This window comes from Streptomyces sp. NRRL WC-3742 (genome assembly GCF_000720635.1).
In the GTDB taxonomy this organism is placed as follows: Bacteria; Actinomycetota; Actinomycetes; order Streptomycetales; family Streptomycetaceae; genus Kitasatospora.
The window spans coordinates 1-188,955 of record NZ_JOCF01000005.1 but is presented as its reverse complement, the minus strand read 5'-3'; the positions used below and the strand labels follow the sequence as shown (position 1 = coordinate 188,955).

Genomic DNA, 188,955 nt, shown 5'->3' with positions numbered 1-188,955 from the left:
CGGGGGATGTGGGGGAGGGTGGCGGGCATGGTTTCGGTGTTGCAGAACGTGGCGATTGATTGTGCGGATGCGTATGGGTTGGCGCGGTTCTGGAGTGAGGTGACCGGGCGGCCGTTGGGGGAGGAGGACAGGCCGGGGGATCACGAGGTGCAGGTGGTGATGGCGGAGGGGCCGGTGTTGTACTTCAGCCAGGTGGCCGAGCCGAAGACGGTCAAGAACCGGTTGCACCTGTGTCTGCGGCCGCAGTCGACGCGGGAGGAGGAGGTCGAGCGGTTGCTGGGCCTCGGGGCGACGCTTGTCGCGGATCGGCGGAATCCGGACGGGTCGGGGTGGGCCGTGCTCGCTGATCCGGAGGGGAACGAGTTCTGCGTGTTGCGCAGTGAGTCGGATCTGGCCGCCATGAAGTCGTAGAGGGGGTCAGTGGGTCAGGTGGCGGGCGAGGAAGCGGGCGGCGCTGTCGGCTTCCTCGAAGCGCGGGTAGGCCATGTGGCGGCCCGCGTTGGCGTGGAGGGTCTTCGCGGGGGAGGCGAAGGCGTCGAACAGGGCGAGTGATGCCTCGCGGGGGATCACCTCGTCGTCCCACTGCATCGCGTACTGGACCGGGACGGTGATGCGCCGCGCGTGCGCGGCCAGTTCGTCCGGCCAGTGGAGGCCGAAGACGGCGGCGGTGATGCGGGGGTCGGAGGCCACGTACGGGATGCCGATCGCCGTGCCCAGGGCGAGGCCGACGAAGCCGACCGGGCCGTCCGGGCCGATCTCGGGGAGGGCCTGGAGGGCGTCCAGGAGGGCGCGGTACTCCGGGGCGGCGATCTCCGCGAGGTGCGCGTTCCAGCGGATGGCGACGGGTGCGACCGATTCGCCGGCCTGGCGGGCGCGGTGCATCTCGGCGATCTCCGCCTCGTCGTGGGCCGAGCGCGGACGGTCGCCGTGGGCGGGGAGGTCGAGGACGGCGACGTGGAAGCCCTGGTCCGCGACGAGGCGTGAGGCGCGGCCCGCCATGGACTGGTGCTTCCTGTGGCGGCCGCCGCCGTGGGCCATCAGGACCAGGGGCGCCCGGTGCGCGTCTTCGGAGGCGGGGGACCAGAGGACGCCCGGGACGCCGTCGACGGTGAACTCACGCTCGCGGATGCCCGGCGAGGTGGAGTCGGTGGTGAAGAGCAGAGAAGGAGACATAGGTCTTGCCTTTCGGGAATGCCTGCGGTGGAGAGGCGCTCCCGGCGATGCCTACGTCTGTCGCCCGGCCGTGAGGAAATGGGGGAGCACCCATGCGGTTACTGCGTTCACGGGTCTCACCTCCAACATCTGCGTCACGGACACCGGAAAGCTAGCAGTCTGTCCGGATATGTGCCACTGGTTTTTCACCGGGCTGCCCGGGTGGCGTTGAGGCGGCATTGGATGAGGGCGTAGGTGAGGCGGGGGTCGGGGTTGGGGGTGGTGGTGAGGAGTTCGCCGGCGGTGGTGAGGGTGGTCCAGTAGTGGGTGGGGTCGCCGGTGCGGGGGAGGGGGGTGGCGGCGGTGAGGGAGAGGTAGGCGGTGGTGAGGTTGCCGGTGGTGATCCAGCGGGTGAGTCCGTGGTGGTGGCCGGCGCGGATGCCGCCGAGGGCGTCGATGGCGGTGTGGAAGAGGTCGACGATGGCTCGTTCGCGGTCGTCGAGGTGTTTGGGGACGTCGAACACGCCGAGGGCTTCGAGGAGTTCGCCTGTGTCGTGTTCGGAGTTGGGGCGTGGGTTGGCGAGGAGGGCGTGGTAGCAGTCGTCGAGGCGGCGGTTGGCTTCGGCGGCGGGGATGGTGAGGGCCGCGCAGACGGCTCGGGCGGCGCGCAGGGGGTCGCGGGTGCGGCGGGCGAGGCTGGCGTACGCCTCGGCGGGGGTGGCGCCGGTGTGGAGGAGATGGCGGGCGGTGAGGGCGAGTCGCATGGGTGGAGGTTCCTGTTCAGGTGGTGGGGGCGATGAGGGCCCAGACGTACTTGCCGATGCCGCCGGTGCGGGGGCAGCAGCCCCAGCGCTCGGCCAGCTCGTTGACCAGGAACAGCCCGCGCCCGCGCTCGTCGTCGGGCTGCGACGGCCGGAGGGTGGGGTGGCCGGTGCCCGCGTCGTGGACCTCGAGGCGGAGGAGATCGCCGGTGAGGGCGAAGTGGATCTCGATGTGGCGGTCGTCGGGGGCGTCGGAGTGCTGGACGGCGTTGGCGAACAGCTCGTTGAGGAGGAGTTCGGCGATGTCGAAGTAGAGGGGGCCGGTGGGGAGGCCGGAGAGGTAGGCGCGGAGGAGGTGCCGGGCGCGGGGGGTGGCTTCGATGCAGGAGTCGAGGCGGGTGGCGAACGGGTGGGGGCGGCAGCAGGTTTCGAGCATGGCGAGGCACCTCGGGGGCGGATTAGGGGCGTACGAACGGAGCGCGCTGGTCACGCTGTGCACGCGAAAGATCGCGTTCCGGTATCAATTCTCGGGCGGCGCGATTACCTTGATGGCCAGATTGGCGTGGTGAGACCCCCTGGCACGTGAGGTAGACGGCATGTCACACCGGCGACTTGAGAACGGTACGACCAGCAGTCCGGCGGCGCTGTTCGGCGAAGCGCTGAGGTTCGCACGAGAGCAACGCGGGCTCAAGCAGGAGGAGTTGGGAAAGCGACTGCACTGCGATCGATCGCTGATCACTCGCTACGAGAGTGGGAAGCGGGCGATGGACCGCGACATGGTGGAGCGGGCCGACAAAGAGTTGTGCATGGGAGGCTTGCTGGTGCGCCTGTGGGAACGGGTGGACTGGCACGCGGACATCGAGCACCCGGATTGGTTCCAGGAGTTTGTGGAGAACGAGGGAATAGCCGTAGGGATTCGGGTGTACCAGGGTGGCATGATGTACGGCCCGTTGCAGTGTCGGCAGTACATGCGAGCAATGTTCGAGTCGGGCGATGCGGCGGGCAAAGAGGAGGAGATCGAGGAGCTGATGCGGGCTCGGCTCGCTCGGCAGGAGCGCATGCTTGCGCCGGATGGACCTCTGCTGCTTGTCATTCTCGATGAGAGTGCCATCCGCACCGTTGTTGGTGGGCCACGTGTGATGCGAGCTCAAATGGAGTTCCTCTTGAAGGCGGCGCGGCACCCCAACATCGTCATCCATGTGGCGTCGTTTGCGAATCGGCGGACTCTCATCAACTTGGATATGGTGCTGCTGGAGCTGCCGGACGGGCAGCGCATGGTCTACTCGGAGAGCCTCGACCGTGGGCATCTGAGCGCCAAGTCCGAGACTGTGGTCAAGCATCAGCGTCGTTATGATCAGCTCCGCGCAGGATGCCTGTCAGAGGTCGACTCGCTGCGTTTGATTGCCGAAGCGCTGGAGGGTTTCAGAGATGATGAGCAACGGGCTCGCCGTGAGTGCCTGGCGGAAGAGCAGCTACAGCGGCGACAACGGCGGCAACTGCATCGAGGTGGCCCCCGGGTTCCCCGGCCTCGTCCCCGTACGTGATTCCAAGGACCCGCAGGGGCCGATGCTCGTTTTCCCCGCCGCCGCTTGGGAAGCCTTCGTTGTGGCCGTCCGTGAGGGCGAGCTTTCGGCGTAGGACCCTTGGGAGGCAACCATGTTGACCTGGCGGAAGAGCAGCTACAGCCACGACAACGGCGGGAACTGCATCGAGGTGGCCCCCGGGTTCCCCGGCCTCGTCCCCGTGCGTGACTCGAAGGACCCGCAGGGGCCGGTGCTGCTCTTCCCGGCCGCTGCCTGGGCGTCGTTCGTCTCCGCCGTCCGCGAGGGGGATCTCCCGACGGGGCTGTGACGCTACGTCCATCGTCGATAATCGGGGAGACAGGCCCGGGTCGGGCGTGCCAGGGTGGGCGCATGATCTCTCTCCGAAAGGGCGATGCCGCGTAGGTCGCCCGGCGCGGTGCGCGCCCAGATGCGGGCGGTCCGGGGCCGACAGGACCGGCCGTTCAGCCAAGTCCGAGGCATGAGGCGGAGCGCCCAGGCCGCCGTGCGGCGCCTCGAAGCCCAGCGGTTCTCTCCCGGGTGCCTGAGCGAGGCGCTCGGCCAGTACGAGCAGTTCCTGCGGCAGCCCGGGCGGTGGCTCTACGTGCCTCTCTCCGACTGCCCCTGCCACGACGTGCTCGGCGCGCGGGACGAGGTGCAGGCCATGCTCTGCGCTCTACCGCTCTCCGCGCGGCGGGAGTTGAACCGGGTCGTCTCCAGGCTCGACGCGGAGTTCGAACGCCGTACGCTGCCGGACCCGCATGCCGCCCGGCGGCTCTTCGGCGGCTGGTTCGACGCTCCGAGGTGGCCGTGGTGGTACCTGCGGCTGACCAAACCCTAGGCTCGCGGGCATGTCCCACGCGATCGATGCCCGGCTGCTCACGGAGGTGTTCACGCCCGGGCCCGTGCTCGGGCCCGGGCCGGTGCGGGTGGTCGAGGTGGTGGAGGTGACGTCCCTCCGACTATCGACGCGGCCGAGCGGGACTGCCCGGCCATGGACTGAGCCATGCGACGGGCCCTCACTCGGCGCCGCGCCCCCAACGGTGGTAGCCCCGCTCGATTTCGGTGAGGTACTGGGCCAGGTCGAAGCGGACCTCCTCGACCACCCCGGCCTCCTCGCCCGGGTACATCAGATCGCCCCAGACGACCGCCCGGCCCCGGAGTCGGATCCGCACCTCGACGCCTGCGGCCAGCTCCACCACGCGCGCTTGTTCCAGCGGGTACAGCGGCCCTCCGGGTCTGAGGAGCAGACCCGGAGGAGCGCCGACGGCGTAGGCGTTGCTGCGCGTGATCACGTCGAGGCCGTCCACGAAAAGGTACGTGTGGACGATGCTGCAGTTGGGCAGTCCCGGGCAGACGCCGACCAGCAGTGAGCTGATTCCGGGGTCGGTGTTCGGCCTACGGGACATTCGATCTCACTAATGACTGCCCTTCGCGTTGACGACGAGGTTGTACGCCGCGCCCTTCGAGAAGCCGGTGTCCGCGTCGATCTTGCCCTCCGTGATGAGGGCCTGGATGTCCGCCGGGCTGAGGCGGGAGTCTCCTGCGGCATCCGTGATGGCCTGTTGCACGCCGCTGGTGAGGCTGTCGCCGGCGCCGTTGAAGATGACCTTTCCATCCTGCACGGCCACCTGGGTGGTGTCGATCTTGTTGGACTCGATCAGCATGTCGAAGATCTTGTCGGCGGGCGCGGTCAGCTTGTCTCCGTGCGGGACCAGACCCAGCGCCTTCTCGAAGCCCGTCTTCGCGTACCCGCCGTTCCGGTCCAGCGCGTCGTTGTACGCCTGGTCGGACGCGATGTGCTGGTCGTGCACGCCGATGACCCTCGACTCGCTGAGGTGCCCGTCCACCACCCCGCTGTAGTACGTGGCCTCCTTGACGTGCGTGACCAATGACAAATCCGCCTTGTCGGCCCCCGCGATGTACTCCCGTAGCACGGCGGCCGTGTGCCCCTGGTTGGCGTTGGCGACGATGGCGTACGAGTCGGGGTCGCGGCCGAGGGCCTCCAGCAGGCTCTTGGTCGCCGTGGAGTCGAAGGCGACGGGGTAGCCGCTGTTGGGGAGGGTGCTGCCGGTGACCATCGCGCGCTGCACGTCCGCGATGTAGTCGGCGCTCATCCGGGCCAGGCTCGGCTTGAGCGCGGCCAGCTTCCCGTCGCTGTTCATGATGTCGCCGAGAGCGCCGTCACCGCCCTGTGTGCCGAACATGCCGACGACCCGCTTCATCAGGTCGGCCTCGTGCTGGTCGTGGCCGGTGGCCGGCAGGTGCAGCGGGTCGGCCTTCGTCGCCGACTCGAGCGCGCTGCCGAGGGCGAGGACGCCACGATTCTTCCGGTTGTCCGGGTCGGTGGCGATGTCCTGCCAGTCCTTCTCGTGGACGTAGTAGTCGAGGTAGTCGGCGGGCCTGTGCTTGGCGTTGGGGTCGGCGTTGACCGTGCCGTCGCTGTTGTAGGCGGTGTGCGCGCTGGTGAAGAACTCGTTGGACGCGGCCGGGCTGTGGGCGAGCGCGGTGAGCAGGTCCGTCGTCGGCTGGTCGGTGATCGGTATCGATCCCGGCGCCATCCCCGCGATGTCCAGCAGCGGCCAGTTCCCCTTGAGCCCCGCGTCCAGCTGGGTGATGTGCTCGGCGATCGGGATGATGAAGTGCGGGTCGTAGTCGCCGCTGGTCAGCAGCGGTGCGAGCAGCTGGTAGCCCATGAGCTGGGGGTTCGGCGGCGGGTACGGGGTCGCCACCTTCGTGCCCGCCTTGCGGAAGGCTGCGGCCCAATCGTCCGACAGGTGGGGCTCGTTGGTCTGGCGGGTGGCGGTGGCCAGGGCGAGTCCGAGCCTGTCCTGGAGGGAGTTGTACGCCGCCCAGCGCGGGTCCTTCGGCCCGCCGGGGCGCTTCTTCGGGTCTCCGAGCATGCCGAAGAGGGCGGAGGTGAGGCCGTCCGGGCCGAGGTCCTGGTAGAACCGGGTGGAGAAGGCCGGGTCGCGCCAGTCGGCATCCAGCAGCCTTGTCAGTTCGGCGAGTTCGGTGTCGCTGATGTCCCCGCCCTTGCGCAGGAGTGCTGCCGCGCGGTCGGCGTCCGCGAAGGCGGCGACGGAGTTGAAGGTGTGGGTCGCGTCGGTCTTGGCGTCCGTGGTGAGCAGGGCGGCGAGCCGTTCGTCGGCGGCGGTGGCCTCGGCCACGGCGGCGTCGATGGCCCTGCGGGCGGCTTCGGCCTTGGGCTGCCACTCCTGGAGGTAGGCGCTGTAGCCGTCCACGTCGTGCCGGGTGGCGGCATCGGCGCGCGGCCAGGTGACGGCGCCGGTGTCGGTGACGGTGAGCCCGGTGGTGTGGGCGTCGGTGAGGGTCTTGTCCAACTTGGCGCGGGCGGCCCGGAATTCGGTGGCGGCGTCCCTGAACACCTTGGCAAAGGCGTCCGCTTCGCCTGCGGCGGCCGTCAACTGCTGGTTGGTGAAGGCGAGTTTGGGGCGGGCCAGGTCGGCGACGGCGCCCGACCAGGTGTCGCTGCCGGCCTCGAACCGGGCGGTGACCGTCTGTTTCCAGTCCTCGTCCATCGCCCGGAGTTTCTGGGCGACGGTGGTCCAGGCGTTGGCGGCGGTGTCGAGGCTTGCGAAGTCGGCGGTGCTGAGTGCGTGGAAGTCGACCATGAGCGTGCGTTCCCCCGTCGTCCTGCTGGTGGTGCTGTCAGAAGGTGCCGTCAAAAGGTCATGTGGCGGCGCAGCGCGGCGTCCTGGCGCTGGTAGTTGGCCGCGGTGGCGCGCAGGGCCTGGGAGGTCTCGCCGATGGTCTTCGCGAGGGCGTCGACGCACTGGTCCCAGTTGGTGGCGGCCGTCTTCGCGGCCTTGCCGGTGGCCCAGTCGGCGAGCGCGGTGGTGACCTTGCCGGTGGCCTCGTCGGCGGAGTGGCCGTCGGCGGTGAGGCGGCCGTGGATCTGCTCGGCGTTGCCGGCGGCGGTGGTGAGCGCGCCCGTGTCGGCGCTGAAGCCGGTGCCCGTGCTGCTGCGGGCGGAGTTGAGCTGCGTACGGGCGCTCTCCTGGGCGCGGGCCCGGGCGGTGAGCTCGCCGTTCTCGTCGTAGGCCCACGGGTTCATCATCCGGTCGAACGCGGTCGCGCGGTCGCTCATGTGCCGTCCCCCTCGAAGTCCTTCTCGAAGTCGTTCTCGAAGCCGCTGCCGGCTGGGCGCCGAGCGGCGGTGCGGCAGCGTCCTGCCGGGCCGGTGGTGCGCTCGGTGCGTACCTATCAGGCGCCCGGGGAGTGTCCGGCGGTTGCAGGTGCTGCGGGCACGAATTTGCTTGTGCGGGTCCGGAGTTCGGGTCAGGAGTTCGGGCAGGGGGCGGGGGAGGCTGGTGGCGCGGGGAGTTCGTGGGGGGATGATCACCGCATGAGCGAGATCGTGTTGATGTCGGATCCGAAGGTCGCCGCCGTACCCGTCGCGGACTGCGGGGAACGGCTCGTCGACGTCCGCGAGGGCGGGTCCCTGCTGGTCGACGCGCGCAAGCGGGACGCGGCGGACGCGTTCGCGCACCTGCGGGAGGGGGTGGTGGCGCGGCTGCTCGCCGCCCAGGCGCAGCTGCCCGAGGGCGTACGGCTGCTGTTCGTCGAGGGGTACCGGCCGCCGGCGCTCCAGCGGGAGTACTTCGAGGAGTACGCGGACGAGTTGCGGGCCGCCCACCCGGACTGGACCGCCGAGCGGACCCGCGAGGCGGCCAGCCGGTACGTGTCGCCGCCCGAGATCGCGCCGCACAGCGCCGGCGCGGCCGTCGACCTCACCCTGGCCGACGCGGACGGGCGCGAACTCGACCTGGGCACGCCGATGAACGCCTCCCCGGAGGAGAGCGAGGGCGCCTGCTACACCGACGCCCCCGGTATCGGCGAGGAGGCCCGCGCCAACCGGGCACTGCTCGGCGCCGTGCTGACGGCGGCCGGGCTGGTGAACTACCGGACGGAGTGGTGGCACTGGTCGTACGGCGACCGGTACTGGGCGCTGGCCACGGGCCGGGACGCGGCCTGCTACGGGCCGGTCGACCTCCCGTAGGGAATGAACGGGACCGCCCCCGGCTCTGCGGCCATTTTCCCGTGGTCAGAAGCACCCCTGACCATGGTCTATGCTTAACCCATCACCCAGATGCGCGGGTGGCGGAATAGGCAGACGCGCTGGATTCAGGTTCCAGTGCCCGAAAGGGCGTGGGGGTTCAACTCCCCCCTCGCGCACAGAGAACGGCCGGTCGACTCAACAGTCGACCGGCCGTTTTGCTCTCTCGGTCGGGGGTTTCATGGCGGGGATCGGTCGGTACGGCGCTGCGGTCACGGGCGTCGAGCTCGGGCTCGGGTTGATCGGGATCGGGCGGCCGTGGCCCCGGCCGGACGCGGAGGTGTGCGAGCCCGAGCAGGCGTGGGCGCTGCTGGAGCGGGCGGTCGAGCTGGGCGTCCGGTTCCTCGACACCGCCGCCGCGTACGGGCGGAGCGAGGCGGTGCTCGGGGAGTACCTGGCCTCGCTGCCCGCCGGGCGGCGCGGGGAGCTGCTGGTGGCGACGAAGTGCGGGGAGACCTGGCCGGCGCCGGAGGGCGGTGGGCCGCCGGACCACTCGGTCGGAGCGCTGGAGGAGAGCTACGGGCGGTCGCGGCGGCTGCTGGGGCGGGTCGACCTGCTCCAGCTGCACAAGTGCACCGTCGAGGACCTGCGGGACGAGCGGCTGATCGGCTGGTTCGAGGGGCTGAGGGCCTCGGGTGAGGTGGGGGCGGTCGGCGTGAGCGTCTCCTCGGAGGAGGCGTTGCGGGCGGCGCTGGACGCGGAGGTCTTCGACACCGTGCAGTTTCCCGCGAACGCCTCCGGGACCGGGTTCGCGGCCGTGTACCGGGAACGGGAGCGGGCACGGGAACGGGAGCGGGCTGCGCTGCCACTGCCGCTGCTGAACCGGCCGATGGCGTCAGGGGCGCTGGCGGGCGCCCCGGTGAATCCGTTCGCCTTCCACGCGGGCGCGTTCCGGCGGGCCGTCGTGCTGACCGGGACGACGCGGGTCGCGCACCTGGAGGCGAACGTGGCCGCCCTCGCGGCGGCTCCAGCGGCGGTTCCGGCGTCCCTCGCGGTGGCCCTGGAGGGCGAGGAGCGCCAGGGCGGCGGTCAGGCCCGCGAGGATCATCACCGCTGAGACCCCGGCGCGGTCCACGACGGCGCCCCCGGCGAGCGCGCCGAGGGAGATCGTCGCCTGGAACGAGGCTGTGAACAGGACGGAGGCTTCCTCCGGCGCGTCCACGGCCGCCCGGGCGAACCAGGTCCTGGACGACACCGGCACCGCCCCGTACGCCACGCCCCACACGACCAGCAGCGCGAGCGCGCCCGCCCTCGAGCCGCCCAGCACCGGCAGCAGCGCGGTGGCGCCCGCCAGGAGGCCCGCCGCGACGGCGAACCCGAGGCGGGGGCGGCGGGAGACCAGCGCTCCGATCGCGAAGTTGCCGACGATCCCGGCGGCCCCGTAGAGCAGCAGCAGGGCGGTGACCAGGCCCGGGCCCGCGTGGGTGACCTGCTCGAGGAACGGCGTCACGTAGGTGTAGGCGCCGAAGTGGGCCAGCACGATCAGGAAGGTGAGCAGCAGGGCGAAGCGGCTGCCCGGGCGGCGGGCGACCGCGCCGATCGCGCTCAGACGGGTGGTCCCGGTGGGAGGCAGTGGCGGTACGGCCGCCAGGAGGAGGGCCAGGACGGCGACCGACAGGGCGGCCAGGGCGGCGAAGGCCGTTCGCCAGCCCGCCAGTTCGCCGATGAACGTCCCGGCCGGGACGCCCAGCACAGACCCCAGCGGGACGGCGGCGAAGATCACCGAGGTCGCACGGGCGGCCCGGTGCTCCGGGACCAGCCGCTCGGCCAGGCCCGCCCCGATCGACCAGAAGCCGCCGATGGTGACGCCCACCAGGACGCGCGAGACCAGCACCAGCCAGAAGCCGGTGGCCACGGCGGCCAGCGCGTTCGCCAGGGCGAGCAGCAGCATGAACGCGGCCAGCATCCGGCGGCGGTCCACCCGGGCCGTCGCCGTCGTCACCAGCGGGGCGGCGACGGCGGCGAGGAAGCCCGGCATGGTCATCATCAGGCCCGCGAGGCCGTCCGAGACGGTGAACTCGGCGCCGATGGAGGTGAGCAGGCCGATCGGCAGGATCTCCGTCGTGACGATGGCGAAGATCCCGAGCATGACGGCGGGGACGCCGAGCCGATCGAGAAAGGGTGGGCGGGGCATGAACATCCGTTCTGTGCACGGTGGTTCGGGACCGTCCCAGTGCAACAGTCCGGGCGGGGGACGGCTGGCGGGTTCGCGCCGTCACCGTTCCGGTCGCCGATCCCGTCACCGATCCCGAGTGCCCGCGAGCGCGAGGACGCTCAGGCCGAACATCAGGACGCCCAGCGGGAGGTGGACCGCCGGGACGTGCGCGATGCCAAGCACCACCTGCACGGAGGCGAGCACCAGGAAGCCCGACGCGTGCCACACCGGGCGCAGCGGGCCGCCGCCCGGCTTCCAGGCGAGCACGGCCGCCAGCAGGTAGAGCATGGAGGCGCCGTACATCACGCGGGCTCCGGCGCTGTGGAGGGTCTCGCCGTAGTGGGTCGTCAGGAGCAGGCCCGCGGAGACGGCCTGGGTGAAGATCGTGAGGGTCTGGAGGGCGATGGCGAGGCGGAGGAAGGGGAAGGCGCTGCGCGTCGTGGGGGTGGTGGTGGCCATGTCGGGTCCTCTTCCGGGTCGGTAGGGTCTGGCTCTCTCGATCCTTCGACGAAGCGGGCCCGCGAAAGGTAAGGCGGTTGGGTGTGGAGGCTGTCGACGGCCGGATAGCCGGTGAGCGGGGTCGGCTGATCAACATCGGGTACCGCCTGCTCGGATCGCTGGTCGAGGCCGAGGACGCGGTGCAGGAGGCGTACGCGCGGTGGTACGCGCTGCCCGGGGCGCGGCGGGAGGAGATCGCCTCGCCGGGGGCGTGGCTGACGACGGTGACCGGGCGGATCTGCCTGGACGTGCTCGGCTCGGCGAGGGTGCGAAGGGAGCGGTACGTCGGGGCGTGGCTGCCGGAGCCGCTGCCGGGGTGCGTCGGTGACGTGGCCGACGCGGTGGTGCTGGACGAGTCGGTGGGCATGGCGTTCCTCGTCGTGCTGGAGACGATGACGCCGGCCGAGCGGGTGGCGTTCGTGCTGCACGACGTGTTCCGGTACCCGTTCGCGGAGATCGCGGAGGTCCTCGGGCGTACGGCCGCGGCCTGCAAGCAGCTGGCGTCCTCGGCGCGGCGGCGGGTGGCGGCGGCCGAGCGGGCGCCGGTGGCTGTGGACGGGCGGGCGGAGCTCGCGCGGGCCGAGCTCGTGCGGAGGGTGAAGACGGCCTGGGAGGGCGGGGACGTGGCGGCGCTCGTCGCCGTTCTGGACCCGGCGGCCGTGATGACGGCGGACGGCGGTGGGATGGTCGGCGCCGTGCTGCGGCCGGTCGAGGGCGGGGCGCGGATCGCCCAGTACATGGTGGCCATCGCGGGGATGGCGCCTGGGCTGGAACTGGTGGAGCGGTCGGTCAACGGCCTGCCGGGGCTGGTGGCCCTGCGGGACGGGGTCGTGGTGACGGTGGCGGCGTTCGACGTGGCGGACGGGCGGGTCAGCCGGATCTGGGTGGTACGGAATCCGGAGAAGCTGGGGTCCTGGGCGGGGGAGGGTTAGCGCCCACGGCGGTTACTACGGATGTAGTGCCACTACGGAAGTAGTGGCACTACATCCGTAGTGCCGTACCGTGGAGGGTATGAGGCTGCTCTCCGTCAACATCGGCAGGCCGAAGGTCAATCCGTGGAAGGCCACGGGCGAGACGGGCATCGACAAGCGGCCCGTCGAGGGGCCGGTGGCCGTCACCGTGCCGGGGCCGAAGGGGGCCGGGGACGTCGGGCTCGCCGGGGACCGGGTGTTCGACGTCAAGAACCACGGCGGGGCGGACCAGGCCGTGTACGCGTACGCGCGGGAGGACCTCGACGGCTGGGAGCCCGAGTTGGGGCGGCCGCTGAGCAACGGGGTCTTCGGGGAGAACCTGACCACGCGGGGGCTGGACGTCAACGGCGCGCTGATCGGGGAGCGCTGGCGGATCGGGACGGGCGGGGTGGTGCTGGAGGTGTCCTGCCCGCGGGTGCCGTGCTCGACCTTCCAGGGGTGGCTGGAGCGGGCCGGCTGGATCAAGCGGTTCACGGAGGCCGCGCTGCCCGGCGCCTACCTGCGGGTGATCGAGCCCGGTGAGATCCGGGCGGGGGACGCGATCGAGATCGTCCGCCGGCCCGGCCACGGGGTGACGGTCGCGCTCGCCTTCCGGGCGCTGACGCGGGAGCCGGAGCTGCTGCCGCTCCTCGTGGGCGTGGAGGAACTGCCCGAGGAGGCGCGGGAGCTGGTGCGGCGGCGGGTCGGGTAGGCGGACCTACGGGGTGCTCGCCTGGCGTTGCCAGGCTCCGATGCCGAGGCGGCCGGTGGTGCCGAGGTCGAATTCCGGGGTGACCATGACGGGGGCGGCGGTCGGGGTGGCTCGGACGCGGGCGTAGGGGACGTTGACCGGGGCGCCGTCCTGGGTGGTGTTGCGCCAGACGAGGGTGGACCGGGCGCGTTCGCCCGGGCGCAGGGTGAATCGTTTCGGCGGGGCGTCGGCGCCGGTGCCGGTGGCGATCTCGGTGCCGCCGGAGAGGAGGTGGATGCCGTCGACGGGCTGGTGCTCCAGGTCGAGGAGTTGGAGCTGCGGGTAGCCGTCGAGGGTCACGGGGGTGGTGCCGCAGTTCTGCAGCAGCAGGCCGACCGCGCGCAGGCCCATCGCGGCGTCGCCCTGGTCCGCGTACAGGCGCAGGCCCGACGCGGGGCAGTCGCCGGTGGGCTTCGGGGCCTCGGCGCTGGGGACGCTGCGGACGGAGAGGACCTTCAGGCGGGCGGGGGTACCGCCGGTGCCGGCGGTGCCGAGGCTGAGCCGGCCGCGGTCGGTGGCGCCGGGGGCGAGGGCGGTCACGGTGTGGGGCAGGTTCTCCAGGGCCTCGCCGTTGGCGGTGAGGCGGTTGAGCAGCACGGTGACGTCGGCCGGTGCGGTGCCCTGGTTGGTCACCTCGTACTCGGTGCAGCCGGGGCCGCTGAGGGTGAACCGGATGCCGCCGGGGCTCGCGCCGGTGCTCGTGGGGGTACTCGCGCTGGTGTTCGCGGGGGTGTTCGCGCCGGTGCTCGGGGTGCAGGAGGGGCCGGTGGTCGTCGAGGTGGGTTCGGCATTGCTTCCGGCGCTTCCGGTGCTTCCGGTGCTTCCGACCTGGACGGTGCCGCAGCTCGTGAGGAGGGCGGCGGCGGCCGAGACCGCCACCGTGGCGGCGGTGAACGGGCTCCGGGGGCGGGAAGGTCGGCGCATCGGCTGATTCGATCACGAACGGGAGGGCGTGGCTGTGGCGCCCGCCACTCGTTGTGGAACAGCCCTGCAACGGGTGGCGGGCGGTCAGCCCTCGGGGTAGAAGACGAACAGGGTGCAGCCGGTGCTGCTGGACGGCACGTGCCAGGACCCGGCCGGGGCGTGCAGGAACGTTCCGGCGGGGTAGTCGCGGGCCCCGTCGTTGAAGGTGCCGGACACCACGTAGACCTCCTCCGGACCGGGCTCGTGGACGTCGCGCCCCTCCCAGGTGGAACCCGCCTCCAGCTGCACCACGTGGGCGGAGGACCCGCCCGCCCCCTGCCACAGGGTGCGCAACTGGATGCCCGGGAACAGCTGGTGGGCCGGGGCGTCGTCGACGAAGGAGGAGGCGTAGCCCTCCTGATCAAGGATCTCTGTCTGCATGTCCGCCAGCCTGCCGTGTACGGACCGAAGCGGAACAGAGCCTTCGAAGACAACGTGTGGCGCGATTTCCACGCATGCTGGGCCGACCGGTGTCAGCGCGGGTCGACGGGTGTCAGCGCGGGTCCACCGGTGCCAGCGCGGGGCGACGGGCGTCAGCGCGGGTCGACGGGTGTGAAGGTGCCGAGGCGGTCCTCCACCGACTGCGCCGCCGCGAGGCAGAGGTCCTCGCGGAAGGCGGAGCCGACGAGCTGTACGCCGACCGGCAGGCCGTCCTCCGCGAGGCCCGTCGGCACGGCGACCGCCGGGAGGCCGAGCAGGGTGGTCGCGCAGCACAGGCGCATGGCCTCGGCCACACGGTCGCGGCCCTCCTGGGAGCTGGACTCCAGGCCGGGTTCGACCGGGGGCTCCGTGAAGACCGGGCCGAGGACCAGCGGGTAGTCCTGCATGAGCGCGGCCCATTCGCGGCGGATGCCCGCCGTGGCGCTCGCCATCCGCATCAGCCCGGCCGCGTCCATCGGCGGGGTGCGGCGCATGGTGAAGTCGATGTAGCGGGTGGCCGCCTCGCCGAGTAGCTCGCGCACGGCGGGCCAGCTCGGGGCGAACTCGGTGACGGGGAAGCTGTGGTAGTACTCCGTCGTCTCGTCGAAGCGGGGCAGGTCCGCGAGTTCGTGCACCTCGTGGCCGGCGTCGCGCAGGGCCTCGGCGGCCCTGTCGAGCGCGGCGCGGACGGTGGGGTGGACGCCGTGCCCGCCCGGGTCGGCGACCAGGGCGACGCGGACGGGCCGCTCCGGCGCCGGGCCGTACAGCGGCACCGGGACGGCGCGCGGGTCGCGCGGGTCGGGGCCCGCCAGGGTCTCGTAGGCGAGCCGCAGGTCTCCGACCGTACGGGCCAGCGGGCCGTCCACGACGAGGAGTTGGGAGGCGAGCCCCGGGTCCTCCGGGCCGAGGACGCGCTGGTCGGCGGGGAAGCGGCCGGTGGTCGGCTTGAGGGCGGCGACGCCGCAGAAGGAGGCCGGGACGCGTACGGAGCCGCCGGAGTCGTTGCCGAGCCCGAGCGGGGCCAGGCCCGTGGCGACGGCCGCGCCGTCCCCGCCGCTGCTGCCGCCGGGGGTGCGGGTGGCGTCCCAGGGGTTGCGGGTGTCGCCGTAGAGCTCGCTGCGGGTGTGCATGCCGGAGAGGATCAGGGTCGGCAGGTTGCTGTGGCCGATCGGGATCGCCCCGGCGGCGCGCAGCCGGGCGACGGGGACGGCGTCGGCGCGGGCGGTGAGCGCGGAGAAGCGGCGCAGGCCGAAGGTGGTGGGCACGCCCTCGATCGGGGTGGACTCCTTGACGGTGAACGGTACCCCGGCGAGCGGGCCCAGGGTCTCGCCCGCCGCGCGGCGCCGGTCGATGCCGTCGGCGGCGGCGCAGGACCGGTCGGCGAGGAGCTGGGTGACGGCGTTGACCTGCGGGTTCACCTCGGCGATCCGGTCGAGGTGGGCGTCGACGACCTCGCGGGCGGACACCTCCCCGGTGCGGACGGCGGCGGCGAGTGCGGCGGCGGGCAGTTTCCAGAGGAGCACGGTCGGCCCCTTCCCTGTTGGCGATGCGCTTGCATCGGAACCGTAGCCGAGGAACCGATACACTCGCATCGGATTAAGTTCGAGGAAGGAGCGATCCGTTGCCCAGGCAGGTCGACCACGAGGAGCGGCGGCGGCGGATCGCCGAGGCCGTCTGCGCCCTCATCGACGAACGCGGACTCGAAGGGGCCACCCTGCGGGACGTGGCCGCCCGCGCCGAGGTGTCGATGGGCGCCGTCCAGCGGTGCTTCCGCACCAAGGAGGAGATGCTGCGCTTCGCCCTCGCCCACATCGGCACGCGGATCACCGACCGCGTCCGCGCCCGGCCCGCCGAGGACGCCCTCGCCCACGCCGTCACCGAGGTGGCGCTGCTGCGCGAGGAGCACCGCGCCGAGGCGCGCATCTGGCTGGCCTTCGTCGCCCGGGCGGCCGTCAACCCCGCCCTGGCGGAGGTGCTGCGCACCGGGTACGAGGAGTTCGAGCAGGTGCTGCACCGCCTCCTCGCCGAGGCCGGGGCCGCCGACCCGCGCCGCGAGGCCCGTACGCTGCTCGCCCTCGCGGACGGGCTCACGGCGCAGGTGCTGGTCGGGCGGCTCGGGGCGGGAGAGGCGGAGGAACTGCTGATCGGGCAGCTCGGGAGGGCGGTTCGGGGGCGATAAGTGTGTGGTCCGGGGGCGCCAGGCGTGGGGTACGGGCGCGCTGAATGTGCTGTACGGGCGGGTCGGTGGCGCGGTGGTAGCGTCGGCCGCCGGGGGAGTCCGGGCCGGTGGGAGGCGGGGTGGCGGTTCGACGCGGGTTGCCGGGGGTGGACGGCCTGCGGGGGTTCGGGCGGCGGTTCGCGGCCGCACTGCGGTACGTGCTCGCGGCCGGTGGGACGGGGCTCGTGGGCCTCGCCGGGGTGTACGTCCTGCTCGCCGTGTCCGTGCTGAGCCTGATCGGCCCCGGACTGTACCTGCTGCCGCCCGCACTGAGCCGGCTCCGGCGCGCCGCCGACGCCCAACGCCGGTGGTCCGGGCGGTGGTTGGACTGCGAGATCCCCTCCGACTACCGGCCGGCCGAGGGCAGGCCCCTCGTCCGCGCCCAGGCGATGCTGACCGACCGCGCCACCTACGCCGACCTGCTCTGGCTGCCCGTCCACGCCCTGCTCGGCGTCCTCGGCGCCGCGCTGTCGCTGATGCTGTGCGCGGGCGCGGCGAGTTGGCTGACCGTCCCGCTGTGGTGGCAGGCGGTGCCCGCGCCCGCGCAGCTGCTGGTCTGGGAGATCGACTCCTGGTGGGCCGTGTCGGCGGCCTTCGCCGTGGGCCTCGCGTACGCCGTGCTCGCCGGGTGGCTGCTGCCCTGGTGCGCGCAGTTGCACGCGCTGGCCACCCGGGCGCTGCTGCGGCCCCGCCGCCGACGGGTGTCGCTGGCCGAGCGGGTGCAGGAGCTGACCGTCACCCGGGCCGAGGCGCTGGAGGCGCACGCCGCCGAACTGCGGCGCATCGAACGGGACCTGCACGACGGCGCGCAGGCCGGGATGGTGTCGGTGTCGCTGCGGCTGGCGTTGGTGAAGCGGGCGCTGGAGGCCGGACCCGAGCGGCTGCCCGAGGCCCTCGCCATGCTCGAGCGCACCCGCGAGGTGACCGAGCAGGCGGTGCGCTCCCTGCGCGGGGCCGTGCGCTCGATCTACCCGCCGGTGCTGCTCGACCACGGCCTCGCGGAGGCGGCCCGCTCGCTGGTCGCGGCCTGCCAGATCCCCACCGAATTGGACGTCGAGGACGAGGCGGGCGGGACGCGGGCCCCCGTCGCGGTCGAGGCCGCCGCGTACTTCGTCCTCTCCGAGGCGCTCACCAACACCGCCAAGCACAGCGGAGCCGCGCACGGCCGGGTGCACCTGCGCATCACCGCACGGGCGATCCACATCGTGGTGCGGGACGACGGGCGGGGAGGCGCCGTGCCCGGTGCGGGCAGCGGGATCCGCGGCATCGAGCGCCGCGTCGCCGCGTTCGACGGCGTCACCGAGCTGGACAGTCCGCCCGGAGGGCCGACCGAGTTGAGAGTGGAGCTGCCGTGCGGATCGTGATCGCCGAGGACAACGCCCTGCTGCGGGAAGGTATTTCGCTGCTGCTCACCAGTGTCGGCCACGAGGTGTGCGAGGCCGTCGAGGACGGCGGCGAGGTGCTTCCCGCACTGCTGCGGCACCGCCCGGACGCGGCCGTCCTGGACGTCCGGCTGCCCCCGGGGTTCCGGGACGAGGGGCTGCGGGCCGCCGTCGCCGCCCGGGAGCAGCTGCCGGGACTGCCGGTGCTGATGCTGTCCCAGTACGTCGAACACGCGTACGCCGCCCGGCTGTTGGCCGACGGCGCCGCCGGGGTCGGGTACCTGCTCAAGGACCGGGTCGGCCGGGTGGAGGAGTTCCTGGACGCGCTGGAGCGGGTGGCGGCCGGCGGGGTCGCCATGGACCCGGAGGTGATCTCCCAGCTGATGGTGCGCCGGGTGCGCAACGACCCGCTGGCGGCGTTGAGTTCACGTGAACGCGAGGTGCTCGCCCTGATGGCGGAGGGGCACGGCAACGGTGCGATCGGCGGGCTGCTGTTCATCGCGGAGACCTCGGTGAACAAGCACATCGGGAACATCTTCGGCAAGCTCGGCCTGCCCGCCTCGGACGGCGGCCACCGGCGGGTGCGGGCGGTGCTCGCGTACCTGCGGTCGATCGACGCGTCGTAGGCCCCGTAGACCCCGTCGACCCCGTACGGCTCGTAGACCCTGGAGGCCCCGTAGACCCCCCCGGAGCGCAGGGAGGCCGTACTTCGGGTGGGCCGGGTGAATCTCCGTTGCCCGGGGGCGGGTGGCCCGGCGAGGATCGGTGGGTGTCCGTCGACGAGAACCTCACCCCGTACCCGAAGATCCCCGCGAAGGGGCGCCCCGACGCGCCCGGCAGCCGGGAGTGGACCGCCGCCGAGAAGGTGCACGGTGCGCACTTCGCGGTGGTCTGCGCGGCGGACGGTGTTGTGCGGGCGGCGAAGCGGCGGGAGCTGCTGGGGGACGAGGGGCTGGACGCCTTCTTCGGCGTGAGCCGGATCTGGCCCGAACTCGCCGTGGCGGCCGCCAGGTTGGCCTCCGCGCTGCGGGGGGACGGCGGCGGGGTGGTGACGGTCTACGGGGAACTGGCCGGTGGGCGGTACCCGCACCCGCGGGTGCCCGTCGAGGCCGGGGCCGAGCCGGTGCAGACGGGCGTCTGGTACGCGCCGGGGCTGCGCTGGCTGCCGTTCGACGCCACCGTGGAGACGGTCGAGGGGCGGCGCTGGGCGGCGGACCGGGCGCTGCGTTCCGCCGCGGACGCGGCCGGGCTGATCTGTGTGCCGCTGCTCGGCCACGGGCCGCTCACCGCGCTGCAGCAGTTGCCCGTCGCGTACCCGAGCAGGGTCCCGGCGCTGTTCGGGCTGCCCGAACTGGCCGACAACCTCGCCGAGGGGTACGTCCTCAAACCCGCCGGGGAGTGGTGGGAGACCGGCGTGCCGGGGGCGAAGGCCCGGCCGGTGCTCAAGGTGAAGCAGCGGGCCTTCGCCGAGGACGAGCGCTACGACGGCGCCCGCCCGTACCTCGTCCCGCCCGAGGGCGCGGCCGGGGTGCCCGGGTGGCTGCTCGCCCGGGCCTCGGCGCTGCTCACCCCGGCCCGGGCGGCGGGAGCGGTCAGCAAGCTGGGGCCGCGCACGCCGGTGGAGGCGGTGGCGGCGGAGATCGCCGAGGACGCGGCGGCCGAACTCGCGGAGGCGCTGGGCGGGCTGGACCGCACGGAGGTGGAGGCGCTGCGGCGCGCCCTCGGGCCGGGCGCGCTCTCCCTGGCGGCGTTCGACGCGCGGGACCGGCGACCCGGGGGCGGATGATCTTCGGACGGGGTCCCGGGACGGGATTCCGGAAGGGGTTCCGGAAGAATGTCGTCCGCCGTGTCGAGGGGGCGTCGTCGGCTCCGTCTCCCTCTTGGATGACGGCATGCCGACGGGGTGTGCTGCGCTCAGCGGAACGGGAGAACCGGAATGAAGTACGTCGCGATGATCTACGGCAACCAGGCCAAGTGGGACTCCTTCCCGGCCGAAGCCTGGCCGGAGGCGATCGCCCGGCAGGAGGCGTTCAACGCCCGCTACCGCGAGACCGGCGAGCTGATCGGCGCGTACGGGCTCGCCGACGCCGCCGCCGCGCAGCTGGTGCGGCGGGCCGAGGGCGCGCCGGTCGTCACCGACGGGCCGTACCTGGAGACCAAGGAGTACCTGGCCAGCTTCTACCTGCTGGACTGCGAGAGCCTGGAGCGCGCCCAGCGGATCGCGGCGGACATGCCGTTCGCGGACGTCGAGCCCGTGGAGCTGTGGCCGATCCTGCACGAGTCGCCGGCGGGAGAGTGAGCGCGGGCGGGCGAGCGACGGGCGCGGGCGGGCGAGTGAACGCGGGCACGGGCATGGGCGGGCGGCCGGGGACGGCGGTCGAGGGGCTGCTGCGCGAACTCGCGCCGCAGGCCCTCGGGGCGCTGGTGCGTCGCTACGGGGACTTCGACCTGTGCGAGGACGCCGTGCAGGAGGCCCTGCTGACGGCCGCGCTGCGGTGGCCCGAGGACGGCCTGCCGGAGAACCCGCGCGGCTGGCTGGTGACGGTCGCGAGCCGCAAACTGCTCGACCAGGTGCGCAGCGACTCCGCCCGGCGCCGCCGCGAGGAGGCGCTCGCGACGGCCACCCCGCAGTCCGCGCTGCTCGCGCCGCCCGCCGACTCCGGGCCCCACGAGGGCGCCGCCGACGACTCGCTCGCGCTGCTGTTCCTGTGCTGCCACCCGACGCTGTCCGCGCCGAGCCGCATCGCGCTCACCCTGCGCGCCGTCGGCGGGCTGACCACCGCGCAGATCGCGGCCGCCTTCCTGGTGCCCGAGTCGACCATGGCGCAGCGCATCAGCCGCGCGAAGCAGAGCATCCGCGCGGCGGGCGGCGGGTTCGTACCGCTGGAGGGGGAGGGGGCCCTGGCGGCGCGGCTGGGCGAGGTGCGGCAGGTGCTGTACCTGATCTTCAACGAGGGCTACACGGCCAGCGACGGCGAGGAGTTGACCGCGCCCCGGCTCGCGGACGAGGCGATCCGCCTCGCCCGGCTGCTGCTGCGCCTGGTGCCCGAGGACGCCGAGACGGCCGGGCTGCTCGCCCTGATGCTGCTCACCGACGCCCGCCGGCCCGCCCGCACCGGGCGCTACGGCGAGCTGGTGCCGCTGGCGGAGCAGGACCGGCGGCTGTGGCGGCGCGAACTCCTCGAGGAAGGGCTGGAGTTGATCGCCGCCGTGCTGCCCGGCGGGCCGGTCGGGCCGTACCAGGTGCAGGCCGCGATCGCGGCGGTGCACAGCGAGGCGGCGAGCGCGGAGGAGACGGACTGGGCGCAGATCCTGGTGCTGTACGACCTGCTGCTCGCCTTCGACGCCAACCCGATGGTGGCGCTCAACCGGGTCGTCGCGCTCGCCATGGTGTACGGGCCGGCGGTGGGGTTGGCGGTGCTGGACGGCTCGGACGACCACCCGAACGGAGTGCCCGCACTGGCCGCCGACAAGCGGCTGGCCCGCCACCACCGCCTCCTCGCCGTCCGCGCCCACCTGCTCGAGCAGGCCGGCGCCGACCCGTCGACCGTCGCGGATGCCTACCGCGCCGCCGCCGCCCGTACGTCGAGTGCGCCGGAGCGGCGGCACCTGACCGAGCGGGCGCGTCGGGCGGCGGCGGCCGGGGAGTGAGCGGGCGCGTCGGGCGACGGCGGCCGGGGAGTGAGCGGCGAGTGAGCGGGCCTCAGGCGGAGGCCATCTCCTTGAGGACCACGTCGAGGGGCGTCGCTGTGAGGTCCAGGGCCTCCGACGTGAAGGACGCGTCGAGGAGGTTCGGGCGGTCGTACAGGTAGAGCATCTCGGGGAACTCCGCCATGACGGAGTCGGTCCGCCCGATCGCCTCCAGCTCGGCGAGGGGCATCCGGTTCAGGCGGGGCCCGGCCGCCCCCGCCGCGCGGGCCAGCTGCCCGGCGAGCTCGCGGACGGTGGCCTCGGAGGTGGACGGTACGTGCCAGGCCCGGCCCCAGGAGCGGTCGTCGCGCGCGGCGGCGATCAGCGTGCGGGCGGTGTCGACGGTGTAGGACCAGCTGTGCGGCGCGTCCGGGTCCCCCGGGTACGCGACGGACGCGCCGGCCAGGACCTGGGCGCCGACCATGAGGGTGAAGGGCGAGTAGGCGCCCGCGCCGAGGTAGTCGCTGGCCCGCACCTCCGTCACCCGGACCCGTCCGGCCCGGTGCGCGGCGAGCGCGTCCGTCCACATCCGGGCCCGGACGGCGCCTTTGACGCTGGTGGGCGCCATCGGCAGGCCCTCGGTGGCGGGCCCGTCGAGCGGCCCGTAGCCGTAGGCGTTGCCGAGCATCACGTAGTCGGCGCCGGTGCGCTCCGCCGCCGACAGCAGGGCGGCGGCCAGCGGCGGGAAGTCGGTGGGCCAGCGGTCGTAGGCGGGCATGGCGCAGTTGACCAGCACCCGCGCCCCTCGGACGGCCTCGGTCAGTTGGTCGGTGTCCGTGGCGTCGAGCGGCACCCGTTCGATCCTCGGGTGCTCGGGGCCCGAACCCCGGCGGGTGAGGAGGCGGACCCGCTCGCCGGACTCGGCGAGCAGCCGCGCGGTGGCCGCTCCGGTGGCTCCGGCTCCGACGACGACGTACGTGGACGACGGCATGGTGAACTCCCAGGTGGGTGACGGGGTTTCGGCCGTTCCAGGATCGTTCGCGGGAGATCGTTAAGGTAGTGGCCCGAATGCCAAACATCCGGAGGTTCGGGCCATGCCCGTAGCGCATCGCGTCGCCGTCGTCGCCGTTCCCCCCGCCACCACCTTCGACCTGTCGATCCCCGAACTCGTCCTCGGCGCCACGGCGGTGGACGGCCGCCCCGGGTACGAGGTGCGCATCTGCACCGCCCGCCCCGGCCCGATCGCGACGAGCAGCAGCATGGTGGTCACCGTTCCGTACGGGCTGGAGGCCGTCGAGGACGCCGACACCGTGATCGTGACCGGCACCGCCGCCCGGGAGGAGATCGAGCCCGCCGTCCTCGCGGCGCTGCGCCGGGCGGCGGGGGCCGGAAAGCGCGTCGCCTCGATCTGCACCGGCGCGTTCGTGCTCGCCCGGGCGGGCCTGCTGGACGGACGCAGTGCGACCACGTACTGGGCCAAGTCCGAGGAGTTCAGCGCCCGTTACCCCGAGGTGCGGCTGCGACCGGACGTGCTCTACGTCGAGGACGGCAACCTGCTGAGCTCCGCCGGGCTCTCCGCGGGCATCGACCTGTGCCTGCACCTGGTGCGCTCCGACTACGGCGCCGCCACGGCCAACGCCACCGCCCGGCTGGTGGTCGCGGCTCCCGTACGGCCGGGCGGGCAGGCGCAGTTCATTGCCACGCCGCTGCCGCCGGAGTCCGGCACCTCACTGGCCGGGACGCGGGCGTGGGCCCTGGAACGGCTCCACGAGCCGCTCACCCGAGGCGAGTTGGCGGCGCACGCGGCCACCAGCGTCCGGACGCTGACCCGGCGCTTCCACGAGGAGACGGGCCTGAGCCCGTTGCAGTGGCTGCTGTATCAACGGGTCATCCGGGCGCAGGAGTTGCTGGAGACGACGGAGCTGCCGATGGAGCAGGTGGCCCGGCTCAGCGGTCTGGCCACCACCGACTCGCTGCGGCGTCACCTGGCGGGGCGCACGGGCCTGACGCCCAGCGCGTACCGGGCGGCGTTCACCCGGCAGCCCCCGTCGTAGGCGAACGCGGGGGGTTCTCGGGCGAGCGCTCTTATTGTACTGTCCGTCTAATAAGCGGGTGAGCGGGCATCCGCAGGAGCAGGCACCAGGAGGCAGCCATGGCTCTCACCGACCCGGTGGCGCGGCAGCGGGACCGGCAGAACGGGACGAACGACCGGCGGAACGGGAACGACCGGCAGGGCAGCAATGGTCGGCAGGGCGGCAAGGGCCGGCAGAACGGGAACGACCGGCACGACCAGCGGCACACCACGGCGGACGACGACGTCTCGAAGCGGCTGCTGGAGTCGGCCGCCACCCTCTCCTACGACCCCTCGGTCGAGATCGACTGGGACGCTCCCCTCCCGCCGGAGCACCACGGCCTGAACCCGGAGTGGAGCAGCCTCTACGGCACCCGGCTCTGGGACGAGATGAGCGAGCAGCAGCGGGTCACGCTCACCCGGCACGAGGTCTGCTCGATCATGAACACCGGCATCTGGTTCGAGATGATCCTCCAGCAGATGGTGCTGCGCGACCAGTACCTCAACGACCCGGCCAGCGCCGAGTTCCGCTTCGCGCTCACCGAGATCGCCGACGAGTGCCGCCACTCGATCATGTTCGCCCGCGCCTGCGAGAAGATGGGCGTCCCCGCCTACCGGCCCAACCGGCTCATCGCCCAGGCGGGCCGCCTCTTCAAGTCCGTCGCCAGGGGTGAACTCGCCTACGGCGGCATCCTGGTGGCCGAAGAGGTGCTCGACGTCATGCAGCGCGACTGGATGCGCGGCGAGAACGTCCTCGACATCGTGCGCGGCACTTCCCGCATCCACGTGGTCGAGGAGTCGCGGCACATGAAGTTCGCCCGGCAGGAGATCCGGGAGCGGATGCGCCACGCCGGCCCCGCCCGCCGCCGCCACGCCGCCGTGGGCATCGCGATCTGCGCGTACATCATCGTCACCAGCATGGTCCACCCCGGCGTCTACCGGGCCGCGGGCCTCGACGTCGACCGGGCGCTCGCCGAGGCCGCGGCCAACGAGCACCGCAAGGCGATGATGCGCACCAGCTCCCGGCACCTGATGGCCTTCCTCGCCGAGACCGGGCTGCTCACCAGGCGATCGGCGGCCATCTACCGCCGCGTGCACATGCTCTGAGGATCTGACGGATCGTCATCCACTTCATCACAGCGAGGACCCCACCCCCGCCATGGCCTACGCGATCACCCGGAACTGCTGCAACGACGCCTCCTGCGTGTCCGTCTGCCCGGTCAACTGCATCCACCCGACCCCGGACGAACCGGAGTTCGGCACCACCGACATGCTCTACATCGACCCGGTGGCCTGCATCGACTGCGGCGCCTGCGCCGACGCCTGCCCCGTCGACGCGATCTTCCCCGTGGACCGACTGCGCGGGCCCGACACCGCGTTCGGCCCGATCAACCGCGACTGGTTCCGCGACCACCCCAGCGACCACGCCTGGGGCGCGCCCAGCTTCCCGCGCAGCCTGCCGGGCGGGGCAGGTGACGCGGGCCCGTTGCGGGTGGCCATCGTCGGCACCGGTCCGTCCGCCGGGTACACCGCGCAGGAGCTGCTGCGCTCCACCGGCGCCGAGATCACCATGATCGACCGGCTGCCCGTCACCGGCGGACTGCTGCGCCACGGCGTCGCGCCCGACCACCAGTCCACCAAGCGGATCGCGGAGAGCTTCGCGAACGTCTTCCACGACCCGAGGCTACGGATGCACCTCAACGTCGAGGTCGGCACGGACGTGACCCACGAGGAGCTCGCCGCCCACCACCACGCCGTGGTCTACGCGGTCGGCGCCGCCGCCGACCGGCGCCTGGACATCCCCGGCGAGGACCTGCCCGGCAGCCTGCCCGCCACCACCTTCGTCCGCTGGTACAACGCCGAACCCACCGTCCCGGCCGGGGCCGTGCGGCTCGACGCCGAGCGGGTCGCGGTGATCGGCACCGGCAACGTCGCCGTCGACATCGCCCGCATCCTGCTCACCGACCCGGACCGGCTCGCCGGGACCGACATCGCCGACCACGCGCTCGCGGCGCTGCGCGGCGGGCGGGTGCGGGAGGTCGTCCTGCTGGCCCGGCGCGGGCCCGAGCAGGCGGCGTGGACGCGGGCGGAGTTCCTGGCGCTGCGCGAACTGCCGGGCGTCGAGCTGGTGGTCGAGGACCATCCGCGGGTGCGGGCCGTGATCGAGTCGGCCGCGCCCGGTTCGCGGGCGGCGCTGCTCGCCGGGCTGCCGTTCGTCCCGTACGGGGCGGACGCGGAGCCCGCGGCGGGGCGGCGGATCGTGCTGCGGTTCCTGTCGGCGCCGGTCGAGCTGGTCGCGGGCGCGGACGGGCGGGTGGCCGGGGTGACGGTGGAACGCACGGCACCGGCCGACGGCGTGGGCGACGGAAGGGGCGAAGGTGCGGGCGAAGGCACGGGCGACGGAAGGGGCGAGGCGGCGCCGGGCGACGGTCCGGTGGGTCCGGTGGCGGGTACGGGCGAGCGGGAGACCCTGGCGGCGGGCCTCGTCGTCCGGTCGATCGGGCACCGGGGTGTGCCCGTGCCCGGGCTGCCGTTCGACGAGGCGGCGGCGACGGTCGCGCACGAGGGCGGGCGCGTCGTCGACCCGGCCACCGGGCGGCCGCTGCCCGGCGCGTACGTGGTCGGGTGGGCCAAGCGCGGCCCGTCCGGCGGGATCGGCGCCAACCGGGCCTGCGCCCGGGAGACCGTCGACGCCCTGCTGGACGACGCCGGGGCCCGGGCGCTGTCCACCCCGGCGGGGAGCCGGCGGGACTTCGAGAAGCTGGTGCGCACGCGGCGGCCGGACGCCGTCGGGCTCAGGGAGCTGCGGGCGGTGGAGCGGGCGGAGCGCGCCCGGGGCGAGGCCGAGGGGCGGCCCCGGGTGAAGCTCGCCACCGTGCCGGAGCTGCTGGCGGCGGGGCGGCGGCGCTGAGCCGGTTCGTGCTTCGGGCGTGCACGAGAAGTCGGCCCGTCCGACTTCTCGTGCGTGCCCGATGGGGGTGCGGGCCACCCGTACGTGTGGCTGACGGGGGCGTTGCCCGTTGACGCGGCCGTGTCCAGGGGCGGGTGGGGCCCGTTGGGCGGGTGTGAGTGGATTTGGGGTGATGCCGGTACCGCGGCGACGGCGGCGACCGGTTGAAGAAACGATCCTGCATGCGCTGGAGCGGCCGGTCGAGCGGCTGGTGGACCGGCCGGTGGAGCGCCCACCGGGCGAGGATCCGGAGGTGCCCATCTACGCCGAGCTGGCCCGGCGCTGGCAGGCCGAAGGACGGGCCGTGCCCGGACTGCCCGACCCGGTGTGGGAGGCCCTCGCCGCACCGGGCGGGACGTGAGGCGCGTCAGTGCGCCGCGTCGTCCTGCGGGTGGAACTGCGGGTGGAACGGCGGGTGGAACGGCGGGTGGAACGGCGGGTAGAACTGCCGGACCCAGCGCCGGAACACGCCGATCGACCGCTCCCCGGGCACCAGGCGGGGCTGCGACAGGTAGCGCTTGTGCTCCAGCACCGGCCGGTCCTGCTTGATGATCCGTACCGACGCCTGCAGGGCCAGCCAGGACGCCGCCCGGTCGACGGCCTTCAGCGAACCCGGCCCCGGCCCCGGCACCAGCCCCGGCATCGGCACCGTGCTCGTCATCGCGAACCGCACCTGGGTACGCCACGGCCCGAGCGGCGTCGGCATCACCCACACCCGCAACGTGGTCCCCAGCTGCGGGAGTTCGGCCGTCAGCCGCATCAGGCCCAGCCCCGCCAGCGTCACCGGCTGCTCCAGGCTGACCGCGCCCAGCCCCGGAAAGCGCGTGACGGTGCGCTGATGGACGGTGAACAGCGGCCCGTCCACCTCCGGCGGGGCGGTCTCCCGGGTGTCCAGGTCGTGCAGCACCGACGCGTGCCGGAAGTCCACGCTGTTCTCCATCACCTCCTGCGGATGCGAGCGCAACTCCCCGCTCCACCAGGCGAGCGGACGCACCCCGACCGGCGGCGGCAGCTCCCAGGAGGGCGCCCCCTCGCCGCACCAGACGAACAGGATGCCGTCGCGCTCGGCGAAGTGACGCTGCGTCAGCTCGGCGCGCAGCCGGGTGCCGTCCGGGGCGCCGAGGCACGAACCGTCCAGGCCGAAGGCGAACCCGTGGAACGGGCACACCAGTTCCTCGCCCCGCACCCGCCCACCGGCCCCGAAATGCGCCCCCAGGTGTGGGCAGTGCGGCCCGACCGCCCGCGCGGCGCCCCGGCGGGTCCGGTACAGCACCACGTCCTCGCCCGCCAGGCGGGCCGTCCGCACCCGCCCGGGCGGCAGGTCGCGGGCGCGGCCGACGCAGAACCAGCCGGACGGGTAGGGGAGTGGGGAGGCCATGGCGCGGGTCACCTCGCGGGCTTGACGGCGGTGTGGACGTACCAGGCGACGCACTCCCGTACGTCGTACATCTCCACCGTGGAGCGGAGATTGAGCCACCGCGCCGGATCGCCGCAGCGGCGCAGCACCTCCCACGGCAGGCGGAAGGCGGCGTGCACCGCCTCGGCGGTCGGCGCGTAGTACGCGGTCGCGTCCAGGGCCTCCTCCACCTCGAACCCGGCCTCGGTGAGCAGCCGCGACAGGTTGCCTGCGTGGAAGACCCGGGCGCCGGTCATCGCCATCGCGTCCAGGAACGGCTCCAGCAGCTCGCGCTTGCCGGGCGGCAGTTCCTCCAGCGGGCCGGTGGCCATCGGGCCCAGCAGGACCAGGCGCCCGCCGGGGCGCAGCACCCGGTGGAACTCGGCGAGGGCGCGGGGCGGGTCGTAGGAGTGGACGAGGGTCTCCATGGAGTAGGCGCCGTCGAACTCGCCCGTCGCGTAGGGGAGATGGTGGTAGTCGGCCCAGGTGAAGACCGTACGGACGCCCAGCGCGGCGCGCTCGCTCAGGCGGCGGGCCTCGGCGAGGTGGAAGTCCAGCACGTCCACGCCGTCCACGACCAGCCCGAACCGCGTGGCCATCGCCCGGGCCACCACCCCCGCCCCGCACCCGGCGTCCAGCACCCGCGCGCCCGGCCGCAGGGCGAGCCTGCGGCCCAGCACGTCCTGCAACTGCCGCTGCGCGCGCCACAGCCGCCACTTCGACTGCCCGGGCTCCGTCCACCCCCAGTGCCGGGCGTTGCGCGCCACCCAGGTGTAGAACAGCCGACTGCCCGTCCGCCCGTACACCCGGCGCAACCCGGCCAGATCCAGTCCCTGCACGCCCATGCCGCCACGCTAGCGGCGGGGCGATTTCCGCCCCGGTGACGCCACGCGCGGGCGGTGGTTGTGTGCTCGTATGCCTAGGTGCCGGGTGAACACCCGCGCATCATCTGCTTTGTTGAGAGGATCTTCCGCCGTTCCCCACCATCCACCCCCCACCCGCCTCCCGGCGGGTGCCCGCCCCCGGCTTCGCCACGCGTCGCCCGGGCGGGTGGGGGTTCAGCTGCGGCGTGTGGTCTGGGCGGCTCGGGTCCGGCATCAGATCGGGAGGTCCCAGCCGGGGCCGGCCTCGTTTCCGAGCCAGACCCGTTGCCGTGCGGGGGAGATCGTGATGCCGAATGCGTCCTGGTGCGGTTCGCCGGCCGATTGCCAGCTCTGAACCGCCTGCTCGACCCGGTCCCACAGGGCGACAGGCCCGCGCTGAGTCACGGTCCAACCGCCATTGGGGTCGGGCGCGGTCCGGGCCTGTGATCCTGTGGCCAGGTCCCAGAGGATCTGTTGAGCTCCGACACCCATGCGGATGGCTGAGGGCGCGGCGAGTTGGGCTACCCAACTTCCCGTCCAACTGTCCAGCGTCGCCGGGTCGATGTGCGTCGGACGCTCCTCGCCGGGCAGGAGGTCCAGCGTCGGGCGGGGCGGGCGATCGTGAGGTCGGGCGATCATGAAACTGGCCTGGTCCTCGAGGAACCGACCGGTGGCTTCGCCGGAGCCGGTCACGTCGAGCAGCGCGAGGGCGTTCGCGTAGCTCCACCCGGAGAGGGTGACCAGGATGCGACCGCCGGGCTTCACCTGGTGCAGCCACGAGAGCGGGATGTACCGAACCGAACAGGTGGCGATGAGTCGGTCGTACTGGCCACCGTCGGGGTCGCCGCGCAAGCCGTCACCGATGATCAGCCGGGGGCTGAATCCCGCGGCCTTGATCGCTGTTGCGGCTGCCGTGCCGACGGTGGGGTCGTACTCGATGCTGGTGAGGTTGGCGTCTCCGAGGCGGTGGGCACCGAGGGCGGTCGAGTACCCGGTTCCGGTACCGACTTCGAGCACGCGGTGCCCGGCCTCGACGTCGAGCTGATGCCACATTTGCAGCACCACGGACGGGAGCGTGGATGACGATGTCGGGATACCTGTCACCGTTTCCCCGCCGATGTCCTCAGGAGCGGTGCGGCCATCGAGTTGGGTGACCAGCGTCTGGTCCTCGTAGATCCCCTCCAGCCATCCGGGATCGCCCTCGCGGATGGGCCGGTAGCCGGTCGGAACGCTGCCGAGGATCGGAACGAAGTAGGCCCCGACGAAGAGCTCTCGTGGAACGGCCCTCGCGGCGCTGTCCCATCCGGGTTCGGTCAGCGTGCCGTCCTCGGTGAGCCTGTCGGCCAGGGCGGTACGGAGTTCAGCCGGTGTGTTCATGCGTCACGGCCTTTCTGTAGCTGGTCGGCGAGGGAGTGGGCGATCGTCGTGGTGGTCTCGGTCGGCTGCCAGGCCCACTGGCCGTTCGGGTTGCACTCAAGGAAGTACCAGGCGCCTGAGGCGGTGACAGCGAAGTCGAACGCGCCGAACACCAAGCGGAATTGGCCGAGGTAGGCGTCGATTGAACGCGCGACCGGCTCGGGTACGTCGATCGGTGTGCACCTCATCCGGTTCTGGCGGCGGCGCCAGTCGAGGTCGGGGCTGTCGATGCGGAGGCCGAAGAGGCGGTCGCCGACAGCCGTCACCCGTGCGTCGAACACCTTTGGCACCTTCGCCTGGAAGAGGTGCGGGCAGACGGATACGGCGTCTGTGATCTCGGCTGGATCGACCTCGCGAACCCACACGGCGTGCGGTTGTCCGTCGACCGAGTACGGGGTGTTCCAGAGCGGTTTGTACACCGCTCCGGCGGCTTGGGCGGCCACGAACTCCCGGGCCTCGTCCGCTCGGTTCGTGATCACCGTGTCGGGGACCGTGAGCCCGCAGCTCTGCGCGGCTGCCAGCTGTGCTGGTTTGTGCTCGGCGGCGCGGTTCGCCCAGGGGTGGTTCACGTAGTGCGCGTGTGGGAGCGACGCGAGGATGCCGCCCGTGGCCCACAGGGATTGCGAGGCGGCGAACCGGCGGTCCTGGCCGTCCAGTTCGGACGGGCCTTCGTAGGGCGAGGCTCGGCGCACCCAGACCGACCGGACGTCGGTGAGGTCGAGTTCCCGGCTGGCGGTGCGCAGGGTGCCTCGCTGAGCGCCGGTGCGGTATGTGGCGATCAGCGAGGCACCCGTGTGCAGATCGGTGCCGGGATCGAGACGGACCACCGGCACCCGGCGCTCGCCGAGCACCCTCAGTACCGCATCTGCGGTCACGTCAAGGGGATTGGTCAGTACCAGCACCGACCCGCTTCGGTCGTCCATCAGCCGCTGCTCTGGTCCTGGTCGTAGGACTCATAGCTGTCGGCGTCGGTCGGGGCACCCGGCTGTCCGTCGGGCCCGGTCTGGGTGGGGGTGACACCGCTGGTGCTGGTGCCATGGCTGCCCAGTTCAACGGTTCGGCCGTTCTCGTCCACGATGACGGCGATCTGCGTCTCGGGGTCGATGACGGGCGTGAACGCCGGGAGCGTGGTGGTGGCCGCGTACGGCCCCATCCTGCTGATGCCCCAGGGCGCGGGGGTTCGGGTCATGGGTCCTCCTTGTTCTGACAACCCGCCGCAGTCGGGGCGGGAGTTTGGGTGGTACAGGAAGTCGGCCGCGCCGACTTCCTGCGCAGTGCCGGTGATTCTCGGGACTCTGTTCGTCGAGAAACCACGCTAGGGGTGTCGAGTTTCGGGGTCCATGGTCAGTCGAGCTTCCGCATGAAATCGTCCGCGCATTTTCGGAGGAATGCAGAGGAATCCGCACCTGTGAGGGCATGGCTGAGGAACATGTCGAACAGTTCTGCATGGTGATCGATGTCCTGCGGGTTCCGTAGAACCACCTCGCCGGAGAACAACTCAACCGTGACCAGGCGATCGTCATAGATCACGAAGATATTCATCGGCGTGCCACGGACCGGGACGCCTTGCGGGATGATCGAGATTTCCACGTTGGGCTTCTCGGAAACCGTCGCCATGTGGAGCGCCTGGGCCGCCATCACCGGCAGGCTTGCCCGTTGCCATCTGACGGCCTGCTCGGTCAGCAGGAACACGAAGCGGCGGTCGGGGTCGTCCAGGATCGACTGCCGGTCCAGTCGTGCCTGCACCACCCTGGCTACATTCCTTGCGGGAGCGCTTCCGACGGTCGGAGTCAACGTCTCCGTGGCGTACTCGCGCACGTGGAGGAGCCCGGTAGGGATCGCCGGGAGGAAGTGCCGCATCAGACGTGACGACTCTTCCAACGCCTTGAGTTCGGCCTGCTTCTGGTAGAGACCGAGCCTGGCGTAGGTGCGCCAGGCGACGTAGTCGACGTTTGCCGCTCTGGCGAGGTTGAGCAGTTCCCCGGCCACCTCGGGTGGAACGCCCTCGAAGGCCGAGAGGATCAATTGCACGTCGACGACTGTGGGAAGAGTCCTCCCGGTTTCTATCCGACTGATTTTCGACTGGCTCATGTTGCAGCGCTTCGCGAGCCGCTCGCCGGAAAGCCCGGAAGCCTTGCGGAGGCCCCTCAAGGCTTCCGCAAGGTCTTTCCGCTGGCGCCTTTGATGTTCAGGTTCGAGCACTGTTCCACTCTGCGAATCCGACCGATTCTGCGAGGGAGAGGTCGCGCCATCGCCGGTACCGGGCGAGGTTCGGATTCGCGATCAATTCACGATTGATCTGTGTCCCGTCCGGTCGGTAGTTCAGGTGAACCACGATCTCGTCATCGAACATCCAGAAGTCTTGTTCGGGGAGTTCGAGGGAACGGTTCGTGAGGTCGAGGATCCGAATGTTCTCCCCGGCTGCGATGTTCCCGGGGATTCCCCACGCGGATTGGTACCGGATGTAGTCCGTCAGGGGCTCGCGGACCACTCGAACGCGGCCGAAGCTCCTGCCCGAGGCGACTGCGTTCCGGACGGTCACGTGCCAAGCGGCATTGTGGTCAACGGGCTTCGGCTCGCCGAGGAGGAAGCGGGCGAGGCTCTCGGCCTCTGCGGGCATCGTGTATCTGGGCTGCACTTCGAGGCGCCATGCGGACCTTCGGAAGTTGCGGAAGTAGCTCTGCCACTCCTCACCATCCAAGAGCACGAATAGCCTCCCTCAGTACGGCCTCGGGGATCTCGACGACGGATTCCCCGCTCGGAGTGGTGCGGTCAACGTTGTATCCCTGTACGGCGATTGTGCCTCGATCGGTGACGAAGACAGTCGGACAGTCCCCGCTGTCGCAGTCCCCACTGCCACTTCCGTCGCCGGATGCGCCGCAAGGACCGCCTGCGATCACAGTCAGCTTCATGGTGCCCCCTCTCTAAGGTGGTGCACGACAAGCTACGGACCGTGGCCATAGCGTTACAAGGGTGGACGCGCCGTCAGTCGCGTTCCCGCATAGACCCACAGCACTGGAAGTAGCGTGCGGATGCTTTGGCCGTCCCCAGCCGGTGGCGTGCAGGGCCAGGGGGAGGCATGCTCCGGCGTTCTCACGGGTCATCGGGTTGCTCGGGTTGCGTTGAGGCGGCATTGGGTGAGGGCGTAGGTGAGGCGGGGGTCGGGGGAGGGCTGTGCGAGGAGGAGTTCGCCGGCCTGGATGAGGGCGGCCCAGTAGCGAACCGGGTCTCCGGTGCGGGCGAGGGGGCGTGCGGCGGTGAGGGAGAGGTAGGCGGTGGTGAGGTTGCCGGTGGTGAACCAGCGGGCCAGGCCGTGTTGGTGTCCGGCGCGGATGCCGCCGAGGGCGTCGATGGCGGTGAGGAAGAGGTCGACGATCGCGAGTTCGCGGTCGTCGAGCTGTTTGGGGATGTCGAAGATGCCGAGGGCTTCGAGGAGTTCGCCGGTGTCGGCTTCGGAGCCCGGGCGGGGGTTGGCGAGGAGGGCGTCGTAGCACTCGTCGAGGCGGCGGTCGGCTTCGGCGGCGGGGATGGTGAGGGCCGCGCAGACGGCGCGGGCCGAGCGCAGGGGCTGGCGGGTCCTGCGGGCGAGGTTGGCGTAGACCTCGGCGGGGGTGGAGTCGGCGTCGAATAGGTGTCGGGCGCTGAGGGCGAGTCGCATGGGGGTGTCGCCTCTCAGCTGGTGGGGGCGACGAGTACCCAGATGAACTTGCCGATGCCACCAATCCGAGGGCAGCAGCCCCAGCGCTCGGAGAGTTTGCTGACGAGGAAGAGCCCGCGTCCGCTCTCGTCGTTCGGGCGGGCGGCGCGGAGGGTCGGGCGGCCGCCGCCCGCATCGTGGACTTCGAGTCGGAGGAGGTTGCCGATGAGGGCGAACCGGACCTCGATGAGCCGGTCATCCTCCGCATCGGAATGCTGCACGGCGTTGGCGAACAACTCGCTCAGGAGGAGTTCGGCGACGTCGTTGTAGCGGTCGCCGGTGGGGAGGGCGGAGAGGTACGCCGGAGCAAGTTCCGTGCGAGGGCCGTGGATTCGACGCGCGAGTCGAGACGCGTGGCGAACGCACGGGGGCGGCAGGTTGCGAGCATGGCAGAACACCTCGGGGAACGTCGCATACGGATTGAGAGGCTTGCCGCGCGCCGCGAGCCGCGCGCCATCCGCTCATGCGTACAGACGGTAGCCATGCCATTACTGTTGAACATGAATCAGCGGAATACTGCCCTATCCGTCCAGGTGGAAGCGGTCTGACATGCGGCGCAGCTTCTCCCGGGTGGCCGAGCGCTCGGCGTAGACGATCTTGCGCAGGGTGGCGCGGGCGATCGGGTGGTTGCGGACGAGCTGCGGGGCGATGCGCTCCGCCGTCTCCAGGGACCGGAGTGCCTTGTCCCGATTGCCGTCCCAGAGCCAGGCGCGGGCCAGGTCCATGTGGTGGTGGCCCTGCCGGGATCCGGGGAGTGCGGCGACCTCGGCCGGGTCGGCGCGTTCGTTGAGGACCAGTGCCCGGGCGTGGTCGCCCATCTCCAGCTGGACCGACACGGCGTGGATCTGGACGTTGCCGCCGGAGAACGTCAGCGAGTGTCGGTCGAAGGGCGGTTCGGCCCGGGCGCCGTCCATCAACTCGGCTGCCGCACGGGCGTGCTGGATGCGGTCCTCGGCCTCCTCCCGGTGGCCGGCGCGTGCTGCCGACACGGCTGCGCGAAGGTGGAAGGTTCCCCAAGCCCTCACCGCCAGTGGGTCGTTGGCCCGGTGGCGGTCCTCGACGAGCCGAAGTGCCTTGTCCGACAGCGCCACCGCGTCGTCCCAGTCAGCGGTGGCCCACATGTCCCACACGCGCATCCAGTCCGCGACCGCCTCCATCACCGGGTCACTGGACAGCCGTGCCGACCAGGCCGCCCGTTCGCAGGCCATGGCGACCAGCTCCGGATGCCCGAGCACATGGGCGGCGGTGTGGGCGAACTTGCACTCGATCGCGTAGATCGCGAACGCCTCTTCGCGTTCGTGGCCGGTGGACACCTCGGCCAGGGCCCGTGCCTCACGGAGCATGTCCGGAAGCACCTTCAGGATGGCCACGTTGGCGGCGGAATCCCGCAGCCGATGCAGGCCCTCGGTCTCACGCCACAAGTCGCCGGACGATCGGGGGGTGCCGTCGAAAACCGGCGTGAGGTCGTAGCGCCGAAGCTCCCGCACGATGGCGGCCGCCGAAACTTGCCACTGGTTCTCCGAGACCCTGCCCGCGACGAACGGGCGCTCTATGAGGTCGTTGGGATGGCAGTGGAGGGCGGCCGCCAGCTGATTGATGACACCGGCCCGATCGAGCTCGATCGTGCCCTTCTCGACCTTCGACACCCACCCCTGGGTCCTGCCGATCGCAGCGGCCAGGTCCGCTTGGGTCATGCCCAGCCGGAGCCGCGCCCGCCGTACCCGCTTGCCGATCGACTCCCGCTCCTCCAGCACAGCAGCCCTCCCGCGATCGCGCCCGCCTGCCCGCTCTGTGGGCTGCGGTGCTGTCACGAAGCTACCGCTTCCCAACGGCTAGCGTCATGAGCCAGGCTAACGGTGGGGGTCCACCGTCTCCAGGGACCGGAGTGCCCGAGGAGTGCATGGAGGAGAGCCGTGGAGAATCCCGCCTTCGAGATTGTCACCGATGCCGACCGCGCGGCGCGGGCGCTGGACGAGATCGCCCCGCTGTATGAGCAAGTGTTCGCGGAGCCGCCTTACTTCGAGGGGCCGAGCGACCTGGTGGACTTCCTGGAGGGCTACGGGCGGTTCCGGACGATGGCGGGCTTCCGGCTGGTTCTCGCGCGGTCCGGAGGGCTGGTGGGGTTCGCGTTCGGGGTGCTTCTTCAGTCGGGGAGTCGGTGGTGGGACAGTCTCGGGCTGGACGCGGAGTTCACGCGGTCGGGCGGGGGTTGCATGCGGCCGTCATTGAAGGGATCGACGTCGAGCGGGTCACCCTGGCGGTCCGGCCGGAGGCTGAGGCGGCGGTGCGGATGTACGAAGCTCTGGGGTACCGGGACGTCGGTGCCATGACGCCGTACAGGTGCATGGTCAGGCGGCTTCGAGGGTGATCGGCTGGCCTTCGCGGGGGCGCAGGGCGAGGGTGGTGGGGAGGAGGGCGGCGAGGAGGGCGATGGCCGCGCATCCACCGGCGAGGGTGGCCATCACCGTCCAGGGGATGACGGCGGGGGTGGGGCCGACGAGGTCGGTGAGGGTGGACCAGGAGCCGCCGACGCTGATGAGGGTACCGATGACGCCGAGGACGGTGCCGGCGGCCACGGACAGCAGGGTCTCGACGGCGACGGTGCGCAGCACCTGGGTGCGGGTGGCGCCGGCCAGGCGCATCAGGGCGAACTCTCGGCGGCGGTCGGTGACGGTCATGACCAGCGAGTTGGCGAGGGCGACGGCGGCGTAGCAGATGGTGAGGCCGAGGATCATCAGGAGGGCGTTCCACGCCTCCTTCTCGGTGGCGTCGGCGCTGGAGGACCAGACCTCCTCCGGGGTGGCGAGCCGGGCGCCGAGCCCGTCGACGGCGGCGCGCAGGGCGTTGGACGCCTGCCGGGGGTCGGTGCCGGGCAGGAGCCGGACGTCGATCTGCTGGGCGAGGGCCGGGCCGGTGATGCCGGAGGTGACGGCTTCGGGGGCGGTGACCCACGCCTGGGTGGTCTCGGCGCCGGTGCCGAGCAGGGCGGCGACCCGTAGGGTGCGCGGGGTGCCGTCGGCCAGGAGCACCGGGACCTGGTCCCCGACCCGGGGTGAGCCGGGCCAGGTGCGGCTGAGGACGACCGAGCCGGGCCGGAGGTCGGCGAGGGAGCCCGCGACGAGGGGCAGGCGGTCGACCTCGGCGAGGGCGGCCGGGTCGGCGGTGGCGGCGCGGAAGGGGACCAGGGCCTCGCCGTCGTCGACGCCCGCCATGAGGGCGGTCGGGGTGACGGCGACCGCCCGTACGCCGGGAACGGCGCCCACCCGGTCCACCACGGCCCGGCTGAGCCCGGGCGTGCCGGCCGGGGTGACGACGAAGTCGGCGGCGGCCAGGCGGCTGCGGGTCTCGGAGACCTGGGAGCGGTTGACGGTGTCGATGCTGCCGAGCAGGCACCCGGCGAAGGAGACGATCAGCACGACCGGGGTGGCGGTCGCGGCGGTGCGCCGGAACGCCGTCAGGGCGCTCTGGCGGGCGGTGGCCCAGACGGTGCCGCCGCCCTCCTCGGCGGGGAGGCCGCGCAGCCGGGCGGCGCAGGCGGGCAGCAGGGTGAGCAGCCGGACGACCGGCCCGGCCAGGACGCTCGCGAGCAGGACGCATCCGGCGACGACGCCCAGCAGCAGGGCGAGCGAGTCGGCGGCGTTGGCGGGGGCGTCGGGCCAGTAGTGGGCGACGATCCAGACGGCGGCGGTCGAGGTGCCCAGCACGAGCAGGCCCGTGACCCAGCGGAAGGCGAGCACCAGGGGCGAGCGGTGTTCGGCGTCCGCCTCCACCAGTGCCTCGGCGGGGCGTACGAGCCCGGCCTTGAGCGAGGAGAGGACGACGCCGCCCATGGCCGTCAGCAGCCCGGTGACGGCCGCGATCAGCAGCCCCCACCAGGTCACGGGGACGGTGAAGTCGGCGGGCACCATGTCGTGGTCGACCAGCCAGCGGGCGGCGGGGGCGACCCCGGCCGCGCCGAGCGCGCACCCGGCGGCGGAGGCCAGCAGGCCGACCACCAGGGCTTCGCGGTGGACGAGGGCGCGCATCTGACGCCGGGTGGCGCCGACCAGGCGCAGCAGGGCGAGTTCGCGGCGGCGCTGGGCGATGGAGAGGGCGAAGGTGCCGCCGACGACGAACACGGCGGTGCCGCTGGAGACGGCGGCGGACAGGCCCAGCGGGGTCTGCACGTCCTCCAGGCGGTGGCTGACCTCGATGTAGTGCGGGTCGGTCTGGCGGCGGTCCGCGCCGGTGAGCACCCGGGCGACCTTCTCGCCCCCGGCGGCGTCCACGACCCGGCGCACGTCCTCGGCGGAGCCGAAGGCGGCCAGCACGCCGACCGCGGGGCAGAACCGGGCGGCCTGGGCGTCGGTGAAGAAGACGGCGTGCTCGAACGCCTCCGCCTCGGTGACGCCGGAGACCGTCGCGGTGTGCGGGCCGTCGGCGGTGACGAACCGGACGCGCCTGCCGACCTGTTCGGGGCTGCCGCCGCCGATGACGATCTGGTCGTCGGCGGCGGGCGCGGTGCCGGCGCTCAGCCGGTAGCCGCCGAGGGCGGCGGCGGACCAGGCGCGGCCCACCTGGGTGCGCGGGCCGTCGGCGAGCTGGGCGTAGAAGGTGCGGTCCTCGACGGTGCGGCCGGTCCCCGCGACGGCGGCGATCAGCGGGGCGGGCAGGCCCGGCTGGGTGGCGACCTGGGTCGCCTCGAGCTCGCCGCGGGCGGTCGGGTAGTCGACGCTCAGGTTGGCGGTGACGAGGACGGGGGCCTCGGAGAAGCGCTGGCGGCCCTGGTCGGGCACGGAGGCGGTGGCGGCGATCACCAGGATCGAGGTGGCCAGCAGGGCGACGCCGAAGGCCAGCGCGACGAAGCTGCCGACGAAGGAGGCCCAGCGCAGCCGCAGGCCCGCGATGGCGAGGGTCAGCACGGCACGGCCTCCAGGGTCGTCATCCGGGCGGCGACCTGCTCGGCGGTGGGCTGCTCCAGCGAGCCGGCGAGCCGGCCGTCGCGCAGGAAGACGACGCGGTCCGCGTAGGAGGCGGCGCCCGGGTCGTGGGTGACCATGACCACGGCCCGGGTGGGGTCGTCGGCCATGCCGCGCAGCAGGGAGAGGACCTCGCGTCCGCTGGAGGTGTCCAGCGCGCCGGTCGGCTCGTCGGCGAGCAGTACGGCGGGCCGGGTGATCAGCGCCCGGGCGATGGCCACGCGCTGCTGCTGGCCGCCGGAGAGCTCGCCCGGGCGGTGCCGGGCCCGGTCGGCGAGGCCGACGGCGGCCAGGGCGGCGGTGACCTCGGCGGGGGCGGGGCGGCGGCCGGCCAGCTTCGCCGGGAGCGCCACGTTCTGGGCGGCGGTCAGGGCGGGCAGCAGGTTGAAGGACTGGAAGACGAAGCCGATCCGCTCGCGGCGCAGCACCGTCAGCGCCCGGTCGCGCAGGCCGTTGAGTGCCGTGCCGTCGACCAGCACCTCGCCGCCGTCCACGGCCTCCAGGCCCGCGGCCGAGCGCAGCAGCGTCGACTTGCCCGAGCCGGAGGGGCCCATGACGGCGGTGAAGGTGCCGAAGGGGAAGCCGATGCTGACGTCGTCGAGGCCGACGACCGGTTCGGGGCCCCGCCGGTAGGTCCGGCGGACGGAGCGGAGTTCGACGGCGAAGCCCGTGCTGCTGTTCATGATCATATTTCATCAGTGGCGGAGGGTCCGGCTCAATGGACGCCGCTTCACGAATGGGGGTGTACCTAGCTACACCCCCTCACCCCCGCCAGGAAGCCTTGAGCTCCTTCCACCGCCGGGCCTGCTCCTGCGTCAGCGCGCCCCGCAGCTCGGCCAGCTTCAGCAGCTGCGCCTCCGCGTCGGCGCCCAGCGGCTGGGCCTCGGCGCGGTAGTGGTCGTCGAGCAGGGCGTCGAGCTCGGGCCGGGTGAGGGCCGGGTCGAGCCGCTGGGCGAGCTTGGCCATGTTGCGGTAGGAGCCCTGGAGCAGGAACGGCGGCTCGGTGCGGTTGCGGTCGTCCTGGGCGGCGGAGGCGAGGTAGGCGCGGTTGACGGCGAGGACGGTGCCGCGCAGGTGGAGCAGGCCCGCCAGGACGGCCGTCATCCGCTCGACCTCGGCGCCCGGCCAGGCGGCGGTGAGCTGCCCGCCGGGGGTGCCGGAGGCGCGGGCGAGGAGGGTGTCCAGGTCCTCCCGGGAGGCGTTGGCCAGCGGGGCGAGGTGCGGGTTGGCGGGCAGGGCGTTCTCGACGAAGCTGAGCGCGAACAGGTCCTCGCGCCCGGCGACGGCGTCGCCGAGGTTCCAGACGTCGGCGCGGTTGGCGAGCATGTCGGGCAGCCGGAACAGCCGCCCGGACTCGGTGTACGGGTTGGCGGCCATGACCACGGCGAAGCGCTTGCCGCGCAGGTCCCACTCGCGGGCCTCGCCGTCCCGGACGCCGTCGATGCGGCGCTGGGCGTCGCACAGCGGGATGAAGCGCTGGAGGAACTCGGGCGAGGTGTGCTGGACGTCGTCGAGGTAGAGCAGCACGTTGTCGCCCGCGTGGAGGGCGAAGTTGAGCTTCTCGACCTCGCGCCGGGAGGTGGCGTCGGGGGCCTCGGCCGGGTCGAGGGAGGTGACCCGGTTGCCCAGCGCCGGGCCGCTGACGGAGACGAGCAGCAGGCCCAGGCGCTCGGCGAGGTACTCGACGAGGGTGGTCTTGCCGTAGCCGGGCGGGGAGACGAGCAGCAGCAGGCCGCTGCGGTCCACGGGCCCGCCGGCCTGCGTCGTGCCGATCTGCGCCGTGCCGAGCTGCTTGGCGAGGTTGTCGCCGACGAGCGGCAGGTACACCTGGTCGATGAGCCGGTTGCGGACGAAGCCGTTGAGCGGCGCGGGCCGGTAGGTGTCGAGGCGCAGCCGGTCGTGCTCGGCGGCGAGCAGGTCGGCGCGCAGCCGCTGGTAGGCCCGGTAGCCGGGCACCTCCACGGCCTCGAACTCCCGGACCCGGGCGAGCAGTTCGTCCAGCCGCAGGTCAAGGGCCCCGCCGCGGACGCGCGGGTGGTCGCCGAGCAGCCCGCCCACCCGGACGCCGATCGCGCCCTCGGCGGCGCGGCGCGGCAGGGAGGGGCAGAGCAGGGCGGCGGCCGCCTCGGCACGGTCGCCAGGATCGGCGTCGGCGGCGGCCGACTCCAGCCAGGCGTCGGCGAGTTGGCGCCGTACGGGCAGCAGCTCGGCCTCCTCGGGCAGGGCGGCCAGCGCCTCCGTCAGCCCGGCGGACTCGGGGGCGGCGCGGAACTTCTCCAGCAGCGCCGAGGCGCCGGAGGACCAGGCGAACGACGGTGCGGCGGCGGCGAGTTCGGCGACCAGGTACGCCCCGGCGCCCGCGGAGCCGGGCGTGAACGCGCCCACCGACGCCTCCACCGCCGCCTCCAGTTCCGCCGCCAGCGCCGCGAGCGCGGGCGGGGCGACCCCGAACGCCTCCCGGGCGAGGCCGAGCGAGCGCGCCCGGGTGTGCCAGACGAGCCGCCGGCGCTCGTCGGCGCCGTACGCCCAGTACAGCTGGGCCGCCGCCCGGGCGGGCGCCGGGTGGCGCAACAGGCCCGCCTCGGCGTCGAGTTCGAGCAGGGCGCGCAGCAGTAGCGCCGCGTCGTGGTCGTGGACGCCGCGCTGGTAGCCCTCGTCGGGACGCCGCTCGGCGGCGAGGCGGACGTGTTCCAGTAGGTCGGCGTCGGGCGACAGCGCCCCCGGTTCGGCGGCCAGCAGCAGGGCGGCGGCGAGGTACTCGGCGCGGTAGAGGGCCGGGGTCTCGGAGGGCAGGGGCCGCGACCAGTACCGCTCGGTGGCCGCGAAGGCCGGGTCGGTGACGGGGGAGCGGTAGTCGGTGCCGGTGAGGGTGAAGGCCGGGCGGCCCTTCCAGGGCAGCAGGGTGAGTTCGGGCCGCTGGGTGGTGACGGCGAACAGGTGCCGGCCCAGCCGCAGGGTGCCGGGGCCGTCCCCGGTGAGTTCGGCGCGGTCGCGCAGCGCGCGGTGGGCGCGGCTGCGGGCGGCGCGCAGCCGTCCGGTCAGCTCCTCGGCCCGGACGCGGTCGCCCAGGTCGGCCAACTGAGCGGCGAGTTCGCGGAGTTTGACGGCCGTCGGGTCGGCGGCGAAGGCCGCGTCGATCTCCTCGGCGCTGCCGAGGGCGGTCAGGCGGCGGTGCAGGGTGTCGAGGATGCGCCCGGCGGAGGCGGCGAGCCGGTCGGCGCGGCGGGCGCGCTCCTCCAGGAGGTGCTGGCGGCGGGCGGTGAGCGCGTCGTGGATCTCGGTGCGCCGCTCGGTGAGCTGCTCGGTCAGCGCCGGGTCGGCGTCGGCGAAGCGGGTCTCCAACTGCTCGACGCGCAGCAGGAGTCGGCCGAGCTGGTCGTCGCAGTTCTCGGGGGTGTCGGCGGCGGCGAGGGCGGCGGTGACGGCCTGGGCGAGCAGGGCGGTCTCGGCGGCGAACTCGTCCGCGGCCTCCCGGGTGCGCAGCTCGCGGCGGCGTACGGTCAGGGTGGCCCGGGCCCGGTTGAGCAGGCCCAGGACGTCGGCGAGCCGGTCGAGGATGGCGGTGCGGGTGGTGGCGTCGGCGAGGTCGAGGGTGCCGACGAGTTCGGAGACGGTCTGCAGGGCCTCGCTCTGCCCGCCGAGCCGCTCGAACAGCGGGTCGGCCTCGGCGGCGGTGGCGATGGCGGCGCAGTCCTCGGCGAGCCCGGCGGCGCGCAGGTGGTGCGGCTCGAACGCGGTGGGCTCGGCGAGCCGGTCCACCGCGCGGGCGGCGGCCTCGGCGAGCCCGGTCACCAGTTCCTCGGCGAGCGCCTCCACCCGGGCGGTGTCCACGCGCGGCAGTTCGCGCAGCGCCTCCACCCGGCCCTGGGCGCGGCGCAGCCCGGTGAGCCGGTCCACCCACTCGGCGGCGTCGGCGAGGGTCTCGCCGCGCGCGGTGCGCAGCAGGCCCTCGACGTGCTCGGCGGTCTGCGCCACGCGGGCGGCGGCGTGCGCGGTGAGCTGGGCGATCGCCTCGTACTCGGCGACGACCTGCCGGGCGGTGTCGCGGATCTCGGCCAGCGGCGCGGCGAGGTCGCCGAGGCCGGGCTGCCCGAGCCAGTGGTGGCGGTCGGCGGTGCGGGTGCAGGCGGACAGGACGGCCTGGTGGCCGGCCGGGGTGTCGGCTCCGGCGGCGGCGAGGCGGGCGAGGGCGAGGCAGTCGGCCAGGCCCCGGACCAGGTCGGCGTTGCCGATCCTCGCCAACTCGCCGGCGCCGGGCGGCTGTTCGGCGGCGTAGCGTTCGCTGGTGAACGGGGTCGCCCAGACCTGGACGGGGTGCAGCCGGCTGGGCCCGTCCTCGGCGGGGCGCAGGGCGATCAGCGTGCCGTCCTCGAGCAGGGCGAAGCCCTGGCAGGCGAGCGGGGCGGAAGCCTCCTGGCGCACCGAGTTGTACGGCTGGAGCAGGGCGCGGCCGTCGAAGGGGGAGCGGAACTCGTAGAGCACGTCCTCGCCGTTGGGCGAGACGACGGTGCGCTCGTACGCGAGGCCCTCCACGGGCTGGTCGAAGGTGCGTACGGTGCCGTCCGCGAGGTGGCAGCCGCCGGGGAAGGCCACGCCCTGGTCGGCGGGCAGCCGCAGGCACGCCTGGCCGAGGGCGTCGATGCGGGTGACGGCGCCGGTGGGCAGGTGGACGACCAGGTGGCGGACGGTCTCCTCCTGGTACGGGCGCACCCGCACCAGCAGCAGGGTGGCGAGGCGGGCGTGGGCGATCTGCGCGTCGGCCAGGGTCTGGAGGGCCTCGGCGAGCGGTTCGCGGTGCAGCTCGCGGCCGTCCGGGGCGAGCAGCCGCAGCCGGCCGCCGTCGACGGAGACGTGGAGCTGTCCGGCGAGGTCGGCGCGGGGCGCGGTGCCGGGGGCGGCGGGCACCTGGTCGTCGCGGGTGAGCGGCGTCCAGGCGAGCTGCTGGCCCTCGGCCGGGGTGTGGTCGCGCTCGCCCCGGCCGTCGTGGTAGCCCGGCTGCCCCTCGCCGGAGTCGAGCCAGCGCAGCACCCGGACGTCGGCGGCGGCCGGGCCGGTGCGGAAGACCGCGAGCAGCCGCCCGGCCGTCGGGCGCAGCCGCTCCAGGCGGGCGTCGCGGAAGTAGCGGTGCAGGTCGTCGAGGTCCTGGCGCAGCCGGGGGTCGTCGAGGAGGGTGCCCTCGGCGGGGGCGGGGGAGAGGTCGGGGCGGTGCAAGGACAGAACGTCGTCCTCGGGTCCGTCGTCCGCCGAGGAGGGCCGGGTGCCGAGCAGCAGCAGCCCGCCGGCGGCGGTGAGGTCCTGCGGCAGGCAGGGCCGGGCGGTGGTGAGCCGCCCGGTGCCGGTGAGCCGCAGCTCCCCGCCGCCGAACTCCTCGACCCTGCGGGCGTTCAACGCCTGTGCGCGGTCGGAGAGTTCGGCGGCGGCCCGGGCGAGCCGGCCGCGCAGGACCTCGTAGGTTCCGGCGTCGAGCCGGGCGTCGGGGGCTTGAACGTCGGGGGCTTGGGCGTCCACGGTTGCGTTCCTCGGTCAGCCGGTGTGGGTCACTTGGAGCCGTTGGCGGCCGCCAGGGCCCCGATCGGCGTCTCGGCGACGCCCAACTTCTTCGCCGAGTCCAGCAGTTGGCGCAGCTGACCGGTCTGCTCGCCCCCGCCGCCGATCAGCTTCATCAGCAGCGCGGAGACGGTGAGGTTCTGCACGTCGGCGGTGGAGACGGAGGACAGCACCCGGGTGAGGTCCTCGGTGAAGCTGGCCCGTCCGTCCAGCCAGGGCCCGGCCAGCATCTGGGCGGTCTGCGAGCGCTCGACGAAGGCGTCCACGCCCTTGGCCGCCGAGACGGACTGCACCAGGCGGTCGAAGAACACCGAGTCCCCGCCGACGATGTCGATCTTCGCCTTCTCCAGCCCGGCCGCGACCAGGGAAGCCTGCGCCTCGGCGATCTGCCGCTGGGCGTCCAGGCCCGCGAGGCGGATGTCCTTCTCGGCGGCCAGGCGCAGCCGGTACTCCTCGTGCTCCCGCGAAGCCTCGTCCAGCTTGGCCATTGCCGCGGCCTTCTCGGTGAGGCCCTCGGCCTCCGCCTTCAGCTTGGCGCCGACCTCCAGCGCGGCCGCCTTCGCCTTCTCCACCTGCACGGCGGCCTCGGCGCGGCCGACCTTCTCCACCGCCGCGGCCTCCTGCTCGCGGACCTGGACGCGCGCCAGCCCCTCGGCGGCCGCCTCCGCCCGGATGCCCTCGGCGAGGCGGACCTTCGCGGCGGAGTCCAGCTCGGCCGCCTTCTGCCGGGCCTCGGCCAGGACCAGCGCCTCGCGGGCCTTGTGCGCGGCGGCCTGCTCGGCGGCCTCGGCGGCCTTGATGTCCTTGACGAGCCGCTCCTGCGCCTCCGCCTCGGCCTGGATGACCACGGCCTTGCGCACCCGCTCGGCCTCCTCGACGGCGCGCAGCGTCTTGACGGCCTCCTCCTGCTCGGCGACGGTACGGTCCACCGCGATGCGCTCGCGCACCACGTCGGCCACCTCGCGCCGGCGGGACTCGACCTCCTTCTCCTTGGCGATGGCGGCGAGTTCGGTCTCCCGCTCCCGGCCGACGACCTCGAGCTGGCGGTCCTTCTCGATCCGCTCGTTCTCCACGGCGATCACCCGCTCGCGGTTCTTCTGCGCCACCGCGACCTCGCGGGCCTGGTTCTCCCGCTGCACCCCGAGCAGCTCCTCGGTGCGCAGGAACGCGGTCTGGGCGTTGAGCCGCTCCTCCTCCTGCACCCGGGAGATCACCGCGTCCTCCTTGGCCCGCAGCGTCTCGATCTCGCGGCGCTGGCGGATCTCGGCGTCGGCCTGGCGGCGCTGCAGCTCCAGGACCGTCTCCCGGGCGTCCACGTTCTGCCGGGTGATCTCCTTCTCCTCGGTGCGCTGGAACTCGTTGGTGCGCACGTGCTCGATCGCCGTCAGCTCGGTGATCTTGCGGATGCCCTGGGCGTCGAGGATGTTGTCGGAGTCCAGCTGGCTCATCGGCGTCTGCTCGAGGTGGTCGATCGCCGCGTCCTCGAGGGTGTAGCCGTTGAGGTCGGTGCCGATGATCGCGATGATCTGGTCGCGGAACTCGTGCCGGTGGGTGTACAGGTCGGTGAAGTCCAGCTGCTTGCCGACCGTCTTGAGCGCCTCGGCGAACTTCGCCGCGAAGAAGTCCTGGATCGCCTGCGGGTCACTGGCCCGGGCGGTGCCGATCGACTGCGCCACCTTGATGACGTCCTCGACGGTCTTGTTCACCCGGACGAAGAAGGAGATCCGGATGTCCGCCCGGATGTTGTCCCGGCAGATCAGCCCGTCCCGTCCGGCCCGGTGGATCTCCACCGTCTTCGCCGTGATGTCCATCAGCTCGGCCTTGTGGACGACCGGCAGCACGATCGCTCCGGTGAAGGTGACGTCCACCTTCTTCGTCCGGGAGATGATCAGCGCCTTGCCCTGCTCGACCTTCTGGAACAGACGGCCGACGAAGAGCAGGACGGCGAGCAGGATGAGCAGCACGACGGCGACGAGTACGCCGAAACCCACGGCGATGGTGTCCATCACGGAGTCCTTCTTGACGAGGTGGTGCGAGAGATGGCGCGAGAGGTGGTGCGAGACGTCGACGGGATGCTGACGGTGCGTCAGATGCCCGGTGGTGAAGGGTCGAAGGGCGCGACCAGGAAGTGCTCGCGCTCCGCGTCGTAGTCGAAGATGAGGGCCGTGCGCCCGACCGTCAGCCCGGGGGCCTCCTCGGTCGTACGGACCTGGACGGTGGCGGTGGAGCCGTCCTCGGCGGTGACCTCCGCCTGCCCGAAGTCGGCAGTCACCCGGCCGGTGCGGATCACGCAGACCCGGCCGACGAAGTCCCCCCGGGTGACGGGCCGGTCCTCGGGGAAGAGCCGCGACAGCGGCCGTACGACCGCCCGGGTGCCGACCCAGGAGGCGACCAGCGCGACGGCGAACACCCCGCCGCGCGCCGGCGCCCCCGAGGTGAGGACCGTCCCGGCCAGGCTCACGAACCAGGCGACCGCGACCAGCAGCGACACCGCCACCGTCACGGGAACCCCGCCCAGGCCCAGCCGGTCCAGCACGCCCCCGTGGTGGTGGGAGCCGGACCCCCCGTGAGCCGCGTCCGCCGTGTCCTGGTGCCCCCCGGCACCGTGACCGGCGTGACCGACGTGGCCCACCTGGCCGCCGTGCCCGACGTGACCCGGATGGTGTCCGACGCCGTGCCCCCCGTGCAGGGCGTCGAACCCGAGTCCGCCGAGCAGCATCACCAGCCAGTAGCCGACGACCACCACCAGCGCGAAGCTGAACAGTGCGGTCGGGAAGGCAAGCGCGGCCGCGACGAATCCCCCCACCCCGGCCACGCTCCCCCCGCCTCCCCGTACGCGACACCGCACCTCGGCGCCACGGAGATCGTGACAGCGGAGGCGCTGTTCGCACATTGCCAGGTTCCGGCAATCTTTACGGCCCTTTGACACCCTGGTAAGCGCGCGCCGGGTGACAGTGCCACGGTTCGGCAACAGTCGCTCGACAGGACGGCTGCGGGACGGCTGCGGGGGTTTCGGGCGGCGGGACTCCAGGGGCCCGAAGGTGGTCCGAAGGGGCCCGTAGATGGTTCGCAGATGGTTCGCAGGGCCCGAAGCGGTTCGCCGGGGCCTACAGCGGCTGCTCGGGCCAGTTCAGCAGCCGCGCGCCCATCGCCGCCGTCTCCAGGGTGAACCGCTGCAGCGCGTCCGCCGGGTCGTACCCCGTCAGGGCCTTGATCCGCTCCAGCCGGTAGCTCAGCGTGCGCACGCTCAGCCCCAGCCGCCGGGACGCCTCCGCGTTGACGTACGCCGACTCCGCGTGCACCACGATCGTGTCCAGCAGCGGACGGGCCCCGCCGCGCGCCTCCGTCAGCGGGCCCAGGACGCTGCCCACCAGGTCCGCCATCGCCGCCCGGTCGCGCATCAGCACCGGGAAGACCAGCAGCTCCTCCGCCTTGAGGTTGCGGGCCGGCAGGTCCAGGCGCCCCGCGTAGTCCAGCGCGTCCAGCGCCTCCTCGTAGCTGCGCAGCACCCCGCTCGCCCCCGAGTGCCGCCGGCCCGTCGCCACCCGCAGCACCGGGCGGTAGCCCGGGCCCGGGCGCAGCGTCAGGTCCGCGAAGGCGTCCAGCACCGCCCGCTCCGAGTCCGGGGCGATGCACACCAGCCGGCCCTGCTTGCTGGCCAGCAGCACGTCCCGCTCGCCGAAGCGGCCGACCAGCTCCCGCTCCACCCGGTGCACCAGCGGATGCACGTCCTCGAACGGCTCCTCGCCGACCGCCACCGCCACCGCGTACGTGCCCGCCAGCCGCAGGCCGAAGCGCTCCGCGCGCTCCGCCAGCAGGCCCAGGTCACCGCGCCCGTACAGCAGGTCGTCGATGAACTCCCGCCGGGCCGCCTCCTCCTGGCGCACGGCCATGCGCTGCGCCCGCTCGTGGCCCTCGCCCAGTGCGGCCAGTGCGGCCTCGGTGGCGGCCAGTACGGCGTCGCCGGTGCGGCGCAGCTCGGCGACACCGGCCGGGCCCGGCATGGTCTGCCAGGCCCGCCGGGCCGCCGCCAGGCAGTGCGCCACCACCGCGCGCAGGCCGTACCCGGCCTCGGCGCAGTGCTCGCCCAGCTTGCGCAGGCTCTCCAGCTCGCCGCGGCGCAGCAGGCGGCCGGTCCGGGAGGCGTCGGCGAGCAGGAGCAGGTACGCCTCCGTCAGCTCGGCCGGTATGTCGTGCTCGATCCCCTCGGTCACCGCGCGCCGCCCCCGTTCATGGCTCCCAGTGTTCATGGCTCCCAGTCGACAAACGAGCCCCGAACCTACCAGCCGGTCACACGGCGACGACCGGGGTGACCTTGGCGCGGAAGGTGGTGAGGGTCGCGGCCGGGACTCCGCAGGTGGGGAGGAAGGCGGCGGCCCCGCCGTGGTGGGCGTGGACGCCGTCGAGGAAGACGGCCATGGCCTCGGCGGGGGCCTCCAGCAGTGGGGCGGGCACCGTGAGGCTGCGGTCGTTGAGGGCGGTGCGGTGGCGGGCGGCGAGGCCCGCGAAGATCTGCGGCAGCGCGTCGGCGGTGCGGGCGTAGTCGGCGACGATGCGCTCCGCCGGGACGCCGAGCAGGTCCAGCAGCAGGGCGGTGACCAGGCCCGTACGGTCCTTGCCCGCCGCGCAGTGCAGCAGGACGGCGCCCGGGCGGGCCGCCGCCTCGACGGCGGCCGCGAGGGCCTGCGGGGCGGAGACGGCCAGCTGCACGTAGTAGTCGCCGAGGTCGGCCGCCGTGGCCATGGTGCGCAGCCGCTCGGTGAGGCCGTCGGTGGCCGGGTCGACGGGCGCCTCGACGACCGCGATCCCGGCGGCGCGGGCGGCCGCCCAGTCGTCGGGGTGGGTCTCGTGGACGTTGCGCAGGTCGACGACCGTCCGGATGTCGCAGCCGCGCAGCTGGGCGACGACGGCCTCGTCGGCGGCGGGGAAGGGCTGGGCGGAGCGGTACAGCACGCCGGGGCGTATGCGCAGGCCCTCCGGGTCGCTGAGGACGGCGGCGTCGCGGAAGTTGACCAGGGGCATGGGAGGGCCTTTCGCTGGAGCCGCGCCCGGCACGTCCGGATCATCCGGAACGTCCGAACCATCGGAACCGGAGGCGACACATCCCCATGTGTCTAACCCGATCCCGGCCCGCCGGGCAAGCCGCGCCCTCGCGCGGATCCCTCCTCCACGGTACGGTCCGCCTGCGGATCGTCCCGTGGAGGAGGCGCCTCACACGTCCCGGCGACGCACCACGACCACCGCCACCGCCGCCGCGACCGCCGCCCACACGCCCATGGTGATCCAGGCGTCCAGCACGCTCGGCGGGTTCGCCCCCATCGTGGTGAAGGAGTGCGGGTTGAGGGTCAGCCGCGCCACCGTGCGCGAGGGCAGGTGGTCGCCGATCCGCTTGAGCCACGGGTAGCGGTCCCCGCCGAACATCAGCGGCAGGACGAACAGCAGCAGCACCATCGACACGATCGAGGCGGTGGCGTGCCGCAGCAGCGCGCCCAGCGCCATCCCGATCAGCGCGCAGGTGGGCACGATCGCCGCGTACCCGAGGACGGCCCTCAGGCACCCGTCGTCGCCGAGGGAGAGCCCGAGGTGCCGGGAGGACAGCATCGCGTTGGTGGCGAGGAAGGACGCGAAGGACACCACCAGCCCGGCGAGCCCGGTGACCGCGCCGATCAGCAGCACCTTGGCGCCGATCACGCCCCGCCGGTCGGGGACGGCGGCGAAGGTGGTGCGGATCATTCCGGTGGTGTACTCGCCGAACACGGTGATCGCGCCCAGCGAGCCGGCCGCGATGCTCATCAGGTCGCTCGCGATGCTGTTGAGGCCGTGGTGCAGCGGGTCGTAGCGGAACGCGTGCCCGCCGGGCATCGGCGTCGGCGGGTGGTCGATGTACGTCAGGTCGGTGTGCACCGCGTTGAGGTTGACGCCGATCGCCACCAGGGAGGCGAGGGCCAGCACCCAGTACGTCGACCGCAGCGAAGTCAACTTGATCCACTCGGCGGCGAGCAGGTCGAAGAACCGGGGTGCCGGCTCCGCGGTCCGGCCAAGGGTCAGGGTGCTCATCGGGCCTCTCCAGCCAGGTACTCGACGCTGTCGGCGGTCAGGGACATGAACGCCGACTCCAGGGACGACGTGCGGGGGCTCAGCTCGTGCAGCACCAGCCCGTGCCGCAGGGCGAGTTCACCGATCCGCTGGGCATCCAAGCCCGTGACGATCCCGAACTCCGGCTCCGTCCGACGCAGTTCCGCGCCCTCCGCCAGCAACACCGGCTCCAGCGAGGCGAGTTCGGGCGTACGGACGGCGACTCCCGTCTCCGCGTTCGTCGCGGAGAACTCCGTCAGGCTCTGGTCCGCGATCAGCCGTCCGCGCCCGATCACCACCAGGTGGTCGGCGGTGTGCTCCATCTCCGCCATCATGTGGCTGGAGACGAAGACGGTCCGCCCCTCCTCGGCGAGCCGCCGGAACAGCCCGCGCACCCACAGCACCCCCTCCGGGTCAAGCCCGTTGAGCGGCTCGTCGAACAGCAGCACCGGCGGATCGCCGAGCAGTGCGCCCGCGATGCCGAGCCGCTGCTTCATGCCCAGCGAGTACCCGCCGATGCGCCGCCCGGCGGCCTTGGCCAGGCCCACCTCCACCAGCACCTCCTCCACCCGCCCGAGCGGGATGCGGTTGCCGCGCGCCAGCGCCGACAGGTGCGCCCGGGCGGTGCGCCCGCCGTGCACGTCGGAGGCGTCCAGCAGCGCGCCCACGTGCCGCAGCCCGCGCGGCCGGCCCGCGAAGGGCACCCCGTCCACGGTGACGGTGCCGGAGGTGGGGGTGTTCAGGCCCAGGATCATCCGCAGTGTGGTGGACTTGCCCGCGCCGTTGGGGCCGAGGAAGCCCGTGACGGCGCCGGGGCGGACGGTGAAGCTCAGCTGGTCGACGGCCGTGGTGGCGCCGTACCTCTTGGTCAGTCGCTCGATCTCGATCACGGGGACAACGGTGCCGCCCGTGCCCGCCGCCCGGCATCGGGCCGGGGAACACAACCGCCCGAGCCGTACGGGCCTGCGGGATTACGTCCCCGGGCCAATGCGGCCGCCCGCCGCCCACGGCTACCATCGCCTTCATGATCACCGAGCCCCGCCCGCCGCTGCTCCGGCGCCTGCCGCCCGGCGTGTGGGTGGCGGCCTTCTGGACGACCCTCGTGGTGTTCCGCTGCTTCACCCGCGACCGCGAACTGGAGCACCTCTTCAACTACCAGGGCAACCCCGAGGACATGGCGCTGCTGGTCACCGCCGTCGTCACCACCCTGGTCGCCACCTTCCTGGTCCGGCTGCCCCTGGTCGCCATCGCCGTGGCACTCGCGGGCGGCCTCTACACGCTCGGCATGTGGAAGGTCCAGGAGGCGGCCCCGCTCCAGTTCCTGATCGCCATCACGGTCGTCGGCTACTGCGCGGCCACCCGCCCCCGACGCGACTCGCTGACCGCCCTCGCCCTGCCCATGGGCACCATCGCCGCGCTGTACCTGTGGGGCCTGGTGACCCGCTACGGGGCCAACCCGTGGGTCTACCTCGGCTACGGCGCCGTCACCGCCATCGCCTGGCTGGTCGGCAACACCGTCCACCAGAGCCGCGCCCACGCCGAAGCCCTGCGCGGCCGCGCCACCGAGCAGGCCGTCACCGCCGAACGGCTGCGCATCGCCCGCGAGTTGCACGACATGGTCGCCCACAGCATCGGCATCATCGCCATCCAGGCCGGCATGGGCCGCCGGGTCATGGACACCCAGCCCGCCGAGACCCGAATCGCCCTCGACGCCATCGAGACCACCAGCCGCGAGACCCTCGCGGGACTGCGCCGGATGCTCGGCGCGCTGCGCCAGGCGGAGGCGGAGGCCGCACCGCTCGAAGTCGCCCCGGGCCTCGCCGAGTTGGACCGTCTGGTGGCCGGCACCGCCGGAGCGGGCGTCCGGGTCGCCCTCACCCGCGACGGCGAGGCCCGGCCGCTGCCGCCCGAGGTGGACCTCGCCGCCTACCGCATCGTCCAGGAGGCCGTCACCAACGTGGTCAAGCACTCCGGCACCCGCGACTGCCACGTCACCGTCCAGTACGGCCCCCGCGACCTCGCACTCAGCATCGTCGACCTCGGTGGGGGCTCGTCCGCCGCCCCGGGCACCGGCTACGGCCTCGCCGGCATGCGCGAGCGGGTCGCCCTGCTGCACGGCGAGTTCAGCGCCGGACCGCGCCCCGAGGGCGGCTTCCGCGTCGCCGCCCGACTTCCCTACCCCGCCGAGGAGTTGGCGCTGTGATCCGAGTCCTCCTGGTCGACGACCAGCCGCTCATCCGCACGGGCCTGCGCGTGCTGATCGCCGACACCCCCGACCTCGAGGTGGTCGGCGAGGCCGGCGACGGCGCCGAGGCCGTCGACCTGGCCGGCCGGCTGCGCCCCGACGTCGCCGTGATGGACATCCGGATGCCCGGGGTGGACGGCATCGAGGCCACCCGCCGCATCACCGCCGACCCGGGCCTGCCCACCCACGTTCTCGTCCTCACCACCTTCGACGACGACGAGTACGTCTACGGCGCCCTGCGGGCCGGAGCCGCCGGCTTTCTGGTCAAGGACCTCGCCCTGGAGACCATCCTCGACGGCGTCCGCACCGTCGCCGCCGGGGACGCCCTGATCGCCCCCGCCATCACCCGCCGGCTCATCGGCGAGTTCGTCGCCCGACCGCAACAGACGGCCCCGGCGCGCAGGCCGCTCACGCCCGGCGTCACCGAACGCGAACGCGAGGTGCTCACCCTCGTCGGCCGGGGCCTGTCCAACACCGAGATCGCCGCCGAGCTCACCATCAGCGTCGCCACCGCCAAGGCGCACGTCGCCCGGCTGTTCAGCAAGCTCGACGCCCGCGACCGCGTCCATCTGGTCATCCAGGCGTACGAGTTCGGGCTCGTCGGCACGCCCTGAGAACGGCGGAACGGCGCCGGGAGGACCCACCCCCGGCGCCGTCCCGTCAGCGGTTCCGGATCAGGGAACGATCGCGTGCGAGATCTGGCACCCGCTCACCGCGTTCGACCAGGTGCCCTGCATCGCGAACGAGCCCGTCGCCATCGCCACGTTCTGCGCCCCGCCGACCCCGCCGGTGCCCTTCCAGGCGCACTTGTCGGCGTTCTCGTAGCCGGTCGAGTCCGTCCAGCCACCGGCCGGGTTCTGGTCGGTGATCGTCTCCGAGTACTCGTGCCCGTAGACGATCGTCACGCCGTCCAGGGTGCCCGCGCTGCCGCTGTTGACGTAGTTCTGGCCGCAGGAGGAGCCCATGTCGGGCACGTACGGGTCGTTGGTGAACGCCACGTCGCCGTACGGGCTCGGCGCCGCGCCGCCGGTCAGCGTGGTGTCGCCGTTCCAGTCGTGCCAGGCGCAGAAGTTGCCGCTCGCGGTGTTGAAGCCGTCCGGGTGGGTGCCGGTCGGGGACATCACCACGTACTGCACGTTGCGGTTGGAGGCCGCCGTGGTGTTGCCGAAGTGCCCGGCCGCCTTCACCGCCTCCGCGGCCAGCTGGTTGCCGGTGGCCTGCCCGGGCGCGGCCGCCGAGTTGTCGACCCAGACGCCCGCGAGGGCGCCGCCCGTCGGGTAGGCGACGTGCGCGGCCGTGGACGGGCAGCTGGTGGCGCCCTTGGCGACGCCCTCGCAGTACTGCGTCATGACGCCCGACCAGGTCTCGCCGTTGGTGCCCAGCCCCTTGAAGAGCTGCTGCGCCCGTACGGCCTCGCCCTTCGGGTCGCCGGACAGCGTGGTGTAGCCGCTGGAGTCGGTGCCCTGGCTGCCCCACTGGGTGCCCCAGAAGACCAGGTACACCTTCGGGGCGCCGGTGGTGACGCCGATCCCGTCGACGCCCCCGCCGTAGCGCAGGTTCGACGTGCGCTGGGCGGCCGCATTACCGGCCGCCTCCTTGGTCGGGTGGACGCCGTGCCGGTACGGGTGGCTGTTCCCGGCCGTCTCGCGGACCGGCTGGTCGGCCTGCGCGGCCGGCGCCGCCGCGAACCCGGTCGCGGCCAGCGCGAGCGCGCTCAGCCCGGTCAGGGCCCGGTTCCGGTTCCGGCGCAGCCGGGAGGTGGGGGAGATGCCCATCGTGAGGGTTCCTCTCTGGTGCCGGCGCACACCGGTGGGCGGCGACGGCACAGTGGGGGGACGCATGGGGGTGAGGGCAGCGGCGACCGGCAGGAGTCGACCGCACATCGACTCCGGATCGTGGGGTGGTGGGCGCCGGTCGCCGCCGACCGCTCGAAGGAAAGCAGAGCCGCCGAAACCGGGTCAACGAGCCCGTACGTAAAGAAAACCCACCCGAACGTAGCGAACGTCAAAACCCCGCAGGCCGGCGCCCGTCGACACGCGTAGCGCAGCAGAGTGCCAACAGTTGACGGGAGGTTCTACACCGTATGCGCGACTCGTGCACGACCTGCCCGGAACCCTTACGGCAGGTCGAGTTCGCCGATGCGGGAGATGCGGCCGTGCTGGTCGAGGGCGACGTCGTAGGCGTTGCCGTGGCAGGTGGCCGGGTCCTGGGCGGCGAGGCAGTCGCCGAGGTGGTCGATCAGCTCGTCGAGGGGGACGGGGCGGGGCCGTTCGGCGAGGGTGGCGGTGACGCCGCTGTCGGCGAAGCCGTAGTGGACGGCGGGGCCGGTGGGGAGGTAGCGGGTCTGGGCGCAGGAGTAGTCGGCGGGGCGGGCGGTGAGCTCGGAGGCGTCGGCGGTGACGACGAGCACCACCTGGTGCCCGGGCTGCGGGGCCGGGGCGGTGCAGCCCGGCGTGGGGGAGGAGGGGGCGCCCGGGGCGGAGGGAACGGCGTCGAGGTCGTCCTCGTCGCCGAAGTCGTCGGCCAGCGGGTCCTCGCCCTGGTCGTCCGCGGCCGCGGCGGCGGAGGCGGCGGTCACGGTGGGGCCGGAGTCGGCGGGGTCGCAGGCGGTCAGGGCCGCCATGGCGGTACAGCCGAGGAGGGCGGCGGCGAGGAGGGTGCGGGGCACGGCCATGGCACAAGTCTCCCCGTTCTCGGCCGATGTCGGTAACGGGGTACACGTCTGAGGCTCCGTCCACGGTTCCCGTCCCCTCCCGATCCGCACACCGGGAGGGGACGGGAGGTCGGGGGTGAGGTCAGGCCGAGACCTCGTACGCGGCCCGCACCCGCGCCTGGGCCACGGCCCCCGCGCGCAGGTGGTCGAGGCCGAGCAGGGCCGCGCCGAGCACCGGCGGCGCGTCGACCACCCGGGGTTCGGCCAGCGGAGCGGCCTCGGCGAGGCGGGCGGTGACGTTGTCGAGCAGCAGCGGCTGCCGGGCGGCGAGCACCCCGCCGCCGAGCACCACCGGGGCGGGGGAGTCGAGCAGGTCGAGGCGGGTGAGCGCGACGACGGCGAGGCGGACGATCTCGTCGGCCTGGCGGTCGATCAACTTGAGGGCCACCGCGTCACCCTGGCGGGCGACGGCGAACAGCAACCGGACGATCTCGTGCAGCCGCGTGCCGGGCAGGTGCCCGAGGTGGACGGCCTCCGCGACGGCGCCCGCGGTGGGCAGGCCGAAGTGCTCGGCGATGGCGGCGGCCAGGGCGGTGGGGCCGCCGCGGCCGTCCTCGGCCCGGACCGCGTTCCACATGGCGGAGATGGCCAGGCCCCCGCCGCCGCCCCAGTCGCCGGTGAGCTCGCCGAGGGCGGGGAAGCGGGCGGTGCGCCCGTCCGGCAGGAGGCCCGCGCAGTTGATCCCGGCGCCGCAGACGACGGCGACGCCGCGCGGGCCGTCGGTGCCGGCCCGCAGCAGGCCGAAGGTGTCGTTGACGACGGTGTTGTCCAGGCCCCACGGGTACGCCTCCAGCGCGCGGCGCAGCCCGTCCTCCTGGACGGGCAGGTCGGCGTTGGCGAGGCAGGCGCTGACGTGGGTGGTGAGCACGCCGCTCCAGTCGGCGTGGCCGGCGGCCGCGGCGGCCTGCTCGACGAGGGGGACGAGCCCGGCGACGGCGGCCGCCTCGCCGATGCTGTGAGGGGTGAAGCCGCCCCCGCGGGCGCTGCCGAGGACGGTGCCGTCGAGGCCGATCAGGGCGACGTCGGTCTTGGAGTTGCCCGCGTCGATGGCGAGGACGCCGGGCAGGATGGGTTCGGGCTGGTGGGTCATCAGATCCCCGGGCTCGTACGTGGCCCGGCCGTGATCCCCGGCCGGGGGCCCGGCCGGGTGAGCGGCCGGGGGTGGTCGGCCCCCGGAGCGGGGGGCCTGCCCGGAGCCGTCAGGCCCAGGCGAGGTGGTCGCGGTTGTGGGCGAGCAGCCGGTCGGTGAGCCGGTCGGCGAGTTCGATCTGGCCGACGAGCGGGTGGGCGAGCAGGGCGTCGAAGACCCGGTCGCGGCCGCCGTGCAGGGCGGCCTCCAGGGCGAGGTGCTCGTAGCCGGTGACGGCGGCGATCAGCCCGGCGTACAGCGGCTCGACGGGCCGCTGCGGCAGCGGCCGTACGCCCGCGGCGTCGACCTCGGCGGGCACCTCGATCACGGCGTCGTCCGGCAGGAACGGGAGCACCCCGTCGTTGCGGGTGTTGACGACCTGGACGGAGGTCCCGGCGTCGGTGCCGAGCAGGGAGGCGATCAGCTGGACGGCCGCCTCCGAGTAGAAGGCGCCGCCGCGCTTGCCGAGCAGCTCCGGCTTGGTGTCCAGGGCCGGGTCGGCGTACATCTCCAGCAGCTGCCGCTCGATCTCGGCGACCTGCGCGGCCCGCGAGCCCTGCGCCTTGAGCTCCTCCACCACCACGTCGTGCTGGTAGAAGTACCGCAGGTAGTAGGAGGGCACCACGCCGAGCCGCCGCACGAAGGGCTGCGGCAGGTGCAGGTCCTCGGCGATCTCCTTGCCGAAGTCCCGCAGCAGCTCGGGCAGCACCTCCCGGCCGGTCGCCGAGCCGGGGGCGTCGAGCAGGGTGACGCCGCGCTCCCAGGTGAGGTGGTTGAGGCCGACGTGGTCCAGGCGGATCAGCTCGGGGTCGACGTTCAGGTGGGCGGCGAACTTGCGCTGGAAGCCGATCGCCACGTTGCACAGGCCCACGGCCTTGTGCCCGGCGCTCTGCAGGGCGCGGGTGACGATGCCGACCGGGTTGGTGAAGTCGACGATCCACGCGTCCGGGTTGGTACGGCGGACCTGCTCGGCGATGTCCAGCACCACCGGGACGGTGCGCAGCGCCTTGGCGAGCCCGCCGGCGCCGGTGGTCTCCTGCCCGACGCAGCCGCACTCCAGCGGCCAGGTCTCGTCCTGGTCGCGGGCGGCCTGCCCGCCGACGCGCAGCTGGAGCAGGACGGCGTCGGCGTCCGCGACACCCGCCACCAGGTCGGTCGTCGTCGTGACGGCGGCCGGGTGCCCCTGCCTGGCGAAGATCCGCCGGGCCAGGCCCCCGACGAGCTCCAGCCGCTCGGCGGCCGGGTCGATCAGCACCAGCTCGCCGACCGGCAGGGTGTCGCGCAGCCGCGCGAAGCCGTCGATCAGTTCCGGCGTGTACGTCGAACCTCCGCCGACGATGGCCAGCTTGAGCGTCTTCAGCGAGGAGGACATCAGCCCTTGACCCCTGTCAGTGTCACGCCTTCGATGAAGGACTTCTGGGCGAAGAAGAAGAGGGTGATCACCGGCGCCATCACCAGCAGGGTGGCGGCCATGGTGAGGTTCCAGTTGGTGTGGTGGGCGGCCTTGAACGACTCCAGGCCGTAGCTGAGCGTCCAGGAGTCCTGGTCGTTGGCGGCGTAGATCTGCGGGCCGAAGTAGTCGTTCCAGCAGTAGAAGAACTGGAACAGCGCGACGGCGGCGATGGCCGGCTTGGCCATCGGCAGGACGACGCGCAGCAGGGTGCGCAGGTCCCCGCAGCCGTCGATGCGGGCGGCCTCCAGGTACTCCTTGGGGATGGTCAGCAGGAACTGCCGCAGCAGGAAGATCGAGAAGGCGTCGCCGAAGGCCATCGGGATGATCAGCGGCCACAGCGAGTTGCCGAGGCCCATCTGCTTGGTCCAGAACAGGTACATCGGGATGACGGTGACCTGCGGGGGCAGCATCATCATCGCGATGACCGCCATCAGCGCCAGGTTGCGGCCGCGGAAGCGGAACTTGGCGAGGGCGTAGGCGACGGGCAGGCTCGAGACGATGGTCAGCAGGGTGCCCGCGCCCGCGTACAGCAGGGTGTTGCGCCACCAGGAGAGGAACCCGGGGGTGTTCCAGACCTTGCTGTAGTTGCCCCAGTTCCAGTGGGTGGGCCAGTAGTCGGTGGTGAGCGCCTGTTGGTCGTCCATCACCGAGGTGAGGAAGACGAAGACGAAGGGCAGTAGGAAGAACAGCGCGGCGGCCACGGCCACCGAGTGCACGGCGACCCAGTTCAGGAGGGCGCGGCGGCGGGCGGCGCGGGCGGCGGGGCTGCTGCCGGCCGGGCTGTTGCGGGCCGGGCGGGCCGGGGCCTTGGTCAGGGTGGGGCTGGGAGTCATGTCGGAGTCCTCATCCGTCCGCTAGTCGTCGCTCGCCATGAAGCCGGACCGGCGGCGGAGCAGGATCGAGGTGACGGCCATCGAGATGGCGAACAGCACCATGGCGATGACACAGGCCGCGCCGTAGTTGAAGCGCAGGAAACCCGTGTTGTAGACCATCTGCGGCAGGGTCCAGGTGGAGCCGTTCGGGTATCCGGGCTCGAACTGCTGGCCGGAGTTGCCGGCGATGCCGCTGGCGACCTTCCCGGCGACGATCGCCTGTGTGTAGTACTGCATGGTCTGGATCACGCCGGTGACCACCGCGAACATGATGATCGGCGAGATGTTCGGCAGCGTGACGTACCGGAACTTCTGGAACGGGCCGGCGCCGTCGAGTTCGGCCGCCTCGTACTGCTCCTTGGGCACGTCCAGCAGCGAGGCCATGAAGATGACCATCAGGTCGCCGACGCCCCACATGGCGAGCAGGGTGAGCGCGGGCTTGGACCAGTCCGGGTCGGAGAACCAGCCGGGCTGCGGCAGCCCGAGCTCGCCGAGCAGATGGTTGAGCGGGCCGGTGCCGGGGTTGAGCAGGAAGGCGAAGGCGACGGTCGCGGCCACCGGCGGGGCCAGGTAGGGCAGGTAGAACGCCGTGCGGAAGAAGCTGACGCCGGTCCTGACCTTGGTGATCAGCATGCCGATGCCGAGGCCGAAGGCGACCCGCAGGGTCACCATGACGACGACCAGCCACAGGGTGTTCCGCAGGCCCTGCCAGAAGGCCGGCATGTCGTTGAAGACGTAGTCCCAGTTGTTCAGGCCGTCGAACTTCGCGGCGCCGACGCCGTTGTACGAGGTGAAGGAGAAGTAGGCGGTGGAGACCAGCGGGTAGACGAAGAAGACGCTGAAACCGACCAGCCAGGGGGAGAGGAAGGCGAGGGTGCGGGCCGCCTCCCGGCGGCGCTTCCGTCGCAGCTGCTGCTGCGAGGAGAGCGCCGCCGGGTCGGTCGGTCCGGCGGGGCCTTCGGGGGCTGAGCCCTTGCGGGTGCCGAACGCGAGTGACATGGGGGGACTTCCGTGGACCGCGGCCGCTACTTGGCCTGGGCGAGGTCGGTGTCGATCTGCTTGGCGGTGGCGGCCAGGCCCGCCGCCACGTCGGTCTGCTTGCCCGACTCGATGTCGTAGCCGAGGCCCTGCAGGGTGACCATGTAGGCGCCGCCGTTGGCGACCGGCGGGGTGGTGCCGGAGTTCTTGTTCTTGGCGATGTCCATGAAGGTCTTGAAGTTGGCGTCGGCCTGGAGCTTCGGCGAGTCCAGCGCGGCGAAGGTGCTGGGCACGTTGTGGATCTCGTTGGCGAAGTTGACCAGCGCGTCGGTGTCGGTGGTCAGGAACTTGACCAGTTCCCAGGACGCGGCCTGCTTCTTGCTGGTGCTCGCGATGCCGACGATGGTGCCGGTCTGGTAGCCGCGGCCCCAGCTGTCGGCCTGGTCGTCCGGGACGGGGAACGGCGCGGTGGCCCACTCGAAGTCGGGCTTGGAGGCGGCGAGGGAGGCGGTGCGCCACTCACCGTCGAGGATCATCGCGACCTGGCCGGTGTTGAAGGGGTTCTTGGCGCTGAACTCCTCGCCGAAGGTGGAGCGGAACTTGTCGAGCTTGGCGTAGCCGCCGAGCTGGTCGACCATGTCCTTCTGCCACTTGAGCATCGCGGCGACCTTGGGGTCGGTGGCGATGTTCGACTTGCCGTCCGGGCCGAAGTAGGTGGCGCCGTACTGGCCGAGGTAGTGCTCGGTGGTGGACTCGTAGCCGTGGTACAGCGGCATGAAGCCGAGCTGCTTGTACGAGTCGCCGTCGGTCTGGGTCAGCAGCTTCGCGTCGGCGGCGAACTCGCTGAAGGTCTTCGGGGGGTTCGCGATGCCGGCCGCCGCGAACGCCTTCCTGTTGTAGTACAGGCCGTACGCGTCGCCGAGCAGCGGCAGCGAGCACTGGTTGCCCTTGTACTGGGTGTAGTTGAGCATCGTGGCCGGGAAGGTCTTGGCCGGGTCGATGCCGGACTTGTCCAGCAGCGGCTTGAGGTCGAGGAACACCTTGGTCGAACAGAACATGCCGACGTTGTTGGTGGTGAAGGAGGACACCACGTCGGGCGCGTCGTCGCCGCCGGCCCGCAGGGCCTGGTTGACCTTGTCGTCGGCGACGTTCCCGACCGCCTTGACGTGGATGTTCGGGTGGGCCTTCTCGAAGGCGGCGATGTTGTCGTTGATCGCCTTGAGCTCGTTGTCCTGGCTCCAGCCGTGCCAGAAGGTGATGGTGACGTCCTTGCCGCTGGCCGAGTCGTCGGTGCCGCCCGAGTCGCTGGAACCGGTGCAGGCGGAGGCGAGCAGGGCCAGGACGGCGGTGCCGGCGAGGGCGGCGGCGGTGCGGCGGCCTCTGCGGGAGGTGGTGGCGAGCACTTCGGGGTCCTCCAGGGGGTGCGCGGGCAGGCGTCGTTGCCTCGGCGCCCGCGTTCGGGGGGTTGGGGAGAGGTGGGTGCGGGGAGCAGGTGGGTGCGGGGAGCAGGTGACAGGGGAGCGTCAGTGGGTGGAGAAGACCGCCTCGCGGGCATCCGCCAGGGCGCGCTGAAGTGCGCCGAGGAGGACGGGCGAACCGGACAGGGCACTGCTGCGGACGGGCGGCCGGGCGATGGAGATCCGGGCCAGTTCGTCCTCGACGAGCGCGCGCAGGCGTTCGCCGCCCGCACTCGGCACCGCACCGGAGAGGACCACCAACCGGGGGTCCAGCACGGTCACGATCGCGGCCAGCCCGACGGCGAGCCTGCGGGCCAGTTCGGTGAGGAAGGCATCGCCGGCGTCCGGGGTCTCCAGAGCTCTGGCGATCGACTCCTCGGCGGTGGGCGCGCCGAGTCCGTACTCACGGGCCAGGGCCCGGACGGCCTGTGCGCCGACCATGTCCTGGAACCCGCCGTGACTGCGGCGCCGGGCGTCCCACTCGATCGGTGCGCCGGGCACCGGCATGTAGCCGACCTCCCCGGCGACGCCGGTGAACCCTCGGTACAGCCGCCCCGCGATCACGATCGCGGCGCCGACGCCCGCCCCGGCCCAGAGTAGGACGAAGTCCTCGTGACCCGCCGCGGCGCCGCCCGCCTGCTCGGCGACGGCGGCCAGGTTCACGTCGTTCTCGATCGACACCGGCGCGCCGATGGCCTCCGTCAACTCCTCCACCAGGCGCGGCGAATGCCAGCCGGGCAGGTGGGAGGCGTAGCGCAGCTTGCCGGTGACGGGGTCGGGGGCGCCGCCGATGCCGATCGCGACGGTGCGCAGGCTGCCCTCGGGGAGCCCGACGGCCCGTACGACCTTCGCGGTGGCGGCGGCCGCGACGGCGACGGTCTCGGCGGCCGGCACGCCCTTGGTCGGCTCGGTGTGCTCGGCGAGCGTGGTGCCGGTGATGTCGGCGACGGCGACGCGGATCCCGCTGGGGGTCACATCCAGCCCGGCGACGTACCCGGCGGCCGGATTCACCTGGTACAGCTGCGCGTTGGGCCCGGGCCCACCGGCCGTGGTGCCGACCGGCACGACCAGCCCGGCCGCCTCCAGCCGCGCCAGCAACTGCGAGGCGGTCGGCTTGGACAGCCCCGTCAGGCTCCCGATCTGCGTACGGGAGAGCGGCCCGTTCGCCAGCAACAGCTCGAGCGCGGCACGGTCGTTGATCGCCCGCAGCAGACTCGGCGTCCCGGCGAGGGGCGCCTTCGCGGAGCTTCCGGCCATGGGCGGCATCCTCCTCTTCCGGGTCTCCGACGGTGAACTGTTAGGAAACTTTCCAGTCGCTTGGACATGGACCGTACGGCCGACGTCAGCGGAGTGTCAATGCCCGCTCCACCGGTGGATGCCGAAGCGTTACCGGCCACCCCACGAGTCCGTGCCGCCCTCAACCGTGCCGCCCCGCCATGAATAAGGATGAGCGGAAAAAGGGCCCCACCCGCCCTCCCGCCCTCACCGGAAATGCACACCCGGCGGCCCCGGCCAGTTCTGGCCGGGGCCGCCGGAGTTCGAACGCTGCACAGGAAGTCGGCCCGTTCGACTTCCTGTGCAGGGCAAGAAGTTCAGCGGCACGCGATTATTTCCGCTGCCCGCCGGAAGGTTCCGGCGGGCAGCGGGGATAAACAGCACAACTTTGCGGGCTCGGGTGCAACCACCCGGGCCCGCCCGAGACCCGCCCACCCTTGCCGGAAGCACACAGACACACACCAACGGCGGCCCCGGCCAGGCCGGGGCCGCCGGAACCGGAACCCTGCGCAGGAAGTCGGCTGGGCCGACTTCCTGCGCAGAAGCCGGGAGAGGCTGAGGGGCAGCAGCATGGGAAGCCGCTCACCATGGGTTGAATGGAGGATGGCCCTATTGGTGTTGTGCCCTCGCCGACCGGCGAGGGCACAACACCAATAGGGCCAAGTGCGGCGGCCTCCTCCGGTGAGGAGGCCGCCGCCCAAAGTCAGGCCGACAAGCACCATGCTCCTAGGGTTCAGGGGCCCGGCTTCCAATGCGCCCTGTCACATCCTTTGAAATGAAAAGCGGAGAATCTGGGGTGTCGTCCACCGACTGGCCGGGGGACGGCACCTGGAAACGGAAGTGGCTTTGTCGCTCGTTGCCGCTTCGGCAGGGCCGAAGCGGCAACGAAGGGGCGGGCGGGAGTTGGATCACGCTGCGATCCCGTTGTGCAGATACCGGGCGCGGCCGTCCGACAGTGCTCGGACGGCGGCGGCGAAGCGGTTGCGTTGACGGGGGCGCAGGCGGTCGGCGACCTCCGGGGTGGGGAGGAAGACGGCCTCGGACAGCTCATCGTCGCGCGGGCGCAGGCATGCTGCCAGGTCGGACTGGAGGATGCCCGCGTCGAAGATGAAGGCGAGTTGGTCGTCCCACGGCCCGTGCGGCGCGACCCAGTCCACCACCAGCAGGCGGTGGACGGAGATTTCCAAGCCCAGTTCCTCGCGAAGTTCTCGCACCGCAGCGGCGTCCGGCGGCTCGTTGGACTCAGCCATCCCGCCGGGCAGGTCCCAACCTTCCTTGTAGGTCGGGTTGACGGTCAGGACGCGACCGGCGTGGTCCCGCAGGATCACGTCGGCCGAGACGCGTTTGCGGGCTTGCCGGGCGTTGCCTTCGGCGAGATGTGCGTTCCAAGCATCGGTGTCGGTGGGCGCAGGCTTCACTTCACACCTCCCCGAGGCGACGGGATGATGTCGGCAAGCAGGAGCTGCCGGGCTCTGCGTGCCTCATCGAATCGTGCCAGGTACTCACGGTGCTGCCCGAGCAGGTCGCCGAGGTCGTCCAGCGCGCGCCCAGCGGGGGTGGCTGGTCGGTAGAGACCCTGAGGGACCCGCCCTGGCCCTGACCGCCGAGGTGCACGCCGCCTTCATCGCGGCGGTGGCTCATGGGGAGTTCGACTTCGGGCTCGTCTGACAGCGCGTCCGAAATGGCCACGGTCCGGCGCAGAGGAAGTGCGCCGGACCGTGCTTGCTGATTCGCCCCGTTCCCTACGGCTTCGCCAGGTCGTCCGACGGCTTGGGGGACGGGATGGGTTCGGCGGCCTTGTAGCGGGGGGAGGCCGGGTCGGCGAGGGCGGACGGGGGGGCGGCGTCGGCGGGTGGGGTGAGTGGGGTGGTGGCCGTTGCCGAGGCGACCACCACGGCGGAGGCGGCGGCAGCGGCGGCTGCGGCGGCGGTCGGGGTGTCCTCCTTGACCTTGATGCCGGCCTCGTCGAAGGCGGCCTTGAGGCGCTGGCGCAGCGCCCGGGAGACCACCGGGGCCTTGCCCGGGGCCGTGCGGGTCTCCAGTCGCACGATGACCGAGTCCGCGGCGACCGATTCCACGCCGAGGATGGAGAGCGGGGCCCAGACCAGTTCGTCGTAGGGGGGTTCCTTGGTCAGGGCCTCCGCGGTCTCCTCGATCAGTGCCTCGACCCGGGGCAGGTCCTCCTTGTAGGCGACCTGGACGTCCACGGAGGCCGTCGACCAGCCCTGGCTCATGTTGGCGATCCGCTTGACCTCGCCGTTGCGGATGTACCAGATCTCGCCGTTGGCGCCGCGCAGCTTGGTCACCCGCAGGCCGACCTCGAGCACGGTGCCGGTGGCGACCCCGGTGTCGATCTCGTCGCCGACGCCGTACTGGTCCTCCATGATCATGAAGACCCCGGAGAGGAAGTCCGTCACCAGGTTGCGGGCGCCGAAACCGATCGCCACACCGGCGACACCGGCGCTCGCCAGCAGTGGCGCCAGGTTGACTCCGAGTGCGCCGAGGATCATCAGCGCGGCCGTGCCCATGATGCTGAACGAGGCCACGCTGCGCAGCACCGAGCCGATCGCCTCCGAGCGCTGCTTGCGCCGCTCCGGGTTCACGACCCCGTGGTTGGCGAGCAGTCCGCCCAGGCGGCTCTCCTCGTGGCTGTCGTTCGAGCGCGCCATCCGCGTTATCAGCTGGGTGATGAGCTTGCGCACCACGGCCCGCAGCACCAGGGCCAGCACCAGGATCAGGACGATCCGCAGTCCGCTCGCCAGCCAGCTCTGCCAGTGCTCGTCGAACCAGGAGGCGGCCTGCTTGGTGGTGTCGCTGACCTCCTGCGCGCTGGTGGGGATGCGCAGGTCGAGGTTGGGCAGGCCCGGTGCGGTGGGGCTGGGGGTCGGCGTCGGTGTGGAGAGCACCGGGGGGGCGTCGACGGGGCCGGTGGCGCCGGAGCGGAACACGGTGCGGACCTTCCTTGCAGGGGGCGTTACCGGTCCGCACCGCCGACGAGCGGCCCGCGGACCGTGCGCGCTAGCCTATCCGCCGCCGAAGACTCGTTCTGACACGCCGGGGAACGGGCACGAACTCTCCCCCGAACCCACCCCCGAACTCGCCCCCGCTCGCCCCCGGGCGCACGAACCGTCGCGGACGCCCCGTCAACGCCCCCGTGCGCTCCCGGCCACGCCCGCCGCCCGCACTGCTCCGACCGGCGGATCCTTCCCCCGGGAGGGCCGCCGCGCCGCGCCGCCGGGGCACAGGGTGCAATGCGACCCTTGCCAGGGCATACCGCCCATGACGGAAAGCACACCCGAAGTTCACACCGGGTCCGTTACACAGGAGTGGTGGCGCCGTACGAAGGCGTAAGGCGACACTGGTGGAGATCACCCACTCGTTGCGTGATCCAACCGCTCGTCCCGGCGCGAGCCACGCGCCGCAGGCGTCCAAGGAGGCATCCGTGCCGCATGTCCTGGTCCTCAACGCGTCCTACGAGCCACTCGGCGTCGTATCGATGCGCCGCGCACTCATCCTCGTCCTCAACCACAAGGCGGTCAGCCTGGAGGACTCGGAAGTCACTCTGCACAGCGCCACCAGCGCCCTACCGGCGCCGTCCGTCGTCCGTCTGACCCGGTTCGTCCGGGTCCCGTTCTGCGGGCCCGTCCCGCTCACCCGCCGGGCGCTGTTCGCCCGCGATCACGGCCGTTGTGTCTACTGCGGGGCCGCCGCCACCAGCGTCGACCACGTCATCCCGCGCAGCCGGGGCGGCCAGCACCGGTGGGACAACGTGGTGGCCGCCTGCCGCCGCTGCAACCACACCAAGGCCGACCGCCACCTGACCGAACTCGGCTGGCGGATGAAGCGCCCGCCGGCGCCGCCGACGGGCCTCGCCTGGAGGATCATCGGCACCGGCATCAAGGATCCGCGCTGGCGGCCCTACCTGGAGCCGTACGGCGGCGGTGACCAGCTGCGCGCCCCGCAGTGGGGCGAGTACGAGCACCACGACCATATCGAGCCGCCGGCCCACACCGTCCCACTGGGCCGGGCACACGGCGCCCACCCCACCCCCGTCCGCCGCGGCGAGCAGCCCGAACCGCTCTCCGCCTGACCGAAGCGACACAGGGCCCGCCCGTCAGTGCACTGCCGGTACGCGCCTCATGGGCCGCCGCGCCCCCCGTATCCGGGGAGTCCGGCGGCCCGCCGCTTTTCCTCCACGGCTTCGCTCGTCCCCTACGGCTTCGCGTTCCCGCTACGGCTTCGCGGGCGGGGCGGCCGAGGCGGGCGGCACGGGGGCCACGGGGGCCACGGGCGGCTGCGCCGGTGCGGAGACGGCGTACAGCTCGACGCCCCACAGCGAGTACCCGTACTTGGTGGCCCGCGCCACGCCCTGCACGCGCAGGAAGCGCACGCCCTGGGCGTCGAAGCGCACCGTCTCGTCCCCGCCGCGGCCGTTGTCCACGGTGGCGGCGTCCGTCCAGGTGCTGCCGTCCGCCGAGACCTGGATCCTGTACGAGGCGGCGTACGCGGCCTGCCAGTGCAGCACCGCCGAGCCCAGGCGGACGGGCTGCGGCAGCTCGAGCTGCACCCAGGCGTCGTCCTTGGCGGGGGAGGACCAGCGGGTCTTCGGGTCGCCGTCGGCGATCGCCGAGGCGGGGAAGTTCGCGGTCTCGTCGCCCGAGGAGGTGGCCTTGGCGCCGACGGCGAGGTCCGGGCCGCCGGTGGGCGGCACCACGTGCACCTGGAGCACCTGGCGCACGGTGGTCGACCCGGCGGCGTAGGTGACCGGTATCGGGTACGTCCCGGACGGGGTGCCCGGCGCGGCCGTGACCAGCAGCGGGACGCCGACGCGCCCGCCGCGCGGCACGCTCACCCCGCCCGCCGGGGCCACGGTCAGGCCCTTGGCGGCGGCCGGCACCTCGGCGCTGAGCGCGCCGGTGGTGCCCTCGGGCCGGCCGGCCTCGACGGTGGCCTGGGTCCTGGCGGGGGAGGCCGCGCCGGCCACCACGTCCAGGGCCGGGTCGGCGAGGCTGAGCCGGGCCGCGGGGGTGTCCGCGTACCAGGGGATCACCTGGTTGACGACGGGCGGGTCGCCGCCGGGCTTCCAGGTCATCCGGAAGGCGTCGGCGAGCTGCCCGCCGGCCGGCAGCTCGTTGTAGCCGGGCTGGACGGTGCCGATGGTGGTCCAGGTGCCGTCCGGGCGGCGCACCGCGACGGTGGCAGTGGCCTTCACGTTCGGGTCGGTGAGCACGGTGAGCCGGTCCAGCGGGCGGGCGGAGCCCAGCTCGAGGGTGAGCGGCTCGTCCTGCGCGGTGGGCGCGACGGCGGCGCGGTAGGCGGTGTCCGGGTTGCCGTCCAGGACGGCGGCGGCCGAGGAGCCGGGAAGCGCGGCCGGGCCGCCGGAGACGCTGGCGGGGGCCTCGTCGGGTGCGGTGACGGTGAACTCGCGCACGGCCACGGCGGTCTTCTGCGCGGCGGTGGCCCGCAGCCGGACGGCCCGGACGACGGTGCCGGGCGGCAGCTGGGCGCTGACGGCCTTCTGGTTCTTCGCGACGGCCAGCTGTTTCCAGCCGCCCTCGCCGGTGGTGTACTCCAGCACGCCGTCGCGGATGTAGTCGTCGGCGGCGGTGCGCGCGTCCTGGCCGTCGCCCCAGCCGCCCATCAGCACGGTGACGGAGCCGACGGGCCGGCCGGCGCCGAGGTCCAGGCCGACGGCGTCGCCGGGCTGCGGGGGAGCGGAGCTCCAGTAGAAGGTGTCGGCCCTGCCGTCCGCCATCAGGGCGGGCAGGTGGTCCTGGGCGGTGCCCATGGTGGAGGTCGGGGTGACGCCGCCGCCCGCGACGCCGGCCCAGTTGTCGGCGGCCCGCACGGCCCGCTCCAGGAAGGGGCCGAGCACGCCCGCGCCGATGGTGGCGGGGCTGGTGGCGAGTTTCTCGCGCAGCTGGTTGAGCTGGACGCGGGCCTTCCAGGCCGCCGCGCCGTCGCCGCCGTGCTGGGCGACGAGCATGTCCAGGGCGGACTGCCCGGCCAGCCCGTAGTCGTGCAGCGGGCCGAGCCAGGGCGAAGCCTCCGCGGCCAGCTGGGCGGTGGCCGCGGTGCCGGCCAGGGTCTCCTGGGCGGAGGCCATCGCGGCGAAGGACTCGCGCAGCGGCGCGGCGGCCGCCGTCAGCTTCGCCAGGTCGGGGGAGGCGCCGGAGGTGGGTTCGGCGGCGGCCCAGAACTGGTCCATGAGCGGGGTCAGGTACGCGGACTCCTGCTTGGCCAGCGGCGAGGAGGAGCTGTTGCCGGCCAGCGCGGTGACGGCGGACAGCGCCGAGCCGGCCGGGGTGGTGCCGTCGGCGGTGGGGCCGGCCAGCGAGCGCACGGCGGCCTGCCAGGACTCGGCGGGCTTGTAGCCGGCGGGGTTCCAGGCGAAGTCCCCGGCCGTGGAGAGCGCTATCCGGGAGGCGACGGGCTGGCGCATCGCGCCGGTGACCAGCGCGGCCGAGCGGGTGGCCAGTTCGGGGTCGCGGCCGGTGTAGGCGCCGAGGAAGAGCCGGTCGGGGCTGGAGTCGTTGACCGGGTAGTTGTCCATGGTGATCAGCGGGTGCCCGTACAGCGCGCCGGTCTCGGACGCCTGGGCGCCGGTGATCTTCTCCGGGATCACGCCGACCCCGCTCCAGGCGACCTGCACCCCGGCGGGCAGCGCGTCGGCGAGCGCCTTGCGGTACGGGGTGGCGCCCTGCTGGTGGTACTCGGTGGGCACGACGGACAGCGGCGCCAGGCCCGGGTTCTTGGCGATCAGCCGGTCCTGGACCTTCTTGACCAGCTGGGCCTGGGCCTTGGCGGCGGCGGCGGGCCCGGAGCCGTACTCGTCGTGGTCGTCGTCGCAGTGCCACTCGGTGTAGCTGACGTCCAGGAACTGCAGCTGGAAGGCGGTGAAGCCGAGCTTGCGCAGCCCGTCCAGCTTGGCGACCAGGGCGTCCGTGTCCTTGTCGGAGCTGTAGCAGAGCGACTGGCCGGGGTCGATCGCGTAGGCGAGGGTGACGTGGTTCTTCCGGGCCCGGGAGGCGAGGGCGCGCAGGTCGTCCTGCTGGGCGGTGGGGTAGGGGGTGCGCCAGTCGGCGCGGCGGTACGGGTCGTCGCCGGGGGCGTAGAGGTAGAAGTTCTGCTTGCCCCGGCCGAGGAACTCGATCTGGTCCAGGCGCTGGCGGGCCGTCCACGGGGTGCCGTAGAAGCCCTCGGCGGTGCCGCGCAGGGCGGCGCCGGTGGGCCAGTCGCGCAGGGCGATGCCGGGCAGGCCCAGACCGGCCGCGCCGGGGGCCTGGCCCTGGCCGGCGGGGACGGCGGCGAGCAGCTGGCGCAGGCTCTGGGCGGCGTAGAAGGTGCCGGCGGAGTCGGCGCCGGCGAGCACGACGGCGCCGTAGGTGCCGCCGCCCTGGGCGGGCAGCTGACCGGCCGACAGGACGTAGCCGCCGGAGGGCAGGCCCTCGAGGCCGGGCGCGGCGCCGTCCTTGGCGCCGGCGGCGGTGGCGAGGGAGCGCAGGGTGCGGTCCACCTCGCCGCCGGCGCCCTCGGCGGGGCCGCCGACGTAGACGACCAGGGAGCCGGCGGCGGGGGTGCCGCCGTCCGGCTGCGGGGAGACGTCGGTGGCGCCGGCGACGGCGAGCACCTCGCGGACGGCGTCGAGGGCGCCCTGGTCGGCCTTGTCGGTGGGCACCAGGGTGACGGTGGCGGGCACGGTGACGGCCTTGCCCGCGACGGTCTGCTCCTGCGGCCGGGGGAAGACCTGGGGGTTGGTCACGCTGCCCAGCGGGGTCTGCGGCGCGGTGCTGACGGTGCCCGGCCCGGGGGTGGCGGCGTACGCGGCGCCCGGCACCGGCCCGGCGAGCAGCCCGCCGACCACGGCGGCGGCCGCGACACCGGCGGCGATCCGTACGGCGGTGGCCGCGGGCCGGCGCTCGGCCCGGGAGGCGCGCTCGGCGCGGACGGAGGGGAGCAGGGGCGCGGTGCCCTTCAGGTCGGCGATCAGCCGGTCGGCCGTCCTGGGGGCGAGCTGACGGCAGGTCCGCGCGGTGGCCCGCCGGGCCGCGAGCGCCGCCGGGTGGTGGAGAACCTCGCGCAGCGCCGGGCTCTGCTCCACCTGCTGCCGCAGCCGACGCCCTGCCGCCTCGGACACTCGGGCTTGCACGGGAGCCTCCTCGCTGGCCTGGACCGCTTCGTCCGCAACCCCACCAGCTACCCGACCCGGTGTCAACGCCGTCGACGGCTATGGCGGGTTTGCCGGATTTATCCGTATGTCGAGGCGTGCCCACGACAGAGCGGGCGCCGCCGTCCGGAGGTTCCGGACGACGGCGCCCGCGGCAGTTCACGACCCTTCAGCGCGGGGTCACGGCAGGTCGTGCGTCAGGCCGCTCACGCCCTCTCGGGGTTGAGCACCCAGCGCTGGTTGGGCCCGCCGGCGCAGGCGTACAGGATCGGCTGGGTGCCGTTCCCGGTGGCGCCCCCGGGCAGGTCCACGCACAGGTCCGCGACGGTGTTGCGCAGGGTGCCGTCCCCGCGCACCGCCCACTTCTGGCCGTCCAGCCCGGCGCAGGGCTGCATCTCCAGGCCCGTGCCCGAGGTCAGCGCGTTGCCAAGGGTGGAGAGGCAGTAGCCGCTGTTGCGCACGGTGCCGTCCGTGGAGAAGTTGAACCGCTGGTTCTGGCTGTCCCAGCAGCCCCAGAAGGCGATGGTCGCGCCCGGGTGCGCGCCGCCGGAGGCGTCGAGGCAGCTGCCGGTGGCGGAGACCGATCGGATCGAGACGGCGGCGGTGACCTTGCCCATGGGCTCGCCCTGGTTGAAGCCGTTGACCCAGCCCGGGGCTCCGCCGCCGGTGCCGCGCCAGACGTGCATCTGGCCGTCGTTGGCGATGGTCCACAGGTCGGCCAGTCCGTCGCCGTTGAGGTCGCCGGAGGAGCCGACGTACGGGTAGTTGGCGGCGGTGGTGCCGCTGCCGTCGAGGATCAGCCGGCCCCCGTTGGGGTTGGTGAAGGCGCTGTAGTCCACGGCGAACAGGCCGCTGGTGGCGTCGACGGCGCCCGAGAGGCCGTACGCGAGGACCTTGCCGGTGTCGCGGTGGCGGGCCCACAGGGTCGCCTGGCGGTAGGAGACGGTCTCGCTGATCTTGGTGGGGCCGTTGGCCGGGCCCGGGTTGATCAGGTCGTACTCCGCCCAGTCGCCGGTGCCCGGGGTGGTCGGGATGAGCTGGGCGACGTCGCTGAGCCCGTTGACGCCGCCGGGGCGGAAGAGCCAGAGCCGGTGGTTCTCCACCGTCAGCAGCGAGGTGCGGGTGGCCTGGAGCGTGGCGCCGTTGGTGCCGGGGGAGGTGGCCTCGCCCTCGGGGGTGCCGAGCGCGACCAGCTGGTCCACGGCGGACCAGTCGGGGGCGTAGTCCGGCACGGTGGAGCAGGCGACGGGCGGGCCGCCGAGCGTCAGCACGCACTGGCTCGGGCGCTTGAGCGAGGAGGAGACCAGCCGGTCGAAGTGCCCGGAGCCGTCGTTGTAGACCAGGCTGAGCAGCTTCCTGAGGTCCGGGTCCTTGGTGTTGTGGGCGATGATCTGGTCGACCAGCGTGCCCTTGACCAGGGCGCCCCGGTGGGTGATCAGGTAGTCGTTCCAGGTCGGGTGGTGGTTCTGGTCGTTGCCCGGGGCGCTGGCGGCGACGGCCGAGCTGGTGCGGGTCGGGTCGAGGTTGGCGCCGATCGCGTTGAGGTTGCCGGCGCCGTCCGGGCGCAGGATGTCGGGGTTGCGGTCGCCGTCCACGTCGCCGAAGACCGGCAGGGTGCCCGGGCGCCACGGGGCGTAGTAGGCGTAGGAGGCGGGCTGGCTGTAGTTGCCCGCGTTGTCCTGGGCCTGGGCGTAGACGATGTTGGTGCCCCAGTTGCCCGCGACGTGCTGGAAGTTGGCGTTGCCGTTGCCGTCCGCCATCACCGTGCCGGGGTCGCCGCAGCGCCAGCCGGTGACGGGCGTCGAGGAGGTGCTGACGCGGAAGCAGGCCAGGCCCGAGGCGTTGAGGCCGTTGCCGGGCGCCGGGTCGGTGCCGTTCAGGGTGAACCAGGCGTTGGTGTCGGAGTAGGCGGTCGGGTTGTCGTTGGGCGTGCCGGCCGGCGGGAAGTCGGTCGAGGTGATGCTCACCTGCGGCGAGGTCCGGTCGACGCGGAAGTAGCACCAGGCGCTGGAGTCCGAGGTGGTGGTGCCGTCGGTCACCTGGGCGTTCCAGCCGTACTGGTGGCCGTCGGCCAGGCTGCCCAGGTCCACGACGTAGGGCGCGTTGTAGCTGCCGCCCGAACCGCCCGGCAGGGAGCTCCAGTTGCTGTCGTTGTCGTCCCAGACGTGGAAGCCGGTGTAGAGGTTGAACCCGGTGGGGGACCAGCTGTTGACGGCGAGCTGGATGCTCTTGTTGTTGCCGATCCAGGGCGCGTTGTCCCAGGCGTGGGCGCCGCCGCTGGTGCAGTCGAAGTTCTGGTTGTTGCTCGCGAAGCCCGGCGTCGGCATCGTGCGCGGGTACCAGATGCTCGGCGTCAGGTCGTAGTCGGTGGTGATGGACGGGTTGTTGGAGAACCGGTGCCGGTACATCATGTTGTACTCGTCGTCCGGGGCGATGCCGATGATCATCTGGCCGCGGCCGCGGGCCACCGCCTGCTGCACGCCCCAGGAGACGTCGAGGTTCATCGTGCCGTAGCCGGTGAACGAGCCGTTCCCGCCGATCCAGGTGCAGCCGTCCAGGCGGCCGGAGGTGCCGCAGGGCTGGTGCCACCAGTCGGTCCAGGTGCCGATGTCGCTGTTGTCGGCCCAGTAGGCGCCGAACGGTGTGGGCTGCGAACTGTTGGCCGCCCAGCTGACGTTCAGGTTCAGCGTCGAGCCGTAGACGGTCGGCGGGTACGGCGCGCCGTCCGGCTTGGTGGAGAGCGCCGGGTTGAGGCCGATCTTGAAGTAGGCGCGCTGGCGCTTCTTGGGGTTGCAGTCGCTGAAGCCGCAGAAGCCGGTGGCCGGGTCGGAGATGGTGTTGTAGTTCCTGGTGTCCGGGTGGTTCTCCTGGACCTCCACCGAGCCCTGCGCGGTGCTGGTGGCCGCGACGGTCGGGTCCAGGTACCAGGGGCCGGTGCCCTTGCCGAACGTCCCGGCGTCCGGGGTGAGTTCGATGGTGCCGGCGCCGATCTTGACGCCCATCGGCGCGACCGCCGCGTGGTCGCCGGGGGCCTGCGGGGTGGAGGCGCCGCCCTGGTCGGCCGCCGCGGTGTCGCCGGCCGCCTGGGCCGCCTTCGCCGCGGCCTTGACGCCGGGCGCCGGGGCGGTGGAGGAGTCCCACTGCAGCGGGGTGGGCGCGTTGAAGCGCGCCTGGCCCTTGTCGTCCTCGGCGGTGATGTTGCCCGCGGCGTCGGCCTTGACGGTCAGGCCCTCGGCGCCGGTGCGGAACACCAGGGACTTGAGTTCGGGCCGCGCGGCGGCGGCCGCCGTACGGACGACCAGCACGTTGCGCCAGCCCCCGGCCGGCAGCGCCGTGACCTGGAGGTCGACGTCCGGCAGCACGCCCGGGTACGTCGCGGTGTCGCCGTTCAGCGTGGGCGCGGGCAGGGTGAACGGGGCGGTGACGGAGAGCCTCTTGCCGTCCGGCGTGGTCAGCACGGCCATCGGGCCGGTGCCGCCGCCGGAGAGCGTCAGGGCGGTGCCCGACACGGCCGGGGCGAGGGTGCCGTCGGCGTTGCGGCGCAGGGTCGGGTCCAGTGCGGCCCACGCGTCCTTGACCTTCGCCCGGACGGACCGGGCGGAGTCGGTGGTGCTCAGCCGCCCGTTGGGGTTGACGACGGTCTGCGAGGTCTCGGTGGTCCACGCCTCCACGACCACGGGCTTGCCGGTGGCCTTGGCCTTCGCCAGGGCGTCCCGGTAGGAGCGCTGCTCCTTGGTGGGTTCGACGTTCGGCGAGCCGCTGATCGGCGGGACGGAACCCTGGGTGTGCGAGCCGGCCGGCGGGGCGTCCGCGGCGTGGGCGTTCGGTATCGCGCCGACCAGTGCGAGGCACAGGGCGGCGGCGACCGGAAGGGCCGCTCGCCGTCCTCGTTCAAGCAGCGGACGTTTCGGTACTGCTCGGCGAATTCGGGTTCTTTTCGGTGTCTTGACGATGTTTCGCATGGTCTTGGTGGGGGCTCCCCCCGGGAAATGGCCGCCCCGCTGGCGGACGTTCGGATGGGAACGATGCTCATGAACGCCGGGCTGGTCAAGCCGGATTCTTCTTGTCGGCACATGTCCTGATTGATCCTCAGGGCTTTTCCGAAAAGTGATTTCGGTACGGCTTGTTACTCGTGGGTAAGGCTATGTACGGGACGGAAGTTACTCCTATGGTCGTCCACGCACTGTGCCCAGGCGTCCATCTGACGCCGCGTCCGAAGCAGGGGGAGTCGTGGGGATACGCCATGTCGGCAGAGCGGCCGCGCGCCGGCCACTAACAGGTCGGCGCTGGTTCGCCGTCGCTGCGGCGGCGGTGATCCTGGCGAGCCCGCTCGCCACCCCGCCGACCGACGCCTGGGCCCACTCGACGCCCAGGAAGGGCAGGATCTGGACGCCGCCCGACACCCCGCTGGGCGTCGGCACCAAGTCCGTCGCCGGACACGACCTCGTCCCCGAGAAGATGCCCCCGGCCCCCGGAGGGCCCGCCGCCGCCCCGACCCCCGTCCCCCCGCTCAAGCCGGGCAAGGCCAAGGTCGCCCTCGGCATCGACGGCCCCAACGCCGCCGCCGCCCGCAAGGCCACCGGCGGCGCCGCCCCGGCCTCCGGCGGCGACACCCCCGCCCGCGCCGGGGACCTGCCCGTCGCCCTCCAGCCCGAGGACGGCGCCGGACTCGGAGCCCGCGAGGTCTCCGTCGAGGTCACCCCGGAGGACAAGGGCCGCGCCGCCGGCGTCGACGCCCCGCTGATCACCCTCGCCGACGCCCAGCAGCCCGACGCCCGCGGCGGCCGCCAGGCCAAGGTCACCCTCGACCTCGAGGGCCTGCGCGCCGGCGCCTGGAGCGACCGCGTCCACGTCGTCGCCCTGCCCGGCTGCGCCCTGACCACCCCCGACAGGGCCGAGTGCCGCACCCGCACCGAACTGCCCACCGTCGCGGACCCGCAGCACGCCAGCATCACCGCCGACGTCACCCTCCCCGCGGCCTGGGCCGAGACGGCGGCCGGCAAGCCCTCGGGCACCGCCAAGTCCCTCTCCGCGCCCGCCGATTCACCCGCCGCCGGCGGCACGATGGTCCTCGCCGCCGTCACCAGCCCCAACGGCTCCGGCGGCAGCTACGCGGCCACCCCGCTCGCGCCGTCCATGGCCTGGACCTCCGGCAGCAACACCGGCGGCTTCGGCTACAGCTACCCGATCTCCCTGCCCCCGAGCGTCGGCGGCACCGCCCCGACCGTCGCCCTCGCGTACAACTCCGCCGCCGTCGACGGCCGCACCTCCGCCACCAACTCCCAGTCCTCCTGGATCGGCGACGGCTGGGGCTACGAGCCCGGCTACATCGAGCGCTCCTACAAGTCCTGCGACAAGTCCGGCATCGCCGGCTCCGGCGACCTCTGCTGGGGCGGCCAGAACGCCACCCTCGCCCTCGGCGGCCACTCCGGCACCCTGGTGCGCGACGACAAGAGCGGCGTCTGGCATCTCCAGAGCGACGACGGCTCCACGATCGAGCAGCTCTCCGGCGCCCAGAACGGCCAGCGCGGCGGCGAGCACTGGCGCGTCACCACCACCGACGGCGTCCAGTACTACTTCGGCCTGGGCCACCTGCCCGGCGGCGACAACAGCGACCCGGCCTCCGGCTCCACCCTCGGCGTCCCCGTCTACTCCCCGAACAGCGCCGACCCCTGCTACGACCAGTCCAAGGGCGCGGCCTCCTGGTGCACCCTGCCCTGGCGCTGGCAGCTCGACTACGTCGTCGACACCCACCAGAACCTGGTCACCTACCGCTACGCGGCCGAGGACAACTACTACAACCGCGGCGGAGGCCAGAACAAGGGCGGCGGCACCCTCGAGAAGTACCAGCGCGCCGGCCGCCTGCTGACCATCGGCTACGGCCGCCGGCTGCCCGAGCAGCAGGCCGCCAAGGGCACGCTCCCCCCGCCCTCCTCGGTCGAGTTCAGGACCGCCGAGCGCTGCGTCCCCACCGACACCTTCACCTGCGACGAGAGCCGGCGCACCAGCGCCAACGCCACCAACTGGCCGGACGTCCCGATCGACCAGATCTGCGCGGGCAGCGGCACCTGCACCAACAACAGCCCGACCTTCTTCTCCACCAAGCGGCTGACCTCGATCGCCACGGGCGTCCTGGACGCCCGGAACGGCAACTCCCCGGTCACCGTGGACACCTGGAACCTCAACCAGTCCTTCTACGACCCGGGCGACGGCACCGCCAAGACCCTCTGGCTCGACTCCATCACCCGCACCGGCAACAACGGCCGCGGCGACACCCCGATCCCCGCCGTCTCCTTCAGCGCGATGCCCATCGCCAACCGCGTCGACGGCCTCGTGCCCGCCGCGCCCAAGTTCGTCCGTCCGCGCATCTCGCAGATCAACACCGAGACCGGCGGCCGGATCGTCGTCGACTACACCACCGCCGCCTGCTCCCGCGTCGCCGGCCGGATGCCGGCGGGCCCGGACAGCAACTCCATGGCCTGCCAGCCGGTCAAGTGGTACAAGGCCGGCACCGTCGAGCCGGTCGACGACTGGTTCGACAAGCCGATGGTCAGGAGCGTCACCGAACAGGACACCGTCACCGGCCTGACCCTCGTCAAGACCACCGCCTACACCTACGACGGCGGCGCCGCCTGGCACCGCAACGACGCCGAGTTCGCCGACCCCAAGCTGCGCACCTGGGACCAGTTCCGCGGCTTCCAGTCCGTCACCACCACCACCGGCAGCGCCTTCGACGGCGAGGCCCCGAAGACCCAGTCCAGGACCACCTACCTGCGCGGCATGGACGGCGACGTCCTCGCCGACGGGAGCAGGCGCTCCGTCCAGGTGGCCGGCCCGCTCGGCGGCACCGTCACCGACAGCGACTGGCTGGCGGGCAACATCGTCGCCACCGAGGTCTACGACCGGGCCGGCGGCACCGTCCAGGGGATCAAGGGCGCGGTCTCCTCCGGCCAGCAGTCCACCGCCACCCACCAGCAGAGCGGCGGCATGCCCGACCTCGTCGCCCGCTTCCCCGCCGCCACCGTCACCACCGTCACCAAGGACCGGACCGGCCCCGACACCTGGCGCACCTCCACCACCGTCAGCACCACCGACCCGGCCAAGGGCAACCGCACCGTCCGCGTGGACGACCTGGGCGACGGCACCGCCGCCACCCCCGAGGTCTGCACCGTCCACGAGTACGCGAAGAGCACCCGGCCCAACCTGCTGACCCTGGTCTCCGCCAAGCGCACCCTGTCCGGCCCCTGCACCACCCCGGCCGGCCCCGGCACCACCCTCTCCGAGGTCCGCACCCTCTTCGACGGCAAGCCCTACGGCCAGGCCGGCGACACCGGCGACGCCACCTCCTCGCTCGCCCTCGACCGCTACGACGGCGGCAACCCCGTCTACGTCAACACCGGCGGCTCCGGCTTCGACGCCTACGGCCGCGTCGTCGCCACCACCACCGCGGACGGCTCCGCCTACGACGCCGCGGGCAACGCGACCGGCCAGGCCACCACCACCCCGGGCACCACCCGGATCGCCTTCACCCCGGCCACCGGCGCCGTCCCCACCTCGGTGGCCACCACCGGCCCGTTCGGCGACGGCTGGACCGACACCGTCACCCAGGACCCGGGCCGGGGCCAGCCGCTGGTCTCCACCGACGAGAACGGCCGCGCCATCACCTGGCAGTACGACGGCCTCGGCCGCCTCACCGCCGTCTGGGCGCCCGACCAGCCGACCGACCGCAACCCCAGCCAGCGGTTCACCTACTTCGTCAACGGCACCACCGCCCCCTCCGGCATCCTCACCGAGTGGCTCCAGGCCAACGACCAGACGTACTCCTCCAAGACCGAGCTGTACGACGGCCTCGGCCGCCTCCGCCAGACCCAGCGGACCTCCTCCGCGCTGCCCAACGGCCGCCTGATCACGGACGTCGCCTACGACTCGCACGGCTGGACGGTGAAGACCTCCGGCGAGTACTACGAGGAGAAGAGCCTGCCGAACCGCTCGATCTTCGTGCCCGGCAACGACTCCCAGGTGCCCGCCCAGACCTGGACCAGCTACGACGGCCTCGGCCGCCCGGTCCGCGCCGAGTTCCGCTCCTACGCCAACCTCCAGTGGGCGACCACCACCGCCTACCCGGCCCCCGGCCGGATCGACGTCACCCCGCCCGCCGGATCCCGCCCCAGCACCCGGATCACCGACGCCCGCGGCCGCACCACCGCCCTGTGGCAGTACCGCACGGACGTGCCCACCGGCAACCCGGCCGACGCCGAGGTCACCACGTACGGCTACACCCCGTCCGGTCGGCTGGCCACCCGCACCGACCAGGCCGGCAACGCCTGGACGTACCGCTACGACCAGCGCGACCGCCAGGTCTCCACCACCGACCCCGACGTCGGCACCAGCACCGTGCACTTCGACGCCGACTCCCGGATCGACCGCACCACCGACGCCGCCGGCGCCGTCCTCAGCACGACCTACGACCTCCTCGGCCGCCGGACCGCCCAGTACCAGGGCGCCGTCGCGCCCGCCAACCTGCTCGCCTCCTGGACGTACGACACCCTCGCCAAGGGTCGGCAGACCTCGTCCACCCGCTACGTCGGCGGGAAGGACGGCGCCGCCTACACCAAGGCCGCGACCGGCTACGACGTCATGTACCGCCCGCTCGGCAGCAGCATCACCGTCCCGGCCGCCGAGGGCGCACTGGCCGGCACCTACACCACCCGCAACACCTACCAGACCCACACCGGAGCCCTGACCGGCCAGGACCTGCCCGCCGCCGGGGGCCTGCCCGCCGAGAGCATCAGCTACTCGTACACCGACACGGGCCTGCTCACCGGCATGATGAGCGGGGCCGACCAGACCCTCGTCCAGGCGGTCTCCTACGACGCGATGGGCCGCCCGGTCCGCACCACCGCCGGCGACCTCGGCTACCAGGTCGTCGGCACCCAGGAGTGGGACTGGGCCACCGGACGGGTCGTCAACTCCTACCTGGACAAGCAGAGCGGCACCGTGTCGGTCGACAGGACCAGCTACACCTACACCCCGTCCGGCCGGATCACCTCCGTGACCGACCTCCAGGACGCCCGCAGCACCGACACCCAGTGCTACACGTACGACCACCTCGGCCGGCTCACCAACGCCTGGACCGACACCGGCGGCACCAGCACCACCGCCGACTGGACGGACAGCGCCGGCGGCAAGCACGGCACCGGAAGCTCCACCACCGTCCCCGGCGTCGGCGGCTGCACCAACGCCACCGGCCCCGCCACCACCGGCCCCGGCACCCCCAGCGTCGGCGGCCCCGCCCCGTACTGGCAGAGCTACGGCTACGACGGCACCGGCAACCGCACCAGCCTGACCACGCACGACGTCAACGGCGTCACCGCCAACGACGTCACCACGACGCAGACCTTCGGCGCCGCCGGCACCGTCAACACCGTCAACACCGTCAACGCCGCGAGCAACGGCCAGGGCACCGGCGGCCCCCACGCCCTGCTCAGCTCCACCACCACCTCGGCCGCCGGCACCAGCACCACCAGCTTCCGCTACGACGCCCGCGGCAACACCACCGCCGTCACCGACCCGAACGGCACCACCGGCTACGGCTGGAACAGCGAGGGCAAGCTCGCCTCCACCACCGCCGGCCCGAACACCACCACCTACCTCTACGACGCGGACGGCAACCAGCTGATCCGCCGCAGCCCCGGCAGGACCACGCTGAGCCTCACCACCGACGAACTCACCCTCGACACCACCACCAGCACCGGCGGCACCACCAACGTCCGCTGGATCGGCGCCCCCGGCGGCCTCAGCCTCACCCGCGTCACCGCCCCCGGCGGCGGAAAACTCTTCATCCAGGCCGCGGACCCGCACGGCACCAACGCCGTCCAGATCTCCTGCGACCCCGACCAGACCGTCACCCGCCGCCCCACCGACCCCTTCGGCGTCGCCCGCGGCACCCAGCCCGCGCCCTCCGTCTGGGCGGGCAGCAAGGGCTACCTCGGCGGCACCCAGGACGACGACACGGGCCTCACCTCGATCGGAGCCCGCGAGTACGACCCCAAGCACGCCCGCTTCATCAGCGCCGACCCGCTGCTCTCGGACAACGACCCGCAGCAGTGGAACGCCTACGCCTACAGCAACAACGACCCGGTCAACCTCTCCGACCCCACCGGCCGCCGCCCCGGCGGCCCCGAGGACCCCTGGTACCCGCCGGCGTCCAACTCCACCACCTACCCGCCGGCCGGGTTCTGCGCCACCCTCGCCTGCGCCCAGGGCACCGCGACCGCCTCCTACTGGGAGAGCGCCCTGTCCCTCGCCAGGTCCTCCACCACCGCGAGCAACGGCAGCGGCTCGGCCGCGAAGGAAGGCCCCTGCGGCGTCCAGTGGTGCAAGGACTCGCCCGGCTACGAGAAGCCCGTCCGCGTCATCATCCCCCGGGCCAGCCAGAAGCCCAGCGACTTCCTCGACAAGAACCCCTTCCACCAGGGGAACAACGACAACGGCGCGAACCTCATGGCCCAGGGCATCGCGGTGGCGAAGGGCTCGGGCTGCGAACGCCGGGAACTCCAGGTCGTCTGCTACGGCTTCTCGCCCGGCGGCGACCAGGCGATGACCATCGGCGACGTCCTGTTCTACCCCCGCGGGTACGACGACCTCGACAAGAAGCTGGAGCGCGAGACCGTCGACAACGCGGCCCTCGACGCCAAGCGCGGCAAGGGCTACTCCGAGAAGTTCGGCTCCAACCTGCTCGGCCACGAGGCGAGGCACTCGACCCAGTGGGCCTCGTACCGCAGCGCCAAGGACTTCCTGGAGGACTACGCCCTCGAAAGCCTGATCTCGCAGGCCAAGACCGGAGGGAACCCGGCGCGGCTCAACAAGTTCGAGATGGGCGCCAACCTGTACTGGGGCGGCTACCTCGACGCCTCCAAGGCCGACGAGGCGCCGACGGAGAAGGGGGAGTACCCGAAGCAGACCTGGTACTGGTCGAGGTCCGACACCGGCGACTTCTTCGGCAAGGTCGGCGACAAGCTCGCCGACCCGTTCAAGAAGGCCATGAACTGCCACTGGACCTTCAACCAGTACGGTTTCCCGACATGCTGACCCGCCGCCACCTCCTCCTCCCGGTGGCCGCCCTGCTCCTCCTGGCGGCCACCGGGTGCTCCCCGGCCCCCGCCCCCGCCACCGTCGGCCTCCAACGCGACGGCGCCGGCTACGCCGTGGTCGTCCCCCTCTGCCCCAAGGGCCAGGTCGTGACGGTCTCGGTCTACGACACCACCGACCGGGCCGCCGACTGGTCCATCTCCTCCGACGGCACCCACGGCACCCTCGACCGCTTCCCCCTCTTCACCACACCCCCCGGCTGGACCGCCTACCACTCCGGCCTCACCGCCCTCAAACCCGACACCAAGTACCACACCGCCTTCACCGCCCTCGGCAACACCAAGAACTCCGAGTTCACCTTCACCCTCACCGACCTCCACACCCTCAAGGACGGCGAAGTCCTCACCCTCACCGACGACGGCACCACCACCCTGCCCGCCGACAAGTTCCGCACCGCCGCCCTCAAACTCTGCTGACCCCCCTCCGACTCGACGAGAAGGGCCCGCCCCGCCGAAACCGGCGGAGCGGGCCCTCTTCCTTTGCGGCGTCGTGTCGCGCAGCGTGGTGGGGCGGTTACGCGGGTAGGACTGGGGAGTCCTGAATCGGGTGTTGCCGAGAGATCGCGGGAGCCGTGTGTGGGTGCTTACCTCGACCGTGACGGAGCTGGTGGGCTGACGGTGCCGGCGGAGGATGCGCCGCCGCCTCCACCGGAGTTGGTGGCGTTGGCGCGGGCGTACGGGGTGGATGTGCGGTATCCGGGGGTGGACGGGCGGTGCGTGGGGGCGCGGACGTTGGTGGCGGTGCTCGGGGCGCTGGGGGTGGCGGCCGGGTCGGCGGAGGAGGTGCGGGAGGCGCTGGAGCGTCACCGGGCCGAGCAGCGGGGGCGGCTGCTGCCGCCGTGTGTGGTGGTGCGGCAGGGGCGGCGGACGGCGTTGGACGTGCCGGCGGAGGTGCGGCTGAGGATCGAGCTGGAGGGGGGCGGGGTCTGGGAGTTGCCGAGAGGGCACGCGCACTGGTTGCCGGGGGATCTGCCGTTGGGGCGGCACAGGCTCAGGGCTGACAGCGCCGAGGCGGTGCTGATCGTGGCGCCGGAGAGGCTGCCTCAACTGCCGGGCAGGAGCTGGGGGTTCCTGGCGCAGCTGTACTCCGTGCTGTCGGAGCGGTCGTGGGGGATGGGGGACCTCGGGGACCTCACGGAGCTGGTCCAGTGGGCGGGGGCGGAACTCGGCGCCGGGTTCGTGCAGATCAATCCGTTGCACCAGGCGCTGCCCGCCGCGCCCACCGACCCCTCCCCGTACCGGCCGTCCTCGCGCCGCTTCGCGGATCCGGTGCACCTGAGGATCGAGGCGGTTCCCGAGTTCGCGTACGCGACGTACGCGAGCCGGGAGCAGGTGGAGGAGTTGGAGGGACGGGCGAGGCGGCTCAGGGGGGAGGTCCTCGCGCATGACGGGTTGATCGATCGTGATGCGGTGTGGGAGTTGAAGCGCGAAGCGCTCGAGATCCTCCACGACGTGCCGCGCGGGCCCGGGCGGCAGGCGGCGTACGAGGCGTACCAGCGGCGCGAGGGCGAGTGGTTGCGCCGCCACGCGCTCTGGAACGCGCTCGCCGAGGTGCACGGGACGAACTGGCGCCACTGGCCGAAGGGCCTGCGTCACCCGGAGGGCTCGCACATCGAGCAGGCGGAGAAGGAGTTCGAGGAGAGCATCGAGTTCCACCGCTGGCTGGCCTGGCAGGTTGATCAGCAGCTGGCAGAAGCGCAACGGGCAGCAGAGGACGCCGGCATGCCCGTCGGGCTCATCCACGACCTCGCCGTCGGCGTCCACCCCGACGGTGCCGACGCCTGGGCGCTCCAGGACGTCCTCGCCGCCGGCATCTCGACCGGAGCCCCGCCCGACGCGTTCAACGCCCACGGCCAGGACTGGGGCCTGCCGCCCTGGCGCCCGGACGCCCTCGCCGCAGCCGGTTACGCCCCGTACGCGGAACTCCTCCGCGCCGCCGCCCGTCACGCGGGTGCGATCCGGATCGACCACGTGATGGGGCTGTTCCGCCTCTGGTGGGTCCCGGAGGGGCACGCCCCCACCGAGGGCGCGTACGTCCGTTACGACGCGGAGGCGATGCTCGGCGTCCTCGCGCTGGAGGCCCACCGCGCCGGTACGGCCGTTATCGGGGAGGACCTGGGCACCGTCGAGCCCGGTGTACGGGAGGAACTCCACGAGCGCGGCATCCTCGGCACCTCCGTCCTCTGGTTCGAGCGCGACTGGCAGCAGGGCGGCGCCATCCTCCCCCCGAACGGCTGGCGCACCGAATGCCTGGCCACCCTCACCACCCACGACCTGCCCAGCACCGCCGCCCGCCTCTCCGGCGAGCACGTGGAGCTGCGCCACCGCCTGGGCCTGCTGGCCCGCCCGCTCGCCGAGGAGCAGGCGGAGGCGGCAGCCGAGCTCGCGGAGTGGAAGGAGGAACTGGCCCGCCTCGGCTTGCTGAAACCCGGCGAGTCCCTCACCATGCAGGCCCTCTACGCCTTCCTCCACCGCACCCCGGCCGAGCTGGTCGGCGTCTGGCTCCCGGACCTGGTCGGCGATCCGCGCCCGCAGAACCTCCCGGGCACCTGGGACCAGTACCCGAACTGGCGTCTCCCCATCGCGGACGCCACGGGCACCCCGGTGACCCTCGAACGCCTGGTCACCAGCGCAGAGACCATGAGCGTCATCCCCACCCCGACGCGCGCCGTCCCGTAAGTGCCGGGTAAGTTGGAACGGTGGACAAGAGGAACGCTTTGCGAGCCGGCGCGGTCTCCGCAACGGTCACGCTGATGATGCTGCTGTCGTCGCCCGCCATGGCCCTCACCCGGGATGACGGCGACCAACCGGGCTCGGGCCTGAGCGTGGGCCAGACCCTGGGCCTGTACGTGTTCATCCCGCTCGTCGCCTTCGCGGTCATCGCCGGCCTTGCGGCCCTGCCCCTCGGCAAGGGCAAGAAGAAGTAGTACCCGAAAAGCAGCAAAGCCCGAAGGGGCGCCGAACGGCCGAAGCCGTCCGGCGCCCCTTCAGGCGTTCAGGCGTCCGTCAGGCCGAAGCAGCCGCCCGGTCCACCGCCTGCGCCTTGAGCGCCCGCTCGATCCCGGCCCGCGACTCGACGACCTGCCGCCGCAGCGCCGGCGCCGGCTCGGCCGCCGCCAGCCACGCGTCCGTCGCGTCGAGGGTCTCCTGGGTGACCTGAAGCGCCGGGTACAGCCCCACGATGATCTGCTGCGAGATCTCGTGGCTGCGGGTCTCCCAGACGCCCTTCACGGCCGCGAAGTACTTCGCCCCGTACGGCGCCAGCAGCTCCCGCTGGTCCGACTGCTGGAAGCCGACGATCACGGCCTCCTGCACGTAGTTCGTCAGCTCGTCCGACTCCACCACCGAGGCCCAGGCTTCCGCCTTGGCCTCCGCGGTCGGCCGCGCCGCCCGGCAGGTGGCCGCGTGCTCCTGGCCCGCCGCCGTGTTGTCCCGCTCCAGCTCGGCCGCGATGGCAGCCTCGTCGGCCCGCCCGGTAGCAGCCAGACGCACCAGCAGCGTCCAGCGCAGCTCGGTGTCCACGGCCAGGCCCTTGAGCTCGACGGACCCGTCCAGCAGCCCCTCCAGCAGCCCGAGCTGCCCGTCCGTCCGCGCGACGGAGGCGAGCGTACGGGCCCAGGCCAGCTGGTGGTCGCTGCCCGCCTCGGCGCCCCGCAGGAACTCCTCGGCGGCGGCCGCCCACTGCTGCAGCCCGGTCTCCCGCCACGCCGGGTCGGTGTACGCGTCGAGCGCGAGCCTGACCTGCCGCTGCACGGACTGGACGACGCCGATGTCCGTCTCCCGCCCGAGTCCGGAGAGGGCGAGCGAGAGGTAGTCGCGGGCGGCGAGCTCGCCGTCGCGGGTCATGTCCCAGGCGGAGGCCCAGCACAGGGCGCGCGGCAGCGACTCGGTGAAGCCGCCGAGGTGCTCGGTGACGACGGCCAGCGAGTCCTCGTCGAGGCGGATCTTGGCGTACGACAGGTCGTCGTCGTTCAGCAGCACGACGGCCGGCCGGTGCCGTCCGACGAGCTGCGGCACCTCGGTGCGCGCCCCGTCGACGTCCAGCTCGATCCGCTCCACGCGCACCAGCGCGCCGTCCACCAGCTCGTACAGGCCGATGGCGATCCGGTGCGGCCGCAGCACGGCCTCGCCCTTCGCCCCGGCGGGCAGCGCGGGAGCCTCCTGCAGCACCGCGAAGGACTCGATCTCACCGTCCGTGTTCAGCACCACGGACGGGCGCAGCACGTTGATGCCCGCCGTCTCCAGCCAGGCCCGCGACCAGGACTTGAGGTCGCGTCCGCTGGCCTCCTCCAGCGCCCCGAGCAGGTCGCTCAGGCGCGTGTTGCCCCAGGCGTGGCGCTTGAAGTACGCCCGCACGCCCTGGAAGAAGGCGTCCTGGCCGACGTACGCCACCAGCTGCTTGAGCACTGAGGCGCCCTTGGCGTAGGTGATGCCGTCGAAGTTGACCTGGACGTCCTCCAGGTCGTTGATCTCGGCCATGATCGGGTGGGTGGAGGGCAGCTGGTCCTGCCGGTACGCCCAGGTCTTCATCTGGTTGGCGAAGGTGGTCCAGGAGTGCGGCCACTTCGAGCCGGGGGCCTCGGCCTGGCAGACGGCCTCGGCGAAGGTGGCGAAGGACTCGTTGAGCCAGAGGTCGTTCCACCACTCCATGGTGACGAGGTCGCCGAACCACATGTGGGCGAGCTCGTGCAGGATCGTCGCGGCGCGCGACTCGTACGCGGCGTCGGTGACCTTGGAGCGGAACACGTACTGGTCGCGCAGGGTGACGGCACCCGCGTTCTCCATCGCACCGGCGTTGAACTCCGGGACGAAGAGCTGGTCGTACTTCGCGAACGGGTACGGGAAGTCGAACTTCTCCTGGAAGTAGTCGAAGCCCTGCTTGGTGACCTCGAACACGGCCTCGGCGTCGAGGAACTCACGCAGCGACGGCCGGCAGTAGACGCCGAGCGGCACGCGCTGGTCGCCGTTCTCGTACGCGTCGAAGACGCCGACGTACGGGCCGGCGATCAGCGCGGTGATGTAGGTGGAGATCCGGCCGGTCGGCTCGAACGTCCAGACCTGGGTGTCCCCGTGGCCAACCGGCACAGGAGTCGGCGAGTTGGAGACCACGACCCACCCCGTGGGCGCCGTCACGGTGAAGGTGAAGGCCGCCTTGAGGTCGGGCTGCTCGAAGTTGGCGAACACCCGCCGGGCGTCCGGCACCTCGAACTGGGTGTACAGGTACGTCTCGCCGTCGACGGGGTCGACGAACCGGTGCAGGCCCTCACCGGTGTTGGTGTAGGCGCAGTTCGCGACGACCCGCAGCTCGTTCTCGGCCGCCAGGCCGGGCAGCGGGATGCGGCTGTCGGTGAAGCTCGCCGGGTCGAGGGCGGCACCGTTGAGGGTGATCTCCTCGACGCCGGGGGCGACGAGGTCGATGAAGGTGTCCGCACCGGGCGTGGTGGCGGTGAACCGGACCACGGTGGTGGACCGGAAGGTGCCTCCCTCGCGGGCCGACCCCAGGTCGAGGTCGATGTCGTACGAGTCCACGCGCAGGAGCTCGGCCCGGGCGCGGGCCTCCTCGCGGGTCAGGTTGGTGCCGGGCACTGGCTGCACTCCTTCGTCGGCTGATGCTGAGAATCCCCCGCATCCTCGCATGCCCAACGTGCGAGTCGGCCGGATAATCGCAGGCGGGGCGGGCCCGGGCTCTCCAGCCCGTACCCGCCCCGCCTCGTCAATCCCTCAGATCACGCCGGGAGGTACAACCCCGCCGTCACTTCTTCCACTTCGTGACCGGCGCGTCCGAGCTGTAGCGGCGGAAGGCGTACACCGAGTTGCCCTCGTCGCTGATCACGTACTCGGCCATGCTCACGATGTCCATGCCGTTGCCGCTGGCCAGCGTCCCCAGGTCGGTGGTCGACCCGTCGGTGGGCGAGAGGGTGACGAGCTTGGCGGGCTTGTTGTAGCCCTGGCTGACGATGGCGCGCACCTTGCCCTGCTTGTCGGTGCCGGAGACGAGCCGCATGTCGTTGCTCGAGCCCGAGGAGGTGGTGGACCAGAGGCGCTTGCCGGTGGTCAGGTCGTAGGCGTTGATGCCCGACTTCCCGCCGCCGACCTGGACGTACATCGTGGTGCCGCTGACGACGTTCTGGGTGAACGCGTCGGAACGGCCGGACAGGCGCAGGCTGTCGGAGCCCGGCTCCTTGGTGGACATCTGGTTGCCCGGCTTGAAGTCCTTGTCGAACGGCAGGATGTAGTCACCGTTCGGGCCGCTGGCCATCAGCAGCACCAGCGGCTGCTCCTGGATGACCTTGTCGATCCGCTCGATCGAACCGGAGAGCGGGATCTGGCCGCCGACGGCCGAGCCGTTCTCCGAGTTGACCACCTGCAGCAGGGACTTCTGGATGTTGTCGTCGTAGCAGCGGTCGCTGATGGCGATGTTCGCGCCGGCGGCACGGGCGGTGACGCTGCAGATCTTGGCGCGCTGCTGGTACGTCCAGACCGGGGAGCCGTTGTCGATGTTCAGCCCGCCGACGGCGTTGCCGGCGAAGGCGACGACCTTGTCGGTGATGCTGAGGGTCGGGGAGGAGAGCCGCTCGGCGTTGGCCTTGACGGTCCAGGTGATCTTGCCCTGCGCCACGTCGACGACGCCGACGGTGGAGCAGTCGTAGTCACCGGTGTTGACGGCGATGGCGCCGAGGTTCTTGGTGTTGGTCCCGTACGAGGCGGCGCAGAACTCCTTGCCGCCGGAGGGCACGGGGATGGTCCACGCGTCCTTGCCGTCGGAGGTGTTGAAGGCGCGGATGCCGGTGTTGTCGACGCGCACGACGACCTTGTCCGTGCCCCAGAGCGCGAGCATCTGCGAGCTGGAGTCGGAGTTGGCGGCCTTGGCGGCGTTCCAGGCGATGCCGTACGAGCCGCCGGTGCCGCCCTTGGTGTCGGTGGTCGGGCTGTTGTTGGCGGGGCCCGCGTTGGTGCCCGCGTTGGTGCCCGCCGAGGTGCTGCCGCCCGTGGTGCCGCCCGCGGTGGTGTCCGGGTCGTCCTTCTTCTGGAAGAGGACGACGAGGCCGATCACGATCGCGATGGCCAGCACGCCGCCGATGATCCCGCCCCAGAGCATGACCGGGTTGCGCTGCTTCGGCGCGGGCGGCACCGGCGCACCGGGGAAGCCGTAGCCGGGCTGCTGCTGCGGGTAGCCGTAGGCGCCGTAGCCCTGCTGGTTGGGGTCCGGGGCGCCGTAGCCGCCGGGCATCGGGTCGTACGGGCCGACGGGCGCGCCGGCCGGCGGCGGGGCCTGGCTGGGGAAGCCGGCCGCGGTGGGCGCGTACGCCGCGTACTCGGCGCCGGCCGGCGGCTGCACGGGCGGGGCCGGCGGTTGGGCCGGCGGTACGGGCGGCTGGGCCGGTGCGGCCTGGCCCGGGACGGCGGCGCCGTCCAGCTGCGTCATCTGGTCCGCGACCGCGGCCGGGTCGACCCCGGCCGGCTGGCGGCCGAACGAGACGCCGCGATTGTCCTGCGGGCCGTTGCCGGGCGCGTCCCCCGCGCCAGGCGTGGGCTGATCCCCTGCCATCTGATTCCCCGTCATGTCTGGATTCGTCCCCCTGCCGGTACCGTCCTGGTTCCAGCGGGACGGGTGAGATTGGGCACCATGGTAGTGGTGCGTTCTTTTCGGCCATCGCCAGGTCACCTCCTGGCGGTCCCGGCCCACCTCCCCGCACCCCCGGCTCACCTCCCGGACGGCCCCCGGGCACCTCCCCGACCCCCTAGGCTTCAGAAGTCGAAGGGGACGCCCGGTGGAGGGTTCCCCGCCCTGGAGGGTGGATCATGTCGACGGACACACCGGGCTCGCAGTCGTCCCTGCACCGGGCGAACCTGGAGCGGGTGCTGCGCGCGGTGCGGATGGCGGGCTCGCTGACGCAGGCCGAGATCGCCCGGGGTACGGGCCTCTCGGCGGCCACCGTGTCCAACATCGTGCGGGAGCTGAAGGAGAGCGGCACCGTCGTGGTCGCCGACACCTCCTCGGGCGGCCGCCGGGCCCGCAGCGTCTCGCTGAGCGGGGACGCGGGCATCGTGGTCGGCATCGACTTCGGCCACACCCACCTGCGGGTGGCGGTCGGCAACCTGGCGCACCGGGTGCTGGCCGAGGAGAGCGCCCCGATCGACGTGGACGTCTCCGCCGCGCAGGGCTTCGACCGGGCGGAGGCCATGGTGGAGCGGCTGCTGGAGCAGGCCGGGTTCCGCGCGGAGAAGGTGATCGGCGTCGGCCTGGGCGTGCCCGGCCCGATCGACGTGGAGACGGGCGCGCTCGGCTCGACCGCGATCCTGCCCGGCTGGACGGGCATTGCCCCGGGCCGGGAGCTGGCCGCGCGGCTGGGCATGCCGGTGCACGTGGACAACGACGCGAACCTGGGCGCCCTCGGCGAGCTGGTCTGGGGCGCGGGCCGCGGGCTGAGCGACCTCGCGTACATCAAGGTGGCCAGCGGCGTGGGCGCCGGGCTGGTGGTCAACGGCCAGATCTACCGCGGCCCGGGCGGTACGGCGGGTGAGATCGGGCACATCACGCTGGACGAGGCGGGCCCGGTCTGCCGCTGCGGCAACCGCGGCTGCCTGGAGACCTTCGTCGGCTCCCGCTACCTGCTGTCGCTGCTCGCCCCCACCCTCGGCGCGGAGCTCACCCTGCCCCGGGTGGTCGAGCTGGCGGACCGGGGGGACCTGGGCTGCCGCCGGGTGATCGCCGACGCGGGCCGCCAGATCGGTACGGGCGTGGCGATGCTCTGCAACCTGCTCAACCCCCGCCGGGTGATCCTCGGCGGGGACCTCGCCGAGGCCGGTGAGCTGGTGCTCGCCCCGATCCGGGACTCGGTGGCCCGCTACGCGATCCCCAGCGCCGCCCGCCAGCTGTCGGTCGTCCCGGGCACCCTGGGCGGCCGGGCGGAGGTGCTCGGGGCGCTGGCCATGGTGATGAGCGAGATGGGGGAGTCCGGAGCCCTCGGCCGGGGCTGAACCGAGCTGAAATCCAGCGGCGGCCGATCCCACCTCTCGAACATTCGTTCGTCAATCAAGATTGACCGCCGCCCCCGGCACGACCTCCGGGAATGGCAGCAACCAGACGACCGCACCGGCGGCGCCGCTCGGTGTCCGGCAGGCGGACACTAGACTCGACCGGTCGGCACCGGCCGGACCCACCGGCCCGCCGCCGGACCGGGGCAGCGACGCCCGCCGGACCCCCGCGGTCCGCGAACACTTGAACGAGGAGGAACGGGTGGCCCTGCTGACCCGCATTCGGGGACCGCGCGATCTCGACCGGCTCACGCCCGGACAGCTGGCCGCACTGGCCCAGGAGATCCGGACCTTCCTGGTGACCGAGGTCTCCAAGACGGGCGGCCACCTCGGCCCCAACCTCGGCGTGGTCGAGCTCACCATCGCGCTGCACCGGGTCTTCGACTCCCCGCGCGACCGCATCCTCTTCGACACGGGCCACCAGAGCTACGTCCACAAGCTGCTCACCGGCCGCCAGGACTTCTCCCGGCTGCGCATGAAGGGCGGCCTGTCCGGCTACCCGTCCCGCGTCGAGTCCGAGCACGACGTGATCGAGAACTCGCACGCCTCCACCGTGCTCTCGTACGCGGACGGCCTCGCCAAGGCCAACCAGGTGCTCGGCAAGCACGACCCGGTCGTGGCCGTCATCGGCGACGGCGCGCTCACCGGCGGCATGGCCTGGGAGGCGATCAACAACATCGCCGACGCCAAGGACCGCCCGGTCGTCATCGTCGTCAACGACAACGAGCGCTCCTACTCCCCGACCATCGGCGGAATGGCCAACCACCTCTCGACCCTGCGCACCACCCAGGGCTACGAGCGCTTCCTGTCCTGGGGCAAGGACGCCGTCAAGCGCACCCCGGTCGTCGGCCAGCAGCTCTTCGAGACCCTGCACGGCGCCAAGAAGGGCCTCAAGGACTTCATCGCCCCCCAGGGCATGTTCGAGGACCTCGGCCTCAAGTACATCGGCCCCATCGACGGCCACGACCTCACCGCCCTGGAGTCCGCCCTCACCAAGGCGCGCGGCTTCGGCGGCCCGGTGATCGTGCACTGCCTCACCGAGAAGGGCCGCGGCTACCACGCCGCCGAGAACAACGACGAGGACCGCTTCCACGCGGTCGGCGTGATCCACCCCGAGACGGGCCTGCCGATCAAGAGCGCCGGCAAGGACTGGACCTCCGTCTTCGCGGAGGAGATGGTCGCCCTCGGCCACGAGCGCGAGGACATCGTCGGCATCACCGCCGCCATGCTCCACCCGGTGGGCCTGGCGCCCTTCGCCCAGGCGTTCCCGGACCGCATCTTCGACGTCGGCATCGCCGAGCAGCACGCCGTCACCAGCGCCGCGGGCCTGGCCACCAACGGCCTGCACCCGGTGTTCGCCGTCTACGCGACCTTCCTCAACCGGGCCTTCGACCAGGTCCTGATGGACGTGGCCCTGCACCGGCTCGGCGTCACCTTCGTGCTCGACCGCTCCGGCGTGACGGGCCCGGACGGCGCCTCGCACCACGGCATGTGGGACATGTCGATCCTCCAGGTCGTCCCGGGCCTGCGCCTGGCCGCCCCCCGCGACGCCGAGCAGGTCCGCGCCCAGCTGCGCGAGGCCGTCGAGGTGAAGGACGCCCCGACCGTCGTGCGCTACTCCAAGGGCACCGTCGGCCCGTCCGTCCCCGCGGTCGGCCGGATCGGCGGCATGGACGTGCTGCGCGCCGCCGAGGAGCCCTCGGGCGCCCACCGCGCCGACGTGCTGATCGTCTCGGTCGGCCCGATGGCCACCACCGCCCTGGAGACCGCCGACCTCCTGGCCGCCCAGGGCATCACCGCCACCGTGGTCGACCCCCGCTGGGTCAAGCCCGTCGACCCGGCCCTGCCGGGCCTGGCGGCCGAGCACCGCGTGGTCGTCACCATCGAGGACAACGGCCGCGTCGGCGGCGTCGGCGCCGCCGTGGCGCAGGCCCTGCGCGACGCGGACGTGGACCTGCCGGTGCGCGACTTCGGCATCCCGGCGCAGTTCCTGGACCACGCGAGCCGCGACGAGATCCTCGCCGAGATCGGCCTCAACGCCCCGGACATCGCCCGCAAGGTGACGGCCCTGGTCGCCAAGCTCGACGCGACCACCCCGGTCGAGGCGTGAACGACGGCGTGAACGACGGCGCGAGCGAAGGCGTGAACGACGGCGCGAGCGCGGGCGTGAACGAAGGGCGCCGCGCAACAGCCATCCCGCTGTAGCTCTGTCACAGTTCGCCACCAAACAAGCTGACAATCGCACCGAAAGGCGGGACCGGCGCCACCCGCGCCGATCCCGCCCGGTAGGTTGTCAACCGTGCCGACCACCCCCACCCGCCCCCGCCTGGCCGGACTGGCCACGCGCCTGCCCGCGCGTGTCCGTACCCATGTCCGCCAGGGGTACTGGACCAGGCTGGTGCCGGTCCTCGCACTGGTCGCGCTGGCCACCCACGTCCCGTCCTTCGCCCGGCCCGTCTGGAGTCCGGACGAGGGCTTCCTGGCCACCCAGGCCCGGATGCTCGCCGACGGCGGCGTCCTCTACGACACCGTGGTGGACCGCAAGCCCCCGCTGCTCCCGTGGCTCTACCAGGCGTGCTTCTGGGTCTTCGGCTCCGCCTCCCTCTGGCCTCTGCGCACCCTCGCCGTGATCGCCCACCTGGTCACCGCGATCCTGCTCGCCTCGATCGCCCGCGGCCGCTGGGGCAACCGCGCCGGAGCCGGCGCCGGGCTGCTCTACCTGCTGGTCTCCATCGGCCTCTCCCCGGAGGACACCCAGGCGGCGACCTTCGAGGTCTTCATGCTGCCCGCCATGGTGGCCGCCTTCCGCTACGCCGAGCGCCGCCGCTGGCTCGCCGCCGGCATCGCCGTCGCGCTCTGCTCGCTCACCAAGCAGACGGGCGGGGCCGTCCTGCTGCCGGTGCTGTGGATGCTGTTCCAGGACGCCCGCCGCCGCGGGGTGCGCTGGCCGCCCGCCCTGTTCAAGATCGCCTTCGGCTTCACCCTGCCGATAGCGCTGGTCGCGGTCATCCTGACCAAGCCCAAGGGCTTCCTCTTCTGGGTGGTCACCGGCAGCGGCGACTACGCGACCTTCGGCGGCGCCTGGCTCCAGATGGTCGGCCGCGCGCTCGGCAACTCGGCCATCCTGGCCGCCGCCGGGCTCGGCTTCCTGCTCCCGGTCGCGCGCCGGCTCTGGCTCAAGCACCGCCACCGCCCGCTGCCCGTGGCCGGGGAGGAGCACGGCTCCACCGCGGACCTGTGGGTCTGGCTGCTCTCCTCGGTGGTCGCGGTCAGCGTGGGCTTCCACTTCTTCGGCCACTACTACCTCCAGCTGATGCCCGCGCTGGTCCTCCTGGGCACCGGTGCGGTCGCCACCTCGGCGATCCGCTGGCGGCCCGTGATGGCGTACACCACCGTCGCCGCCACGGTCTTCTGGGCCCTGGCACTGGCCTGGCCGGGGGAGCAGCTCAACCGCACCACCGAGGTCGCCACCGCCGTGGCCGCCCAGAGCGGCCCCAAGGACACCGTGCTGGTCTGGGGCATGCACCCCGAGCTGTACTGGCTGGCCGACCGCAAGCCCGCCACCCGCTACCTGACGGCCGGCTTCCTCACCAACTACAGCGGCGGCAAGGACGGCAGCCCCAACGTGGGCGAGCAGTTCAGCGTCTCCAACGCCTGGCAGACCTTCGACAAGGAGCTGGCCAACGGCCTGCCCGAGGTCGTCGTGGACGACTCCGGCATCGCCCCGTACCAGCCGGTCATGGTGCCCCGGATCGAGAACCTGCTGGACACCCACTACGAGATGGTCGGCGTCTTCGCCGACACCGTGGTCTACCGCCTCAAGAAGTAAGTCCGTACGCGGACACGAACCGACCGTACGCGGACACGGAGGAGCCCCCGGCGACCAGGTCGCCGGGGGCTCCTCCTCGTACGGGCTACGCCTTACGCGGGCACCGAGGCCACGCCGGGGGCGAGGAACCTCTTGCCGTTCACCCGCTCCGAGACGCCCTCACGGTCCAGGTACGGGGTGATCCCGCCCAGGTGGAAGGGCCAGCCGGCACCGGTGATCATGCAGAGGTCGATGTCCTGCGCCTCGGCGACGACACCCTCCTCCAGCATCAGGCCGATCTCGTGCGCCACGGCCTCGAGCGAGCGGCTCAGGACCTGCTCCTCGGTCAGCACGGTGTCGCCGAAGGTCAGCAGCTCCAGCACCTCGGGGTCGAGGACCTGCTGGCCGTCCACCCAGGTGTAGAAGCCGCGCTTGCCGGCCTTGACCACCTTGCCGAGGTTCTCGGAGACGGTGAACCGCTCCGGGAAGGCGCGGTGCAGGGTCTCCGACACGTGCAGGGCGATGGCCGGGCCGACCAGCTCCATCAGCACGATCGGGGACATCGGCAGGCCCAGCGGCTCGACGGCCTTCTCGACGGAGGCGATCGGGGTGCCCTCGTCGATGATGTTCTGGATCTCGCCCATGAAGCGGGTCAGGATGCGGTTGACCACGAAGGCCGGGCGGTCCTTGCACAGCACCGAGGTCTTCTTCAGCTTCTTGGACACCGCGAAGGCGGTGGCCAGCGAGGCGTCGTCGGTGCTGTCGCCGCGGACGATCTCCAGCAGCGGCAGGATCGCGACCGGGTTGAAGAAGTGGAAGCCGACGACCCGCTCGGGGTGCTGCAGCTTCGAGGCCATCTCGGTGACCGACAGCGAGGAGGTGTTGGTCGCCAGCACGCAGGTCGGCGAGACGACCTTCTCCAGGTCCGCGAAGACGGCCTGCTTGACGCCCATCTCCTCGAACACGGCCTCGATGACGAAGTCCGCGTCGCCGAAGGCAGCGGCCTTGTCCAGCGAGCCGGAGACCAGGCCCTTGAGGCGGTTGGCCTTGTCCTGGCCGATGCGGCCCTTGGAGAGCAGCTTGTCGATCTCGGCGTGGACGTAGCCGACGCCCTTGTCCACGCGCTCCTGGTCGATGTCGGTGAGGACCACCGGCACCTCCAGACGGCGGGCGAACAGCAGCGCCAGCTGCGAGGCCATCAGGCCCGCGCCGACGACGCCGACCTTGGAGACCGGACGGGCCAGCGACTTGTCCGGGGCGCCGACCGGGCGCTTGGCCCGGCGCTGCACCAGGTTGAAGGCGTAGATGCCGCTGCGCAGCTCGCCGCTCATGATGAGGTCGGCCAGGGCCGCGTCCTCGGCGTCGAAGCCGGCCTGCAGGCTGGCCTTGTCGGCGAAGTCGGCGTCCTTGACGGCGGCGATGATGTCCAGCGCCTTGTAGGCGGCCGGGGCGGCGCCGTGCACCTTGGCGTCGGCGACCATGCGGCCCCACAGCACGGCGTCGTCCCACGCCTTGCCGCGGTCGATGGCCTCGCGCTCGACGGTGACGTCGCCCTTGAGGACCTTGGCGGCCCACAGCAGCGACTGCTCCAGGAAGTCGGCCGGCTCGAAGATCGCGTCGGCGATCCCCAGCTCGAACACGTCCTTGCCCTTGAGCTGCTTGTTCTGGTTCATCGAGTTCTCGATGATGACCTTCACGGCCTTACCGGCGCCGATCAGGTTCGGCAGGATGGTGCAGCCGCCCCAGCCGGGGACGAGGCCGAGGAAGACCTCGGGCAGCGAGAAGGCCGGGACGCCCGCCGACACCGTGCGGTAGTCGCAGTGCAGGCCGACCTCGACGCCGCCGCCCATGGCCGCGCCGTTGTAGAAGGCGAAGGTCGGGACGGACAGCGCGCCGATCCGCTTGAAGACCTCGTGGCCGCCCTTGCCGATGGCCAGCGCGTCGGCGTGCTCCTTGAGCAGCTCGACGCCCTTGAGGTCGGCGCCGACGGCGAAGATGAACGGCTTGCCGGTGATCGCCGCGGCGACGATCTTCCCCTCGGCGGCCTCGGCCTCGACCTGGTCCAGCGCCTCGTCCAGCTTGAGCAGCGAGCCCGGGCCGAAGGTGGTCGGCTTGGTGTGGTCGAAGCCGTTGTCCAGGGTGATCAGGGCCAGCTTGCCGGCCTGCAGCGGCAGGTCCAGGTGGCGCACGTGGGCGGTCGTGACGACCTCGCCCGGGAACAGCTCGGCGCCGTGCTGGAGCAGCTCGGTCGTGGTGCTCATGCTCACTTACCACCCTCGAGCTCGGTAGACATTTCCGCCCCGCTCCAGTGCGGGTTCTCCCAGATGACGGTCGCGCCCATGCCGAACCCGATGCACATCGTGGTGAGGCCGTAACGGACGTCCGGGCGCTGCTCGAAGCGGCGGGCCAGCTGGTTCATCAGGCGCACGCCGGAGGAGGCCAGCGGGTGGCCGAAGGCGATGGCCCCGCCGAACGGGTTGACGCGCTCGTCGTCGTCCGCGATGCCGTAGTGGTCGAGGAAGGCCAGCACCTGGACGGCGAAGGCTTCGTTGACCTCGAACGCCTGGATGTCGTCGATGGTCAGACCGGCCTTGGCCAGGGCCTTCTCGGTGGCCGGCACCGGGCCGATGCCCATGACCTCGGGCTCGACGCCCGCGAAGGCGTAGGAGACCAGGCGCATCTTGACCGGGAGGCCGAGCTCCTCGGCGACGTCCTCGGCGGCCAGCAGCGAGGCGGTGGCACCGTCGTTCAGACCGGCCGAGTTGCCCGCGGTGATGTTGCCGTGCGGGCGGAACGGGGTCTTCAGACCGGCCAGGGACTCCATCGTGGTGCCCGGGCGCATCGGCTCGTCCGTGGTGGCCAGGCCCCAGCCGGTCTCGCCGACCTCGGGGTTGGTGTTGCGGATCGAGATCGGCACCAGGTCGGGCTGGATGTCGCCGTTGGCGTACGCCTTCGCCGCCTTCTCCTGGGAGCGCACGGCGTAGGCGTCGCAGCGCTCCTTGGTGATGTGCGGGAAGCGGTCGTGCAGGTTCTCGGCGGTCATGCCCATGAACAGGGCGGACTCGTCGACGAGCTTCTCGGAGACGAAGCGCGGGTTCGGGTCGACGCCCTCACCCATGGGGTGACGGCCCATGTGCTCGACGCCGCCGGCCACGACCACGTCGTACGCGCCGAAGGCGATGCCGCCGGCGGTGGCGGTCACGGCGGTCAGGGCGCCGGCGCACATGCGGTCGATCGCGTAGCCGGGCACGGACTTCGGCAGGCCGGACAGCAGGGCGGCGGTGCGTCCGATGGTCAGACCCTGGTCGCCGATCTGCGTGGTGGCCGCGATGGCGACCTCGTCGATGCGCTCGACGGGCAGGTTCGGGTTACGGCGCACGAGCTCCCGGATGCACTTGACGACCAGGTCGTCCGCGCGGGTCTCGTGGTAGATGCCCTTCGGGCCGGCCTTGCCGAACGGGGTGCGGACGCCATCGACGAAGACGACGTCCCTCGCGGTACGAGGCACGGGGGCTCTCCTCCCAGGGACCAACATTTCGAGGTGGGCAGGCTGCCGCCGTCGAAGACCCGAGCGGCGCCGCTTCACCGTCATGCTACCCGTCGGTAACCAACCTGCCCAGGCCCCTCGGAGGGTTGGGGGCGTGTGTCCCGCGACACGTCCCACCAGGAGACCTGCGCCCGGGCACGCGAAAGGGGGTGTCACCCGTACGGATGACACCCCCTTTCGCGTGCCCACGACCTCAGTTCTGCGCCGCGGCCTCGGCGGCCGTCTCGGCGGCGGTGGCGAAGGCCGCGGCCATCGCGGGCGCCACCAGGTCGACCTGCCACTGCCGGGCGCCGAGCCGGCGCAGCGCGGCGGCCACGTTCGTCGCGGTGCTCTCCGCCGGCGGCTCCCAGGACACCCGGCGCACGTGGTCCGGGGTGATCAGATTCTCCGGCGGCAGGTGGTGCCGCTCGGCCAGCTCGCTGACGGCCGTACGGGCGCCGGAGAGCCGGGCGGCGGCCACCGGGTCCTTCTCGGCCCAGGCGCGCGGCGGCGGCGGGCCGTCGTGCGGCGCGGTGGACGGCGGCAACTGGTTCTCCGGGATCTCCCGGCCGCGCTGCACGGCGGCCAGCCACTGCTCCAGCTGGCGCCGGTGCACCCGGGGCCCGAAGCCCTGGACGGCCTGGAGGGCGGCGAGGTTCAGCGGCATGGCCAGCGCGGCGTTGACGATCGCGGCGTCCGGGAGCACCCGGCCCGGCGAGACGTCGCGCTCCTGCGCCATGCGGTCGCGGGCGAGCCACAGCTCGCGCACCACGGCGAGCTGGCGGCGCCGGCGGATCTTGTGCAGCTGCGAGGTGCGCCGCCACGGGTCGGTGCGCGGGGCCGGGCGGGGCGCGGCGGCGATCGCGGCGAACTCCTCCAGGGCCCATTCGAGCTTGCCCTGGGCGTCCAGCTCCTGTTCGAGTGCGTCGCGCAGCTCGACCAGCACCTCGACGTCCAGAGCGGCGTAGCGCAGCCAGGGCTCGGGCAGCGGGCGGGTGGACCAGTCCACCGCCGAGTGCTCCTTGGCCAGGCTCAGCCCGAGCACGTGCTCGGTCATCGGCCCGAGGCCGACGCGGGCGAAGCCGGCGATGCGTCCGGCGAGTTCGGTGTCGAAGAGCCGCTTCGGCCTCAGGCCGACCTCGGCCAGGCAGGGGAGGTCCTGGGTGGCGGCGTGCACCACCCATTCGGCGTCCTCCAGGGCCTCGCCGAGGGCGCTGAGGTCGGGGCAGGCGATCGGGTCGATCAGCGCGCTGCCCGCACCCGCGCGGCGCAGCTGGATCAGGTACGCACGCTGCCCGTAGCGGTAACCGGAGGCCCGCTCGGCGTCGACGGCGACCGGCCCGGTGCCCGCGGCGAAGGCGGCGACGGTGGCGGCCAGCGCCTCCTCGTCCACCACGACGGGCGGAATCCCCTCCTTCGGCTCGAGGAGCGGGACCGGGGCTGCTTCTTCTGGGATGGCTGCTACGGCGTCGGTCACCCACCAAGGGTACGACGGCCTCCGGAACCAGGAGTGTTGTCGGACTGGTCAGACCACCTCCGACGCCGTTCCGTGACACCGCTCGGTGCCCCGGCCGGGACGACTGCGGCGGCCGAGGAGGAAACGTTCCTCCTCGGCCGCCGCAGCGGGATCGGATCGATCGGCTAGTGGATGATGCCGGTGCGCAGCGCGACGGCGACCATCCCGGCGCGGTCGCCGGTGCCGAGCTTGCGGGCGATCCGGGCCAGGTGGCTCTTGACGGTCAGTGCCGACAGGCCCATCGCCACGCCGATCGCCTTGTTGGACTGGCCCTCGGCGACCAGGCGCAGCACCTCGACCTCACGGCCCGACAGTTCGCGGTAGGCGGGCTGCTGCGGGCCCTGCGCACCGGGGGCACCCGGGGCGCCCGGCATGCCCGGCATCCCGGGGCGGCGCATCCGGCCGGCCAGCCCGGCGCCCAGCGGCAGGCCCGGTCGGCCCGGCATGGCGATGTTGGTGCGGGTGCCGGTGACCACGTAGCCCTTGACGCCGCCGGCCAGCGCGCTGCGGACGGCGCCGATGTCGTCGGCGGCGGACAGTGCAAGGCCGTTGGGCCAGCCCGCGGCGCGGGTCTCGGCGAGGATCGTCAGCCCGGAGCCGTCGGGGAGGTGGACGTCGGCGACGCAGATGTCACGCGGGGTGGAGACCCGGGGACGGGCCTCGGCGATCGAGGACACCTCGATCACATCCCGGACGCCGAGCGCCCACAGGTGGCGGGTGACGGTGTTTCGGACACGGGGATCGGCGATGACCACCATGGCGGTGGGCTTGGTCGGCCGGTAGGCGACCACGTTTGCGGGGTGCTCGAGAAGGACCGACACCAGGTCTCCTGCGGGGAGTGGCGGACGGAACCCCGAAGGGGGCGGTTCGGAGTGTTCCGCGTTCGGAAAGGGTCACAGTCTGCTTCGGCATCAACCGTGCCCGGCTTTAGCGAAAGATCACGATCTAGTGAGTAACAATACGGACAAATCGCGCATATGACTGATACGACATGCCCTGAATTCGCACAAAATCGATCAAATTCGTTGCGGAACGGTCACGAACCACCGGGGTATTGACGCAGACCGGGTCCGAAGCCACACTCCGTCAGCCCTGGGGGTGGCACCACGGCACCGCGGTGCCGTCCGGGCCGGGAGCCACCCGTCAGTGCGACCGCGGGCGTCGACGCGCGGGCATCGGGACCACTCCACCGAGTGACGTGACCTCCGTCGGCGACTGCGGGGCCGGCGTCGCGGGCGGCAGGCCCGCGCTCACGCACAGCAGGTCCGCCCAGGCCGCCAGGTGCCGTTCGAACCGGCCGTCCGCCGGCGTCCAGGACGCCCGGATCTCGATCTCCGTCGAGGAGGGGCGCTCCGCCAGCGCGCCGAAGTACTGGGACGCGCAGCGGGTCACCGTGCCGGAGGGCTCCGCGTACCCGGCGCCGTGCGCCTGCAGTGAGTCCAGCAGCCAGGCCCAGCCGACCTCGGACAGCAGCGGGTCGCCGGCCATCTCCGGCTCCATCTCGGCCCGGGTCATCGTCACCACCCGGAACTCCCCGTTCCAGGCTTCCTGGCCCGCCGGGTCGTACAGCAGCACCAGCCGGCCGTCGGCCAGCTCCTCGCCGTCCACCTCCACCGAGGCGGTCACCGCGAACGCGTGCGGGGCCAGCCGGCGCGGCGCCGGCGAGGGGGAGAGCTGCACCTCGGGCCGCAGGCGCGCCCCGTCCAGGGCCTCCACGGCCGCGCGGAACTCGCTCGGCGCCCCCTCCGGACCCGAGCCACCTGCTGTGCCGCCACCTGCTGCGCCACCCTGCGCGGGGTGTCCTCCGACCGCTGCCATGCCCCGAAGACTAGGTGGAAAACCCCGGTCGACGCCGCAACTTCCGCGTCAGCGGCGTGCCGGAACGGCAAACGCGTCCTGATCCCGCCCTAACTCGCCCGATCCTCAAGCGATCTTGGAGCGGCCGGCCCGGGCAACCCCGGGAAACCGGCGCCGTTGCCCGTGCGAAGATTCAACCCGTGAGCGAGACTACGGCAGACACCACGGCGGCCACCCACGACGGTCGGCCCACCCCCGCGCGCCGCGGCGCCGCGCACGACTCCGCGTTCCTGCGCGCCTGCCGGCACGAGCCGGTGCCGCACACCCCCGTGTGGTTCATGCGCCAGGCAGGCCGCTCGCTGCCCGAGTACCACAAGGTCCGCGAGGGCACCACGATGCTGGAGTCCTGCACGCAGCCCGAGCTGGTCAAGGAGATCACCCTCCAGCCCGTGCGCCGGCACAAGGTGGACGCGGCCGTCTTCTTCAGCGACATCGTGGTGCCGCTCAAGGCCATCGGCGTCGACGTCGAGATCAAGCCGAGCGTCGGCCCCGTCATCGCCGACCCGATCCGCACCTTCGAGGACCTCGAGCGGCTGCGCCCCCTCGAGCCCGACGACGTCCCCTACATCACCGAGGCCGTCGGCATGCTCGTCGAGGAACTCGGCGGGACCCCGCTGATCGGCTTCGCCGGCGCCCCGTACACCCTCGCCAGCTACCTGATCGAGGGCGGGCCGTCCAAGAACCACGAGAACACCAAGGCCATGATGTACGGCCAGCCCGAGCTGTGGGCGGCCCTCGTGGACCGGCTCGCGGACATCACCTCGGCCTTCCTCAAGGTGCAGATCGAGGCCGGCGCCTCCGCGGTCCAGCTGTTCGACTCCTGGGTCGGCTCCCTCGCGCCCGACGACTACCGCCGCTCGGTCATGCCCGCCAGCGCCAAGGTCTTCGACTCCGTCGCCCACTACGGCGTGCCGCGCATCCACTTCGGCGTCGGCACCGGCGAACTGCTCGGCCTGATGGGCCAGGCCGGCGCGGACATCGTCGGCGTCGACTGGCGGGTGCCGCTGAACGTCGCCGCCGAGCGGGTCGGCCCCGGCAAGGGCCTGCAGGGCAACCTCGACCCGGCCGTGCTGTACGCCCCCACCAAGGTCGTCGAGACCAAGGCCCGCGAGGTCCTGCACGCCGCCCAGGCGCTCGGCACCAGCGGCCACATCTTCAACCTCGGCCACGGCGTCCTGCCCTCCATGGACCCGGACGCCCTCAGCCGCCTCGTCGCCTTCGTCCACGAGGCCAGCGCGCGCTGACGCCGTTGCACGACGGTGGCGGGCCCCTTTCCGTAGGGGCCCGCCACCGTCGTGATCACTCCGGCTGCTCCTCCTCGGGCTGTACCGGGGTGGGACGGCGGCGCCGGAGGAAGCGGTAGGCGACCAGCGCAGGCACGCCCAGGGCCAGCAGGAACGGCGACACCGCCGCCACCGCCACGGCCAGACCGCGCACGATCAGCACCAGCACGTCCCACCCGCCCGACAGGGCGGACCCCACCGAGGACCAGAAGCCCTCGTCCTTCCTCTCCTCCTTCTTCGACGCCGGCTCGGGGAGCGGCTCCTCACCGCGCAGGTTCAGGGTGACCGTCGAGTAGGACGTCTTCGAGGCCAGCTCCTTCTGCTGCTTCTGCAGCGACTCCAGATCCGCCTCGCGCTTGCTCAACTCCGCTTCCAGGGTCGTGACGTCGGCCAGCGACTTCGCCTGCCCCATCAGCGCCCGCACCCGCTCCACGCTCGCCTGCTGGGACTGCACCCGGCTCGACACGTCCGCCACCTGCTGGGTGAGGTCCTCGGCCTGGCTGGTACGGGACAGCACCTCACCCAGACCGGCCAGCTGGTCCAGCGAGGACTGGAACGCGGCCGAGGGCAGCTTCAGCTGCAACTGGCCCGACGGAACGGAGCCCGCGGGGGCCGTGACCGACTCCGCACCGACGTAACCGCCCGCGGCGGTCGCCAACTCCCTCGCCTTCGCCAGCGCCTGGTTCACGTCCTTGGCGCGGACGGTCAGCTGCGCGGTGTACGACATCACCCGACTGTCGGCCACCGGCGCCGCCTTCCCACCCGTAGCAGCCGCCGCCGCACTCGGCGCACCCCCGTTCACCGGCGCGGCAGGCGCGGCAGGCGCCGCCGGGGCGACCGCATCCGCCTTGGCAGCGCTGCCACTGCTGCCCCGGTCCCCGCTCGCGCCACACCCTCCGGCCAGCAGCACAGCCACGGCCACCGCCGTCAGCACCCCTGCTCTGCCCTTCATCGGCCCCTCCCCAAGTCCGTTGGCGTACATGCCCATTGGACGCAGAGGATGGCTCGCCGGACCCCACCGGAAGATCGCAGCTCGATCACAGCTCGGCAGCGGCCCGGACACCCTCGACCCCGATCGCGATCGATCTGAACGCGCTGGTGGACCGAGGAGCCGGGCTCAGTCCTCGCCGAGCTGGTGGCGTCCCACCCGGAACTCGTTGCGGCCGGAGAGGATTTCGAGGTAGTGCGGGAACTCGAAGGACACCGTGACGACCTCGTCGTCACCGGTGCCGATCGCGTTCAGGACGGTGCATTCGATCTCGACCGGGAAGGGGAACGGGGAGTCCTCCTCGATCCAGCTGTCTGGGCCGAGGGCACTGTGGGTGCCGAAGCACGGCGTCTTGGCGATGATCGACCACCGCGCGCCGTCCACGTCCGCGAAACGGACCTCCACCATCCCCGGCTGCGGCTCGTCGTCAACCCAGCGGATCGCTTCACCCCACAGGTACGCCATGGGCGGGACGGTAGCGGGGGTGGGGCGGTGGGGCATCCGGTTTCCGGCGGGCGTGCAGGGGATTGAGGGGTTCGGGTTAAGACCTGGGAGACTGCGGAGCATGTCGCAAGCACAGGTCGTCGTCGTCGGTGGTGGGATCGCGGGGCTGGCTGCGGCCGCCTTCCTGAGTGGGGTGGCCGGGGGGCCTGCGCGGGCGCGGGTGACGGTGGTGGAGGGATCCTCGCGGGTCGGGGGGAAGTTGTGGGGCGGGGAGGTCGGCGGGGTTCGGGTGGACCTCGGGGCCGAGTCGGTGCTGGCGCGGCGGCCGGAGGCCGTGGAGTTGGCGCGGGCGGTGGGGCTGGGGGAGGCGCTGGAGGCACCGACCACCGCGAAGGCCGCGATCTGGACGCGTGGGGCGCTGCGTCCGCTGCCGGGCGGGCAGGTGATGGGCGTCCCGGGTGATCTGGCGGCGCTGGCCGCCTCCGGGGTGCTCACCGAGGAGGGGCTGGAGCGGGCCCGACACGAGCGGGCGGCCGAGGTGGGGGAGGACGTCGCGATCGGGCGGTACGTGGCGGAGCGGCTGGGCCAGGAGGTGGTGGACCGGCTGGTGGAGCCGCTGCTCGGCGGGGTGTACGCCGGTCGCGCCGAGGAGATCTCGCTGCGCGCCGCCGTCCCGCAGCTGCTGCCGATCGCCCGCGGCGGCGGGTCGCTGGTCGAAGGGGTGCACGAGCTGGCCTCCCGGCCGCAGACCGTCGGCACCCCGGTGTTCGCGGGCCTGCGCGGGGGCCTGGGCACCCTGCCGGAGGCCGTCGCGGCCGCCTGCGAGAAGGCGGGCGTGGACCTGCGCACCGACGCCCCGGTGGAGGAGCTGCGCCGTACCCCCGAAGGCTGGCGCGTCGTGGTGAACGGCGAGGTGCTGCACGCGGACGCCGTGGTGCTGGCCGTCCCCGCGCCGGCCGCCGCGGCGCTGCTGCGCGCCGACGCCCCGGGCGCGGCCGCCGAGCTGGACACCGTCGAGTACGCGGGCATGGCCCTGGTCACCCTGGCCTTCCATCGCTCGGACCTGACCGAACTCCCCAGCGGCAGCGGCTTCCTGGTGCCGCCGGTGGACGGTCGGCGGATCAAGGCGTCGACGTTCTCCTCCAACAAGTGGGGCTGGCTGGAGCGTTCCGCCCCGGACGCCTTCCTGCTGCGCACCTCGCTGGGCCGCCACCGCGAGGAGGAGGCGCTGCAGCTGCCGGACGAGGAGCTGGTCGCCCGCTCGCTGGCGGACCTGGGGGAGGCGATCGGCCTGACCGCCAGGCCGTACGACTCCTTCGTCTCGCGCTTCGGCGCGGGCCTGCCGCAGTACCCGGTGGGCCACCTGGAGAAGGTGGCCCGCATCCGGGAGGCGGCGGGCCGGGTGGGGGCCCTGGCGCTGTGCGGCGCCGCGTACGACGGGGTGGGCATCCCGGCGTGCATCGCTTCGGCCGCCGCAGCGGCTGCGGCCGTCGGTGATCAGATCGGCCGGCTGTCGACCCCGGAGACGGGGGAAGGTTCCACGGAGAGGACAATGAGCGCATGACTGAGACCGTTGATCAGCAGCCGGAGCAGCAGCCCGAGAAGAAGAAGGCGCGCGACCTGAACCAGGTCATCCGCTACACCATGTGGTCGGTGTTCAAGCTCAAGGGCGCCCTGCCCGAGGACCGCACCGCCCTGGCCGCCGAGGTGGAGGAGCTGTTCGCGCAGCTCGCCGCCAAGGACGTGACGGTGCGCGGCACGTACGACGTGTCGGGCCTGCGGGCGGACGCCGACATCCTGGTCTGGTGGCACGCGGAGGACTCGGACGATCTCCAGGACGCGTACAACCGCTTCCGCCGCACGGGCCTGGGCCGCGTGCTGGAGCCGGTCTGGTCGAACATGGCGCTGCACCGCCCGGCCGAGTTCAACAAGTCGCACATCCCGGCGTTCCTCGCCGACGAGCGCCCGCGCGACTACGTCTGCGTGTACCCGTTCGTCCGCTCCTACGAGTGGTACCTGCTGCCGGACGCCGAGCGGCGCGCGATGCTCGCCGAGCACGGCCAGATGGCGCGCGGCTACCCGGACGTGCGGGCCAACACCGTGGCCTCGTTCGCGCTGGGCGACTACGAGTGGCTGCTCGCCTTCGAGGCGGACGAGCTGCACCGGATCGTCGACCTGATGCGCGACCTGCGCCCCTCCCGCGCGCGGCTGCACGTGCGCGAGGAGGTGCCGTTCTTCACCGGCCGCCGCCGCCCGGTGAGCGAGCTGCTGAACGGCCTGGTCTGAGCCGATCCGTACGCGAGGCCGGTTCCCCCTTCGGAAGAGAGGGGGAACCGGCCTCGCGGCGTTCTACAGCCGGTGCGGGCGCAGCGCCTCGCGCAGGCGGGCGTCGGGGAGGGCGGCGGGGCCGTTCATGGCGACGGCGGTGAGCAGGTCGCGCTCCTCGTCGTCGGCGAGGCCGTGCTGGCGGGCCGGGCGCAGTTCGCGCAGCACCTCCTGGCCGACGGGGGAGGCCCAGCGGGTGTACGGGTAGACGTCGACCCGGGCCATCAGCAGGGTGCCGGAGGTGAGGATCAGCGGCAGCGAGAACCAGGCGAAGGGGGCGATGACCTCGCCGCCGGTGAAGCCGCTGAGGGCGACGGCGGCGGCCAGCAGCACCAGGGTCAGCAGCAGCGCGTGCCGCACCTGCCGCACGACCACGACGGTGTTGCGCTGGACGAGTGCGGGCGTGGCCAGGCCCGCCAGCGAGAGCCGGGCGCCGATCTCCAGGACGGTGGGGTGCTCGCCCATCGCGCGGCGCAGCTCGTCCGTACGGCACTGGCCCTCGGGGCCGACGGCCGCGACGACGGCGCGCTCCAGGCGGCTGCGGCCCTTGGGGTCGACGACGGTGGTCCAGCCGGTGTGGGCCAGGTGGAGCCGCCCGCGGCCGGCCATCAGGACGAGGGCGAGCTCGACCACCCGGTCGGGGCCGCCGGCCAGGTACGCCGTCTCGTACAGCCCGATCCCGACGGCCTCGGGCGGCCGCAGCGCGTCCTGGTCGGCGAGGGCGTCGGCGGTGGCGGTCATCCGCACCAGCCTCAGGCAGGAGACAACCGCCGCCACACAGGCCGGGATCAGGAACAGCAACCACATGGGCTTGTTCTATGCCTGGGCACGCGGCCCGGGGAACGGCTTCCCGGGCCGCGATACCGAACTGTGACGTCGTCGGCGTTCATGTCAGGAGCCGCCGCAGCCGCCACCGCCGCAGCTCGAGCCGCAGCTGGAGGAGGACCCGCAGCTGGAGGAGGACCCGCAACTGGACGAGGAGGACCCGCAGCTCGACGAGGAGGACCCGCAGCTGGAGGAGGACGATCCGCAGCTCGACGAGGAGGATCCGCCGTCGGAGGAGGAGCCGCACCACGAGGAGGAGGTGCTGCAGCTGGAACCGCCGGAGGACGAGGACGAGGAGGAGGACGAGGAGGAGCCGGAGGAGAAGGAGGAGCCGCGGCCGACCGCCGTCATCGCGTCCTGCTGCGCCGCCGCGCCGAGCAGCGACTGCTGCAGTTCCTCGTTGTCCAGGTCCGCCCCGGCGGCGACGATCCCGCCGAGCGCGAGGGCGCCGAGCAGCGCGCCGCCGGCCGCCGCGGGGTAGAGGCCGTGGCTCGGGGTCCAGGGGCGGCCGGTGTCCATCAGGGAGAGCTGGCGCCGCCCGGCGGGGGTGACGCGGGCCTTGTCGACCCCGCTGGCGCTCAGCATGCCGAGGCCGACGATCAGCATGACGACCGGAGTGGCCAGGCTCGGGCGGTCGTAGCCGGGACGCCCGTCGTCGAGGAGGAAGGAGAGCACGGCGAAGACGACGACGCCCAGCATGGCCAGCCAGAGCCACCGGCGTGCCCGGCCGAGGGCCCGCAGCAGGTCGGGGCGGCGCATCAGGCCGCGGGCGGCGAGCTCGTCGCCGATGGCCTGGACGGCGGCGGAGCGCATCACCTCGGCGCGCAGCGCGGCGAGGGGGCGGCTGCCGCCGGTGCCGACGGCGTCCATGAGGGCCTGTTCGACGGCGTCGTGGGGGCGGTGGTGGGTGAGGGTGACGGTGCCGTCGCGGCTGACGAGGACGCGCTCGGCGAGGTGCATCCGTACCAGGACGGTGTCGAACACCCGGCCGGGGCCGCCGGACAGGAAGGCGGTGCTGAGCAGCGGCAGGCCGCGCCCGGGCAGGCCGAGCGGGTTGTCGACCCGTACGGCGCGGCGGCGGGCGACGAAGACGTGGACGATGGCCGCGATCAGCAGGGCGGCCGGGACGAGGTAGTAGGCGTCGTACCACATGGTGGTTCCCCCCGAGGTTTTGACGTGGTGCTATCCGCGCAGGGCGCGGCGCAGGCGGGTGAGCGGTCCGGGTGGCCGCTCGGCGGCCGGGTGGAGCCACTGCTCCAGGGCCCGGCGGTGGTCGGCGGCCGTCGGGCCGCCGGAGGTGAGCGCCCACTCGGCGAAGGCCCGGGCGTCGGCCCGGTAGCCGCCGGTCTGCGGGTGGGTGCGGGCGTAGTCGAGGAACAGCGGCCCGTACGCGCTCCCGAGCAGCCGGGGCAGCTCGGGGGCGACCTTCGCGGCGGTGTCGCGCCGCTTGGAGGCCAGGCCCGCGCGCTGGGCGCGGACCTGGGCCGGGTCGAAGCCGGGCGGGACGGGCCCGGCGGCCACCAGGGCGGCCAGCAGCTCGCCCTGGCGCAGGGCCAGGTGTTCGCGGTCGGCGTCGGTGGCGGGCTCGGTCGCGGGCTCGGTGGTGGGTTCGTAGCCCTTCGCCGTCGCCGCCCGCGCAGGGGACGCCATCCGCGGGGTACTCCCCTCCAGCACCCCGCGGATGGCGTCCAGTTCGCCGGCCAGCTCGCTGGGCGGCGGGAACGCGGCGTCCCGCTCCAGCAGGACGCCGGGCGGAGCGACGCGGGAGCACAGTTCGGCCAGCACCTCGAGCACCGGGGCGGTGACGGGGTGGGCGTGGGTGTCGTGCCAGACGCCGTCGACGAGGGTGCCGCCGGCGACGTGGACGTAGGCGAGGGCCTCCAGCGGCAGCCGGTCCAGCTCGGCGGCCGGGTCGAGGCCCAGGTTGACCCGGTTGGTGTGCAGGTTGGCGACGTCGATCAGCAGCCGTACGCCGGTGCGCGCCACCAGCTCCGCGAGGAACTCGCCCTCGGTGAACTCGTCGTCCGGCCAGGCGAGTTGGGCGGCGATGTTCTCCAGGGCCAGCGGCACGGGCAACTGCTCCTGCGCGATGCGGACGTTCTCCGCGATCACCCGCAGCGAGGCCCGGGTGCGCGGGACGGGCAGCAGGTGGCCGGCCTCCAGGCCGCCGGCGCGGACGAAGGCCAGGTGCTCGGTGACCAGCGGGGAGCCGAGCGCGAGCGCCAGCTCGCCGAGCTTCGCCAGCCGTCCGGCGTCGGGCCGCTCGGCGCCGCCGAGGCCCAGGCCCACGCCGTGCGGGACGACGGTGACCCCGCGGGCGCGCAGCACGGCCAGCGAGGCGGGCAGGTGGTCGGCGCAGAGGTTCTCGGCCACCACCTCGACCCAGTCCAGGCCGGGCTGGCGTTCCACGACGGTGTCGATCTCGCTGCGCCAGCCGAGGCCGACGCCCAGCCGGGGCGCGGTGTCGGTGAGCGGCTGCTGCGGGGTAGGAGCGTGGGCAGGGGAGAGGGCAGGGGAATTCATCGGTTTCGCCCCCTTCGGAGGGCCGGAATGAGAAGGCCGTCGGCGATGCGGGCGTCGTCGCCAGGACCGCGCGGCCGTTGTTGCCGAGGATGTCCCCGGGCGGAGGGGCTGCCAAGCCCCGTCCGTTCTTCTCAGAGCATTATTTGAGCTTGCCGCCCGGGCTTCGCGACCGGGCTGACGGCAACGTAGCAGGTGGGAGGGCTTGTGGGAAAGAAACCGGAGGCGCCCGGCATTCGGGGTCGGATAGCGTGCGAACCCATGACCCCCCTGACGATCCGTGAGTTCCGCCCCGAGGACGCCGAGGCCGCGTACGTCGCCCACCGCACCGGCCGCGAGCACCTGGTGACGACGCCCGAGGCGCTGGTGTGGCGCAACGCCCAGGAGCAGCCCGGCGCGTACTTCCGCACCTTCGTCGCCGAGGTGGACGGGCAGGTGGTCGCCTCGGTGCGCTGCGCCGTGACGACCGGCACGACCCGTACGGGCCTCGGCCACGCGGGCGGCAGCGTGCTGCCCGCCTTCCGGCGGCGCGGCGTCTTCACCGCCCTGCTCGCCGAGGCCGAACGCCACCTCGCCGCCCACGGGGTGACCGAGCTGCAGTGCTGGGTGGACGACGACCCGGGCTCCCTCGCCTTCGCCGCCGCCCGGGGCTTCCGGCTCGGCAGCGCCGCCCAGTTCGCCGGACGGGACCTCACCGTGCCGCTGCCGCCCGCCCCCGAGACCCCGGCGGGCGTCCAGCTGCGAGCGGCCACCGACTGGGCCGAGGACCCGTACCCGCTGTACCTGATCGACGCGGAGGCCAGCCGGGACGAGCCCGGCGAGGCGGCCCTGGACGACCTCGGCTACGACGAGTGGCGCCACGACGCCTGGGACCGGCCCGACATCGACCACGCCCTGACGGTCGTCGCGGTGGTCGACGGCGAGCCGGCCGCGATGGCGCTGGTGCAGACCGACGGGCGGGGTGCGTACTGGTCCGCGTTCACCGCCTGCCGCCGGGAGTTCCGGGGGCGCGGCCTGAGCAAGCTCGCCAAGCGGGAGTCGCTGCGCCTGGCGGTGGAGGCGGGCTGCCGGCGGGCGTACACCTCCAACGACGTGACGAACGCCCCGATGCTCGCGATCAACCGCTGGCTGGGGTACGAGCGCTGCGCGGGGGAGCGGATGGGCATCAAGACCCTGGGGTGACCGGCGGATCCTCGCTCAGGTGTCCACCAACCGTCCCGCACCGTGAGACGATTGGTCTCGACCACAAGGAGCGAATCGGGACAGCTCGGGAGAGTCTGGGACACGAACTCCTTGTGGTCGTACAGGTTTTACCCCATCCTTGACACAGCATGGGCATAATCGCGCACATGACGATCAACCGCGCGAACGTCAGCGCGATCGCCGAGGACCTGTACGTGTGGCTCCCCCCGAAGCGGGGCTGGGGCCTGGCCAACTGCGGCCTGCTGGCCTCCGAGACGACCGCACTGTGGATCGACACCCCGTACGACCCCGCACTGGCCGGGGAGTTCCTCGCCGCGAGTCGGCGGCTGCTGCCCGCCGGGGTGCAGATCGACCGCATCGTCGTCACCCACGCCAACGGCGACCACCTCTGGGGTGCCGGGGTGCTCCCCGACGCCGAGGTCATCGCCACCCGTGAGGCCCTGGAGCACATCCACTGGGAGCCCACCCCGCAGCAGACGCACAGCCTGCTCACCAACAGCGACCCGGACTCCCCGCTCGGCGGCTACCTGCGCGAGCACTTCGGCGTCTTCGACTGGTCCGACACCGAGCCGGTGCACCCCGACACCGTCTTCACCGGCGAGCTCGAGATCACCGTCGGCCGCCACCCGGTGCAGATCACCAGCCTGCCCGCCGCCCACACCGGCGGCGACCTGATGGTCCACCTCCCGCACCAGCGCGCCGTGTTCACCGGCGACATCGTCTTCTCCTCCACCCCCGAGCAGCCCGGCGACCACCCCTCGCACTGGGCCGGCCCGCTGGAGAACGTCATCGGCGCCTGCGAACAGGCCCTCGCCACCGGAGCCGAGATCTTCGTCCCCGGCCACGGCCCCGTCCTCGACCGCGACGGCGTCCACGGGCACATCGCCTACCTCGCCTACGTCCGCGAGCGCGCCCACGCCCTGCACGCCGCCGGGATACCCGCCCTGGACGCCGCCCGCCGGGTCATCGCCGAGCAGCGCCACCCCGAACTCGGCCTGCCCGAGCGGCTGGTGCTCACCGTCGCCGCCGAGTACCGGCACCTCGACGGCTCCCCGACGCCCGGCATCCTGGACGCCATGAGCGAGGTCGCCGTCGTCGCCCGCGAACTCGCCGCCGACGCCGCCGGCCGCATCCCGCGGCCACGCAACGGCGGCTGATCCGCCCGGCACCCGAACCGCCCGGCACCCGAACCACCCAGCACCCGAACCACCCTCCCCGGCCCGAGTCCAGCCCCCCCTCCACGAGGAACCCGATGACGCTGATCGCGCTGATCGCCCTGGCGCTGGTCGCCTCCGTGTCCGCCGTCCTCCTCGCCCGGGGCCGGGCCCGGGCCGACAGTCGCGCGAAGTCCGCCGACACCGCCCGAGGCCACGCCGAGGAGCGCACCCGCGCCACCGAAGGCCGCCTCGCCCGCCTCGAACAGCAACTGCGCGAGGCCCAGGAGGACAACCGCCGCACCGCCGACCGGGCCCTCGGCACCGAGGACAACCTCCGCACCGTCGAACGGCAGCTCAACGCTGCCCGGGACGAGACCCGGGAGGCCGAGCGGCACGCCACCGCCGAAACCACCCGCGCCGACCGGGCCGAACAGCGCCTCGCCGCCGTCGAGAGCCGCCTCGCCGAATCCGAACGGCAGGCTTCCGCCCTGTTCGCCGAGATCGGCCACCTCGCCCAGGAACGCATCGCCGCCACCGCCGTACGCCTCAGCCACGCCAGCGCCCCCCTCGTCGGCCCGCTGGACGCCGAGGCCATCGGCCCGGAGGCCGTCCGCGCCCTCCAGTCCGTCCTGGACGCCGCCACCGCCGCCCTCGCCGACGAACGCGAACGCGTCGACGCCGCCGCCCGCGCCACCATGCGCGGCGCCACCTCCCGCATCCAGACGCTGCTCTACCAGATCCAGAGCCTCGTCCAGCAGCTCCAGCACGAGAACGACGACCCCCGGCTGCTGGAACTCGACTTCCGCAACGAGGTCGCGCTGCGCCGCATCCAGACCGTCGCCGTGCTCTGCGAAGCCTGGCCGGGCCTCGCCCGCACCGACTCCCCGCTCGCCGAGGTCGTCGTCGGCGCGCTCTCCCGGGTGCCCGGCTACGCGCGCATCAAGGTCGCCAACCACCTGCGCGAACAGCGCCTGGCCGTCGTCGCCCGCGCCGCCGAGCCCATCGCCGTCACCCTCGCCGAACTCCTCGCCAACGCCACCGCCTACTCCCACCCCGAGACCGACGTCCCCGTCAGCGTCCAGCAGGGCGGCCGCGGCGCGCTGGTGATCATCGACGACAGCGGCATCGGCATGGAGGAGGACCAGCTGCGCCGCGCCCGCCGCCTGCTCGCCGGCCCGTCCGACGTGCTGCTCACCGAACTCGGCAACCCGCCCAAGACCGGCTTCGCCGTCGTCGGCAAGCTCGCCCGCCAGTACGGGTTCTCCTGCCACGTCGAGCCCTCCCCGTACGGCGGCACGCGCGCCATCCTGCGCATCCCGGCCGCCCTGGTCACCGTCGTCGACGAGGAGCAGCAGTTGTCCGTCCTCACCCCGCTGCCGCTGCGCGCCGGCAACGGGCCGACACCCGCACCCACCGTCGTCGGCGTCCCGCCGATGCGCGACGCCGACGAACGGGACTTCCCCGACCTCGACGACCGCCACCACCAGCCCGGGCCGCCGCCCATCCGGGTCGTGCCCGACGCCGCGCCCACCCCGGAGGCGGCTCCGGACGACGACGGCAGCGGACTGCCCAGCCGGCGCCGCCGCCGGCCCCTGACCACGGGGGACAACGGCGCCGGGGCGCCCGTACGGGCCGAGCAGGCGGAGCCGTCCGCCGAGCTCCAGCCGCCCGTACGCAGCGCCGAACGCGCCGCCGAGAGCTGGCAGGCGCTCCAACGCGGCACCGGCGCCGGCCGGGCCGCCGTCGCGGAACGCGAACGCGAGGCCCGCGAGACGGCCCCCGAGGCCGCCCCCGGCACCGCCCCCGAGGGGGCCACAGGCACCGCCCGCGAGGCCGCCCCCGGCACCGCCCCCGAGGGGGCCACAGGCACGACCAGCACCACCGGCGACACCACCGCCGGCCGTGACTCCGGTGACACCACCACCGGCCAGACCTTAGAAGGAGCCGAGCAGTGAGCAGCACTCCCAGCCCGACCCCCGTCGACGAGATCTCCTGGGTCCTCAACCCCCTGCTGGAACTGCCGGGGGTGCTGCACGCCGTCATCGCCACCGGCGACGGCCTGGTCGAAGGCGCCTCCAACGGCCTCGGACGGGCCTCGGCCGAACGCGTCGCCGCCATGACCGCGACCCTCCACGCCGCCGCCCGGGCCTTCACCACCGCCTTCACCGACGCCGAACGGCCCCGGCTCGCCCAGACCGTCGTCGAGTCCGACCTCGGCTACGCCGTCGTCGTGCCCGCCGGGGAGAACACCTCGCTCGCCGTCTTCGCCGGCCCCGACGCCCAACTCGGCAACGTGGCCTACCAGATGCAGATCCAGGTGGCCGCCCTCGGCCGTGCACTCGCCAGCCCGACCCGGCAGCAGGACGCGGCCACCGCACGGTCATGAACGGCGTCCCCAGAAGGCGGATGGTGCCCGCCTACCTCGCCACCGGCGGCCGCAGCCGCCCCGGCACCGAGGGCTTCGAGAGGCTGACCGTGCTCTTCGCCGGCCGCACCGAACCGCCCACCGGGCTGGAACCCGAACACCACCGGCTCTGGGACCTGCTGCGCCCCGGCGCACTGACCGTGGTGGAGGCCGCCGCGCACCTGCGCCTGCCGGTCAGCGCCACGATCTTCCTCGCGGCCGATCTGGTCGAGGCGGGCTGCCTCCACGCCCGCGCGCCGATCCCGCGTGCCCAGCAGACCGACCGCTCCGTCGTCGAGAGGCTCCTCGTTGGACTCCGTGCGCTCCGGTGACCCGGACGGCCCGGTCGTCGGCCCGTCCGACAGCCGGCCGAACCGGGTGGGCTACCTGCCCGACCGGGACCAGACCCTGATGAAACTGCTGGTCGCCGGCCCGTTCGGGGTCGGCAAGACCACGCTCATCCGCACCCTGTCGGAGATCGCCACCCTCCACACCGAGGAGGCGATGACGGAGACCGGACGGCCGGTGGACGACCTGGCGGGCGTGCCCGAGAAGGTCACCACCACCGTCGCCGTCGACTTCGGGCGCCTCACCCTGCCCGGAAACGTCGTGCTCTACATGTTCGGCACCCCCGGCCAGCGGCGGTTCTTCCCGCTCTGGCAGGACATCGCGCGCGGCGCGGTCGGCGCCCTGGTGCTCGCCGACACCCGCAGGCTCGCCGACTCCTTCGAGATCATGGACATGATCGAGGAGCAGGGCCTGCCCTACGCCGTCGCCGTCAACTGCTTCCCCGAGTCCCCGCTCCACCAGGTCGAGGTGCTCCGTGGACGGCTCGACCTCCACCCGGCCACCCCGCTGCTGCTCTGCGACGCCCGCGACCGCGACAGCAGCCTCGACGCGCTGATCGCGCTGGCCGAGCACGTCCTCGACACCCTTCCCGCCGCCCAGTCCTCCGCCCAGTCCTCCGCCGTCGCCGCCCAGGAGACACCGTGACCTCGGCCCCGGCCGCCCCCGCCGCCACCCCGATCCACGGCCCGGCCTTCGCCGCCGACCCGCAGGCCGTCTACGACCGGCTGCGCCGCCACGGCGCGCTCGCCCCGGTGGAGGTCGCCCCCGGCGTCGAGGCGCTGCTCGTCACCGACTACCAGGCCGCCCTGGACCTGCTGCGCGACACCGACACCTTCTCCAAGGACTCCCGCGCCTGGCAGCAGACCGTCCCGCCCGACTGCCCGCTGCTCGTGGTGCTCGGCTACCGCCCCACCGCCCTGTTCAGCGACGGCGAGACCCACGCCCGCTACCGCGCGGTCATCACCGACGCCCTCGCGCTGTTCGAGCCGCACCGGCTCCAGCGCCAGGTCGCCGAGGCCGCCCACGAGCTCATCGGCCGCTTCGAGGCCGCCGGCCACGCCGACCTCATCGCCCAGTACGCCCGGCAGCTGCCCGCCTTCGTGCTCACCACCTGGTTCGGGGTGCCCGAGGAGAACCGGGCCCGGCTCGTCGGCGCCATCACGGGCCTCATCGAATCCGGGGCACGGGCCGCCGCCGCGTACGCGGACCTCGTCGCCGTGGTCACCGAGATGGTCGCCGAACGCCGCGAGAAGCCCCGGCACGACCTCACCACCTGGTTCGTCACCCACCCCGCCGGGCTCGACGACCAGGAGGTGATCCGGCAGATCACCCTCACCATGATCGCCGGGCACGAGCCGACCACCAACCTCATCGGCAACGCCCTGCTGCGGCTGCTCACCGACGCCCGCTACGCCGGCTCGCTGTTCGGCGGCGCGATGACCGCGCACCAGGCGATCGACGAAGTCCTGTGGCACGAGCCGCCGCTGGCCAACCTCTCGGCCCACTACCCGCGCTACGACCTCACCTTCCACGGCCGCGAGATCAAGGCCGGCACGCTGATCCTGGTCTCCTACGCCGCCGCCAACTCCCAGGCCGCCCCGCCCACCGACGGCACCGACCTGCGCAGCGGCGAGAGCGCCCACCTCGCCTGGGCCGCCGGCCCCCACGCCTGCCCGGCCCGCGACCCCGCCCTCCTGATCGCCATCACCGCCATCGAACAGCTCACCAGCCGCCTCAGCGACCTCTCCCTCGCCACCCCCGCCGACCACCTCCTCTGGCGCCCCGGCCCCTTCCACCGCGCCCTCGTCCACCTCCCCGCCCACTTCGCCCCGGTCACCCCCTGACCGATCGGGTGAGATCGAGCAATGGAAAAACAACCCTGAGAGCGAATGGGCGGCCCGGCCGATTCGGCCGGGCCGCCCCAAAGCTGCGGAAATATAAAGCACAATTTTGAGCGGGCCCGGGTGCAAGCACCCGGGCCCGCCTAAACACTGAGTTCCTCGCCTGCCCACCCCCACCGGAAACGCACACCTTCGGCGGCCCCGGCCTGGCCGGGGCCGCCGGAACCAGAATCCTGCACAGGAAGTCGGCCAGGTCGACTTCCTGTGCAGGGCAAGAAGTGCAATGGCATGCGGTTGTTGCCGCTGCCCGCCGGAAGGTTCCGGCGGGCAGCGGGGAAAGAGCCTGGGACGGATCAGAGGCGGCAGCTCAGAATGCCGCCGAGACACGTGACGGTGAACGAGCCCCGGGCCTCGATGGTGGCGGTGACGATCTGGGCGGCCCGGCGGACGGTCTCGTGGAAGGGACCGCCCACAACAGCGGGGATAAACAGCACAACATTGCGGGCCCGAGTGCCAAGCACCCGGGCCCGCCCAAGCACTGAGCTCCCACCCGCCCTTGCCGGAAACACACACCGACGGCGGCCCCGGCCAGGGCTGGCCGGGGCCGCCGGAACCGGAACCCTGCACAGGAAGTCGGCCCGGTCGACTTCCTGCGCTTACGTTGCTCGGGTGGCGTTGAGGCGGCATTGGGTGAGGACGTAGGTGAGGCGGGGGTCGGGGGAGGGCTGTGCGAGGAGGAGTTCGCCGGCCTGGATGAGGGTGGTCCAGTAGCGAACCGGGTTGCCGGTGCGGGCCAGGGGCCGGGCGGCGGTGAGGTTGCCGGTGGTGAACCAGCGCGCCAGGCCGTGCTGGTGACCGGCCCGGATGCCGCCCATGGCGTCGATGGCGGTGAGGAACAGCTCGACGATCGCGGTTTCGCGGTCGTCGAGCTGCTTGGGAACCTCGAAGATGCCGAGCGCTTCGAGTGGTGAAGGATCGGACAAAGGAGTAGCCCCGCCCAGGCGAACCCGGACGGAGCTGATTGGGTCATGCGGGTGTGGACTGTCCGCCGTGACCGCTGGGCCTAGCGTTCGGCCGATGCCTCCGGGGCCGGTAGGGCCGACCCTTCGCCGTGTACCGGTACGGCTCCAACTGATCCGGGTAGCTGGTCACCCACTGCGCGCACCGAAAACAGAACCCTTCGCCCACTTCCGGGTCAAACACAATGGGCTGATCACACAGCGGACAGTCCACGGCTCTCCTACGCGCTCAGGTCGAACTCTCCGCCCTTCACGGCGCTGGTGAACTCCACCCACGCCTCGCGGGTCATGGTGACCACCTCACCGGGCCGCTCGCTGTCGCGCAAGGCGACCACACCGGGGATGTTGGTGGCCACCTGCGGGCACGCCTTGCGTACCGTGTTCTGGCACGCCGTGATGGTGACGAACTCGAATTCGGGACGGGCGATCATTGCACTGTCCTCTCTCTCGATCTTCCTTGCGGTCCCCACCCCCTTGGGGTGGGAGTCTCAAATCCTCCAGCGGGAGCGGGCGTTGGCGATCGCCGCCGCAATCCTGAGGCGGGCCATGGTCGGCGAGTCGGGGACGGGCTCCAAGGGCGGCAAGGCGGCCTCCTCGACGCTGTCTTGGTCGCCCTGGTCAACCGGGTACGGCACCGGTCCGCCCAGGAAACTCGTCCAATTCGGCGACAGGTACTCCGGCTCATTCGGCGCCATCGGCCACCGCCAGACACTCGCCGTCCGCGACGTGCTGCGCCCGCCTATGCGCCAAGTTCCGTGCGATCGTGGGGAATTCATCGGCCGGGTACCGCGCTTGCGCGAAGTCGAAGTACTGGCAGTCGGGGCACTGGTCATGGTCCGGGGCGGGCGTGCCCGGTGCCTGCCGGGCGATCTCACGACGCGACACGCGCCACCGCCTCACAGATGAGTTCGTGAGCGAGGCGACGAAGCTCGATCTCGCGCAGCACCGACTGATCCGGAAGCTCGGGCGACTCGGCGAACACGCGGGTGATCTTGTCGAAGGACGCGCAAACGGCGCACCTCGGCCGGCTGTCAGGCGGCGCCACTGGTCACGTCCTCCCACCCCAGCGGGGCGTACTTGAAAGGGTCTGGGGCGCGCCGGTCGTCATCCGCCTTGGCCTTGAGGTAATCGGCGCGGCATGCGGCGATCAAGGCCGGGCTGGCGCGCTTACTGGGCGGTCGCCTGCGCCGATCGGCTTCGTCTTCCTCGCGTGTCATCGTCACCGCTCTCCGACTCCGGTCCCGTGATCCCCCACTGCCAGCAGACCGAGCGTGCCCTGACCCAGCGAGCCATTGCGACGGCTGGAAGGCGTCACTCCGGAGTCCTGGCAAGACGTCATTTCGGCGTCGTTGGACGATGTTTGGGCCTATCGTCTAGTCATGACTACGCCGAATGAGACCCTTCGGGCCGTACGCCTCGGGCTCCGTCTCAGCCAGGACGAGTTCGCGAAGCGGCTGCGGGCAGTCGGGGAGGACCAAGGGGAGCCGAACGACGCCAGTAAGCGCCTGGTGCAGCGCTGGGAGTCAGGAGAGGTGAGGTATCCCCGCCCGGTGTACGTTCGAGCCCTTGAGGCCGTCACCAAGATTCCCGTTGACCGCCTCGGCTTCGACTCGCCACAGTTGCCGCCAAGGGTCAGCGCGGACGGTACGGGAGGGCACGACGTGACCAGTGATGAACCAGGCGTGCCCGTGCAGGCTGCGCCCGCGCCCACGGGTGAGGACTACTCGGGAGTATGGGTCAGCCACTACGAGTTCTTCAGCAGCAGCCGGGAGAACACATTCACTGGCCTGCACCACGTCGTGCTGTCTCAGAACGGGAACAGGATCACAGGGCGATCCCTCCCCGGCGCGTCCTCCAATCCCGACTCGCCCTTGTCATTCGATCTCACCGTTGATCGAAACGTCGTCACCGGCTCATGGGTGGAACAGACCGCCCAGGACGGTTACTACCAGGGGGCGAGGTACCACGGTGCCATCCAGTTGCTGGTCGATCCGACCGGGCGCCGCATGGCAGGTAAGTGGGTCGGCTTCGGCAAAGAGTTCGACGTCAACACCGGACCGTGGGAACTGCGCCTTCTGGACAAGTCCACGACTGACGACGTTCTGAGCCGTTACAGCGTCCCGCCGGAGGCGTAGCCTGCCCGCAACGCAACGACGAAGGAGCCCCTGCACCTTCCTCACCCGAACTTATGGGCAGGACAGCGCGGGGGCTCTCGTCGGCACCTACACCGACCCCCGTCACGTGTTCGCCTACGACGACGGCGAGGTCCGCCAGGAGTTCTCGATCTGCCTCCTCGGACGCCCGCTTGGTGGGGAGTTGCGGGTGTCGGACGAGTCCCACGAGGTGGCGTGGTTCTCCCCGGCCGAGACGGACGGGTTGCCGATGGTGTCGAACATCCGCAAGCGGCTGGCTGACTGGCGATCCGGGAACATCCCTGTGGTGCGCTGACCACCCGTCCACACAGCGTAGCGGGGCCGTGGATACGTCCACGGCCCCGCCTGTCGCGGAGGGTTACTCGGCGGGCTTCAGAGTGAGGGAGACGCTGTTGATGCAGTAGCGCTGGTCGGTCGGGGTGCCGTAGCCCTCGCCGTCGAAGACGTGGCCGAGGTGGCCGCCGCAGCGGGCGCAGCGGACTTCGACGCGGCGCATGCCGAGGGTGGTGTCCTCGATGTACTGGACGCGGTCCTCGGCGAGGGGGGCGTAGTAGGAGGGCCAGCCGCAGTGGCTGTCGAACTTGGTCTCGGAGCTGAACAGTTCCGCTCCGCAGGCGCGGCAGCTGTAGACGCCGACGGTCTTGGTGTCGGTGTACTCGCCGACGAAGGGGCGCTCGGTGCCGGCCTCGCGGAGCACGTGGTACTCCTCGGGGCTGAGCTGGGCGCGCCACTCGGCCTCGGTCTTCTCGATCTCGTAGCTCATCACGGCTCCTGAAACGGTTCCTGGAACGACTCCTGGAAGCGGAGGTCAGACGTTGGAGGCAACGTTCGCGAGGTGCTTCAGAATTTCGGGGCCGAGGTTGGTGACGTCGCCCGCACCCATGGTGAGCAGCAGGTCGCCGGGGCGGGCGAGGCCGGCGAGCAGGGCGGGGGCGGCGGCGAAGTCGTGCTCGGGGGTGACGTCGGCGCCGGCGCGGCGCGCGGCGTCGAGGATGAGCTCGCTGGTGACGCCGGGGATCGGGTCCTCGCGGGCCGGGTAGATGTCGAGCACCACGGAGGCGTCGGCGAGGGCGAGGGCGGCGCCCATCTCCTCGGCGAGCTGCTGGGTGCGGCTGAACAGGTGCGGCTGGAAGACGACGAGGACGCGGCCCTCGGTGGCCTCGCGGATGGCCTCGAGGTCGGCGGTCATCTCGGTGGGGTGGTGGGCGTAGGAGTCGATCACCTGGACGCCGCCCGCCTCGCCCTTGAGCTGGAGGCGGCGGCGTACGCCGGTGTAGGCGCCCAGCGCCTTGGCGAGGTCCGCGGCGGGGACGCCGAGGGCGACGCCCGCGGCGAGCGCGGAGACGGCGTTGTGGGCGTAGTGGCGGCCGGGCACCGAGACGGTGAAGGTCAGCTCGGCGCCGTCCAGCAGGACGGTGACCTCGCTGGTCATGCCCCGGGCGACGACGGACAGGACGCGCAGGTCGGCGTCCTTGGCGGCGCCGACCGTCACCACGTTGAGGCCCTCGCGGCCGGCGACGCGGGAGGTCAGCTCGCGGGCGCCGTCGTGGTCGGCGGAGACGACCAGGGTGCCGCCGGGGGCGATCCTGGCGACGAAGGTCTCGAAGGACTCGTGGATCTCGTCGATCGAGGCGTAGTTGGCGTGGTGGTCCAGTTCCACGTTGAGCACGATCGCCACCTCGGGCGCGTACTTGTGGAAGCTGCGGTCGCTCTCGTCGGCCTCGGCGACGAAGATCTCGCCGGTGCCGTGGTGGGCGTTGGAGCCGGGCGCGTCGAGGTCGCCGCCGATGGCGTAGGACGGGTCCAGGCCGAGCTCGCCGAGGGCGACGGCCAGCATGCTGGTGGTGGTGGTCTTGCCGTGGGTGCCGGCGACGGCCAGGGCCCGGCGCCCGCCCATCAGGGCGGCCAGCGCGTCGGAGCGGTGCACCACGGGGATGCCGCGTTCGCGGGCGGCGGCCAGCTCCGGGTTGTCGGCGCGGATGGCGCTGGAGACGACGATGCTGCTGGCGCCGTCCGGCACGTGCTCGGCGGCGTGGCCGACGTGCACGGTGGCACCGAGGGCGCGCAGCGCGAGGACGGTCTCGGACTCCTTGGAGTCGCTGCCGGAGACGCTGGCGCCGCGCACCGCGAGGATCTTCGCCAGGCCGGACATGCCGGCGCCGCCGATGCCGATGAAGTGCGGGGCGTGCAGGTCGTGCGCGGCGTCGTTCAAGGCTGGGCTCCGTACGGGCGGGGGCTGGGAGTGGGGCGGGCGGGCCGGACGCGAATCGTCCTCGCGGACCGGCCGCAAGGACGATTCTGCACCACCGGCGCGCGCGGACAGGAGCGAGCCGGGTAGGCCGGGAGCGGAGTCAGGAGTCGCTGGCGAAGAGCCTGAGCACCGGGACACCGACCTTGTGCCTGGCCTGGGAGGCCCAGTCGCGGTGGAAGAACTCCTCGACGAAGTGCGGGGAGGTGAGCACCACCACCTCGTCCGCCTCCTGCCGCTGGACGACCTCGCGCAGCCGTTCCAGGGGCTTCTCCTCCACCAGTTCGCCGATCGCCTCGGCGCCGGCCGCGCGCAGGTGGCGCAGGCTGTGCTCCAGCGACTCGGTGGCCACGGTCGGGCCGCTCTCGGACTCGTCGTGCTCGTGCACCACCTTGTCCAGGTGGCCGAGGGCGACGTCGTCGAGCGCCCGCAGCAGTTCGTCCTGCTTGCCGCGCGGCTGCATCAGGACGACGAAGGACACCTTCTCGTCGCTGTGGAGCGTGGTGACCAGCTCCACATCAGCGTCGGAGAGAGCCTTCTCGATCATCAGTACCGTCTTGAACACGTGAGTCCCTTCCAGTGGCCGGCCCCCGGGCCCCGGCATCGCATAACGGGATCACGATCGGGGGGTCACGGGGTCTCCGAACCCAGGTGACGCAGGTAGCGGGTGAAGAGGAATCCTTTCTGCTCGATCAATGAGACCAGTCGCATCCGCTGCACGTCAGGCATTTCCGCATCGTGGATGATCCTCGGCGCGTCGCCGCCCGTGATCAGCGGGGCCAGTGACAGGCACAACTCGTCCAGCAGCCCGGCCTCGGCCAGCTGCCCCAGCAGCCGGGGGCCGCCCTCGCTCAGCAGCCGGGTCCAGCCCCGTTCGGCCAGGGCCGCCACGCCCGCCCGCAGGTCCACCGAACCGCGCCCGGCGAGCACCAGGTCGGCCACCTCGGCGACGGCGCGGCGGCGCTCCTCGGGGGCGTCCTCGGTGGTGATCACCACCGTCCTGACCAGCGGTTCGGTGAACAGCGGCGCGGTCAGGTCCAGCGCCAGCGAGCGGGTCACGACGGCGATCGCCGGGGCCGGGGCCTGCCCCGCCGCCGCCCGGGCCGCCGCGAACTCCGTACGGGCCCGGGCCGGCCGGTAGCCCTCCGTGCGGACGGTCTCCGCGCCGACCAGCACCACGTCCGAGAGCGCCCGCAGGACCCCGAAGATCCGCTTGTCGGCGTCCCCGGACAGGCCCTCGGACACACCGTCGAGCCTCGCCCCGCCGTCCAGCCCGGCGACCATGTTCGCGCGCAGCCACGGCAGCCCTTGATTCACCTGGTCGGGGTACGCGTAGAGCGCGGACAGGGCCCCCAGGGAGGACGGATCGTCGACGGGCCCGGCGAGCGGGTTGATCAGCAGCTGCATGCCCCCAAGTCTTCCACCGCGGGCCGTCCAGAGGTCGTCCCGGGGCCGTTCCGGGGCCGCCCCGGGGGGTGTCCTGGGCCGCCCCCCGGGGTCGTTCCGGGGCACCCGCGGGCAGGCGTACCCTCTACAGATGTGCCCGCAGCCTCCCGCCCCACCGCGACCGACCCGATAGCCGACGTGAGCCCGGAAGGCTCCACAGGCCGCCCGGTCGCGCTCACCGACCGCCGCCCCGTGGTGCCCGCCGAGCGGCTGGTCGCCGAGATGGTCCCGCCGCCGCGCTTCTCGCAGGTGAGCTTCGGGACGTACATCCCGGACCGGACCCAGCCCAGCCAGTACGAGGCCGTCCAGGTGCTGGAGCAGTTCGCGACCACCCTCGGGAACGGAAACGCGCGCGGAAACGGTTCCGCACCCAAGCGCAGCTGGTTCCGCCGCAGCGCCCCCGCGCCCACCGGGCCCGCCGGCGTCTACCTCGACGGCGGCTACGGCGTCGGCAAGACCCACCTGCTCGCCTCGCTCTGGCACGCCGCCCCCGGCCCCAAGGCGTTCGGCACCTTCGTCGAGCTGACCAACCTCGTCGGCGCGCTCGGCTTCCAGCAGGCCGTCCAGACCCTCTCCGGGCACACCCTGCTCTGCATCGACGAGTTCGAGCTCGACGACCCGGGCGACACCGTCCTGGTCTCCACGCTCCTCGGCCGCCTCGTCGACAACGGCGTCAAGCTCTGCGCCACCTCCAACACCCTGCCCGAGAAGCTCGGCGAGGGCCGCTTCGCCGCCGCCGACTTCCTGCGCGAGATCCAGGGCCTGTCCGCCCACTTCCGCCCGATGCGCATCGACGGCCAGGACTACCGCCACCGGGGCCTGCCCGACGCCCCGCCCCCGTACACCGACGAGACCGTCGACGCCGTCGCCGCCCGCACCCCCGGCGCCTCCCTCGACGACTTCGACGCCCTCCTCACCCACCTCTCCGCCGTCCACCCCAGCCGCTACGGCGCCCTCCTCGACGACGTCACCGCCGTCTGCCTGCGCGGCGTCCACCAGGTCGACGACCAGTCCACCGCGCTGCGCCTGGTCGTCCTCGCCGACCGCATGTACGACCGCGAACTCCCCATCACCGCCTCCGGCCTCCCCTTCGACCAGGTCTTCCCCGAGGACATGCTCCGAGGCGGCTACCGCAAGAAGTACCTCCGCGCCATCTCCCGCCTCGTCGCCCTCGCCCGCGACAGCGCGAAGGCATGAGGCCGTAACCCCGGCCCCGGTCGCGCGTTGCCCCTTGCGGAGCAGAGGGGGGCAATGACCGGTACCCGGGCTGGTTACAGCATCGAGATCGAACCCGAGGTACGAGCCAGGCTGCGCGGATGCCCGCTCGCCGAGCACCGCGCGGCCGAGCGTGCCGCCGACCGTCTCGCCGAGGAGGGGGAACTCCTGCCCTTCCCGGTGGCCGGCCAGATCACGCGGTCTACGACAGGGACGAGGAGGAGCGATGAGCAGCGGCTACCACACGCGTTGGGTCGTGCCGCCGGAGCACCGTGAGAGCGAGGAGTACCGGGCGGCGGGGCGGCGGATGTCGCTGGCCGAAGCCGTGTACGCCCGCCGCTCCGCGCTCGGGTGGACGGTCGCGCAGCTCGCCGAGAAGGCCGGCCTGGACGAGGAGACGGTCGAGAGTATCGAGGAGAGCGGTGTCGACCCGACCCTGCCGCTGATCGAGCGCCTGGCCTCCGCCTTCGACGCCGCCGTGCGCATCGACCCCGCTCGCGAGCCCGCCATAAGGTTCGAGGCGCACGCGGCCTGACCGATCCGGCTCCGCTTGTCGGTGGTGGGTCGTACGGTTGAGGCGTGCGTCCCATCACGAGTATTGAGCGGTCCGTGGCGCCCTTCGAGGTCGTCAGTCCCTTTCAGCCGAACGGAGACCAGCCGGCGGCGATCGCCGAGTTGGAGCGGCGCGTCCGGGGAGGGGAGAAGGACGTCGTCCTGCTGGGTGCCACCGGTACCGGCAAGTCGGCCACCACGGCGTGGATGATCGAGAAGCTGCAGCGGCCCACCCTGGTGATGGCGCCGAACAAGACGCTGGCCGCGCAGCTGGCGAACGAGTTCCGGGAGCTGCTGCCCAACAACGCGGTCGAGTACTTCGTCTCGTACTACGACTACTACCAGCCCGAGGCGTACGTCCCCCAGACGGACACCTACATCGAGAAGGACTCCTCGATCAACGAGGAGGTCGAGCGGCTGCGCCACTCGGCCACCAACTCGCTGCTCACCCGGCGGGACGTGATCGTGGTCGCCTCCGTCTCCTGCATCTACGGCCTCGGCACGCCGCAGGAGTACGTGGACCGGATGGTCCAGCTCAAGGTCGGGCAGGAGATCGACCGGGACGACCTGCTGCGCCGCTTCGTCGACATCCAGTACGCCCGCAACGACGTGGCGTTCACCCGGGGCACCTTCCGGGTGCGCGGGGACACCATCGAGATCTTCCCGGTGTACGAGGAACTCGCCGTCCGCATCGAGATGTTCGGCGACGAGATCGAGGCGCTGTACACCCTGCACCCGCTCACCGGCGAGATCATCAGCCAGGACGAGTCGGTCTACGTCTTCCCCGCCTCCCACTACGTCGCCGGCCCCGAGCGCATGGAGCGCGCGATCAACGGCATCGAGAAGGAGTTGGAGACCTCCCTCGCCAGGATGGAGAAGCAGGGCAAGCTGCTGGAGGCCCAGCGGCTGCGCATGCGCACCACCTACGACATCGAGATGCTGCGCCAGATCGGCACCTGCTCGGGCATCGAGAACTACTCGATGCACTTCGACGGCCGCGAGCCCGGCTCCCCGCCGAACACCCTGCTGGACTACTTCCCCGAGGACTTCCTCCTCGTCATCGACGAGTCGCACGTCACCGTCCCGCAGATCGGCGCGATGTACGAGGGTGACGCCTCGCGCAAGCGCACCCTCGTCGAGCACGGCTTCCGGCTGCCCTCCGCGATGGACAACCGCCCGCTCAAGTGGGAGGAGTTCCTGGAGCGGATCGGCCAGACCGTCTACCTGTCGGCGACGCCCGGCCCGTTCGAACTCTCGCGCGGCGACGGCCAGGTGCAGCAGATCATCCGCCCGACCGGCCTGATCGACCCCGAGGTCATCGTCAAGCCCACCGAGGGCCAGATCGACGACCTGGTGCACGAGGTCCGCAAGCGGGTGGAGCGGGACGAGCGCGTCCTGGTCACCACGCTGACCAAGAAGATGGCCGAGGACCTCACCGACTACATGCTCGGCCTGGACATCCGGGTCCGCTACCTGCACAGCGACGTGGACACCCTGCGCCGCGTGGAGCTGCTGCGCGAACTGCGCGCCGGCCGCTACGACGTGCTCGTCGGCATCAACCTGCTGCGCGAGGGCCTCGACCTGCCCGAGGTGTCGCTGGTGGCGATCCTGGACGCCGACAAGGAGGGCTTCCTGCGCTCCGGCACCTCGCTGATCCAGACGATCGGCCGCGCCGCCCGTAACGTCTCCGGCCAGGTCCACATGTACGCGGACCGGATCACCCCCTCGATGGAGAAGGCGATCGAGGAGACCAACCGCCGCCGGGCCGTGCAGCAGGCGTACAACAAGGAGCACGGCATCGACCCGCAGCCGCTGCGCAAGAAGATCGGCGACATCCTGGACACCCTCGCCCGCGAGGACGTGGACACCGACGAGCTGCTCTCCACCGGGTACCGCGGCTCCGGCAAGGGCAAGGCCCCGGTGCCGGCGCTGGGTTCGGAGCGCAAGCCCGCCAAGTCCCTGCCGGCGGCCGAACTCGCCGACCTCATCCAGGAGATGACCGACCGGATGCACGCGGCCGCCGCGGACCTCCAGTTCGAGCTCGCGGCGCGGCTGCGCGACGAGGTGAAGGAGCTGAAGAGGGAGCTCCGGCAGATGCGCGAGGCGGGGGTGGCCTAGCCGCTCGGGGGCCAACCGAAACCGGTCAAGCGCGAAGGTGTCTCAGGCTTGCCACAAATGGGGAAACCCGAGGGGGGAGAAGGGTCCGCAGGCCCTAGGCTGGCCTGCGGACTCGCGCTCTCGGACAGGAGCGGGGCCCGCAGCAGAAGGGGGCCTCAGCCGGGGGACGGCAACGGGGTGTTCCACCGTGGTGCCGGGCGGCCTTGGCCGGCCGGCCGTGCAGAGAGGACAACGCCGTGTCGGTGAACCTTGCCAAGGGCCAGCAGGTCAGCCTCCGGAAGGGGTCGGGTACGTCCCTGGCCGTGGTCCGGATGGGCCTGGGCTGGGAGGCCGCCCCCAAGCGGGGCCTGTTCGGCAGTCGCACCCGCAAGATCGACCTGGACGCCTCGGCGCTGCTCTACGCCGGGAAGACGCCCTCGGACGTGGTGTTCTTCCAGCACCTGGAGTCCACGGACGGATCGGTGCGCCACACCGGGGACAACCTGGAGGGCGGCTCCGGCGACGCGGACGACGAGGCGATCCTCGTCGACCTGATGCACGTGCCGCCGCACATCACCCAGGTGGTGTTCACCGTCAGCTCGTACACCGGCCAGACCTTCGCCGAGGTGAGCCGGGCCCACTGTCGGCTGATGGACGAGACCACGGGCGAGGAGCTGGCCCGCTACGAGCTGGCGGGCGGCGGGCCGCACACCGGCCAGATCATGGCGAAGGTGTTCCGCGACGGCGAGGGCGGCTGGACGATGCAGGCCATCGGCGCCCCGGCGAAGGGGCGGACCTTCCAGGACCTGCTGCCGGCCATCGAGCCGTTCCTCTGACCCTGGTCGCTGATCCTGGCCGTTCTTTACCTTCTTTACCTTTCTTTGCCGTTCCTGTTACTCTTCATGGCAGCGGAGGGGAGTATTCCTCGACAGCCGACCCCGTCATCACGGGTGCCCGTCGTGGCACCCCGGGGCGCTGGCCCGATGGGCGGAAGAGACCTCCGGCAGTGACGATGACTGTCTCGCCTACCTGCCGGAGGAGCAGTAGTGGACGTTTCCATGACCATGTGGGTCGCGACGATCGGTGTGCTGATCGCCCTGATCGTGGCCGATTTCTTCATCGGAGGGCGCAAGCCGCACGAGGTCTCCCTCAAGGAGGCCGGAATCTGGACGGCCGTCTGGGTCGCCCTGGCGGTGCTCTTCGGTGGTTTCCTCTGGTGGCACTCCGGCGGCGAGCCGGCCGGTGAGTTCTTCGCCGGGTACATCACCGAGAAGTCGCTCAGCGTCGACAACCTCTTCGTGTTCATCCTGATCATGGGCAAGTTCGCGGTGCCCAGGATCTACCAGCAGCGCGTGCTGATGTTCGGTGTGATCATCGCCCTGGTGCTGCGGGCGATCTTCATCGCCGGTGGCGCGGCCCTGGTCTCGCAGTTCTCCTGGGTGTTCTTCATCTTCGGCGCCTTCCTGATCTGGACGGCCTGGAAGCTGATCAAGGAGGCCCGGGCGGATGAGGAGGACGAGGAGTTCGAGGAGAATCGCCTCCTCAAGTCCATCACCCGCCGCTTCCCCGCCACCGAGGACTACCGCGGCACCAAACTGATCGTCCGCGAGCACGGCCGCCGGCTGATCACCCCGATGCTGATCGTCATGCTGGCCATCGGCACCACGGACGTCCTGTTCGCCCTGGACTCGATCCCGGCCATCTTCGGCCTCACCCAGGACCCGTACATCGTCTTCACGGCGAACGCCTTCGCCCTGATGGGCCTGCGCCAGCTGTACTTCCTGATCGGGGGCCTGCTGAAGAAGCTGGTCCACCTGAGCTACGGCCTCTCGGTGATCCTCGGCTTCATCGGTGTGAAGCTCGTCCTCCACGCCGCCCACGAGGCCGGTGCGACCTGGGCGCCGGAGATCGGCATCCCGGTCTCCCTGGCCGTCATCGTCCTGGTCCTCGCGGTGACGACGGTGACCAGCCTGATGGCCTCCAAGAAGCAGCAGCAGGAGGCCGAGCGCGAGAAGCTCGACGCCTGACCCGCACCACCCACGAGCCCCGCCGCCGGATCACGCATCCGGCGGCGGGGCTCGGCGCTGCGGGCGTGCGGTCACCAGCCGCGTTCGCGCCATTCCTCGAGGTGGGGGCGCTCCGCGCCGAGGGTGGTGTCGTTGCCGTGGCCGGGGTAGACCCAGGCTTCGTCGGGGAGGGGGGCGAAGATCTTCTCGGTGACGTCGCGGTAGAGCGTGCGGAACGCCTCCGGGTCGCCCCACGTGTTGCCGACGCCGCCGGGGAAGAGGCAGTCGCCGGTGAAGACGTGGGGGTGGCCCTGGGGGTCGTCGTAGATCAGGACGATGGCGCCCGGGGTGTGGCCGACCAGGTGGCGGACGGTGAGTTCGACCTCGCCGACGCGCAGCTTGTCGCCGTCGGCGAGCAGCAGTTCGGTGGGGACGTCGATGCCCTCGGCGTCGTGCTCCCCGGCGGCGGTGCGGGCGCCGGTGGTGGCGACCACCTCGGCGAGCGCCGCCCAGTGGTCGTGGTGGCGGTGGGTGGTGACCACCGTCTCCAGGTCGTCGCCGACCGTCTCCAGCAGCACCGGGGCGTCGGCGGCCGCGTCGATCAGCAACTGTTCGTCGGTGGCCCGGCAGCGCAGCAGGTAGGCGTTGTTGTCGAACGGGCCCACGGCCACCTTGGAGATGATCAGGTGGGCCAGCTCCCGTACGTCCGGCGGTCCGCCGACCTTGACCGCTCCGTGGTACGTCATTCGTCCGCTCCCTCTCCAGTCGCTTCTGGGATCATCCTCGCGCCCTCAGCCCATCGGCGGAAGCTGGGGGAGCGCGGTGTCGGGGGTGCGGCGCAGGTCGGCCCCGTCGGAGCGGCCGGAGAGCCAGGCGGTGAGGGCGCGCTGGGGGCCCTCGACGGTGAGCTCTGCGAAGCTGCGGCCGTCGGCGTCGGGCGTGCTGCTGCCGATCGTTCCGAACCGCCCGGTGTCCTCGGCGTGCACCTCGGTGAGGGGCAGGTCGGTGCCGTGCAGCTGCGCCGTGAGCCGGTGGAACTCGTCGATGGCGAACTCCTCCGGCCACTGCGCCGGGGTGTAGCCGGCGGCGAGGTCGACGTGGTGGTACTCGACCTCCAGCAGGCGCTTCATCGGGATCTCGTGGGCCGGGAAGAGGTAGCCGGTGCGGTGCCTGACCTCGCGGCCCCAGGCTTCGGCGGTCGTCGAGGAAGCCTTGGCGGCGAGCCGCGCGTGGGAGTCGCGCAGGTCGGCGAGGTGGACCTCGAGCGGGCGGGGCGCGTCGCGCTCGATGTCGCCGTCGCGGGCCCCGTCGCTCGCGTACTGGGGGAGGCCCTCGAGCAGGTTGACCAGGGAGTCCGCGTTGCGGGCGAGGTGGGCGAGGACGTGGCCCCGGGTCCAGCCGGGGAGGGCGGAGGGCTCGGCGACGGCCTCGGGCGCGAGCCCGGCGACGGTGGACAGCAGGCGTGCGGTGGCCTCCTCGACCCGGTTCAGCCAGGAGGTGGCGGCGGACTGCGGATCGGTCATGGGATCTGCCTTCGGTCGGGGCGCGTTGCCCACACGGGTTTCACTCGTTGACCAGTCGACGCTATCGCCGAACCACGGCCCTGAGCAGGGGGTTTTCGGTCCGGGTGCGGACGGTCGGCGAGGCGCCCTCACTCGTTCGGGTGGACTCGGCTGGACAAGGTCGATATTCGAACGTCTGAGCTATAGGCTGGCTGCCGCATCCTTGAAGAAGAACACGCACTCAAACGCCAGCTGTCTCGTCCCGGAGAAAGGCGCCAGAAGCTGTGGCCGACCGCCTCGTCGTCCGCGGTGCACGCGAGCACAACCTCAAGAACGTCTCGCTCGACCTGCCCCGCGACTCACTCATCGTCTTCACGGGCCTCTCCGGCTCCGGCAAGTCCTCGCTCGCCTTCGACACGATCTTCGCCGAGGGCCAGCGCCGCTACGTCGAGTCGCTGTCCTCCTACGCCCGCCAGTTCCTGGGCCAGATGGACAAGCCCGACGTCGACTTCATCGAGGGCCTCTCCCCGGCCGTCTCGATCGACCAGAAGTCCACCAACCGCAACCCCCGTTCGACCGTCGGCACGATCACCGAGGTCTACGACTACCTGCGCCTGCTGTTCGCCCGGATCGGCAAGCCGCACTGCCCGCACTGCGGCCGCCCGATCGCCAAGCAGTCGCCCCAGGCGATCGTCGACAAGGTGCTGGAGCTCTCCGAGGGCACCCGCTTCCAGGTGCTCAGCCCGGTGGTGCGCGAGCGCAAGGGCGAGTTCGTCGACCTCTTCGCCGACCTCCAGTCCAAGGGCTACTCCCGCGCCCGGGTGGACGGCGAGACGATTCAGCTCGCCGAGCCGCCGAAGCTCAAGAAGCAGGAGAAGCACACCGTCGAGGTGGTCATCGACCGCCTCACCGTCAAGGAGAGCGCCAAGCGCCGCCTCACCGACTCGGTGGAGACGGCCCTCAGGCTCTCCGGCGGCATGGTCGTCCTCGACTTCGTCGACCTCCCGGAGGGCGACGCCGAGCGCGAGCGGATGTACTCCGAACACCTCTACTGCCCGTACGACGACGTGTCGTTCGAGGAGCTGGAGCCGCGCTCGTTCTCCTTCAACTCGCCGTTCGGCGCCTGCCCGGACTGCTCGGGCCTGGGCAACCGGATGGAGGTCGACCCGGAGCTGGTCGTCCCCGACCCGGAGCGCTCGCTGGAGGAGGGCGCGATCCACCCCTGGTCGGCGGGGCACGCGAAGGAGTACTTCGCCCGCCTGATCGACGCGCTGGCCGAGGAGCTCGGCTTCCGCACCGACATCCCCTGGGCCGGTCTGCCCGCCCGCGCCAGGAAGGCGCTGCTGTACGGGCACAAGCACCAGGTGGAGGTCCGCTACCGCAACCGCTTCGGCCGCGAGCGCTCGTACAGCACGGGCTTCGAGGGCGCCGTCCCGTTCATCCAGCGCCGGCACACCGAGGCGGAGAGCGACAGCAGCCGCGAGCGCTTCGAGGGCTACATGCGCGAGGTGCCCTGCCCGACGTGCCAGGGCACCCGGCTCAAGCCGGTGGTGCTCGCCGTCACCGTCCAGGACAGGTCGATCGCCGACGTCTCCTCGATGTCGATCAGCGACTGCTCCGAGTTCCTGGGCGCGATGAAGCTCAACGACCGGGACAAGCAGATCGCCGAGCGCGTCCTCAAGGAGGTCAACGAGCGGCTGCGCTTCCTGGTCGACGTCGGCCTGGACTACCTCTCGCTGGACCGCGCGGCCGGCACCCTCTCGGGCGGCGAGGCCCAGCGCATCCGGCTGGCCACGCAGATCGGCTCCGGCCTGGTCGGCGTGCTGTACGTGCTGGACGAGCCGTCCATCGGCCTGCACCAGCGCGACAACCACCGGCTGATCGAGACGCTGGTGCGGCTGCGCGACATCGGCAACACCCTGATCGTGGTCGAGCACGACGAGGACACCATCAAGACCGCGGACTGGGTGGTGGACATCGGCCCCGGCGCCGGCGAGCACGGCGGCAAGGTGGTGCACTCCGGTTCGCTGAAGCAGCTCCTCGCCAACAAGGAGTCGCTGACCGGCCAGTACCTCTCCGGCAAGCGCTTCATCCCGATCCCGGCCGCCCGCCGCGACCGGGACAAGAAGCGCCAGCTGACGGTCCACGGCGCCCGTGAGCACAACCTCAAGGACGTCACGGTCGGCTTCCCGCTGGGCACCCTGACGGCGATCACGGGCGTCTCCGGCTCCGGGAAGTCCACGCTGGTCAACGACATCCTGTACACCCACCTCGCCCGGGAGCTGAACGGCGCCCGCAGCGTGCCCGGCCGGCACACCCGGATCACCGGCACCGACCTGGTGGACAAGGTGGTGCACGTCGACCAGTCGCCGATCGGCCGCACCCCGCGCTCCAACCCGGCCACGTACACCGGTGTGTTCGACCACGTGCGCCGGCTCTTCGCGGAGACGCAGGAGGCCAAGGTCCGCGGGTACCTGCCGGGCCGGTTCTCGTTCAACGTCAAGGGCGGCCGCTGCGAGAACTGCACCGGCGACGGCACGATCAAGATCGAGATGAACTTCCTGCCCGACGTCTACGTGCCGTGCGAGGTCTGCCACGGCGCCCGGTACAACCGGGAGACGCTGGAGGTCCACTACAAGGGCAAGTCCATCGCCGAGGTGCTGGACATGCCGATCGAGGAGGCCCTGGGCTTCTTCGAGGCCGTCCCGGCGATCGCCCGCCACCTGCGCACGCTCAACGACGTGGGCCTGGGCTACGTCCGGCTCGGCCAGTCCGCGCCGACGCTCTCCGGCGGCGAGGCGCAGCGCGTCAAGCTCGCCTCCGAGCTGCAGAAGCGCTCCACCGGGCGGACGGTCTACGTGCTGGACGAGCCCACCACCGGTCTGCACTTCGAGGACATCAGCAAGCTGATCAAGGTGCTCAGCGGGCTGGTGGACAAGGGCAACACGGTGATCGTCATCGAGCACAACCTCGATGTGATCAAGACCGCCGACTGGGTCGTCGACATGGGCCCCGAGGGCGGCTCCGGCGGCGGCACGGTGGTCGCCGAGGGCACCCCGGAGCAGATCGCGGCCGTCGCGGAGAGCCACACCGGCAAGTTCCTGCGGGACATCCTGCCGGGGGACTTCGCGGACGCCCCGGTCGCCGCCCCCGCCAGGAAGGCGCCGCGCAAGCGGGCCGTCGCGGCGAAGAAGTAGCCCGTCCACGCACCCCGCCGCTCCCGGGACCACGGGAGCGGCGGGGTGCGTGCCGCATAGACTTCCGTGGTCCCTCGCAGCAGCAACCGTAGGAGCGCAACCGATGTCCGAGGCCCCCGAGACCAGCCCCGCCGCCTCCCGCCGCACCCTGCTCTGCGGGGCGGCCGTCCTGGCGGCCGGCGGCGCCGTGGCGCTCACCGGCTGCGGCTCCTCCTCCGGCGGTTCCTCCGGTGGCTCCTCCTCCGGCGGCTCGGACAAGGGCAGCGCCTCCAAGGGCCCGGTGGACCTCGGCCCGGCCACCGACGTCCCGGTCGGCGGCGGCAAGGTCTACCGCGAGCAGAAGATCGTCGTCACCCAGCCCACCGAGGGCCAGTTCAAGGCGTTCAGCGCCAAGTGCACCCACGCCGGCTGCATCGTCGACCAGGTCAAGAAGCAGCAGATCCAGTGCCCCTGCCACGGCAGCCGCTTCTCCGTCACCGACGGCTCCGTCCAGGAGGGCCCGGCCCCCAGCCCGCTGCCCGCCTACACCGTCGCCGTCGAGGCGGGGAACCTCAAGGTGACCGCGAGCTGACGCAGTTGATCTCCCTCCAGCCGAAATCGGTACGGTGGACCCATGGCTGACCCGAGCACCTACCGCCCGGCGCCGGGCGCGATCCCGACCTCCCCGGGCGTCTACAAGTTCCGTGACGCCCACGGCCGGGTCATCTACGTCGGCAAGGCCAAGAACCTCCGCCAGCGCCTGACGTCGTACTTCCAGGACCTCGCGGGCCTGCACCCGCGCACCGCGACGATGGTCACCACCGCCGCCTCGGTGGAGTGGACGGTCGTCGGCACCGAGGTCGAGGCGCTGCAGCTGGAGTACTCCTGGATCAAGGAGTTCGACCCCCGCTTCAACGTCAAGTACCGCGACGACAAGAGCTATCCGGAACTCGCCGTCACCCTCAACGAGGAGTTCCCGCGCGTCCAGGTGATGCGCGGGGCGCACCGCAAGGGCGTGCGCTACTTCGGCCCGTACGGACACGCCTGGGCGATCCGCGAGACCGTGGACCTGCTGCTGCGCGTCTTCCCCGTCCGCACCTGCTCCAACGGCGTCTTCAAGCGCGCCCAGCAGGTCGGCCGCCCCTGCCTGCTCGGCTACATCGGCAAGTGCGCCGCGCCCTGCGTCGGCAGGGTCACCGCGGACGAACACCGGGAGCTGGCCGAGGACTTCTGCGACTTCATGGCCGGGCGCACCGGCAACTACCTGCGCCGCCTGGAGACGGAGATGCAGGAGGCCGCCGAGGAGATGGAGTACGAGAAGGCGGCCCGGCTGCGCGACGACATCGGCGCCCTCAAGCGCGCCATGGAGAAGAACGCGATCGTCTTCACCGACGCCACCGACGCCGACCTTCTCGCCGTCGCCGAGGACGAACTCGAGGCCGCCGTACAGATCTTCCACGTCCGCGGCGGCCGGGTGCGCGGCCAGCGCGGCTGGGTCACCGACAAGGTCGAGGACGTCGACACCGCGGGCCTGGTCGAGCACGCCCTCCAGCAGCTGTACGGGGGCGACGGCGAGTCCGTCCCCCGGGAGGTGCTGGTGCCCGCCCTGCCCGATCCCGTCGCCCCGATACGGGACTGGCTCGGCTCCCTGCGCGGCAGCCAGGTCGACCTGCGCATCCCCCAGCGCGGCGACAAGAAGGACCTGATGGCCACCGTGCAGCGCAACGCCCAGCAGGCGCTGGCGCTGCACAAGACCAAGCGGGCCTCCGACCTGACCACCCGCAGCCGCGCCCTCCAGGAGATCGCCGACGCGCTGGAGCTGGACTCCGTCCCGCTGCGCATCGAGTGCTTCGACATCTCCCACCTCCAGGGCGAGGACGTGGTGGCCTCCATGGTCGTCTTCGAGGACGGCCTGGCCCGCAAGAGCGAGTACCGGCGCTTCCAGATCAAGGGCTTCGCCGGCCAGGACGACGTCCGCTCGATGCACGAGGTGATCAGTCGCCGCTTCCGCCGCTACCTCCAGGAGCGCGAGCAGACCGGCGAGTGGGCCGTGCCCGAGGCGGAGGACGCCGAGGACGGCCCGCAGCCTGAGGACGGACCCCAGACCGAGGACGGCCCCCGCACCGAGGACGGCCGCCCCCGCCGCTTCGCCTACCCGCCCCAGCTGCTCGTGGTCGACGGCGGCCAGCCGCAGGTCGCCGCCGCCAAGCGCGCCCTGGACGAACTCGGCATCGACGACGTCGCCCTGTGCGGCCTGGCCAAGCGCCTGGAGGAGGTCTGGCTGCCCGGCGAGGACGACCCCGTCGTGCTGCCCCGCGCCAGCGAGGGCCTCTACCTGCTCCAGCGCGTGCGCGACGAGGCCCACCGCTTCGCGATCACCTACCAGCGCGCCAAGCGTTCCAAGCGACTCACCGCCGGGGAACTGGACTCCGTCCCGGGCCTCGGAGAGACTCGCCGCCGGGCGCTGCTCAAGCACTTCGGCTCGCTGAAGAGGCTCCGGGCGGCCACCGTCGACGAACTCTGCGCCGTACCCGGCATCGGACGCCGCACGGCGGAGACTGTTGCGGCGGCGTTGTCGTCCCGTACACCCGCCGCACCCGCGGTCAACACCGCGACAGGCGAGATCATCGAGGACGGGGCCGACGAGGCCGCCGCGTCGGTGGCCGCAGCACCCGCCGGAGCGCCGGCAGCACCCGCAGCACCCCAGAACGCACCATCCCAGGAGACGCCATGACGGCCGACGCCGCCCGTCAGCCGGCCCGACCCGCCACCGCGGCCCGCCTGTCCGGGCCGGGGAAGCGCGCGGCCGCCGAACGCGTTCTCCCCAGCAGAAAGACCGAGAGCGGGGAACCGAAGTGACCGTGTCAGACGTGGCCGAGAACGCGCCGGAGCTGGTGATCATCTCCGGCATGTCCGGAGCCGGCCGCTCCACCGCGGCCAAGTGCCTGGAGGACCTCGGCTGGTTCGTGGTCGACAACCTGCCGCCCGCCCTGATCCCGACCATGGTCGACCTCGGCGCCCGCTCCCAGGGCAACGTCGCCAGGATCGGCGTGGTCGTGGACGTGCGCGGCCGCCAGTTCTTCGACGACCTGCTCACCTCCCTCGACGAGCTGGAGAAGCGGGGCGTGCGCCTGCGGGTGATCTTCCTCGACTCCTCCGACGAGGCCCTGGTGCGCCGCTTCGAGAACGTGCGCCGCCCCCACCCGCTCCAGGCCGACGGCCGCATCGTCGACGGCATCGCCCAGGAGCGCGACCTCCTGCGCGACCTGCGCGGCGAGGCCGACCTGGTGATCGACACCTCCAACCTCAACGTGCACCAGCTGCGCGCCAAGCTCGACGCCCAGTTCGCCGACCACGACGAGCCCGAGCTGCGCGCCACCGTGATGTCCTTCGGCTTCAAGTACGGCCTGCCCGTCGACGCCGACCTCGTCGTGGACTGCCGCTTCCTGCCCAACCCCCACTGGGTCCCCGAGCTGCGCGCCCGCACCGGCACCGACGCGGACGTCGCCGACTACGTCTTCCAGCAGCCCGGGGCCAACGAGTTCCTGGACGGCTACGCCGATCTGCTGCGCATCGTCGCGGAGGGCTACCGCCGCGAAGGGAAGCGTTACATGACGCTTGCCGTAGGCTGCACCGGTGGCAAGCACCGCAGCGTCGCCATGTCCGAGCGTCTGACCAAGCGTCTCATCGCCGACGGAGTCGAGACGGTGCTCGTCCACCGTGACATGGGACGGGAATAGTCCGCCTCCTTCTCGCCGGACGACCCCCCGGCGCAGCCGGTGGCGGGGGAGGAACGCGAGGTGATTCGTGGCGGGAGTGGCGGGATACGGACCCGGGCGGCAGCCGCAGGGCAGGGGAGGTGACCGGGCGGTCGGTCCGGTCCGGCCCCCGGCGCCCAGCCGGCCGCGCAACAGCCCCGCCCGGGCCAACCCCGCCCCCCGCATCACCGCGCTCGGCGGCGGCCAGGGCCTGTCCGCCTCGCTGTCCGCGCTGCGCCGCCTGACCAGCGACGTCACCGCCGTGGTCACCGTCGCCGACGACGGCGGCTCCAGCGGACGGCTGCGCAGCGAACTGGGTGTGCTGCCCCCGGGCGACCTGCGCAAGGCGCTGGCCGCGCTGTGCGGGGACGACGACTGGGGCCGCACCTGGTCCGAGGTGATCCAGCAGCGCTTCACGGGCAACGGTGAGCTGGGCGGCCACGCGGTGGGCAACCTGCTGATCGTCGCCCTGTGGGAGAAGCTGGGGGACCCGGTGGCCGCCCTGGAGTGGGTCGGCCGGCTGCTGAACGTCCAGGGCCGGGTGCTGCCGATGTCGGCCGTCCCGCTGGACATCGAGGCGACGGTGCGCGGCCACGACCCGGCCCGCCCCGCCGAGGTCGGCGCCGTACGGGGCCAGGCCAGCGTGGCGGCGACGCCGGGCACCGTGCAGTCGGTCCGGCTGGTGCCCGAGGAGCCGCCCGCCGTCCCCGAGGCCGTCGCGGCCGTGCGGGAGGCGGACTGGGTGGTGCTCGGCCCCGGCTCCTGGTTCACCAGCGTGCTGCCGCACCTGCTGGTGCCCGAGCTGGCCAAGGCGCTGGTGGAGACCCGCGCCCGCCGCCTGCTCACCCTGAACCTGGCCCCCCAGCCCGGCGAGACGGAGGGATTCACCCCGCAGCGTCATCTGGAGGTCATCGCCGACCACGCTCCCGACCTCGCCGTGGATGCGATCCTGGTGGACGAGCGCGCCGTCACGGGCGGCGCCTTCGGCCAGGCGGACCTGGCCGGTCTGGAGAAGGCGGCCACGAGGATGGGTGCCGCACTGGTGCTCGGTTCGGTGGCCCGGACCGACGGCACCCCGCGACACGACCCGGAGCTGTTGGCTGCCGCGTACGACCGGATTTTCCGGACACATGGAAGGATCGGGCCATGGCGATGACTCCAGCGGTGAAGGACGAGATCAGCCGGCTCCCGGTCACCCGGGCCTGCTGTCGCAAGGCGGAGGTGTCGGCGATCCTGCGGTTCGCGGGCGGACTGCACATCGTGAGCGGCCGCATCGTGATCGAGGCGGAGCTGGACACCGGAGCGGCGGCGCGGCGGCTGCGCAAGGACCTCCTGGAGATCTTCGGGCACTCCTCGGACCTGGTGGTGATGGCCCCCGGCGGCCTGCGGCGCGGCAGCCGCTTCGTCGTGCGGGTCGTCAAGGACGGCGAGCTGCTCGCGCGCCAGACCGGGCTCGTGGACGGTAGGGGCCGCCCGATCCGGGGCCTGCCCCCGGCGGTCGTCTCCGGGGCGACCTGCGACGCCGAGGCGGCGTGGCGCGGGGCCTTCCTGGCGCACGGCTCGCTCACCGAGCCGGGCCGCTCCTCCTCGCTGGAGATCACCTGCCCCGGCTCCGAGGCGGCCCTCGCCCTGGTCGGCGCCGCCCGCAGGCTCGGCATCCCGGCCAAGGCCCGCGAGGTGCGCGGCGTGGACCGGGTGGTGATCCGCGACGGCGACGCGATCGGCGCGCTGCTGACCCGCCTGGGCGCGCACGAGTCGGTGCTCGCCTGGGAGGAGCGCCGGATGCGCCGCGAGGTGCGGGCCACCGCCAACCGGCTGGCCAACTTCGACGACGCCAACCTGCGCCGCTCGGCCCGCGCCGCGGTGGCGGCCGGCGCCCGGGTGCAGCGCGCGCTGGAGATCCTCGGCGAGGAGGTGCCCGAGCACCTGGCCGCGGCGGGCCAGCTGCGGATGCAGCACAAGCAGGCGTCGCTGGAGGAGCTGGGCGCGCTCGCCGACCCGCCGCTGACCAAGGACGCGGTGGCCGGCCGGATCCGCCGGCTGCTGGCGATGGCCGACAAGCGGGCCTCCGAGCTCGGCCTGCCGAGCACCGAGGCGAGCCTGACCGACGAGATGGCGATGAACTGACCGCGGCGGTCCGCAGCGACCGCGGTCCGCGACGACTCACGGCCGGTACCCCGAGGAGGGGTGCCGGCCGTGAGCCGTACCCGGGTCCGGCCGTACTGACAAATTGGTAGAGACCAATGGCCTCGGGACCAACTGCCCGGCGAACCAGGGACGGACGGCCTGAAATGGGGGTTGCGCCGCGCCACGCCCAGTCTCACCAGGCGGCGCGATGTGCCCTCCCAGGCCCGGGAGAGGTAGGGTCATAGGCGGTCGGGGACTTCCCAAATCTCATCCCCGTCGGCTTTCGCGCCGGCGTACCTAACGAGGAGATCGGTTCGTGACGATCCGGGTAGGCATCAACGGCTTCGGCCGCATCGGCCGCAACTTCTTCCGCGCCGTCAAGGCCCAGGGCGCGGACATCGAGATCGTCGGTGTCAACGACCTCACCGACACGAAGACCCTGGCCCACCTGCTCAAGTACGACACCACCCTGGGCACCTTCCCGGGCGAGGTCTCGCACACCGAGGACACCATCACCGTCGACGGCCACACCTTCAAGGTGACGGCCGAGCGTGACCCCGCGAACCTGCCGTGGGCCGCCCTGGGCGCCGACATCGTCGTCGAGTCCACCGGCATCTTCACCAAGGCCGAGGCCGCGAAGAAGCACATCGCCGCCGGTGCCAAGAAGGTCATCATCTCGGCGCCCGCCACCGACGAGGACATCACCGTCGTCCTGGGCGTCAACGACGACAAGTACGACGCGGCCAACCACCACGTCATCTCCAACGCCTCCTGCACCACCAACTGCGTGGCGCCGATGGCGAAGGTGCTGAACGACAACTTCGGCATCGTCAAGGGTCTGATGACCACCGTCCACGCGTTCACCAACGACCAGGTCACCCTGGACTTCCCGCACAAGGACCTGCGCCGTGCTCGTGCGGCGAGCCAGAACATCATCCCGACCTCGACCGGTGCCGCCAAGGCGACCGCCCTGGTCCTGCCCGAGCTGAAGGGCAAGCTGGACGGCACCTCGCTGCGCGTCCCGGTCCCGACCGGCTCGATCACCGACCTGGTCGTGACCCTCGAGCGCGAGGTCACCAAGGACGAGGTCAACGCGGCCTTCCAGAAGGCCGCTCAGGAGGGCTCGCTCGCGGGCGTCCTGGCCTACACCGAGGACCCGATCGTCTCCTCGGACATCGTGAACGACCCGCACTCGTGCATCTTCGACTCCAGCCTGACCATGGTCCAGGGCAACCAGGTCAAGGTGCTCGGCTGGTACGACAACGAGTGGGGCTACTCGAACCGCGTCGTCGACCTGGTCGGCATCGTCGGCGGGCAGCTCTGACGCGTTGGGAGCTGACGTGATGTAGGGGCGAGGGCCCGGACGGCGCACGACGCCGACCGGGCCCTCGCGCCGCGCTCAAGACTTCCCAGGCGGCCCCTGCGCCGTGCCGCCTCTCTGCGCATCCCATCTCCCCAGGAGACCGAAGAACCCGTGAAGACCATCGAAGACCTCGACGTCGCAGGCAAGCGCGTCTTCGTCCGAGCCGACCTGAACGTCCCGCTGGACGGCAGCACGATCACCGACGACGGCCGCATCCGCGCCGTCGCGCCGACCATCGCCAAGCTCCTCGCGCGCGGCGCGAAGGTCGTCGTCGCCTCGCACCTCGGCCGCCCCAAGGGCGAGCCGGACCCGAAGTTCTCGCTCGCCCCCGTGGCCGCGCGCCTCGGTGAGATCCTCGGCCGTCCCGTCGCCTTCGCCACCGACACCGTCGGCGGGAGCGCCACGGCCGCCGTCGCCGCGCTGGGCGAGGGCGAGGTCGCGCTGCTGGAGAACCTCCGCTTCAACGCCGGCGAGACCAGCAAGGACGACGCCGAGCGCAAGGCTTTCGCCGAGCAGCTCGCCGCCCTCGCGGACCTCTACGTCGGTGACGGCTTCGGCGCCGTGCACCGCAAGCACGCCTCCGTGTTCGACCTGCCGGCCCTGCTGCCGCACGCCGCCGGCGACCTGATCGCCACCGAGGTCGGTGTGCTCAAGCGCCTGACCGACGAGGTCGCCCGCCCGTACGTCGTCGTGCTCGGCGGTGCCAAGGTCTCCGACAAGCTCGGCGTGATCGACAACCTGCTGAAGAAGGCCGACCGCATCCTGATCGGCGGCGGCATGGCGTACACCTTCCTCAAGGCCAAGGGCCACGAGGTCGGCATCTCGCTGCTGCAGGCGGACCAGATCCCGACCGTCCTGGACTACCTCAAGCGCGCCGAGGAGACCGGCGTCGAGTTCGTCCTGCCGGTGGACGTCCTGGTCTCCGCCGAGTTCCCGGACCTCAAGACCAAGGCCCCGGCGGACTTCGAGACCGTCGACGCGGACGGGATCCCCGCCGACAAGGAGGGCCTGGACATCGGCCCGAAGACCCGCGAGCTGTTCGCGGCCAAGCTGGCCGACGCCGGCACGGTGTTCTGGAACGGCCCGATGGGCGTCTTCGAGCACCCGGACTACGCCGGCGGCACCTCCGCCGTCGCGCAGGCCCTGGTCGACAGCGACGCGTTCACCGTCGTCGGCGGCGGTGACTCCGCCGCGGCCGTCCGCATCCTGGGCTTCGACGAGACGAAGTTCGGGCACATCTCGACCGGCGGTGGCGCGAGCCTGGAGTACCTGGAGGGCAAGCAGCTCCCCGGTCTCACCGCCCTGGAAGGCTGAAAGCATGACTGACCGTCTCCCGCTGATGGCGGGCAACTGGAAGATGAACCTCGACCACTACGAGGCCATCCGCCACACCCAGAAGCTGGCCTTCACCCTGGCCGACAAGGACTACGAGGCCGTCGAGGTCGCCGTCCTGGTGCCCTTCACCGACCTGCGTTCGGTCCAGACCCTGGTCGACGGCGACAAGCTGAAGATCAAGTACGGCTCGCAGGACATCTCCCAGCACGACTCCGGCGCCTACACCGGCGAGATCTCCGGCCCGATGCTGGCCCGGCTCAAGTGCACCTACGCGGTGATCGGCCACTCCGAGCGCCGCCAGTACCACGGCGAGAACGAGGAGATCGTCAACGCCAAGGTCAAGGCCGCCTACCGCGCCGGGGTCACCCCGATCCTGTGCATCGGCGAGCCGCTGGAGATCCGCAAGGCCGGCACGCACGTCGAGTACACCCTGGCCCAGCTGGACGGCGCCCTCGACGGCGTCCCGGCCGACCAGGCCGAGTCGATCGTCGTCGCCTACGAGCCGGTCTGGGCGATCGGCACCGGCGAGGTGGCCACCCCGGAGGACGCGCAGGAGGTCTGCGCCGCCATCCGCGCGCGCCTGGCCGAGCTGTACGACGCCGAGCTGGCCGGCAAGGTCCGCGTCCTGTACGGCGGCTCGGTCAAGTCCTCCAGTGCGGCCGGCCTGATGGCCAAGCCCGACATCGACGGCGGCCTGATCGGCGGTGCCTCCCTGGACGCCGACGAGTTCGTCAAGATCGTGCGCTACCGTGACCAGGCAGTAGGCTAACGCCGCCGCAGCAACGTAGGCTTTGGGGCCGGACCGCCGTACGCGGGCCCGGCCCCTTCGCCGAAGATACGAGAGAGTTGGTCCCGCCGTGGTTATCGGGTTCTCGATTGCCCTGATCGTCCTGAGCTTGCTGATGATCCTGCTGGTGCTGCTGCACAAGGGGAAGGGCGGCGGCCTGTCGGACATGTTCGGCGGCGGCGCGATGTCCACCGGCGGCGGTTCGGCCGTGGCCGAGCGCAACCTGGACCGCATCACCATCGTGATCGGCCTCGGCTGGTTCGCCTGCATCATCGTTCTCGGCCTGGTGCTCAAGTACAAGAGCTGACGCGGGTCTGACACCCCGTCTCCCGAGCGCTTATCCTGGGACGGTCGGGGGCGCAGGCGATGGTGGCGGACGCTTAACTCCTGCTTACACTAGGACGACTTTCGCCACCGACGCGCACGCGGCGGGTCGGCGCACCAGCACGCAGGGAGTCAGACCGTGGCAAGTGGCAACGCCATCCGTGGCAGCAGGGTCGGAGCCGGCCCGATGGGCGAGGCGGAGCGCGGCGAGTCCGCCCCGCGCAACCGGATCAGCTTCTGGTGTGCCAACAAGCACGAGACCAAGCCCAGCTTCGCGGCCGAGGCGGTCATCCCGGAGACCTGGGACTGCCCGCGCTGCGGCTTCCCGGCCGGGCAGGACGAGGACAACCCGCCCGCGCCCTCGCGCAACGAGCCCTACAAGACCCACCTCGCCTACGTCCGCGAGCGTCGCACCGACGCGGACGGCGAGGCGATCCTCGCCGAGGCGCTGGCCAAGCTGCGCGGCGAGATCTGAGGTCCCGAGCCTGAACGCTGAAGGGCGCCACCGTCGTTGACGGTGGCGCCCTTCAGTGTGCTCCCTCGCTCCCTCAGGCCGAGGCCGGCGGGTACAGCTGCGGCGGGATCCGCTCGGCGGCGGCCCGGTCCAGCAGCCACAGGGTGCGGCTGCGCCCGTACGCGCCGGAGGCCGGGGCCTGGATCTCGCCGGGGCCGGACAGGGCCAGCGCCACGGCGCCCGCCTTGTCCTCGCCGGCGGCCAGCAGCCAGACCTCGCGGGCCGCGCGGATCGCCGGGAGGGTGAGCGAGATCCTGGTCGGCGGGGGCTTGGGGGCCCCGCGCACGCCGACCACGGTCAGCTCGGTCTCCCGCACGCCCGGGTGCCCCGGGAAGAGCGAGGCGACGTGGGTGTCCGGGCCGACGCCGAGCAGCAGCACGTCGAAGGCCGGGACGCCGAGCCGGTCGCCCGGCCCGGCGGCCTTGGCCAGCTCCTCGGCGTAGCGGGCGGCGGCGGACTCCACGTCCGAGCCGTCCGTGCCGTCCGCGCCGTCCGAGGCGGGCATCTCGTGCACCCGCGCCGGGTCGAGCGGGACGGCGTCCAGCAGCTCGGCGCGGGCCTGGACGGCGTTGCGCTCCGGGTCGGCGGCGGGCACGTAGCGCTCGTCGCCCCACCAGAGGTCCAGCCGGCCCCAGTCGACCGCGTCGCGCGCCGGGGAGGCGGCGATCGCGGCCAGCAGGGCGTTGCCGTTGCGGCCGCCGGTGAGCACCACCGAGGCGGTGCCGCGGGCGGCCTGGGCGTCCACGATCCGGGTGATCAGCCGGGCTGCGGCCGCCTGGGCCATCAGCTCCTTGTCCCGGTGGACGACCAGCTGCGGCGTCGCGTTGGTCATGCGCTCCCCTTGGCGGCGCGCTTGCCCGCGGACTTCTTGGCGGGGGCCTTCTTGGCGGGAGCCTCCACGACGGGGGCCGCGGCTTCGGCAGCCTCCGCGGCCTCCGCGGCCTCGGCGACCGCGTGGGCGACCTCCTCGGCGGCGGCGATCTCGGCGGTGGCCGGTTCGCGCAGCCGCTCGACGGGCGTGCGCACGGCCGTGGCGTAGATGTCGTCCGGGTCCAGGCGGCGCAGCTCCTCGGCGATCAGCTCCGAGGTCTCGCGCCGCTTGAGGGCCACCTGGCGGTCCGGCGAGCCGGGCATGGAGAGCGTGCCCAGCAGGCCGTCCGGGCGGTCCAGGGTGATGTCCCCGTCCTTGGTGCGCAGGTGCACCGCGGTGATGCCCGGGCCGCCGGTGACGACCCGCTCGACCGGCACGTGCAGCCGGTTGGTGAGCCAGAGGCCGAGGAGCTCGACGCTGGGGTTGTACGACTCGCCCTCGACCGCCGCGGAGGTGATCTGGGCGGGCCGCTGGTCCAGCGCGGCGGCCAGCATCGAGCGCCAGCCGGTGACGCGGGTCCAGGCCAGGTCGGTGTCGCCGGGGGTGTAGGTCTGGGCCCGCTGGGCGAGCTGGCCGACCGGGGACTCGGCGGTGACGGCGTCGGTGATCCGGCGCTGGGCGAGCGAGCCCAGCGGGTCCTGTGCCGGGTGCAGCGGCGCGTTCTCCGGCCACCAGACGACGGTCGGGGCGTCCGGCAGCAGCAGCGGCAGGACCACCGACTGGGCGTGCGCGACGAGTTCGCCGTGCATGCGCAGGATGACCGTTTCTCCGGAGCCGGCGTCGGAGCCGACCAGGATCTCGGCGTCCAGGCGGGTCTCGGCGCGGGCCCGGGGCGAGCGCCCGGCGCGCTTGATCACCGCGAGGGTGCGCATCGGGTGCTCGCGGGAGGCGTCGTTGGCGGCCTTGAGGGCGTCGTAGGCGCTGCCCTCGTCCGTCACGATCACCAGGGTGAGCACCATGCCGGCGGCGGTGGAGCCGCTGGCCCGGCGCGCCTCCATCAGCGCGGCGTTGATCTTGCTGGACGTGGTGTCCGTGAGGTCGATCTTCATGGCCGGCGCCAGCTCCTGCCGTCTCGTGCGAGCATCTCGTCCGCCTCGGTGGGACCCCAGGTCCCGGCCGCGTACTGGGCGGGCTTGCCGTGGGTGTCCCAGTACCGCTCGATCGGGTCGAGGATCTGCCAGGAGAGCTCGACCTCCTGGTGACGCGGGAAGAGGTTGGCGTCGCCGAGCAGCACGTCCAGGATGAGCCGCTCGTACGCCTCCGGGCTGGACTCGGTGAAGGACTCGCCGTAGGCGAAGTCCATCGTGACGTCGCGGACCTCGAAGGAGGTGCCCGGCACCTTGGAACCGAAGCGAACCGTCACGCCCTCGTCCGGCTGGACCCGGATGACCAGGGCGTTCTGCCCCAGCTCCTCGGTCGCGTACGAGTCGAAGGGCAGGTACGGGGCGCGCTGGAAGACCACCGCGATCTCGGTGACCCGGCGGCCCAGCCGCTTGCCGGTGCGCAGGTAGAACGGGACGCCCGCCCAGCGGCGGTTGTTGATCTCCAGCTTGATGGCCGCGTAGGTGTCGGTCTTGGAGTCGGGGTCGATGCCGTCCTCGTCCAGGTAGCCCGCCACCTCCTCCCCGCCCTGCCAGCCGGCCGCGTACTGGCCGCGCACGGTGTGCTTGCCCAGGTCGGCCGGGAGCTTGACGGCGCTGAGCACCTTGAGCTTCTCGGCCACCAGCGCCTTGGGGTGGAAGGAGGCCGGCTCCTCGATGGCGGTGAGCGCCATCAGCTGGAGCAGGTGGTTCTGGATGACGTCGCGGGCGGAGCCGATGCCGTCGTAGTAGCCGGCGCGGCCGCCGATGCCGATGTCCTCGGCCATCGTGATCTGCACGTGGTCGACGTACGACCGGTTCCAGATCGGCTCGAACATCTGGTTGGCGAAGCGCAGCGCCAGGATGTTCTGGACCGTCTCCTTGCCCAGGTAGTGGTCGATCCGGAAGACCTCGTCCCGGGGGAAGACCTCGTGGACGACCTTGTTGAGCTCCTGAGCGCTCTCCAGGTCGTGGCCGAAGGGCTTCTCGATGACCGCGCGGCGCCAGGAGCCCTGCGGAGGGTCGGCCAGGCCGTGCTTCTTGAGCTGCTGGACGACGGTGGGGAAGAACTTCGGCGGGACGGACAGGTAGAAGGCGAAGTTGCCGCCGGTGCCCTGGGCCTTGTCCAGCTCCTCGATGGTCTCGCGGAGCTTGTCGAAGGCATCGTCGTCGTCGAAGGTTCCGTGGACGAACCGCATGCCCTTGGCGAGCTGCTGCCAGACCTCCTCCCGGAACGGGGTCCGGGCGTGGTCGCGGACGGCGTCGTGGACCTCCTTGGCGAAGTCCTCGTCGTCCCACTCGCGGCGGGCGAAGCCGACCAGCGAGAAGCCCGGCGGGAGCAGGCCCCGGTTGGCCAGGTCGTAGACGGCCGGCATGAGCTTCTTGCGGGACAGGTCGCCGGTGACGCCGAAGATCACCAGGCCCGACGGCCCCGCGATGCGCGGGAGCCGGCGGTCGGTGGGGTCGCGCAGCGGGTTGGCGGGCGCCGGCGGGGCGTCGCCCGCGTCTGACTCGGCCGTCAACTCGGGGAAGTCAGTGCTCACTTGATGTGCTCCACTTTCGTGCGGCGGATGTGTGAGCGGGGATCACTTCTCGTCGGCGAACGAGGCCAGCGAGGCGGTGACGGTGTCCAGCAGCTCCTGCCAGGACTGCTCGAACTTCTGCACGCCCTCGTCCTCCAGGACCTGGACGACGTCGTCGTAGTCCACGCCGGCCGCGGCCACGGCGTCCAGCGCGGCCTTGGCGTCCGCGTAGTTGGGGACGATGGTGTTGCCGGTGATCTCGCCGTGGTCGGCGGTGGCCTCCAGGGTGGCCTCGGGCATGGTGTTGACGGTGCCGGGGGCGACCAGCTCGGTGACGTACAGGGTGTCCGGCAGGGCCGGGTCCTTGACGCCGGTGGAGGCCCACAGCGGGCGCTGGGTCTTGGCGCCGGCGGCCTCCAGGGCCGTCCAGCGGGCGTTGCCGGCCTTCTGGCCGTCGACGCTGCCGAAGACCTCCTCGTACGCCTCGTAGGCGAGGCGGGCGTTGGCCAGGGCGGCCTTGCCGCGCAGCTCCTTGGCCTCGCCGCCGATGGCGTCCAGGCGCTTGTCGATCTCGGTGTCGACGCGGGAGACGAAGAAGGAGGCGACCGACTCGATCTGGGAAAGGTCCAGGCCCTTGGCCTTGGCGGCCTCGAGACCGGTCAGGTAGGCGTCGATGACGGCCTTGTAGCGCTCGAGCGAGAAGATCAGCGTGACGTTGACGCTGATGCCCTTGCCGATGACCTCGCTGATCGCGGGCAGGCCGGCCTTGGTGGCGGGGATCTTGATGAAGACGTTCGGGCGGTCGACCAGCCACCACAGCTGCTTGGCCTCGGCCACGGTCGGGGCGGTCTCGTGCGCCAGGCGCGGGTCGACCTCGATGGAGACGCGGCCGTCGCGGCCGTTGGAGGCGTCGTAGACCGGGCGCAGGACGTCGGCGGCGTCGCGCACGTCCGAGGTGGTGATCATGCGGATCGCCTCGTCGGTGGTGACCTTGCGGACGGCGAGATCGCGGAGCTGGCCGTCGTAGGAGCTGTCGCCGCTGCCGGCGATGGCCTTCTGGAAGATCGTCGGGTTGGTGGTGACACCCACCACGTGCTTGTTCTGCACCAGCTCGGCCAGGTTGCCGGAGTTGAGCCTGGTCCGGCTCAGGTCGTCCAGCCAGATCGCAACGCCTTCGTCGCTGAGGCGCTTCAGTGCGTCAGTCATGGTGCTCAGTCCTTCTTCTTGTGCTGCTGTGTGGGGTGGTCCAGAGGGGGCCGGGCCCTCGACGTGCGGGTCTCGGGCCCGGCCGGGGGGAGCGTCAGCGGTTGACGGCTTCCAGGGAGCGCAGGGCGTTGTGGGCCTCGGCCACGACGCGCTCGGCGGTGATGCCGAACTCCTCGAACAGCACCTTGTAGTCGGCGGAGGCGCCGAAGTGCTCCAGCGAGACGATCCGGCCGTGGTCGCCGACCAGCTCGCGCCAGCCCTGGGCGATACCGGCCTCGACGGAGACGCGGGCCTTGACGGACGGCGGCAGGACGCTGTCGCGGTACGCCTGGTCCTGCTCCTGGAACCACTCGAAGGACGGGACGGAGACCACGCGGGTGGCGATGCCCTCGGCCTCCAGCGCCTCGCGGGCCTGGACGGCCAGCTGCACCTCGGAGCCGGTGCCCAGCAGGATGACCTGCGGGTCGCCGGTGGACGCCTCGGCCAGCACGTACGCGCCCTTGGCGGTGCCCTCGGCGGAGCCGAAGACCTCGCGGTCGAAGGTCGGGACGTTCTGGCGGGTGAGCGCCAGGCCGACCGGGCCGGGGTGGGTGGTCTGGCGCTCGATGACGGTGCGCCAGGCGACGGCCGTCTCGTTGGCGTCGGCCGGGCGGACCATGGCCAGGCCCGGGATGGCGCGCAGCGAGGCCATGTGCTCGACCGGCTGGTGCGTCGGGCCGTCCTCGCCGAGGCCGATGGAGTCGTGCGTCCAGACGTAGGTGACCGGCAGCTTCATCAGCGCGGCCAGGCGCACGGCCGGGCGCATGTAGTCGGCGAAGACGAGGAAGGTGCCGCCGTAGACGCGGGTCCTCCCGTGCAGGGCGATGCCGTTCATCGTCGAGCCCATGGCGTGCTCGCGGATGCCGAAGTGGATCGTCCGGCCGTACGGGCTCGCCGACTTGAGCGGGTTGCCCTCGGGGAGGAAGGAGCTGTCCTCGTCGATGGTGGTGAGGTTGGACTCGGCGAGGTCGGCCGAGCCGCCCCACAGCTCCGGGATCACCGCGCCGAGGGCCTTGAGGGTCTCGCCGGACGCCTTGCGGGTGGCGACGTCCTTGCCGGCGGGGAAGGACGGGACGGACTTCTTCCAGCCCTCGGGCAGCTCGCCGGCCGAGATGCGGTCGAACTCGGCGGCGCGCTGCGGGTTGGCGGCGCGCCAGGCGTCGAAGCCCTGCTGCCACTGGTCGCGGTACGCCTTGCCGCGGGTGATGACCTGGCGGGCGTGCTCGATGACCTGGTCGGAGACCTCGAAGGTCTTCTCCGGGTCGAAGCCCAGGACCTTCTTGGTGGCGGCGATCTCGGCGGCGCCGAGCGCGGAGCCGTGGGCCTTGGCGGTGTTCTGCGCGTCCGGGGCCGGCCAGGCGATGATCGTACGCATCGCGATCATCGACGGGCGCGAGGTCTCGGCCTTGGCGGCGTCGAGGGCGGCCGCGAGGGCGGCCACGTCGATGTCGCCGTTGTCCTTCGGGGTGACGCGCTGGACGTGCCAGCCGTACGCCTCGTAGCGCTTGAGGACGTCCTCGGAGAAGGCCGTCTCGGTGTCGCCCTCGATCGAGATGTGGTTGTCGTCGTAGACGGCGACCAGGTTGCCCAGCTTCTGGTGCCCGGCCAGCGAGGACGCCTCCGCGGAGATGCCCTCCTCCAGGTCGCCGTCGGAGACGATGGCCCAGATGGTGTGGTCGAACGGGGACTCGCCGGCCGGGGCCTGCGGGTCGAACAGGCCGCGCTCGTAACGGGCGGCCATCGCCATGCCGACCGCGTTGGCGATGCCCTGGCCGAGCGGGCCGGTGGTGGTCTCCACGCCCGCGGTGTGGCCGTGCTCGGGGTGGCCGGGGGTGCGGCTGCCCGCGACGCGGAAAGCCTTGAGGTCGTCCAGCTCCAGGCCGTAGCCCGACAGGTAGAGCTGGGTGTACAGCGTCAGGCTGGTGTGCCCGGGGGAGAGGACGAAGCGGTCGCGGCCGACCCAGGAGGGGTCGGTGGGGTCGTGGCGCAGGAAGCGCTGGAAGATCAGGTACGCGGCCGGGGCCAGCGACATGGCCGTCCCGGGGTGTCCGTTGCCGACCTTCTGCACGGCGTCCATGGCCAGGACTCGGGCCGTGTCAACCGTACGGTCGTCCAGATCGGTCCACTCGAATGCGTTCGTCGGCGCAGTGCTCACCCTGTCTCAGGGCTCCTTCCATTGTGAAGAGTGACCCCGTGAATGGGGACCGGGTCGGCCACGGCGCTGTGGTCCCGACGCTGGGTGGTGCCGGTCACGGAGGGTAGATCCCGCTTCTGCCAGGGAGCCTACCGTCCGGGCCGCACTCACCCTCCGTGCTGAGACAACCGGGCTTTTCGCACCGCCATTCCCACTGGGGCGGTCTGTCCGATTCTGTCCCAGGCGCTCCCGGTTCGCCGGTCACCCGCGTCCCGCTGGACGAGACGCGTCCCGGGGGCCCGATGGAGCCCTTCACCCGGACGGTTCACGGGCGGGTGATCGTCACGCCTCGCCGGGGACCCCGGGGCCGGAAGGGATATATGGAGCGTCTAAGGTGGCGTGGTACGCGCAGAGCGGACGATTCGGGACCCATCGTTCCTGTGGACGCCTGCGAAGATTCATCTTCAGTTGGGGTGTTAGTGACCGCCGTCGAAACCCGTCCCGCCGGGGTCACCGGGGCGACTCCTGGGCACCGGCCGATCGGGGCCCGTGTCGGCGCCTTCGTCGCACTGACCAAGCCCCGGATCATCGAGCTGCTGCTGATGAGCACCGTGCCGGTCATGTTCCTCGCCCAGCAGGGCGTTCCGGACATGTGGCTGGTGGCCAAGGTCGTCATCGGCGGCTACCTCTCGGCGGGCGGCGCCAACGCGCTCAACATGTACATCGACCGGGACATCGACGCGCTGATGACCCGCACCGAGCGGCGGCCGATCGTCACCGGGATGGTCTCGCCGCGCGAGGCGCTGGTGTTCGGCGTCGTGCTCGCCGTCGTCTCCACGCTGATCCTGGGCGTGGGGGTCAACTGGCTCTCGTCCGGGCTGGCGCTCGGCGCGCTGCTGTTCTACGTGTTCGTCTACACGCTCGGGCTCAAGCGGCGCACCTCGCAGAACATCGTCTGGGGCGGCATCGCCGGCTGCATGCCGGTGCTGATCGGCTGGTCCTCGGTGACGAACTCGATGTCCTGGGCGGCGGTGGCGCTGTTCCTGGTCGTCTTCTTCTGGACGCCGCCGCACACCTGGGTGCTGTCGATGAAGGTCCGCGACGACTACGAGCGGGCCGGCGTGCCGATGCTGCCGGTCGTCAAGGGCAATGTGGCGGTCGGCAAGCAGGTCGTCGCCTACTCCTGGGTGATGGTCGCGACCTCGCTGGCCGTGTGGCCGCTGGGCCACATGAGCTGGCTGTACCCGGTCGTCGCGGTGCTGCTCGGCGGGGCGTGGCTGCGCGAGGCGCACGCGCTGTACGGGCGGGCCAAGGCCGGTGTGGTGGGCGCCAAGCTCAAGGAGATGCGGCTGTTCCACTGGTCGATCACGTACCTGTCGCTGCTGTTCGTGGCGTGCGCGATCGACCCGTTCCTGAAGTAAGCCGTTGTCGTGAGAAGAGCCCCGGTCCTGGTGGACCGGGGCTCTTCTCGTTCTCACCTGCCGGGCAGCTCCGACGGGCCGACGTGGCCGTCCAGCCAGTCCCTGAGCGGCTGGGAGGCGTGCAGGAAGTCCGTGATCCGGGTGTACGCGGCGTGGGTGCCCAGCCACTTCGCGGGCTCCCACTCCTGCCAGGCCACCAGGCCCTTGTGGCGCAGCAGCTCGATCCTCGGGTGGTCCTTGGGGTAGCCGCGCGGGGCGGACTTCAGGGAGTCGCGGCCGTGGACGGTGGGCCCGTGCTTCTCCACCGCCGCGATCACCCGCTCCAGCTCGGCGCCGCTCACGTCCTCGGCGACGGCCGCGCGGTAGCGCTCCAACTGGTCGGAGGCGAGCTGGTAGAAGCCGTTGCCGCAGGCCAGGCCGTCGGCGGAGAGCTGGATGTAGCCGCCGGACTCCAGGTGCGCGCCGATCTGCGTCTTGTACGGGGCCTTGTCGGCGCTGAAGCGGACGTCGCGGTTGGGGCGGAAGACCTTCCCCGGCCCGAACTCCGGCTCCAGCTCGGCGAGCAGCGCCTCCATCGGGGCCCGTACGACGTCGTCGTACTGCTCCTTGTGGGCGTGCCAGAACGTCTTTGAGTTGTCGGCCTCCAGGCGCTCGTAGAAGTCGAGCGCCTCGGTCGGCCAGCCTTTGAAGGTCACGTCCTCCAGTATGTGGCCCGGTGCACAGGGCGCTCCCGTCGCCAGCTCGACTACCGGTCGGTAGCATGCGGGCATGAGCAGCGCAGAGACCGCCACCGCCGCCGCGTCGGACGCCCGCACCGAGCGCCGCGCCAAGCGCATCGCCAAGCACCTGTCCAGCTTCGCCCGCGAGCACGGGGGCGGCGGCGACGCCGTCGTCGAGTACGTCGGCTCCGTCGCCACCCGCATCGTCGTCGTCGGCGCCGACGGCGCCTGGGGCGACCAGGTGGCCCCCAGCTACGCCGTCGGCAAGCGCGCCGCCGAGCTCGCCGGGCTGACCCTGCACGACGACTTCGAGGGCGAGCTGGGCCTCAAGGTCAAGACCGGCCCGTACGAGTGGAAGCGCATGGCGGGCATCCAGATCTGAGCCCTGCGGGCTGCCGGCCCGGGTTCCCCGACCAGGGGAGCCCGGGCCGTTCCGTCAGCGCGCGAGGTCCAGCCAGGGCCGGGAGCCGGGCCCGGTGGGATGGGTGCCCGTGACGGCCATGACGACCGAGTAGAGGCTGGTCTCCGCGGTGATGAAGAGGCGGTTGCGCTTGGCGCCGCCCCAGGCGATGTTGGAGACGGTCTCGGGGACGACGAGCCGGCCGATCAGCGTGCCGTCCGGGTCGTAGCAGTGGACGCCGTCGGCCATGGCGGCCGCCCAGAGCCGGCCGCCGTCGTCGAAGCGGAGGTTGTCGAAGCGGGCGCCCTCGCGGGCCGCGGCCTCCGCGAAGACCTCGCCGTCCGACAGCGTGCCGTCACGGCGCACGTCGAAGACCCGGATCACGCCTCCCCGGGTGTCGGAGACGAACAACTGCTGCTCGTCGGGCGAGAAGACCAGTCCGTTCGGGGCGCTGAAGCAGTCGGCGACCAGGTCGACCGAGCCGCTGACCGGGTCGATCCGGTACACGTTGTTGGAGCCGATCTCGCTCTGGGCGCGGTAGCCCTCGTAGTCACTGTTGATGCCGAAGTCCGGGTCGGAGAACCAGATCGAGCCGTCCGACCTCACCGCCGCGTCGTTCGGGCTGTTCAGGCGCCTGCCCTGCCAGCGGTCGGCCAGCACGGTGACCGTGCCGTCGTGCTCGGTCCGGGTCACCCGGCGGTTGCCCTGCTCGCAGGTGATGAGGCGGCCCTCGCGGTCGAGGGTGTTGCCGTTGCTGTGCCCGGCACGGTGACGGAAGACGCCGACCGCGCCGGTCTCCTCGTCCCACCGCAGCATCCGGTCGTTGGGGATGTCGCTCCAGACCACCTGCCGCCAGGCGGGCAGGTAGACGGGGCCCTCGGCCCACCGGCAGCCGGTGTACAGGACCTCGAGGGCGGCGTCGCCGTTCATGCACTTCCCAGTGCGGAACCGATCATCGAACATCTCGTAGGGCGTGGGGCGTTCGGTGCTCACGGGTATCCTCCCCGACCATCGTGCGATGAACCTGCTTCGACCGAGAGCCTAGACCTCAGGATGAGATATGGTCAGACCCGGAATCCATCGAATGGAGTGTAGTGGATCACATCGACCGGGCACTGCTCGCACGACTCCAGCAGGACGCCACCCAGTCCTACGCCGTCCTGGGCAAGGCCGTGGGCCTCTCGGCCGGCGCCGCCCACGAACGGGTGCGGAAACTGCGCGAACGCGGCGTGATCCGGCGCACCGCGGCCGAGGTGGACCCCGCGGCGGTGGGCGGCGGCGTACTGGCCTACGTCACCGTCGACTCGACCTCCTGGATGGGAGACTCCAAGGAGAGCTTCACCGCGCTCCCCGAAGTCCTGGAGGCGCACATCATCGCCGGAAGCGCGTCGGTCCTGGTGAAGGTTCGGACCGCCACCACCGAGCAACTGCAGGACGTGCTGCGCCGGATCTACGCCATCGACGGAGTCAGCGGGACGCAGGCCACGGTGGTGCTGGAGACCTTCTTCGAACGGCAGGTCTCGCCGCTCACCGACCCCCGGGCGGACGCGGACGACCGGCTCTAGCGGCGCGGGCCGGCGACGAGGTCGCTCAGCCGGACGACGGTGATCTCGACCTGGCCGTGCCCGTCCTCCCGGCCCGCGACGGCCTCGCAGCCGTGGACCGTCGTGTCCTCCAGGACGGGCATCAGGCCCTCGTCGCCGTCGGCGCAGAAGTAGCCGCGCCGTAGGAGGTGGCCGCTGAAGCAGGCTTCCTCGACCCGGGCTCGGGCCCTGATGCGACGGGCTTCTGGCCGGAACGACCTGGAACCAGGCTGCCGGCGGTCCTGCGGGCGACACCGGCTGGTGCCGCCCGCAGGACTGTCCGTCACCTCAGCAGGCCGCGCCACCGAGCCGCCGACTCCAACGCGTCCAGGCTGATCCGCTCCAGGAACGCCCCGCTCTTCGCCAACCGTGACCCAGCAGGCGTGTCGAGGCCGATCTGCTCCGCATACTGCACCGCGACCTGTGCCGCATGAAGCGTGTGCTCCGCTCCGGTCACCGTCGACTGGAACCAGGCGTCGTTGTCGACCACGTACACGTCCCGGCGCCCCTGGGCCTCGCGCCTGATCAGCTCCTGGCTGATCAGGTACCCCACCGCCGCCGAGACCGATGCCGGGCTGACTCCCAGCTCCCGGGTCAGCTCGGCGGCAGTGAGCCTGCCGTCCGCACTCAGCCACAACGCGATCAGGACCCTGGCCATCATCTTCGGCAGCCCGGTGCCCACCGCCAGCTCCACTGCCTGGTCCTGGGCGTCCGCGCGCCCGGCGCCGCGTGCGTGCCCGGTGCTCGGCGTGCGGCGGCGGGCCCGGCGCTCCGTCGCCCGGTGCGCGAGTTCGGCGCGGTAGCCGGCCGGACCGCCGTTACGGCCGATCTCCCGGCTGACCGTCGAGGTGGTCCGGCCGAGGCGCCGGGCGATCTCGGCGTAGGAGAGCCCTTCGACGAGTCCGGTGGCGATGCGGTGGCGGTCCTGCTGGGTCAGTCTTCCTCCGGGCACGGCCGCAGTATTGCATTCGGCGACACCTGATGCAACGCCAGCGGTGCATTCGGTGACATCGTCATTGCATCAAAATATGGCCTCTGAGCTGCTGTTACGGGGATCTCTCCGTAGACGTTTTCTCTGAATGCAACGTAGCTTTCAGCGCGTGCTGAACAAAGATCTCGCCATCGCCGCCACCGGACTGCGCAAGTCCTACGGTGCCCACCTCGTCCTGGACGGTGTCGATCTCGCCGTCACGCAGGGCACGGTCTACGCTCTGCTCGGCCCCAACGGCGCCGGCAAAACCACGATCGTCCAGATCCTGTCCACCCTGATCAAGGCAGATGCCGGCCAGATCCGCGTGGCCGGCCACGACCTGGCCCGGGACCCCGACGCGGTGCGCGCCGCGATCGGCGTCACCGGCCAGTTCTCCGCCGTGGACGACCTGCTGACCGGCGAGGAGAACCTTCGCCTGATGGCCGACCTGCTGCACGTCGGCCGTCCTCGGCGCCGCCGGACCGTAGAGGCGCTGCTGGAACGCTTCGACCTCGCGGCCGTCGCCCGCAAGCCCGTCGCCACCTACTCCGGAGGCTTGCGCCGTCGCCTGGACCTCGCCATGACGATGGTCGGCGCGCCCCGGCTGATCTTCCTCGACGAACCGACCACCGGCCTGGACCCGCGCAGCCGCCGCGAACTGTGGCGCACCGTAAGGGACTTGGTCGAGAACGACGGTGTCACCGTCTTCCTGACCACCCAGTACCTGGAGGAGGCCGACCGGCTCGCCGACCGCGCCGCCCTGCTCAGCCAGGGAAGACTCGTCGCCGAGGGGACACCGGACGAGCTCAAGCGCCTGATCCCCGGCGGCCACATCGCCGTGCGCTTCGCCGACGACGCCGAACTCACCGTCCAGATCGCGGACGGCGGCGTGGTCGAGGCCCTGAGAGTCGCCCTGGGCCGGCTGAACGCGTTCGACGCGGAAGTGGCGGGGCTGACGGTGCACACCCCGGACCTCGACGACGTCTTCCTGGCACTGACCGCATCCTCCTCGCGCTGACCAACGGCACCAATCGCACCCCCTGTGAAGGAACCCGCCCGATGAAAGCCGTCGCCGACTCCGCGACCATGCTGCGCCGCCAGCTCAAGCACGTCCGCCGCTACCCGACGCCACTGCTGACCTACACCGCCGTCCCGGTGATCATCCTGCTGATGTTCGTCTACGTCCTCGGCGGCATCATGGGCGCCGGTATCGGCGGCGGCCGTGCCGCCTACGCCGGCTACCTCACCCCCGGCATCATGGCCACGACCATCGCCGCCGCCGCCCAGGGCACCGCCATCGCCGTCGCGATGGACATGACCAGCGGTATCGTCGCCCGGTTCAAGACCATGGCCATCGCGCGCGTCTCCGTCCTCACCGGACACGTGCTCGGCTCCCTGGTGCAGAACTTCCTCGCGCTCGCCGCAGTGACCGCCGCCGCCCTCGCGATCGGTTTCCGGCCCGCCGCCACCGCCCTGGACTGGCTCGGTGTCATCGGCATCCTGGCCATGTTCACCTTCGCCATCACCTGGCTGTCCGTCGCGCTCGCCATGATCGCCCGCAACGTCGCCACCGCCAGCAACCTGCCGATGCCCTTGCTGATCCTGCCGTTCCTCGGCAGCGGCGTGGTGCCCACCTCGTCGATGCCGACGCCGCTGCGCTGGTTCGCCGACAACCAGCCGTTCACCCCGGTCATCGAGACCCTGCGCAAGCTGCTCGCCGCCCAGCCGGCCGGCACCGACCTCGCGAAGGCCGTCGCGTGGAGCGCGGTGATCGCGCTCTCCGGCTACCTGTTGGCACGCAAGCTCTACAACCGCTGAGGGCTGCGTCGGTGAGATCCGTGGGACAGGCCCGCAGCGCGCATCGGGCGGTCAGCGGCGGTGCCGTGCAGGTGCGCCCGACGGTCGTGCGAAAGGCTGGGGCGCAGGAGACATGGCTGACGGTCCGATCCCGGATCATGAGTCTGTGGTCCGCATCCCTGCCTACATGGCCAAGGCACTCAAGGAGGCGTTGGATGTCGCAGAGCTTGAACAGCTTCGCTGACCTTTTGAGGTCTGCGCGGAAGTCGGCGGTCCACCTGGAACTGCGTGATGTCCACGCCGTCGACAACGAGGACGAGGGCTTCCGGGCCTGGAAGTCGGGTCACCGGCTCGACCCTGCCGATCGCGCATCGTGGTGGAGGCCGTGGCTCGACCTCGTCCAGGAGGTGACCGCCAACGGGGTCGTGGTCAGGCGGTGGCGGGCTCGGGGGTGCGGGCGGCCGGGGTGGTGGCGGGGGCGTCCTCGCGGGTGCGGAGGGCGAGGGGGATGCGGAGGGCGGCGATCCAGGTGAGGGAGGCCAGGAGCATGTGGAGGCCGACCATCAGCTCGGGGGCGTCGGTGAAGTACTGGATGAAGCCGAGGACGCCCTGCAAGGACAGGACGACGAGGAGTTCCTTGGCGCGGGACTTCGCGGGCTGGGGGGCCTTCACCGCGGCGAGGACGAAGAGGACGGCGATCGACAGGCCGACGGCGATGAAGGCGAAGTCGGCGTGGAACTGCGCGAGGCGGTCGTAGTCGATCGGGATGCGCGGGACGATCTTGTTGTCCTTGGGCGTGCCCGGGTGGTGGCCGGCGCCGGTGACCAGGGTGCCGGCGGCGACGAGCAGGCCGATGACGGTGACCAGGACGTAGGAGAGCTGGTGGACGGGGCGGGCCACGGCGAGCTTCGCGGGGCCGTCGCCCTCCTTGCTGCGCTCCCACATCAGCAGGGCGACCCAGACCAGGCCCATCGCGGCGATCATGTGCAGCGCGACGGTGTACGGGTTGAGGCCGGTCAGGACGGTGATGCCGCCGAGGACGGCGTTGCTCATCACCAGCCAGAACTGGGCCCAGCCGAGCTTGGTCATGCTGCGCCGCCACGGGCGGTGGCAGCGGGCGGCGAGGATGGCCCAGCCGACGGCCGCGCTCAGCACGTACGTGAGCATGCGGTTGGTGAACTCGACGACGCCGTGGAAGCCCATCTCGGCGGTCGGGGTCAGGCTGTCGTCGGTGCAGCGGGGCCAGGTGGTGCAGCCGAGGCCGGAGGCGGTGAGCCGGACGGCGCCGCCGGTGACGACGATGACCACGCTCATCACCAGTGCGGCGAACGCGGCGCGCCGGACCATCGCGGCGGAGGGCTGCCAGCGCTCGGCGAGCAGGGAGAAGGGGTTCATCACGGGGTCAATCGTAGGTGCCCTTACAGCCGATCTTGGGGCGGGGCACAGCGGGGCGCGGCGCTGGGCGACGGCGGACGCGACCCAGGGGTACGAGAATCCAAACGGGACAATCCGGACGACACGCGCATTGGTCTTGACCAATCGCCCGCTCGGCCGCAAGAGTGCGGATTGGTCCATACCTTTTTTCGGGCCGCTCCCACTCCTCCCGCACGTAAGCGGAGATCCTGCACATGCGCATATCCACCTCAGCCGCCGCGCTCGCCGTCGGCGGCTCGTTCGTCCTGGCCGGCCTCGTCGCCCCGGCCGCCCAGGCTGCCGACCCCGGCCAGGAGTGCCGCAGCCTCGGGGTCGCCAACCTGTATGGCGAGTTCATCGAGGGCAACGACACCCACACCCCCGACGCCGAGGGTGCCGTCGCGGTCGGCGGCAACGCCGACTTCACCGGCGGGTTCTCGGTCGGCCAGGAGCTGACCCAGGCCCAGGTCGACGCCCTGCCGGGCAGGAACGCGCTCGTCGTGGCCGGCAAGCTCACCGGTGGCAACACCCAGGTGATGAAGGGCAACGGCGTCTACGGCTCCAAGGCCGACGGCGCCGTCATCCAGGCCCACGCCGGCACCGTCGGCCAGGGCGCCTCGCCGATCGACTTCAAGGCCGAGTTCGCCAAGCTGCGCGCCGCCTCGACCGCGCTGGCCGCCGTCCCGCAGACCGCCGGCGCCACCGTCCAGGCCGATGGCCCGAACCTGACCTTCACCGGCGGCGACGCGAAGTACAACAGCTTCACCGTCGACGCCGCGAAGCTCCAGGGCGCCAAGGACATCTTCCTCAAGGTGCCCGCCGGCTCGGTCACCGTGATCAACGTGACCGGCGGCTCGTACGACATGGCCGCGGCCGGGACCACCGGCTTCAACATCTGGGACGCGGGCAGGAACGGCTTCCTCCTGGACGACAAGCTGCAGAGCGCCTCGGGCGGCGCGATCCGGGCCAAGCTGCTCTGGAACTTCCCGACCGCCACCAAGGTCGTCAAGAACAGCGCCGCCGCCTGGGCCGGCACCGTGCTCGCCCCGAACGCCGCCTTCGACCTCGGCAGCGCCGGCCCGGTCAACGGCTCGGTCATCGCCGCCTCGCTGACCGGCAAGGGCGGTGCGGAGACGCACCACTACCCCTTCACCGGCTGCCTGCCGACGACCCCGACCACCCCGACGACGACCCCGACGACCCCGACGACGCCGACCTCGCCGTCGCCCTCGGCCACCACCCCGGGCGCCACCGCCACGCCGAACCCGTCCGGCAGCGCGACCACCCCGGGCACCACCGGCTCGCCGAGCGCGGGCGGCTCCGCCGGCCCGTCCTCCTCCACCGCTCCGGTGGCTCCGGGTGCCGCCGGCCCGTCCGCCAAGGCCAACGGCGGCGACCTGGCCCACACCGGCTCCGGCCCGGTCGTCCCGCTGGCCATCGCCGGCGCCGCGGTGATCGCGGCCGGTGGCGCGATGGTCGTCGTGGCCCGCCGTCGGGCGGCCAAGAAGGCTTGATCGAGCCCTGTCTGATTGACGCGGCGCCCCTGGTGATTGAACCCGATCACTTGGGGCGCCGTTCTGTCTTGACGTGACGAAGTTCATTCAGGTTTGCCGAAAACGCGTTCAGCGAGGTGGCGGCTGTGATGGGCTGGTCATACACATTCGACAGCGGACCGACAGACGAATTCCGGTCGCACGGCGGGGTGTGGCGAGGTGTGGGAGTGCCGGTAGAGTCCCCCGGACAGTCGTGGCGGGCCACCGCGAACCCACTCAACGCGCCTGCTGCGTAGGACCGTTCGGAGGGGAACAAGGTATGGCGCGACAGCAGCGGATATCCAGGATCGGCGCGGCGGCTCTCGCCGGTACGGCGGCGGCCGGATTCGTTCTGCCCCTGGCGCTGGCCACCAACGCCTCGGCGCACACGCCGACCTGGTCGGTGACCTGCGACAAGGTGCAGATCGATCTGATCAACTACAGCGACAAGCAGGGCGTGACGAACACCATCACCCTCACCATCGACGGTGAGAAGGTCCTGGACGGCAAGACCTTCGGCAAGGAGTTCCACGACAGCGTCGTCGTGAAGGACCACAACGCCGCGGTCAAGGCGCACCTGGTGGTCAAGACCACGGAGACGCCGAACGAGCCGACCTGGAACGTCGACGAGACGAAGACCATCGAGCCGTGCCACACGCCGACTCCGGTCCCCACTCCCACCAAGACCCCGACGCAGACGCCGACTCCGACCCCGACGGCGACCCCGACGGTGACCCCCACGGTCACGCCGTCCGTGACGAAGACGCCGACCAGGACGCCGTCGCCGTCGCCCAGCACCCCCGGCCCGGTGCTCGCGCAGACCGGTAGCAGCGATGCCACCCCGATCATCGCGGCCGCCGGTGGCGGCGTGGTGCTGGTCGGTGGCGCGCTCGTGCTGCTGGCCCGCAAGCGGCGCGGCGGCAGCGAGGGCTGACGCCCCCGGTAAGCCGAACGACGAACGCCCCCCGGCCTGTTGAGGCCGGGGGGCGTTCTGCGTGCGCCAGAAGCGGCTACTCCCAGCGGAAGAAGCGGGCGGCCGCCGCCAGGCCGAGGACGGACCAGACGGCGAGGATGCCGAGGTCGGACCAGGGCACGCCCGCGCCGTGCTGGAGCACCGAGCGCAGCCCGTCCGAGAGGGCGGAGATCGGCAGCAGTTCCAGCGCCGACCGTACGGCGTCGGGGAACTTGCTCAGCGGGACGATCACCCCGCCGGCCAGGAGCAGCAGGATGAAGACCAGGTTGGCGGCGGCCAGCGTGGCCTCGGCCTTGAGGGTGCCGGCCATCAGCAGGCCGAGGCCCGAGAAGGCGGCGGTGCCGAGGACGAGCAGGGCGGCGACGGCCAGCAGGTTGCCGTGGGGGGACCAGCCGAGGGCGAGGGCGATCACGGACAGCAGGGCGACCTGGAGGATTTCCGTCACCAGGACGCAGCCGGTTTTGGCGGTGAGCAGCGTCCAGCGGGGCAGCGGGCTGGCGCCGAGGCGCTTGAGGACGCCGTAGCGGCGTTCGAAGCCGGTGGCGATGGCCTGGCCGGTGAAGGCGGTGGACATCACGGCGAGGGCGAGCAGGCCCGGGGCGAGGAAGTCGACGCGCTTGCCGGGGCCGTCGACGGCGACGATGTCGACGGCGGAGAAGAGCACCAGCAGGACGGTCGGGATGACGACGGTGAGCAGCAGCTGTTCGCCGTTGCGCAGCAGCATCTTCGTCTCGAAGGCCGTCTGGGCGAGCAGCATCCGGCCGACCGGTGCCGCTCCCGGCCTGGGGGAGTAGTCGGTCACGAGCGGAGCTCCCGTCCGGTCAGGTCGAGGAAGACGTCTTCGAGGCTGCGGCGCTGGACGGACAGCCGTTCGGGCAGGATGCCGGAGGCCGCGCACCAGGCGGTGACGGCGGCGACGAGGGCGGGGTCGACGGGGGCGCCGATGCGGTAGCTGCCGGGGGCGGTCTCCGTGGCGGTGGCGCCGGCGGGGAGTTCCTTGAGCAGGGGACCGAGGTCGAGGCCGGGCGGGCCGTCGAAGCGCAGGGCGTCCTCGGAGCCGCCGCGGCAGAGCTCCTCGGTGGTGCCGTGGGCGATCACGCGACCGCCGTCGACGATGGCGACGTGGTCGGCGAGCTGTTCGGCCTCGTCCATGTGGTGGGTGGTGACGACCACGGTGACGCCGTCGCGGTGCAGGTCGCGGACGAGTTCCCAGGTGGCGCGGCGGGCCTGGGGGTCGAGGCCCGCGGTGGGCTCGTCCAGGAAGACGAGCTCGGGGCGGCCGACCACGGCCATGGCGAGGGCGAGGCGCTGCTGCTGGCCGCCGGAGAGGCGGCGGTAGGTCGTACGGCCGCAGGAGCCGAGGCCCAGGCGTTCGACGAGGGCGTCGACGTCCAGGGGGTGGGCGTGCAGCTCAGCGGTGTGCCGGAGCATCTCCACGGCGCGCGCCCCCGCGTACACGCCACCCGATTGGAGCATCACGCCGATCCGGGGCCGCAGGGCCGCGTTCTGGCCGACCGGGTCGAGGCCGAGGACGCGGACGGTGCCGGCGTCGGGGCGGCGGTAGCCCTCGCAGGTCTCGATGGTGGTGGTCTTGCCGGCGCCGTTGGGGCCGAGGACTGCGGTGATCGTGCCGGGGGCGATGGTCAGGTCCAGGCCGTCGACCGCGACCTTCTCGCCGTAGCGCTTGACCAGCCCGGCGATCTGGACCGCGGGTACGGGGTTCATACCGGCGAGTCTAAGAGGGCCCCACGCACGGGCCGGACAGTGCCTCGATGATCGAAATCCCAGGCCAGGTAAGGCTTGCCTGCGTGACAGATGACACGGGTGCGGCGTGGATCACGGCTTGTCCCGGCGGAAGTAATTACGCAACACTGGTGTTGTGAAAAACATGCGCGAGCACACCACGCACCAGGAGGCCGAGTCGGCCCCTGGCTGGGACGTGCCCGCGACGGCGGCCGAGGTGCTGCTGGACGGCCACCGCGCCACCCGCGACCGGGTCGCCCGCTCCATCCTGGACCACGGCCCGTCCTCCGCCGCCGACCTGGCCAGCCGGCTCGGCCTCACCGCCGCAGCCGTGCGCCGCCACCTGGACTCGCTGGCCGCCACGGGCCTGGTCGACGCCCGCGAACAGCGGGTCTACGGCAGCCGCGGCCGCGGCCGCCCGGCCAAGGTCTTCGGCCTCACCGACGCCGGCCGGGACGCCTTCTACCAGGCGTACGACCAGCTCGCCGCCGACGCGCTCCGCTGGATCGCGGACTCGGTGGGCGGCGGCAAGGCGGGCGAGGAGGCGGTCGCCGCCTTCGCCCGGGCCCGTTTCGGCAAGCAGGCCGAGAAGTACCTGGAGACCCTGCGGCAGGCCGAGGCGCAGGAGCGCCCCGAGGCCCTGGCCCAGGCGCTGAGCGCGGACGGGTACGCTGCCACGGTGCGGCGTGTCCCCCCGGCGGCCAAGGCCCCCGCGGGTGCCCAGCTCTGCCAGCACCACTGCCCGGTCGCGCACATCGCCGAGCAGTTCCCGCAGCTCTGCGAGGCGGAGACCGAGGTCTTCTCCCAGCTCCTGGGCACCCATGTGCAACGGCTGGCCACCATCGCCCACGGCGACGGGGTCTGCACCACCTATGTGCCGGCAACCGGTGCCGCATCGTCGCCCACCGTGCGCAGCACGGTCCGCGGCTCCGATGCCGCGCCGACTGCCAGCACGTCGGAAAATTCCGCGTCCACCGAAGATTCTGCGTCCGCGCGTTAGGAAGCTCGCATGACTGACACCGTTTCGCACCCGGAGCTCGAGGGCCTGGGCAACTACGAGTACGGCTGGGCCGACCCGGACGCCGCCGGCTCCGTGGCCAAGCGCGGGCTCAGCGAGGAGGTCGTCCGCGACATCTCCGCGAAGAAGAGCGAGTCCGAGTGGATGCTCAACCTGCGTCTCAAGGGCCTGAAGCTGTTCGGCAAGAAGCCCATGCCGACCTGGGGCTCCGACCTGACCGGCATCGACTTCGACAACATCAAGTACTTCGTGCGCTCCACCGAGAAGCAGGCCGAGTCCTGGGAGGACCTGCCGGCGGACATCAAGGCGACGTACGACAAGCTGGGCATCCCGGAGGCGGAGAAGCAGCGCCTGGTGGCCGGTGTCGCCGCGCAGTACGAGTCCGAGGTCGTCTACCACCAGATCCGTGAGGACCTGGAGGAGCAGGGCGTCATCTTCCTGGACACGGACACCGCGCTGCGTGAGCACCCGGAGATCTTCAAGGAGTACTTCGGCACCGTCATCCCGGCCGGCGACAACAAGTTCGCCGCGCTGAACACGGCGGTGTGGTCGGGCGGATCGTTCATCTACGTGCCGAAGGGCGTGCACGTCGACATCCCGCTCCAGGCGTACTTCCGGATCAACACCGAGAACATGGGCCAGTTCGAGCGGACGCTGATCATCGTCGACGAGGACGCGTACGTCCACTACGTCGAGGGCTGCACCGCGCCGATCTACTCCTCCGACTCGCTGCACTCCGCAGTCGTGGAGATCATCGTCAAGAAGGGCGGCCGCTGCCGCTACACGACGATCCAGAACTGGTCGAACAACGTCTACAACCTGGTCACCAAGCGCGCCGTGGCGTACGAGGGCGCGACCATGGAGTGGGTCGACGGCAACATCGGCTCCAAGGTCACCATGAAGTACCCGGCCGTCTACCTGATGGGCGAGCACGCCAAGGGCGAGACGCTGTCGATCGCGTTCGCCGGCGAGGGCCAGCACCAGGACGCCGGCGCCAAGATGGTGCACATGGCGCCCAACACCTCCTCCAACATCGTCTCCAAGTCGGTGGCGCGAGGCGGCGGCCGGACCTCCTACCGCGGCCTGATCGAGATCGGTGAGGGCTCCAAGGGGGCCAAGTCCAACGTGCTGTGCGACGCACTGCTGGTGGACACCATCTCCCGCTCGGACACCTACCCGTACGTGGACGTCCGCGAGGACGACGTGTCCATGGGCCACGAGGCGACCGTCTCGAAGGTCAGCGAGGACCAGCTGTTCTACCTGATGAGCCGCGGCCTCACCGAGTTCGAGGCGATGGCGATGATCGTGCGCGGCTTCGTCGAGCCGATCGCGCGCGAGCTGCCGATGGAGTACGCGCTGGAGCTCAACCGGCTGATCGAGCTGCAGATGGAGGGCTCGGTCGGCTGACCCCCGGCCGTTCGACCGCCATCCACTGATTTCGAGGAAGAGAGCACAACGAACAGCCATGGCTGAGCAGAACACCACCGGCTCCACCACCGCCGGTTCGATCGAGGTCGGCACGGCGGGCGCGGGCGCGCAGCTCGCCGGCCCCGGCACCGGCCGGACCGCGGTCCAGCAGCCGATCGACGCGCGCGTCGCGGTCAAGCCCTCCTTCGACGTGAACGACTTCCCGGTGCCCACCGGCCGCGAGGAGGACTGGCGGTTCACGCCGATGCACCGCCTCGGCGGGCTGCACGACGGCACCGCCGCCGCGGGCGAACGCGGCGAGGACAAGGTCGAGTTCGCGCTGCCGGACGGCGTCACCGCCGAGACCGTCGGCCGGGACGACGCCCGCCTGGGCAAGGCCGGCACGCCCGTCGACCGCGTCGCCGCGCAGGCGTTCAGCGCGTTCGACCAGGCGCTCGTCGTCACCGTCCCCCAGGACGCGGTGCTCACCGAGCCGGTGAGGATCGACGTGCGCGGCGAGGGCGGCGTCCGCTTCGCCCACGTGGTGATCGACGTCAAGCCGTTCGCCGAGGCCGTCGTGGTCCTCAACCACGAGGGCACCGGCACCCGGGCCGCCAACGTGGAGCTGCTGGTCGGCGACGGTGCGAAGCTCACCTTCGTCTCCGTCCAGGACTGGGACCGCGACGCCGTGCACGTCGCCCAGCACAACGCGCTGGTCGGCCGCGACGCCTCGTACAAGTCCGTGGTCGTCACCTTCGGCGGCGACCTCGTCCGCCTGCACCCGCGCGTCAACTACGCGGGCCCCGGCGGCGAGGCCGAGCTGTTCGGCCTGTACTTCGCCGACGCCGGCCAGCACCTCGAGCACCGTCTGGTCATCGACCACGACACCCCGCACTGCCGCTCCAACGTCGCGTACAAGGGCGCCCTCCAGGGCAAGGACGCGCACGCCGTCTGGGTCGGCGACGTGCTGATCCGCGCCGCCGCGCTGGGCACCGACACCTACGAGCTCAACCGGAACCTGGTGCTCACCGACGGTGCCCGGGTCGACTCGATCCCCAACCTGGAGATCGAGACCGGCGAGATCGTCGGCGCCGGCCACGCCTCCGCGACCGGCCGCTTCGACGACGAGCAGCTGTTCTACCTGATGGCCCGTGGCATCCCGGCCGACGAGGCCCGCCGCCTGGTGGTGCGCGGCTTCTTCGCCGAACTGCTGCAGCAGATCGGCGTGGCCGAGGTGCAGGAGCAGCTCATGGTCAAGATCGACGCCGAGCTCGAAGCGGCGGTCTGATCCAGATGAGCTTCCTGCGTGCCTGCGCGCTCGGCGACCTCCAGGAGGACGTGCCCAAGCGCGTGGACCTCAACGGCGTCCCGGTCGCCGTCGTCCGCACCGACGAGGGGGTGTTCGCGATCAACGACATCTGCTCGCACGCGAACGTCTCCCTCTCCGAGGGCGAGGTCGAGGACTGCATGATCGAGTGCTGGCTGCACGGCTCCAGCTTCGACCTGCGCTCCGGCAAGCCCTCCGGCCTGCCCGCCACCAAGCCGGTCGCCGTCTACCCCGTAAAGATCGAAGGGGACGATGTGCTCGTCTCCGTCAACCAGGAGTCCTGAGTACACATGGCAACCCTTGAAATCCGCGACCTGCACGTCTCCGTGGACGCCGAGAACGGCCCGCGCGAGATCCTGAAGGGCGTCGACCTGACCGTCAAGCAGGGCGAGACCCACGCCATCATGGGCCCCAACGGCTCCGGCAAGTCCACCCTCGCCTACTCGCTGGCCGGCCACCCCAAGTACACCGTCACCGGCGGCACCGTGCTGCTCGACGGCGAGGACGTCCTGGAGATGTCCGTCGACGAGCGCGCCAAGGCCGGCGTCTTCCTGGCCATGCAGTACCCGGTCGAGGTCCCCGGCGTCTCGGTCTCCAACTTCCTGCGCACCGCCGCCACCGCCGTCCGCGGCGAGGCCCCCAAGCTGCGGCTGTGGGTCAAGGAGGTCAAGGAGGCCATGGCCGCCCTGCAGATGGACCCGGCCTTCGCCGAGCGCAACGTCAACGAGGGCTTCTCCGGCGGTGAGAAGAAGCGCCACGAGATCCTCCAGCTCGAGCTGCTCAAGCCGAAGATCGCGATCCTCGACGAGACCGACTCCGGCCTCGACGTCGACGCGCTGCGGATCGTCTCCGAGGGCATCAACCGGGTCCGCTCCACCGGCGAGGTCGGCACCCTGCTGGTCACCCACTACACCCGCATCCTGCGGTACATCCAGCCCGACTACGTCCACGTCTTCGCGGGCGGCCGCATCGTCGAGTCCGGCGGCGCCGAGCTGGCCGACAAGCTGGAGAACGAGGGCTACGAGGCGTACGTGAAGGGGGGCGCGTCCGAGTGACGCATGCCTTTACCGGTCATTCCGCCCTGCTCGACACCGACGCGATCCGCAAGGACTTCCCGGTGCTGCAGCGCGTGCTGCACGACGACAAGCCGCTCGTCTACCTGGACAACGCGGCCACCTCGCAGAAGCCGCGCCAGGTGCTGGAAGCCCTGAACGCCTACTACGAGCGGCACAACGCCAACGTCCACCGCGGCGTGCACGTGCTCGCCGAAGAGGCCACGGCGATGTACGAGGGCGCCCGCGACAAGGTCGCGGCCTTCGTCAACGCGCCGAGCCGCAACGAGGTGATCTTCACCAAGAACGCCTCCGAGTCGCTCAACCTCGTCGCCAACATGCTGGGCTGGGCCGACGAGCCGTACCGCGTGGACGCCGACTCCGAGATCGTCATCACGGAGATGGAGCACCACTCGAACATCGTCCCGTGGCAGCTGCTGTCGCAGCGCACCGGCGCGAAGCTCAAGTGGTTCGGGCTCACGGACGAGGGCCGGCTCGACCTGTCGAACATCGACGAGCTGATCACCGAGAAGACCAAGGTCGTCTCGTTCACGCTCGTGTCGAACCTGCTCGGCACCGTCAACCCGGTCGAGACGATCGTGCGCAAGGCGCAGTCCGTCGGCGCGCTCGTCGTCATCGACGCCTCGCAGGCCGCCCCGCACATGGTGCTCGACGTGCAGGCGCTCGAAGCCGACTTCGTCGCCTTCACCGGCCACAAGATGCTGGCCCCGACCGGCATCGGCGTGCTCTGGGGCCGCCAGGAACTGCTGGAGGACCTCCCGCCGTTCCTCGGCGGCGGCGAGATGATCGAGACCGTCACCATGGGCTCGTCCACCTACGCCCCGGCGCCGCACAAGTTCGAGGCGGGCACCCCGCCGATCGCCCAGGCGGTCGGGCTCGGCGCGGCCATCGACTACCTGTCGGCCATCGGCATGGACAAGATCGCCGCCCACGAGCACGCCATCACCGAGTACGCGGTCGAGCGGCTGCTCGAGGTCCCCGACCTGCGGATCATCGGCCCGCGCACGGCCGTGGACCGCGGCGCCGCGATCTCGTTCACCCTCGGCGACATCCACCCGCACGACGTGGGCCAGGTGCTCGACGAGCAGGGCATCGCCGTGCGCGTCGGCCACCACTGCGCGCGGCCGGTCTGCCTGCGGTACGGAATTCCCGCGACCACGCGAGCGTCGTTCTACCTGTACTCGACGCCGGGCGAGGTCGACGCGCTGATCGACGGCCTGCACCACGTCCGGAACTTCTTCGGCTGACGGGCAGGAGCAGGATCAGATGAAGCTCGACTCGATGTACCAGGACATCATCCTGGACCACTACCGCAACCCCCACGGCAAGGGTCTGCGGGACGGCGACGCCGAGGTGCACCACGTCAACCCGACGTGCGGCGACGAGATCACCCTTCGGGTGAAGCTCGACGGCTCGACGGTTGTCGACGTCTCGTACGAGTCCCAGGGCTGCTCGATCAGCCAGGCCAGCGCCTCCGTGCTGAACGACCTGGTCGTCGGCAAGACCGTGGGTGAGGCGCAGGCGGTCCAGGAAGCCTTCCTGGAACTGATGCAGAGCAAGGGCCAGGGCGAGGGCGACGAGGAGGTGCTCGAGGACGCGGTCGCGTTCGCCGGCGTCTCCAAGTACCCGGCCCGGGTCAAGTGCGCGCTGCTCAGCTGGATGGCCTGGAAGGACGCCACCGCCCAGGCGCTGGCGCAGCACCCCGTTACCGACTGAATCCGCAGAGGAGGATTGATCATTGTGACTGACGAAACCACCTCCGCTGCGGACACCGCATCGGAGGAGCAGCCGGCCACCGGCCTCATCGTCGGCACCACCGCCGGAACCGTCTCGGTGGAGGACCTGACCGAGGCCCTGATGGACGTCGTCGACCCCGAACTGGGCATCGACGTCGTCAACCTGGGCCTGATCTACGGCATCCACATCGACGAGTCCGACGTGGCCACCATCGACATGACCCTCACCTCGGCGGCCTGCCCGCTGACGGACGTCATCGAGGACCAGGCCAAGACCGCCACGGACGGGCTGGTGCAGGACCTGCGCATCAACTGGGTCTGGATGCCGCCGTGGGGCCCCGACAAGATCACCGACGACGGGCGCGACCAGCTCCGGGCGCTGGGGTTCAACGTCTGATCGCTGTCTGTGCTGTCCACTGCCGCTGCCGCGCGAACCCTCCGGGTCCGCGCGGCAGCGGTGTTTCTGCGCCTGAACACCCGCGCGCGATCCGCTGAGTTGATCAGCTCTACCACCGTTCCCCACCATCCACCCCCCACCCGCCTCCCGGCGGGTGCCCGCCCCCGGCGCGCGCCGCGCGCCGCCGGGCCGGGCGGCGCGCGGCGGAAACAGAGCTGATCGGGAGCCCGTCCTCGCGCAATGCCGCGACCATGGCAGCGCGCAGGGTCTGCGGGGTGGGGTCGGTGTTCACCGTGCTTCTTCTCGGCTCAGGTCGAGTTGATCAGTAGGCCCAGGTTGAACCTGTACCCCGATACTCCTCGACGGGGATCGGGTGGACACCGGGGCGCATGCGGTCGGTGTAGAGCAGGCCGTCGAGGTGGTCGATCTCGTGGGCGATGAGGCGGGCGAGGCCGAACTCGTAGGTGGCGGTGGTGGTTACGCCGTCGAGGGTGGTGGAGGTGACGTCCATGCGGAGGGGTCGGGGGACCATGCCGCGGACGTCGAAGAAGCTGAGGCAGCCTTCGTACTGTTCGTCGGTCTCGTCGGAGACGGTGGTGATCTTCGGGTTGAGCAGGATGATCGGGTCGGCGCCGGCGGTCGGGGGCAGGACGAGGGCGGCGGCGCGGGGGATGCCGATCTGTGGGGCGGCGAGGCCCGACGTGATGTGGGTTCCTCGAAACTCGGTGGCCCGCTTCATCGACGCCGATACGATCTTTCCACCCGTCCTGGCCGCCCTGGAGGAGCAGACGTGACACAGCAGACTGCGGAGGAACGCCCGGGTATTGCCGCCGCGATCGTGGTCCATGAAGGCCGCGTGCTGATGGTGAGGCGGCGGGTGAGCGAGGGCCAGCTCTCCTGGCAGTTCCCGGCAGGTGAGATCGAGGCCGGTGAGTCGCCGGAAGAGGCGGCCGTTCGCGAGACTGCCGAGGAGACTGGACTGGGTGTGGCCGCCGTCAAGCTCCTGGGTGCGCGGGTGCATCCGAAGACTGGCCGGCTGATGTCGTACACGGCCTGCGAGGTCGTCAGCGGTACCGCCGAAGTGGTGGACACGGACGAGCTGGACGCCCTCGCGTGGGTGACCCTCGCCGAGATCCCCGAATACGTGCCGTACGGGCTCTTCGAGCCGGTGCAGGAGCACTTGAACGCTGTGCTCACTGCCTGACCGCTGGCCCTACGGGGACACTCGGAGAGCCAGCGCAGACCGAGCTCGTCCTTCTTGGGGAGAAGCCGTCATCCTGCTGCCGAGCGAACCCCTCCTTCGGATGAAGGAGTTGCGCGGCGGTGCGGCATCTGTAGCCGGGCGGCCAGGGTGAGAGCATGTTGTTCGTTGTGGCGTCGGGGCGGTGGGTTCTGCCTGAAGCGCCGTATGCGCTCTGGGTTCGTCGTCAACTGGACGAGCATCTTCGGTTGCCCGAGGTCCTTCGGGTCGAGGTGATCGGTGGGGAGTTCATGGTGACGCCCCATCCGAGTTACGGCCATGCTGCGGTGGTCTCGGACATTCAGGAGGCGGTGTTCCGCGCCGAATTCACGAGACCGACTTGTCGCTGGCTGGTCGTGCATGGGACTGGCCTCGACCTTGCGGAGATCGGGGACGGCTACGCACCGGACCTCATGATCCTGGCGTCAGAGGTGGAAGCGGCGATCACGGCGGAGGCGAAGGATCGGTACCTTCACCCGGATGAGATCACCTTGGTGGGTGAGGTCACTGCGCCCTTCAGTGCGCACAACGATCGACGTGAAAAGCAGCGTGGGTATGCGCGGACAGGGGTGCCGTACTACCTGTTGGTGGACCGAGATCCGGGGCAGCCTGGGGTGACGCTCCTCGGGGAGCCGAACAAGAGCGCCGGGACCTATGAGGTGCTGGGGGAGTGGCTGTTCGGCGAAACCGTCCGGTTGCCAGAGCCCTTTGGGGTCGAGATCAGCACTGACAGTTGGAAGCCTTGGGAGTAAAGACGCCGCTGCCCGGGGCGTGTTTGGACGTGACCGGCAGCGGCGTACCGATGCCGGGGAACGATCGGGCCTCCCGATCGTGAGGACCGCTTGGGCGGGATAGCCGCTCCAGTAGCCGCGCGCCGCCTGGTGGGGCGGTGCGCGGCGGAGGCCGGGGGTGGGCATCCGCCGGGAGGCGTGTGCGGGGAGGGGGTGATGCGCGGGTGTTCGGCTGGGGGAAAGGGGGCTGCCCGGGGCTTCTGGGGGAAGGCCCGGGCAGCGAGGGGTGGTGGATGTCAGGCGGGCTTGGGCTTGCGGGCTACGGCGAGGGCGAGGGTGGTGCAGAGGAGGGCGGCGACGGTGGCGAAGCCGCTGATGGCGGGGAGGAGGCCGTAGGACTGGACCAGGGCGCCGACGATGACGATGGGGAGGGAGCTGCCGAGGTAGACGATGATCCAGAGGGCGGACAGCTCGGAGCCGCGGCGTTCGGGGTTCATGGCAGCCACGGCGGTGGTGAAGAGGGAGCGGAAGGCGACGCCCTGGCAGGCGCCGCCGAGGACGCTGCCGATGAAGAGCAGGGCCGGGGTCTCGGTGTAGCCGGCGGCGACGACGAGGCCCAGGCCGGCGGCCAGGCCGGTCATGCCGAGGGCGATCACCAGACGGTCGGAGGTCGGGGGGACGATCAGCTGGGCGGCCGCCGAGGAGCCGAGGAGGAGGGCGGCCACGATCGCGCCGACCAGGTGGGACGGGGTGTGGAGGAGCCTGGAGGCGAAGGCGGGGGCCAGGCTGAGGTAGACGCCGAAGACCGCGTAGGAGATGAAGCCCGCGGTGGCGGCGAGGAGGAACTCGCGGCGGCCGGTGCGGGGCAGGCGCAGGCGCTGCGGGCGCAGGTGGGCCGGGGTGGTGATGCGCGGCGGGGACGCCGGGGGGCGGTTGCGGCCGGGCATGCGGGGGTGGACCACGGCGAGGGGGATGCAGAGGGAGAGCAGCGCCACCGCGTGGAGGAGGAAGGGGGTGAGGAGGGGGTCGGAGCCGTTCGCCAGGAGCGCGCCGACGACCGGGCCGAGGGCGACGCCGCCCGCCGAGCAGGCCAGGGTGAGCTTGGCGGCCAGGGTGGGGTGGTCGGGCAGGAGGTCGCCGAGGGCGGCTCCGGCGGCGCCGGTGGAGAGGCCGACGGCTATGCCCTGGACGGCGCGGCCCACGGCCAGCTGCCAGAAGCTGCCGGAGGTGGCGAAGACCACGTCGCCGGCGGCGGCCAGGGCGACGGCGGGCAGGATGAGCGCGCGGCGGCCGAGGTGGTCGGACCAGTGGCCGACGACGGCCAGCACCGGGACCAGGGCGAACACGTAGATCGTGAAGAGGATCGTGGTGTCGAGCGCGGTCAGGTGCAGGCTCTGCTGGAGGAGCGGGTAGATCGGCGTCGCCAGGTTGGCGCCGATCAGCATCAGCAGTAGGGCGGTCGAGACCAGGCCGACGCGGATTCCGCGCATCGCGTTCCAGCGGCTGATCGCGGAGAGCTGGAGCTGGGGCCGGGGCGCGAGCTCCAGGGGAAGCAGGGCCTCCGACAGTCGGCGTCCGTCGAGCTGCGCGGTGCGCAGGCCGGGGCCGGCGGGGGAGAGGTCCGCCATGTGAGGGATCTCCTGTGGCAGGGCACCACCGGGTCGGCGGGGTGTGCCGGCGCGCCCGTCCTGAGGCGCTGTGGTGTGGCCGCAGTGCGGGGCTCCCTGGTGGAGCGGATGAGCTGAGGATGTGGGCTTCGTTGCCCGGCGGTCCGTGCGGGGTGTGCGCGGTACCAGACCGAAGGATAAAGGGTGGGCGCACGAAGGCGGCGCGCGCCCCTTCGTGCGCCCCGGGAGCCAGGGCGTCGGGGGTGCCCGACCTATACGCTGAGGCAGAGGACCGGTACGCGGAGTGGATCAGCGGACCGCTGGCTGTAGGGAGAGCACACAACGATGGCCGGACGACGTCGGAAGAACGTTGGTGCCGAGACCGGTGAAGGCGCGGCCGCGGAGGCCGTGCTGCCCGCCGACCTGGACCTCCAGGACCTCTACGGGGCGTTCGCCGCGCACGGCCTGGACGACGAGGACCTGGACGACGCGGCCGTGCTCGTCCCGCCCGTGAAGCTGCTCCCCGAGACGGAGCTGGCCGTCCTCGCGAAGGCCGTCCCCATGTTCGGGTACGCCCTGGCGATGGCCCGCTGGGCCGCCCCGCACCGGGTGGTGGACGCCCTGGGGGACCTGGTCGAGGAGGACCGGGCGCCCGCCGCGCGGCTGCTCGGGCTGGCCCCGGCCGAGGGCGAGGTGCCGGAGGGGGCGGAGATCGAGGCGCTGCGCGCCTGGTCGCTGGCCTGTGACCTGGACCTGGTGGAGCTCGGTACGACGGAGGACGGCCGGCACGTCGCCGTCCCCGGCCCGGACCTCGAGCCCGCCGAGGAGGGGGACCCGGACACCGTCCTCGAGCTGTGGCTGACCGCCGCCGGGATCGTCCGGGAGCTCGCGGTGGACGCGGACTCGCTGCCGGAAGAGCCCGAGGAGCCCGCGGAGGGCGAGGAGGGGGAAGCGGACGAGGGCGCGCTCGACGAGGTGGAGGAGGCCCGTCAGGCCGCCGCCGAGCTGCTCGACGAGGCACTGCAGGTGCTGTACGAGACCACCGCCTTCGCCGACCCCGGCCAGGAGACCGTGCCGCTGGGCGTGCTCGCCGCCCTGCTGGTCGTGCCGGAGGGCGAGGAGCCGAGCGAGGAGATGCTCGGCGACATCACCGACCTGATGGTCGCCCTGGACCCGATGCTCGCCGACCTCGCCGAGCTGGGCATGCTGGACTACCGGCCGATCGACCCCGAGCTGTTCGACGAGGACGAGGGCGAGGGGCCCGTCGTCGTAGGCGAGGAGCCGCTGGACGACGAGGAGTCGGCGCGCTTCGGGCTCGTACGGCTGACGCCGCTGGGCCAGTACGGCGTGCGGCAGTGGCTCCTGGAGGACGGCTACGACGCGCCGCTGGTCGGCGACCTCGCCCAGGGCGACGCCGCAGAGCTGCTGCACGCGGTCTGCGAGTCGGTGAACGTGCTGCCCGAGGAGGAGCTCAAGGTCTGGCTGGCCGGCCGGGAGCCGCTGGCGGCGGCCCGCGAGCTGCTGGCGGCCTCGCGCGGCTCCGACGCGTACGCGCCCATGCGACGGGTGCTGGCGGTCGAGGCCCTGCGGCAGCTGGGGGCCGGGGCCGAGCCGGCCGCCCGGGAGGTCATGGACGACCCCGAGCTGGGCGGGGCGGCCAGGGCCTGGCTGGCCGGGCTCGGACGGACGGACGTGCCCGCACCGGAGCGGGCGATGGCGCTGTGGACGGTGATCGACACCTTCGCCGCCCAGCTGCTCGGCGGCGGGGAGGGCGCGATGCGGGAGCTGATCGCCGACCTGCCGGTGGGGGACGAGTCGTCGGGGTGGTTCGCCGAGGTGTGGCGCGTCGACCACCCGTACACGGCGGACGTCCTGGAGGCGATCGGGGAGCTGCACCCGGAGCGGGCGGTGGCGAAGGAGGCGCGCAAGGCGGCCTTCAAGGCGCGGTCGCGGCAGTAGGGCGGGCGACTGCGGACGAAGTGACGACTACGGACGTAGTGGCGGCTGTGGCCGCAGCGGCGACTACGGACGTAGTGCCACTACGCGAGTAGTGCCACTACGGATGTAGTGACCCATGGCGGAGAGGCGCCGCACTACGGAAGTAGTGCGGCTACGGCAGGTCGAGGGAGCCGCTCTCGGTGAAGGGGAAGAACGGGTTGTGGGCGAGCTCCCACAGGTGTCCGTCCGGGTCCTCGAAGTAGCCGGAGTAGCCGCCCCAGCTGGTCGGCGTCGGCGGCTTGACGACCACGGCGCCGGCCTCGACGGCCGTCTCCATTGCGGCGTCCACCAGGGCGGGGGACTCCAGGTTCACCGCCAGCGTGACGCCGCGGAAGGACGGCTCCCCGCCGCCCGGCACGCCCGCGTCGGCGGCCAGTTCGTCGTCGGGGAAGAGGCCGAGGACGGAGTCGGCCGTGCGGAACCAGACGATCTCCGGGCTGGAGGCGGCCGAGCGCTTCCAGCCGAGGCCCTCGTAGAAACGGGCGCTGCGGTCGAGGTCGGAGACGCCGAGGGTGACGATGCTGATCCTGGCCGGGAAGCTCCGGTCGTTCTGTGCTGTCATGCCGCCCAGGGTAGGGACGGCGGCTGACAACCGGCCGCCCTGACACGGCCATGACGGAGAGCTCGTACCCGTACGGACAGCAGGTGCGTACCGCAACCGAGCTGATGACCCGGCAGCTGCCGGGCACGTATGGTGGCGGGAGCGGGTGCGGACGCGAGGGAACCGGGGGTGCGGCACAGGATGGCGCGGGAGATCGGCGGCAGGCCCCAGGAGTGGAACGCCCGGCGGGCGCCGGCCGGGCCCGGCGCCGGGCCGAGGGGCCTGGACGACCGGCTCGCCGAGCAGGAGGAGTTCTCCCGCCACATCCTGGAGCGGGTCGGCTTCCCGGTGTACGGCGTGGTCGGCGGGGCCGCTGACGGCGGCGAGGCGCTGACGGCCTTCGAGACCTGCGGCGGCGAGCTGTGCTGGGTCGAGGTGCAGTGCGGCGACTGGGCCTCCGCCGCCGGACCGTACGTGACGGTGCGCACCTATCGGCCGGGCGCGGACGGCTGCGAGCGGCTGCCCGAGCTGGAGGACGTGGTCGAGGACGAGCGGGACCGGCTGTACGAGCACACCGGGATCGACGAGGGCGAGGGGCCCGGCCGCGTCCGGGCGCTGCGCGAGTGGATCACCGTGGACGGCGAGCCGCGCGCGGCGGAGGTGCACGAGGACCGGCCGGTGCTGTGGCCCGGGATGAGCGCCGGGCCGGTGTGGGCCGGGCGGCTGCGCGTCGCGGGGCTGACGGTGACGGTGTGCGGGCGCGGGGTGCCCTCCGGCGGGGTGGAGCTCGCCCGCATCCGCGACTTCGAGCGCCATCTGCGCGGGCGCACCGCCCTGCTGGGCGACCTCGCCTCGCGACGGGCCCGGTGGGTTCCGGTCGAGGAGCGCGAACTGCCGCCCGTCACCGGGCTGGAGGCGCACCGGGCGCTGATCGCGCAGTCCGTCGCGGAGAGCGCCGCGATCGAGGCGCAGCTGCGGGCGGGCGGTACGGCCAGGCTCCCGCGGCGCCTGCGCGGGGACGCAGGGGCGGTGCGGTGGGAGGCGGCGGTGCGCCAGCAGATGCGGCTGGCGACGGAGAGCCGCGAGGAGGCGGTGGCGGCGGTGACGACGATGGTCGAGCACCTCAGGCGGCTGTCGCGGCAGACGCACTGGCTGGTCGGCACGGCCGAGGGGGAGGCGGCCGTGGAGGAGGTCGTGCGGTACACGGTGTTCGCCAGCGAGGTGGCGAGCCTGCCCGCGCAGCGGGCCTGGGCGCAGCTGGACCGGGAGCGGCCGGCGGACGGCGGGGCCGCGGTGTGGGAGGAGCAGCGGATGGCGGAGCAGCTGTGGCTGTCGGCCTGGGAGCAGTGGCGGGTGGGCAGGCGCTAGTCCCTGGCCCCTGGCCCCTGGACCCCAGCCCCTGGCCCTTGGCCCCTAGTTCTCCGCCGGTAGCCGGAGTTGGAGCATCGCCAGGAGGCGCTGCTGCGGCTGGGCGAGGTCGATGCCGGTCAACTGCTCGGCGCGGCGCACCCGGTAGCGCAGGGTGTTGGGGTGGATGTGCAGGGCGTCGGCGGCCACCCGGACCTCGCCGAGGGCGTCCAGCCAGGCGAGCACGGACTCGGCGAGCCGGGTGCCGTGGCGGCGGTCGTACTCGGCGAGGGCGGTCAGGCGCGGGTCGCGCAGGCCCGTACGGTCCTGGAGCAGGGCGAGCATCTCGCTGACCAGCACCTCGGCCTGGACGTCGATCAGCGCCGCGACGTCGAGGTCCACCCCGCCGCGGTTCATGGCGTCGAGGATGCGGTCGGCCTGGGCGCGGGAGTCGGGCACCTGGGCGAGGCCCTCGACGGTGGAGCCGATCGCGGCGCGCAGCGGGACGCCGAGGTGGTCCCGGGCGGCCTGGACGACCTCGGTGGCCCAGGCCCGTACGGTGCTCATCGGCAGGCCCGCGGGCAGTTCGGGCAGCAGCACGTACACCCGGGAGTCGATCGGGGCGAGCAGGGCGGCGCGGTGGCGGGCGGCGGTGTGCACGGAGATCAGGCCCGTGACGTCGGAGCGGTGCAGCGCCTCGGTGGTGTGGGCGCCGTACGCGAGAACGGTGGCCGGGCGGCGCAGGTCCAGGCCGAGGTGGGTGGCGAGGGACTGGGGGCCGGTGGAGCCCTCCAGCAGGCCCGTCAGGAGCGTCTGGGTGAGGCGGACGTCGGCGGACAACTCGCGGCGGCGGCGCACCAGTTGGGCGGCGGCGACGCGGGCGGCGCCGACCAGGGCCTGTTCGGCGTGGGGGGCGAGCGGCCGGGAGCCCTCCTGCACCCAGATGGTGCCGAGCGGCTGCGCCCCGGCCCGGATGCCGATGGCGAGGCGGCGGCGCAGGCCGAGTTCGGGGTGCGGCTCGACGGCGATCGGGGCGTCGGAGGTGCGCAGGTGCTGGAAGATGCCCCACTCGCGGAGCTTGGACAGGTACGGCTCCGGGCCCTGCCAGCCGAGGATGGAGAGCCGGCGCAGGTCGTCGACCTCGTCGGAGTCGGAGGAGCGGGAGTAGGCGAGGACGCGGCTCGAGGTGTCCTCGATGGAGACGATGCCGCTGGTGAGGACGGCGACGGTCTGGGCGAGGGAGAAGAGGTCGCCCGCGTTGGGTTCGGGGGCGCCGGGGGCGTCCGGGGCGTCGGGGCCGGCGATGATCGCGCGGGCGAGGGAGTCGAGGTGCTCCCAGCGGGTCTCGCGGCGTACGGACAGCAGGGCGACGCCCGCCTCGGTGGCGGCCTCGCGCAGGGCGTCGGCCTGGCCGGGGCCGTCCAGCTTGACGGCGACGGCGGCGGCTCCCGCCCGTCCGGCGGCGCGCAGGGCGGGCAGCGCGGCGCGGCCGCGGGCGCCGATGGCGAGGACGAGTTCGCCGGGGGCGGCGGTCGGGGGGTCCTCGGGGTCGAGGATCGCGACGTCGCGGACGGGGACGTCCAACCCCTGGGGGGCGGCCTGGAGTTCGACGAGGGGCTCGCCCAGGGACATCAGCAGTTGGCGGAGGGGGAGGCCGGGGGTGGTCACGCGATGCCTCCGTTTGTCTGGGCGGACAGTGCCGTGGGGTCGACTTTAGCCGGGCGGACAGAGTCGTGAATGGTCGGTTCTGAATAGTTGACTCTGACTATCCGAGAATGGATAGTCAGTACCGACCAAGTGATGAGGAACCTCTCATGGCGAAGCGACGCAAGGTCTCGAACCCGCTGGCCCTCGTGGTCCTGGCCGAACTCGGAGCCGAACCGATGCACCCGTACGAGATGGGGCGCCGGCTCAAGGAGCACGGCAAGGACCGCAACGTGAAGTACAACCGCAGCTCGCTCTACATGGTCGTGGAGCAGCTGCGGAAGGCCGGGTTCGTCGCCGAGCAGGAGACCGTCCGCGACACCCAGCGGCCGGAGCGCACCGTCTACGCCCTCACCCCCGAGGGCCAGGCGGAGATGCTCGACTGGATGCGCGAGTGGATCTCCGAACCGCTGGACGAGTACCCGGCGTTCGGGGTCGCCCTGTGCCTGCTCGTGGTGCTGCCGACCGAGGAGTCGGCCGCACTGCTCGGCCGTCGCCTGGAGGCGCTGGACGCGCGGATCGAGGAGTCGCGCTCCATGCTCCGCAAGGGCGAGGAGATGGGCGTCCACCCGATGTTCGTCATCGAGGAGGAGTACGCCCTCGCGATGCTCCGGGCGGAACGCCGCTACACCGAGAGACTCATCGCGCAGATCGGGGAGCCGGAGTTCAACCGGACCCTGCGGGACTTCATGAGGAGTCTGGAATGAGCACCGACGGTACGACCGGTACGACCCGTACGACCCGCACGACCCGTACGTCCAGGAAGGCCCTGGTCATCGGCGGCGGCATCGCCGGCCCCGTGATGGCGCTGGCGCTGCGCAAGGCCGGCATCGAGGCGGAGGTCTTCGAAGCCTACGAGAACTCCGCCGAGGGCGTCGGCGGCACCTTCGGACTCGCCCCCAACGGGCTCGGCGCGCTGGCCGTCGTCGGGCTGGGGGCGGAGGTCGGCCGGCTCGGGCAGCCGGTCGGGCCGATGGTGATCGAGGACGGCAGGGGCGGAGTGCTCGGCGAGTTCGCGGGCCTCGCCGACCTGCCGCACCAGCGGCTGATGCGCCGCGCCGAACTGTACGAGGTGCTGCAGCGGCGGCTGCGCGAGACCGGCATCGAGGTCCGGCACGGCAAGCGCCTGGTCGCCGCCGAGGAGGGCGCCGCCGGGATCACCGCCCACTTCGCGGACGGCAGCAGCGCCACCGGCGACCTGCTGATCGGCTGCGACGGCACCGGCTCCACCGTGCGCACCCTGATCGACCCCGACGCGCCCGCCGCCCGGTACACGGGCCTGCTCGGCATCGGCGGCTACAGCGCCCACCGGCTGCCCGGCCGGGCCGGGCGCGGCGAGACCGTGCACTTCGCCAACGGCGCCCGCGCCTTCTTCGGCTACTGGGGCCTGGCCGACGGCAGCGGCACCGCCTGGTTCAGCAACATCCCCCAGCCCGAGCAGCTGACCTCCGAGCAGGTCCGCACGGTCGGGATGACGGAGTGGCTGCGCCGCTGCCGCGAGCTGCACGCCGACGACCTGCCGGCCCGGGACGTGCTGCGCCGGGCCGACCCCGACACCATGGAGACCTTCCCCCGGCTGGAGATCATGCCCTCCGTCCCGCACTGGTACCGGGGGCGGATGGTGCTGGTCGGCGACGCGGTGCACGCGCCGTCCAACAGCTCCGGCCAGGGCGCCTCGCTGGCCGTCGAGAGCGCCGTCGAACTCGCCCGCTGCCTGCGCGACCTGCCCGACCACACTGCGGCTTTCGCCGCGTACGAGGCGATGCGCCGGCCCCGGGTGGAGAAGATCGCCGCCGACGCGATGCGGACCAACAACCAGAAGGCCGCCGGGCCGGTCGGACGGATGGTGTTCCGGCTCGCGGCGCCGATCCTCATGCGGACCGTCATGAGCCCGGAGAAGATGCTGCGGCCGGTGCACGGGTACCGGATCGACTGGGAGCAGCGGGTGACGCCCGTGGTTCCCAAGGTTCCTGTGGTGCCGGTGGTTCCCGTGGGGCGCCAGGGGCGCGCAGGGCGCGCCGCCTGAGGGGCAGTCGTGATCCGGGCGTGACCGGTTCGTCGGGGCGGACAACGCCGTACGGGGGAATTTAGCCGCCCGGCCAATCAAGTGGGCCGCCGGGCAGGAATAGCGTTCGTGCTGTGGCCGACGCGCGACCCGCGTCGGCATCCCCCCTGCACTAACGAAGGAGAGCGTGCGCTCTATGGACGCTGTGACCCAGGTCCCCGCGCCGGTGAACGAGCCGGTCCACAGCTACGCACCCGGCAGCCCCGAACGGGCTCGTCTGGAGGCCAAGCTGAAGGAGCTGGGCGGCCAGGAGCCGGTCCAGCTGACCATGACGATCAACGGTGAGCGCCGCATGGGCGGCGGCACCGAGTTCCACGTCGTCCAGCCGCACAACCACGCGGCTCGGCTCGGCACCCTGCGCAACGCCACCCAGGCCGACGCGCAGGACGCCATCGACGCTGCCCTGGCCGCTGCTCCGGCCTGGCAGGCGCTCTCCTTCGACTCCCGCGCCGCGATCTTCCTCAAGGCCGCCGACCTGCTGGCCGGCCCCTGGCGCGAGACCCTGGCCGCCGCCACCATGCTCGGCCAGTCCAAGACCGCGCAGCAGGCCGAGATCGACACCCCCTGCGAGCTGGTCGACTTCCTGCGCTTCAACGTGCACTTCGCCCGCCAGATCATGGCCGAGCAGCCGATCTCCTCGGACGGCGTGTGGAACCGCAGCGACCACCGCCCGCTCGAGGGCTTCGTCTACGCGATCACCCCGTTCAACTTCACCGCGATCGCCGGCAACCTGCCGACCGCGCCCGCGCTGATGGGCAACGTGGTGCTCTGGAAGCCGTCCCCGACCCAGCAGTTCTCCGCGCACCTGCTCATGCAGCTGCTGGAGGCCGCGGGCCTGCCCAAGGGCGTCATCAACATGGTGACCGGCGACGGCCTGGACGTCTCCGCCGTCGCGCTCAAGCACCCCGCGCTGGCCGGCATCCACTTCACCGGCTCCACCGCCACCTTCCAGCACCTGTGGCGCGAGGTCGGCAACAACATCTCCGGCTACCGCACCTACCCGCGGATCGTCGGCGAGACCGGCGGCAAGGACTTCCTCGTCGCCCACCCGTCCGCCGACCCGGCCGTGCTCAAGACCGCGATGACCCGCGGCGCCTTCGAGTTCCAGGGCCAGAAGTGCTCCGCGCTCTCGCGGGCCTACGTCCCCGCCTCGCTGTGGGCCGGCCTCAAGGACGAGTTCGCCGCCGAGGTCGACGGCCTCACCATGGGCGACGTCTCCGACCTGTCCAACTTCATGTCGGCCGTCATCGACGAGCGCGCCTTCGCCAAGAACAAGGCCGCCATCGACCGCGCCCAGGCCGACTCCTCGGTCGAGGTGCTGGCCGGCGGAACCTACGACGACTCGGTGGGCTACTTCGTCCGCCCGACCGTCCTCGTCTGCCAGGACCCGGCGAGCGAGTACTTCCGCGACGAGTACTTCGGCCCCATCCTCGCCGTGTACGTCTACGAGGACGAGAAGTACGACGAGATGCTGGCCCAGATGGAGTCCGTCTCCGCGTACGGCCTGACCGGTGCGATCATCGCCCAGGACCGCGCGGCCGTGGAGCACGCGATGGAGAAGCTGCGGTACGCCGCGGGCAACTTCTACATCAACGACAAGCCCACCGGCGCCGTCGTCGGCCAGCAGCCCTTCGGCGGCGGCCGGGCCTCCGGGACCAACGACAAGGCCGGCGCCAAGCAGAACCTGGCGCGCTGGACCTCGACCCGCTCGGTCAAGGAGACCTTCGTCCCGCCGACGGACTACCGCTACCCGCACATGGGCTGACCTGCCCCCTCGCGGTCCTTCCGGGACCGCCCGCGACGCCCGGGTCCCGCAGCCGGGGCGTCGCCCCGCCGGGGCGGCGGTCCACCCCCGTACCGCCGCCCCGGCTCTTTTGCCACCCTTGGAAACACCAGCTCCTGGAGTCACGATGCTCCGTACCGCCCTTCTCGCGGCCTCCCGGTCCTCGCAGGTCCGCACCGTGGTCGAGAAGTTCCCCCTCACCCACGCGATAGTCGACCGCTTCGTCGCCGGCGACGCGATCGAGCCGGCCCTCGCCGCGTACCGGGAGCTCATCGCCACCGGCCGCACGGTCACCTTCGACCACCTCGGCGAGGACACCGTCGACGTCTCGCAGGCCACCGCCACCGCCGACGCCTACCTCGCGCTGCTGAAGGCGCTGGAGGAGAACGGGATCGCCGAGGGCGCCGACGTCTCCATCAAGCTGACCGCCGTGGGCCAGTCGCTGCCCGTCGACGGCGAGAAGATCGCGCTGGAGAACGCCCACCGCATCTGCGAGGCCGCCGCGAGGATCGGCATCACCGCGAGCCTCGACGCCGAAGACCACACCATGACCGACGGCCAGCTCTCCATCGCGCGGGACCTGCGGGTGGACTTCCCGTCCGTCGCCGTCGTCGTGCAGGCGTACCTGCGCCGCGCCGAGGGCGACTGCCGCGACCTCGCCACCGCGGGTTCGCGCGTGCGCCTGTGCAAGGGCGCCTACAAGGAGCCCGAGTCGGTCGCCTTCCAGGGCAAGCACGAGGTCGACCTCGCGTACGTCCGCGCGCTCAAGGTCCTGATGGCCGGCGAGGGCTACCCCCAGGTCGCCTCGCACGACCCCAACATGATCAAGATCGCCGGCCAGCTGGCCCAGTGGAACGGCCGCAAGCGGGACTCCTTCGAGTACCAGATGCTCTACGGCATCCGCCCCGAGGAGCAGCTGCGCCTCGCCGCCGAGGGCAACACCGTGCGCATCTACCTCGCGTACGGCCAGGAGTGGTACGGCTACTTCATGCGCCGCCTCGCCGAGCGCCCGGCCAACCTCACCTTCTTCCTGCGCGCCATGGCCTCCCGGGGCTGACCCGCGGCACCCAGGACCGACGGCCCGCACCCTTGACGGAGGGTGCGGGCCGTTTGCCGTACGGCTAGAGGAAGTCCTTGGTGTCGAGCTCGAGTTCGAACGGTGCCGGGATGGTGAGCGGCTCGCCGAAGGCGGCCAGGTGGACCTCGGTGTACTCGTCGCGATGCGGCTTGCTGAAGAGGCTGACCTGCGACTTCTCGCGGTCGACGAGGAGGTAGAGCGGGATGCCGGCACGGGCGTAGCAGTGGCGCTTGGCGATGCGGTCGAGGTCGGGCTTGCTCGACGTGACCTCGGCGACCATGGCGACGCCGTCCGGTTCCATCCAGGGTGGGGCTCCCCGGAAGAGTCGGAGCTCCCGTGGTGCGAACGTCGCGTCCGGGATCACGTGATTCTTCGGGCAGAGCCCGCCGCTCACGAGGCGGAGGCCCTTGCCGCCGGATACCTGCATGTGAACCTGGGACCTCGCCTTGACCTGGTCGATCAGCAGGTCGATGTAGTCCTCGTGATCGCCGTCCGGCGGTGGTGCCACGATGATCTCTCCCTCGATGAGCTCGGCCCGGAAGCCTTCGGGGGAGTGCAGGCTCAGGAAACTCTCCAGCAGGATGTCAGCCTGCGATGGGGAGTCCGTGATCGGTTGCTCATGCGCCACAGCACTCATGATGCCCCTCCTTCAGATGGGCGTCACGCTATTCACCGTTTGAGTCGGGTATGCCGTGTGCGGCGGATCTTCACTCGATGGTGTGGTTTACAGGTAGAGGTGCAGGACGTGGAGGCCGATGTAGCCGTCGGTGGGGTGGTGGAAGGCTTCGGGGACGGTGCCGACGATCTCGAAGCCGACGGACTGGTAGAGCTTGACGGCGTGGTGGTTGTTGGCGGCCACGGCGTTGAACTGCATGGCGCGGTAGCCCTGTTGGCGGGCCAGGTCGATGGTGTGCTCGAGGAGGGCGCGGCCGATGCCCTTGCCCTGGTGGGCGGGGGCGACCATGTAGTTGCCGCTGGCGACGTGGGCGCCGGGGCCGGGGCGGTTGCGGTGCATGTTGGCGGAGCCCATGACCGTGCCGTTCTCGTCGACGGCGACCACGGTGCGGTTGGGGGCCTGGAGCATCCACCAGTCCCGGCCCTCCTCGAAGGACAGGTCGAGGGGGTAGACGAAGGTCTCGCCGGCGGCGGCGATGGTGTGGAAGAAGGGCCAGATGGCGGGCCAGTCCTCGGGGGTGGCTTCGCGGATATCGATCTTGGGCATCGGGTCAGGATGATCGAGGGACGGGCCGGAGCGCCACCGGTTTTCAGCCGAGCAGGGCCCGGTCGACGTGTTCGGCGATGTGGGCCTGGCCGGTGGCGTTGGGGTGGACGAGGGCGTACTTGAGCGGGATGACGCTGGTGAGCACGCCGTCGAGCCAGTGGTCGGCGTCGCAGACGCTGTGGCCGGCGGAGTCGGGGTAGAGGTCGACGAAGGTGTCCTGGTGGCGGGCGGTCTGGGCGGCGACGACCCCGTTGAGGGGTTCGAGGACGGCGGTGCGGGCCCACTCGAGGTCGCCGGTGGTGAAGGTGGCGAACTGGAGCGGGTCCCCGTAGCGGCAGAGGGAGGCGTCCTCGGGGACGAGGTGCGGGTAGCCGACCGTGATCACCCGGGCGAACCGGGCCTTGGAGTGCAGGGCGTCGAGCATGTCGCCGTAGTCGCCGTTGAGCCGGTGGAAGCGGTCGGGCAGGCTCGCGTCGTACTTGTCCTTGCAGGGGGTGCCCCGGCCGAGGGTGGCGGCGCCGAGTTCGATGCAGTCCTTGAGGATGCCGCCGAAGCCGAGGTCGTTGCCGCCGATCCCGACGGTGACGACGTCCGCGTCCGGGGGGACGGCGTCGATCTGCGGGGGGACGGGCGGGTAGGGGGCGTCGGGGTCGGTGCCGAGCGGCGGGAGGGGGCGGCCCATGGGGGTCTGCTTGGTGGCGTACACGTTCTCGGTGGTGGCGCCGCTGCAACTGACGTTGCGCAGGTCGACCAGGGAGCCGAGGTCGCGGCGGAGCACCTCGGGGTAGGAGAGCGTGGTGCGGGCGCAGCCGTCCCGGGGGTCGGTCAGTCCGCCGGTGGCCTCGATGAGGCCCGCGGTGTACGAGTCGCCGAGGGCGGCCCAGCGCAGCGCGGCGGGGCGCGGGACCGGCTTGACGGCCGCCTGGGCGCCGGTGGGGGAGAGCAGACCGGCGGCGAGCGCGGCGGCGGAGCCGGCGACGGCGAGGCGGGACAGGAAGCGTGGCACGGTCTCTCCTCCAACGGGTGCGGGGGAGAGCGCGATTTCACCCCCCTGGGAGTCAGATCGAGTCGCCGGGGGGACGACTTGAGACCCCGGGAGGGTGAATTCGCGGACGCGGCCGTGACGTTGCCGGGTCGGTGGTGCTGGTCGGCGGCTCCGCTCCGGTCGGCGGCGCTGGTCGGTGGCTCTACAGGAGGGCTGCGGAGGGCTCGATCATGCCCCGGGCGGTCTTGGCGTCGACGAACTCGCCGAGGGCCGTCATCTCCCACTCGCCGGAGGGGCGGCGGACCAGCTTGCACATCACCACGCCGGTGTGGGCCTCGGAGCGGGTGAGGTCGAAGCGGACGAGCTCCTCCTCGCTGCGGACGTCGACCAGGCGGCAGTAGGCGTTGCGGACCTCGGTGAACCGCTGGCCGGAGAAGGAGTTGACGACGAAGACCAGGGCGTGGACCTCGGCGGGCAGGCCCTCCAGGTGGACGGTGATCGACTCGTCGTCACCGCCGACACCGCCGACCAGGTTGTCGCCGGAGTGGGCGACGGCGCCGTTGAAGATGGTCAGCTTCATGAACCAGGCCGTCTCCAGCCGCTTGTGGCGGGCGTCGAAGGCGAGGCAGGAGGCGTCGAGGTCGATGTCGCGGCCGCGGGCCGCGGACTCCCAGCCGAGGGCCATGCGGACGGAGGAGAGGTAGGGGCGGCCGTTCTTCACCAGGGAGACGGAGCCGCCCTTGACCAGGCTGACGCGGCCCTTGTCGAGGGTGACCTTGGGGCGCTCGCCGGGCGCGGCTGTCGGGGTGGGCGCCGCTGCGGGGGTGGGCGCAGGTGCCGGGGCGGCGTAGTCGACGCGCGGGTCGTAGGCGGGGGCGGGCGGTACGGGCGGCGGCGGGGGAGCGAGCGGGAGGTGGACGGTCGGCGCGCTCACGGGGCTTGCCGGGAAGGGGAGTTGGACGGTGGGGGTGCTCGGGGCGACGGGCTCGGCGGCTGCGGCGGCTGCGGAGGCCGTGGCGGTCGCGGCGGGGGAGTCGTCGACGGTGACGCCGAAGTCGGTGGCGATGCCCGCCAGGCCGTCCGCGTAGCCCTGGCCGACGGCGCGTACCTTCCAGGAGCCGCCCCGGCGGTAGATCTCGACCACGAGCAGCGCGGTCTCCAGGCCGAGCCGCGCGGGGGTGAAGGTGACCAGGACGTCGCCGGTGTCGGCGTCGCGGACGGTCGCGGTGGGCTCGATCCCGGCGAAGGTGGAGGACTGGTCGGCGGGGCTGGCGGTGACCACGATCTTGCTGATGCCGTTCGGCACGGCCGGGGTGTCCACGGTGATCGTGTCCGGGGCGCCGGCGCCGGCCGGGCGCAGGGTCACGCCGGGGCCGTGCGGGGCGTTGAAGAAGACGAAGTCCTGGTCGGAGCGGACCTTGCCGTTGTCGGCCAGCAGCAGGGCGGAGACGTCCAGCGCCCTGGGAGCGGTGACCTCGACGGTCACCCGCGGGGCGGTCAACGGGGCGTTGCCACCCGGGGACAGGACGGTGGGCACGGACTCCTCCTCAGGTGCTGGACGGCGGCCCGGCCGGGGCGTTCGGGGCGCCGGGCCGGGTGCTGCCCACAGTAACGAACGGGTGCGGCGGGACGAGCCCGGTCGGCGGGCGGTGGGGTGGGGGTCCGTCAGGGGGC

The 188,955-nt window shown here is 72.2% G+C and carries 163 protein-coding genes, 1 tRNA gene and 3 pseudogenes; 83 read left to right on the top strand and 84 right to left on the bottom strand.

The features are described 5' to 3' along the window. Positions 1-27: 27 nt before the first annotated feature. Positions 28-411 carry a VOC family protein gene (locus tag IH61_RS0105375; RefSeq protein ID WP_031065658.1) on the top strand — a complete coding sequence of 128 codons (384 nt, stop codon included), beginning with the start codon at positions 28-30 and terminating at the stop codon, positions 409-411. Positions 412-417: 6 nt separating this feature from the next. Here the strand turns inward: IH61_RS0105375 and IH61_RS0105370 are convergent, their stop codons facing one another. The 3 genes from IH61_RS0105370 to IH61_RS40390 all read right to left on the bottom strand — a co-directional run bounded on the left by IH61_RS0105370 (position 418) and on the right by IH61_RS40390 (position 2,349). Then, on the bottom strand, positions 418-1,173 hold the full coding sequence (locus IH61_RS0105370) for a dienelactone hydrolase family protein (RefSeq protein WP_031065656.1): 756 nt from the start codon (positions 1,171-1,173) through the stop codon (positions 418-420). Positions 1,174-1,358: 185 nt separating this feature from the next. Continuing rightward, positions 1,359-1,916, bottom strand: coding sequence for a hypothetical protein (locus IH61_RS0105365; protein WP_031065654.1), 558 nt, complete (start codon positions 1,914-1,916; stop codon positions 1,359-1,361). A 16-nt stretch (positions 1,917-1,932) separates the two neighbouring features. Next, a complete protein-coding gene (locus tag IH61_RS40390) occupies positions 1,933-2,349 on the bottom strand; it encodes an ATP-binding protein (protein ID WP_051836281.1) in 417 nt (138 codons plus the stop codon). Between the two features lie 160 nt (positions 2,350-2,509). Between IH61_RS40390 and IH61_RS0105350 the strand changes: the two genes are divergently transcribed. The 4 genes from IH61_RS0105350 to IH61_RS44190 all read left to right on the top strand — a co-directional run bounded on the left by IH61_RS0105350 (position 2,510) and on the right by IH61_RS44190 (position 4,295). Beyond that, positions 2,510-3,457, top strand: a complete 948-nt coding sequence (locus tag IH61_RS0105350) for a helix-turn-helix domain-containing protein (protein ID WP_031065648.1) — start codon at positions 2,510-2,512, stop codon at positions 3,455-3,457. Then, on the top strand, positions 3,420-3,551 hold the full coding sequence (locus tag IH61_RS49885) for a DUF397 domain-containing protein (protein ID WP_324607581.1): 132 nt from the start codon (positions 3,420-3,422) through the stop codon (positions 3,549-3,551). Before IH61_RS0105350 ends, IH61_RS49885 begins: the two co-directional genes overlap by 38 nt. Positions 3,552-3,569: 18 nt before the next feature. Further along, entirely contained in the window at positions 3,570-3,764 is a 195-nt protein-coding gene (locus tag IH61_RS0105345; protein ID WP_037971658.1) for a DUF397 domain-containing protein, read from the top strand. Between the two features lie 171 nt (positions 3,765-3,935). Further along, complete coding sequence (locus IH61_RS44190; protein ID WP_199823268.1) at positions 3,936-4,295, top strand: hypothetical protein; 360 nt, start codon at positions 3,936-3,938, stop codon at positions 4,293-4,295. A 178-nt stretch (positions 4,296-4,473) separates the two neighbouring features. Here the strand turns inward: IH61_RS44190 and IH61_RS0105335 are convergent, their stop codons facing one another. The 3 genes from IH61_RS0105335 to IH61_RS0105325 are packed head-to-tail and all read right to left on the bottom strand — an operon-like array spanning position 4,474 to position 7,565. Next, complete coding sequence (locus IH61_RS0105335; protein ID WP_199823267.1) at positions 4,474-4,863, bottom strand: hypothetical protein; 390 nt, start codon at positions 4,861-4,863, stop codon at positions 4,474-4,476. Between the two features lie 9 nt (positions 4,864-4,872). Further along, positions 4,873-7,089 (bottom strand): hypothetical protein, encoded by a 2,217-nt coding sequence (locus IH61_RS49465; RefSeq protein ID WP_031065637.1) that lies wholly within the window; start codon positions 7,087-7,089, stop codon positions 4,873-4,875. A gap of 50 nt (positions 7,090-7,139) precedes the next feature. Beyond that, positions 7,140-7,565, bottom strand: a complete 426-nt coding sequence (locus IH61_RS0105325; protein ID WP_031065635.1) for a hypothetical protein — start codon at positions 7,563-7,565, stop codon at positions 7,140-7,142. 258 nt (positions 7,566-7,823) lie between these two features. Between IH61_RS0105325 and IH61_RS0105320 the strand changes: the two genes are divergently transcribed. The 3 genes and pseudogenes from IH61_RS0105320 to IH61_RS48165 all read left to right on the top strand — a co-directional run. Continuing rightward, entirely contained in the window at positions 7,824-8,477 is a 654-nt protein-coding gene (locus IH61_RS0105320) for a M15 family metallopeptidase (protein WP_031065632.1), read from the top strand. 92 nt (positions 8,478-8,569) lie between these two features. Beyond that, positions 8,570-8,653 (top strand) — tRNA-Leu (locus tag IH61_RS0105315). 62 nt (positions 8,654-8,715) lie between these two features. After that, positions 8,716-9,240, top strand: a pseudogene (locus IH61_RS48165) (aldo/keto reductase); the annotation flags it as partial. Between the two features lie 129 nt (positions 9,241-9,369). On the opposite strand, the gene IH61_RS0105305 reads toward IH61_RS48165, so the two are convergent. Both IH61_RS0105305 and IH61_RS0105300 read right to left on the bottom strand, forming a co-directional pair. Next, the gene (locus IH61_RS0105305) at positions 9,370-10,668 is read right to left on the bottom strand and encodes an MFS transporter (protein WP_078910852.1); all 1,299 of its coding nucleotides are present in this window, start codon (positions 10,666-10,668) and stop codon (positions 9,370-9,372) included. 105 nt (positions 10,669-10,773) lie between these two features. Then, positions 10,774-11,148 carry a hypothetical protein gene (locus IH61_RS0105300; RefSeq protein ID WP_031065623.1) on the bottom strand — a complete coding sequence of 125 codons (375 nt, stop codon included), beginning with the start codon at positions 11,146-11,148 and terminating at the stop codon, positions 10,774-10,776. 77 nt (positions 11,149-11,225) lie between these two features. On the opposite strand from IH61_RS0105300, the gene sigJ reads away from it, so the two are divergent. Both sigJ and IH61_RS0105290 read left to right on the top strand, forming a co-directional pair. Further along, complete coding sequence (gene sigJ / locus IH61_RS0105295; RefSeq protein ID WP_031065620.1) at positions 11,226-12,119, top strand: RNA polymerase sigma factor SigJ; 894 nt, start codon at positions 11,226-11,228, stop codon at positions 12,117-12,119. A 79-nt stretch (positions 12,120-12,198) separates the two neighbouring features. Further along, entirely contained in the window at positions 12,199-12,849 is a 651-nt protein-coding gene (locus tag IH61_RS0105290; RefSeq protein WP_031065617.1) for an MOSC domain-containing protein, read from the top strand. A 6-nt stretch (positions 12,850-12,855) separates the two neighbouring features. Here the strand turns inward: IH61_RS0105290 and IH61_RS0105285 are convergent, their stop codons facing one another. From IH61_RS0105285 to IH61_RS0105275, 3 genes are all read right to left on the bottom strand, one after another. Then, a complete protein-coding gene (locus IH61_RS0105285) occupies positions 12,856-13,812 on the bottom strand; it encodes a DUF4232 domain-containing protein (RefSeq protein WP_031065613.1) in 957 nt (318 codons plus the stop codon). 84 nt (positions 13,813-13,896) lie between these two features. Then, the gene (locus IH61_RS0105280) at positions 13,897-14,232 is read right to left on the bottom strand and encodes a cupin domain-containing protein (protein WP_031065611.1); all 336 of its coding nucleotides are present in this window, start codon (positions 14,230-14,232) and stop codon (positions 13,897-13,899) included. Positions 14,233-14,384: 152 nt separating this feature from the next. Next, positions 14,385-15,794, bottom strand: a complete 1,410-nt coding sequence (locus IH61_RS0105275; protein ID WP_031065608.1) for an amidase — start codon at positions 15,792-15,794, stop codon at positions 14,385-14,387. A 98-nt stretch (positions 15,795-15,892) separates the two neighbouring features. On the opposite strand from IH61_RS0105275, the gene IH61_RS0105270 reads away from it, so the two are divergent. The 6 genes from IH61_RS0105270 (at position 15,893) to IH61_RS0105245 (ending at position 21,522) form a co-directional block, all read left to right on the top strand. After that, positions 15,893-16,450 (top strand): TetR/AcrR family transcriptional regulator, encoded by a 558-nt coding sequence (locus IH61_RS0105270; RefSeq protein WP_031065605.1) that lies wholly within the window; start codon positions 15,893-15,895, stop codon positions 16,448-16,450. 119 nt (positions 16,451-16,569) lie between these two features. Further along, entirely contained in the window at positions 16,570-17,853 is a 1,284-nt protein-coding gene (locus tag IH61_RS0105265; RefSeq protein WP_234327035.1) for a sensor histidine kinase, read from the top strand. Continuing rightward, positions 17,841-18,497 carry a response regulator transcription factor gene (locus IH61_RS0105260; RefSeq protein ID WP_031065599.1) on the top strand — a complete coding sequence of 219 codons (657 nt, stop codon included), beginning with the start codon at positions 17,841-17,843 and terminating at the stop codon, positions 18,495-18,497. The genes IH61_RS0105265 and IH61_RS0105260 overlap by 13 nt, the downstream gene beginning before the upstream one ends. Positions 18,498-18,640: 143 nt before the next feature. Beyond that, positions 18,641-19,657 (top strand): RNA ligase family protein, encoded by a 1,017-nt coding sequence (locus IH61_RS42545; RefSeq protein ID WP_051836278.1) that lies wholly within the window; start codon positions 18,641-18,643, stop codon positions 19,655-19,657. 150 nt (positions 19,658-19,807) lie between these two features. Further along, a complete protein-coding gene (locus tag IH61_RS0105250) occupies positions 19,808-20,170 on the top strand; it encodes a YciI family protein (protein WP_031065593.1) in 363 nt (120 codons plus the stop codon). Between the two features lie 53 nt (positions 20,171-20,223). Further along, entirely contained in the window at positions 20,224-21,522 is a 1,299-nt protein-coding gene (locus IH61_RS0105245; RefSeq protein WP_031065591.1) for an RNA polymerase sigma factor, read from the top strand. A gap of 52 nt (positions 21,523-21,574) precedes the next feature. On the opposite strand, the gene IH61_RS0105240 is transcribed toward IH61_RS0105245, so the two are convergent. Beyond that, a complete protein-coding gene (locus tag IH61_RS0105240) occupies positions 21,575-22,492 on the bottom strand; it encodes an NAD-dependent epimerase/dehydratase family protein (protein WP_031065589.1) in 918 nt (305 codons plus the stop codon). Positions 22,493-22,595: 103 nt separating this feature from the next. On the opposite strand from IH61_RS0105240, the gene IH61_RS0105235 reads away from it, so the two are divergent. The 3 genes from IH61_RS0105235 (at position 22,596) to IH61_RS0105225 (ending at position 26,483) form a co-directional block, all read left to right on the top strand. Continuing rightward, positions 22,596-23,555 (top strand): GlxA family transcriptional regulator, encoded by a 960-nt coding sequence (locus tag IH61_RS0105235; RefSeq protein ID WP_031065588.1) that lies wholly within the window; start codon positions 22,596-22,598, stop codon positions 23,553-23,555. 98 nt (positions 23,556-23,653) lie between these two features. Next, the gene (locus IH61_RS0105230; protein ID WP_078910839.1) at positions 23,654-24,679 is read left to right on the top strand and encodes an AurF N-oxygenase family protein; all 1,026 of its coding nucleotides are present in this window, start codon (positions 23,654-23,656) and stop codon (positions 24,677-24,679) included. A gap of 52 nt (positions 24,680-24,731) precedes the next feature. Next, positions 24,732-26,483: an FAD-dependent oxidoreductase gene (locus tag IH61_RS0105225; RefSeq protein WP_031065583.1), complete on the top strand. Its 1,752-nt coding sequence runs from the start codon at positions 24,732-24,734 to the stop codon at positions 26,481-26,483. A gap of 406 nt (positions 26,484-26,889) precedes the next feature. On the opposite strand, the gene IH61_RS0105215 is transcribed toward IH61_RS0105225, so the two are convergent. The 10 genes from IH61_RS0105215 to IH61_RS0105170 all read right to left on the bottom strand — a co-directional run bounded on the left by IH61_RS0105215 (position 26,890) and on the right by IH61_RS0105170 (position 35,648). Beyond that, the gene (locus IH61_RS0105215) at positions 26,890-27,900 is read right to left on the bottom strand and encodes an aromatic ring-hydroxylating oxygenase subunit alpha (RefSeq protein ID WP_051836276.1); all 1,011 of its coding nucleotides are present in this window, start codon (positions 27,898-27,900) and stop codon (positions 26,890-26,892) included. 8 nt (positions 27,901-27,908) lie between these two features. Beyond that, complete coding sequence (locus IH61_RS0105210; protein WP_031065578.1) at positions 27,909-28,763, bottom strand: class I SAM-dependent methyltransferase; 855 nt, start codon at positions 28,761-28,763, stop codon at positions 27,909-27,911. Positions 28,764-29,015: 252 nt separating this feature from the next. Continuing rightward, positions 29,016-30,158 carry an ATP-grasp peptide maturase system methyltransferase gene (gene tgmC, locus IH61_RS0105205; RefSeq protein ID WP_031065575.1) on the bottom strand — a complete coding sequence of 381 codons (1,143 nt, stop codon included), beginning with the start codon at positions 30,156-30,158 and terminating at the stop codon, positions 29,016-29,018. Next, positions 30,155-31,120 (bottom strand): ATP-grasp ribosomal peptide maturase, encoded by a 966-nt coding sequence (tgmB, locus tag IH61_RS0105200; RefSeq protein ID WP_031065572.1) that lies wholly within the window; start codon positions 31,118-31,120, stop codon positions 30,155-30,157. Before tgmB ends, tgmC begins: the two co-directional genes overlap by 4 nt. After that, entirely contained in the window at positions 31,120-31,386 is a 267-nt protein-coding gene (tgmA, locus tag IH61_RS0105195; protein WP_031065569.1) for a putative ATP-grasp-modified RiPP, read from the bottom strand. Before tgmA ends, tgmB begins: the two co-directional genes overlap by 1 nt. Before the next feature lie 155 nt (positions 31,387-31,541). Next, a complete protein-coding gene (locus tag IH61_RS0105190) occupies positions 31,542-32,399 on the bottom strand; it encodes a helix-turn-helix domain-containing protein (protein ID WP_031065565.1) in 858 nt (285 codons plus the stop codon). Then, complete coding sequence (locus IH61_RS0105185; protein ID WP_031065562.1) at positions 32,386-32,904, bottom strand: DUF6879 family protein; 519 nt, start codon at positions 32,902-32,904, stop codon at positions 32,386-32,388. Before IH61_RS0105185 ends, IH61_RS0105190 begins: the two co-directional genes overlap by 14 nt. 393 nt (positions 32,905-33,297) lie before the next feature. Beyond that, a complete protein-coding gene (locus tag IH61_RS0105180) occupies positions 33,298-33,855 on the bottom strand; it encodes a hypothetical protein (protein WP_031065560.1) in 558 nt (185 codons plus the stop codon). A 14-nt stretch (positions 33,856-33,869) separates the two neighbouring features. Further along, positions 33,870-34,292 carry an ATP-binding protein gene (locus IH61_RS50170; protein WP_420713832.1) on the bottom strand — a complete coding sequence of 141 codons (423 nt, stop codon included), beginning with the start codon at positions 34,290-34,292 and terminating at the stop codon, positions 33,870-33,872. A gap of 123 nt (positions 34,293-34,415) precedes the next feature. Next, entirely contained in the window at positions 34,416-35,648 is a 1,233-nt protein-coding gene (locus IH61_RS0105170) for a helix-turn-helix domain-containing protein (protein WP_031065557.1), read from the bottom strand. 159 nt (positions 35,649-35,807) lie between these two features. Here IH61_RS0105170 and IH61_RS40380 point away from each other — a divergent pair, with 159 nt between their 5' ends. Continuing rightward, entirely contained in the window at positions 35,808-36,224 is a 417-nt protein-coding gene (locus IH61_RS40380; RefSeq protein WP_051836275.1) for a hypothetical protein, read from the top strand. A gap of 18 nt (positions 36,225-36,242) precedes the next feature. Here IH61_RS40380 and IH61_RS0105160 read toward each other — a convergent pair whose 3' ends face one another. The 9 genes from IH61_RS0105160 to IH61_RS0105120 form a co-directional block, all read right to left on the bottom strand. Then, complete coding sequence (locus IH61_RS0105160; protein ID WP_031065555.1) at positions 36,243-38,795, bottom strand: ABC transporter permease; 2,553 nt, start codon at positions 38,793-38,795, stop codon at positions 36,243-36,245. Next, positions 38,789-39,535: an ABC transporter ATP-binding protein gene (locus IH61_RS0105155; protein ID WP_031065553.1), complete on the bottom strand. Its 747-nt coding sequence runs from the start codon at positions 39,533-39,535 to the stop codon at positions 38,789-38,791. Before IH61_RS0105155 ends, IH61_RS0105160 begins: the two co-directional genes overlap by 7 nt. Positions 39,536-39,614: 79 nt before the next feature. Continuing rightward, positions 39,615-44,360 carry a DNA repair ATPase gene (locus tag IH61_RS49460; protein ID WP_051836274.1) on the bottom strand — a complete coding sequence of 1,582 codons (4,746 nt, stop codon included), beginning with the start codon at positions 44,358-44,360 and terminating at the stop codon, positions 39,615-39,617. 29 nt (positions 44,361-44,389) lie between these two features. After that, entirely contained in the window at positions 44,390-46,405 is a 2,016-nt protein-coding gene (locus IH61_RS0105145; RefSeq protein ID WP_031065547.1) for a hypothetical protein, read from the bottom strand. Between the two features lie 80 nt (positions 46,406-46,485). Beyond that, positions 46,486-47,205, bottom strand: a complete 720-nt coding sequence (locus IH61_RS0105140; protein WP_031065545.1) for a DUF1449 family protein — start codon at positions 47,203-47,205, stop codon at positions 46,486-46,488. Positions 47,206-47,506: 301 nt separating this feature from the next. Continuing rightward, positions 47,507-48,613 (bottom strand): PucR family transcriptional regulator, encoded by a 1,107-nt coding sequence (locus IH61_RS0105135; RefSeq protein ID WP_234327032.1) that lies wholly within the window; start codon positions 48,611-48,613, stop codon positions 47,507-47,509. A gap of 76 nt (positions 48,614-48,689) precedes the next feature. Beyond that, on the bottom strand, positions 48,690-49,421 hold the full coding sequence (locus IH61_RS42540) for a tyrosine-protein phosphatase (RefSeq protein WP_051836273.1): 732 nt from the start codon (positions 49,419-49,421) through the stop codon (positions 48,690-48,692). A 189-nt stretch (positions 49,422-49,610) separates the two neighbouring features. Next, complete coding sequence (locus IH61_RS45610; RefSeq protein ID WP_031065537.1) at positions 49,611-50,456, bottom strand: ABC transporter permease subunit; 846 nt, start codon at positions 50,454-50,456, stop codon at positions 49,611-49,613. Continuing rightward, positions 50,453-51,364, bottom strand: a complete 912-nt coding sequence (locus tag IH61_RS0105120; RefSeq protein ID WP_031065534.1) for an ABC transporter ATP-binding protein — start codon at positions 51,362-51,364, stop codon at positions 50,453-50,455. The genes IH61_RS45610 and IH61_RS0105120 overlap by 4 nt, the downstream gene beginning before the upstream one ends. A 134-nt stretch (positions 51,365-51,498) precedes the next feature. Here IH61_RS0105120 and IH61_RS48140 point away from each other — a divergent pair, with 134 nt between their 5' ends. Beyond that, entirely contained in the window at positions 51,499-52,677 is a 1,179-nt protein-coding gene (locus IH61_RS48140; protein ID WP_031065532.1) for a sensor histidine kinase, read from the top strand. Beyond that, entirely contained in the window at positions 52,674-53,333 is a 660-nt protein-coding gene (locus IH61_RS48135; protein ID WP_031065530.1) for a response regulator, read from the top strand. Before IH61_RS48140 ends, IH61_RS48135 begins: the two co-directional genes overlap by 4 nt. A 60-nt stretch (positions 53,334-53,393) precedes the next feature. On the opposite strand, the gene IH61_RS0105105 is transcribed toward IH61_RS48135, so the two are convergent. The 10 genes from IH61_RS0105105 to IH61_RS0105060 form a co-directional block, all read right to left on the bottom strand. Further along, a complete protein-coding gene (locus tag IH61_RS0105105; protein WP_031065527.1) occupies positions 53,394-54,494 on the bottom strand; it encodes a hypothetical protein in 1,101 nt (366 codons plus the stop codon). Between the two features lie 341 nt (positions 54,495-54,835). Further along, complete coding sequence (locus tag IH61_RS46755) at positions 54,836-55,393, bottom strand: hypothetical protein (RefSeq protein WP_031065524.1); 558 nt, start codon at positions 55,391-55,393, stop codon at positions 54,836-54,838. Between the two features lie 121 nt (positions 55,394-55,514). Beyond that, on the bottom strand, positions 55,515-56,522 hold the full coding sequence (locus IH61_RS0105095) for an N-acetylglucosamine kinase (protein ID WP_031065521.1): 1,008 nt from the start codon (positions 56,520-56,522) through the stop codon (positions 55,515-55,517). Positions 56,523-56,631: 109 nt separating this feature from the next. After that, on the bottom strand, positions 56,632-57,933 hold the full coding sequence (locus IH61_RS0105090) for a 6-phospho-beta-glucosidase (RefSeq protein ID WP_031065519.1): 1,302 nt from the start codon (positions 57,931-57,933) through the stop codon (positions 56,632-56,634). Continuing rightward, positions 57,933-58,847, bottom strand: a complete 915-nt coding sequence (locus IH61_RS0105085; RefSeq protein ID WP_031065516.1) for a carbohydrate ABC transporter permease — start codon at positions 58,845-58,847, stop codon at positions 57,933-57,935. Before IH61_RS0105085 ends, IH61_RS0105090 begins: the two co-directional genes overlap by 1 nt. 21 nt (positions 58,848-58,868) lie before the next feature. Next, positions 58,869-59,885 carry a carbohydrate ABC transporter permease gene (locus tag IH61_RS0105080; RefSeq protein ID WP_078910836.1) on the bottom strand — a complete coding sequence of 339 codons (1,017 nt, stop codon included), beginning with the start codon at positions 59,883-59,885 and terminating at the stop codon, positions 58,869-58,871. A gap of 26 nt (positions 59,886-59,911) precedes the next feature. Continuing rightward, positions 59,912-61,267 (bottom strand): ABC transporter substrate-binding protein, encoded by a 1,356-nt coding sequence (locus IH61_RS0105075; protein ID WP_031065511.1) that lies wholly within the window; start codon positions 61,265-61,267, stop codon positions 59,912-59,914. 120 nt (positions 61,268-61,387) lie between these two features. Further along, complete coding sequence (locus IH61_RS0105070) at positions 61,388-62,578, bottom strand: ROK family transcriptional regulator (RefSeq protein ID WP_031065507.1); 1,191 nt, start codon at positions 62,576-62,578, stop codon at positions 61,388-61,390. Positions 62,579-63,504: 926 nt separating this feature from the next. After that, a complete protein-coding gene (locus IH61_RS0105065; protein WP_031065504.1) occupies positions 63,505-64,014 on the bottom strand; it encodes an NUDIX domain-containing protein in 510 nt (169 codons plus the stop codon). A gap of 324 nt (positions 64,015-64,338) precedes the next feature. Continuing rightward, on the bottom strand, positions 64,339-65,544 hold the full coding sequence (locus tag IH61_RS0105060) for a mechanosensitive ion channel family protein (protein ID WP_234327031.1): 1,206 nt from the start codon (positions 65,542-65,544) through the stop codon (positions 64,339-64,341). 494 nt (positions 65,545-66,038) lie between these two features. Here IH61_RS0105060 and IH61_RS0105055 point away from each other — a divergent pair. After that, a pseudogene (locus IH61_RS0105055) lies at positions 66,039-66,548 on the top strand (HNH endonuclease); the annotation flags it as partial. Positions 66,549-66,827: 279 nt separating this feature from the next. Here IH61_RS0105055 and IH61_RS0105050 read toward each other — a convergent pair. After that, on the bottom strand, positions 66,828-70,745 hold the full coding sequence (locus IH61_RS0105050) for a beta-N-acetylglucosaminidase domain-containing protein (protein WP_234327030.1): 3,918 nt from the start codon (positions 70,743-70,745) through the stop codon (positions 66,828-66,830). Between the two features lie 224 nt (positions 70,746-70,969). After that, positions 70,970-74,725 (bottom strand): ricin-type beta-trefoil lectin domain protein, encoded by a 3,756-nt coding sequence (locus IH61_RS0105045; protein WP_031065497.1) that lies wholly within the window; start codon positions 74,723-74,725, stop codon positions 70,970-70,972. Between the two features lie 349 nt (positions 74,726-75,074). Here IH61_RS0105045 and IH61_RS0105040 point away from each other — a divergent pair, with 349 nt between their 5' ends. From IH61_RS0105040 to IH61_RS0105025, 4 genes are all read left to right on the top strand, one after another. Next, positions 75,075-81,854: an RHS repeat domain-containing protein gene (locus IH61_RS0105040; protein WP_051836269.1), complete on the top strand. Its 6,780-nt coding sequence runs from the start codon at positions 75,075-75,077 to the stop codon at positions 81,852-81,854. Further along, positions 81,848-82,330 carry a hypothetical protein gene (locus tag IH61_RS0105035; RefSeq protein ID WP_031065490.1) on the top strand — a complete coding sequence of 161 codons (483 nt, stop codon included), beginning with the start codon at positions 81,848-81,850 and terminating at the stop codon, positions 82,328-82,330. The genes IH61_RS0105040 and IH61_RS0105035 overlap by 7 nt, the downstream gene beginning before the upstream one ends. Positions 82,331-82,531: 201 nt before the next feature. After that, positions 82,532-84,592 (top strand): 4-alpha-glucanotransferase, encoded by a 2,061-nt coding sequence (malQ, locus tag IH61_RS0105030; RefSeq protein ID WP_031065487.1) that lies wholly within the window; start codon positions 82,532-82,534, stop codon positions 84,590-84,592. A 20-nt stretch (positions 84,593-84,612) separates the two neighbouring features. Beyond that, the gene (locus tag IH61_RS0105025) at positions 84,613-84,840 is read left to right on the top strand and encodes a hypothetical protein (protein WP_031065484.1); all 228 of its coding nucleotides are present in this window, start codon (positions 84,613-84,615) and stop codon (positions 84,838-84,840) included. Between the two features lie 79 nt (positions 84,841-84,919). On the opposite strand, the gene pepN is transcribed toward IH61_RS0105025, so the two are convergent. Together pepN and IH61_RS49455 are read right to left on the bottom strand one after the other, a co-directional pair. Beyond that, positions 84,920-87,499, bottom strand: coding sequence for an aminopeptidase N (gene pepN / locus IH61_RS0105020; RefSeq protein ID WP_031065481.1), 2,580 nt, complete (start codon positions 87,497-87,499; stop codon positions 84,920-84,922). A gap of 166 nt (positions 87,500-87,665) precedes the next feature. Then, entirely contained in the window at positions 87,666-89,462 is a 1,797-nt protein-coding gene (locus tag IH61_RS49455; protein WP_031065480.1) for a PQQ-binding-like beta-propeller repeat protein, read from the bottom strand. Positions 89,463-89,716: 254 nt separating this feature from the next. Here IH61_RS49455 and IH61_RS0105010 point away from each other — a divergent pair, with 254 nt between their 5' ends. The 3 genes from IH61_RS0105010 to IH61_RS0105000 all read left to right on the top strand — a co-directional run bounded on the left by IH61_RS0105010 (position 89,717) and on the right by IH61_RS0105000 (position 94,781). After that, positions 89,717-90,895, top strand: a complete 1,179-nt coding sequence (locus IH61_RS0105010) for an ROK family transcriptional regulator (protein WP_031065478.1) — start codon at positions 89,717-89,719, stop codon at positions 90,893-90,895. A 259-nt stretch (positions 90,896-91,154) separates the two neighbouring features. Continuing rightward, on the top strand, positions 91,155-93,062 hold the full coding sequence (gene dxs / locus IH61_RS0105005) for a 1-deoxy-D-xylulose-5-phosphate synthase (RefSeq protein ID WP_031065476.1): 1,908 nt from the start codon (positions 91,155-91,157) through the stop codon (positions 93,060-93,062). A 189-nt stretch (positions 93,063-93,251) separates the two neighbouring features. Continuing rightward, complete coding sequence (locus IH61_RS0105000; RefSeq protein WP_234327029.1) at positions 93,252-94,781, top strand: ArnT family glycosyltransferase; 1,530 nt, start codon at positions 93,252-93,254, stop codon at positions 94,779-94,781. 92 nt (positions 94,782-94,873) lie between these two features. Here the strand turns inward: IH61_RS0105000 and IH61_RS0104995 are convergent, their stop codons facing one another. The 5 genes from IH61_RS0104995 to IH61_RS0104975 form a co-directional block, all read right to left on the bottom strand. Next, positions 94,874-97,021, bottom strand: a complete 2,148-nt coding sequence (locus tag IH61_RS0104995; RefSeq protein ID WP_031065472.1) for a 3-hydroxyacyl-CoA dehydrogenase NAD-binding domain-containing protein — start codon at positions 97,019-97,021, stop codon at positions 94,874-94,876. A gap of 2 nt (positions 97,022-97,023) precedes the next feature. After that, the gene (locus tag IH61_RS0104990) at positions 97,024-98,268 is read right to left on the bottom strand and encodes a thiolase family protein (protein ID WP_031065469.1); all 1,245 of its coding nucleotides are present in this window, start codon (positions 98,266-98,268) and stop codon (positions 97,024-97,026) included. A 232-nt stretch (positions 98,269-98,500) separates the two neighbouring features. Beyond that, positions 98,501-99,763: a ribonuclease D gene (locus IH61_RS0104985; protein WP_031065467.1), complete on the bottom strand. Its 1,263-nt coding sequence runs from the start codon at positions 99,761-99,763 to the stop codon at positions 98,501-98,503. A gap of 164 nt (positions 99,764-99,927) precedes the next feature. Next, on the bottom strand, positions 99,928-100,623 hold the full coding sequence (locus IH61_RS0104980) for a response regulator transcription factor (protein WP_031065465.1): 696 nt from the start codon (positions 100,621-100,623) through the stop codon (positions 99,928-99,930). Between the two features lie 322 nt (positions 100,624-100,945). Then, positions 100,946-101,620 (bottom strand): DUF3000 domain-containing protein, encoded by a 675-nt coding sequence (locus tag IH61_RS0104975; RefSeq protein ID WP_031065463.1) that lies wholly within the window; start codon positions 101,618-101,620, stop codon positions 100,946-100,948. A 179-nt stretch (positions 101,621-101,799) separates the two neighbouring features. Between IH61_RS0104975 and hemE the strand changes: the two genes are divergently transcribed. Next, complete coding sequence (gene hemE / locus IH61_RS0104970) at positions 101,800-102,903, top strand: uroporphyrinogen decarboxylase (protein ID WP_031065460.1); 1,104 nt, start codon at positions 101,800-101,802, stop codon at positions 102,901-102,903. Positions 102,904-102,958: 55 nt separating this feature from the next. On the opposite strand, the gene IH61_RS0104965 is transcribed toward hemE, so the two are convergent. Then, entirely contained in the window at positions 102,959-103,894 is a 936-nt protein-coding gene (locus IH61_RS0104965; RefSeq protein WP_158844645.1) for a DUF4349 domain-containing protein, read from the bottom strand. A gap of 165 nt (positions 103,895-104,059) precedes the next feature. Continuing rightward, entirely contained in the window at positions 104,060-104,395 is a 336-nt protein-coding gene (locus IH61_RS0104960) for a hypothetical protein (protein WP_031065455.1), read from the bottom strand. Between the two features lie 100 nt (positions 104,396-104,495). Between IH61_RS0104960 and hemG the strand changes: the two genes are divergently transcribed. Both hemG and hemQ read left to right on the top strand, forming a co-directional pair. Continuing rightward, on the top strand, positions 104,496-105,938 hold the full coding sequence (gene hemG, locus IH61_RS0104955; RefSeq protein ID WP_031065451.1) for a protoporphyrinogen oxidase: 1,443 nt from the start codon (positions 104,496-104,498) through the stop codon (positions 105,936-105,938). Then, positions 105,935-106,660, top strand: coding sequence for a hydrogen peroxide-dependent heme synthase (gene hemQ / locus IH61_RS0104950; RefSeq protein ID WP_031065448.1), 726 nt, complete (start codon positions 105,935-105,937; stop codon positions 106,658-106,660). Before hemG ends, hemQ begins: the two co-directional genes overlap by 4 nt. Before the next feature lie 63 nt (positions 106,661-106,723). Here hemQ and IH61_RS0104945 read toward each other — a convergent pair whose 3' ends face one another. From IH61_RS0104945 to IH61_RS0104935, 3 genes are all read right to left on the bottom strand, one after another. Beyond that, on the bottom strand, positions 106,724-107,506 hold the full coding sequence (locus tag IH61_RS0104945) for a TIGR04222 domain-containing membrane protein (RefSeq protein ID WP_031065446.1): 783 nt from the start codon (positions 107,504-107,506) through the stop codon (positions 106,724-106,726). An 84-nt stretch (positions 107,507-107,590) separates the two neighbouring features. Beyond that, entirely contained in the window at positions 107,591-108,676 is a 1,086-nt protein-coding gene (locus IH61_RS42535; protein WP_051836265.1) for a TIGR04222 domain-containing membrane protein, read from the bottom strand. A 30-nt stretch (positions 108,677-108,706) separates the two neighbouring features. Beyond that, the gene (locus IH61_RS0104935; RefSeq protein ID WP_078910834.1) at positions 108,707-110,047 is read right to left on the bottom strand and encodes a DUF692 domain-containing protein; all 1,341 of its coding nucleotides are present in this window, start codon (positions 110,045-110,047) and stop codon (positions 108,707-108,709) included. 258 nt (positions 110,048-110,305) lie between these two features. On the opposite strand from IH61_RS0104935, the gene IH61_RS0104930 reads away from it, so the two are divergent. From IH61_RS0104930 to IH61_RS0104900, 7 genes are all read left to right on the top strand, one after another. Further along, on the top strand, positions 110,306-111,226 hold the full coding sequence (locus IH61_RS0104930) for a GNAT family N-acetyltransferase (protein ID WP_031065439.1): 921 nt from the start codon (positions 110,306-110,308) through the stop codon (positions 111,224-111,226). Between the two features lie 167 nt (positions 111,227-111,393). Then, a complete protein-coding gene (locus tag IH61_RS0104925) occupies positions 111,394-112,404 on the top strand; it encodes an MBL fold metallo-hydrolase (protein ID WP_031065437.1) in 1,011 nt (336 codons plus the stop codon). Between the two features lie 95 nt (positions 112,405-112,499). After that, positions 112,500-114,359, top strand: a complete 1,860-nt coding sequence (locus IH61_RS0104920) for an ATP-binding protein (protein ID WP_063763134.1) — start codon at positions 112,500-112,502, stop codon at positions 114,357-114,359. Continuing rightward, positions 114,356-114,790, top strand: a complete 435-nt coding sequence (locus IH61_RS0104915; protein ID WP_031065431.1) for a roadblock/LC7 domain-containing protein — start codon at positions 114,356-114,358, stop codon at positions 114,788-114,790. The genes IH61_RS0104920 and IH61_RS0104915 overlap by 4 nt, the downstream gene beginning before the upstream one ends. Beyond that, the gene (locus IH61_RS0104910; RefSeq protein WP_031065429.1) at positions 114,787-115,140 is read left to right on the top strand and encodes a DUF742 domain-containing protein; all 354 of its coding nucleotides are present in this window, start codon (positions 114,787-114,789) and stop codon (positions 115,138-115,140) included. The genes IH61_RS0104915 and IH61_RS0104910 overlap by 4 nt, the downstream gene beginning before the upstream one ends. A gap of 79 nt (positions 115,141-115,219) precedes the next feature. Further along, positions 115,220-115,801, top strand: a complete 582-nt coding sequence (locus IH61_RS0104905; RefSeq protein ID WP_031065427.1) for a GTP-binding protein — start codon at positions 115,220-115,222, stop codon at positions 115,799-115,801. Then, positions 115,798-117,000, top strand: a complete 1,203-nt coding sequence (locus tag IH61_RS0104900) for a cytochrome P450 (protein ID WP_031065426.1) — start codon at positions 115,798-115,800, stop codon at positions 116,998-117,000. Before IH61_RS0104905 ends, IH61_RS0104900 begins: the two co-directional genes overlap by 4 nt. 653 nt (positions 117,001-117,653) lie before the next feature. On the opposite strand, the gene IH61_RS0104890 is transcribed toward IH61_RS0104900, so the two are convergent. From IH61_RS0104890 to IH61_RS0104865, 3 genes are all read right to left on the bottom strand, one after another. Then, positions 117,654-117,980 carry a hypothetical protein gene (locus IH61_RS0104890; RefSeq protein WP_031065422.1) on the bottom strand — a complete coding sequence of 109 codons (327 nt, stop codon included), beginning with the start codon at positions 117,978-117,980 and terminating at the stop codon, positions 117,654-117,656. 257 nt (positions 117,981-118,237) lie between these two features. Next, positions 118,238-118,447 carry a DUF397 domain-containing protein gene (locus IH61_RS0104885; RefSeq protein ID WP_031065419.1) on the bottom strand — a complete coding sequence of 70 codons (210 nt, stop codon included), beginning with the start codon at positions 118,445-118,447 and terminating at the stop codon, positions 118,238-118,240. A 600-nt stretch (positions 118,448-119,047) separates the two neighbouring features. Beyond that, on the bottom strand, positions 119,048-119,239 hold the full coding sequence (locus IH61_RS0104865; RefSeq protein WP_031065414.1) for a hypothetical protein: 192 nt from the start codon (positions 119,237-119,239) through the stop codon (positions 119,048-119,050). A 156-nt stretch (positions 119,240-119,395) separates the two neighbouring features. Here IH61_RS0104865 and IH61_RS0104860 point away from each other — a divergent pair, with 156 nt between their 5' ends. Beyond that, entirely contained in the window at positions 119,396-120,151 is a 756-nt protein-coding gene (locus IH61_RS0104860; protein ID WP_031065411.1) for a helix-turn-helix domain-containing protein, read from the top strand. 106 nt (positions 120,152-120,257) lie between these two features. After that, entirely contained in the window at positions 120,258-120,464 is a 207-nt protein-coding gene (locus IH61_RS0104855; RefSeq protein WP_324607580.1) for a hypothetical protein, read from the top strand. Between the two features lie 63 nt (positions 120,465-120,527). On the opposite strand, the gene msrB is transcribed toward IH61_RS0104855, so the two are convergent. The 4 genes from msrB to IH61_RS0104835 all read right to left on the bottom strand — a co-directional run bounded on the left by msrB (position 120,528) and on the right by IH61_RS0104835 (position 123,824). After that, positions 120,528-120,932 carry a peptide-methionine (R)-S-oxide reductase MsrB gene (gene msrB / locus IH61_RS0104850; protein WP_031065406.1) on the bottom strand — a complete coding sequence of 135 codons (405 nt, stop codon included), beginning with the start codon at positions 120,930-120,932 and terminating at the stop codon, positions 120,528-120,530. A 45-nt stretch (positions 120,933-120,977) separates the two neighbouring features. Further along, entirely contained in the window at positions 120,978-122,381 is a 1,404-nt protein-coding gene (gene murC, locus IH61_RS0104845) for a UDP-N-acetylmuramate--L-alanine ligase (RefSeq protein ID WP_031065403.1), read from the bottom strand. Positions 122,382-122,520: 139 nt separating this feature from the next. Continuing rightward, positions 122,521-122,982 (bottom strand): hypothetical protein, encoded by a 462-nt coding sequence (locus tag IH61_RS0104840; RefSeq protein WP_031065401.1) that lies wholly within the window; start codon positions 122,980-122,982, stop codon positions 122,521-122,523. A gap of 65 nt (positions 122,983-123,047) precedes the next feature. Further along, positions 123,048-123,824: a pyrimidine reductase family protein gene (locus IH61_RS0104835; protein ID WP_031065398.1), complete on the bottom strand. Its 777-nt coding sequence runs from the start codon at positions 123,822-123,824 to the stop codon at positions 123,048-123,050. Positions 123,825-123,992: 168 nt separating this feature from the next. Here IH61_RS0104835 and zapE point away from each other — a divergent pair, with 168 nt between their 5' ends. The 5 genes from zapE (at position 123,993) to IH61_RS0104810 (ending at position 129,754) form a co-directional block, all read left to right on the top strand. After that, entirely contained in the window at positions 123,993-125,060 is a 1,068-nt protein-coding gene (gene zapE, locus IH61_RS0104830) for a cell division protein ZapE (RefSeq protein ID WP_051836293.1), read from the top strand. 244 nt (positions 125,061-125,304) lie between these two features. Then, a complete protein-coding gene (locus IH61_RS0104825) occupies positions 125,305-125,613 on the top strand; it encodes a helix-turn-helix domain-containing protein (protein ID WP_031065392.1) in 309 nt (102 codons plus the stop codon). Between the two features lie 44 nt (positions 125,614-125,657). After that, positions 125,658-127,748, top strand: a complete 2,091-nt coding sequence (gene uvrB, locus IH61_RS0104820) for an excinuclease ABC subunit UvrB (protein WP_031065388.1) — start codon at positions 125,658-125,660, stop codon at positions 127,746-127,748. Between the two features lie 236 nt (positions 127,749-127,984). Beyond that, a complete protein-coding gene (locus IH61_RS0104815; RefSeq protein WP_031065385.1) occupies positions 127,985-128,563 on the top strand; it encodes a TerD family protein in 579 nt (192 codons plus the stop codon). A gap of 210 nt (positions 128,564-128,773) precedes the next feature. Then, positions 128,774-129,754, top strand: a complete 981-nt coding sequence (locus IH61_RS0104810) for a TerC family protein (protein ID WP_031065382.1) — start codon at positions 128,774-128,776, stop codon at positions 129,752-129,754. A 71-nt stretch (positions 129,755-129,825) separates the two neighbouring features. Here IH61_RS0104810 and IH61_RS0104805 read toward each other — a convergent pair whose 3' ends face one another. Together IH61_RS0104805 and IH61_RS0104800 are read right to left on the bottom strand one after the other, a co-directional pair. Next, positions 129,826-130,479, bottom strand: coding sequence for an MBL fold metallo-hydrolase (locus tag IH61_RS0104805; RefSeq protein WP_031065377.1), 654 nt, complete (start codon positions 130,477-130,479; stop codon positions 129,826-129,828). Between the two features lie 45 nt (positions 130,480-130,524). Next, positions 130,525-131,256 (bottom strand): maleylpyruvate isomerase family mycothiol-dependent enzyme, encoded by a 732-nt coding sequence (locus IH61_RS0104800; RefSeq protein ID WP_051836261.1) that lies wholly within the window; start codon positions 131,254-131,256, stop codon positions 130,525-130,527. A 263-nt stretch (positions 131,257-131,519) separates the two neighbouring features. On the opposite strand from IH61_RS0104800, the gene uvrA reads away from it, so the two are divergent. The 11 genes from uvrA to IH61_RS0104740 all read left to right on the top strand — a co-directional run bounded on the left by uvrA (position 131,520) and on the right by IH61_RS0104740 (position 144,580). Next, on the top strand, positions 131,520-134,432 hold the full coding sequence (gene uvrA / locus IH61_RS0104795; protein WP_031065371.1) for an excinuclease ABC subunit UvrA: 2,913 nt from the start codon (positions 131,520-131,522) through the stop codon (positions 134,430-134,432). 103 nt (positions 134,433-134,535) lie between these two features. Beyond that, complete coding sequence (locus IH61_RS0104790) at positions 134,536-135,003, top strand: Rieske (2Fe-2S) protein (RefSeq protein WP_031065368.1); 468 nt, start codon at positions 134,536-134,538, stop codon at positions 135,001-135,003. 42 nt (positions 135,004-135,045) lie between these two features. Continuing rightward, positions 135,046-137,145: an excinuclease ABC subunit UvrC gene (gene uvrC / locus IH61_RS0104785; protein ID WP_078910833.1), complete on the top strand. Its 2,100-nt coding sequence runs from the start codon at positions 135,046-135,048 to the stop codon at positions 137,143-137,145. Between the two features lie 121 nt (positions 137,146-137,266). Next, positions 137,267-138,151, top strand: coding sequence for an RNase adapter RapZ (rapZ, locus tag IH61_RS0104775; protein ID WP_037971641.1), 885 nt, complete (start codon positions 137,267-137,269; stop codon positions 138,149-138,151). A gap of 76 nt (positions 138,152-138,227) precedes the next feature. Beyond that, positions 138,228-139,325, top strand: coding sequence for a uridine diphosphate-N-acetylglucosamine-binding protein YvcK (locus IH61_RS0104770; RefSeq protein WP_031065355.1), 1,098 nt, complete (start codon positions 138,228-138,230; stop codon positions 139,323-139,325). Then, positions 139,316-140,296, top strand: a complete 981-nt coding sequence (gene whiA, locus IH61_RS0104765) for a DNA-binding protein WhiA (RefSeq protein ID WP_030238424.1) — start codon at positions 139,316-139,318, stop codon at positions 140,294-140,296. The genes IH61_RS0104770 and whiA overlap by 10 nt, the downstream gene beginning before the upstream one ends. 316 nt (positions 140,297-140,612) lie before the next feature. Beyond that, complete coding sequence (gene gap, locus IH61_RS0104760) at positions 140,613-141,620, top strand: type I glyceraldehyde-3-phosphate dehydrogenase (RefSeq protein WP_031065352.1); 1,008 nt, start codon at positions 140,613-140,615, stop codon at positions 141,618-141,620. A 150-nt stretch (positions 141,621-141,770) separates the two neighbouring features. Continuing rightward, positions 141,771-142,973, top strand: coding sequence for a phosphoglycerate kinase (locus tag IH61_RS0104755; RefSeq protein WP_031065351.1), 1,203 nt, complete (start codon positions 141,771-141,773; stop codon positions 142,971-142,973). Between the two features lie 4 nt (positions 142,974-142,977). Next, positions 142,978-143,763, top strand: a complete 786-nt coding sequence (tpiA, locus tag IH61_RS0104750) for a triose-phosphate isomerase (protein ID WP_031065349.1) — start codon at positions 142,978-142,980, stop codon at positions 143,761-143,763. A gap of 88 nt (positions 143,764-143,851) precedes the next feature. Further along, positions 143,852-144,088: a preprotein translocase subunit SecG gene (secG, locus tag IH61_RS0104745; protein WP_031065347.1), complete on the top strand. Its 237-nt coding sequence runs from the start codon at positions 143,852-143,854 to the stop codon at positions 144,086-144,088. Between the two features lie 204 nt (positions 144,089-144,292). Then, positions 144,293-144,580 carry an RNA polymerase-binding protein RbpA gene (locus IH61_RS0104740; RefSeq protein WP_031065345.1) on the top strand — a complete coding sequence of 96 codons (288 nt, stop codon included), beginning with the start codon at positions 144,293-144,295 and terminating at the stop codon, positions 144,578-144,580. 73 nt (positions 144,581-144,653) lie between these two features. On the opposite strand, the gene pgl is transcribed toward IH61_RS0104740, so the two are convergent. From pgl to tkt, 5 genes are all read right to left on the bottom strand, one after another. After that, positions 144,654-145,451, bottom strand: coding sequence for a 6-phosphogluconolactonase (gene pgl / locus IH61_RS0104735; RefSeq protein ID WP_031065343.1), 798 nt, complete (start codon positions 145,449-145,451; stop codon positions 144,654-144,656). Next, the gene (opcA, locus tag IH61_RS0104730) at positions 145,448-146,539 is read right to left on the bottom strand and encodes a glucose-6-phosphate dehydrogenase assembly protein OpcA (RefSeq protein WP_031065340.1); all 1,092 of its coding nucleotides are present in this window, start codon (positions 146,537-146,539) and stop codon (positions 145,448-145,450) included. The genes pgl and opcA overlap by 4 nt, the downstream gene beginning before the upstream one ends. Continuing rightward, positions 146,536-148,092 carry a glucose-6-phosphate dehydrogenase gene (gene zwf, locus IH61_RS0104725; protein WP_051836291.1) on the bottom strand — a complete coding sequence of 519 codons (1,557 nt, stop codon included), beginning with the start codon at positions 148,090-148,092 and terminating at the stop codon, positions 146,536-146,538. Before zwf ends, opcA begins: the two co-directional genes overlap by 4 nt. A 63-nt stretch (positions 148,093-148,155) precedes the next feature. Beyond that, positions 148,156-149,298, bottom strand: a complete 1,143-nt coding sequence (gene tal / locus IH61_RS0104720; protein WP_031065335.1) for a transaldolase — start codon at positions 149,296-149,298, stop codon at positions 148,156-148,158. Positions 149,299-149,392: 94 nt separating this feature from the next. Beyond that, complete coding sequence (gene tkt / locus IH61_RS0104715) at positions 149,393-151,492, bottom strand: transketolase (protein WP_031065332.1); 2,100 nt, start codon at positions 151,490-151,492, stop codon at positions 149,393-149,395. Between the two features lie 452 nt (positions 151,493-151,944). On the opposite strand from tkt, the gene IH61_RS0104710 reads away from it, so the two are divergent. Further along, positions 151,945-152,892: a heme o synthase gene (locus IH61_RS0104710; RefSeq protein ID WP_031065329.1), complete on the top strand. Its 948-nt coding sequence runs from the start codon at positions 151,945-151,947 to the stop codon at positions 152,890-152,892. A gap of 53 nt (positions 152,893-152,945) precedes the next feature. On the opposite strand, the gene IH61_RS0104705 is transcribed toward IH61_RS0104710, so the two are convergent. Next, a complete protein-coding gene (locus IH61_RS0104705; protein ID WP_031065327.1) occupies positions 152,946-153,587 on the bottom strand; it encodes a DUF2461 domain-containing protein in 642 nt (213 codons plus the stop codon). A 73-nt stretch (positions 153,588-153,660) separates the two neighbouring features. On the opposite strand from IH61_RS0104705, the gene IH61_RS0104700 reads away from it, so the two are divergent. Continuing rightward, the gene (locus IH61_RS0104700) at positions 153,661-153,993 is read left to right on the top strand and encodes a hypothetical protein (protein WP_031065324.1); all 333 of its coding nucleotides are present in this window, start codon (positions 153,661-153,663) and stop codon (positions 153,991-153,993) included. A 54-nt stretch (positions 153,994-154,047) separates the two neighbouring features. Here the strand turns inward: IH61_RS0104700 and IH61_RS0104695 are convergent, their stop codons facing one another. Further along, the gene (locus IH61_RS0104695) at positions 154,048-154,974 is read right to left on the bottom strand and encodes an SMP-30/gluconolactonase/LRE family protein (protein ID WP_420713833.1); all 927 of its coding nucleotides are present in this window, start codon (positions 154,972-154,974) and stop codon (positions 154,048-154,050) included. 131 nt (positions 154,975-155,105) lie between these two features. Here IH61_RS0104695 and IH61_RS0104690 point away from each other — a divergent pair, with 131 nt between their 5' ends. Next, a complete protein-coding gene (locus IH61_RS0104690) occupies positions 155,106-155,576 on the top strand; it encodes an Lrp/AsnC family transcriptional regulator (RefSeq protein ID WP_031065319.1) in 471 nt (156 codons plus the stop codon). Here IH61_RS0104690 and IH61_RS46750 read toward each other — a convergent pair. After that, positions 155,573-155,881 carry a hypothetical protein gene (locus IH61_RS46750; protein WP_158844642.1) on the bottom strand — a complete coding sequence of 103 codons (309 nt, stop codon included), beginning with the start codon at positions 155,879-155,881 and terminating at the stop codon, positions 155,573-155,575. The genes IH61_RS0104690 and IH61_RS46750 overlap by 4 nt on opposite strands. After that, complete coding sequence (locus IH61_RS0104680) at positions 155,878-156,546, bottom strand: GbsR/MarR family transcriptional regulator (RefSeq protein WP_031065316.1); 669 nt, start codon at positions 156,544-156,546, stop codon at positions 155,878-155,880. Before IH61_RS0104680 ends, IH61_RS46750 begins: the two co-directional genes overlap by 4 nt. Before the next feature lie 148 nt (positions 156,547-156,694). Between IH61_RS0104680 and IH61_RS0104675 the strand changes: the two genes are divergently transcribed. The 3 genes from IH61_RS0104675 to IH61_RS49880 all read left to right on the top strand — a co-directional run bounded on the left by IH61_RS0104675 (position 156,695) and on the right by IH61_RS49880 (position 158,894). Continuing rightward, positions 156,695-157,582: an ATP-binding cassette domain-containing protein gene (locus IH61_RS0104675; RefSeq protein WP_234327028.1), complete on the top strand. Its 888-nt coding sequence runs from the start codon at positions 156,695-156,697 to the stop codon at positions 157,580-157,582. Positions 157,583-157,623: 41 nt separating this feature from the next. Beyond that, the gene (locus IH61_RS0104670; RefSeq protein WP_031065307.1) at positions 157,624-158,382 is read left to right on the top strand and encodes an ABC transporter permease; all 759 of its coding nucleotides are present in this window, start codon (positions 157,624-157,626) and stop codon (positions 158,380-158,382) included. A 137-nt stretch (positions 158,383-158,519) separates the two neighbouring features. Next, positions 158,520-158,894, top strand: coding sequence for a DUF6879 family protein (locus IH61_RS49880; RefSeq protein WP_324607579.1), 375 nt, complete (start codon positions 158,520-158,522; stop codon positions 158,892-158,894). Here IH61_RS49880 and IH61_RS0104660 read toward each other — a convergent pair. Then, the gene (locus IH61_RS0104660) at positions 158,791-159,756 is read right to left on the bottom strand and encodes a COX15/CtaA family protein (protein ID WP_031065304.1); all 966 of its coding nucleotides are present in this window, start codon (positions 159,754-159,756) and stop codon (positions 158,791-158,793) included. The genes IH61_RS49880 and IH61_RS0104660 overlap by 104 nt on opposite strands. Before the next feature lie 233 nt (positions 159,757-159,989). On the opposite strand from IH61_RS0104660, the gene IH61_RS0104655 reads away from it, so the two are divergent. Together IH61_RS0104655 and IH61_RS0104650 are read left to right on the top strand one after the other, a co-directional pair. Then, positions 159,990-161,288, top strand: a complete 1,299-nt coding sequence (locus IH61_RS0104655; protein WP_031065303.1) for a choice-of-anchor A family protein — start codon at positions 159,990-159,992, stop codon at positions 161,286-161,288. A 298-nt stretch (positions 161,289-161,586) separates the two neighbouring features. Next, the gene (locus tag IH61_RS0104650; protein WP_031065299.1) at positions 161,587-162,240 is read left to right on the top strand and encodes an LAETG motif-containing sortase-dependent surface protein; all 654 of its coding nucleotides are present in this window, start codon (positions 161,587-161,589) and stop codon (positions 162,238-162,240) included. Positions 162,241-162,316: 76 nt separating this feature from the next. Here the strand turns inward: IH61_RS0104650 and IH61_RS0104645 are convergent, their stop codons facing one another. After that, positions 162,317-163,036, bottom strand: coding sequence for an ABC transporter permease (locus IH61_RS0104645; RefSeq protein ID WP_051836289.1), 720 nt, complete (start codon positions 163,034-163,036; stop codon positions 162,317-162,319). 41 nt (positions 163,037-163,077) lie between these two features. After that, entirely contained in the window at positions 163,078-164,004 is a 927-nt protein-coding gene (locus IH61_RS0104640) for an ABC transporter ATP-binding protein (RefSeq protein WP_031065293.1), read from the bottom strand. 163 nt (positions 164,005-164,167) lie between these two features. Between IH61_RS0104640 and IH61_RS0104635 the strand changes: the two genes are divergently transcribed. From IH61_RS0104635 to IH61_RS0104600, 8 genes are all read left to right on the top strand, one after another. Further along, positions 164,168-165,022 (top strand): helix-turn-helix transcriptional regulator, encoded by an 855-nt coding sequence (locus tag IH61_RS0104635; protein WP_107057042.1) that lies wholly within the window; start codon positions 164,168-164,170, stop codon positions 165,020-165,022. A 9-nt stretch (positions 165,023-165,031) separates the two neighbouring features. Beyond that, positions 165,032-166,447, top strand: coding sequence for a Fe-S cluster assembly protein SufB (sufB, locus tag IH61_RS0104630; protein ID WP_031065289.1), 1,416 nt, complete (start codon positions 165,032-165,034; stop codon positions 166,445-166,447). Positions 166,448-166,505: 58 nt separating this feature from the next. Beyond that, the gene (gene sufD / locus IH61_RS0104625) at positions 166,506-167,735 is read left to right on the top strand and encodes a Fe-S cluster assembly protein SufD (RefSeq protein WP_031065286.1); all 1,230 of its coding nucleotides are present in this window, start codon (positions 166,506-166,508) and stop codon (positions 167,733-167,735) included. 5 nt (positions 167,736-167,740) lie between these two features. Then, on the top strand, positions 167,741-168,058 hold the full coding sequence (locus IH61_RS0104620) for a non-heme iron oxygenase ferredoxin subunit (RefSeq protein ID WP_031065283.1): 318 nt from the start codon (positions 167,741-167,743) through the stop codon (positions 168,056-168,058). Positions 168,059-168,064: 6 nt separating this feature from the next. Next, on the top strand, positions 168,065-168,829 hold the full coding sequence (gene sufC, locus IH61_RS0104615) for a Fe-S cluster assembly ATPase SufC (RefSeq protein WP_031065281.1): 765 nt from the start codon (positions 168,065-168,067) through the stop codon (positions 168,827-168,829). Beyond that, positions 168,826-170,094: a cysteine desulfurase gene (locus tag IH61_RS0104610; RefSeq protein WP_031065279.1), complete on the top strand. Its 1,269-nt coding sequence runs from the start codon at positions 168,826-168,828 to the stop codon at positions 170,092-170,094. The genes sufC and IH61_RS0104610 overlap by 4 nt, the downstream gene beginning before the upstream one ends. Before the next feature lie 19 nt (positions 170,095-170,113). Then, on the top strand, positions 170,114-170,563 hold the full coding sequence (gene sufU, locus IH61_RS0104605) for a Fe-S cluster assembly sulfur transfer protein SufU (protein ID WP_031065276.1): 450 nt from the start codon (positions 170,114-170,116) through the stop codon (positions 170,561-170,563). An 87-nt stretch (positions 170,564-170,650) separates the two neighbouring features. Continuing rightward, positions 170,651-170,980, top strand: coding sequence for a metal-sulfur cluster assembly factor (locus IH61_RS0104600; protein WP_031065274.1), 330 nt, complete (start codon positions 170,651-170,653; stop codon positions 170,978-170,980). A 322-nt stretch (positions 170,981-171,302) separates the two neighbouring features. Here IH61_RS0104600 and IH61_RS0104595 read toward each other — a convergent pair whose 3' ends face one another. After that, positions 171,303-171,719 (bottom strand): peptide deformylase, encoded by a 417-nt coding sequence (locus IH61_RS0104595; RefSeq protein ID WP_234327027.1) that lies wholly within the window; start codon positions 171,717-171,719, stop codon positions 171,303-171,305. Here IH61_RS0104595 and IH61_RS50165 point away from each other — a divergent pair. From IH61_RS50165 to IH61_RS42530, 3 genes and pseudogenes are all read left to right on the top strand, one after another. After that, positions 171,679-171,774 (top strand): annotated as a pseudogene (locus IH61_RS50165) (NUDIX hydrolase); the annotation flags it as partial. The gene IH61_RS0104595 and the pseudogene IH61_RS50165 sit on opposite strands and share 41 nt — an antisense overlap. Next, a complete protein-coding gene (locus tag IH61_RS0104590) occupies positions 171,771-172,184 on the top strand; it encodes an NUDIX hydrolase (protein ID WP_031065271.1) in 414 nt (137 codons plus the stop codon). The pseudogene IH61_RS50165 and the gene IH61_RS0104590, both read left to right, overlap by 4 nt. A 155-nt stretch (positions 172,185-172,339) precedes the next feature. Further along, on the top strand, positions 172,340-172,972 hold the full coding sequence (locus IH61_RS42530) for a Uma2 family endonuclease (protein WP_051836255.1): 633 nt from the start codon (positions 172,340-172,342) through the stop codon (positions 172,970-172,972). A 275-nt stretch (positions 172,973-173,247) separates the two neighbouring features. Here IH61_RS42530 and IH61_RS0104580 read toward each other — a convergent pair whose 3' ends face one another. Continuing rightward, entirely contained in the window at positions 173,248-174,579 is a 1,332-nt protein-coding gene (locus tag IH61_RS0104580; RefSeq protein ID WP_051836254.1) for an MFS transporter, read from the bottom strand. A gap of 324 nt (positions 174,580-174,903) precedes the next feature. On the opposite strand from IH61_RS0104580, the gene IH61_RS0104575 reads away from it, so the two are divergent. Then, a complete protein-coding gene (locus tag IH61_RS0104575) occupies positions 174,904-176,517 on the top strand; it encodes a hypothetical protein (protein ID WP_234327026.1) in 1,614 nt (537 codons plus the stop codon). A gap of 151 nt (positions 176,518-176,668) precedes the next feature. Here IH61_RS0104575 and IH61_RS0104570 read toward each other — a convergent pair whose 3' ends face one another. After that, a complete protein-coding gene (locus IH61_RS0104570) occupies positions 176,669-177,118 on the bottom strand; it encodes a VOC family protein (protein WP_031065262.1) in 450 nt (149 codons plus the stop codon). Positions 177,119-177,298: 180 nt separating this feature from the next. On the opposite strand from IH61_RS0104570, the gene IH61_RS0104565 reads away from it, so the two are divergent. Continuing rightward, on the top strand, positions 177,299-178,465 hold the full coding sequence (locus IH61_RS0104565; protein ID WP_031065259.1) for a hypothetical protein: 1,167 nt from the start codon (positions 177,299-177,301) through the stop codon (positions 178,463-178,465). A gap of 45 nt (positions 178,466-178,510) precedes the next feature. Here the strand turns inward: IH61_RS0104565 and IH61_RS0104560 are convergent, their stop codons facing one another. Next, positions 178,511-180,112 carry a PucR family transcriptional regulator gene (locus tag IH61_RS0104560; protein ID WP_037971638.1) on the bottom strand — a complete coding sequence of 534 codons (1,602 nt, stop codon included), beginning with the start codon at positions 180,110-180,112 and terminating at the stop codon, positions 178,511-178,513. A gap of 146 nt (positions 180,113-180,258) precedes the next feature. On the opposite strand from IH61_RS0104560, the gene IH61_RS0104555 reads away from it, so the two are divergent. From IH61_RS0104555 to IH61_RS0104540, 4 genes are all read left to right on the top strand, one after another. Further along, a complete protein-coding gene (locus IH61_RS0104555) occupies positions 180,259-180,855 on the top strand; it encodes a PadR family transcriptional regulator (RefSeq protein WP_031065256.1) in 597 nt (198 codons plus the stop codon). Then, positions 180,852-182,174, top strand: a complete 1,323-nt coding sequence (locus IH61_RS0104550; RefSeq protein WP_063763133.1) for an FAD-dependent oxidoreductase — start codon at positions 180,852-180,854, stop codon at positions 182,172-182,174. Before IH61_RS0104555 ends, IH61_RS0104550 begins: the two co-directional genes overlap by 4 nt. A gap of 175 nt (positions 182,175-182,349) precedes the next feature. Then, on the top strand, positions 182,350-183,978 hold the full coding sequence (gene pruA / locus IH61_RS0104545; protein WP_031065250.1) for an L-glutamate gamma-semialdehyde dehydrogenase: 1,629 nt from the start codon (positions 182,350-182,352) through the stop codon (positions 183,976-183,978). A 145-nt stretch (positions 183,979-184,123) separates the two neighbouring features. Beyond that, positions 184,124-185,053, top strand: coding sequence for a proline dehydrogenase family protein (locus tag IH61_RS0104540; protein ID WP_031065247.1), 930 nt, complete (start codon positions 184,124-184,126; stop codon positions 185,051-185,053). A gap of 64 nt (positions 185,054-185,117) precedes the next feature. Here the strand turns inward: IH61_RS0104540 and IH61_RS0104535 are convergent, their stop codons facing one another. The 4 genes from IH61_RS0104535 to IH61_RS0104520 form a co-directional block, all read right to left on the bottom strand. Beyond that, positions 185,118-185,711 (bottom strand): Uma2 family endonuclease, encoded by a 594-nt coding sequence (locus tag IH61_RS0104535; RefSeq protein ID WP_031065245.1) that lies wholly within the window; start codon positions 185,709-185,711, stop codon positions 185,118-185,120. An 87-nt stretch (positions 185,712-185,798) separates the two neighbouring features. Continuing rightward, positions 185,799-186,287 carry a GNAT family N-acetyltransferase gene (locus IH61_RS0104530; RefSeq protein ID WP_031065243.1) on the bottom strand — a complete coding sequence of 163 codons (489 nt, stop codon included), beginning with the start codon at positions 186,285-186,287 and terminating at the stop codon, positions 185,799-185,801. 52 nt (positions 186,288-186,339) lie between these two features. Continuing rightward, on the bottom strand, positions 186,340-187,302 hold the full coding sequence (locus tag IH61_RS0104525) for an SGNH/GDSL hydrolase family protein (protein ID WP_031065240.1): 963 nt from the start codon (positions 187,300-187,302) through the stop codon (positions 186,340-186,342). A gap of 181 nt (positions 187,303-187,483) precedes the next feature. Then, the gene (locus IH61_RS0104520; RefSeq protein WP_031065237.1) at positions 187,484-188,806 is read right to left on the bottom strand and encodes a TerD family protein; all 1,323 of its coding nucleotides are present in this window, start codon (positions 188,804-188,806) and stop codon (positions 187,484-187,486) included. Positions 188,807-188,955 lie beyond the last annotated feature (149 nt).

Bases quoted from the DNA above. Each gene is read 5' to 3' on its own strand.
- IH61_RS0105080 (WP_078910836.1), bottom strand. From the start codon at position 59,885: ATGTCACTCGCGTTCGGCACCCGCAAGGGCTCAGCCCCCGAAGGCCCC.
- IH61_RS42540 (WP_051836273.1), bottom strand. From the start codon at position 49,421: ATGCCCCTGGTCAACTTCCGCGACGCCGCCGTCCTCAGCGACCCGGAG.
- IH61_RS0104910 (WP_031065429.1), top strand. From the start codon at position 114,787: ATGAACGGCGTCCCCAGAAGGCGGATGGTGCCCGCCTACCTCGCCACC.
- IH61_RS0104960 (WP_031065455.1), bottom strand. From the start codon at position 104,395: ATGGCGTACCTGTGGGGTGAAGCGATCCGCTGGGTTGACGACGAGCCG.
- IH61_RS0105370 (WP_031065656.1), bottom strand. From the start codon at position 1,173: ATGTCTCCTTCTCTGCTCTTCACCACCGACTCCACCTCGCCGGGCATC.
- IH61_RS0104570 (WP_031065262.1), bottom strand. From the start codon at position 177,118: ATGACAGCACAGAACGACCGGAGCTTCCCGGCCAGGATCAGCATCGTC.
- IH61_RS0104925 (WP_031065437.1), top strand. From the start codon at position 111,394: ATGACGATCAACCGCGCGAACGTCAGCGCGATCGCCGAGGACCTGTAC.
- IH61_RS0105235 (WP_031065588.1), top strand. From the start codon at position 22,596: ATGCCCGTAGCGCATCGCGTCGCCGTCGTCGCCGTTCCCCCCGCCACC.
- IH61_RS0105240 (WP_031065589.1), bottom strand. From the start codon at position 22,492: ATGCCGTCGTCCACGTACGTCGTCGTCGGAGCCGGAGCCACCGGAGCG.
- IH61_RS0104670 (WP_031065307.1), top strand. From the start codon at position 157,624: ATGAAAGCCGTCGCCGACTCCGCGACCATGCTGCGCCGCCAGCTCAAG.
- IH61_RS40390 (WP_051836281.1), bottom strand. From the start codon at position 2,349: ATGCTCGAAACCTGCTGCCGCCCCCACCCGTTCGCCACCCGCCTCGAC.
- hemQ (WP_031065448.1), top strand. From the start codon at position 105,935: ATGACTGAGACCGTTGATCAGCAGCCGGAGCAGCAGCCCGAGAAGAAG.
- hemG (WP_031065451.1), top strand. From the start codon at position 104,496: ATGTCGCAAGCACAGGTCGTCGTCGTCGGTGGTGGGATCGCGGGGCTG.
- IH61_RS0104595 (WP_234327027.1), bottom strand. From the start codon at position 171,719: ATGAAGCGGGCCACCGAGTTTCGAGGAACCCACATCACGTCGGGCCTC.
- IH61_RS0105365 (WP_031065654.1), bottom strand. From the start codon at position 1,916: ATGCGACTCGCCCTCACCGCCCGCCATCTCCTCCACACCGGCGCCACC.
- IH61_RS0105325 (WP_031065635.1), bottom strand. From the start codon at position 7,565: ATGAGCGACCGCGCGACCGCGTTCGACCGGATGATGAACCCGTGGGCC.
- IH61_RS0104995 (WP_031065472.1), bottom strand. From the start codon at position 97,021: ATGAGCACCACGACCGAGCTGCTCCAGCACGGCGCCGAGCTGTTCCCG.
- tpiA (WP_031065349.1), top strand. From the start codon at position 142,978: ATGACTGACCGTCTCCCGCTGATGGCGGGCAACTGGAAGATGAACCTC.
- IH61_RS0105035 (WP_031065490.1), top strand. From the start codon at position 81,848: ATGCTGACCCGCCGCCACCTCCTCCTCCCGGTGGCCGCCCTGCTCCTC.
- IH61_RS48140 (WP_031065532.1), top strand. From the start codon at position 51,499: ATGATCACCGAGCCCCGCCCGCCGCTGCTCCGGCGCCTGCCGCCCGGC.
- IH61_RS0105230 (WP_078910839.1), top strand. From the start codon at position 23,654: ATGGCTCTCACCGACCCGGTGGCGCGGCAGCGGGACCGGCAGAACGGG.
- IH61_RS0104695 (WP_420713833.1), bottom strand. From the start codon at position 154,974: ATGTTCGATGATCGGTTCCGCACTGGGAAGTGCATGAACGGCGACGCC.
- IH61_RS0104835 (WP_031065398.1), bottom strand. From the start codon at position 123,824: ATGCAGCTGCTGATCAACCCGCTCGCCGGGCCCGTCGACGATCCGTCC.
- IH61_RS0104800 (WP_051836261.1), bottom strand. From the start codon at position 131,256: ATGACCGATCCGCAGTCCGCCGCCACCTCCTGGCTGAACCGGGTCGAG.
- IH61_RS0105335 (WP_199823267.1), bottom strand. From the start codon at position 4,863: ATGTCCCGTAGGCCGAACACCGACCCCGGAATCAGCTCACTGCTGGTC.
- IH61_RS0104885 (WP_031065419.1), bottom strand. From the start codon at position 118,447: ATGATCGCCCGTCCCGAATTCGAGTTCGTCACCATCACGGCGTGCCAG.
- IH61_RS0105045 (WP_031065497.1), bottom strand. From the start codon at position 74,725: ATGCGAAACATCGTCAAGACACCGAAAAGAACCCGAATTCGCCGAGCA.
- IH61_RS0104965 (WP_158844645.1), bottom strand. From the start codon at position 103,894: ATGAAGGGCAGAGCAGGGGTGCTGACGGCGGTGGCCGTGGCTGTGCTG.
- IH61_RS0104920 (WP_063763134.1), top strand. From the start codon at position 112,500: ATGACGCTGATCGCGCTGATCGCCCTGGCGCTGGTCGCCTCCGTGTCC.
- IH61_RS0105305 (WP_078910852.1), bottom strand. From the start codon at position 10,668: ATGCCCCGCCCACCCTTTCTCGATCGGCTCGGCGTCCCCGCCGTCATG.
- IH61_RS0104945 (WP_031065446.1), bottom strand. From the start codon at position 107,506: ATGTGGTTGCTGTTCCTGATCCCGGCCTGTGTGGCGGCGGTTGTCTCC.
- IH61_RS0104935 (WP_078910834.1), bottom strand. From the start codon at position 110,047: ATGAATTCCCCTGCCCTCTCCCCTGCCCACGCTCCTACCCCGCAGCAG.
- sufC (WP_031065281.1), top strand. From the start codon at position 168,065: ATGGCAACCCTTGAAATCCGCGACCTGCACGTCTCCGTGGACGCCGAG.
- IH61_RS0105225 (WP_031065583.1), top strand. From the start codon at position 24,732: ATGGCCTACGCGATCACCCGGAACTGCTGCAACGACGCCTCCTGCGTG.
- IH61_RS0104700 (WP_031065324.1), top strand. From the start codon at position 153,661: ATGAGCAGCGCAGAGACCGCCACCGCCGCCGCGTCGGACGCCCGCACC.
- IH61_RS0104975 (WP_031065463.1), bottom strand. From the start codon at position 101,620: ATGGCAGCGGTCGGAGGACACCCCGCGCAGGGTGGCGCAGCAGGTGGC.
- IH61_RS0104635 (WP_107057042.1), top strand. From the start codon at position 164,168: ATGCGCGAGCACACCACGCACCAGGAGGCCGAGTCGGCCCCTGGCTGG.
- msrB (WP_031065406.1), bottom strand. From the start codon at position 120,932: ATGAGCTACGAGATCGAGAAGACCGAGGCCGAGTGGCGCGCCCAGCTC.
- IH61_RS42535 (WP_051836265.1), bottom strand. From the start codon at position 108,676: ATGTGGTACGACGCCTACTACCTCGTCCCGGCCGCCCTGCTGATCGCG.
- pgl (WP_031065343.1), bottom strand. From the start codon at position 145,451: ATGACCAACGCGACGCCGCAGCTGGTCGTCCACCGGGACAAGGAGCTG.
- IH61_RS0104740 (WP_031065345.1), top strand. From the start codon at position 144,293: ATGGGCGAGGCGGAGCGCGGCGAGTCCGCCCCGCGCAACCGGATCAGC.
- IH61_RS0105180 (WP_031065560.1), bottom strand. From the start codon at position 33,855: ATGCGACTCGCCCTCAGCGCCCGACACCTATTCGACGCCGACTCCACC.
- IH61_RS0105350 (WP_031065648.1), top strand. From the start codon at position 2,510: ATGTCACACCGGCGACTTGAGAACGGTACGACCAGCAGTCCGGCGGCG.
- IH61_RS0105290 (WP_031065617.1), top strand. From the start codon at position 12,199: ATGAGGCTGCTCTCCGTCAACATCGGCAGGCCGAAGGTCAATCCGTGG.
- IH61_RS0104650 (WP_031065299.1), top strand. From the start codon at position 161,587: ATGGCGCGACAGCAGCGGATATCCAGGATCGGCGCGGCGGCTCTCGCC.
- IH61_RS0105245 (WP_031065591.1), top strand. From the start codon at position 20,224: ATGGGCGGGCGGCCGGGGACGGCGGTCGAGGGGCTGCTGCGCGAACTC.
- IH61_RS44190 (WP_199823268.1), top strand. From the start codon at position 3,936: ATGAGGCGGAGCGCCCAGGCCGCCGTGCGGCGCCTCGAAGCCCAGCGG.
- IH61_RS0104575 (WP_234327026.1), top strand. From the start codon at position 174,904: ATGGCCGGACGACGTCGGAAGAACGTTGGTGCCGAGACCGGTGAAGGC.
- tgmC (WP_031065575.1), bottom strand. From the start codon at position 30,158: ATGAACACACCGGCTGAACTCCGTACCGCCCTGGCCGACAGGCTCACC.
- IH61_RS0104555 (WP_031065256.1), top strand. From the start codon at position 180,259: ATGGCGAAGCGACGCAAGGTCTCGAACCCGCTGGCCCTCGTGGTCCTG.
- IH61_RS0104805 (WP_031065377.1), bottom strand. From the start codon at position 130,479: ATGACGTACCACGGAGCGGTCAAGGTCGGCGGACCGCCGGACGTACGG.
- tal (WP_031065335.1), bottom strand. From the start codon at position 149,298: ATGACTGACGCACTGAAGCGCCTCAGCGACGAAGGCGTTGCGATCTGG.
- IH61_RS0105300 (WP_031065623.1), bottom strand. From the start codon at position 11,148: ATGGCCACCACCACCCCCACGACGCGCAGCGCCTTCCCCTTCCTCCGC.
- IH61_RS0105375 (WP_031065658.1), top strand. From the start codon at position 28: ATGGTTTCGGTGTTGCAGAACGTGGCGATTGATTGTGCGGATGCGTAT.
- IH61_RS0104660 (WP_031065304.1), bottom strand. From the start codon at position 159,756: ATGAACCCCTTCTCCCTGCTCGCCGAGCGCTGGCAGCCCTCCGCCGCG.
- IH61_RS0104825 (WP_031065392.1), top strand. From the start codon at position 125,305: ATGAGCAGCGGCTACCACACGCGTTGGGTCGTGCCGCCGGAGCACCGT.
- IH61_RS0105095 (WP_031065521.1), bottom strand. From the start codon at position 56,522: ATGACCCACCAGCCCGAACCCATCCTGCCCGGCGTCCTCGCCATCGAC.
- IH61_RS0104550 (WP_063763133.1), top strand. From the start codon at position 180,852: ATGAGCACCGACGGTACGACCGGTACGACCCGTACGACCCGCACGACC.
- IH61_RS0105090 (WP_031065519.1), bottom strand. From the start codon at position 57,933: ATGTCCTCCTCGCTGAAGACGCTCAAGCTGGCCATCGTCGGCGGAGGT.
- IH61_RS0105070 (WP_031065507.1), bottom strand. From the start codon at position 62,578: ATGGCCGGAAGCTCCGCGAAGGCGCCCCTCGCCGGGACGCCGAGTCTG.
- IH61_RS0104580 (WP_051836254.1), bottom strand. From the start codon at position 174,579: ATGGCGGACCTCTCCCCCGCCGGCCCCGGCCTGCGCACCGCGCAGCTC.
- IH61_RS0104790 (WP_031065368.1), top strand. From the start codon at position 134,536: ATGTCCGAGGCCCCCGAGACCAGCCCCGCCGCCTCCCGCCGCACCCTG.
- IH61_RS0104930 (WP_031065439.1), top strand. From the start codon at position 110,306: ATGACCCCCCTGACGATCCGTGAGTTCCGCCCCGAGGACGCCGAGGCC.
- IH61_RS0104540 (WP_031065247.1), top strand. From the start codon at position 184,124: ATGCTCCGTACCGCCCTTCTCGCGGCCTCCCGGTCCTCGCAGGTCCGC.
- IH61_RS0104535 (WP_031065245.1), bottom strand. From the start codon at position 185,711: ATGAGTGCTGTGGCGCATGAGCAACCGATCACGGACTCCCCATCGCAG.
- pruA (WP_031065250.1), top strand. From the start codon at position 182,350: ATGGACGCTGTGACCCAGGTCCCCGCGCCGGTGAACGAGCCGGTCCAC.
- opcA (WP_031065340.1), bottom strand. From the start codon at position 146,539: ATGAAGATCGACCTCACGGACACCACGTCCAGCAAGATCAACGCCGCG.
- IH61_RS0105345 (WP_037971658.1), top strand. From the start codon at position 3,570: ATGTTGACCTGGCGGAAGAGCAGCTACAGCCACGACAACGGCGGGAAC.
- IH61_RS0105250 (WP_031065593.1), top strand. From the start codon at position 19,808: ATGAAGTACGTCGCGATGATCTACGGCAACCAGGCCAAGTGGGACTCC.
- IH61_RS0105285 (WP_031065613.1), bottom strand. From the start codon at position 13,812: ATGCGCCGACCTTCCCGCCCCCGGAGCCCGTTCACCGCCGCCACGGTG.
- tgmA (WP_031065569.1), bottom strand. From the start codon at position 31,386: ATGACCCGAACCCCCGCGCCCTGGGGCATCAGCAGGATGGGGCCGTAC.
- IH61_RS0105215 (WP_051836276.1), bottom strand. From the start codon at position 27,900: ATGGCCTCCCCACTCCCCTACCCGTCCGGCTGGTTCTGCGTCGGCCGC.
- IH61_RS0105010 (WP_031065478.1), top strand. From the start codon at position 89,717: ATGTCGACGGACACACCGGGCTCGCAGTCGTCCCTGCACCGGGCGAAC.
- IH61_RS0104620 (WP_031065283.1), top strand. From the start codon at position 167,741: ATGAGCTTCCTGCGTGCCTGCGCGCTCGGCGACCTCCAGGAGGACGTG.
- IH61_RS0105085 (WP_031065516.1), bottom strand. From the start codon at position 58,847: ATGACTCCCAGCCCCACCCTGACCAAGGCCCCGGCCCGCCCGGCCCGC.
- IH61_RS45610 (WP_031065537.1), bottom strand. From the start codon at position 50,456: ATGAGCACCCTGACCCTTGGCCGGACCGCGGAGCCGGCACCCCGGTTC.
- IH61_RS49880 (WP_324607579.1), top strand. From the start codon at position 158,520: ATGAGTCTGTGGTCCGCATCCCTGCCTACATGGCCAAGGCACTCAAGG.
- IH61_RS0105210 (WP_031065578.1), bottom strand. From the start codon at position 28,763: ATGGGCGTGCAGGGACTGGATCTGGCCGGGTTGCGCCGGGTGTACGGG.
- IH61_RS0105280 (WP_031065611.1), bottom strand. From the start codon at position 14,232: ATGCAGACAGAGATCCTTGATCAGGAGGGCTACGCCTCCTCCTTCGTC.
- tgmB (WP_031065572.1), bottom strand. From the start codon at position 31,120: ATGGACGACCGAAGCGGGTCGGTGCTGGTACTGACCAATCCCCTTGAC.
- IH61_RS0104645 (WP_051836289.1), bottom strand. From the start codon at position 163,036: ATGCTGCTCGCCCAGACGGCCTTCGAGACGAAGATGCTGCTGCGCAAC.
- IH61_RS49465 (WP_031065637.1), bottom strand. From the start codon at position 7,089: ATGGTCGACTTCCACGCACTCAGCACCGCCGACTTCGCAAGCCTCGAC.
- IH61_RS0105105 (WP_031065527.1), bottom strand. From the start codon at position 54,494: ATGGGCATCTCCCCCACCTCCCGGCTGCGCCGGAACCGGAACCGGGCC.
- IH61_RS0104860 (WP_031065411.1), top strand. From the start codon at position 119,396: ATGACTACGCCGAATGAGACCCTTCGGGCCGTACGCCTCGGGCTCCGT.
- IH61_RS0104640 (WP_031065293.1), bottom strand. From the start codon at position 164,004: ATGAACCCCGTACCCGCGGTCCAGATCGCCGGGCTGGTCAAGCGCTAC.
- uvrC (WP_078910833.1), top strand. From the start codon at position 135,046: ATGGCTGACCCGAGCACCTACCGCCCGGCGCCGGGCGCGATCCCGACC.
- sufB (WP_031065289.1), top strand. From the start codon at position 165,032: ATGACTGACACCGTTTCGCACCCGGAGCTCGAGGGCCTGGGCAACTAC.
- sufU (WP_031065276.1), top strand. From the start codon at position 170,114: ATGAAGCTCGACTCGATGTACCAGGACATCATCCTGGACCACTACCGC.
- IH61_RS0104905 (WP_031065427.1), top strand. From the start codon at position 115,220: ATGAAACTGCTGGTCGCCGGCCCGTTCGGGGTCGGCAAGACCACGCTC.
- IH61_RS0105155 (WP_031065553.1), bottom strand. From the start codon at position 39,535: ATGAACAGCAGCACGGGCTTCGCCGTCGAACTCCGCTCCGTCCGCCGG.
- sufD (WP_031065286.1), top strand. From the start codon at position 166,506: ATGGCTGAGCAGAACACCACCGGCTCCACCACCGCCGGTTCGATCGAG.
- IH61_RS46755 (WP_031065524.1), bottom strand. From the start codon at position 55,393: ATGGCCGTGCCCCGCACCCTCCTCGCCGCCGCCCTCCTCGGCTGTACC.
- IH61_RS0104565 (WP_031065259.1), top strand. From the start codon at position 177,299: ATGGCGCGGGAGATCGGCGGCAGGCCCCAGGAGTGGAACGCCCGGCGG.
- IH61_RS0104655 (WP_031065303.1), top strand. From the start codon at position 159,990: ATGCGCATATCCACCTCAGCCGCCGCGCTCGCCGTCGGCGGCTCGTTC.
- IH61_RS49455 (WP_031065480.1), bottom strand. From the start codon at position 89,462: ATGGCAGGGGATCAGCCCACGCCTGGCGCGGGGGACGCGCCCGGCAAC.
- IH61_RS0105145 (WP_031065547.1), bottom strand. From the start codon at position 46,405: ATGGACACCATCGCCGTGGGTTTCGGCGTACTCGTCGCCGTCGTGCTG.
- IH61_RS42530 (WP_051836255.1), top strand. From the start codon at position 172,340: ATGTTGTTCGTTGTGGCGTCGGGGCGGTGGGTTCTGCCTGAAGCGCCG.
- whiA (WP_030238424.1), top strand. From the start codon at position 139,316: ATGGCGATGACTCCAGCGGTGAAGGACGAGATCAGCCGGCTCCCGGTC.
- IH61_RS0105320 (WP_031065632.1), top strand. From the start codon at position 7,824: ATGAGCGAGATCGTGTTGATGTCGGATCCGAAGGTCGCCGCCGTACCC.